204 protein-coding genes, 3 tRNA genes and 2 riboswitches (1 of these 209 only partly in view) are annotated in these 227788 nt (G+C 73.5%); of the genes, 107 read left to right on the top strand and 100 right to left on the bottom strand.

Translation table 11 applies throughout. The annotated features are described in order from the left end of the window. The first annotated feature begins 5 nt into the window (after positions 1-5). Positions 6-989, top strand: coding sequence for an arginase family protein (locus ACQFYA_RS01285; protein WP_499120768.1), 984 nt, complete (start codon positions 6-8; stop codon positions 987-989). Between the two features lie 22 nt (positions 990-1011). Here ACQFYA_RS01285 and ACQFYA_RS01280 read toward each other — a convergent pair whose 3' ends face one another. The 6 genes from ACQFYA_RS01280 to hutH all read right to left on the bottom strand — a co-directional run bounded on the left by ACQFYA_RS01280 (position 1012) and on the right by hutH (position 7611). After that, positions 1012-2076 carry a hypothetical protein gene (locus ACQFYA_RS01280; RefSeq protein ID WP_499120766.1) on the bottom strand — a complete coding sequence of 355 codons (1065 nt, stop codon included), beginning with the start codon at positions 2074-2076 and terminating at the stop codon, positions 1012-1014. A gap of 48 nt (positions 2077-2124) precedes the next feature. Beyond that, positions 2125-2478 carry an STAS domain-containing protein gene (locus ACQFYA_RS01275; RefSeq protein WP_499120764.1) on the bottom strand — a complete coding sequence of 118 codons (354 nt, stop codon included), beginning with the start codon at positions 2476-2478 and terminating at the stop codon, positions 2125-2127. Positions 2479-2564: 86 nt separating this feature from the next. Continuing rightward, positions 2565-2720: a hypothetical protein gene (locus tag ACQFYA_RS01270; protein ID WP_499120763.1), complete on the bottom strand. Its 156-nt coding sequence runs from the start codon at positions 2718-2720 to the stop codon at positions 2565-2567. Positions 2721-2849: 129 nt separating this feature from the next. After that, the gene (hutI, locus tag ACQFYA_RS01265) at positions 2850-4118 is read right to left on the bottom strand and encodes an imidazolonepropionase (RefSeq protein ID WP_499120762.1); all 1269 of its coding nucleotides are present in this window, start codon (positions 4116-4118) and stop codon (positions 2850-2852) included. A gap of 1 nt (position 4119) precedes the next feature. Further along, positions 4120-5856, bottom strand: coding sequence for a urocanate hydratase (gene hutU / locus ACQFYA_RS01260; protein WP_499120761.1), 1737 nt, complete (start codon positions 5854-5856; stop codon positions 4120-4122). A gap of 48 nt (positions 5857-5904) precedes the next feature. Continuing rightward, positions 5905-7611, bottom strand: coding sequence for a histidine ammonia-lyase (gene hutH, locus ACQFYA_RS01255; protein WP_499120759.1), 1707 nt, complete (start codon positions 7609-7611; stop codon positions 5905-5907). A 145-nt stretch (positions 7612-7756) separates the two neighbouring features. Here hutH and ACQFYA_RS01250 point away from each other — a divergent pair, with 145 nt between their 5' ends. After that, positions 7757-8515 carry an IclR family transcriptional regulator gene (locus ACQFYA_RS01250; protein ID WP_499120758.1) on the top strand — a complete coding sequence of 253 codons (759 nt, stop codon included), beginning with the start codon at positions 7757-7759 and terminating at the stop codon, positions 8513-8515. 6 nt (positions 8516-8521) lie between these two features. On the opposite strand, the gene ACQFYA_RS01245 is transcribed toward ACQFYA_RS01250, so the two are convergent. Beyond that, a complete protein-coding gene (locus ACQFYA_RS01245) occupies positions 8522-9799 on the bottom strand; it encodes an amidohydrolase (RefSeq protein ID WP_499120756.1) in 1278 nt (425 codons plus the stop codon). Positions 9800-9903: 104 nt separating this feature from the next. Here ACQFYA_RS01245 and ACQFYA_RS01240 point away from each other — a divergent pair, with 104 nt between their 5' ends. Next, positions 9904-10377 (top strand): hypothetical protein, encoded by a 474-nt coding sequence (locus tag ACQFYA_RS01240; protein WP_499120754.1) that lies wholly within the window; start codon positions 9904-9906, stop codon positions 10375-10377. 26 nt (positions 10378-10403) lie between these two features. Here the strand turns inward: ACQFYA_RS01240 and ACQFYA_RS01235 are convergent, their stop codons facing one another. After that, positions 10404-11285: an aldo/keto reductase gene (locus ACQFYA_RS01235; protein ID WP_499120752.1), complete on the bottom strand. Its 882-nt coding sequence runs from the start codon at positions 11283-11285 to the stop codon at positions 10404-10406. Positions 11286-11329: 44 nt separating this feature from the next. Here ACQFYA_RS01235 and ACQFYA_RS01230 point away from each other — a divergent pair, with 44 nt between their 5' ends. Further along, positions 11330-11758: a MerR family transcriptional regulator gene (locus ACQFYA_RS01230; RefSeq protein ID WP_499120750.1), complete on the top strand. Its 429-nt coding sequence runs from the start codon at positions 11330-11332 to the stop codon at positions 11756-11758. An 18-nt stretch (positions 11759-11776) separates the two neighbouring features. Here the strand turns inward: ACQFYA_RS01230 and ACQFYA_RS01225 are convergent, their stop codons facing one another. Next, the gene (locus ACQFYA_RS01225) at positions 11777-12625 is read right to left on the bottom strand and encodes a siderophore-interacting protein (protein ID WP_499120748.1); all 849 of its coding nucleotides are present in this window, start codon (positions 12623-12625) and stop codon (positions 11777-11779) included. A gap of 84 nt (positions 12626-12709) precedes the next feature. On the opposite strand from ACQFYA_RS01225, the gene ACQFYA_RS01220 reads away from it, so the two are divergent. Then, the gene (locus tag ACQFYA_RS01220; protein WP_499120746.1) at positions 12710-13210 is read left to right on the top strand and encodes a pyridoxamine 5'-phosphate oxidase family protein; all 501 of its coding nucleotides are present in this window, start codon (positions 12710-12712) and stop codon (positions 13208-13210) included. Between the two features lie 3 nt (positions 13211-13213). On the opposite strand, the gene ACQFYA_RS01215 is transcribed toward ACQFYA_RS01220, so the two are convergent. Then, positions 13214-14353 (bottom strand): epoxide hydrolase family protein, encoded by a 1140-nt coding sequence (locus ACQFYA_RS01215; protein ID WP_499120744.1) that lies wholly within the window; start codon positions 14351-14353, stop codon positions 13214-13216. Between the two features lie 133 nt (positions 14354-14486). On the opposite strand from ACQFYA_RS01215, the gene ACQFYA_RS01210 reads away from it, so the two are divergent. Together ACQFYA_RS01210 and ACQFYA_RS01205 are read left to right on the top strand one after the other, a co-directional pair. After that, complete coding sequence (locus tag ACQFYA_RS01210) at positions 14487-15461, top strand: helix-turn-helix transcriptional regulator (RefSeq protein WP_499120742.1); 975 nt, start codon at positions 14487-14489, stop codon at positions 15459-15461. A gap of 43 nt (positions 15462-15504) precedes the next feature. Further along, positions 15505-15951: a hypothetical protein gene (locus ACQFYA_RS01205; protein ID WP_499120740.1), complete on the top strand. Its 447-nt coding sequence runs from the start codon at positions 15505-15507 to the stop codon at positions 15949-15951. A gap of 20 nt (positions 15952-15971) precedes the next feature. Here ACQFYA_RS01205 and ACQFYA_RS01200 read toward each other — a convergent pair whose 3' ends face one another. Then, a complete protein-coding gene (locus ACQFYA_RS01200; RefSeq protein ID WP_499120738.1) occupies positions 15972-16913 on the bottom strand; it encodes a D-2-hydroxyacid dehydrogenase family protein in 942 nt (313 codons plus the stop codon). Between the two features lie 23 nt (positions 16914-16936). Beyond that, positions 16937-17833: a LysR family transcriptional regulator gene (locus ACQFYA_RS01195; RefSeq protein ID WP_499120736.1), complete on the bottom strand. Its 897-nt coding sequence runs from the start codon at positions 17831-17833 to the stop codon at positions 16937-16939. A gap of 96 nt (positions 17834-17929) precedes the next feature. On the opposite strand from ACQFYA_RS01195, the gene ACQFYA_RS01190 reads away from it, so the two are divergent. The 4 genes from ACQFYA_RS01190 to hrpA all read left to right on the top strand — a co-directional run bounded on the left by ACQFYA_RS01190 (position 17930) and on the right by hrpA (position 25058). Beyond that, complete coding sequence (locus tag ACQFYA_RS01190; RefSeq protein WP_499120735.1) at positions 17930-18790, top strand: aldo/keto reductase; 861 nt, start codon at positions 17930-17932, stop codon at positions 18788-18790. 47 nt (positions 18791-18837) lie between these two features. Further along, complete coding sequence (locus ACQFYA_RS01185) at positions 18838-19773, top strand: aldo/keto reductase (RefSeq protein WP_499120733.1); 936 nt, start codon at positions 18838-18840, stop codon at positions 19771-19773. A 123-nt stretch (positions 19774-19896) separates the two neighbouring features. Next, positions 19897-20496 (top strand): VanZ family protein, encoded by a 600-nt coding sequence (locus tag ACQFYA_RS01180; RefSeq protein ID WP_499120731.1) that lies wholly within the window; start codon positions 19897-19899, stop codon positions 20494-20496. A gap of 29 nt (positions 20497-20525) precedes the next feature. Further along, complete coding sequence (gene hrpA / locus ACQFYA_RS01175) at positions 20526-25058, top strand: ATP-dependent RNA helicase HrpA (RefSeq protein WP_499120728.1); 4533 nt, start codon at positions 20526-20528, stop codon at positions 25056-25058. Between the two features lie 9 nt (positions 25059-25067). On the opposite strand, the gene ACQFYA_RS01170 is transcribed toward hrpA, so the two are convergent. From ACQFYA_RS01170 to ACQFYA_RS01150, 5 genes are read right to left on the bottom strand one after another with little or no spacing between them, the layout of a single operon-like run. Continuing rightward, complete coding sequence (locus ACQFYA_RS01170; protein ID WP_499120726.1) at positions 25068-25919, bottom strand: endo alpha-1,4 polygalactosaminidase; 852 nt, start codon at positions 25917-25919, stop codon at positions 25068-25070. Between the two features lie 32 nt (positions 25920-25951). Continuing rightward, positions 25952-27280: a hypothetical protein gene (locus tag ACQFYA_RS01165; RefSeq protein ID WP_499120724.1), complete on the bottom strand. Its 1329-nt coding sequence runs from the start codon at positions 27278-27280 to the stop codon at positions 25952-25954. Then, positions 27277-28008, bottom strand: coding sequence for a hypothetical protein (locus ACQFYA_RS01160; RefSeq protein ID WP_499120722.1), 732 nt, complete (start codon positions 28006-28008; stop codon positions 27277-27279). The genes ACQFYA_RS01165 and ACQFYA_RS01160 overlap by 4 nt, the downstream gene beginning before the upstream one ends. Positions 28009-28013: 5 nt before the next feature. Then, on the bottom strand, positions 28014-29306 hold the full coding sequence (locus tag ACQFYA_RS01155) for a putative T7SS-secreted protein (RefSeq protein WP_499120721.1): 1293 nt from the start codon (positions 29304-29306) through the stop codon (positions 28014-28016). Then, complete coding sequence (locus ACQFYA_RS01150) at positions 29306-29596, bottom strand: hypothetical protein (protein WP_499120719.1); 291 nt, start codon at positions 29594-29596, stop codon at positions 29306-29308. Before ACQFYA_RS01150 ends, ACQFYA_RS01155 begins: the two co-directional genes overlap by 1 nt. Positions 29597-29755: 159 nt before the next feature. Between ACQFYA_RS01150 and ACQFYA_RS01145 the strand changes: the two genes are divergently transcribed. The 4 genes from ACQFYA_RS01145 (at position 29756) to ACQFYA_RS01130 (ending at position 33012) form a co-directional block, all read left to right on the top strand. Continuing rightward, on the top strand, positions 29756-30679 hold the full coding sequence (locus tag ACQFYA_RS01145) for an aminoglycoside phosphotransferase family protein (RefSeq protein WP_499120717.1): 924 nt from the start codon (positions 29756-29758) through the stop codon (positions 30677-30679). A gap of 84 nt (positions 30680-30763) precedes the next feature. Next, complete coding sequence (locus tag ACQFYA_RS01140; protein ID WP_499120715.1) at positions 30764-31021, top strand: PspC domain-containing protein; 258 nt, start codon at positions 30764-30766, stop codon at positions 31019-31021. A gap of 26 nt (positions 31022-31047) precedes the next feature. Then, the gene (locus ACQFYA_RS01135) at positions 31048-31572 is read left to right on the top strand and encodes an O-acetyl-ADP-ribose deacetylase (RefSeq protein ID WP_499120713.1); all 525 of its coding nucleotides are present in this window, start codon (positions 31048-31050) and stop codon (positions 31570-31572) included. A gap of 75 nt (positions 31573-31647) precedes the next feature. Beyond that, the gene (locus ACQFYA_RS01130) at positions 31648-33012 is read left to right on the top strand and encodes an HNH endonuclease signature motif containing protein (protein WP_499120712.1); all 1365 of its coding nucleotides are present in this window, start codon (positions 31648-31650) and stop codon (positions 33010-33012) included. A 168-nt stretch (positions 33013-33180) separates the two neighbouring features. Here ACQFYA_RS01130 and ACQFYA_RS01125 read toward each other — a convergent pair whose 3' ends face one another. Then, a complete protein-coding gene (locus ACQFYA_RS01125) occupies positions 33181-34677 on the bottom strand; it encodes an APC family permease (protein ID WP_499120710.1) in 1497 nt (498 codons plus the stop codon). Between the two features lie 206 nt (positions 34678-34883). Between ACQFYA_RS01125 and ACQFYA_RS01120 the strand changes: the two genes are divergently transcribed. Together ACQFYA_RS01120 and ACQFYA_RS01115 are read left to right on the top strand one after the other, a co-directional pair. Then, the gene (locus tag ACQFYA_RS01120; protein WP_499120708.1) at positions 34884-36089 is read left to right on the top strand and encodes a beta-ketoacyl-[acyl-carrier-protein] synthase family protein; all 1206 of its coding nucleotides are present in this window, start codon (positions 34884-34886) and stop codon (positions 36087-36089) included. Positions 36090-36109: 20 nt separating this feature from the next. Further along, positions 36110-36712, top strand: a complete 603-nt coding sequence (locus ACQFYA_RS01115; protein WP_499120706.1) for a GDSL-type esterase/lipase family protein — start codon at positions 36110-36112, stop codon at positions 36710-36712. A gap of 66 nt (positions 36713-36778) precedes the next feature. Here the strand turns inward: ACQFYA_RS01115 and ACQFYA_RS01110 are convergent, their stop codons facing one another. Next, on the bottom strand, positions 36779-40522 hold the full coding sequence (locus tag ACQFYA_RS01110; RefSeq protein WP_499120705.1) for a S8 family serine peptidase: 3744 nt from the start codon (positions 40520-40522) through the stop codon (positions 36779-36781). A 155-nt stretch (positions 40523-40677) separates the two neighbouring features. Between ACQFYA_RS01110 and ACQFYA_RS01105 the strand changes: the two genes are divergently transcribed. Beyond that, on the top strand, positions 40678-41736 hold the full coding sequence (locus ACQFYA_RS01105) for a helix-turn-helix domain-containing protein (protein ID WP_499120703.1): 1059 nt from the start codon (positions 40678-40680) through the stop codon (positions 41734-41736). 115 nt (positions 41737-41851) lie between these two features. Beyond that, the gene (locus ACQFYA_RS01100) at positions 41852-42433 is read left to right on the top strand and encodes a DNA-3-methyladenine glycosylase I (protein ID WP_499120702.1); all 582 of its coding nucleotides are present in this window, start codon (positions 41852-41854) and stop codon (positions 42431-42433) included. Here the strand turns inward: ACQFYA_RS01100 and ACQFYA_RS01095 are convergent. Next, positions 42410-42850, bottom strand: a complete 441-nt coding sequence (locus tag ACQFYA_RS01095) for a DoxX family protein (protein ID WP_499120700.1) — start codon at positions 42848-42850, stop codon at positions 42410-42412. The two genes, ACQFYA_RS01100 and ACQFYA_RS01095, sit on opposite strands and share 24 nt — an antisense overlap. 95 nt (positions 42851-42945) lie before the next feature. On the opposite strand from ACQFYA_RS01095, the gene ACQFYA_RS01090 reads away from it, so the two are divergent. Further along, a complete protein-coding gene (locus ACQFYA_RS01090; protein ID WP_499120698.1) occupies positions 42946-43671 on the top strand; it encodes a ZIP family metal transporter in 726 nt (241 codons plus the stop codon). On the opposite strand, the gene ACQFYA_RS01085 is transcribed toward ACQFYA_RS01090, so the two are convergent. Then, complete coding sequence (locus tag ACQFYA_RS01085; protein WP_499120696.1) at positions 43668-44327, bottom strand: CatB-related O-acetyltransferase; 660 nt, start codon at positions 44325-44327, stop codon at positions 43668-43670. The two genes, ACQFYA_RS01090 and ACQFYA_RS01085, sit on opposite strands and share 4 nt — an antisense overlap. A gap of 185 nt (positions 44328-44512) precedes the next feature. Between ACQFYA_RS01085 and ACQFYA_RS01080 the strand changes: the two genes are divergently transcribed. From ACQFYA_RS01080 to ACQFYA_RS01070, 3 genes are read left to right on the top strand one after another with little or no spacing between them, the layout of a single operon-like run. Further along, positions 44513-44827, top strand: coding sequence for a TetR family transcriptional regulator (locus ACQFYA_RS01080; RefSeq protein ID WP_499120694.1), 315 nt, complete (start codon positions 44513-44515; stop codon positions 44825-44827). A 46-nt stretch (positions 44828-44873) separates the two neighbouring features. Beyond that, positions 44874-45104, top strand: a complete 231-nt coding sequence (locus tag ACQFYA_RS01075; RefSeq protein ID WP_499120692.1) for a hypothetical protein — start codon at positions 44874-44876, stop codon at positions 45102-45104. Continuing rightward, entirely contained in the window at positions 45101-45628 is a 528-nt protein-coding gene (locus ACQFYA_RS01070; RefSeq protein ID WP_499120690.1) for a GrpB family protein, read from the top strand. Before ACQFYA_RS01075 ends, ACQFYA_RS01070 begins: the two co-directional genes overlap by 4 nt. 27 nt (positions 45629-45655) lie before the next feature. Here the strand turns inward: ACQFYA_RS01070 and ACQFYA_RS01065 are convergent, their stop codons facing one another. Next, the gene (locus tag ACQFYA_RS01065) at positions 45656-47548 is read right to left on the bottom strand and encodes a glycoside hydrolase family 2 protein (protein ID WP_499120688.1); all 1893 of its coding nucleotides are present in this window, start codon (positions 47546-47548) and stop codon (positions 45656-45658) included. A gap of 97 nt (positions 47549-47645) precedes the next feature. Beyond that, entirely contained in the window at positions 47646-48716 is a 1071-nt protein-coding gene (locus tag ACQFYA_RS01060; protein ID WP_499120686.1) for a LacI family DNA-binding transcriptional regulator, read from the bottom strand. Between the two features lie 143 nt (positions 48717-48859). Here ACQFYA_RS01060 and ACQFYA_RS01055 point away from each other — a divergent pair, with 143 nt between their 5' ends. The 5 genes from ACQFYA_RS01055 to ACQFYA_RS01035 all read left to right on the top strand — a co-directional run bounded on the left by ACQFYA_RS01055 (position 48860) and on the right by ACQFYA_RS01035 (position 54875). Then, positions 48860-49813, top strand: coding sequence for a carbohydrate ABC transporter permease (locus ACQFYA_RS01055; RefSeq protein ID WP_499127395.1), 954 nt, complete (start codon positions 48860-48862; stop codon positions 49811-49813). Further along, positions 49810-50742: a carbohydrate ABC transporter permease gene (locus ACQFYA_RS01050; protein WP_499120684.1), complete on the top strand. Its 933-nt coding sequence runs from the start codon at positions 49810-49812 to the stop codon at positions 50740-50742. The genes ACQFYA_RS01055 and ACQFYA_RS01050 overlap by 4 nt, the downstream gene beginning before the upstream one ends. A gap of 73 nt (positions 50743-50815) precedes the next feature. Beyond that, on the top strand, positions 50816-52126 hold the full coding sequence (locus ACQFYA_RS01045) for an ABC transporter substrate-binding protein (RefSeq protein ID WP_499120682.1): 1311 nt from the start codon (positions 50816-50818) through the stop codon (positions 52124-52126). A 47-nt stretch (positions 52127-52173) separates the two neighbouring features. Beyond that, complete coding sequence (locus ACQFYA_RS01040; protein ID WP_499120681.1) at positions 52174-53481, top strand: sulfatase family protein; 1308 nt, start codon at positions 52174-52176, stop codon at positions 53479-53481. A gap of 83 nt (positions 53482-53564) precedes the next feature. Beyond that, the gene (locus ACQFYA_RS01035; RefSeq protein ID WP_499120679.1) at positions 53565-54875 is read left to right on the top strand and encodes an ABC transporter substrate-binding protein; all 1311 of its coding nucleotides are present in this window, start codon (positions 53565-53567) and stop codon (positions 54873-54875) included. A gap of 75 nt (positions 54876-54950) precedes the next feature. On the opposite strand, the gene ACQFYA_RS01030 is transcribed toward ACQFYA_RS01035, so the two are convergent. The 3 genes from ACQFYA_RS01030 to ACQFYA_RS01020 form a co-directional block, all read right to left on the bottom strand. Next, a complete protein-coding gene (locus tag ACQFYA_RS01030) occupies positions 54951-58319 on the bottom strand; it encodes a GH92 family glycosyl hydrolase (RefSeq protein ID WP_499120677.1) in 3369 nt (1122 codons plus the stop codon). Between the two features lie 92 nt (positions 58320-58411). Then, positions 58412-60277: a glycoside hydrolase family 2 protein gene (locus ACQFYA_RS01025; protein WP_499120675.1), complete on the bottom strand. Its 1866-nt coding sequence runs from the start codon at positions 60275-60277 to the stop codon at positions 58412-58414. 92 nt (positions 60278-60369) lie between these two features. Beyond that, positions 60370-61497 carry a LacI family DNA-binding transcriptional regulator gene (locus tag ACQFYA_RS01020; RefSeq protein ID WP_499120673.1) on the bottom strand — a complete coding sequence of 376 codons (1128 nt, stop codon included), beginning with the start codon at positions 61495-61497 and terminating at the stop codon, positions 60370-60372. A 230-nt stretch (positions 61498-61727) separates the two neighbouring features. On the opposite strand from ACQFYA_RS01020, the gene ACQFYA_RS01015 reads away from it, so the two are divergent. From ACQFYA_RS01015 to ACQFYA_RS01000, 4 genes are read left to right on the top strand one after another with little or no spacing between them, the layout of a single operon-like run. After that, on the top strand, positions 61728-63035 hold the full coding sequence (locus tag ACQFYA_RS01015) for an extracellular solute-binding protein (RefSeq protein ID WP_499120671.1): 1308 nt from the start codon (positions 61728-61730) through the stop codon (positions 63033-63035). Positions 63036-63051: 16 nt separating this feature from the next. Then, positions 63052-64011 (top strand): carbohydrate ABC transporter permease, encoded by a 960-nt coding sequence (locus ACQFYA_RS01010; RefSeq protein ID WP_499120669.1) that lies wholly within the window; start codon positions 63052-63054, stop codon positions 64009-64011. A 1-nt stretch (position 64012) separates the two neighbouring features. Beyond that, the gene (locus ACQFYA_RS01005) at positions 64013-64924 is read left to right on the top strand and encodes a carbohydrate ABC transporter permease (RefSeq protein WP_499120667.1); all 912 of its coding nucleotides are present in this window, start codon (positions 64013-64015) and stop codon (positions 64922-64924) included. 16 nt (positions 64925-64940) lie between these two features. Beyond that, complete coding sequence (locus ACQFYA_RS01000; RefSeq protein ID WP_499120665.1) at positions 64941-66002, top strand: App1 family protein phosphatidate phosphatase; 1062 nt, start codon at positions 64941-64943, stop codon at positions 66000-66002. A 19-nt stretch (positions 66003-66021) separates the two neighbouring features. Here ACQFYA_RS01000 and ACQFYA_RS00995 read toward each other — a convergent pair whose 3' ends face one another. The 5 genes from ACQFYA_RS00995 to ACQFYA_RS00975 all read right to left on the bottom strand — a co-directional run bounded on the left by ACQFYA_RS00995 (position 66022) and on the right by ACQFYA_RS00975 (position 69894). Then, positions 66022-66714, bottom strand: coding sequence for a response regulator (locus tag ACQFYA_RS00995; protein ID WP_499120663.1), 693 nt, complete (start codon positions 66712-66714; stop codon positions 66022-66024). 51 nt (positions 66715-66765) lie between these two features. Next, a complete protein-coding gene (locus tag ACQFYA_RS00990; protein WP_499120661.1) occupies positions 66766-67134 on the bottom strand; it encodes a hypothetical protein in 369 nt (122 codons plus the stop codon). Positions 67135-67141: 7 nt separating this feature from the next. Next, positions 67142-68473: a histidine kinase gene (locus tag ACQFYA_RS00985; protein ID WP_499120659.1), complete on the bottom strand. Its 1332-nt coding sequence runs from the start codon at positions 68471-68473 to the stop codon at positions 67142-67144. Between the two features lie 69 nt (positions 68474-68542). Then, on the bottom strand, positions 68543-69250 hold the full coding sequence (locus tag ACQFYA_RS00980; RefSeq protein WP_499120658.1) for a ubiquinone/menaquinone biosynthesis methyltransferase: 708 nt from the start codon (positions 69248-69250) through the stop codon (positions 68543-68545). Then, positions 69247-69894, bottom strand: a complete 648-nt coding sequence (locus tag ACQFYA_RS00975; RefSeq protein ID WP_499120656.1) for a lysophospholipid acyltransferase family protein — start codon at positions 69892-69894, stop codon at positions 69247-69249. Before ACQFYA_RS00975 ends, ACQFYA_RS00980 begins: the two co-directional genes overlap by 4 nt. A 130-nt stretch (positions 69895-70024) precedes the next feature. Here ACQFYA_RS00975 and ACQFYA_RS00970 point away from each other — a divergent pair, with 130 nt between their 5' ends. After that, positions 70025-70867 carry an alpha/beta fold hydrolase gene (locus ACQFYA_RS00970; RefSeq protein WP_499120654.1) on the top strand — a complete coding sequence of 281 codons (843 nt, stop codon included), beginning with the start codon at positions 70025-70027 and terminating at the stop codon, positions 70865-70867. A gap of 19 nt (positions 70868-70886) precedes the next feature. Here ACQFYA_RS00970 and ACQFYA_RS00965 read toward each other — a convergent pair whose 3' ends face one another. Continuing rightward, positions 70887-72134 carry an NYN domain-containing protein gene (locus ACQFYA_RS00965; protein ID WP_499120652.1) on the bottom strand — a complete coding sequence of 416 codons (1248 nt, stop codon included), beginning with the start codon at positions 72132-72134 and terminating at the stop codon, positions 70887-70889. Between the two features lie 166 nt (positions 72135-72300). Between ACQFYA_RS00965 and ACQFYA_RS00960 the strand changes: the two genes are divergently transcribed. The 12 genes from ACQFYA_RS00960 to ACQFYA_RS00905 all read left to right on the top strand — a co-directional run bounded on the left by ACQFYA_RS00960 (position 72301) and on the right by ACQFYA_RS00905 (position 84156). After that, entirely contained in the window at positions 72301-74571 is a 2271-nt protein-coding gene (locus ACQFYA_RS00960; RefSeq protein ID WP_499120650.1) for a carbon starvation CstA family protein, read from the top strand. Then, positions 74555-74809: a YbdD/YjiX family protein gene (locus tag ACQFYA_RS00955; RefSeq protein WP_499120649.1), complete on the top strand. Its 255-nt coding sequence runs from the start codon at positions 74555-74557 to the stop codon at positions 74807-74809. Before ACQFYA_RS00960 ends, ACQFYA_RS00955 begins: the two co-directional genes overlap by 17 nt. Positions 74810-74898: 89 nt before the next feature. Then, positions 74899-75273, top strand: a complete 375-nt coding sequence (locus ACQFYA_RS00950) for a hypothetical protein (protein WP_499120647.1) — start codon at positions 74899-74901, stop codon at positions 75271-75273. A 95-nt stretch (positions 75274-75368) separates the two neighbouring features. After that, a complete protein-coding gene (locus ACQFYA_RS00945) occupies positions 75369-75698 on the top strand; it encodes a DUF6317 family protein (RefSeq protein WP_499120645.1) in 330 nt (109 codons plus the stop codon). Beyond that, complete coding sequence (locus ACQFYA_RS00940) at positions 75695-77392, top strand: polymorphic toxin-type HINT domain-containing protein (protein ID WP_499120643.1); 1698 nt, start codon at positions 75695-75697, stop codon at positions 77390-77392. Before ACQFYA_RS00945 ends, ACQFYA_RS00940 begins: the two co-directional genes overlap by 4 nt. After that, entirely contained in the window at positions 77389-77787 is a 399-nt protein-coding gene (locus ACQFYA_RS00935; RefSeq protein ID WP_499120641.1) for a hypothetical protein, read from the top strand. Before ACQFYA_RS00940 ends, ACQFYA_RS00935 begins: the two co-directional genes overlap by 4 nt. A gap of 62 nt (positions 77788-77849) precedes the next feature. After that, positions 77850-78236 (top strand): hypothetical protein, encoded by a 387-nt coding sequence (locus tag ACQFYA_RS00930; protein ID WP_499120639.1) that lies wholly within the window; start codon positions 77850-77852, stop codon positions 78234-78236. 32 nt (positions 78237-78268) lie between these two features. Continuing rightward, positions 78269-78526, top strand: coding sequence for a YxzC family protein (locus ACQFYA_RS00925; protein WP_499120637.1), 258 nt, complete (start codon positions 78269-78271; stop codon positions 78524-78526). 289 nt (positions 78527-78815) lie between these two features. Next, the gene (locus tag ACQFYA_RS00920; RefSeq protein ID WP_499120635.1) at positions 78816-79715 is read left to right on the top strand and encodes an NADP-dependent oxidoreductase; all 900 of its coding nucleotides are present in this window, start codon (positions 78816-78818) and stop codon (positions 79713-79715) included. A gap of 80 nt (positions 79716-79795) precedes the next feature. Further along, positions 79796-79902: riboswitch (SAM riboswitch) on the top strand. Between the two features lie 5 nt (positions 79903-79907). Next, positions 79908-80930: a methylenetetrahydrofolate reductase gene (locus ACQFYA_RS00915; RefSeq protein ID WP_499120634.1), complete on the top strand. Its 1023-nt coding sequence runs from the start codon at positions 79908-79910 to the stop codon at positions 80928-80930. 25 nt (positions 80931-80955) lie between these two features. Further along, positions 80956-83352, top strand: coding sequence for a 5-methyltetrahydropteroyltriglutamate--homocysteine S-methyltransferase (gene metE, locus ACQFYA_RS00910; protein WP_499120632.1), 2397 nt, complete (start codon positions 80956-80958; stop codon positions 83350-83352). Positions 83353-83652: 300 nt separating this feature from the next. Beyond that, the gene (locus ACQFYA_RS00905) at positions 83653-84156 is read left to right on the top strand and encodes an FBP domain-containing protein (protein ID WP_499120630.1); all 504 of its coding nucleotides are present in this window, start codon (positions 83653-83655) and stop codon (positions 84154-84156) included. A gap of 22 nt (positions 84157-84178) precedes the next feature. Here ACQFYA_RS00905 and ACQFYA_RS00900 read toward each other — a convergent pair whose 3' ends face one another. After that, entirely contained in the window at positions 84179-84655 is a 477-nt protein-coding gene (locus tag ACQFYA_RS00900; RefSeq protein ID WP_499120629.1) for an SRPBCC domain-containing protein, read from the bottom strand. A gap of 16 nt (positions 84656-84671) precedes the next feature. Here ACQFYA_RS00900 and ACQFYA_RS00895 point away from each other — a divergent pair, with 16 nt between their 5' ends. After that, complete coding sequence (locus ACQFYA_RS00895) at positions 84672-85016, top strand: ArsR/SmtB family transcription factor (protein WP_499120627.1); 345 nt, start codon at positions 84672-84674, stop codon at positions 85014-85016. Positions 85017-85027: 11 nt separating this feature from the next. Here the strand turns inward: ACQFYA_RS00895 and ACQFYA_RS00890 are convergent, their stop codons facing one another. The 8 genes from ACQFYA_RS00890 to ACQFYA_RS00855 form a co-directional block, all read right to left on the bottom strand. After that, entirely contained in the window at positions 85028-85732 is a 705-nt protein-coding gene (locus ACQFYA_RS00890; RefSeq protein ID WP_499120626.1) for a GOLPH3/VPS74 family protein, read from the bottom strand. 11 nt (positions 85733-85743) lie between these two features. Beyond that, complete coding sequence (locus ACQFYA_RS00885; protein ID WP_499120624.1) at positions 85744-87249, bottom strand: aldehyde dehydrogenase (NADP(+)); 1506 nt, start codon at positions 87247-87249, stop codon at positions 85744-85746. Between the two features lie 8 nt (positions 87250-87257). Then, entirely contained in the window at positions 87258-88259 is a 1002-nt protein-coding gene (locus ACQFYA_RS00880) for a proline racemase family protein (RefSeq protein WP_499120623.1), read from the bottom strand. 61 nt (positions 88260-88320) lie between these two features. Next, entirely contained in the window at positions 88321-89238 is a 918-nt protein-coding gene (locus tag ACQFYA_RS00875) for a dihydrodipicolinate synthase family protein (RefSeq protein ID WP_499120621.1), read from the bottom strand. A gap of 88 nt (positions 89239-89326) precedes the next feature. Next, positions 89327-90772 carry an FAD/NAD(P)-dependent oxidoreductase gene (locus ACQFYA_RS00870; protein ID WP_499120620.1) on the bottom strand — a complete coding sequence of 482 codons (1446 nt, stop codon included), beginning with the start codon at positions 90770-90772 and terminating at the stop codon, positions 89327-89329. Continuing rightward, positions 90769-91080 carry a (2Fe-2S)-binding protein gene (locus ACQFYA_RS00865; RefSeq protein WP_499120618.1) on the bottom strand — a complete coding sequence of 104 codons (312 nt, stop codon included), beginning with the start codon at positions 91078-91080 and terminating at the stop codon, positions 90769-90771. The genes ACQFYA_RS00870 and ACQFYA_RS00865 overlap by 4 nt, the downstream gene beginning before the upstream one ends. Continuing rightward, entirely contained in the window at positions 91077-92297 is a 1221-nt protein-coding gene (locus ACQFYA_RS00860) for an NAD(P)/FAD-dependent oxidoreductase (RefSeq protein ID WP_499120616.1), read from the bottom strand. The genes ACQFYA_RS00865 and ACQFYA_RS00860 overlap by 4 nt, the downstream gene beginning before the upstream one ends. A 72-nt stretch (positions 92298-92369) precedes the next feature. Beyond that, positions 92370-93005, bottom strand: coding sequence for a GntR family transcriptional regulator (locus tag ACQFYA_RS00855; RefSeq protein ID WP_499120614.1), 636 nt, complete (start codon positions 93003-93005; stop codon positions 92370-92372). A gap of 93 nt (positions 93006-93098) precedes the next feature. On the opposite strand from ACQFYA_RS00855, the gene ACQFYA_RS00850 reads away from it, so the two are divergent. Genes ACQFYA_RS00850 through ACQFYA_RS00840 form a run of 3 tightly spaced genes read left to right on the top strand, consistent with a single transcriptional unit; the run spans position 93099 to position 96018 of the window. Further along, positions 93099-93299 (top strand): ABC transporter ATP-binding protein, encoded by a 201-nt coding sequence (locus ACQFYA_RS00850; protein ID WP_499120612.1) that lies wholly within the window; start codon positions 93099-93101, stop codon positions 93297-93299. Then, entirely contained in the window at positions 93296-94579 is a 1284-nt protein-coding gene (locus tag ACQFYA_RS00845) for an alpha/beta fold hydrolase (RefSeq protein ID WP_499120610.1), read from the top strand. The genes ACQFYA_RS00850 and ACQFYA_RS00845 overlap by 4 nt, the downstream gene beginning before the upstream one ends. Further along, positions 94576-96018: an aminopeptidase P family protein gene (locus ACQFYA_RS00840; protein WP_499120608.1), complete on the top strand. Its 1443-nt coding sequence runs from the start codon at positions 94576-94578 to the stop codon at positions 96016-96018. The genes ACQFYA_RS00845 and ACQFYA_RS00840 overlap by 4 nt, the downstream gene beginning before the upstream one ends. A gap of 247 nt (positions 96019-96265) precedes the next feature. Here the strand turns inward: ACQFYA_RS00840 and ACQFYA_RS00835 are convergent, their stop codons facing one another. After that, positions 96266-96841, bottom strand: coding sequence for an MOSC domain-containing protein (locus tag ACQFYA_RS00835; protein WP_499120606.1), 576 nt, complete (start codon positions 96839-96841; stop codon positions 96266-96268). Positions 96842-96953: 112 nt separating this feature from the next. Between ACQFYA_RS00835 and ggt the strand changes: the two genes are divergently transcribed. Further along, positions 96954-98813: a gamma-glutamyltransferase gene (gene ggt / locus ACQFYA_RS00830; protein WP_499120604.1), complete on the top strand. Its 1860-nt coding sequence runs from the start codon at positions 96954-96956 to the stop codon at positions 98811-98813. A 22-nt stretch (positions 98814-98835) separates the two neighbouring features. Here the strand turns inward: ggt and ACQFYA_RS00825 are convergent, their stop codons facing one another. The 10 genes from ACQFYA_RS00825 to ACQFYA_RS00780 all read right to left on the bottom strand — a co-directional run bounded on the left by ACQFYA_RS00825 (position 98836) and on the right by ACQFYA_RS00780 (position 111295). Next, positions 98836-99279: a DUF3054 domain-containing protein gene (locus ACQFYA_RS00825; RefSeq protein ID WP_499120603.1), complete on the bottom strand. Its 444-nt coding sequence runs from the start codon at positions 99277-99279 to the stop codon at positions 98836-98838. Between the two features lie 32 nt (positions 99280-99311). Beyond that, positions 99312-102224: an FAD-binding and (Fe-S)-binding domain-containing protein gene (locus ACQFYA_RS00820; RefSeq protein WP_499120601.1), complete on the bottom strand. Its 2913-nt coding sequence runs from the start codon at positions 102222-102224 to the stop codon at positions 99312-99314. Beyond that, positions 102221-103321 (bottom strand): serine hydrolase domain-containing protein, encoded by a 1101-nt coding sequence (locus tag ACQFYA_RS00815; RefSeq protein ID WP_499120599.1) that lies wholly within the window; start codon positions 103319-103321, stop codon positions 102221-102223. Before ACQFYA_RS00815 ends, ACQFYA_RS00820 begins: the two co-directional genes overlap by 4 nt. Before the next feature lie 115 nt (positions 103322-103436). Beyond that, positions 103437-103871, bottom strand: a complete 435-nt coding sequence (locus tag ACQFYA_RS00810) for a (deoxy)nucleoside triphosphate pyrophosphohydrolase (protein ID WP_499120597.1) — start codon at positions 103869-103871, stop codon at positions 103437-103439. A 90-nt stretch (positions 103872-103961) separates the two neighbouring features. Next, positions 103962-104195, bottom strand: coding sequence for a helix-turn-helix domain-containing protein (locus ACQFYA_RS00805; protein ID WP_499120595.1), 234 nt, complete (start codon positions 104193-104195; stop codon positions 103962-103964). Between the two features lie 250 nt (positions 104196-104445). Beyond that, positions 104446-104814 (bottom strand): glycine cleavage system protein GcvH, encoded by a 369-nt coding sequence (gene gcvH, locus ACQFYA_RS00800; RefSeq protein ID WP_499120594.1) that lies wholly within the window; start codon positions 104812-104814, stop codon positions 104446-104448. Between the two features lie 58 nt (positions 104815-104872). Beyond that, positions 104873-106027, bottom strand: a complete 1155-nt coding sequence (gcvT, locus tag ACQFYA_RS00795) for a glycine cleavage system aminomethyltransferase GcvT (RefSeq protein WP_499120591.1) — start codon at positions 106025-106027, stop codon at positions 104873-104875. A gap of 80 nt (positions 106028-106107) precedes the next feature. Beyond that, positions 106108-109116 (bottom strand): aminomethyl-transferring glycine dehydrogenase, encoded by a 3009-nt coding sequence (gene gcvP / locus ACQFYA_RS00790; RefSeq protein WP_499120589.1) that lies wholly within the window; start codon positions 109114-109116, stop codon positions 106108-106110. A 260-nt stretch (positions 109117-109376) separates the two neighbouring features. Further along, positions 109377-109499: riboswitch (glycine riboswitch) on the bottom strand. A 28-nt stretch (positions 109500-109527) separates the two neighbouring features. Continuing rightward, the gene (locus ACQFYA_RS00785) at positions 109528-110325 is read right to left on the bottom strand and encodes an HdeD family acid-resistance protein (protein ID WP_499120586.1); all 798 of its coding nucleotides are present in this window, start codon (positions 110323-110325) and stop codon (positions 109528-109530) included. 61 nt (positions 110326-110386) lie between these two features. Continuing rightward, positions 110387-111295 carry a LysR family transcriptional regulator gene (locus tag ACQFYA_RS00780; protein WP_499120584.1) on the bottom strand — a complete coding sequence of 303 codons (909 nt, stop codon included), beginning with the start codon at positions 111293-111295 and terminating at the stop codon, positions 110387-110389. A gap of 187 nt (positions 111296-111482) precedes the next feature. Between ACQFYA_RS00780 and ACQFYA_RS00775 the strand changes: the two genes are divergently transcribed. Beyond that, a complete protein-coding gene (locus ACQFYA_RS00775) occupies positions 111483-111935 on the top strand; it encodes a CBU_0592 family membrane protein (RefSeq protein WP_499120582.1) in 453 nt (150 codons plus the stop codon). Positions 111936-111951: 16 nt separating this feature from the next. Here the strand turns inward: ACQFYA_RS00775 and ACQFYA_RS00770 are convergent, their stop codons facing one another. The 3 genes from ACQFYA_RS00770 to ACQFYA_RS00760 form a co-directional block, all read right to left on the bottom strand. Beyond that, positions 111952-112446 (bottom strand): DUF6328 family protein, encoded by a 495-nt coding sequence (locus tag ACQFYA_RS00770; RefSeq protein WP_499120580.1) that lies wholly within the window; start codon positions 112444-112446, stop codon positions 111952-111954. Continuing rightward, positions 112443-113231, bottom strand: coding sequence for an endonuclease/exonuclease/phosphatase family protein (locus tag ACQFYA_RS00765; RefSeq protein WP_499120578.1), 789 nt, complete (start codon positions 113229-113231; stop codon positions 112443-112445). The genes ACQFYA_RS00770 and ACQFYA_RS00765 overlap by 4 nt, the downstream gene beginning before the upstream one ends. Positions 113232-113381: 150 nt before the next feature. After that, the gene (locus ACQFYA_RS00760; protein ID WP_499120576.1) at positions 113382-114563 is read right to left on the bottom strand and encodes an aminotransferase class I/II-fold pyridoxal phosphate-dependent enzyme; all 1182 of its coding nucleotides are present in this window, start codon (positions 114561-114563) and stop codon (positions 113382-113384) included. Positions 114564-114646: 83 nt separating this feature from the next. Here ACQFYA_RS00760 and ACQFYA_RS00755 point away from each other — a divergent pair, with 83 nt between their 5' ends. Genes ACQFYA_RS00755 through ACQFYA_RS00745 form a run of 3 tightly spaced genes read left to right on the top strand, consistent with a single transcriptional unit; the run spans position 114647 to position 117109 of the window. Beyond that, positions 114647-115195, top strand: coding sequence for a DnaJ family domain-containing protein (locus ACQFYA_RS00755; protein WP_499120574.1), 549 nt, complete (start codon positions 114647-114649; stop codon positions 115193-115195). Beyond that, positions 115159-116001, top strand: a complete 843-nt coding sequence (locus tag ACQFYA_RS00750; protein WP_499120572.1) for an HAD-IIA family hydrolase — start codon at positions 115159-115161, stop codon at positions 115999-116001. The genes ACQFYA_RS00755 and ACQFYA_RS00750 overlap by 37 nt, the downstream gene beginning before the upstream one ends. Before the next feature lie 58 nt (positions 116002-116059). Continuing rightward, positions 116060-117109: a zinc-binding dehydrogenase gene (locus tag ACQFYA_RS00745; RefSeq protein ID WP_499120570.1), complete on the top strand. Its 1050-nt coding sequence runs from the start codon at positions 116060-116062 to the stop codon at positions 117107-117109. 22 nt (positions 117110-117131) lie between these two features. Here ACQFYA_RS00745 and ACQFYA_RS00740 read toward each other — a convergent pair whose 3' ends face one another. Together ACQFYA_RS00740 and ACQFYA_RS00735 are read right to left on the bottom strand one after the other, a co-directional pair. Continuing rightward, positions 117132-117539: a RidA family protein gene (locus ACQFYA_RS00740; RefSeq protein ID WP_499120568.1), complete on the bottom strand. Its 408-nt coding sequence runs from the start codon at positions 117537-117539 to the stop codon at positions 117132-117134. Then, positions 117536-118321 carry an IclR family transcriptional regulator gene (locus ACQFYA_RS00735; protein ID WP_499120566.1) on the bottom strand — a complete coding sequence of 262 codons (786 nt, stop codon included), beginning with the start codon at positions 118319-118321 and terminating at the stop codon, positions 117536-117538. Before ACQFYA_RS00735 ends, ACQFYA_RS00740 begins: the two co-directional genes overlap by 4 nt. A gap of 178 nt (positions 118322-118499) precedes the next feature. On the opposite strand from ACQFYA_RS00735, the gene ACQFYA_RS00730 reads away from it, so the two are divergent. The 4 genes from ACQFYA_RS00730 to ACQFYA_RS00715 are packed head-to-tail and all read left to right on the top strand — an operon-like array spanning position 118500 to position 124247. After that, a complete protein-coding gene (locus ACQFYA_RS00730) occupies positions 118500-119837 on the top strand; it encodes an alanine racemase (protein WP_499120564.1) in 1338 nt (445 codons plus the stop codon). A gap of 16 nt (positions 119838-119853) precedes the next feature. Beyond that, positions 119854-121470, top strand: coding sequence for an N-acyl-D-amino-acid deacylase family protein (locus ACQFYA_RS00725; protein ID WP_499120562.1), 1617 nt, complete (start codon positions 119854-119856; stop codon positions 121468-121470). Positions 121471-121525: 55 nt separating this feature from the next. Beyond that, positions 121526-122965 carry a GntT/GntP/DsdX family permease gene (locus ACQFYA_RS00720; protein ID WP_499120560.1) on the top strand — a complete coding sequence of 480 codons (1440 nt, stop codon included), beginning with the start codon at positions 121526-121528 and terminating at the stop codon, positions 122963-122965. 46 nt (positions 122966-123011) lie between these two features. Beyond that, a complete protein-coding gene (locus tag ACQFYA_RS00715) occupies positions 123012-124247 on the top strand; it encodes an alpha/beta hydrolase (protein ID WP_499120559.1) in 1236 nt (411 codons plus the stop codon). Here the strand turns inward: ACQFYA_RS00715 and ACQFYA_RS00710 are convergent. The 3 genes from ACQFYA_RS00710 to ACQFYA_RS00700 form a co-directional block, all read right to left on the bottom strand. Next, complete coding sequence (locus ACQFYA_RS00710) at positions 124201-124746, bottom strand: GNAT family N-acetyltransferase (RefSeq protein ID WP_499120557.1); 546 nt, start codon at positions 124744-124746, stop codon at positions 124201-124203. The genes ACQFYA_RS00715 and ACQFYA_RS00710 overlap by 47 nt on opposite strands. Positions 124747-124826: 80 nt before the next feature. Beyond that, entirely contained in the window at positions 124827-125339 is a 513-nt protein-coding gene (locus ACQFYA_RS00705; RefSeq protein ID WP_499120555.1) for a nucleoside deaminase, read from the bottom strand. Further along, on the bottom strand, positions 125339-126769 hold the full coding sequence (locus ACQFYA_RS00700; RefSeq protein ID WP_499120554.1) for a nucleobase:cation symporter-2 family protein: 1431 nt from the start codon (positions 126767-126769) through the stop codon (positions 125339-125341). The genes ACQFYA_RS00705 and ACQFYA_RS00700 overlap by 1 nt, the downstream gene beginning before the upstream one ends. A 135-nt stretch (positions 126770-126904) precedes the next feature. On the opposite strand from ACQFYA_RS00700, the gene ACQFYA_RS00695 reads away from it, so the two are divergent. Next, complete coding sequence (locus ACQFYA_RS00695) at positions 126905-127819, top strand: LysR family transcriptional regulator (RefSeq protein WP_499120552.1); 915 nt, start codon at positions 126905-126907, stop codon at positions 127817-127819. Positions 127820-127841: 22 nt separating this feature from the next. On the opposite strand, the gene ACQFYA_RS00690 is transcribed toward ACQFYA_RS00695, so the two are convergent. Then, a complete protein-coding gene (locus ACQFYA_RS00690) occupies positions 127842-128354 on the bottom strand; it encodes a low molecular weight protein-tyrosine-phosphatase (protein WP_499127393.1) in 513 nt (170 codons plus the stop codon). A gap of 222 nt (positions 128355-128576) precedes the next feature. On the opposite strand from ACQFYA_RS00690, the gene ACQFYA_RS00685 reads away from it, so the two are divergent. Continuing rightward, the gene (locus ACQFYA_RS00685) at positions 128577-129500 is read left to right on the top strand and encodes an SDR family oxidoreductase (RefSeq protein ID WP_499120550.1); all 924 of its coding nucleotides are present in this window, start codon (positions 128577-128579) and stop codon (positions 129498-129500) included. Positions 129501-129835: 335 nt separating this feature from the next. Here ACQFYA_RS00685 and ACQFYA_RS00680 read toward each other — a convergent pair whose 3' ends face one another. Then, positions 129836-130795: a sensor domain-containing diguanylate cyclase gene (locus ACQFYA_RS00680; RefSeq protein WP_499120549.1), complete on the bottom strand. Its 960-nt coding sequence runs from the start codon at positions 130793-130795 to the stop codon at positions 129836-129838. A gap of 192 nt (positions 130796-130987) precedes the next feature. Here ACQFYA_RS00680 and ACQFYA_RS00675 point away from each other — a divergent pair, with 192 nt between their 5' ends. The 3 genes from ACQFYA_RS00675 to ACQFYA_RS00665 all read left to right on the top strand — a co-directional run bounded on the left by ACQFYA_RS00675 (position 130988) and on the right by ACQFYA_RS00665 (position 136148). Then, on the top strand, positions 130988-134374 hold the full coding sequence (locus ACQFYA_RS00675) for a DUF5979 domain-containing protein (protein ID WP_499120547.1): 3387 nt from the start codon (positions 130988-130990) through the stop codon (positions 134372-134374). Between the two features lie 89 nt (positions 134375-134463). Beyond that, positions 134464-135366, top strand: a complete 903-nt coding sequence (locus ACQFYA_RS00670) for a GNAT family N-acetyltransferase (protein WP_499120545.1) — start codon at positions 134464-134466, stop codon at positions 135364-135366. Then, positions 135363-136148: an alpha/beta hydrolase gene (locus ACQFYA_RS00665; RefSeq protein WP_499120544.1), complete on the top strand. Its 786-nt coding sequence runs from the start codon at positions 135363-135365 to the stop codon at positions 136146-136148. The genes ACQFYA_RS00670 and ACQFYA_RS00665 overlap by 4 nt, the downstream gene beginning before the upstream one ends. A gap of 20 nt (positions 136149-136168) precedes the next feature. On the opposite strand, the gene ACQFYA_RS00660 is transcribed toward ACQFYA_RS00665, so the two are convergent. Together ACQFYA_RS00660 and ACQFYA_RS00655 are read right to left on the bottom strand one after the other, a co-directional pair. Then, on the bottom strand, positions 136169-137086 hold the full coding sequence (locus ACQFYA_RS00660) for an ornithine cyclodeaminase family protein (protein ID WP_499120542.1): 918 nt from the start codon (positions 137084-137086) through the stop codon (positions 136169-136171). Between the two features lie 129 nt (positions 137087-137215). Next, entirely contained in the window at positions 137216-139483 is a 2268-nt protein-coding gene (locus tag ACQFYA_RS00655) for a pectate lyase family protein (RefSeq protein ID WP_499120540.1), read from the bottom strand. A gap of 257 nt (positions 139484-139740) precedes the next feature. Here ACQFYA_RS00655 and ACQFYA_RS00650 point away from each other — a divergent pair, with 257 nt between their 5' ends. Continuing rightward, a complete protein-coding gene (locus ACQFYA_RS00650) occupies positions 139741-141993 on the top strand; it encodes a SpoIIE family protein phosphatase (RefSeq protein ID WP_499120538.1) in 2253 nt (750 codons plus the stop codon). A gap of 33 nt (positions 141994-142026) precedes the next feature. Here the strand turns inward: ACQFYA_RS00650 and ACQFYA_RS00645 are convergent, their stop codons facing one another. The 4 genes from ACQFYA_RS00645 to ACQFYA_RS00630 all read right to left on the bottom strand — a co-directional run bounded on the left by ACQFYA_RS00645 (position 142027) and on the right by ACQFYA_RS00630 (position 144345). Beyond that, positions 142027-142464, bottom strand: coding sequence for an ATP-binding protein (locus ACQFYA_RS00645; RefSeq protein WP_499120536.1), 438 nt, complete (start codon positions 142462-142464; stop codon positions 142027-142029). Positions 142465-142488: 24 nt separating this feature from the next. Beyond that, positions 142489-142818: an STAS domain-containing protein gene (locus ACQFYA_RS00640; protein WP_499120534.1), complete on the bottom strand. Its 330-nt coding sequence runs from the start codon at positions 142816-142818 to the stop codon at positions 142489-142491. A gap of 83 nt (positions 142819-142901) precedes the next feature. After that, positions 142902-143753, bottom strand: coding sequence for a DUF3800 domain-containing protein (locus ACQFYA_RS00635; protein WP_499120532.1), 852 nt, complete (start codon positions 143751-143753; stop codon positions 142902-142904). Positions 143754-143817: 64 nt separating this feature from the next. Further along, positions 143818-144345 (bottom strand): MarR family winged helix-turn-helix transcriptional regulator, encoded by a 528-nt coding sequence (locus ACQFYA_RS00630; protein ID WP_499120530.1) that lies wholly within the window; start codon positions 144343-144345, stop codon positions 143818-143820. Positions 144346-144421: 76 nt separating this feature from the next. Here ACQFYA_RS00630 and ACQFYA_RS00625 point away from each other — a divergent pair, with 76 nt between their 5' ends. Genes ACQFYA_RS00625 through ACQFYA_RS00605 form a run of 5 tightly spaced genes read left to right on the top strand, consistent with a single transcriptional unit; the run spans position 144422 to position 148572 of the window. Then, complete coding sequence (locus ACQFYA_RS00625; RefSeq protein WP_499120528.1) at positions 144422-145336, top strand: phytoene/squalene synthase family protein; 915 nt, start codon at positions 144422-144424, stop codon at positions 145334-145336. Continuing rightward, the gene (gene crtI / locus ACQFYA_RS00620; RefSeq protein ID WP_499120526.1) at positions 145333-146955 is read left to right on the top strand and encodes a phytoene desaturase family protein; all 1623 of its coding nucleotides are present in this window, start codon (positions 145333-145335) and stop codon (positions 146953-146955) included. Before ACQFYA_RS00625 ends, crtI begins: the two co-directional genes overlap by 4 nt. Continuing rightward, complete coding sequence (locus tag ACQFYA_RS00615; protein WP_499120525.1) at positions 146952-147311, top strand: lycopene cyclase domain-containing protein; 360 nt, start codon at positions 146952-146954, stop codon at positions 147309-147311. Before crtI ends, ACQFYA_RS00615 begins: the two co-directional genes overlap by 4 nt. Further along, a complete protein-coding gene (locus tag ACQFYA_RS00610; protein ID WP_499120523.1) occupies positions 147308-147670 on the top strand; it encodes a lycopene cyclase domain-containing protein in 363 nt (120 codons plus the stop codon). Before ACQFYA_RS00615 ends, ACQFYA_RS00610 begins: the two co-directional genes overlap by 4 nt. A gap of 26 nt (positions 147671-147696) precedes the next feature. Continuing rightward, on the top strand, positions 147697-148572 hold the full coding sequence (locus tag ACQFYA_RS00605; protein ID WP_499127391.1) for a prenyltransferase: 876 nt from the start codon (positions 147697-147699) through the stop codon (positions 148570-148572). On the opposite strand, the gene ACQFYA_RS00600 is transcribed toward ACQFYA_RS00605, so the two are convergent. Then, complete coding sequence (locus ACQFYA_RS00600) at positions 148562-150070, bottom strand: SDR family oxidoreductase (RefSeq protein WP_499120521.1); 1509 nt, start codon at positions 150068-150070, stop codon at positions 148562-148564. The two genes, ACQFYA_RS00605 and ACQFYA_RS00600, sit on opposite strands and share 11 nt — an antisense overlap. Before the next feature lie 106 nt (positions 150071-150176). On the opposite strand from ACQFYA_RS00600, the gene ACQFYA_RS00595 reads away from it, so the two are divergent. Together ACQFYA_RS00595 and idi are read left to right on the top strand one after the other, a co-directional pair. Next, complete coding sequence (locus ACQFYA_RS00595; RefSeq protein ID WP_499120519.1) at positions 150177-150986, top strand: TspO-related membrane protein; 810 nt, start codon at positions 150177-150179, stop codon at positions 150984-150986. 56 nt (positions 150987-151042) lie between these two features. Next, positions 151043-151621 (top strand): isopentenyl-diphosphate Delta-isomerase, encoded by a 579-nt coding sequence (idi, locus tag ACQFYA_RS00590; protein WP_499127389.1) that lies wholly within the window; start codon positions 151043-151045, stop codon positions 151619-151621. A gap of 156 nt (positions 151622-151777) precedes the next feature. Here the strand turns inward: idi and ACQFYA_RS00585 are convergent, their stop codons facing one another. After that, positions 151778-152155, bottom strand: a complete 378-nt coding sequence (locus ACQFYA_RS00585) for a winged helix-turn-helix transcriptional regulator (protein WP_499120518.1) — start codon at positions 152153-152155, stop codon at positions 151778-151780. Positions 152156-152256: 101 nt separating this feature from the next. On the opposite strand from ACQFYA_RS00585, the gene ACQFYA_RS00580 reads away from it, so the two are divergent. The 3 genes from ACQFYA_RS00580 (at position 152257) to ACQFYA_RS00570 (ending at position 154614) form a co-directional block, all read left to right on the top strand. Then, complete coding sequence (locus tag ACQFYA_RS00580; RefSeq protein ID WP_499120516.1) at positions 152257-153105, top strand: Rid family hydrolase; 849 nt, start codon at positions 152257-152259, stop codon at positions 153103-153105. Between the two features lie 45 nt (positions 153106-153150). Further along, positions 153151-153909 (top strand): MerR family transcriptional regulator, encoded by a 759-nt coding sequence (locus ACQFYA_RS00575; RefSeq protein WP_499120514.1) that lies wholly within the window; start codon positions 153151-153153, stop codon positions 153907-153909. A 120-nt stretch (positions 153910-154029) separates the two neighbouring features. Continuing rightward, a complete protein-coding gene (locus ACQFYA_RS00570; protein WP_499120513.1) occupies positions 154030-154614 on the top strand; it encodes a small multidrug efflux protein in 585 nt (194 codons plus the stop codon). A 131-nt stretch (positions 154615-154745) separates the two neighbouring features. Here the strand turns inward: ACQFYA_RS00570 and ACQFYA_RS00565 are convergent, their stop codons facing one another. Next, positions 154746-155414 carry a TetR/AcrR family transcriptional regulator gene (locus tag ACQFYA_RS00565; protein ID WP_499120512.1) on the bottom strand — a complete coding sequence of 223 codons (669 nt, stop codon included), beginning with the start codon at positions 155412-155414 and terminating at the stop codon, positions 154746-154748. Between the two features lie 128 nt (positions 155415-155542). Here ACQFYA_RS00565 and ACQFYA_RS00560 point away from each other — a divergent pair, with 128 nt between their 5' ends. The 4 genes from ACQFYA_RS00560 (at position 155543) to ACQFYA_RS00545 (ending at position 159000) form a co-directional block, all read left to right on the top strand. Continuing rightward, entirely contained in the window at positions 155543-156376 is an 834-nt protein-coding gene (locus ACQFYA_RS00560) for an alpha/beta fold hydrolase (protein WP_499120510.1), read from the top strand. Positions 156377-156475: 99 nt separating this feature from the next. Next, positions 156476-157060: a hypothetical protein gene (locus ACQFYA_RS00555; protein ID WP_499120508.1), complete on the top strand. Its 585-nt coding sequence runs from the start codon at positions 156476-156478 to the stop codon at positions 157058-157060. Positions 157061-157062: 2 nt separating this feature from the next. Beyond that, positions 157063-158586: a dihydrolipoyl dehydrogenase family protein gene (locus tag ACQFYA_RS00550; RefSeq protein WP_499120506.1), complete on the top strand. Its 1524-nt coding sequence runs from the start codon at positions 157063-157065 to the stop codon at positions 158584-158586. 105 nt (positions 158587-158691) lie between these two features. After that, entirely contained in the window at positions 158692-159000 is a 309-nt protein-coding gene (locus ACQFYA_RS00545; RefSeq protein WP_499120504.1) for an EthD family reductase, read from the top strand. Between the two features lie 118 nt (positions 159001-159118). On the opposite strand, the gene ACQFYA_RS00540 is transcribed toward ACQFYA_RS00545, so the two are convergent. Then, positions 159119-161377, bottom strand: coding sequence for a helix-turn-helix domain-containing protein (locus ACQFYA_RS00540; RefSeq protein ID WP_499120502.1), 2259 nt, complete (start codon positions 161375-161377; stop codon positions 159119-159121). A 157-nt stretch (positions 161378-161534) separates the two neighbouring features. On the opposite strand from ACQFYA_RS00540, the gene ACQFYA_RS00535 reads away from it, so the two are divergent. Further along, the gene (locus ACQFYA_RS00535) at positions 161535-162356 is read left to right on the top strand and encodes an alpha/beta fold hydrolase (RefSeq protein ID WP_499120500.1); all 822 of its coding nucleotides are present in this window, start codon (positions 161535-161537) and stop codon (positions 162354-162356) included. Positions 162357-162495: 139 nt separating this feature from the next. After that, a complete protein-coding gene (locus ACQFYA_RS00530) occupies positions 162496-163218 on the top strand; it encodes an alpha/beta fold hydrolase (protein WP_499120498.1) in 723 nt (240 codons plus the stop codon). 158 nt (positions 163219-163376) lie between these two features. Here ACQFYA_RS00530 and ACQFYA_RS00525 read toward each other — a convergent pair. Continuing rightward, a tRNA-Leu gene (locus tag ACQFYA_RS00525) sits at positions 163377-163460 on the bottom strand. Positions 163461-163667: 207 nt separating this feature from the next. Between ACQFYA_RS00525 and ACQFYA_RS00520 the strand changes: the two genes are divergently transcribed. The 7 genes from ACQFYA_RS00520 to pknB are packed head-to-tail and all read left to right on the top strand — an operon-like array spanning position 163668 to position 172921. After that, positions 163668-164387, top strand: coding sequence for an FHA domain-containing protein (locus ACQFYA_RS00520; RefSeq protein ID WP_499120497.1), 720 nt, complete (start codon positions 163668-163670; stop codon positions 164385-164387). Positions 164388-164397: 10 nt separating this feature from the next. Beyond that, a complete protein-coding gene (locus tag ACQFYA_RS00515) occupies positions 164398-164904 on the top strand; it encodes an FHA domain-containing protein FhaB/FipA (protein ID WP_499120495.1) in 507 nt (168 codons plus the stop codon). A 7-nt stretch (positions 164905-164911) separates the two neighbouring features. Continuing rightward, on the top strand, positions 164912-166306 hold the full coding sequence (locus ACQFYA_RS00510) for a PP2C family protein-serine/threonine phosphatase (protein ID WP_499120493.1): 1395 nt from the start codon (positions 164912-164914) through the stop codon (positions 166304-166306). Next, a complete protein-coding gene (locus ACQFYA_RS00505; RefSeq protein WP_499120491.1) occupies positions 166303-167874 on the top strand; it encodes an FtsW/RodA/SpoVE family cell cycle protein in 1572 nt (523 codons plus the stop codon). The genes ACQFYA_RS00510 and ACQFYA_RS00505 overlap by 4 nt, the downstream gene beginning before the upstream one ends. Further along, positions 167871-169334: a peptidoglycan D,D-transpeptidase FtsI family protein gene (locus tag ACQFYA_RS00500; RefSeq protein WP_499120489.1), complete on the top strand. Its 1464-nt coding sequence runs from the start codon at positions 167871-167873 to the stop codon at positions 169332-169334. Before ACQFYA_RS00505 ends, ACQFYA_RS00500 begins: the two co-directional genes overlap by 4 nt. Next, positions 169331-170896: a serine/threonine-protein kinase gene (locus ACQFYA_RS00495; protein ID WP_499120487.1), complete on the top strand. Its 1566-nt coding sequence runs from the start codon at positions 169331-169333 to the stop codon at positions 170894-170896. Before ACQFYA_RS00500 ends, ACQFYA_RS00495 begins: the two co-directional genes overlap by 4 nt. Then, positions 170897-172921: a Stk1 family PASTA domain-containing Ser/Thr kinase gene (gene pknB / locus ACQFYA_RS00490; protein WP_499120486.1), complete on the top strand. Its 2025-nt coding sequence runs from the start codon at positions 170897-170899 to the stop codon at positions 172919-172921. Positions 172922-172978: 57 nt separating this feature from the next. Here the strand turns inward: pknB and ACQFYA_RS00485 are convergent, their stop codons facing one another. Continuing rightward, positions 172979-173677: an aminodeoxychorismate/anthranilate synthase component II gene (locus ACQFYA_RS00485; protein WP_499120484.1), complete on the bottom strand. Its 699-nt coding sequence runs from the start codon at positions 173675-173677 to the stop codon at positions 172979-172981. A 97-nt stretch (positions 173678-173774) separates the two neighbouring features. Continuing rightward, the gene (locus ACQFYA_RS00480) at positions 173775-174506 is read right to left on the bottom strand and encodes a DUF881 domain-containing protein (protein ID WP_499120482.1); all 732 of its coding nucleotides are present in this window, start codon (positions 174504-174506) and stop codon (positions 173775-173777) included. 135 nt (positions 174507-174641) lie between these two features. Here ACQFYA_RS00480 and ACQFYA_RS00475 point away from each other — a divergent pair, with 135 nt between their 5' ends. Beyond that, positions 174642-174905, top strand: coding sequence for a cell division protein CrgA (locus ACQFYA_RS00475; protein WP_499120480.1), 264 nt, complete (start codon positions 174642-174644; stop codon positions 174903-174905). A 55-nt stretch (positions 174906-174960) separates the two neighbouring features. On the opposite strand, the gene ACQFYA_RS00470 is transcribed toward ACQFYA_RS00475, so the two are convergent. Continuing rightward, positions 174961-175668 carry a rhomboid family intramembrane serine protease gene (locus ACQFYA_RS00470; RefSeq protein ID WP_499120478.1) on the bottom strand — a complete coding sequence of 236 codons (708 nt, stop codon included), beginning with the start codon at positions 175666-175668 and terminating at the stop codon, positions 174961-174963. 270 nt (positions 175669-175938) lie between these two features. Beyond that, entirely contained in the window at positions 175939-176478 is a 540-nt protein-coding gene (locus ACQFYA_RS00465) for a peptidylprolyl isomerase (RefSeq protein ID WP_499120476.1), read from the bottom strand. A gap of 93 nt (positions 176479-176571) precedes the next feature. Here ACQFYA_RS00465 and ACQFYA_RS00460 point away from each other — a divergent pair, with 93 nt between their 5' ends. Beyond that, entirely contained in the window at positions 176572-177582 is a 1011-nt protein-coding gene (locus ACQFYA_RS00460) for a hypothetical protein (RefSeq protein WP_499120473.1), read from the top strand. Between the two features lie 226 nt (positions 177583-177808). On the opposite strand, the gene ACQFYA_RS00455 is transcribed toward ACQFYA_RS00460, so the two are convergent. The 6 genes from ACQFYA_RS00455 to gyrB form a co-directional block, all read right to left on the bottom strand. Then, positions 177809-177884, bottom strand: a tRNA-Ala gene (locus ACQFYA_RS00455). Positions 177885-177913: 29 nt separating this feature from the next. Continuing rightward, positions 177914-178033 (bottom strand): DLW-39 family protein, encoded by a 120-nt coding sequence (locus tag ACQFYA_RS00450; RefSeq protein WP_499120472.1) that lies wholly within the window; start codon positions 178031-178033, stop codon positions 177914-177916. A gap of 65 nt (positions 178034-178098) precedes the next feature. Then, a tRNA-Ile gene (locus tag ACQFYA_RS00445) sits at positions 178099-178172 on the bottom strand. 116 nt (positions 178173-178288) lie between these two features. After that, entirely contained in the window at positions 178289-179251 is a 963-nt protein-coding gene (locus tag ACQFYA_RS00440) for a DUF3566 domain-containing protein (protein ID WP_499120470.1), read from the bottom strand. Continuing rightward, positions 179251-181845, bottom strand: coding sequence for a DNA gyrase subunit A (gene gyrA, locus ACQFYA_RS00435; protein WP_499127388.1), 2595 nt, complete (start codon positions 181843-181845; stop codon positions 179251-179253). The genes ACQFYA_RS00440 and gyrA overlap by 1 nt, the downstream gene beginning before the upstream one ends. Positions 181846-181984: 139 nt before the next feature. Then, positions 181985-184090 (bottom strand): DNA topoisomerase (ATP-hydrolyzing) subunit B, encoded by a 2106-nt coding sequence (gene gyrB / locus ACQFYA_RS00430; protein WP_499120468.1) that lies wholly within the window; start codon positions 184088-184090, stop codon positions 181985-181987. Between the two features lie 270 nt (positions 184091-184360). Between gyrB and ACQFYA_RS00425 the strand changes: the two genes are divergently transcribed. Beyond that, positions 184361-186223, top strand: coding sequence for an LPXTG cell wall anchor domain-containing protein (locus tag ACQFYA_RS00425; protein WP_499120466.1), 1863 nt, complete (start codon positions 184361-184363; stop codon positions 186221-186223). On the opposite strand, the gene ACQFYA_RS00420 is transcribed toward ACQFYA_RS00425, so the two are convergent. The 5 genes from ACQFYA_RS00420 to dnaA all read right to left on the bottom strand — a co-directional run bounded on the left by ACQFYA_RS00420 (position 186138) and on the right by dnaA (position 192103). Beyond that, complete coding sequence (locus ACQFYA_RS00420; protein ID WP_499120464.1) at positions 186138-186773, bottom strand: DciA family protein; 636 nt, start codon at positions 186771-186773, stop codon at positions 186138-186140. The genes ACQFYA_RS00425 and ACQFYA_RS00420 overlap by 86 nt on opposite strands. Next, positions 186763-187959, bottom strand: coding sequence for a DNA replication/repair protein RecF (gene recF / locus ACQFYA_RS00415; protein ID WP_499120462.1), 1197 nt, complete (start codon positions 187957-187959; stop codon positions 186763-186765). The genes ACQFYA_RS00420 and recF overlap by 11 nt, the downstream gene beginning before the upstream one ends. 31 nt (positions 187960-187990) lie before the next feature. Beyond that, positions 187991-188935 carry a phosphogluconate dehydrogenase (NAD(+)-dependent, decarboxylating) gene (gene gnd / locus ACQFYA_RS00410; protein WP_499127387.1) on the bottom strand — a complete coding sequence of 315 codons (945 nt, stop codon included), beginning with the start codon at positions 188933-188935 and terminating at the stop codon, positions 187991-187993. After that, a complete protein-coding gene (gene dnaN, locus ACQFYA_RS00405; protein ID WP_499120460.1) occupies positions 188932-190065 on the bottom strand; it encodes a DNA polymerase III subunit beta in 1134 nt (377 codons plus the stop codon). Before dnaN ends, gnd begins: the two co-directional genes overlap by 4 nt. Before the next feature lie 622 nt (positions 190066-190687). Then, positions 190688-192103 carry a chromosomal replication initiator protein DnaA gene (dnaA, locus tag ACQFYA_RS00400; RefSeq protein WP_499120458.1) on the bottom strand — a complete coding sequence of 472 codons (1416 nt, stop codon included), beginning with the start codon at positions 192101-192103 and terminating at the stop codon, positions 190688-190690. Positions 192104-192512: 409 nt separating this feature from the next. On the opposite strand from dnaA, the gene rpmH reads away from it, so the two are divergent. From rpmH to ACQFYA_RS00360, 8 genes are all read left to right on the top strand, one after another. Continuing rightward, positions 192513-192650: a 50S ribosomal protein L34 gene (gene rpmH, locus ACQFYA_RS00395; protein WP_013840089.1), complete on the top strand. Its 138-nt coding sequence runs from the start codon at positions 192513-192515 to the stop codon at positions 192648-192650. Between the two features lie 3 nt (positions 192651-192653). Next, complete coding sequence (rnpA, locus tag ACQFYA_RS00390) at positions 192654-193043, top strand: ribonuclease P protein component (protein WP_499120456.1); 390 nt, start codon at positions 192654-192656, stop codon at positions 193041-193043. Further along, positions 193040-193369 carry a membrane protein insertion efficiency factor YidD gene (gene yidD / locus ACQFYA_RS00385; RefSeq protein ID WP_499120454.1) on the top strand — a complete coding sequence of 110 codons (330 nt, stop codon included), beginning with the start codon at positions 193040-193042 and terminating at the stop codon, positions 193367-193369. Before rnpA ends, yidD begins: the two co-directional genes overlap by 4 nt. Before the next feature lie 58 nt (positions 193370-193427). Next, entirely contained in the window at positions 193428-194360 is a 933-nt protein-coding gene (yidC, locus tag ACQFYA_RS00380) for a membrane protein insertase YidC (protein ID WP_499120452.1), read from the top strand. A 23-nt stretch (positions 194361-194383) separates the two neighbouring features. Then, complete coding sequence (locus ACQFYA_RS00375) at positions 194384-194914, top strand: Jag family protein (RefSeq protein ID WP_499120450.1); 531 nt, start codon at positions 194384-194386, stop codon at positions 194912-194914. Between the two features lie 78 nt (positions 194915-194992). Then, positions 194993-195652, top strand: coding sequence for a 16S rRNA (guanine(527)-N(7))-methyltransferase RsmG (gene rsmG, locus ACQFYA_RS00370; protein ID WP_499120448.1), 660 nt, complete (start codon positions 194993-194995; stop codon positions 195650-195652). Positions 195653-195960: 308 nt separating this feature from the next. Next, positions 195961-196902, top strand: a complete 942-nt coding sequence (locus tag ACQFYA_RS00365) for a ParA family protein (RefSeq protein WP_499127385.1) — start codon at positions 195961-195963, stop codon at positions 196900-196902. A 164-nt stretch (positions 196903-197066) separates the two neighbouring features. Beyond that, positions 197067-198449 carry a ParB/RepB/Spo0J family partition protein gene (locus ACQFYA_RS00360; protein WP_499120446.1) on the top strand — a complete coding sequence of 461 codons (1383 nt, stop codon included), beginning with the start codon at positions 197067-197069 and terminating at the stop codon, positions 198447-198449. 2253 nt (positions 198450-200702) lie between these two features. On the opposite strand, the gene trxA is transcribed toward ACQFYA_RS00360, so the two are convergent. From trxA to ACQFYA_RS00325, 7 genes are all read right to left on the bottom strand, one after another. Beyond that, positions 200703-201035: a thioredoxin gene (gene trxA, locus ACQFYA_RS00355; protein ID WP_499120444.1), complete on the bottom strand. Its 333-nt coding sequence runs from the start codon at positions 201033-201035 to the stop codon at positions 200703-200705. Positions 201036-201069: 34 nt separating this feature from the next. Continuing rightward, entirely contained in the window at positions 201070-202119 is a 1050-nt protein-coding gene (gene trxB, locus ACQFYA_RS00350) for a thioredoxin-disulfide reductase (protein WP_499120442.1), read from the bottom strand. A gap of 110 nt (positions 202120-202229) precedes the next feature. After that, a complete protein-coding gene (locus ACQFYA_RS00345) occupies positions 202230-202853 on the bottom strand; it encodes a hypothetical protein (protein WP_499120440.1) in 624 nt (207 codons plus the stop codon). Next, positions 202850-204190: a protein kinase family protein gene (locus ACQFYA_RS00340; RefSeq protein WP_499120438.1), complete on the bottom strand. Its 1341-nt coding sequence runs from the start codon at positions 204188-204190 to the stop codon at positions 202850-202852. The genes ACQFYA_RS00345 and ACQFYA_RS00340 overlap by 4 nt, the downstream gene beginning before the upstream one ends. Positions 204191-204338: 148 nt before the next feature. Continuing rightward, positions 204339-206108: a murein biosynthesis integral membrane protein MurJ gene (murJ, locus tag ACQFYA_RS00335; protein ID WP_499120437.1), complete on the bottom strand. Its 1770-nt coding sequence runs from the start codon at positions 206106-206108 to the stop codon at positions 204339-204341. Then, positions 206105-208465, bottom strand: coding sequence for a DUF6049 family protein (locus ACQFYA_RS00330; RefSeq protein ID WP_499120435.1), 2361 nt, complete (start codon positions 208463-208465; stop codon positions 206105-206107). Before ACQFYA_RS00330 ends, murJ begins: the two co-directional genes overlap by 4 nt. 10 nt (positions 208466-208475) lie before the next feature. Then, entirely contained in the window at positions 208476-209111 is a 636-nt protein-coding gene (locus tag ACQFYA_RS00325; protein ID WP_499120433.1) for an NUDIX hydrolase, read from the bottom strand. Between the two features lie 148 nt (positions 209112-209259). On the opposite strand from ACQFYA_RS00325, the gene ACQFYA_RS00320 reads away from it, so the two are divergent. After that, complete coding sequence (locus tag ACQFYA_RS00320) at positions 209260-210675, top strand: CCA tRNA nucleotidyltransferase (RefSeq protein ID WP_499127383.1); 1416 nt, start codon at positions 209260-209262, stop codon at positions 210673-210675. 50 nt (positions 210676-210725) lie between these two features. Continuing rightward, a complete protein-coding gene (locus ACQFYA_RS00315) occupies positions 210726-212012 on the top strand; it encodes an MFS transporter (RefSeq protein ID WP_499120431.1) in 1287 nt (428 codons plus the stop codon). Between the two features lie 96 nt (positions 212013-212108). Here the strand turns inward: ACQFYA_RS00315 and ACQFYA_RS00310 are convergent, their stop codons facing one another. Together ACQFYA_RS00310 and ACQFYA_RS00305 are read right to left on the bottom strand one after the other, a co-directional pair. Beyond that, entirely contained in the window at positions 212109-213581 is a 1473-nt protein-coding gene (locus ACQFYA_RS00310; RefSeq protein WP_499127382.1) for an MDR family MFS transporter, read from the bottom strand. Between the two features lie 318 nt (positions 213582-213899). Then, complete coding sequence (locus ACQFYA_RS00305; RefSeq protein WP_499127381.1) at positions 213900-215234, bottom strand: MFS transporter; 1335 nt, start codon at positions 215232-215234, stop codon at positions 213900-213902. Positions 215235-215383: 149 nt separating this feature from the next. On the opposite strand from ACQFYA_RS00305, the gene ACQFYA_RS00300 reads away from it, so the two are divergent. Then, on the top strand, positions 215384-216505 hold the full coding sequence (locus ACQFYA_RS00300; protein WP_499120429.1) for a Gfo/Idh/MocA family protein: 1122 nt from the start codon (positions 215384-215386) through the stop codon (positions 216503-216505). Further along, positions 216502-217557, top strand: coding sequence for a Gfo/Idh/MocA family protein (locus ACQFYA_RS00295; protein ID WP_499120427.1), 1056 nt, complete (start codon positions 216502-216504; stop codon positions 217555-217557). Before ACQFYA_RS00300 ends, ACQFYA_RS00295 begins: the two co-directional genes overlap by 4 nt. A 127-nt stretch (positions 217558-217684) precedes the next feature. Here the strand turns inward: ACQFYA_RS00295 and ACQFYA_RS00290 are convergent, their stop codons facing one another. Next, entirely contained in the window at positions 217685-218776 is a 1092-nt protein-coding gene (locus ACQFYA_RS00290) for an inositol-3-phosphate synthase (RefSeq protein WP_499120425.1), read from the bottom strand. Next, entirely contained in the window at positions 218773-219447 is a 675-nt protein-coding gene (locus tag ACQFYA_RS00285) for a PadR family transcriptional regulator (RefSeq protein ID WP_499120423.1), read from the bottom strand. The genes ACQFYA_RS00290 and ACQFYA_RS00285 overlap by 4 nt, the downstream gene beginning before the upstream one ends. A gap of 313 nt (positions 219448-219760) precedes the next feature. Here ACQFYA_RS00285 and ACQFYA_RS00280 point away from each other — a divergent pair, with 313 nt between their 5' ends. The 5 genes from ACQFYA_RS00280 (at position 219761) to rplI (ending at position 224232) form a co-directional block, all read left to right on the top strand. Next, the gene (locus tag ACQFYA_RS00280) at positions 219761-222322 is read left to right on the top strand and encodes a transglycosylase domain-containing protein (RefSeq protein ID WP_499120421.1); all 2562 of its coding nucleotides are present in this window, start codon (positions 219761-219763) and stop codon (positions 222320-222322) included. Positions 222323-222480: 158 nt separating this feature from the next. After that, positions 222481-222771: a 30S ribosomal protein S6 gene (gene rpsF, locus ACQFYA_RS00275; protein WP_499120419.1), complete on the top strand. Its 291-nt coding sequence runs from the start codon at positions 222481-222483 to the stop codon at positions 222769-222771. Between the two features lie 114 nt (positions 222772-222885). Then, complete coding sequence (locus ACQFYA_RS00270; RefSeq protein WP_499120417.1) at positions 222886-223437, top strand: single-stranded DNA-binding protein; 552 nt, start codon at positions 222886-222888, stop codon at positions 223435-223437. An 89-nt stretch (positions 223438-223526) separates the two neighbouring features. Further along, positions 223527-223763 (top strand): 30S ribosomal protein S18, encoded by a 237-nt coding sequence (rpsR, locus tag ACQFYA_RS00265; protein ID WP_029253838.1) that lies wholly within the window; start codon positions 223527-223529, stop codon positions 223761-223763. A gap of 19 nt (positions 223764-223782) precedes the next feature. Continuing rightward, positions 223783-224232 carry a 50S ribosomal protein L9 gene (rplI, locus tag ACQFYA_RS00260; protein ID WP_499120415.1) on the top strand — a complete coding sequence of 150 codons (450 nt, stop codon included), beginning with the start codon at positions 223783-223785 and terminating at the stop codon, positions 224230-224232. Positions 224233-224312: 80 nt separating this feature from the next. Here rplI and ACQFYA_RS00255 read toward each other — a convergent pair whose 3' ends face one another. Further along, on the bottom strand, positions 224313-227788 hold the 3' portion of the coding sequence (locus ACQFYA_RS00255; RefSeq protein WP_499120413.1) for a carboxypeptidase regulatory-like domain-containing protein. It continues 643 nt past the right edge of the window; only the last 3476 of its 4119 coding nucleotides appear in the window; its start codon lies beyond the right edge, outside the window; the stop codon is at positions 224313-224315.

Raw genomic sequence — 227788 nt, 5'->3', positions numbered from 1 at the left:
GGCGGGTGACCTCTGCTCCCCTGCCGCACGACCCGCTCTGGCCGCGCGCCGGCTCCTGGCCTGCGCCGTCGTCCGAGGCCACGGGCTCCCCCGCCGACCTCGCCCTGATCGGCGTCCCCACCTGGCGCACCTCCCTGTCGACCACGGGGGCGCACGCGACGCCCGCGGCGGTGCGGGACGCGTTGCGCCGCTACAGCCCCGCGCTGATGTCTCGTCGGTCGAGCCTGTCGAGACCACCCCTGCCGGTCGAGCAGGAGCCGGTCGATCTCGGAGCCCTCGCCGTCGTCGACCACGGCGACGTGCCCGAGCCCGACGGCCCGGAGGGCGAGTCGCGCGCCCGTGCCGCCGTCGCGGCCGCGCTGGGCGCCGACCGGACCCGGGCGCGCGCCGTCGTCGCGCTCGGCGGGGACAACGCGCTCACCGTGCCGGTCGCGCTCGGCGCGTGGGGCGACGACCTCCCGACGGCCGGGCTGGTCACGGTCGACGCCCACTACGACCTGCGCGACGGCGTCTCCAACGGCTCACCCGTGCGCCGGCTCGTCGAGGCGGGCCTGGACCCGGCGCGGATCGTGCAGGTCGGCATCGCGGACTTCGCCAACTCGGCCGCCTACGCGCGGCGGGCGCGCGACCTCGGCATCACCGTCGTGACGCTCGACGACCTGCGCCGCCGCGGCCCGGGCGCGCTGGACGACGTCGTCCGCGAGGCCCTGGACGTCGCGGGCGCCGCGGGCGGCCCGGTGCACCTGGACGTCGACGTCGACGTCTGCGACCGCGCCGTCGCCCCCGGCTGCCCCGCCAGCGTGCCCGGCGGCCTCGCCGCGTGGGAGCTGCGGGCGCTCGTCCGCGAGGTGGCGCGCGACGGGCGGGTGCGGTCCGTCGACGTCGCGGAGGTGGACGCCACCGCCGACGCCCCCGACGGCCGCACCGTCCGCCTCGCCGCCCTCTGCGTGCTCGAGGTCCTCGCCGGCCTCGCCCTCCGCGCGAGGTAGTGCACCGCGCCGAACCCGTCGGTCAGGAGGACTCTTCCGTGAACTGGCGTTGCCGTTCACGCTGCCCGTGGGTGAGCCGGCGGAGGTCCACCGTCGAGTCGAAGCTCGATCCGAGGGCGCCGGCGACCACCCCCATGGCGGCGCTGAGCCAGGCGATGTCGAGATACGTCATGAACGACGGCACCTCCCCGATGATGTCGGCCATGTAGTTGGGAGAGATGACGACGAGGCTGCCGCCGAGAATCAGCGCCACCAGGGCGACATAGAGCGCGAGGACGCACACGACCATGGTGAGGATCGTCGACAGGTTGTACAGCAGCACGGTTCGAGCCAGTCCCACCCTGTTCGGGCGGTCCCACAGACCGTTGCTCGCGATCAACCAGGCGATCATCGCGCACATGGCGGCGACGCCGATCCCCAGGAGCCGCAGCGTCGAGAGGTACGTCGACATCGCCCAGATGGAGCTGTAGAAGATACCGAACGCGCCGGCGGCCGACGCCGCCGCGAGCGCGCTGGAGAGCTGGGGCGCCGTACGCCAGGGATCGTTCCCGGCCACCATCCCGCAGACCGTCCGAAGCCCACCGGTGACGGCTCGGCCGTGGAGGGTGAGGTGGCCGGGATGGTCGTCGGCCTCGGACCACTCCGACCACCGGCGATCGAACCTGGTCGGGTCCCGGCGCTCGCTCGTGGGCTTCATGCGAAGCGTGCAGCTCATGAGGACGTCGAGGATCCGGCGCCGGCTCGCGAAGGCGCCCAGCGTCGGGCACGAGACGACCCCGACCTGTTCGTCGGGGAAGATCTCCGCCATGAGCGGCCTGCCGTCGGTGAGGCGCGGGATCTCCGTCAGGAGCAGGACCGCGTCCGGCTGCTCGTACTCCCGGGAGAGCTGGACCGCGGTGCGCAGGTCGAGGGTGTTGTCCGGACGGATGCGCAAGGTCTCGGTGGCCGTGTGGACCGCGATCGGCGGGCTGTAGGAGTCGTTCAGGAGCGCGGCGAGCTCGTCCTTCACGGCGTGCGCGCGCCGCGTGGGAAGTCCGGGGTCGGCGACGACCAGGATGCTGACGCCGCCGGGCGGGTCGGGGGGCATGAGTCTCCTCGGTCCTTCTCGTCGCAGCGATCCACCGCCGGTCCGCGATCAGGAACGCCGTGCCGACTCATCGGTACGGCCGGACGTCACGCCGAGATCGTCCGCCTGCTCAGGCTCGACAAAGTCCACCAGCATGTCAAGGCTCATGACGTAGAACAGCTCGCGGACCGAGCTGGAGGCCCCGACGATCTTCGGGCGGCCATCGTCTTCGCACGCCATGAGCACCAGGCGGACCCCGGAGGAGTCGATGAACGTGACCTTGCGCATGTCGAGCGTCTTGCGACCCTTGCCGGAGGCGTCGAGGGTGGCGTGCACCTCGTGGGCGACGGCGACGTCGATCTCGCCCCACATCTTCCACACCTGGCCGTCGTCGCTCAGGCTGATTCCACCGCTGGTGAGCACGATCAGCTCCCTTCATGACACGGCCCCGGGGGCGACGTGCACCTGCTTGCGCGAGCACACGCCGCCGTCCCGGCGAACGGGAGAGGTCAGGCGCGGTTGCGGGTGCGTCGCACCAGGCTGAGGACGAGGCTCACGACGAGCACGGCGATGCCGATCCAGATGAGGAACTGCGCTGCCTGCACGGCGAGCCCGAGGACCAGGAGCACGACGCCGACGATGATGAGGATGAGCCACAAGGGCATGGAGAACTCCTGTCTGAAGAGCGGCGCCCGTACGGCGCCGCTGCGCCTGGGGACCCTCTCACGGCGTCGTCCGAGGCGCACGTCGCCCTCGGTGGACCCGGCCCGGCCGGACCCCCCGCAGAAGGTGTGCTACCTCGCGGGGTGCACGACCTCCCGGCCGTCCTTCCAGACGGCGTGCACCAGCGGCACGCCGGGGCGGTAGGCGAGGTGGGTGCGGCTCGGGGCGTCCAGCACGACGACGTCGGCCCGCGCGCCGGGGCCGAGGTGCCCGACGTCGTCGCGACGCAGGGCACGCGCCCCGCCCGCCGTCGCCGCCCGGACGGCCTCCGCGACGGTCATCCCCGTCTCGCGGACGGCGAGCGCCACCATGAGCGGCATGGACGACGTGTAGCTCGACCCCGGGTTGCAGTCGCTGGCCAGCGCGACGACCACGCCGGCGTCGAGCAGCCGGCGCGCGTCGGGGTACGGCTGCCGGGTGGAGAACTCGACGCCGGGCAAGATCGTCGCGACGGTCCCCTGCCCGCGCCCGTCCCACGAGCCCGCGAGCGCCGCGACGTCGTCGTCGGACAGGTACGTGCAGTGGTCGACGGCGGCGGCACCGAGGTCGACGGCGAGCCGCACGCCCTCGCCCGGACCGAGCTGGTTCGCGTGCACCCGCACGCCGAGCCCGGCGGCGGCGCCGGCCTCCAGCACGCGGCGCGACTGCTCGGGGGTGAACGCCCCCGTCTCGCAGAAGACGTCGACCCAGCGCGAGTGCGGCGCGCAGGCGGCGAGCATGTCGCCGACCACCAGGTCGACGTAGCCCTCCGGGTCGGCGGAGTGCTCCGGCGGCACGACGTGCGCGCCGAGGAACGTCACCTCCTCGGTGACCTCGGCCGCGAGCCGCACCGCGCGCTCCTCGTCGGCCACCGACAGCCCGTAGCCGCTCTTGGTCTCGAGCGTCGTGGTGCCCTGCGCGAGCGCCTGGTCCACGTGCCGGCGCAGGCCGGCGCGCAGCTCGTCGTCCGACGCGGCGCGGGTGGCGGCGACGGTCGTGCGGATCCCGCCCGCGGCGTACGGGCGGCCGGCCATGCGCGCCTCGAACTCGGCGGACCGGTCGCCGGCGAACACGAGGTGGGTGTGGCTGTCGACGAATCCCGGCACGACGGCGCGCCCCTCGACGCCCACGACGCGGTCCGGGGCGCGGCCGAGGGCCTCGTCGACGCCGTCGGCGCAGGAGCTCTCGGGGCCGGCCCACACCACCCGGCCGCCGTCGAGCAGCAGCGCGGCGTCGCGCACGACGCCGGTCGGGTCGGCCGGGTCGCCGGCGCCGATCCCGGGTACGTTCGTCGTCAGCTCGCCGATCCCGAGGATCAGGGTCGCCGGGTGCGACCCGCCCGGGTGCTCCACCTCGCGCATGTCACGCCTCTCGGGCCGGGTCGACAGGTGCGGAGTCGTCCGTCTCCAGCATGGGCACCCGCAGCCCGCCCCGCGCGGCGGCGGCCGCGGCGTCGTCGTACCCGGCGTCCACGTGCCGCAGGACGCCGAGCCCCGGGTCGTTGGACAGCACCCGCGCGAGCTTCTGCGCGGCCAGAGGCGTGCCGTCCGCGACGGACACCTGCCCGGCGTGGATCGACCGCCCCATCCCGACGCCCCCGCCGTGGTGCAGCGACACCCACGTGGCGCCCGACGACGCGGCGGTGAGCGCGTTCAGCAGCGGCCAGTCGGCGATGGCGTCGGAGCCGTCGGCCATGCCCTCGGTCTCCCGGTACGGGGAGGCGACGGAGCCCGCGTCGAGGTGGTCGCGCCCGATGACGACGGGCGCGCTGACCTCGCCCGACGCGACGAGGTCGTTGAACGCCAGCCCGGCGCGGTCGCGCTCCCCGTGCCCGAGCCAGCAGATCCGCGCGGGCAGCCCCTGGAAGGCGACGCGCTCCTGGGCGGCGCGGATCCAGCGGTGCAGGTGGTCGTTCTCCGGGAAGAGGTCGAGGACGGCCTTGTCGGTGGCGGCGATGTCGCGCGGGTCGCCGGACAGCGCGGCCCAGCGGAACGGCCCCTTGCCCTGCGCGAACAGCGGCCGGATGTACGCGGGGACGAAGCCGGGGACGTCGAAGGCGCGGTCGTAGCCGCCGCGGCGCGCCTCGTCGCGGATCGAGTTGCCGTAGTCGAACACCTCGGCGCCGGCGTCGAGGAAGCCGACCATGCCCTCCACGTGCCGCGCCATCGACTCGCGCGCCCGGTCGGTGAACTCCTCGGGCTTGGCCGCGGCGTAGTCCGCCCACTCGTCGACCGGCACCCCGAGCGGCAGGTACGACAGCGGGTCGTGCGCCGACGTCTGGTCCGTGACGACGTCGACCTCGACGCCGCGCCGCAGCAGCTCCGGCACGACGGACGCGCTGTTGCCGACGACGCCCACGGACAGCGCGCGCCTCTCGGTGCGCGCCGCCTCGACCCGCCGGACGGCGTCGTCCAGGTCGCCCGCGACCTCGTCGAGGTAGCGCTCGCGCACGCGCCGCTCCAGGCGCGCCCGGTCGACGTCGACCACGAGGCACGCGCCGCCGTTGAGCGTCACCGCGAGCGGCTGCGCGCCGCCCATGCCGCCGCAGCCGCCGGTCAGGGTGAGGGTCCCGGCCAGCGTGCCGGTCCGGTGGTCGAGCCCGTCGACACCCGAGATCTTCGCCGCCACCGCCGCGAGCGTCTCGTACGTGCCCTGGAGGATGCCCTGCGCGCCGATGTAGATCCACGACCCGGCCGTCATCTGCCCGTACATCGTGAGGCCCTGCGCCTCCAGGCGGCGGAACTCGGGCCAGGTCGCCCAGTCGCCCACGAGGTTCGAGTTCGCGATCAGCACCCTCGGCGCCCACTCGTGGGTGCGCAGCACGCCGACGGGCTTGCCGGACTGCACCAGCAGCGTCTCGTCCTCGGCGAGCGTCGTGAGGGTGCGGACGATGGCGTGGTAGCTCGGCCAGTCGCGCGCGGCGCGGCCGGTGCCGCCGTAGACGACCAGGTCGTCGGGGCGCTCCGCCACCTCCGGGTCGAGGTTGTTCATGAGCATCCGCAGCGGCGCCTCCGTCTGCCAGCTGCGGGCGGTGAGCGTCGTGCCGCGGGGCGCGCGGACGGGGACGGGGGTACCGCGGTCGTACGTGGCGTAGGACATCGGCGTCTCCTTCGGGCGGTCGGGCACGGTCGGGCGGGCCAGGCGGGGTCAGCGGAGGTCGCCGACGGCGGCGCTCGCGGCGGCGGCGACCTCGCCGTCGGCGACGAGCCGGGTCACGGCCTCGATCTCGGGGGCGAGGAACCGGTCCGGCCCGGGGCCCGGGACGGTGCTGCGCAGGAGGGCGTGGACCGCGCCCGTCCCCGCGGCGGGAGCCATCGCGCGCGAGTTGTCAGGGCCAGGAGCATCAGAACCTGCGCGTGTTCCTGACAACTCGGGGTCCCGAGAGTTGTCAGGGCCAGAAGCGTGCATACCCGCGCGTGGCCCTGACAGGTCGGCGAGGCGGAGGTCGAGGGCGCGGGCGGCGGTCATGAGCTCGACGGCGAGCACGCGGCCGAGGCCGTCGATCCCGCGGCGCAGCTGGCGCGCCCCGGCCCAGCCCATCGACACGTGGTCCTCCTGCATCGCGGACGACGGGATGGAGTCGACACTCGCGGGCGCGGCCAGCCGCTTGAGCTCGCTCACGATCCCCGCCGCCGTGTACTGGGCGATCATCAGCCCGGAGTCGACGCCCGGGTCGTCGGCGAGGAACGCCGGCAGCCCCTCGTTGCGGGCGACGTCGAGGAACCGGTCGGTGCGGCGCTCGCTCATCGACGCGACGTCCGCCACCGCGACGGCGAGGAAGTCCAGCACGTACGCGACGGGCGCGCCGTGGAAGTTGCCGTTCGACTCGACGCGGCCGTCGACGGTGACGACCGGGTTGTCGATCGCCGACGCCAGCTCGCGGCCGGCGACCGTCGCCGCGTGGTCGAGCGTGTCCCGGGCGGCGCCGTGCACCTGCGGGGCGCAGCGCAGCGAGTACGCGTCCTGCACGCGGGTGCACGCCGGGCGCCCGTCGGCGTCGAACGTCCGGTGGCTCGCCACGACGGGCGAGCCGGCGAGCAGCGCGCGCAGGTTCGCCGCCGACGCCGCCTGCCCGGGGTGCGGGCGCAGAGCCACCAGGTCCTCGGCGAACGGGGCGTCCGAGCCGAGCAGCGCCTCCACGCTGGACGCCGCGGCGACGTCCGCGGTCGTGAGCAGGCGGTGCAGGTCGTCGAGGGCCAGGCACAGCATGCCGAGCATGCCGTCCGTGCCGTTGATGAGGGCCAGGCCCTCCTTCTCGCGCAGCTCCAGCGGCGCGATGCCGGCCGCCGCGAGCGCCTCCGCGGCGTCGGCGAGCTCGCCGTCCTCCCCTCGCACGGGGCCCTCCCCGAGCGCGGCCAGCGCCACGTGCGCGAGCGGCGCGAGGTCGCCCGAGCAGCCGAGCGAGCCGTACTCGTGCACCACGGGCGTGATGCCCGCGTTCAGCATCGCCGCGTACGTCTCGGCGACGACGGGCCGCGCGCCCGTGCGGCCGGTCGCGAGGGTGGCCAGGCGCAGCAGCTGCAGCGCCCGCACCACCTCCCGCTCCACCTCGGGGCCGCTGCCCGCCGCGTGCGAGCGCACGAGGCCGAGCTGCAGCTGCGCGCGCTTCTCGGTGGGGATGTGGCGGCGCGCCAGGGCGCCGAAGCCGGTGGAGACGCCGTAGTGCGGGCGGTCGTCGTCGGCCAGGGACTCGACGACGGCGCGGCTCGCGGCCATCCCCGCCAGCGCGCGGTCGGTGAGGCGCACGCGCGCGCCGTGCCGCGCGACCGCCACGACGTCGTCGACGGTCAGGGGGTCGCCCGCGACCTCGACGACACGGTTCTCGACGACGGCGCGGGACGTGGTGACGGTCATGCCGCCAGCACACACCGAGCCGAGCCCGCTGGACACGGGCCCCGGCCAGGTTCAGTCTGGGATCCCAGACACCGCCCTCGCCGAGGTAGTTCCGGTCCCGCCGAGGTAGTTCGAACCCCGCCGAGGTAGTTCGAAGGAGGCCACGATGGCGGACGTCCCCGCGGCCCGGAGCACCCTGCGCGTGCTGACGTACCTCGCCGCGCAGGCGGGACCGGTCCCCGCGGCGGCGGTCGCGCAGCACCTCGGGCTGCCGCGGTCCACCGTCTACCACCTGCTGACCGTGCTGGTCGACGAGGGCTTCGTGACCCACCTGCCGGAGGAGCACCGGTACGGGCTGGGGACGGCGTCGCTGTCGCTCGGCTCGGCGTACGCACGGCAGGCGCCGCTCGCGCGACTGGCGCGCCCCGTCGTCGCGCGCCTCGTCGAGACGACGGGCGAGAGCGCGCACCTCGCCGTGCTGCACGGCCGCGAGGTGCTGTACCTCGTGGAGCAGCGCGCGCCGCACCGGCCCAGCCTGGTCACCGACGTCGACGTGCGGCTGCCCGGCCATCTCACGGCGAGCGGCCGCGCCGTGCTGGCGCTGCTGCCCGCGGCGCAGGTCCGCGCCCTGTTCCCCTCGGCGGCTGCGCTCGCGGACCGCACGGGCGTGGGCCCCCGCACGCTGCGGGACCTGCGGGAGGTGCTCCGCGAGACCCGCCGGCGCGGCCACGCCACGGAGGACGGCGAGGTCACGACCGGCCTCGCGTCGGTCGCCCACGCCGCGCTGGACCACACGGCCCGCCCGGTGGCGGGCGTCGCGCTGACGTTCTGGTCGGACGACGTCGACGACGGTCGCCGGACAGAGCTCGCGGCCGCCGTCGGCCGGGCCGCGGCCGAGATCAGCCGCCGGCTGGGCGCGCGCTGACCCGGGTCAGTCCAGCCACTCCTGGGCGGCGGCGACCAGCGTCGCGACGCCGAGGTCGAGGGTCGGCTCGGGGACCGGGGCGAAGAACGGCGAGTGGTTGGGCGCGACGCCGTCGGGCAGCCCGCCCATGCCGGTGGCGGCCGCCGGGTCGAAGCCGGCGAAGAGCGCGGCGTCGAACCCGCCGAGGAACCAGTAGACGAGCGGGGCACCGGCCGCCGCCGCGAGGTCCCCGACGTCCTCCGACCCCGGCAGCGGGGGCAGGCTCACGACCTGCGGCCGCCCGCCCGCGGCCTCGACGCGCAGGCGCTCGGCCTCCAGCGTCCGCTCGAGCACGGCGCGGGTGCGGGCGGTCGCCCCGGGGTCGTTGGCGGTGAGGTTGAACGTCGCGACCGACGTGTACTCCGGCGGCTGCGGCGCGCCGGACGCCACGGCCTCGGCGTCGACGATGCGGTGGATGGCGCCGAGCACGCGCTCGCGGACGCCGGCGTCGAAGGTGCGGACGTTGACGAGCAGCTCGGCGCGGTCGGGGATGACGTTCGCCTGCGTCCCGGCCTGCAGCGAGCCGACGGTGACGACGGCGGACTCGGTGGCGCCGACCTCGCGCGACACGATCCCCTGCAGCCGCAGCACCGTGGCGGCGGCCATCACCACGGGGTCGACGGTCGCCTCTGGGCTGGACCCGTGGCCGCCGGACCCGTGCAGGGTGATGCGCAGCGAGTCGGCGGCCGCCATCGCCGTCCCGGACGTCAGGCTGACCACGCCCACCGGCAGGGGCATGACGTGCTGCCCCAGCACGACGTCGGGCACGACGCCGATGCGGTCGTACAGGCCGTCGGCGACCATCGCGCGGGCGCCGGAACCGAGCTCCTCGGCGGGCTGGAAGAGGACCACGAGCGTCCCCGCCCAGTCGCCGCGCCGTTCGGCGAGCACGGCCGCCGCGCCGAGCAGGCAGGTGACGTGCACGTCGTGGCCGCAGGCGTGCATGGTGCCCGACTCCTGCCCCTCCGGCGTGGTCGCGGTGTCGGTGGACGCGTACGGCAGGCCGGTGCGCTCGGTGACGGGCAGCCCGTCCAGGTCGGCGCGCAGCAGCACCCGCGGTCCGTCGCCGTTCGCCAGGACACCCACGACCCCGGTGCCGCCGATCCCCTCGTGCACCGCGTAGCGCCAGCCGCGCAGGCGGTCGGCGACGATCCCGGCGGTGCGGTGCTCGGCGAACCCGAGCTCCGGGTGGGCGTGCAGGTCGGTGTAGATCGCGGTCAGCTCGGCCGTCGTCAGCGCGCTCATGTCGTCATCCTGCCCCCTCACCTGCGGCGGTGTGTCCAACATCTCCACACCTTCTGTGGATTCCGGTCCCTGGATCCCGGCGGTCTCAGGGCACAATCGGGGCCATGACGTCAGCGACGACATCGATGAAGAGCAAGTCGACGACCCGACTTGCCGCGGCGAGCCTGCTCGCCCTCGCCATGATGCTCGGCGCGTGTTCCGCCCCCGCCGACGTCGAACAGTTCATCGCCGACGCGCAGAGCCAGGCCGAGGCCATCGACGACGACCTGCAGCGCATCGAGGCCCAGGTCACCGACATCCCCGCCGACCTGCGCGCCGACGTCACGAACGCGATGGCCTCCGCGCAGGCCGCGACCGACGAGGCGCGCGCCGCCCTCGCGCAGGCCAAGGACTCGGAGAACGGCGCGGTGGTCGCGCTCGAGGACGCGCAGGTCGCGCTCGAGGCAGCGTCCGCCGAGGTCAAGCACGTGACCGGCGAGGCGCGCGAGAACGGCTCCGACAGGGTCGCCGACCTGCTGTCCACGCTGCAGGAGCAGATCGACGCCCTGCGCGGCGAGACGGAGAGCGCCGCCGCCTGACCGGGGTCGCCGCCGCAGCGCGGTCCCTACCCTGCGAGCTGCGCCAGCTCGCCGTCGGTCAGGACGAGGTCCGCGGCCGCCATGTTCTGCGCAAGGTGCCGCACCGACGTGGTCCCCGGGATCGGGACGACGTTCGGCGACCGCTGCAGCAGCCAGGCGAGCGCGATCTGCTGCGGCGTCACGCCCCGTGCGTGCGCCACGGCCCCGAGCTCCGGACGGGTCGCCGGGTCGAACGAGACCGGGAAGAAGGGCACGAAGGCGATCCCGAGCTCCTGCGTCCGGTCGACGACCGCGTCGTGCCCACGGGTCGCGTAGCTGTAGTGGTTCTGCACCGCGGCGATCGGCGCCACCGCACGCGCCGCGTCGAGCTGCGCGAGCGAGACGTCGGAGAGCCCGAGGTGCCGGACCTTGCCCTCCGCGACCGCCTCCGCGAGGGCGCCGACCTGGTCGGCGATCGGGAAGTTCTGGTCGACCCGGTGCAGGTAGAGCAGGTCGATCGTCTCCCGGCGGAGCCGGCGAAGGCTGAGCTCGACCTGCTGGCGCAGGTAGTCGGGGTGGCCGAGGGGCACCCAGGCGTCGGGGCGCGGGCGCAGCACCCCGACCTTCGTCGCGACCACCACGGGCCGGTCGACGGTGGAGAGCGCTTCGGCCACGAGCTCCTCCCCCGCGCCGAGCGCGTACGCGTCCGCCGTGTCGACGAGGTCCACGCCGGAAGCGACCGCGGTGCGGATCACCTCGAGCAGCTCGGCGCGGTCCGTGGGAGGCTCCCAGACCGGGGCGGTCGCGCCTCGCCGGACGGTCGGGCTGTCGGCATGGCGCATGGTCCCCAGGCCGAGGCGACGCACGGCGAGGTCGCCGCCCAGGGGGTACGTGGTGCGGTCGGTGAGAACGGTGCTCTGCGTGGTCATGGTTCGATCGTCGGGGCTCACACGCATGGGAGGGTCAAGCAGACGTGACCGAGCACACACTGCGGATCGGGGACGTCGCTCGCGCGACGGGCGCCAGCGCACGCCTGCTGCGCTACTACGAGGAGCAGGGGCTGCTGTCCCCGACCCGTTCCGCCACGTCGCAGCGGCTCTACGCGACCGACGACGTGGAACGCGTGACGAGGATCCGCCGCCTCCTCGACGCGGGGCTGTCGACCGCCGTCATCGCACAGGTCCTCAGCTGCGCCTGTGGCGGGCCCGGCGACGTCGAGCCGTGCCTCGACCCCCTGCTGCAGCAGGAGCTGGAACGGCTCGACGCCCGGTTGGCCCAGCTGACGGAGCACCGGGTCCGCCTCGCGCGCATGGCCGAGCACACGACGCCCGCGGGGTCGTCGCAGGAGGTGCCGGTCGGGCGGGACCCCGCGCTCCTGCTGTCGAGGCGCGCCCGCCCCTGAGGCGACGGGAGCCCGTGGTCAGTCCGGGTCGCCCGGGTCCAGCGGCAGGTGGTGGTCGAGGTTGACCACGCCGCGCCGCCAGTACCCGGAGACCGCCACCTGCTCGGCCGGCAGGCCCAGCTCGCGGCGCAGGTACCGACGCACGGGCACGAGGTCGCCGGCCTCGCCGAGCCCGACGAACAGCTCGTCGCCCTCCAGCCCGCCGAGGGAGCGCACCGCCTCCGCGAGCTGGCCGGGGCCGTCGGTGCGGTAGAGGATCTCGACCGTCGCGCCGTCCAGCTCGTCCTCGACGTAGGCCTCGTCGACGTCGTCGCCGATCTCGACGATCGCCGTCACCGGCAGGCCAGGGCCCACGGCCGCGACCCAGCGGGCGAGGGCGGGCAGGCCCGTCTCGTCGCCGACGAGCGTCAGCCGGCCGATCCCCTCGGGCACGCCGGCGCTCCCGCGCGGGCCCGCGAGCACGACCTCGTCGCCCTCGGCCGCGCGGGCCGCCCAGGCCGAGGCCGGGCCCTCATCGCCGTGCAGCACCCAGTCGACGTCGAGCTCCGCGACGCCGTCCACCGTCCGCGTGGCGCGCACGGTGTAGTCGCGCGAGATGGACACGACGCCGGTCGGGCGCTGCAGCCCGCCGTCGGCCGCGAGCGCCGGGGCGTGCAGCTCCCCTGTCGCCGGGTCCGGCAGGAAGACCTTGACGTGGTCCTCCGGCCCGGGCGCCCGCAGCGCGGCGAGCGACGTGCGGGCGGCGGGGTCCGCGCCGTCGACGTCGCGGAACGTCGTGCGGCGCATCGAGCCCGTCAGCTCGGCGACGGCGTGCACGCGCACGCGGCGGGGGACGAGGTCGAAACGGGTGCGGGGTCGGTCGAACACCCGTCGATTCCATCACGGTCCGGAGACGATCTGCCCCCCCCTGTCGGCCGACGATTCCACGTCCCGAGGACGGTCCACCCCCGCATGGACAGCGCCGGCCCGGTCCTCCCGGGCATCGCAGACCTCGCCGCCGACGCCGAGCGCGTCCTGGCCACGGTGCGCTACGTCGCGCTCGCGACGGCCGACGCCGACGGCGCTCCGCACGTCTCGCCGGTGTTCTTCACGCGCGCCGGTGCGGCCGTCTACTGGGTGTCGTCGCCGGACGCCCACCACTCGCGCAACGTGGAGCGGGAGCCGCGCGTCGAGGGCGTCGTCTTCGACTCGACGGTCCCCGTCGGCGGCGCCGAGGCCGTGTACCTCACGGGCCGGGCGCGGCGGGTCCCCGACGACGAGCTGCCCGGCCGCTGCGCCGCGGCGTTCGCCGACCCGCGCGACGGCGTGGCGTTCACACCCGCCGAGGTGTCGGGGGACGCGGACATCCGCCTGTACGTCCTGGAGGTCGAGCGGTGGGAGGCCCTCGTGCGCGGCCGGCACCCGACGCTCGGCACGGGCACCGATCGCCGGGTGCCCGTGCCGCTGGACTGACGCTCAGGCGAAGAAGGCCCGCAGGTCGGCGACGACGTCGTCGGGCACCTCCATCGCGGCGAAGTGGCCGCCGCGCGGGAACTCCGACCAGTGCTCGATCCGCGCGTTGTCGCGCTCGGCGAGGCTGCGGATCGTCTGGAAGTCGTCCTTGAAGACCGCGACGCCGATCCGCCCCTGGCTGACGACCGGCTCCGCCCCGGAGCGCTGCTCCGCGTAGTGGTAGCGCGCGGCCGTGGCGTACGTGTTGGTCAGCCAGTAGAGCGTGGCCTGCGCCAGCACCTGCTCCGGGCGCACGAGCGACGTCCCGTTGCCGAAGTTCTCGAAGAGCTCCGAGTACGCGAGCGTCGCGACCGGCGAGTCCGCGAGCCCGGCCGCGACGGTCTGCGGCCGCGACGCGTTCATCGCGTTGTAGCCGCCCACCGACTGGAACCACTGCATGTGCCCCAGCGCCGCGTACTCCTTCTCGCCGAAGCCGTCCATCTCCCCCGGCGCGCCGGACGGGAAGGAGAACAGGTGCAGCACGTGCGCGCCGCGGAAGCCCTCGGGGTCGAGCACGGCGAGCTCGCGGGAGACCATCGCCCCGCCGTCGCTGCCGTGGATGCCGTAGGACTCGTGGCCGAGCCCGCGCATGAGGGCGTCGTAGGTCCGCGCGACCCGCGCCATCGTCCAGTCGCCGCCGACCAGCGGGGTCGAGAAGCCGAAGCCGGGCATGGACGGGATCACGAGATCGAAGGCGTCCTCGGCGCGGCCGCCGTGCGCGACCGGGTCGACCAGCGGGTCGATCATGTCGAGGAAGTCGAGCACCGAGCCGGGGTAGGTGTGCGCCAGCAGCAGGGGCGTCGCGTCCGCGTGCGGGGAGCGCACGTGCAGGAAGTGGACCGTCTGGCCGTCGATCTCGGTGGTGAAGGCGGGGTAGGCGTTCAGGCGGGCCTCGACGGCGCGCCAGTCGAGCCCCTTCCAGCGCTCGACCATGTCGCGCAGGTACGACTCGGGGGTGCCGTACTCCCACGAGTCGCCGGGGGCGGCGGGGGCGAAGCGCGTGCGCTCGAGGCGCTCCTGCAGGTCGTCGAGGTCGGCCTGCGGCACGTGCACGGTGAAGGGGCGGAGCTCGATTCCGGTCGTCCCGGCGGTCGTGGCGTTCATCGCGTTCTCCCGAGGTCGTGAGCCGGGGCCTCCCCAGCTGCTGAACCTCACGATAGGAGCGGTTCAGGAACGATTCTTTCCGTTATTCTGAGCGAGTTCCGATCAGTTTCTGCCGAGGCTCCTGGAAGGCGCGATGGGCTCGACGTCGGCGCGGATGCTGGCACTGCTCGGGCTGCTCCAGTCACGCCCGGACTGGTCGGGGGCCGAGCTCGCGGCACGCCTCGACGTCACGGGTCGCACGGTGCGCAACGACGTCGCGCGGCTGCGCGAACTGGGCTACCCGGTGGACGCCGTGCGCGGCCCGGGCGGGCGCTACCGCCTCGGCGCGGGCGCGCGCCTGCCCCCGTTGCTGCTCGACGACGCCGAGGCGGTCGCCGTCGCGGTCGGGCTGCGCGAGGCGACCGGCACGGCCGGGTTCGAGGAGTCGGGCCAGTCCGCGCTGACCAAGCTCGAGCAGGTGATGCCCGACCGGCTGCGCCGGCGCCTCGCCGCGCTCCGGGACGCGAGCACCGCGGGCCCCGAGAACACGGGGTCCAACGTCGAGGACCCGGGCGTCGACCCGGAGGGGCTCACCGCGCTGGCCGCCGCGATCCGCGACCGCGAGGGCGTGCGGTGCTTCTACCGCGACGAGCCCCTGGAGCTCGAGCCCTACCACCTGGTGTCGTGGCAGCGCCGCTGGTTCCTCGTCGCACGGGAGCCGGCGACCGGCGCCTGGGCGCCGTACCGCGTCGACTGGCTGCGCCTGCGCACTCCCGGCGGGCGCAGGTTCGCGCCCGTGCCGTTCCCGGGCGACCTCACCGAGTTCGTCGTGCGCGAGGTCGCCCGCACCGGCTGGGCGGTGCACGCCCGCATCACCGTGGACGCCCCCGCCGACGAGGTGCTCGCCCGCATCAACCCCGCGGTCGGCACCGTCGAGCCGCTGCCGGACGGGCGCAGCGTGCTCGTGACCGGCGGCGACAGCGTCGAGGTCGTCGCGGTGTGGATCGGGATGCTCGGCATCGACTTCCACGTCGCCGAGCCGCCCGCGCTGGTCGAGCACCTGCGGCTGCTGGCCGACCGCTACGCCCGCGCGGTCCCCGACGGCGAACCGCTGGGCGGCGCGTCCTGACGACGGTCTTGGCGCAGCGCCGCCGCTCCGCGAGACTGTCCGGGTGAGCGATCCGTACCAGCCCGGCGAGCCGTACCAGCAGCCCGGCCAGCAGCAGCCTGCCCAGCCCGGCTCCCCGCAGCAGGGCTATCAGCAGCAGCCCGGCTACCCGCAGCAGGGCTACCCGCAGGCCCCGCAGGGGCAGTACCCGGCGCCGGGCTACGCGTACCCCGCCTACGCCCCCGAGCCGCCCGGCAAGACGATGGGCATCGTCGGCTTCATCCTCGCGTTCGTGATCGCTCCCGCCGGGATCGTGGTGTCGGCGATGGCGCTGTCGGAGTCGAAGAAGGTGGGCTACCCCAACGCGCTCGGCAAGTGGGGCCTGTGGCTCTCGATCGCCTTCACGTCGATCTGGGTGCTGTACGTCCTGTTCATCGTCCTGGCCGTGTTCGGCGGGATGCTCGGGTGGTTCTCCTCGGTCGGGACGTACGACAGCGGCATGTCGGTCTGACGAACACGCCGCGGCCGCGGCTACGACAGCACGCGCAGCGGCGCCCCGGCCGCCCATGCGGCGACGTCCTCGACGGCCTGCCCGTAGAACGTCCGGTAGGTGGCCTCGGTGACGTAGCCCAGGTGCGGGGTCAGCACCGTGCGCGGCGCGGACCGCAGCGGGTGGTCGGCGGGGAGCGGCTCGACGTCGTACACGTCCAGCCCCGCCCCGGCGATGCGCCCGTCGTGCAGGGCCGCGAGCAGGGCGTCGGTGTCCACGAGCGGGCCGCGCGAGGTGTTGACGAGGTACGCGGTGGGCTTCATGCGCCCGAGGTCCGCGGCCCCGACGATGCCCCGGCTGCGGTCGCTCAGCTTGTAGTGCACGGTCACGACGTCGGACGTCGCGAACAGCTCGTCCTTGGTCACCGCGCGCACGCCGGCCTCGGCCGCCCGCGCGGCGTCGAGGTGCGTGCTCCACGCGACCACGTCCATGCCGAACGCGAGCCCGATCCGCGCCACCGTCGACCCGAGCCGGCCGAGGCCCACGACCCCGAGCCGCCGACCCTCCAGGTCGCCGCCCACGGTGTGCTGCCAGCCGCCCTCGCGCACGGCCCGGTCCTCGGCCGGGACGTGCCGCAGCAACGCGAGGATCAGCGCCCACGTGAGCTCCGGCGTGGCGTTCGTCGGCGAGTCCGTGCCGCACACGACGACGCCGCGCTCGCGGGCGGCGTCGAGGTCGATCGACGCGTTCGCGCGCCCGGTCGTGACGAGCAGCCGCAGGTCGGGCAGTCGCGCGAGCCGCGCCACGGTGAACGGCGTCCGCTCCCGCATCGCGACCACGACGTCGTACCCGGCGAGCGCCGCGACCACCGCGTCGTCGTCGGGCAGGGGGCGGTCGACGAACTCGACCTCGGCCCCCAGGCTCGCCCAGTCGGCGAACCGGCGGGCAACCAGCTGGTAGTCGTCCAGGACTGCGATGCGCACGATGTTCTCCTCGTTCCGACGGATCAGGCCTGCTGGGCCACGGCCAGGTTCGCCTCGGCGACCAGCTCGAGCAGCCGGACGGCGGTCGGCTCCGCCGCGGGTGACGAGACGGCGCCCACCACCCACTCCGGCGTCCCGCCCGCGGGGAGCTCCAGCACGGCCAGGCCGGCGGCCTGCGGCTTGGCCGCGACGTGCTGCGGCACGATGGCGATGCCCAGGCCGCGCTGGACGAAGTCGAGCAGCGTGTGGACGTCGTCCACGCTCATCCGCACCCGGCGCTCGAGGCGCCGCTCGGCGAACGCGGCGTCGGCGAGCTGCCGCACGGCCCACGGCTCGCGGAAGTCGACGAAGTCCCGGTCGGCCAGGTCCTCCCAGGTCACCGCGGACGCCGCGGCGAGGGGGTCCGTCGCGTGCGTGAGCACCACGACCGGCCGCCGGCCCAGCTCGAGGCACCGCAGCGAGCCGAGGTGCTCGGTGGTGGCGACGAACGCGACGTCGAGGTCGCCGCCGCGCACCTGCGCGGTGAGCTCGCGCGAACCCGCCTGGGTGAACTGCACGTCCACGAGCGGGTAGCGCAGCCGGAACCGCTCGAGCAGCGGCCCGACGTCGACCACCCCGAGGCACTGCTCGGAGCCCAGCCGGAGCCGCCCCGAGAGCTGCTGGCTGGCGCGGACCACCGCGTCCCGGCCCGCCGACGCCTGGGCGAGCATCCGCCGCGCGAACGGCAGCAGGGCGCGCCCCGCGTCCGTGAGGGCGACCTGCCGCGTGGTGCGCAGGAACAGCGAGGTGCCGAGCTCGCGCTCGAGGTTGCGGATCGCCGCCGACAGCCCCGACTGGGTGACCCCGCACAGCGCCGCCGCCCGCGTGAAGTGGCCCTCGTCGGCCACCGCGACGAGGTACTCCATCTGTCGCAGCTCCATTGATCACTCCCAGTGCTGGAACCCATGAGTTCAAGTTGTTGGACTCATCAACCATGCCTTCCTATCGTCGGAGGCACCGACGACACAAGGAGAACCGTGGAAGCTCGCACGATCGGAATCCAGTCTGTCAGCGCGATCGGGCTCGGCGGGATGCCGATGTCCATCGAGGGCCGCCCCGACGAGGCGCGCTCGATCGCCACCGTCCACGCGGCGCTCGACGCCGGGGTGACGCTCGTCGACACCGCCGACGCCTATCACCTCCACGCCGACGAGGTCGGCCACAACGAGGAGCTGATCGCCCGCGCGCTGCGCTCCTGGGGCGGCGACGCGTCCGGCGTCCTGGTCGCCACCAAGGGCGGCCACCTGCGCCCCGGCGACGGCTCGTGGACCCAGGACGGCCGCCCCGAGCACCTCAAGCAGGCCGCCAAGGAGTCCGCGCAGCGCCTCGGCGTCGACGCGATCGGGCTGTACCAGTTCCACCGCCCCGACCCCCGGGTGCCCTACGCCGAGTCGATCGGCGCGCTCGTCGAGCTGCTCGACGAGGGCGTCATCGTCCAGGCCGGGATCTCGAACGCGAGCGTCGCGCAGATCGACGAGGCGAACGAGGTGCTGGGCGGCCGGCTCGCGTCCGTGCAGAACCAGTTCTCGCCCGCGTTCCGGTCCAGCCTCGCCGAGCTGGAGCACTGCGCGGCGCACGGGATCGCGTTCCTGCCGTGGTCGCCGCTCGGCGGGATCCGCAAGGCGGGCGAGGTCGGCACCGCGCACGCCGCCTTCGGCCGGGTCGCCGAGGCCCGCGGCGTGAGCCCCCAGCAGGTCACCCTGGCGTGGGAGCTCGCGCTCGCGCCCGTCGTCGTCCCCATCCCGGGGGCGTCGCGGCCGGCGAGCATCGAGGACTCCGCGCGCGCCGTCGAGCTCGTCCTCACCGCGGACGAGCTCGCCGAGCTGTCGGGCTCCTGAGCCCGCCGCACCACCGACCCCACCTCTCCCCCGATCGAGGAGGATCCATGAGAACAGTCCCCCTGGGCCCCACCGGCCGCCAGGTCCCGAACGTCGTGCTCGGCCTCATGCGCATTCAGCAGATGGACGACGACGCCGTCCGCGAGCTGGTCCGCACCGGCCGCGACGCCGGCATCGACTTCGTCGACCACGCCGACGTCTACGGCGAGGACCTGCACGGCTGCGAGCGCCGCTTCGCCGAGGCCATGCAGCTCACGCCGTCCGAGCGCGAGCAGCTCACCATCCAGTCCAAGGCCGGCATCGTGCGCGAGGGGCCGTACTTCGACTTCTCGTACGAGCACCTGGTCGAGTCGGTCGAGGGCTCGCTGCGCGCGCTCGGCACCGACTACCTCGACGTGCTCCTGCTGCACCGCCCGGACGCGCTCGTGGAGCCGGACGAGGTGGCCCGGGCGTTCGACGAGCTGGAGTCGTCCGGCAAGGTCCGGGCCTTCGGCGTCTCCAACCACACCCCCGGCCAGATCGAGCTGCTCAAGCGCTCGGTGCGGCAGCCGATCGTCGCGAACCAGCTGCAGCTCTCGATCACGCACGCGCCGATCGTGGCGCAGGGCGTGGCGGCGAACATGGTGGGCGAGGACCAGTCGCTCACCCTCGACGGCGGCGGGATCCTGGACTACTGCCGCCTGCACGACATCACCGTGCAGGCCTGGTCGCCGTTCCAGGCCGGGTTCTTCACCGGGGTGTTCCTGGGCTCCGAGGAGTACCCCGAGCTCAACGCCGTGATCGACCGCCTCGCGGCGAGGTACGGCGTGCCGCCCATCGCGATCGCCGTCGCCTGGATCACGCGGCACCCCGCCGGGATGCAGGTGGTGCTGGGCACGACGACGCCGGAGCGCGTCGCGGGCGCCGCGCAGGGCTCGGACGTCCCGCTCACCCGCGCCGAGTGGTACGAGCTGTTCCGCGCCGCGGGCCACCGCGTGCCCTGACGCCGCCCGACGCTCGGCGCGCTCAGCCCTCGTCGGCGAGCGCGCCGAGCGCGTCGGCCAGGCGCCGCGATCCCGGGGCGTCTGCATACGCTCCGGCAACACCGCACCGGGTGGGATGGCGCCATGCCCTCCCGCGACGCACGGCCCGCCACCACCCGGAACCCGACGAGGACCGTCCTGGTCGTCCTGTTCCTGCTCTACCTCGCCCTGGTCACCTGGGTCGTGCTGTGGAAGCTCGAGGTCCCCTGGGTCGGCGAGGCGGAGCGCCGCGTCGTCAAGCTCGTCCCGTTCGCGTCCAGCGCCACGGCGGGGGCCAGCAACCCGGTCGAGCTCGCCGAGAACCTCCTGATCTTCGTGCCCTTCGGCCTGTACCTGGGCCTCCTCGCGCCGTCGTGGCCGTGGTGGCGGCACGCCCTCACGCTCGCCGGCGCGAGCCTGGTCCTGGAGGTCGCCCAGTACGTCCTGGCCGTCGGGAGCACCGACGTCACCGACGTCGTCGTCAACACCGCTGGGGGCCTGGCCGGGGTCGGCCTGCTCGCCCTGGCGCGCCGCGGGCTCCGCGCGCGGACCGGTGTGGTCATGGCCGGGGTCTGCACCGCCGGGACGGTGCTCGCCCTGCTCGCGGCCACGGCCTTCGTCGCCTCCCCCGTGCGCCTCGTCGGCCCGCCGCCGGGCGACGTGACGGTCGTCGGATCCCGGCATCCCGGGCCCGGGGACCAATGAGCTTGCGGCGCTTGAGAGAATGGGACGTCGTGAGCACCGAGCCCAGCCCCGCACCGCAGTCGTCGTCGGACGACGGCGGTGCGCGTCGTCCCCGCCGCAAGGGCCGCGGCCGGGGGAACGGGCGCGGGAACGGCGCCCGTCAGCACGGCCCGCGCCGCGTCAGCCGCGAGCAGCTCGAGCGGGCCGCCGCGCTGCGGGCCGCCGTCGAGGTGCCGCCGATCCACTACCCCGAGCAGCTGCCGGTCTCGGCGCGCCGCGAGGACATCGCCGCCGCAATCCGCGACCACCAGGTCGTCGTCGTCGCGGGCGAGACGGGCTCCGGCAAGACGACGCAGCTGCCGAAGATCCTGCTCGAGCTCGGGCGCGGCCGGAAGGGCCAGATCGGGCACACGCAGCCCCGCCGCATCGCGGCCCGCAGCGTCGCCGAGCGCGTGGCGGAGGAGCTCGGCACCGAGCTGGGCGGCGTCGTCGGCTACCAGGTGCGGTTCACCGACACGTCGTCCTCCGAGACGCTCGTCAAGGTCATGACCGACGGCATCCTGCTGGCCCAGATCCAGCGGGACCCGGACCTGCTCGCCTACGACACGATCGTCATCGACGAGGCCCACGAGCGGTCGCTCAACATCGACTTCCTGCTCGGCTACCTGTCGCGGCTGCTGCCCCGCCGCCCCGACCTCAAGGTCGTCATCACCTCCGCGACCATCGACTCGGAGCGGTTCGCGGCGCACTTCTCGCCGTCGCACCTCGCCGAGGTCGGAGGGGCGCCCGAGGCCGTCGTGGACGTGCTGCCCGACCACGCGCCCGTCGTCGAGGTCACCGGCCGCACCTATCCGGTCGAGATCCGCTGGCGCCCGTTGGTATCGCCGGTTGAGCCTGTCGAAACCAAGTCCCGGGTTTCGACAAGCTCAACCACCGGCAAGAAGGAGGAGAAGGACCTGGTCACGGGCATCGTCGAGGCGTGCGACGAGCTGATGCGCGAAGGCTCCGGCGACATCCTCGTCTTCCTCTCCGGCGAGCGGGAGATCCACGACGCCGCCGACGCGCTCGAGGGCCACCTCAAGGAGCGCGTCCGCGACGCCAAGCGCCCGGACCACGTCGAGATCCTGCCCCTGTACTCGCGGCTGTCGGCGGCGGAGCAGCACCGCGTCTTCCAGTCGCACCCGGGCCGGCGCATCGTGCTGTCGACCAACGTCGCCGAGACGTCGCTGACCGTGCCGGGCATCCACTACGTCGTCGACCCGGGCACCGCGCGCATCTCGCGCTACTCCAAGGCGACCAAGGTGCAGCGGCTGCCGATCGAGCCGATCAGCCAGGCGTCGGCCAACCAGCGGTCGGGTCGTTCCGGCCGCGTGGCCGACGGCGTCGCGATCCGCCTCTACTCGCAGGACGACTTCGAGGGGCGGCCCGAGTTCACCGAGCCCGAGATCCTGCGCACGTCGCTCGCCTCCGTGCTGCTGCAGATGATCTCGGTCGGCGTCGTGACCACCCCCGACGACGTGGCGCGCTTCCCGTTCGTCGAGCCGCCGGACACGCGGGCCGTGCGCGACGGCGTGCAGCTGCTCACCGAGCTCGGCGCGCTGGAGACGCGCGACGGCGCGACCCGGCTCACCGACGTCGGCCGCACGCTCGCCCAGCTGCCGATGGACCCGCGCCTGGCGCGCATGATCATCGAGGGCGCCAAGCGCGGCGTGGCGCGCGAGGTCGCGATCGTCGCCGCCGTGCTGTCCATCCAGGACCCGCGCGAGCGCCCCGCCGAGACCCGCGCGCAGGCCGACCAGCTGCACGCCCGGTTCACCGACCCGCGCTCGGACTTCCTCACGTACCTCAACCTGTGGGAGTACGTGCGCGGTCAGCAGCACGAGATGGGCTCGTCCGCGTTCCGGCGCCTGTGCAAGGCCGAGCACCTCAACTTCCTGCGCATCCGCGAGTGGCAGGACGTCGTCGCGCAGCTGCGCGAGATGGCCAAGCCGCTCGGCATCGACATGTCGTTCAGGCCGCGGGTCTCGACAAGCTCGACCGCCGGGGGGTCGCTGGTTGAGCCTGTCGAGGTTTCGACAAGCTCAACCACCGAGACCGACCACCGCCTCACCTGGGACGACGACACGATCCACCGCGCGCTGCTGGCCGGGCTGCTCAGCCAGATCGGCATGCAGGACACCGGCGAGATCAAGGCGTCGTCGGTGGCGCACCTGCGCGGCGAGGCGCGCGCCCGCGCGCTGCGGCAGGCCGCCAAGCGCGCCCGCAACGAGTACGTCGGCGCGCGCGGCGCCCGGTTCGCGATCTTCCCCGGCTCGCCGCTGAGCAAGAAGCCCCCGGAGTGGATCATGGCGGGCGAGCTCGTCGAGACGTCCCGCCTGTGGGCGCGCGACGTCGCCCGCATCCAGCCCGAGTGGGCGGAGGAGCTCGCCGGGTCGCTCGCGAAGCGCACGTACTCCGACCCGCACTGGTCCACCAAGCAGGGCGCGGCGATGGCCACCGAGAAGGTGCTGCTCTACGGCGTGCCGATCGTCGCCGACCGCCCCGTGCTGTACGCGAAGGTGGACCCCGAGGCCGCCCGCGAGATGTTCGTGCGGCACGCGCTCGTCGAGGGGCAGTGGACGACGCACCACCGGTTCTTCGCCGAGAACCGGCGCCTGCTCGCCGAGGCGGAAGAGCTCGAGGCCCGCTCCCGGCAGCGCGGCCTCGTCGCCTCCGAGGACGACCTCTTCGCCTTCTACGACGAGCGCGTGCCCGACTCCGTCGTCAGCGCCCGGCACTTCGACACCTGGTGGAAGCAGGCGCAGCGGGAGACGCCGGACCTGCTCACCTTCACGCTCGACCAGCTCGTGGACGCGTCCGCCGTCGACACGTCCGAGTTCCCGGAGACGTGGACGCAGGGCGAGGTGACGCTGCCGCTGACGTACCAGTTCCAGCCGGGGAGCGACGCCGACGGCGTCACCGTGCACGTGCCGCTGTCGATCCTCAACCGCGTGGCACCCGAGGGCTTCGACTGGATGGTGCCCGGCCTGCTCGACGAGCTGTGCGTCGCGACGATCCGCTCCCTGCCCAAGGCCGTGCGCGTGCAGCTCGTGCCCGCGCCCGACGTCGGGCACGCCGTCGCCGGCTGGCTGCGCGAGCACACGCCGTCGTGGGACGACATGACCCGCGCCGGCGACATGGCCTCCCCCTTCCACGTGGAGTTCACGCGCGCCGTGCGGGCCCTGCGCGACGTCGACATCCCCGACGACGTGTGGGACGCCGAGCGCGTCGAGCGGCTGCCCGGCCACCTGCGCATGACGTTCCGCGTCGAGGGCGGTCCGTCGGACGAGCCTGTCGGGACCACGAGGCGCACGAGCAAGGGCCGCAAGCGCAAGCAGTCCGCCGCCCCGACCCCGCTCGACGAGTCCAAGGACCTGCTCGCGCTGCAGAAGCGGCTCGCCGCGCAGTCCGAGGCCGCCGTCCGCGCCGCCGTGAAGGGCGCCGTCGGCCGGGCCCTCGAGGAGGCACGGGCGTCGTCGGTGGAGCCTGTCGACACCACATCGCCGGTCGCGCCCGTCGGGACCACGTCGGTCGAGGCTGACGAGAACCGGGTTTCGACAGGCTCAACCAGCGGAGCATCAACCAGCGGAGCAGTGGCCGAGCAGACCGGCCTGACGGGGTGGCCGGACGGCCTGCCCGAGGGCCGGCTGCCGGATGCCGTGTCCACCGACCTGGGCGGCGGGGTGGTGGTGCGCGGCTACCCGGCGCTGGTCGAGGAGGAGGACGCGAAGCGGAAGCCCGCCGTGGCGCTGCGCGTGCTGGCCGACGCCGCCGCGCGCGACGCCCGGCACGCGCACGGGGTGCGGCGGCTGCTACTGACGGAGACGGCGCTGCAGACGGGGCGCGTGACGTCGCGCTGGACGTCGTCGCAGTCGCTGACGCTCGCGGCCGCGCCGTACCGGAACACCGACGCCCTCGTCGCCGACCTGCAGCTCGCCGCCGTGACGGCGCTGACCAGCCCGGACGCCGGGAAGGCGCCCGGCACGCCGACGGGCGGGCCGGTGGCGGGCGAGATCCGCGACGCCGAGTCGTACGCGGAGGCGAGGACGTTCGTGCGCCGGCACCTGGAGGACGAGGTGCACCGGGTCGTCGGGCACGTCATCGCCGCGCTGACCGCGTGGCGGACCGTCGAGGGCGAGGTGCGCTCGTCGTCGTCCCTGGCGCTGCTCAACACGCTGCAGGACGTCCGCGACCACGTGGCCGGCCTGGTCCACGACGGCTTCGTCTCCGCCACGCCGCCCCGGCGCGTGCCGTACCTGGTGCGCTACCTGCGCGCGGCGTCGTACCGGCTGGAGAAGGCCCAGACCAACCCCGCGCGCGACGCCGAGCTGGCCTGGCGCGTGCACGACGTCACCGAGGCCTACGACAAGGCCCGCGCCGCCTACGCCGCCGGGCCCACCGACCCGGCCCGCGCCGCCGAGCTCGACGACGTGCGCTGGCTGATCGAGGAGCTGCGCGTCTCCCTGTTCGCGCAGCAGCTCGGCACCGACGGGGCCGTCAGCGAGAAGCGCATCCGCAAGATCCTCAGCCCCGGCGGCTGGTGACGGGGGCGATCAGCAGGCGTCGTAGACGTACCCGTCCTCGCCGGCGGCGACGAGGTCCCGGTCGCGCAGGACGGTGAGCGGCGCGCGGTCGTCGAGCGCGCACACGTCGTCGAAGGTCGTCCCCGCCTCGTCGAGGGCGTCGGGGTACTCGATCTGCAGCACCTGGTCGCCGTAGACGTCGGTGTAGGCGGCGCACTCGGACCAGGCCGCGCACTCCTCGGTGACGGCGAGGTCGAAGCCGAGGGCGTCCTTCGCGGTCTGCGTGATCTCGGCCGCGTTCTTCTGCGCGATCGCCAGCCCGGCGCCGTGCGCCAGGTCCACGTACGCCCGGGCGAGGGCGTGCGCGCCGGCCTCGTCGATCTCGTCGAACCGGGTCCACGTGTCCAGGTTGTCGATCTCCACGGCGTCGAAGCCGGCGTCCGCGCAGCCGGTCACCACCGGGCCGAGCACCTCGAGGATGCCGTCGCGCTGCTCCTCGGTGGACGGTTCGAGCACGTGCTCGTCCGGCCAGTCGGGGTCGACGACGAGCCCGCCGTCCGCGTCGTGCAGCAGCAGGTCCTCGCGGCCCGCCCACAGGTCGTCCTCACCGGGCTGGGTCTGGAAGCCGTTGACGTAGCAGAGGTTGTACGCGCCGGGCAGCGGGTCGGCCGTGGAGTCGCGCGCGACGACGTCGATCGGCACCAGATCGGCCGACCCGGCGCCGTCGCCGGCGTCCACCTCGTCGTACGCGCCGCCGAGCTGGTAGTCGAGCACGCCGCTCGTGGGCGGCAGGGCGACCTGCGCGGGGCTCGACGCCGCCGGGTCCGGGGCGGACGCCGCGGGCGCAGATGCACACCCCGCGACCGCTAGCACCAGAAGCACAGGGACCGTCGTTCGTCGCACGTCCGCCCCCCCTAGAGAACCCGGAGCCCCATGCTCGCAGCCACTCCGCGCACTCGGCGGACGTCCGCGCACACCAGCGACACCTGCGACCCGTCGGCCAGCACCAGCCAGTGCCTGCGGGTCGCGAGCGCGTGCGGAGCGCCGCTGATCAGCGCACCCCCGCCGAGCGCGACCGCGGGCCCGCCGGCCGGCCGCAACTCGGGCGCCTCGCCGGGGGCGAGCACGGCCGGGCCTGGGGGGACGACGACCGGCCCCTGCGGCGGCACGTCGTCGCGCAGCACCCGGACGGCGACGCCCGTGCCGCGGGCGCGCGCCCGGCCGGCCAGCACCCGCACACCGAAGCCGGCGTAGACGACGAGGATCGGCACGACGACGATCGCAACCCCGATCGACACCCCGTCGACGCCCGTCGTGGGACCGGACGTCAGCCGCGCGAGCACGACGACCAGGCCACCGGCCGCGACGGGGAGGAAGACGAGGTTGAGCCGCCGCCACCAGGGACGCTGCGCCGCCGGCTCCTGCAGACCGTGCAGCACGCGCCACCCGGTCCACCGGGCGCGGTCGTCGTTCTCCAGGCCGACCACGGCCCAGCCGTCCGCCAGGCGCCACCAGGCCCGGACCGACGCGGTGAGCCCGACGACGAGCACCACCACGCCGGGCGCCAGGGCGGTGGCCCCGTCGCTCAGCGGCTCCTGGTCCAGCCCGACGGTCACGAGCAGCAGCCCGACGGCGGTGACGATCGGATAGAGGATCGCGCGCAGCGCGTCGAGGAGGCCGGTCGCCCCGTCCACGGGCTTGACCCCGGGGTACCCCTCGAGCCCGTGCTCGCGCGCCCGGAAGTCGTGCATTCGCTCGGCGTCGACCTGCCCGGCATCGACCTGCCCGGCGTCGACGCCGGAGGCCGGGCGCGGTCGCGCCGGCAGCGCCAGCACCTCCGGCCGTCGCAGCGCGAGGGCCCAGGCCTGCCGCAGCCGCCGGGCGCGCCCCCAGTCGCGCCGGTACCGGAACCACCAGGCGAGCGTCACCAGCAGGATGACGGCGCCGACGACGAGCGAGGCCACGTCAGCCCGCTCACCGTCGGCCCCGCGCCCCAGGAGCACCAGGACGGGCCGGGTGGCCAGGGCGGCCCCGGCCAGGCAGCCCAGCACCAGGAGCAGCCCCGCGAGCATGCGCCGCCCGCCGCCGTCGCGCCGCTGGGCGACGCCGAGGTTCGCGGCGGCGAGGTCGTACCACTCGCCGAAGGTCGCGGGCAGCGGCACCTCGTGCGGGGACGGCGGCAGCGCCACCCGACCACGGCGCTTTCGTGCCGTCGCGGGAGCGTCCGGCTGGGTCGCCGTCACCCGATCTCCTCGCCCTGAGCGTTCACGGGGACGATCTTCGCAGGCCCGGCCATCGCGGCGAGCAGCATGCCGACCGCCTGCACGTGGTGCGGCTCGCTCGACCAGCCGACGAGCACCAGGCCGGGCCCACCGTCCTGCGGCGCGGTGACGACGACGGCCAGGCCGATCTCGCGCGACCTTCCCGTCGTGTCCTGCGGTGCAGCGGGGTCGCGCACGTCCACCGGGTACGTCACGGTCAGACCGAGGGCGGGCCCGATGCCGGTCTCGAACGACTCGGTGTAGGCGGCGGAGAGGTCGAGGCCCGTCCTGGCCGCGACCACGCGCCGCACGACCTCGAGCAGGGACAGCGGCCCGTCGAACGCGTCGAGCTGCCGCACGGAGCCCACGACGTTGACGAAGATCTCCTCGTCGATCGCCGTCGGTCCGCGGTACTCCTTGCCCTGGTAGACGAGGCCGTGGAGCAGCACCGACTGGCTGCCCCACACCTCGCGCCAGGCGCGCAGACCTGCGAGCAGGAGGCCCGCGTCCTGGGCGGGCAGCTCGACGTCGACCGCATCCAGCGCGCCGCGGATGACGGCGAGCGCCTCGTCCGCGGTCTGTGTGCCGGCGAGCTCGACCCAGTCCGAGGGCACCCGGATGTTGAGCTTCCACCGGGTCGGGTTGTCGACGTCGACGGTGTCCGTCTCGGTCATGTCTTTCGTGTCCGCCATGTCCGCCATGTCCGCCATCGCGCTCACCTGTTCTCGAGCTGGGTGCGCAGCAGTGCGCCCTCGCCGTCGGTCTCGCCTGCAGTGGCGCCCCAGTCGGGCAGGATGCCGTTGTAGTCGTCGCCCTTGAGGTGCCCGAAGTCGCTGAACCAGTTGATCGGCTCGGTGACGAGGAAGATCCCCTGGTCGAACATGATGTCGGCCGAGCGCCAGGCCAGCTCCGCGGCCGAGTCGATGCTCCCGCCTCGAGCCGCCATCGTGAAGAACCCGGGGAAGGCGCCGGTCGCCGCACGGCCGACGCTGGACGCCGGGTTCATGAACTGGGCGAACGTCGGCGCGGCGCGCCCCGCGGCCGTCGCCGAGGCCGACACCGCCTTGAACGTGGCCGTGAGGCCGCCCGCGCCGAGCGCCGTGCCGATCATCCCCACGATGACGCCGGGCGTGAATCCGCCCGCGAACGACCCCGCCTGCCCGGCCGCGCTCAGGTACGCGGCGAGCGTGCCGACGCCGGAGGCCGCGACGCTCACCAGCGCGAAGACCTGCGCGCCCGGGATCGGCAGCAGGGAGATGATGCCGGCGACGAGGCTGACGACCCCCATGATGTCGGAGATCAGGTCGAGCAGGCCGGCGTTCTCGGCCGCCCACTCGAGGATCATGTCGCCGAGGTCGGCGAACGCGTCGCCGAGGTCCTCGAAACGGTCGCCGACCCAGTCGACCGCCTGGTCGAACCAGGACGGGTCGTCAGGCGCCATCGCCGCGGCGGTGTCGAAGTCCGCGAGGAGCGCCCGCGACGCCGCGCCGTACTCCTCGACCAGGGTCGTGATCCGCGACCACACCCCGTCGACGACGCCCCGGGCGTCGTCGACGGCGCCCTGCGCGGTGCCCCGGGCCCGCTCGTCGTCCTGGTAGTCGTCCCACTCGTGCTGCGGCGCGTCGTCCTCGGGCCGGTGGCCCTCGGGCATCGAGTAGAGGGTCGACTCCGCCGAGCTCAGCGCGGCCTTGGCCTCGCCGAGCTCGCGGTTCAGCGTGTCCGCCCGCCCGCGGTAGTCCTCGAGGTGGTCCGCCCACGTCTCGAGTGCGATCGCGGCCTTGCGGAAGGCCTTCTCGGCCTCCACGACCTTCGGTTCGAAGCCGTCGTGCAGCATGCTGCGGAAGGCGATGGCGACCTCGCCCGCCCACTCGCCCTCGTCGACGCTGCCGAGCAGGAACTTCACGCGCTCGAGCGTCTCCTGCCCGCCGGTGAGCCCGGTGGCGAGCGAGCCCGTGACGGCGTGGTCGCCCGGCGCCGGGTCGTACCCGATGTGCTCGTAGTGGACCATCACTCGCCCCCGAGCGCCGCGGCGAGGTCGGCGTCGATCTGGGCGAAGCCGTCACGGATCTTCTGCAGCTGCTCCTTGGCGTTGCCCGTCGCCTCGCACATCTCGTCGATGCTGTGGTCCCACCTGTCCCGGAAGTGGGACACCTTCTCCACCAGCTCGGGCTCGCCGACGGCCGACGCGTCGGCGCTCCGGATCGCGTCCAGAGGCTCGTACAGCCGTTCCTTCATCTGTCCCAGGTCGCTCTCGACCTGGGACAGGAACGCGTCGTTCATGACGATGTCGCCGGACATCAGCGGCCTCTTCCCCGGGCGTCGGTGGCGGTCCGCACAAGGTTTTCACATACCAAGCCCGGGGAAGAGCCCGGTCCATGGGGAGTTCTGCCCTCTCCCGGCGCAGGCGGCGACACAAATCCCTGGCCGCACCGAGGCGCGCTCCGTACGGTCGGAGCCATGCGCCTGCACGACGACGAGGTCCCTGTCACCGCCGACGACGTCCGCCGCCTGGTCGCGGCGCAGCACCCACGGTGGGCGGACCTGCCGGTGACGCCGGTGCGCGAGTCCGGCACCGACCACCTGCTGTTCCGCCTGGGCGACGACCTCGTGGCGCGGATGCCGAAGGTCGGCTGGGCCGGCGTGCACGCCCTGGCCGACGCCCGCTGGCTGCCGCACCTCGCCCCGCACCTTCCCCTGACGGTCCCGGCGCCGCTGGCGGTGGGAGAGCCGGACGACGCCTACCCGTTCCACTGGTCGGTGGTGCCGTGGGTGCCGGGCGCCGCGACGGCCGACCCGCTCGAGCCCGGCGCCGCCCCGAACCTCGACCTGCGGGCCGCCGCGACCGACCTCGGCGCATTCGTCGCCGCGCTGCGCGCCGTCGACCCGACGGGCGGGCCGGTCAAGGACGGCACCGGGCGCGGGGTGCCGCTGGCACGCCTGGACGACGCCGTGCGGCGCGCAACCGCCGAGTCGGGCGACCGGGTCGACGGGCCCGCCGTCCTCAAGGCGTGGGACCGGGCGCTGGAGGCCGCCGCCGACCCGGTGCCCGGCACCTGGCTGCACGGCGACCTCTTGCCCGGCAACCTGCTCGTCGACGACGGCCGCCTCACGGCCGTCATCGACTGGGGCGCGCTCGGCGTGGGCGACCCGGCGGCCGACCTGCCCCCCGCCTGGTGGCTCTTCTCCGGCCCGGACCGGGCGGCGTTCCGCGAGGCCGCCGGCGCCGCCCCGGGCGGCGGCCTGGACGACGGCGCGTGGGAGCGCGGGCGGGGGTGGACGCTGGTCGAGGGCGTCATCGCCCTCCCGTACTACTGGGACCGCTGGCCGGAGTTCGCGCGGGCGTCGCAGCGGCGGGTGGCGGCGGCGGTCGCGGACCTCTGACCCGCACCGGGCTCGGGGTTCCTCAGGGTCGAACGGGGGGACCACCCGATACCGGGCCCACGAGGCCGCTCGTACCGTCGAGGCATGAGCACCACGACCCCCTACCCCCAGAGCCCGTACCAGATGTCCGAGCCCGCCCCCCGGCGCAAGCTCTTCCGCCCGAAGCACGGCCGCGTGCTCGGCGGCGTGTGCGCCGGCCTCGCGGACTACCTCGGCTGGAGCCGCGGCCTCGTCCGCGTCCTCTCTGTGGCGTCGATCCTGATCCCCGGTCCGCAGGTGCTCGCCTACGTCGTGCTGTGGATCCTCATGCCCGACGAGGAGAAGGCGCTCCGCGCCGCCTGACGACCCTCCGACCCCCGGGAGCACCCGTGCACGTCTCCATGGAGCAGGGCGACATCACCGCCGTCGCCGTCGACGCGACCGTCAACGCCGCGAACTCGTCGCTGCTGGGCGGCGGCGGCGTCGACGGCGCCATCCACGCGGCCGCGGGCCCGCGCCTGCTCGAGGCGTGCCGCGAGCTGCGCCGCACCACCCTCCCCGACGGCCTGCCCGTGGGCGACGCCGTCGCGACGCCCGGCTTCGACCTGCCCGCGTCGTGGGTGATCCACACGGTCGGCCCGAACCGGCACGCGGGCGAGACCGACCCGGCGCTGCTCGCGTCGTGCTTCACCCGGTCGCTCGACGTCGCGGCGGACGTGCGCGCGCGGTCGGTCGCGTTCCCCGCGGTGGGCGCCGGCGTCTACGGCTGGGCCCCCGACGACGTCGCGCGCGCCGCGGTCCTCGCGGTCCGGGAGTGGGACGAGCTGAACCCGGGCGCCGTCGACGAGGTGCGCTTCGTCCTCTTCAACGCGCCCGTGCTGGCCGCCTTCGAGCAGGCGTTCGCCGCCGTCTGACCTGCGACGGCGGTTGTCCACAGGCCGTTGTCCACATCCTTGTCGGGGTGCACGGGGACCGCTAGGGTCGAACATGTGTTCGATACTGCCGCACTCGAGCGACCCGCCACCGGGTCGTCGCTCGCGCACGCGTCGGCCGCGATCGACGACGTCGTGGCGATCCAACGGCAGATCGACGAGCTCGAGGGCCGCAAGCTGGTCGCCGTCGAGCAGGCCCGCCGGGCGGCCGCGCGCGCGGAGTCGGCGCTGCTCTCCGACGACGACGTCACGCTCAGTCGGGCAGGTGCCGAGCGTCGTCACGACCTCGCCCGCCGGGCCTTCACCGCCGACCTCGCGACGGCGCTGCGCCTGACCGAGCAGGCGGCTTCCCACCTCCTCGACACGGCCCGCACGCTGGCGGGCGACGGCGACCTGGCGGTCACCCACGACGAGAACGGGCGAGCCACCCTCGACGCGCTGTGCCGCGGCCGCGTCTCGCTGGCGCACGCGACCGCCGTCGCCGACACCCTGGCCGAGCTCCCCACCCCCGAGGCACGCGACCAGGTCGAGGCGGCCGTGCTGCCGCGCGCCGCGACGTGCACGGTTCCCCAGCTCCGCCGGCACCTGCGCCGTGCGCGCGACCTCGTCCACCCCGAGCCGTTCGTCGAGCGGCACCGTCGGGCCACCGAGTCGCGGGCCGTCTACCTCGACCCCGGCACCGACGGCATGGCCTGGCTCACCGCCCACCTGCCCGCGCCGCTCGCCCACGCCGCGTACGACCGCCTCAGCCGCACGGGGGCGCACGCCAAGGAGGCCGGGGACGGCCGGACGCTCGCGCAGCTCCGCGCGGACTCCCTCGCCGACCTGCTCCTCGCCGACGACGTTCCCACGGCAGCCCGCTCCGCCCCGGTCCTCGCGCAGATCGCGCGGCGCATCACCCCCACGGTGCGTGTGACTGTGCCGGTGCTGTCGCTGCTGGGAAGCTCCGACCTCGCGGCGGAGCTCGACGGCCACGTTCCTGTGGACGCGGCGACGGCGTCGTCGCTCGCGGCCGCCGCGCCGTCGCTGCGCCGGCTGCTGGTCGACCCTGCGGACGGCCGCGTGCTCACCACCGACCCCGGCACGTACACCGTCCCCGCCGCGCTGCGTGGCTTCCTGCAGGAGCGCGACAGCGTCTGCCGCTTCCCGGGCTGCACCCGCTCCGCCGCCCGCTGCGACGTCGACCACGTCGTCGCCTGGGCTGACGGCGGCCGCACGGTCGCGGACAACCTCGCGCATCTCTGCCGGCACCACCACGTGCTGAAGCACCAGACGTCGTGGCGCAGCGCGCCCGGGCCTGACGGCACCCTGACCTGGACCTCACCGACCGGCCGGACCCACCACGACCCACCAGGCCCTCCGCTTCCCGATCACCCGGTGCGCCACCTCGAGCCGCCGGACGACGCGCCCGACGACGGCTGAGGCCGCGGAAATTCCCTGCGCACCAGAGCCGGCTGCCTGCCAGGATCTGCCTGTGGGCCCCGAGGAGAGCTACGTCCATGTCCAAGCGACCTACCGCGGCCGCCTGGGTGTCGAGGTCGGCATCTTCGTCAACGAGCTGACGTCCCCGCCCGGCGCGCCGAGACCCCGTCAGCGCTTCGGGTACCCCGCGCCAGGCTTGTCCTCGTCGAGGTCGCCGACCTCCTCGAAGTGGATCTGCTGGTGCCGCACCGCGCGGTTGTAGAGCCACGTGGCGAAGGACAGCACCACACCGAGGGCGATGAGGCCTCCCGCGATGACGTACTGCTCCTGCTGCTCGGCGCTGCGCGCCCACGGACCGGCGAGGTAGGCGCAGGTGATCGCGCCGAGCAGGGCGACCCAGGCCTTGGTGCGGAAGTGCTGGTGCTGCACGGGCTTGCGACGCAGCACGAGCAGGGCCACGTTCACCACCGCGAAGACGATCAGGAGCAGCAGCGACGTCGTGCCGCCCAGCAGGCTGACGGCGTTGGCGCCCGACTCGGTGCCGCTCGCGCGCACCACGTAGACGATGAGCCCGAACGAGATCAGGGTGGTCACGATGATCGACACCCACGGCGTGCGGCGGGTGCGGTGGACCTTGCCGAACGCCCGCGGCAGCACCCCCTGGTTCGCCAGCCCGTACAGCAGCCGCGACGCCATCAGCATGTTGATCAGGGCCGAGTTCGCGACGGCGAACATGCCGATGAACGGGAAGATCGTGTCGAACGGCAGCCCCGGCGCACCGGCCGCCACGACCTGCGTGAGGGCCGAGCCCTTCGAGTCGTCGACGAGGTCGCCCACCGGCACCAGCGCCACCGCGGTGATCGCGACCAGCACGTAGATCAGACCGGTGATCGACAGCCCCGTGAGCATCGTGCGCGGGAAGTCCTTCACCGGGTCCCGGCACTCCTCCGCCATGTTCACGGAGTCCTCGAAGCCGACCATCGCGAAGAACGCCAGCGTGGTGGCGGCGGTGACCGCGAGGAACACGCTCTTGTCGTCGGCGCTCTCGAACACGACCACGCGGGAGAAGTCGGCGCGGCCCTGCGTCATCCCCCACATGCCGACGAAGATCACCATGAGCAGGCCGGAGAGCTCGACCAGGGTCAGCACCACGTTCGCCTTGACGCTCTCGCCGACGCCGCGGAAGTTCACCAGCGCCACGAGTGTCATGAAGCCGAGCGCGATCGCGATCCGCCCGACGCCCCCCTCCTCGAGGCCGAGCCCGAACCCGTCGCTGAGGAACCCGGCGAACGCGTTGGACGCCGTCGACGCCGAGGTGATGCCGGAGCTCATCACCATGAACGCGATGATGAACGTGACGAAGTGGATGCCGAACGCCTTGTGCGTGTAGAGCGCGGCCCCAGCGGCCTGCGGGTACTTGGTGACCAGCTCCAGGTACGAGAACGCGGTGAGCGTCGCCACCACGAACGCGATGAGGAACGGCGCCCACGCGGCGCCGCCGACCTCTCCCGCCACCTGCCCGGTGAGGGCGTAGACGCCGGTGCCGAGGATGTCCCCGACGATGAAGAGCAGCAGGAGCTTGCGCCCCATCACCCGCTTGAGGCCGTGGTCGGGGACGGCGTCGCCCGCCCCTCCCGCACCGGCCTGGTCGATCGTCTGGCTCATCGCGACCTCCTGGATCCTCGCACCCGGTCGTCCTCGCGGCCGCCCCTCGCCTCGTCGCGCGGGCCGCCCGGCCACCACCCCATGGAACCGCGCGAAGGCCTGACCTGCATGGGCGACGCGCGGGCAGGCACGGCAGAGTGTGCCTCGCGACAAGGTCTCGCACGGTGCGGGTGCAGGGGGCAACCGGACTGACGAGGAGCAGGTGGGTGCGACGAACGGTGGTCACTGGGGTCGGGGCGGTCACGCCCCTGGGACGGACGGCGGACGAGACGTGGCGCGGGCTGCTCGCCGGCCGGTCGGGGATCGCGACGATCAGGGACGGCTGGGCGCACGACCTGCCGGTCCGCATCGCGGCCCGGGTGGACGACGGGTTCGTGCAGGCGCTCGACGCGCGCCGGGTGCGCCGCACCGACCGGGCCGAGCAGCTGGTGCTGGTCGCGGGTCACGAGGCGTGGCGGTCGGCCGGGTCGCCCGCGGCGGACCCGGACCGGGTCGCGGTGGCCGTCGGCACGGCCAACGGCGGCATCGCGACGACCCTCGCGCAGAGCCGCGTGCTGGCCGACGCCGGGCCCCGCCGCGTCTCACCGCACGCGGTCACGATGCTCATGTCGAACGGCCCCGCGGCGTGGCTGTCGATCGACCTGGGGGCGCGCGCGGGGGCCCGCGCGCCGGTCAGCGCGTGCGCCGCCGGGTCGGAGGCCATCGCCACGGGCCGCGACCTGATCCGCACCGGGCAGGCCGACGTCGTCGTGTGCGGCGGCGTCGAGGCGGGCGTGCTCCCGTTCTCCATCGTCGCGTTCGCGCAGACCCGCGCCCTGTCCACCCGCAACGACGAGCCCGCGCGCGCGTCCCGGCCGTTCGACTCCGGCCGCGACGGCTTCGTCATGGGCGAGGGCGCCGTCCTGCTGGTGCTCGAGGCGGAGGAGCACGCCCGGGCGCGGGGCGCGACCGTGCTCGGCGCGGTGGACGGCGCCGCCGTGACCTCGGACGCGTACGACATCGTCGGCGGCGACCCCGCCAACCAGGCCCGCACGGTGCGGCTCGCGCTGCGGGACGCGGGGATCGACCCCGGCGACGTCGGTCTGGTGCACGCGCACGCCACCTCCACCCCGGCAGGGGACGTCAACGAGGCGGAGGCACTCCGGGCCGCGCTGGGCGTCCCGCCGGCGATCACGGCCACGAAGGCGTCGACCGGGCACCTGCTCGGCGCGTCCGGCGCGCTCGGCGCCCTCGTCGCCCTGCTCGCGCTGCGCGACGGCGTCGTGCCGCCCACGCTCAACCTCGAGGACCCCGACCCCGCAGTCGACCTCGACGTCGTGACCGCACCCCGGCCGACCGACGCCCGCCACGCACTGGTCGACGCGTTCGGGTTCGGCGGGCACAGCGCCGCGCTGGTGCTCTCCCGGGACTAGGCGCCGGGTACGGTCCCGGCATGACGACGACACCGGACGTGCGGGTCTGCTTCGCGGGCGACTCCTTCGTGGCGGGCACGGGCGACGCGACCGGCCTCGGCTGGGTCGGGCGGGTCACCGCGGCCGCGCTCGCCCGGGGGCACCGGCTCACCGCGTACAACCTCGGCGTGCGGGGCGAGACGTCCGGCCAGGTCGCCGACCGGCTGGCCGGTGAGCTCCCGCCCCGCCTCTCCGCGGGCGACGAGCACCGCGTCGTCCTCGCGTTCGGCGTCAACGACACCGTGGAGCAGGACGGCCGGCCGCGCCTCCCGAACGCACGCTCGGTCGACGCCCTGCACCGCGCGATCGACGCCGCCGGCCGGGCCGCCACGCTCGTCGTCGGGCCGCCCGCGGTGGACGACGACGACCAGAACTGCCGCCTGCGGCAGCTCGGCGACCTGTTCTCCCGCGCCTGCGCCGACCGCGGCGTCCCGTGGGTCGACACCTTCGGCCCGACGGTGGGCGAGACGACGTGGCGGCAGCAGGTCCGCGCCGGCGACGGCTTCCACCCCGACGCGGCCGGCTACGCCGTGCTGGCGTCCGTCGTCGAACGGCCGTTCCTCGCCTGGCTGGGCACGACGTAGCGATTCCTCCGCTTCCCGTGTCAGGACGCGGAGAAATCGCTACGTCGGTATGTCCGTCGCTCGAGGTCAGCGCAGGCCGAACGCCTTCACGACCTCCTGGGTGACGGCGTTGCCGGCGTCGTCGCGGGCCTCGGTGCGCAGCGAGACCGAGGTGGCACGACGGGGGGCGTCGAACGCGACCGACCAGCGTCCGTCGCCGGACGGGCGGGCCCTGACGGCCTTCCACGTCTCGCCCTCGTCGAACGACACCTCGACGGCGACGCCGGTGACGGTCCCCGCCCCGACGGCCCCCTCGGGCAGCGCCGCGGTGACGTCGAGCCGCACCGGCCCGTGCCGCCGCACCGCGCCGGACAGGTCACGACCGTGCACGTCGTACCCGAGCGAGACGATCGGCAGCAGCACGTTGCCCGCGCCCCCGGACGTCAGCTCGGCCTGGTCGGCCTGGAACGTCCAGGCCGTCGACGTGCCGCTCGAGTACGCCCACACCGCCGGGTCGCCGGTGGTGTCCATCTCGAACCGGTAGGTGTGGGAGCCCTCGGCCGCGGGGACGCTGCCCTGGAACGCCTGCGACGACTGCGCCCGCACGAGCGCGCCGTCCTGGTACAGCCGGCTGACCACACCGCCGTCGAAGATCCCGGTGAGGTCGCCCGTGCTGCTGGCGAACGGCACGTTCAGCCGGAAGAAGCGGCCGGAGGCCTGCGACATCCAGAAGCCGGGGCCCTGGTGCGGCGCGGCGACGCCGAACCAGTCGATCGTCAGGCGCTCGCCCGGCGCGTACGTCCGCCGGTCGTCCCGCACCTCCCAGCCGCCGGTCGACGTGGCCATGGCGTACCAGCCCTGCTCGTCGCCCGGCACCGAGACGTACGTGACCTGCTCGTCGCCCGACATCCGCGGCTGGGTGCTGCCGATGCAGGCCAGCGCGTACTCGGGGCAGTCGTACCGGCTGACGAACACGACCCGAGGGTCGGGGTCGGCCAGACGATCGGTCACCTGCGCGAGGTCCCGCGTCCGCGGGGCGACGCTCAGGTCCGCGGGCACGGCGTCCTGCCAGGTCTCGACCACGTCGTAGGAGTAGTCCGGGAACTCCACGCCCCGCCCCGTGAGGCGCACCCCGTGCCCGCCCTTCGCCCCGGCGGAGGCGAGCAGTCGCCCGCCCTCGTCGGCCGAGAGGGAGACGACGGGCAGCCCGGTGCCGCCGGCCGAGTCGTACAGCACGCCCGGGCCGGCGTTGACGACGACGAGCAGCGCCGCACCCGCCGCCTCGGCAGCGGCCGCGCGGTCCCACGACGTGACGGACGCGTCGTCCGTGACGACCAGCGCCTTGCCGCCCGCGTCCACCGCGGCGATCTCGTCGGGCGTGCCGGTGCCGGCCGTGACGACGGGCAGGTCGACCCTGCCGTCGTACCGCGCGCTGCCGCGCTGGTACACCGGGTCGAGCCCGCCGCCGTGCCGTCCGGAGACCCGGAGGTCCAGCAGCGGCGCCGTGCGCGACCACCGGCTCGTCAGGGCGAAGTCCCCACCGGCGACGGCGTCGGTCTCGTTCACCCAGACCTCGGCGTCGGGGGTCATGGCGACGGACGCGGAGAAGGTCGCGTACTGGCCGCCCACCCCGGAGTCGTGGAACCACTCGACCCGCCCGTCGTGGTCGGCGCTGGGCCGCGGCGTGTCGAGCTCCACCGGGTGCGCGTCACGCGCGTCGAGCACCACGTGCACGTCGCCGTCGGCGACCGTCACGTGCGGCTCGCTCAGCCAGTACAGGCGGTCGGTGCCGTCGGTGTCGGCGAACCGCACGCCGGAGAGCGCGGCGAACTCGCCGGGCTCGACGCGCTGCGCGGGCGTGGTGCCCGTCGCCGGGTCGGTGACGAGGCCGGTGAACGACGTCGAGCCGTACCGGTAGAGAGTCACCTCGGCGGCGATCGGCTCGCCGTCGGGCCCGAGCACGGTGACGTCGAGGTCGTAGTGCTCCGTCTCGCGGGTCAGGCCGGTGGCCGTGCGGGCCGCGACGGCGCCGTCGGCAGCGGTCGCCACGACCTCGCCCAGGTAGTACCCCGGCGCCTGCGCGTCGGCGAAGGACGCCGTCGCCTCCACGGAGGCGGTCCCGTGCGCCGGTACGACGACGTGCGTCTCGCTGAGGCGGACGAGATCGGCGCCGCCGTCGGGCCCGGTCGTGGACGGGGTCAGGTCGAGCTCCAGGTCCGCGTCGGTGTCGTTGCGGTACGTGAGCGTGCGCGTCTGCGGCTCCGGGTCGGCGTCGCCCCAGGCCACGCGGCCGAAGTGCACCGAGCCCGTGGCGTCGACGCCGTCGAGCGCGGCGGGCACGTCGAGGCGGCCGGTGCCGACCTCGTACGGGGTGTACGAGTCGAGCCCCACGGACGACGACATGAGCGCGTCCTTGATCCGCGCGGCGTCCCAGCCGGGGTAGGCCGCGGCCAGGATGGCGGCCGCTCCCGCGACGTGCGGCGTCGCCATCGACGTGCCGCTCATCGTCCTGTAGGAGCCCGAGCCCGACGAGAACTGCGAGCGCGCCGCGGTGATGTCGACGCCCGGCGCCGCGAGGTCCGGCTTGAGGCCGTCGTCCAGGCCGCGCGGCCCGCGCGAGGAGAACGACGCGAGCTCGTCCCGGTCGTCGGTCGCCGCCACCGTGAGCGCGGCGTCGGCGGTGCCCGGGCTGCTCACGGTCCCCGTGCCCCCGGCGTTGCCGGCCGCGACGACGAACAGGGCGTCCGTCTCCGCCGTGAGCGAGTTGACGGCCTGCGCGATGGGATCGGTCTGGTCGTGGCGGGAGTCGTCGCCGAGGCTCATGCTCACGACGTCGGCGTCCACGGTGCGGGAGGCCCACTCCATGCCCGCGATGATCCACGAGTCGAGGCCGTAGCCCTCGTCGCTCAGCACCTTCCCGACGGCCACGTCCGCGCCGGGCGCGACGCCGCGGTGCACGCCGCCGTCCGCGGCGCCCGAGCCGGCGACCGTCGACGCGACGTGCGTCCCGTGCCCGTGCACGTCCGTGACGGTCTCACCCGGGACGAAGGACTCGGTGGTCGTGACGACGTCCGCCAGGTCGGGGTGCGCGGCGTCCACGCCCGTGTCCAGCACGGCCACGGTGGAGCCGGTGCCGTCGTGCCCGGCGGCCCACGCCTCCGGGGCGCCGACCAGCGGGACGCTGACGTCGAGCGTCGCCTCCGCGCGACCGTCCAGCCAGAGCCTGGTGATACCGCCCGCGAAGGTGCCCGGGTCGGCGGCCGCGCGCGCCGTCGCGCCCGTCGTCGAGCCCGCGGTGATCGCACCCCAGAACGTCGCCGCGTCGTCGGCGTCGGTCCGCAGCGCGGCCCCGCCGATCGACGTCAGCTCGAGCGTCGTCTCGCTGCCGCGCGGGGCGACGGCGGCCTTGCGCGCCTTCCGGTCGTACTGCGCGATGACGGGGATGGCGCCCTCGTCGTCGTAGCCGTCCGCGACCAGCTCGGTGACGTTGAACAGCTGCTGGTCGAGCGCGCCCGACGCGAGGTAGGGCTGCGCGGAGGCCGGGACCACGTACAGGTCGTCGCCCAGCTCGTAGGTCTGGACGGGCCCGGCGGCGCCCGGCGCGGGCTCGACCGTCACGCCGGGCCTGCCGTCGCCGGTCGTCGTCACGTGCACGACGTCGCCGGTGACGAGCGTGAGCGTCGACGACCCGGTCGGGGACGGGGCGGCGGACGCCGCGGCCGCGGCGTCGGGGTCGGAGGTGGTCGGTCCGGCGAGGGCCGGGGCGGCGCCGGCGGCCAGCAGGGCGCTGACGGCGGTGGCGGCGAGACCGGCACGGACGGGTGGTCGCATGGTGGGGCCCCTCTGGGGTGGCGGCAACGATGACGGCACTGTCGGTGCGGGTGACGCTGTCACCGTCGGGTGCCCGGCACAATGACCGTTCGTGGCGGATCTCCGCCATGACACGAACCCGCACAGCCGCGGGAGGCACGAGACGCGGGGGCGGGATGGCGCAGCAGACAGGACGGGACGGCCGGGACGCGGAGCTGCTGGGCGACGTCGCCGGGCTCCCCCTCGGACTCCTGGCGGCCTACCGCGTGCTCGTCGCCACCCCCACGTCGGACGCGGCGGCCGTCGCCGCGGCGCTCGGCGTCCCGGCCGACGACGCGGCCGCACGCCTCGACGCCCTCGCCGCCCGCGGGTTCGCGACCCCGCTCGCCGTCCCCGGACGCGCCCCGGACGCGACGGCGGCCCGGCGGTTCGCGGCCGCACCGCCGTCCGTCACCCTCGGCGCCGCCGTCGCCGCGCGCGAGGAGGCGGTGCGTCGCGCACAGGCGGAGCTGGACGTGCTCGAGGAGATGTACCGCCTCGCGGGGGCGGGCGGCGGGCGGGCCGACGACGTCGTCCAGGTGGTGCGCGGCGCCGACGCCGTGGCCCGGTGGTTCGGCCGCGTCCAGGCGGGCGCGCGGGAGGAGGTCGCCGCCCTGGTGCAGCACCCCGTGGCGGTGACCAGCGCGGACCAGAACACCGTCGAGGGCGAGCTCGTGGCGCGCGGCGTCCGCTACCGGGTGCTGCTCGAGCGGCCCATGCTCGAGACCTTCCCCGGCGGACTCGACGCGTTCGCCGAGTCCCTCGCCGCGGGAGAGGAGGCACGGGTCGCGGAGTCCGTGCCGCTGCGCATGGTCGTCGTGGACCGGGAGCTCGCGTTCCTGCCCGTGCTCGCGGACCCCGAGCGGGCGTCGGCCGCCGCGATCCTCGTCCGGCCGAGCGCCTTGCTCACGGGCCTGGTCGCGCTCTTCGACGCGCTCTGGTCGACGGCGGCCCCCGTCGTGCTGCACGCCTCCGCCGCCGCGCCGGGGACCGGCGCCACCGACGACCTCGACGCCCGCCTGCTGTCCCTCCTGCTGGCGGGGCAGACCGACGAGGCCGCCGCGCACCAGCTCGGCGTGTCCCTGCGCACGGTGCAGAGGCGCGTGCGCGACCTCATGGACCGCGCCGGGGTCCGCACCCGCGTGCAGCTCGGCTGGCACGCGGCGCGGGCCGACTGGGGATCGGTCACGGGCTGACGTCGAGCGACGCGGCCCACCGGCGCACGGCGCTGAGGCTGCCCCCAGGCCGGCCGCCCGGGAACGCCTGTGGACGGAGGACGAAGGTGTCGGCGCCGGCGGGCAGGCTGGGGTCATGACGACGACCACCCCCGCCGCCCGTTGTTTCGGCGACGGCGACCCCCTGTACGAGGCCTACCACGACACCGAGTGGGGCGTGCCCGTGCACGGCGAGGCCGAGCTGCTCGAGCGGATCGCGCTGGAAGGCTTCCAGTCCGGGCTGTCGTGGATCACGGTGCTCCGCAAGCGGCCCGCGTTCCGCGAGGTGTTCCACGACTTCGACCCGGAGCGGGTTGCCGCCCTCACCGGCGACGACGTCGAGCGACTGCTCGGCGACGCGCGGATCATCCGCAACCGGCAGAAGATCGAGGCCACCATCGGCAACGCCCGCGCCGTGCTCGCGCTGCACGACGCCGGGCGCACCCTCGACGAGCTGTTCTGGTCGTTCGCGCCGGAGCCGCGGGCGGCGCGGGTCGCGGCGTGGCAGGACGTGCCGGCGACGAGCCCCGAGTCGAAGGCCATGGCCAAGGCCTTGAAGTCCGAGGGCTTCCGCTTCTTCGGGCCGACCACCGCGTACGCGGCCATGCAGGCCTGCGGCCTGGTGGACGACCACCTCGCGACGTGCCCGGTCGCGTCAGCCGCGCCCGGCCCGGCGTAGGGCGCCGAACGCCCCCGTCGACCACAGCGCGAGCGCCACCAGCACCGGCTGGAAGAACAGGCGGACGAACCGCTTGGTGTCCGTGTCGAGGCCGAAGCCGTCCTTCCCCTCGAGCCACTGGCCGACGTTCCCCGGGAAGATCACGACGAAGAACGCGGCGACGAGGAGCCCGACCGCGACCTTCCACCGCGCCAGCACGACCAGCGAGCCGCCCAGCACGATCTCGGCCACCCCGGACGCGAGCACCGTCACGTCCTCGTCCACCGGGAACCAGTCGGGCACCTGGGCGCGGAACTCCTCCCGCGCCACCGTGAGGTGCGTGATCCCGGCCCCGGCGAGCGCCAGACCGAGGGCGACCCGGCCGATCGTGCGGGGCAGCGACGTGGTGACGGGACGCGTGAGCTCGTGAAGATCCATGCGGCGATGGTCGCAGCGCAGCGGTCGGGTCGCAGCCGAACGGGCGGGCTCCCCGCGGACGGGCGCCTCCGTGGTCCGCCTGGTCCAATGTCGGGATGGCGGGATTCTGGTGGGGGTTGCTCGGCAGCTCGTCGCTGCTGATCGGCGCGGCGCTCGTGCTGTGGCGCACGCCGAGCCGGCGGCTCACGGGCCTGATCATGGCGTTCGGCGCGGGCGTGCTCATCAGCGCGGTCGCGTACGACCTCGTGGAGGACGCGTCGCGGTCCGCGAGCGGCTGGGTGCTGCTCGCCGGGCTGGCCGCGGGGGCGCTGACGTTCTTCGTCGGCGACCTGCTCATCGACCGGCGCGGCGGGCGCGACCGCAAGCGGTCCACCGGCGCCCAGGCGGACGGAGCGGGCGGCGCCATCGCGCTGGGCACGGTGCTCGACGGCATCCCGGAGTCCGTCGTGCTGGGCTCGACGCTGGTGGGCGGCGGCGGGGTCAGCGTGGCCGTGCTCGCCGCCGTGTTCATCTCCAACCTGCCCGAGGCGATGTCCGCCACGGTGGGGCTGCGCCAGGCCGGGACGTCGACCGCTCGGCTGGCCCTGCTCTGGGGCGGCACCACCCTGGTCTCCGCCCTGGCCGCCGGCGTCGGGTACGCGGTGCTCGGCTCCGCCGACCCGGCGACCATCGCCCTCGTGCAGGCCTTCGCCGCCGGCGCCCTGCTGACCATGCTGGTGGACACGATGATCCCCGAGGCCACCGAGTTCGGCGGCCCTGTGACGGGCCTCGTCACCGTGCTCGGCTTCGCCACCGCCTTCGGGCTGTCGGCGCTGGGTTAGCGGGCCGCAGCCCTCTCCAGCTCGTCGACAGATCCAGACATGATCGTCCGCACGTGCGCGGTGACCTGCTCCACGGGCCAGTCCCACCACGCCACGGCGAGGAGCCGGGCGACGTCCTCGGCGTCGTAGCGGGTCCGGAGGAGCCGGGCGGGGTTGCCGCCGACGATGCCGTAGTCGGGGACGTCGCGGGTGACGACGGCCCCGGCGGCGACGATCGCGCCGTGGCCGATGCGGACCCCCGGCATGACCGTGGCGCCGTGGCCGAACCACACGTCGTTGCCGACGACCGTGTCACCCCGGCCGGGCAGGTCGGTGATGAGGTCGAAGTGCGCCGCCCAGGCGCCGCCCATCGTGGGGAAGGGGAAGGTGGACGGCCCGTCCATGCGGTGGTTGGCGCCGTTCATGATGAACCGGGTGTCGGTGCCCAGCGCGCAGTACCTGCCGATGACGAGCCGCTCGGGGCCGTAGTGGTAGAGCACGTTGCGCGTCTCGAACGCCGTCGGGTCGTCCGGGTCGTCGTAGTAGGAGAAGTCCCCGACGTCGATCAGCGGCGAGGTCACGAGCGGCTTGAGCAGGACGACGCGCGGGTGCTCGGGCATCGGGTGCAGCTCGGTGGGGTCGGGCGGGACGGGCGGCTCGGTGAACCTGCTTGTCATGACCCTCCCTCGAGGCGTGCACCGATGCGTGGACTCTCCAGAGCGACGGGCGTCGCGTGAGCACCCTGGCACACCACGGACCCCGCCTCCACCAGTCTGGACCGCCATGACAGACACGAGCGACACGACGTCGGCCCGCGGCCCCGGCGGGCGCACCGCGCGTTCGCGCCCAGGTCCTCGAGGCGGTGCGCGCCGAGCTCGCCGAGCGGGGTCACGAGGGGCTCACCGTCGACGGCGTCGCGACCCGTGCCGGCGTGCACCGCGCCACGGTCTACCGGCGCTGGCGCGACGTCGGCGGCCTGATCGTCGACGTCGAGCGGGGCGAGCTCCCCGGGACGCCCGCGGACGCGCGCGGCCTGCTCGTCGCCGCCACCGCGCCGGTCTACCACCAGCTGGTCCTCCTGCGGGCCGAGCCCGACCCGTACCTCCCGGAGCGGGCGGCGGAGGCGGCGGTCCTCGCCGCGGCGGCGGGCGCCTTCTCTGCCCGGGGGCTCGATTAGAGTCGGCACGACCGCACGGACGCGTGCGGCGCACCGGGAGGTGAGCGTGGCAGTCGTCATCGGGCTCGCGGCGGGGCTGGCCTGCGGCCTGCTCTCGGGCCGGGCCGGCCGGCTCTGGGGCACCGTGCTGGCGGTCGCGCCCGTGGCGGCGTGGTTCGTCGCCCTCGCGTCCGCCTCACGGGGCGGCCTCTCGAACATCGAGGCGGAATGGCTGGCGCTCGGGATGCTCGGCATCCTCCTCGGGCTGTTCCGGGGTCAGCGGCTCGCGACGCGATGATCAGGCTGGTCGCGCACCGCGCCGGGTGGGCGGACGAGTTCCGCGAGGAGTCCGCGCGGCTCCGCGAGGCACTCGGTGTCCACGTCACGGAGCTGGAGCACATCGGCAGCACGGCCGTGCCGGGGCTGGTCGCGAAGCCGATCCTCGACCTCGCCGCCCGCGCGGCCCCCGGCGTCGACCCGTTCGGCCTGGTGGACGACGTCGCGCCGCTCGGGTACGGGCGGATCCGGCGCGGGCCGACGAACCACGGCGTCTACGTGCGGGCGACGGACGGCGAGCGCACCCACATCCTGCACGTCTTCGCCGCCGACGGCTGGGAGACCTGCCCCCAGCGGCTGTTCCGCGACAAGCTGCGGCACGACGCGACCGCGCGGCGCCGGTACGGGGACCTGAAGACCCGGCTCGCGGCCACCGTCACCGACGGCCGCGACTACACGGCGGCGAAGCGTGACCTCGTCGAGGTACTGCTGAACGAGGAGCGCGCGGCGCGCGGCCTGCCGCCGACGACGGCCTGGGACAAGTAGCCCAGGCCGCCGCCTGCTCGGAACCGCTCAGACCGCCGCGCGGTCCGCCTGCTCGACGGCCGCGACCTGCTGCTGCACGTCGCGCACGCGGGCGACGTCGAGCTTCTCGGTGCGGTCGAAGCGGTAGACGCCGTTCTGCTCCTGGAACACGTCGGTGAGCTGCGTGTAGCAGTAGCCGAACATCAGCGGGTCGCCGAGCAGCACCTCGGTGAGGCCGCGGAACCGGGAGTGGAACTCCTCCTCGTCGGCCACGCGCTGGCCGTAGCCCCAGGACTCGGCGGTGTCGTTCCCGGCGGCGGCCGCGGCGGCCTCCGGGTTCCACCAGATGCCGCCGTACTCGGAGACGAAGTACGGCTGCCCCCGGTACGGCAGGGACATGGCGGCGCCGTCGTCGCGCCGGTTCTCCCACGGCCGCCCGTCGGCGAGCCCCGCCATGTCGCGCGCGAACGCCGCCGGGTCCTGCTCGTAGCTGTGCGAGTCCCAGACGTCGGTCTCGAGCACGCGGTGCGCGTACCCGCTGGCGTCGATGACCGGCCGCGACGGGTCGGCGAGCTTGGTCGCGAGGAACATGCCGCGCGTGACGTCGTCGAGCACGGTCATCCGGTCGTGCAGGTTCTGGTGCGTCTCGTTGAGCGGGCACCACCCGACGATCGACGGGTGCGAGTGGTCGCGCTCGAGCACCTCGAGCCACTGCGTGGTGAACGACGCGGTGGGCTGCTGGTTGTGCCCGACGGTGCCCTGACCGCTGACGCCCCAGTCGCCGAACTCGCCCCACACCAGGTAGCCGAGCCGGTCGGCGTGGAACAGGAAGCGCTCCTCGAACACCTTCTGGTGCAGGCGGGCACCGTTGAAGCCAGCCTCCAGGCCGAGCTCGATGTCGCGCACGAGGGCGGCGTCCGTCGGCGCGGTCATCAGCGACTCGGGCCAGTAGCCCTGGTCGAGCACGAGGCGCTGGAACACGGCGCGCCCGTTGATCGTCACGGCACGGCCGTCGATCGCCACGGACCGCAGCCCGGCGTAGGAGTCGACGGCGTCCACGAGCTCGCCGGCGGCGTCGTGCAGCTCCACCCGCAGGCCGTACAGGTGCGGGTCGGCCGGCGCCCACAGGCGCACGCGGTCCTCGGGGACGACGACGCGCAGCGACGGCGCGAGGTCGACGTCGGCGCGCGCGCCGGCCGTGGCGACCACGCCGTGGGCGTCGGTGAGCGTCGCGGTGACCGTGTGGCCGGCGCGGTTCGCGGACAGGGGCAGCACGACGTCGAACGCGCTGCTCGCGACGTGCGGCGTCACGCGGGGCCGGCGCAGGTGGACGCCCGGCACCGGCTCCATCCACACCGTCTGCCAGATACCGGTGGTGCGCGTGTACTGGCAGTGCGTGCTGTCGTACCAGGTGGCCTGCTTGCCGCGGGCCTGGCGGGCGTCGCGCGGGTCGCGGGCGCGGACCACCACGGTCACGGTGTCGCCCGGCGCGGCGACGCCGAACAGGTCGGCGGTGAACGGCGAGAAGCCGCCGCGGTGGCGCACCACCTCCGTGCCGTCCACCCACACCGTCGCGTCGTGGTCCACCGCGCCGAAGTGCAGCAGCACGTGCGTGTCGTCGGCGACGGCGGCCCAGTCGGCGGGGATCGTCACCTCGCGGCGGTACCAGACCGCCTCGAGGAAGTCGGTGTTCTCCACCCCCGAGAGCTCGGACTCCGGGGCGAACGGCACGGTGATCGTGCCCGTCAGCTCCCGCTCGCGCAGGCCGCGCTCCAGGCCCGAGTCGCCGGCGTCGACCTCGAAGCCCCACGGTCCGTTGAGGTTCAGCCAGCGGTCGCGCACCACCTGCGGTCGCGGGTACTCCGGCCGCGGCGGCGCGCCGGCCTCGCCGGTGGGGGCGCTCGGCGGGTCGAGATGGGTGAGGTGGTGCTGCTGTGCCATGGCGGCTGCTCCGTCGCGGTCGGCGTGGTCGTCGGTCCGGGGTGATTCAACATCGAATCGACTCAGAAGCGCAACGTTGTACCACGGGGAGACCTGCTCAGACGGGCGGGCGGGAGCTCTCCCGGACCAGCAGCCGGTGGGGCACGACGACGTCCTCGGGGGCTCCCCCGGTGCGCTCCACCTGCGCCACCAGACGCCCGACGGCGGCCTCGGCCACGCCACGCACGTCCGGCGCGACGGTGGTCAGGCCGGGGTTGGCGTAGCGGCCGTCCTCGGTGTTGTCCCACCCCACCACGCCGACGTCCTCCGGCACCCGGACGCCGTTGGCCCGCAGCACGTGCATGGCCCCGAGCGCGAGCAGGTCGTTGCCGCACACCAGGCCGTCGATCTCCCCCACGCGGGGCAGCACGTCCTCGACGGCACGGGCCCCGGACCGCCGGCTGTAGTCCGCCACCGGCAGCAGCCACGGAGCGCGCACCTCGAGCCCCGCGGCGCGCACCTCCTCGACGAAGCCGCGCTGGCGCGGGGCCCCGGAACGCTCCGGCACCTCAGGCTCCGCGCCCAGGAACGCCAGCCTCCGCCGCCCGGTGCCGAGCAGGTGGCGGGTGGCCTCGCGCGCGGCGGCGACGTTGTCGATGCTCACGTGATCCGTGGTCAGGGCCCCGCCGGAGCTCCACGGCCGCTCCCCCAGCAGCACCATCGGCGTCGCGCCGCGCAGCGCGTCGACGTCGCCCAGGCTGAGGTCGAGCGGGCTGAAGACGATGCCGTCGATGAGGCGCACGTCGAAGCCGCGCGCCACCATCCGCTCGGCGTCCCCGTGCCCCCGCGTCTCGTCGATGAGCACGCGGTACCCGCGGGACGCCGCCACCTCGATCGTCTCGTGGGCGAGCGTCGAGAAGTACGGCGAGTCGATCTGCGGCACCGACAGCGCGAGGATCCCCGTGCGCCCCTGGCGCAGCTGGCGGCCGGCCAGGCTGGGCCGGTACCCGAGGTCCGCGATGACCTTCTCGACCCGTTCCCGGGTCGCGGCGCCGACCCGGCCCGTGCCGTTGACAACGTTCGAGACCGTCTTCCAGGAGACCCCGGCGGCCGCGGCCACGTCCTTCACGCCCGGCGGCTTGCCCGCCACGGCGGCCTGTCGCGACCCCGTCGTCACGTCCTCGTCCACTTGTCCTCCTTCGCCGCGCCGCCCCTTGACGACCGGCGCCTCGGTAGTCCATCGTGATCTAACGTTAGAGCGCAACGTTGCACCACCTTGTCGACGATGACGCTGTGTCGACGACGACCCAGAAGGACGAGCACGTGACTGTGATCGGTGAATCGGCCCCGGCGGCACCTCCCGCCGCGCCCACCCGTGCCGACGGCGCACGACGCCCGAAGTCCCGCAAGCGTGATGTGGGTGCGGGGTTCGCGTTCCTGTCGCCGTGGTTGGTGGGTTTCGTGGTGTTGACGGCGTTCCCGATGGTGGCGTCGTTGTATCTGGCGTTCACGGACTATGACTTGTTCCGGCCGCCGTCGTGGGTGGGGTGGGAGAACTTCACGAAGTTGTTCGAGGACCCGAGGTTCTGGACGTCGGCGAAGGTCACGGCGATCTATGTGCTGGTCGGCACGCCGATCAAGCTGGCTGCGGCGCTGGGTGTGGCGATGGTGCTGAACATGAAGCACCGGGGTCAGGGCGCGTACCGGTCGATCTTCTACGCCCCGTCGCTGATCGGCGCTTCGGTGTCGATCGCGATCGTGTGGAAGGCGATGTTCATCGACGACGGCATCGTGGACCGCATCCAGCAGCTGTTCGGTGCCCCGGCCGGGGGGTGGGTGGGTGACCCGTCCAAGACGATGCCGATGTTCGTGCTGCTCGCGGTGTGGACGTTCGGCGCCCCGATGGTGATCTTCCTGGCCGGGCTGAAGCAGATCCCGACCGAGCTGTACGAGGCGGCCGCGGTCGACGGTGCGGGCCCGGTGCGCAAGTTCTGGCGGATCACGATCCCGATGCTGTCCCCGGTGCTGTTCTTCAACCTGCTGCTGGAGACGATCGGCGCGTTCCAGGTGTTCGGGTCGGCGTTCATCATCTCCGGCGGCACCGGCGGGCCGGCGGACTCGACCCTGTTCTACACGCTGTACCTGTACATCAAGGGCTTCGCCCAGTTCGACATGGGGTACGCCTCGGCCATGGCCTGGGTCCTGGTGATCGTGGTCGGTGTCATCACCACGATCCTGTTCAAGACGTCCAACGCCTGGGTCCACTACTCCGGAGACAACCGATGAGCACCCAGACGAGCACCCAGACCCTTGCCCACCCCTCGTCCGTGCACCCGGCGGGTCGCACGATCGATTCCTCGCTGCGGCAGGCCGCCCGGCGGCGGCGGACCGGACGCTCGGTCGGGTTCCACGCGTTCATGGTGATCTGCACGATCGTGGTGCTGTACCCGGCGGCGTGGATGCTGATGAGCTCGTTCAAGCCGTCCAACGAGATCATCGGGAACATCAGCCTGTGGTCGGACAACTTCTCGGCCGCGAACTTCGCGACCGCGCTGTCCGGGATCGGCGGGGTCGGGTTCTGGACCTTCTTCGGCAACTCCATGATCCTGGCCGTCGCCTCGGTCGTCGGGGTGGTGCTGTCCTCCACGGTCAGCGCCTACGCGTTCGCCCGGATCGACTTCCCCGGCCGCGGCCTGTTCTTCGCGATCATGATCGGCACCCTGCTGCTGCCGTTCCACGTCGTGATCATCCCGCAATACATCATGTTCAACGAGCTCGGCCTGGTGAACACGTTCATCCCGCTGCTCGCGCCGAAGTTCCTCGCCGGCGAGGCGTTCTTCGTCTTCCTCATGGTCCAGTTCATGCGCAACCTGCCCCGCGAGCTCGACGAAGCAGCACGCATCGACGGCGCCGGCCACGCACGCATCTTCGGCTCGATCATGCTCCCGCTGATGCGCCCCGCCATCATCACCAGCTCGATCTTCGCGTTCATCTGGTCCTGGAACGACTTCCTCGGCCCCCTGCTCTACCTCAAGAAGCCCGACATGTACCCCCTGCCCATCGCGCTACGCCTGTATGTCGACCAGACATCCGTGTCCGACTACGGCGCCCAGATGGCCATGGCCGTCCTCGCCCTGCTGCCCGTGATGATCTTCTTCATCCTGTTCCAGCGCTACATCGTCGACGGCGTCGCCACCCAAGGCCTCAAGGGCTGACGTCCACCCTCAGGCAGCGGCGGGGAACGAGCCCCGCCCGACGAGCCCCGCACGGTCGCGGGACGGAGGAACCATGAAGCTGGCACGAGTCACCGGAGCGGTCGCCGCCCTGGCCATCACCGTCGGTCTCACGTCGGCCTGCGGCAACGGCGGCGGGAGCGACGGTCCCGCCGCCCCGGTCGCCACGGACGAGGACATCACGCTGACGTTCGCGTGGTGGGGCAACGACGACCGCGCACAGCGGTACGAGAAGTCCATCGACCTCTTCGAGAAGAAGTACCCGAACATCACCGTCCAGACCCAGTTCCAGTCCTTCGACGACTACTGGGCGGCGCGGTCCACGGAGGCGGCGGGCAGCGCGCTCCCCGACGTGATCCAGATGGGCGTGCCCTACGTGCGGCAGTACGGGGCGACGGGGCAGCTCGCGGAGCTGGACGACCAGGACGGCGTGAACCTCGACGTCGACGGGATCGACGAGTCGGCGATGAGCGCCGGCCAGGTGGACGGCGCGACCTACGCGCTCCCGGTCAGCCTCAACACGCAGTCGATCATCTACAACGCGAAGCTCCTCGACGAGCTCGGCATGGAGCCCCCGGCCGAGGGCTACACGTGGGACGACCTGGTGGCCTGGTTCTCCGACGTCGCCGATGCGGGCGCCGACCACGACCCGCGGGTGTACCCGATCGGCGACATGACGGGGCACTACCAGTGGTTCCAGCAGTGGCTGGTGCAGCAGGGCAAGGCGCCCTTCACGGAGGACGGCCAGATCGCCTTCACCAAGGAGGACGTGCAGGCCTGGGCCGACCTGTGGGCCCCGTTGCGTGAGAAGAAGGCGTTCTTCTCCGCCCAGCGCGCCGCGCAGCTCGAGCCCAAGACCGGCATCAACTCCCGGGAGGTCGTGGCCGAGGCCAACTGGGACACCCTGATGCCGAACTACGTGGCCGAGCTCGGCAGCGACGACCTCGAGCTCCTGCCCATCCCCACGGGCGACGACGGCAAGAAGATGTACTGGCACTCCGGCGTCATGCTCTCGGCGTCGGCCAGCTCCTCGCACCCGGACGCCGCGGCGGCATTCATCGACTTCCTGACCAACGACCCGCAGGTCGGCGAGATCTTCGGCACCACGAAGGGTGTCCCGGCCACGCAGGCCCAGAAGGACGCCATGACGGTGGAGGACGGCTCCCCGGACGACCGCCTCCTCGACTACGAGAGCTCGGTCACCGACGAGATCACCGAGGACGCCCCCGTCCCGGTCGAGGGCGACGGAGAGATGGAGGGCGAGATGTCGCGTCTCGCCGAGGAGATGCAGTACGGCAACCTCACCGAGGCCCAGTTCGTGGACCAGTGGTTCGCCTTCGCGCAGGACGCGGTCTCCGAGAGCTGACGGGCCGGACGATGGACGACGCAGCACACCAGGGAGGTCCCACGACCGTGCACACGCCCCACATCATCTACATGCACACGCACGACACCGGACGGATGGTGAGCCCGTACGGCCACGCCGTGCCCACCCCGCGCCTGCAGGCCTTCGCCGAGGAGGGCGTGGTCTTCCGCAACGCGTTCTCGGCCGCGCCGACCTGCTCACCGAGCCGCGCCGCGCTGCTCACCGGGCAGGCGCCGCACAGCGCCGGCATGCTCGGGCTCGCGCACCGGGGGTTCAGGCTCGAGGACTACTCCCAGCACCTCGTGCACACGCTCGGGCGCCACGGCTACACCACCGCGATGGTCGGCGTGCAGCACGTGGCGCCGGGCCCGGACGAGGGCTCCGTGATCGGGTACTCCGAGCAGCTCGAGGCGTCCGGCACCCGCGCACACGCCATCGTCCCGGCCGCCGCGGAGTACCTCCGCCGCGACCACGAGCGACCGTTCTTCCTCTCCGTGGGGTTCATGGAGACGCACACGATGCCGGGCGAGGGGTCGACGTTCGGCTATCCGCCGGAGGACAGCCGCTACCTCGCTCCCCCGCCGACGATGCCCGACAACGCGACGACGCGGGGCGACATGGCCGACTTCGCCGCCTCCGCGCGCGTGATGGACGCGGGCATGGGCGAGATCCTCGACGTGCTGGAGGAGCGGGGCCTGGCGGACGACACGCTCGTGATCATCACGACCGACCACGGGGTCGCGCTCCCGGGGATGAAGGGCACGCTGTCGGACCTCGGCACCGGGGTCATGCTGATGATGCGCGGCCCGGCGGGCTTCCGCGGGGGCAGGGTCTGCGACGCGCTGATCTCGCAGATCGACCTCTTCCCCACGCTGTGCGACGTGATCGGCGCGGACGTGCCGCCCTGGGTGCAGGGCCGGTCGTTCCTGCCGGTGCTCGACGGCGAGACCGAGGTGAACGACGTCGTCTTCTCCGAGGTCACGTTCCACGTCTCCTACGAACCGAAGCGCGCGGTGCGCACCCGGCGGTGGAAGTACGTCAAGCGGTTCACCGACCGTCAGCGGCCCGTTCTCCCGAACGTGGACGACAGCCCGAGCAAGGACTACTGGGTGCGGTCCGGGTGGCAGTCCGAGCACGTGGACACCGAGGAGCTCTACGACGTGGTCTTCGACCCGGCCGAGGGGCGGAACCTCGCCGGCAGCCCGAGCCACGCCGGCGTCCTGGACGAGCTCCGCGAGCGGCTGCACGAGTGGATGCGGTCGACCGGCGACCCGCTCCTGGACGGCCCCGTCGACGCGCCCGCGGGCTTCCCGCACGTCGACGTCGACCTGGTCTCGAAGCCCGTCGCCGGATGACGGCACCCAGCACGAAAGACCACGCCGGGGCCGACGACAGACGTCGCCCCACGAGACCCGCGCAGTCGCGGGACGGAGGAACCATGAAGTTCGCACGAGTCACCGGCGCCATCGCCGCCCTGGCCGTCACCGTCGGCCTGACCGCCGCCTGCGGCAACGGCGGCGGGAGCGCGGGTCCCGCGGCACCGGTCGCCACGGACGAGGACATCACGCTGACCTTCGCGTGGTGGGGCAACGACGACCGCGCGGAGCGGTACGAGAAGTCCATCGACCTCTTCGAGAAGAAGTACCCGAACATCACGGTGCAGACCCAGTTCCAGTCGTGGGACGACTACTGGACGGCGCGGTCGACGGAGGCGGCGGGCAGCGCGCTCCCCGACGTCGTCCAGATGGACGCCGGCTACGTGCGGCAGTACGGGGCGACCGGCCAGCTCGGTGAGCTCGACGGCCAGGAGGGCGTGAACCTCGACGTCGACGGGATCGACGACTCCGCGCTGGCCTCCGGCCAGGTGGACGGCAAGCAGTTCGCGGTGCCCGTCAGCCTCAACACGCAGTCGATCATCTACAACACCAAGCTCCTCAAGCAGCTCGGCATGGAGCCGCCGGCCGAGGGCTACACCTGGGACGACCTGGTGACCTGGTTCTCCGACGTCGCGAAGGCCGGCGCCGAGCAGGACCCGCAGGTGTACCCGATCGGCGACATGACCGGCAACAACCCCTGGTTCCTCCAGTGGCTGGTGCAGCAGGGCAAGGCCCCGTTCACCGACGACGGCCAGATCGCCTTCACCAAGGAGGACGTGCAGGCCTGGGCCGACCTGTGGGCCCCGCTGCGCGAGCAGCAGGCGTTCTTCCCGGCCAAGCGCGCCGCGCAGCTCGAGCCCAAGACCGGCCTGAACTCCAGCGAGGTCGTGGCCGAGGCCAACTGGGACACCCTGATGCCCAACTACGTGGCCGAGCTCGGCAGCGACGACCTGGAGCTCCTGCCCGTCCCGACCGGCGACGACGGCAAGAAGATGTACTGGCACTCCGGCGTCATGCTCTCCACCTCCGCGAGCTCCTCGCACCCGGACGCCGCGGCCGCGTTCGTGGACTTCATGGCCAACGACCCGCAGGTCGGCGAGATCTTCGGCACCAGCAAGGGCGTTCCCGCCACGGACGCCCAGAAGGACGCCATGAAGGTGAAGGACGGCTCGCCCGACGACCGTCTCCTGAAGTACGAGGACGCCAGCTCCGACGACATCACCGAGCCCGCCCCCGTCCCGGTCGAGGGCTACGGCGAGATCGAGGCGGAGATGGCCCGCCTCTCCGAGGAGATGCAGTACGGCAACATCAGCGACACCCAGTTCGTGGACCAGTGGTTCGCCTACGTGCAGGACACCGTCAAGGCGCAGTGACCCGGTCGTCGACCTGCTGGTCGAGCCTGTCGAGACCAGGTCTCGACAGGCTCGACCAGCGGGGTTTCGACAGGCTCAGCCAGCAGCCGCGAGCAGCTCGAGCTGGGCGAGGGTCAGCGGCCCGTCGCCGGCGGCGTCGGTGACGACCAGCCGCAGGAACGCGTACGCGCCCGGGCGGGCGACGGAGAACGGCCGCGTCTGGCGGGCCCAGCGGAACGCCTCGCCCTGCCGCTCGTCGAGCGTCGTCCACACCACGCCGCCGTCGGCCGCCGGACCGTCCGTCCCCACGGTGCCGTCCGACCCCTCCAGCCGCCAGGCCGCCGGGGCCGCGCCGTCGGGCCCCGAGGTCAGGGTGTACCGCAGCACCTCGGGCGCCTCCCCCGCCGCCGCAGCCCACGTGACGACCGGCGCGCGGGTGGCGAACGCGACCGCCGTCGCGGACGTGTCGTCCACGAGACCGGCGCCGTCCGACGTCGCGCCGCCCTCGTCGACCCGAACCGCGCCGCGGCCGGTGACGTCGACCAGCGGGGCGGGCGGGGCGTCGCCCGAGGTCAGCGAGGGCGGCGCGGCGTCCGGGCCGGTGCCCCACGCCGACGGCTCGGGGCCCATGACGAGCTCGACGACGGCGCCGCCCACCAGGTCGTCGTGCGCCAACCAGGCCGCGGTGCGGGGCTCGCCGTCGACGGCGAGGGACTGAACGTAGACGTTCTCCAGGGAGTTGCCCACGGTCCGGACCACCAGGTCGCCGTCGGGCCGGTGGACGGTCACCTCGTCGAACAGCGGCGACCCGACCGCGTACCGCGGGGAGCCGACCTGCAGCGGGTAGAGGCCGAGCGCGGCGAAGAGCCACCACGCCGACATCTCGCCGTTGTCCTCGTCGCCCGGGTATCCCTGGCCGATCTCGCTGCCGACGAACAGCCGGCGCAGCGCCTCGCGCAGGATCCGCTGCGCCTTCCACGGCGCGCCGACCGCGCCGTACAGCCACGGCACGTGGTGCGACGGCTGGTTGCTCACGCCCCACATGCCCAGCCGCACGTCGCGCGCCTCGGTCATCTCGTGGATGACCTGGCCGTACCCGCCCACGCGGGTGCCGTCCTCGGGCCGCGTGAAGAACTCGTCGAGCCGCGCCTCGAGGCCGGCCGGCCCGCCGTACAGGTTCGCCAGGCCGCGCGGGTCGTGCGGGGCGTGGAAGGCGAAGTTCCAGGCGTTGGTCTCGGTGAAGGGGCCGCCCCAGTCGTCCGGGTCGAAGTCCCGGGCGGGCGGCGTGAACGCGCCGTCCGCGCGCCGCGCCCGGAAGAAGCCGACCTCCGGGTCGAACAGCGCGCCGTACTGGGTGGCGCGGTCCAGCAGGTAGGCCGACTCCTCGCGCAGGGCCGCGCGGCGGTCGTCGGGCGTGGCCGGGTCGTCCGCGAGCGCCGCCGCCATCGTGCCGATGCCGAAGTCGTTGAGGCAGCCCTCGAGCCCCCACGACACCGACTCGTCGGTGGTGGCGGGCGTGAAGCCGCCGAACGCGGACGTCTCCAGCCCCTTGCGCCCGACGGCGTCGTGCGGCGGCGCGACGGTGGCGTTCCGGAGGGCGGCGTCGTAGGCGTCGAGCGCGAGGTCGGTGGGCAGGGCGCCCTTGAGGTAGGCGTCGGCGAACGCGACGTCGGAGCTGGTGCCCGTCATGAGGTCGGCGTACCCGGGCGACGACCAGCGGGAGATCCAGCCGCCGTCGCGGTACTGCTGCACGAACCCGTCGGCGAGCTCGGCGGTGAGCCCGGGGTGGAGCAGCGTGAGCGCGGGCCAGGCGGTGCGGTAGGTGTCCCAGAACCCGTGGTTGACCGTCATCCGGCCGTCGACGACGGCGGCCCCGGTGGTGGTGTCGGTGCTGGGGCCGACGGGCGGCGCGACGGGGCTGGCGTACCGGTGCACGGGCTCCTCGACGGTGCCCGCGTTCTCGGTGTGCGAGGTCGGGTAGAGGTGCAGCCGGTAGAGGTTGGAGTAGAGCGTGACGCGCTGGTCGTCGGTGGCGCCCGCCACCTCGACGACGCCGAGGCGCTCCTGCCAGAGCGCCCGCGCGGCCTGCTGGACCTCGGCGAACGTCCGCCCGGCGAGCTCCTGGTCGAGGGCGCGGCGCGCCTGGTCGAGGCTCAGGTACGACGTCGCGAGCCGGAGCTCCACGGCACCGCCGGAAGCGCCGCCGGAGACGTCGAAGCTCGCGTACCGCGCGTGCTGCCGGTCTCCCGCGGCGGTGCCCACCGCCGTCGGCGCCCGGTCGAACGTGCCCGCCACGAACATGCGGGAGCGGCCCACGGACAGCGGGCTGCCGTCGTCGACCCAGCCCGTGACCGTGCCGTCGGGCTCGACCGTCAGGAGCGCCGCCCCGGCCGCGGTGGTGACGGTGTCGAGGAGCACGTGCGCGGTGCCGTCCGCGGGGTCGGGGAAGCCGAACCGCAGCACCCCGCCGTGGTCGGTGGGCGTGGCCGCGAGGGTGGTGCCGTCCGCGAAGGTCACGGCGTAGAGGTCCGGCCGCGCCGTCTCGTCGGCGTGGTCGAAGGGCAGGCCGCGGGCCGCGAGGTCGGCCGTCGGCGTGCCGCGCCCGGTGGCCGGCTGCACGACGAGCTGGTTGCGGTCCCCCATCCACGGGCTGGGCTGGTGGGAGATGCCGAACCCCTGCAGCACGGGCCGGTTCCGGGCGTCGTTGGCGCGGTGGTACTCGTACAGCCAGCGCTGCGAGGCGGCGTCGGTCATCGGCACCCAGAGGGTGAAGCCGTTCGGCACCGCGGTGGCGGGGGCGTTGTTGCCCCGCGAGAACTGCCCGCTCGACATGGTGCCGCGGCGCGTGTCGACGAGGTCGACGAGGGCGTCGCCGCCCGCGCCGGGCGCGTCGGCCGGCTCGGCCGTGAGCGCGACGTCGTCGAGCCAGCCGGAGAACCCGGCGTCGGCCATGTCCTCGGGCGGGTCGCAGCGCAGCAGGATCGCGTCCACCGTGCGGCCCTCGGCCACCGCCCCGACGTCCACCCGCACGGAGTTCCACTGGTCGGGGTAGAGGATCTTGCCCTCGCCCTGGGCGCGCGCCGCGGCGCCGGTGCCGTGCGCGTCGGTGGCCGGGAGGTCGGAGAGGAACGTGCCGTCGGTGAACGCGAGGTCCAGGGCGACGTAGGTGGACGGGTACCGCAGGTCGCCGCGCAGGTCGGGCAGCACGACGTAGCTCAGGCGGGTGCGCGGCCCGACCGGGACGCCCAGGCCGTCGAACAGCACGTGCGTGACCGGACCCGCGTGCTCGCGCGCGCCCGCGAACCCCAGCGCGTGCAGGCCCGTGAACCCGGCGCGCGCCTTGTGGGTGGCGCCCTGCGCGGGCCCTTGGCCCACGCGCACCTCCAGCGGCGCGCGGCGCGGGGACCGCTGGGGGCCCGGCTCGCCGGGCTCGAACGAGGTCGCGAACGAGGTGCGGTGCGTCATGGCTTCTCCAGTGGGTCGCCGACGCCGGTCGAGCCTGTCGAGACCATGCTGGCTCTCGACAGGCTCGACCGGCGCGGCGGGGTCGTGCGTGGTCAGTCGGCGTCCTTCTCGAAGGCGGCGGGGCGCACCTGCACCTCGCGCACCCGGTCGACGTCGAGCTTCTCGGAGCGGTCGAAGCGGTAGATGCCGTTCTGCTCCTGGAACACGTCGGTGAGCTGCGTGTAGCAGTACCCGAACATCAGCGGGTCGTCGAGCAGGGCGTCCGTGAGACCGGCGAAGCGGGCGTGGAACTCCTCCTCGTCCGCCACGCGCTGGCCGTAGCCCCACGACTCGGTCCGGTCGTCGCCGGCCGCGTCCGCGGCCTCCTCCGGGTTCCACCAGATGCCGCCGTACTCGCTGCAGAAGTAGGGCTGGCCGCGGTACGGCAGCGAGATCGCGCCGTTGGCGTTGGTGTTGCCCCACGGCTCGTCGGTGGCCAGGCCCGCCATGTCGCGCGCGAACGCCGCCGGGTCCTGCTCGTAGTGGTGCGAGTCCCACACGTCGGTCTCGAGCACGCGGTGCGAGTACCCGCTGGCGTCGAGCACGGGGCGCGTCGGGTCCGCGACCTTCGTGGCGAGGAACATGCTGCGGGTCACGTCGTCGAGCTGGGTGATCCGGTCGTGCAGGTCCTGGTGGGTCTCGTTGAGCGGGCACCACCCGATGATCGACGGGTGGGAGACGTCCCGCTCGAGTGCCTCCAGCCACTCCGCGACGAACGACGTCGTGGGCCGCTGGTGGTCCTTCGAGGTGCCGAAGCCGCCGGCGCCCCAGTCGCCGAACTCGCCCCACACGAGGTAGCCGAGGCGGTCGGCGTGGAACAGGAAGCGCTCCTCGAAGACCTTCTGGTGCAGGCGGGCGCCGTTGAACCCGGCGTGGAGGGACAGCTCGATGTCGCGCAGGAGGGCCGCGTCGCTCGGCGCGGTCATGAGCGACTCGGGCCAGTAGCCCTGGTCGAGCACGAGGCGCTGGAACACGGGCTCGCCGTTGATCCGGATCGCCTTGCCCTCGATCGCCACGGACCGCAGGCCGGCGTACGAGCGCACGGAGTCCACCACGGCACCGGCGGCGTCGTGCAGCTCGACCTCGACGCCGTACAGGTGCGGGTCCTGGGTGGACCAGGGGCGCACGCGGTCGGCGGGGATCACGACGCGCACCGAGGGCGCCAGGTCGAGGTCCGCGGGGGTCGACTCGGTGGCCACGACGCCGTCGGCGTCGGTCACCGTCACGACGACGCGGTGGCCGCGGCGGTTCTGCGTGAGCGGCGCGCGCACGTCGAGCGCACGGCCGCCGAGGTCGGGGGTGATGCGCGGGCGCCGCAGGCTCGCGCCGGGCACCGGCTCCATCCACACCGTCTGCCAGATGCCGGTGGTGCGCGTGTAGTGGCAGTCGTGGTTGCCGTACAGGCCGGACTGCTTGCCGCGCGCCTGCGGGATGTCGCGGTGGTCGCGGGCCCGGACGACGACGGTCACCGTGTCGCCCGGCTCGGCGACGCCGAACAGGTCGGCGGTGAACGGTGTGAAGCCGCCGCGGTGGCGCACCACCTCGGTGCCGTTCACCCACACGGTGGTGTCGTGGTCGACGGCGGCGAAGTGCAGCAGCACGTGCGTGTCGTCGGCGACGTCGGACCAGTCGGCGGGGATCGTCACCTCGCGGCGGTACCAGACCGCCTCGAGGAAGTCGGTGTTCTCGACCCCGGAGAGCTCGGACTCCGGGGCGAACGGCACGGTGATCGTGCCGGTGAGGGGGCGCTCGCGCAGGCCGCGCTCCAGGCCGGAGTCCCCGGCGTCGACCTCGAACTCCCAGGAGCCGTTGAGGTTCAGCCAGCGGTCGCGCACCACCTGCGGGCGCGGGTACTCCGGCCGCGGGACGGCAGCGCCGGTCGGCGCCGACGGAGGGTCGAGGCGGTCGAGAAAGGTCATCGGGGTGCTCCGTTGCATGGACGACAGTGCCGCGGATGATTCAACCTAACCCGGCGCGAGAATGCAACGTTGAATCAGCCCGTGGACCCGATTCACCCCGTCACGGCGGCCGCTCGGCTGCTCTCGCGCACCAGGAGGCGGTGCGGCACGACGACGTCCACGTCCCCGGTCTGCCCGTCGTCGGAACGCCGCTCCACCTGCGCGATCACCCGGTCGACCGCCGTCTCCGCGATGGACTGCAGGTCCGGCGCGACGGTGGTCAGCGACGGGTTGGAGAACCGCCCGTCCTCGGTGTTGTCCCACCCCGTCACGGCGACGTCCTCCGGCACCCGCACCCCGTTGAGGCGCAGCGCGTGCAGCGCCCCGAGGGCGAGCTCGTCGTTGGCGCACACCAGCCCGTCGACCTGGTCGATCCGCGGCAGCACCTCCTCGACGGCGGCCACCCCGGCCTGGCGCGAGAACTGCGGGACGGGGAGGATCCAGCGCGGGTCGGCCTCGAGCCCCTGCGCCGCGTGCGCCTCGCGGAACCCCTGCAGCCGCAGGGCCCCGGACCGGTCCTCGACCGGCTCGGCGCCCACGAACGCGAGGTGCTGCCGGCCCGTCGCGAGCAGGTGCTCCGTCACGTCGCGCGCAGCCCGGACGTTGTCGATGCTCACGTGGTCGGTGCTCCAGCGCCGGTCGTGCCCCGGGTCGTCGCGCTCCCCGAGCAGCACCATCGGCGTGGCGCCCCGCACCTCCGCGATCTCGGCGGGCCCGATCGCGAGCGGGGAGAAGATGATCCCGTCGATCGCGTGCACCTCGAAACCCCGCGCGACCTGCAGCTCCGTGTCCCGGTCGGTGCGCGTCTCCTCGATGAGCACCCGGTAGCCCCGGGCCCCCGCGACCTCGATGACGATGTGCGCGAGCAGCGAGAAGTACGGCGAGTGCACCCACGGGACGGCGAGCGCGAGCGTGTTCGTGCGCCCCCGGCGCAGCTGCCGGCCCGCCAGGTTCGGCCGGTAGCCCAGCTCCGCGATCTTCTCCTCGACGCGGGCCCGGGTGGCGTCGCCGACGCGACCCGTGCCGTTCACCACGTTGGACACGGTCTTCCAGGACACCCCCGCCGCGATCGCGACGTCCTTGATCCCGACCCGCCCGCTGCGCCTGTTCCTCGGCGCGGGCGCCGCCGGCGCCCCCTCGCCGACCGAGGCCGACCGGCCCTTCTCCTGCTCCGCCGCCATCCACCCGTCCTTCCGTCGTCCACCCCGGCCCCGTTGCCGCCGGCACCATCTCTTGACGGCCCGCGACCGCTAGTCCATCGTGGTCCCACGTTGGAGCGCAACGTTGCACTCAGGAGGGGTCGATGAAGACCAGTCACCGCATTTCCCGGGGTTCGTCAGGGTCGTGGCCGAGCCGCGCCCCGGCCCGGTACCCGCGCCGTGCCGGCGGCACCCCGGAGGACGTCCCCCGGATGAGTCGACGGGGCCTGCTCCAGGCGGCCCTCGTCGGGGCCGGCGGCATCGCCCTCGGCGGGGCGCTGTCCGGGTGCGGGACGCCCGCGGCGTCGGGATCGGGCCGGACCTCGGTCATGGTCTGGGACCTCTTCTCGGGCGGCGACGGCGCGCTCATGCAGACGATGGTCGGCGCCGTGGCGAAGGCCAACCCCGACATCGGCGTCGAATCGACGACGCTCGCCTGGGGCGCGCCGTACTACACGAAGCTGGCGATGGCGTCGTCCGGCGGCCGCCCCCCGGAGGCCGCGGTGATGCACATGTCGCGCCTCGCCGGGTACGCGCCCGGCGGCCTGCTGGAGCCGTTCGACCTGGACGCCCTCGCCGACCTCGGCGTCACGCAGGACGACTTCGCCCCCGCGGTGTGGGAGAAGGCCCAGTACGACGGCCAGCTGTACGCGCTGCCGCTGGACACCCACCCGTACATCGCGTTCAACAACCCGGAGATCGCCGGCAAGGCGGGCCTGCTGGACGCCGGCGGCAAGCTCGCCGTCGCGCCCGGTGCGGACGCCTTCCTCGACGCCGGCCGCGCGATGGCCGAGGTCACGGGCGAGACGGGCGTCTCGTGGGGCTACCTGCGCGACACCGCCGGCTGCTGGCGGATGTTCTGGGGCCTGTACAACCAGAACGGCGGCGGCTACGACCTCACCCCGGGCAAGCCGGCCGAGATCGACGAGCAGGCGGCGACGGAGGTCTTCGAGTTCCTCCAGGCCATGGTCGACGGCAAGGTCGCGGCGAAGAACCAGGACGGCGGCGCCGCCTCCGGGCGGTTCATGTCGAAGCGCACCGGGCTGATGTTCTCCGGCGAGTGGGACCTCCCGATGTTCCAGGGCGCCCTCCCCGACGTCGGCGCCACGCCCTTCCCGGCGATCTTCGACCAGCCGGCCAACTACGCCGACTCGCACTCGTTCGTCCTGCCCAGGCAGGCGCACGCGGACCCCGAGAAGCGCGAGGCGACGTACCGCGTGCTGGCCGGCCTCCTCAAGGAGGGCCTCACCTGGGCCTCCGCCGGGCACATCCCGGCGTACCAGCCCGTGGTGAAGACCCCCGAGTACCAGGAGCTCACGCCGCAGCGCGACTACGCGCCCGCGGCCGAGATCGCCGTCTTCGACCCCGACGCCTGGTTCACCGGCGGCGGCAGCGACTTCCAGACGCGCATGGGCGACGCCATGACCGACACCCTGTCCGGCAAGGCGTCCCCCCAGACCGCCGTCGACCGCATGCTCAGCGAGATGAACCGCTTCCTCTCGCAGCCCAGCCCCGCCTGATCGAGAGAGGACGACGATGACCGCCTCGAGCACGTCACTCAGCGCCCCCGTCACGCGCCTCCCCCGGCGCGGCGCGGGCACCCGTTCCGGAGCGACCCCCGCCGTGCGCAGCTCGCTGCGCGCGCAGGACAAGTCCGGGTACCTGTTCGTCGCCCCGTTCGCGGTGGCGACCGGGCTGTTCCTCCTGTGGCCGACCATCTACGGCCTGTGGATGAGCTTCACCGACCAGAGCCTCACCGCCACGGGGAGCTCCTTCATCGGCATCGACAACTACGTCGAGGCCTTCAGCGACCCGCAGGTGTGGCAGACGCTCCTGCACACGGTGTGGTTCACGGTGCTCAGCACCGTGCCCCTCATCGTCGTCGCGCTCGTCATGGCCCTGCTGGTGCACACCGGCCTGCCCGGCCAGTGGGTGTGGCGGATGTCGTTCTTCGCGCCGTTCCTGCTGACCAGCGCCGTCGTGTCGTCGCTCGCGAGCTGGCTGTTCCAGCCCGAGATCGGCCTGCTCGACGTGTGGCTCGCCAAGCTCGGCCTCGGGCCGGTCGGATGGCTCACCGACGAGAACGTGGCGATGTTCTCCATCGCCCTGGTCACCGTGTGGTGGACCGTCGGGTTCAACTTCCTGCTCTACCTGGCGGCCCTGCAGGGCATCCCGCAGCAGCAGTACGAGGCGGCGACGATCGACGGCGCCGGCGGCTGGCGGCGGCTGTTCTCCATCACGCTGCCGCAGATGAAGACCATCACCGGCGTCATCGTCGTGCTGCAGCTGCTCGCCTCCCTCAAGGTCTTCGACCAGATCTACCTGCTCACCGCGGGCGGCCCGAACGGCAGCACGCGCCCCATCCTCGAGTACGTCTACGACACGGGCTTCACGAACTACCGCCTCGGGTACGCCTCGGCGATCTCGTACGTGTTCTTCGCCCTGATCCTCGTGTTCACGCTGGTGCGGCTGCTGCCGACGAAGAAGGAGGCCTGACGTGTCCGTCGCCGAGATGGTCGCCGTCCGCCGGTCGACCGCGCAGCAGAACCGCGCCGAGAACCGCACGCTCACCAAGCTGACGATCGGCCCGTCCCCGTGGGTGCGCGCCGCCGCGCTCGCCGCGCTCGTCGTCATGGCGCTGCTGTGGCTGCTGCCCCTCGCCTGGGGCGCCGTCACCAGCTTCAAGCACGAGGCCGAGGCCGCGCTGCCGGCGTCGTGGTGGCCCAGCCAGGGCTGGACCCTGGACGCCTACCGGCAGGTGCTGGGCAACAGCGAGCTGCTGGGCTGGATGTGGAACAGCTTCGTCGTCGCCATCCTCGTGACGGCGCTGACGGTGCTGATCTCCGCGATGGCCGCGTTCGCGTTCTCGCAGACCGTGTTCAAGGGCCGCGGCCTGCTGCAGTTCCTCACCGTCGCGTCGATCATGATGCCCGGGCAGATCCTCATCGTGCCGCTGTTCAAGCAGATGCAGGCCATGGGGCTGGTCGACACGTTCGCCGGCATCGTGCTGCCGCAGGTGGTGGCGCCGGTGATGGTGTTCATCCTCAAGCGGTTCTTCGACGCCATCCCCGCCGAGCTGCTCGACGCGGCGCGCATCGACGGGGCGGGCACGTGGCGGCTCTTCTGGACGATCGTGATCCCGCTGTCGAGGTCGATCCTCGTGGCCGTGGCGATCTTCGTGTTCATCGGCGCGTGGAACAACTTCCTGTGGCCGTTCATCGTCACCACCGACCCGCAGTTCATGACGCTGCCGGTAGGCCTGTCCACGGTGAAGAACGCCTACGGCGTCCAGTACGCCCAGAACATGGCGTCGGCGATGATCGCGGCGCTCCCCCTGCTCGTGGTGTTCATGATCTTCCAGCGCCGCATCGTTCAGGGCGTGGCCACGACAGGCATGGGCGGCCAGTAGCAGGGACGATCGGGGCATGTCCGGCCCCACCGCCCCCGCCACGCCGCACCCCACGGAACGACCGACGCAGCGACCCCACGTCGCCGCGCTGATCGAGGACCGGTGGTGCGCCGTGGCGGGGGCGTTCCTGCGTCGGCGCGGGTGGGTGCCCCGTCTGAGTCCCTCCACGGGGTACGGCACCCCGCGGGCCGTGCGGGTGCTGGCGCGCGTGGTGCTGGTGCCGCCCGCCCACGCCGCCGGCCCGCTCTCCCCGGCCGCCGAGCGGCGGGGGCTGCGGAACTACGTCTCCCTCCCCGCGCCGCTGGAGCCGGTGCGCGTCGCCGTGGGCGACGCCGTCGTCGACGTCGAGACGGACCGCGCGGGGTACGTGGACGTCGAGGTGCCCCTCCCCGAGGCCTCTCCCCTGCGGCCCGGGCGGCACGTCGCGATCCTGACGTCCACCCGCACCGGCGCCCAGGCCTCCGCCGCCGTGGTGGTCGTCGGGGACGGCACGACCTTCGGCGTCGTGAGCGACATCGACGACACGACGATGATCACGGCCGTGCCGCGCCCGTTCGTCGCGGCGTGGAACACGTTCGTCCGGCGCGGCAGCGCCCGGCGGCCCGTGCCCGGCATGCCGGAGCTGTACCGGCGGATCGCGGCCGAGCACCCGGACGCGCCGTTCGTCTACCTCTCCAACGGCGCGTGGAACACGGCCGGGACGCTCAGCGGGTTCCTCGACCGGTACGGCTTCCCGCCCGGGCCGCTGCTGCTCACCGACTGGGGGCCCACGCAGACCGGCTGGTTCCGCAGCGGCCCGCAGCACAAGAGCGACAGCCTCGACCGGCTCGCGACCAGGTACCCCCGGGTGCGCTGGCTGCTCCTGGGCGACGCCGGCCAGCAGGACGAGGACGTCTACGTGCGCGCGTCCGCGCGCTGGCCCGGCAGGGTGGCGGCGATCGCCATCCGGCACGTCGCCCGCGCCCGCCCCCGCCCGGCGCGCGGCAGGCCGGCCCCGCGCGCCCCGCTGGTGCACGGCGCCGACGGGACGGAGCTCGGCGCCCGCCTGGCGAGCGTGCTCCCCGGGGTCGCGGCGTGACGGCCGCCGGGCCGGACGATCAGCGCTGGACCGGCACGAACCCCGACTCGTAGGCGCGCACCACGGCCTGGGTGCGGTCGCGCACCTGCAGCTTGGCGAGCACGTTGCCCACGTGGGTGCGCACGGTCTCGACGCCGAGGTAGAGCTCCCCGGCGATCTCGGCGTTGGACATCCCGGCCGCGACGAGCCGCAGCACCTCGGCCTCCCGCTCGGTGAGGCCGGCCGGCCGGAGGGCGTCGCCCGCCGCCGTGTCGGGGCCGTGGGCGGCCACGAGCCGTCGCACCGCGTCCGGGAACAGCAGCGAGTCGCCGCGGGCCACGAGCCGCACCGCGTGCACCACCTCCTCCGGGCGGGCCCGCTTCAGCAGGAACCCCTGCGCGCCCGCGCGCAGCGCGTCGAGCACGTGGTCGTCGTTCTCGAACGTCGTGAGCACGAGGACGCGCGGCGCCGGGCCGCCCGGCCGCGCCGCCCCGACGACCGCCCGCGTCGCCGCGATGCCGTCCACCCGCGGCATCCGCACGTCCATGAGCACCACGTCCGGCCGGGCCTCCGCGACGGCCCGCGGCACCTCCGACCCGTCCGCCGCCTCCCCCACGACCCGCAGGTCCGGCTCGGCCTCGAGGATCACGCGCAGGCCCGCGCGCACCAGCGGCTCGTCGTCGACGAGGACGACGCGCACGGCACCGTCGGGGGCGTCCGGGGGGAGGGTCACGCCGTCGATCCTGCCGCATCGCCCGGACGGCGGCTCACGGTGCGCGGCGGCTCAGCGGAACCCGAGGAAGTGTCGCTCCCAGAAGTCGCCGAGGGTCATGGTCGCCAGCTCCCGCCCGAGGCGCTCGATCCCGCCCGTCCGGAGCACCGTGCCGCGGCGGGCGACGGCCCAGGTGCGGCCGTCGCGCAGGTCGAGGGTCAGCCGGGTCCCGCCCCAGCGTCCTCTGCGCAGCCGCGCTCGGACCACCTGGTGGGCGGGCAAGTCGGCCTCCGGCGGCCACAGGGTGCACACGTCGTCCCGCTGGTCGTGGTCCTCCTCGGCGATGCACGAGGCGCAGGCGCGCACGACGGCGATCGCGACCGCGTGCAGGCGCCGCTCGTGCCCGCACGCCGCGCACTCCCCGCCGAAGACCTCGTCCACGGCGCGATCATCCGCGGGGCTCGGCCCCACGGTCGAGCGGAAACCGCGCCCGCACCTCCCAGCGTCCGTCGCGCGGCCCGGCGTCGAGCTCGCCCCGCAGCAGCCGCACGCGCTCGGCCATGCCGCGCAGCCCACGGCCGCCCCTCCCGCCGGTCGAGCCTGTCGAAACCCGGATCTCGCGAGGCTCGGCTGCCGGGACCACCGTGTTCGTGACCAGGACGTCGAGGACGTGGCCGGCGTCGTCGAACGCCAGGTGCACGTCCACCGGGTGCCCCGGCGCGTGCCGGACGGCGTTGGTGAGCGCCTCCTGGACCACGCGGTACGCCCCGTGCGACGTCGCGCGCGGCAGCCCGGCAGTGGCGCCCGCGGCGACGTCGAGGTGCACGTCCGCGCCGGCGTGCCGGGCGTCCTCGACGAGCGCGGGCAGATCGCCGAGCGACCTGGCGGACGCCAGGCTCTCGGCCCGCGGCGCGTCGTCGCCCGCGCGCAGCAGCCCGAGCACGTGGTCGAGGTCCGCCATCGCCGACCGGCCGGCCTCCTCGATCGCGGACAGCGAGCGCCGCGCTGCGTCGGGGTCGACGTCGACCTGCCGGGCGGCGGCCGCCGCCTGCAGCGTCGTGACGGTCAGGGCGTGCCCCACGGAGTCGTGCAGCTCGCGGGCGAGGCGGCCGCGCTCGGCGAGCCGGTCGGCGCGCGCCTCGAGCTCCGCGATGCGGGCCGTCTGGTCGGGGCCGAGCAGCGGCACGGCGGACTGCCGCAGCAGCCGGCGCGCGAGCGTCGCCGCGTACGGGAGCGCGAGCAGCAGGAGCACCGCGAGGGTCACCCACCAGCCCGGGTGCTGCACGAGCGCGGGCACGAGATCCACGAGGAACGCCCGGTCGACGCCGAAGGCGGACAGCACCAGCTGCGTCGCGAGCGGCACCGCGACCAGCAGGCCCACGGTGACGGCGGCGCCCAGGGCGAGGTGCAGCCCGAACCAGGCTGCCCCGCGCCACCGGGTCGCGACGGTGGGCGGGCCGGCCGGGTCGGGCAGGTCGCGGGCGTCGAGGTCGAGGAACGTGCGCACCGCGGCGATCTCCAGCGCCCGCACGGGCGCGAGGAACGGCGGGGTGCCCACGATCACGGCGGTCAGCAGCGCCAGCACGCCGACCGCGGCCCGCGGCGTGGCCGGGTCGGCGAACATCTGCACGAAGCCGGCGGCGAGCGTGAAGTAGGCCCCGGCGACGACGCCCCCGATGACGAGGTAGACCCCGGCACGCACCGTGGCCGCGCTGGTCAGCGGCGCCAGCGCCCGGCGCAGCGTGCGCCGCCCGCCGTCCGCCGTCGTCCGTGCCGTCATGCTCGCCAGTGTTCCGTGCGGCACGGACCAGCGCCTCCCCCGGCCGGGGGATCCTGGACGAGCCGCTGCCTACGGCTTGCGGGCGCTCACGATCATGTGGGTGCCGAGGAACCGGCGCCGCCAGGTGACGTCGTCGAACCCGAGCCGCCACAGGATCGAGGCGACCTGCTCGGGGGACATGAAGCCGAGCGTGCTCTCCTCGAGGTACGTGTACGACGTCTTGTCGCGCGCCACGAGCTGACCGAGCAGCGGCACCACGACCTTCACCCCGAGCGTCACGGGCGCGCGCAGCAGCCCGCGCGGAGGGCAGGTCTCGAGGATCACGACGCGCCCGCCGGGCCGCAGCACGCGCAGCTGCTCGGCGAGCACCCGCTCCGCGTCCTCGACGTTGCGCAGCAGGTACCCGTGCGTGACGGCGTCGAAGGTCGCGTCGTCGTACGGCAGCGCGTTCGCGTCGGCGAACCGCCAGGTGACGGCGTCGGCGCCGGGCTTCTGCCGCGCGCCGTCGAGCATGCCCTCGGAGAAGTCGACGCCGTGCACCGTGGCGCCGGGGTACTGCCGCGCCGCCTCGAGGGCGATGACGCCGGTGCCGGTGGCGACGTCGAGCAGCGAACCGCCGGCGGGCAGCTGCGCCCGGCGCGCGACGTCGCGGCACCAGGCCGCGTGCCGGCCCAGGGTCATGAGGCGGTTCATCCGGTCGTAGTAGCCGGGGACCGTGTCGAAGAGGCGCTGCACCTCCTCGCCCTTCGATCGAGACGAGGGCGAGGGAACGGTCACGCGGCGAGCTCCTGGCCGCTCATCTTGTGGATGGAGCTCATGACGTGGTCGGTCAGCTCACGACGCACCTGGGCGGGGCGGCCACCGGTGGTGAGCTGTCGCGAGGGGTCGATCGGGGCGCCGAAGTTCACCTGGATGCCGCGCGTCGGGCGGGGCAGCCGCTTGCCGACGGGCTGCACCTTGTCGGTGCCGCGCAGGGCGACCGGGACGACGGGCGCCGAGCCGGCGAGGGCCAGCCACGCGACGCCGGTGTGACCCTGGTGCAGCTTGCCGTCGCGGGAGCGGGTGCCCTCGGGGTAGATGCCGAAGGCGCCGCCGCGCTTGAGCACGACGAGCGCGTCGTCGAGCGACCGCTGCCCGGCGCGCGGGTCCTCGCGGTCGACGGGGATGTGGCCCATCGTGGTGAAGAACCAGCGGGAGACGCGGCCCTTGACCCCGCGGCCCGTCCAGTACTCCGCCTTGGCGATGAAGGTGACGTGCCGGGGCACGACGAGCGGGATGATGATCGAGTCGATGAACGACAGGTGGTTGCTCGCCAGGATGACCGGGCCGCGCCGCGGGATGTTGTGCAGTCCCGTCACCTGGGGACGCAGGAGCACGTACACCAGGAGCGACAGGACGAGGCGCAGGAACCGGTAGGTCACCGCACCATTGTGCCCCCTGCTCCGCGCGGTCTCGCCGAGCCCGCACCGCGAGCAGATCCTCGGCGTGTTCGACTGCCTCGACACGAACAGCGGGAGAACGTCGTTCCGCACCCTCGGAAGGAGCACCACCATGGGCTACATCACCGTCGGGCAGGAGAACAGCACGGACGTCGAGCTCTACTACGAGGACCAGGGCTCCGGTCAGCCGGTCGTGCTCGTGCACGGGTACCCGCTCGACGGGCACAGCTGGGAGCTCCAGACGCGCGAGCTCCTCGCCGCCGGGTACCGGGTCGTCACCTACGACCGCCGCGGCTTCGGGGCGTCGTCCAAGGTCGGCTCGGGGTACGACTACGACACGTTCGCGCAGGACCTCGACACCGTGCTCACCACGCTCGGCCTGCGCGACGTGATCCTCGTCGGCTTCTCGATGGGCACCGGCGAACTCGCGCGGTACGTGCGCAACCACGGCCACGAGCGCGTCGCGAGGCTCGCGTTCCTCGCGTCGCTCGAGCCGTTCCTGGTGCAGCGCGACGACAACCCCGAGGGCGTGCCGCAGGCCGTCTTCGACGGGATCGTCGACGCCGCCCGCGCGGACCGCTACGCCTGGTTCACGCAGTTCTACCGGGACTTCTACAACCTGGACGAGAACCTCGGCAACCGGGTCTCCGAGGAGGTCGTGCGGGCCAACTGGAGCACCGCCGTCGGCTCGGCCCCCGTCGCCGCCTACGCCGTCGTGCCCACATGGATCGAGGACTTCCGGCCCGACGTCGAGGCCGTGCGCGCGGCCGGCAAGCCGACCCTGATCCTGCACGGCACGAAGGACAACATCCTGCCGATCGACGCGTCCGGCCGCCGCTTCCACGCGGCCGTGCCCGACGCGGAGTACGTCGAGGTCGAGGGCGCGCCCCACGGCCTGCTGTGGACGCACGCCGACGAGGTCAACGCGGCGCTGCTCGCGTTCGTCGGCCGCTGAGGCCGGCGGCGCCCGGCCCTCAGCCGGCGGTCAGCAGGTAGTCGTCGGCGTCGTCGTCCCACGCGAGGGCGACGGCGCCGGCGGCCTGCGCCCCCTTGGCGAACTGCAGGAAGCCGCGGTAGCCGAGCGCCTTCTCGGAGAAGTCCGGGCGGCGCTTGCGCACCTCGTTCTTCAGCCCGGACAGCGGTGCGGTGCCGCCCGCGTCCTGCACCACCGTGCGCAGCAGGCCGAACGCGCCCTCCGTGTCCTGCTGCTCCGGCAGCGCCACCTCCGGGTCGCCGGTCGACGGTCCCGGCGACAGCACGACGAACCCGCGGTCGGCCAGGAAGCGCAGGAACTCGCCGAACGTGCGGAAGCCGTAGTCGGACTCGCTGAACGTGGGGTCCTTGCGCACCAGCGTGCGCTTCAGCATCGACGCGGTGATCGAGCCGCTGGTGGAGGCCTGCAGGTCGGCGAGGGTCTGCGCCACCCTGACCTCCATCGTCGCGTCCTCCCCGGGCGCGGCGGCCTCGTCCTGCTCGAGGTCGGTCTCGACCACGGTCTCGACGGCGGGCTCCGCCGCGGGCTCGGCGGCGGCGTCCGCGGCGGGCGCCTTCTTGCGGCGGCGCGTGCCCGACGCCGCGGGGGCGGGCTCCTCGACGGGCTCGGGGGTCTCGGCGGGCTCGGGCGGCGTCTCGACCGGTGCGGGGGTCTTCGCGCGGCCGCCGCGGCCGCTGCCGGACCGCCCGGCGCCCTTGCCCGCGCCCCGCCCGGACCGCTTCGGCGCGGGCGCCTCCGACTCGTCGGGCACGTCGACGCCCTCGAGCCGGTCGTAGAAGAGGAACTCGTCGCAGGCCGACGGCAGCAGGCGCGACGTGGAGTTCTCGACGCCGACGCCGATGACGCGCTTGTCGAGCTCGCGCAGCTTGTGGACCAGCGGGGAGAAGTCGGAGTCGCCCGTGCACATGACGAACGTGGTGATGTACTCGCGCTCGAACGCCATCTCGATGGCGTCCACCACCATCTTGATGTCGGCGGCGTTCTTGCGGGACGCGCCCATCCGCTGGGTCATCTCGATCAGCTCGACCTGGTGGCGGGTGAGCATGCGCCGGTCCTCGTCGAAGTACGACCAGTCCGCGTACGCGCGGCGCACCACCACGCGGCCGCGCACCGCGAGCGCGTCCGCGATCGGCTTGAAGTCGAACTGCATCCCGCCCAGGTGGTCCCGAGCGCCGAGCGCCAGGTTCTCGTAGTCGAGGAAGACGGCGAGGCGCTCTTCGGTGTCCATGCTCGTCACCCTACGGCGCGCCGAGGGGGCCGCGCGCCCGCTGCCTCAGCGCCCGGTCGGGCCGGTCGGCCCGGTCGACCCGGTCGGCACCGGCTCGTGCGCGACAGATTTTTCACCCCCTATCCTTGTCGGGCCCCGCAACGACGCGACGCCTTGGAGGCTCACCTTGTCAGCACATTCCGGAGCCGCCACGGCGACGGACGACTCCGTCCCCGACCCCTCGCTCCCCCCGACGGCCGTCCCGGCCGAGGACCTCGTCCCGCGCTGGACCTGGCAGAAGGTCGTGCTCTGGGCGGCGATCGCGCTGCTCGGCGGCGTCGCGTGGGTCATGATCGCGCTGGTCCGCGGCGAGACGATCAACGCCATCTGGTTCGTCTTCGCGTCGGTCTGCACGTACCTCATCGGGTACCGCTTCTACTCGAAGGTGATCGAGCGGTACATCACGCGCCCCGACGACAAGCGCGCCACCCCCGCCGAGACGCGCGAGGACGGCAAGGACTTCGTCCCGACCGACCGCCGCGTGCTGTTCGGCCACCACTTCGCCGCGATCGCCGGCGCCGGCCCGCTGGTCGGCCCCGTCCTCGCGGCGCAGATGGGGTACCTGCCGGGCACGATCTGGATCATCGTCGGCGTGGTGCTCGCGGGCGCCGTGCAGGACTACACGGTGCTGTTCTTCTCCATGCGCCGCGGCGGCCGCACCATCGGCCAGATGGCGCGCGAGGAGCTGGGCCGGATCGGCGGCGCGGCCGCGATCGTCGCGTCCCTGCTGATCATGGTCATCATCGTGGCGATCCTCGCCCTCGTGGTGGTCAACGCCCTCGGCGAGAGCCCGTGGGGCGTGTTCAGCGTCTCCATGACCATCCCCATCGCCCTGTTCATGGGCGTGTACCTGCGCTACCTGCGCCCCGGGAAGATCACCGAGGTCTCGCTCATCGGTTTCGCGCTGCTGCTCGCCGCGATCATCGGCGGCGGCTGGGTGGCCGACACCACGTGGGGCGCCGAGCTCTTCCACCTCGACCGCACCACCATCGCCGTCGGCATCATCGTCTACGGCTTCGTGGCCGCCGTGCTGCCGGTGTGGCTGCTGCTCGCCCCGCGCGACTACCTGTCCACCTTCATGAAGGTGGGCGTCATCCTGGTGCTCGCGGGCGCCGTCGTCATCGTGCGTCCCGAGATCTCCGTGCCGGCGGTCAGCGAGTTCGCGAGCGGTGAGACCGGCCCCGTGGTGGCCGGCAGCCTCTGGCCGTTCCTGTTCGTGACGATCGCCTGCGGTGCGCTGTCCGGGTTCCACGCGCTCATCGCGTCGGGCACGACGCCGAAGCTCGTGGAGAAGGAGCGGCAGACCCGCTTCATCGGGTACGGCGGCATGCTCATGGAGTCGTTCGTCGCGATCATGGCGCTGGTCGCCGCGATCTCGATCGACCGCGGCGTGTACTTCGCGATGAACTCCTCGGCGGCCGCCACCGGCGGCACGATCGAGGGCGCGGTGGCGTTCGTGAACTCGCTCGGCCTCGCCGGCGTCAACCTCACGCCCGACATGCTCAGCACCCTGGCCAGCCAGGTGGGCGAGCCGTCGATCGTGTCCCGCACGGGTGGCGCCCCGACGCTCGCGCTCGGGCTGGCGCACATCATGCACCAGCTGGTGGGCGGCACCGCGATGATGGGCTTCTGGTACCACTTCGCGATCATGTTCGAGGCGCTGTTCATCCTCACCGCCGTCGACGCCGGCACCCGCGTGGCCCGGTTCATGCTGCAGGACACCATCGGCAACGTCGCACCCCGGTTCAAGGACATGAGCTGGCGACCAGGGGTCTGGGTCTGCACCGCGATCATGGTCGCCGGGTGGGGCAGCATCCTCTACCTCGGCGTCACCGACCCGCTCGGCGGCATCAACACGTTCTTCCCGCTGTTCGGCATCGCGAACCAGCTGCTGGCCGCGATCGCGCTCGCCGTCGTGCTCGCCATCGTCGCCAAGCGCGGCCGCCGGTACTGGGCGTGGCTCTGGATCGTGGCGGTGCCCCTGGCGTTCACCGCGCTCATCACCATCTGGGCGTCGTTCGAGAAGATCTTCTCGGACGTGCCCGCGGTCGGGTACTGGGCGCAGCACCGCGCCTTCAAGGACGCGCTCGCCGCCGGGGAGACGTCGTTCGGCACCGCGCCCGACGTCGCCGCGATGGAGGCCGTGGTCCGCAACACCTTCGTGCAGGGCACGCTGTCGATCATCTTCGTGGTGCTGTCGATCGTCGTGATCCTCGCGTCGCTGGTCGTGACCCTCAAGGCGTTCCGCTCCGGCGGCGGCGAGAACCACGAGGACCCGCCCGTCGCGTCGCGTCGCTTCGCCCCCGCGAGCCTGTTCGCGACGTCGGAGGAGAAGCGCATCGAGAAGCAGTGGGCGGACGCCGGGCTGACGGAGTCGAGCGGTGCCGGGCACCGCTGACGCCCGCGCCACGGGGTCGCTGCCGCGCGACGCCGCCCGGGGGATCGCCCGGGCGGCGTCGGCGGGGTGGACGAGCCTGCGCTGGTACGTGCGGCAGGTGATGGGCGACGACGCCTACGCGACGTACGTCGCGCACGAGCGGTCCGCCCACCCCGACCGCGAGCCCCTCGGCGAGCGGGCGTTCTGGCGGGAGCACTACGCGGAGCAGGACAGGAACCCCGGGTCGCGCTGCTGCTGACCACCGGTGGAACTCCCCCGGTGGCCGGGGGATGCTTCTGCGATGGGCCCCCAGGCGCACGACATCCGCGAGCTCTCCGTCGTCGCGCCATGAACCCGGTCACCGTCGAGCTCCTGTGGCTCGGGTACGAGGACACGACCGGGCTCTGGGAGGTGCCCTGGGGCGCGGCGGGCGACGAGCGGGCGGGCAGCGGGTGGCGCGCCGACCTCGTCGTCGAGCTGGTGCGCTCCGGGCTCATCGAGGTGGTCGTCGCGCCGGTCTCGCGCGACGCCGAGGCGTCCCGCCGCCTCTCGCCGGACGAGGCCCGGGAGGCGCTCCAGGACCCCTTGGCCTGGCTCGGCCCGGGCGACGTCGACACCGGCGCGGACCTCCTCCGCTACCGGACGACGGACGCCGGGTTCGCGGCGTACCGCGCCGCGACGGGCTGGACGGACCCGGCCGACACCGGCGAAGGGACCGCATGACGCCGCCCGATGACCTGGGGTGATGGGCAGTTCTCCCCGTGGTGCATCAGGGGTGGGCCTGGTTACTCTCTTGCGGGCGGAGGGGGTGAGGTCCGGTGGCGGATCTTCGGGTGGACCTGGACGCGGTGACGGAGCTGGGGTCGAGCCTGTCGCGGGTGGCGGACGAGTTCGAGAACGCGACGACGCGCTCGGACCGGATCGCGGACGCGGTGGGGCACGAGGGTCTGGCGGGCGCGGTGCGTGACTTCGCGAGCTCGTGGGACGACACGCGGGAGAAGATGACGGGGAACCTGCGGCTCCTCGCGGACGCGTCGGTGCAGGTGGCGCAGGCGTTCACGGATATCGACTCGGACCTGGCGGACGGGATCAGTGGTGAGGGGCAGCCCGCGCCGTCCTCCCGGGCGAGCGGTCGGGGGCCGGTGTGAGGCCGGCGGACTGGTCGCCGGTCGGGCTGGACTCCGACCCGACGCCGGGGGACCCGGTGCTGGTGCTGGCGGGCGGGCAGGACTACCTGGAGGTCGCGGGGTCGATCGACGACGCCGCGGGCGCGATGTCGCGTCTGGATGTGGCGGGGACGGTCTCCCAGGCGGTGGACGCGTTGATGGAGACCAAGGAGGACACGGTCTCGCAGATTCGGCGGGCGCACAGCCGGTATCAGGCCACGGGGGACGCGCTGGTGGACTACGCGCACACCCTGGAGCGCGTGCAGTCCGAGACGTTGGCGGCTTTGGAGCGGGCGCGGGCGGCGAAGGACGCGGCGGACTCCGCGGCCGGGTCGCGGGACCGGTTCCAGGACCTGGCCGACGGCGCGACCGATGCGGAGAGCAAGCGGGAGTACCAGCAGCAGGCCGACGCCGCGGGGGGGAACGCGGACGACGCGCACGGGCAGGCCGCGGCCGCCCGCTCGGACATCGAGTCGTCGGTGTCGGACCGGGACCGGGCCGCGGGTGATGCGGTGTCCCGGATCGAGGACATCACTTCCGGGGATGACCTGAACGACTCGTGGTGGGACGACTGGGGCTCCAAGGTGGTGGCCGCGATCGCGGACATCGCGGACATGATCTCCACGATCGCGGGGCTGCTGGCGATCGTGGTCGCGTTCATCCCGGTGGTCGGCACCGCGCTGGCCGGGGTGCTGATCGTGGTCGCCGCCGTGGCCGCGATCGTGTCCGCGTTGGCGAACATCACCCTGGCGGCGACCGGGGAGCGGTCGTGGGCGGAGGCGGGGATCGCGATCGCCGGGGCCGCGCTGTCGGTGATCGGGCTGGGTGGGGCGGCGAAGGCCGCGACCGGGTTGTCGAAGGCCGCGGTCAAGCAGGGCACGAAGACCGGCCTGAAGTCCGGGGCGAAGAAGGCGTGGTGCAAGGTCGGGTTCGGCACCTGCTTCACCGCCGGCACCCTGATCCGCACGGTCGATGGTGACCGCCCGATCGAGGACATCAGGGCCGGGGACAAGGTCTGGGCCCACGACCTCGCGACCGGCCATGACGAGCTGCAGCTGGTCATGGAGACGTTCGTGCGCACCACGACCACGCTGTTCCACCTGACCATCGGCGGGCAGGTCGTGACGACCACCGACGAGCACCCGTTCATGGTCGCGAACATGGGCTGGATCCTCGCCCGGGACCTGCAGCCCGGCGACCTCCTCGTCACCAGTGACACCACCGGCGCCGGGACGGTCACCCTCGACCGCATCGACATCGAGCACCGCGACCCAGACGACGCGGTCACGGTCTACAACGTCCACGTCGAGACCCACCACAACTACTACGTCCTCGCCGGCGACCTGCCCGTCCTGGTCCACAACGCCGGCGGCCACAGCGGCGCGGGTCGCTACGGCGACGGGTCACATTTTCCCGACCGTCCGCTCCCGCGTGACGCTCAAGGGCGGAACATCCCAGATTCCCCCTATCCGCACACCCAGCTCGGCCGAGGTCGCAAGGGCACGTATCCGGCGGCTCGCGAGTTCGGCGAGGACGGCCAGGTCGTCCGTGACGTTCACTGGACCGATCATGGCCGGCCGGGCCAGCACACCAATCCTCATCAGCATCGATACACCCCGAACGAGACGGGTGGTACGCCGAGGCGCGGTGGCGCCGAGCCCGTGGAGGACTCATGACCCTGAAGTGGACGGCGCGAGATCTCGAGGACGACTACGCCGAACAGCTGACGAGCGCGCTCGAACGTGAGCAGGCGAGCTCTCTCTCCTGGTACCTGCGCGACGTGGAACTTGTGGGGCACGGCCTCCGCGGCATGACGGTCCTCGAGCTCGAGGACGCGGTGGCCGACTCACACCACGGCCTGCAGATCTCGTGGGACGAGCTCGTCGAGCTGGTTCGCCAGGCGGAGGACGTTCACGACCTCGTGGCGACCGGTCACCGAACACCCGTCGAGGCCACGATCGATCCAGCTCCCGGGGTCTATCCCGGATGCGTTGCTGTCGTCGAGATCTTCGACAGCAGCACATACCGTGTCGGGTGGGACGCCGAAGCGGCAGCCGGCATCGAGGGCTGAGGTCACACGGCTGCGCCACGTCGCCACCCCGACGAGGTCATCGACTTCTTGAGGAGCAACCCGTGAAGGGCGCATTCATCGTGTCCACCGACGACGACCTGTACGCGCAGGTCGAGCGCGCCTTGGTCGAACGGGGCGGACGGGCGACGGCGGATCGAGTCGTGCAGGTCGCTGACGACGACGGTGTGCTGTTCACCGTGTTCGGGGACCTCGAGGACGGGTTCGTCGACGATCTCGCTGCCGGTGCCGACGAGACGCGGGGTGAGTTCACCGACGTCCCCGAGCTGTCGCCGTCCGCCACGTGCTGGGCGGAGTGCAGCTCCGCAGAGGCCTTCGTCACGTGGCTCACGGTCGTCGCCGACGCCCGTGCCGGGGCGACCTGGGTGCTGGACGGCGACGGGGTGCTCTGGACCTCCCCGGCCCTCGACCCCGCCGGGCTCCGCCTCTGACGCCGCAGGAACTTCACGGGAGCGTTCTGAGCATGGAATCCACTGACCGATCCACCGTCGACTCCACGCTGAGCGCGCTGGCCAACGGCTCGCTCGCCCCGGACCAGGCGGCCGACTGGGCCATGACCACCCTGCGCGAGACGGACGACGACGAGGACGTCGACGACGCCGTGATGGATGCCCTCGACAGGCTCTCCGGTGCGGACCTTCTGTCGGGTCCCGGGACGTATCTGCACGGGACGGCGGACTTCCGGACCTGGCTCAGCGAGTTCCGCGCCGCGGCGTCCTGACCTGCGCACGCTCGTCTCGGACGCCATCCCTCCTGGTACCTGCGCTCACGACCTCGTGGCGACCGGTCACCGCAAACCCGCCGAGGCCACGATCGATCCAGCTCCTGGGGTCTACCCGGATGCGTTGCTGTCGTCGAGATCTTCGACAGCAGCACCTACCGTGTCGGGTGGGACGCCGAGGCGGCACCCGGCGTCGAGGGCTGAGGTCACACGGCTGAGCCACGTCGCCACCATGGACGACGCGATCGCCCGAGGCGGTCACGTCGACATCCCACCCGAGGAGGATGACGTGCTCGCGATCGTGTTCGAGACGTTCGGCGGCCCGGAGGTGCTGCACCCGGCCGAGGTGCCCGCGCCCGAACCAGGTCCGCGGCAGGTGCGCGTCCGCGTGGAGGCGGCCGCCGTCAACGGTTGGGACACGACGCTCCGCGCGGCGCCTGTCCCGGGCATGCGCCCGCCCGCGTTCCCGGTCGTGCCGGGGCTGGAGGTCGCGGGGGTCGTCGACGCGCTCGGCGCGGAGGTGACGGGCGTGGCGCCGGGCGACCGCGTGGTGGGCTTCACCGGCCACGGGTACGCCGAGCTCGCGCTCACCACCGTCTTCGCCCGCGTCCCGGAGGGCCTGGCCTCGACCGACGCCGTCACGCTCCCCGTCGCGGCGGAGGCCGCGCAGCGCGCGCTGCGCCGGCTCGGCGTCGCCGCGGGAGACACGCTGCTCGTGCACGGGGCGTCGGGGTCGGTCGGCGAGCTGGCGACCCAGCTCGCGGTGCGCCGCGGCGCGCGGGTGATCGGGACGGCCTCGGCGCGGAACCAGGACCGGGTCGCCGCGCTCGGCGCGACCCCCACGACGTATGGCGCGGGCCTGGTCGAGCGCGTGCGCGCGCTGGCCCCCGACGGGGTGGACGCCGTCCTCGACACCACCGGCGCGGGCGTGCTGCCCGACTCGATCGCGCTGCGCGGCGGCACCGACCGGATCCTCACCATCGCGGACGACGACGCGGACGAGCTCGGCGTGGAGTTCAGCTCGCGGTCCGAGCGGGACGCCGGCGAGCTCGCCGACGCGGTCGCGGCGATGGCCCGCGGCGACCTCACGACCACCGTCGCCGCGGTGTTCCCGCTGGCCGACGCACCGCGCGCGCATGCCCTCGTCGAGACGGGACACCCCGGCGGCAAGGTTGTCCTGGTGCCCTGAGCAGGGCGTTCGCCCCGGGCGTGTCTCAGCAGGCGGTCGCATCCTCGCCCGCATGGCGGATGGTGCGTACGATCGAGGTCCAGCCATCCAGAGCGGCCGAGAGTCCTGGCTCGTCGACGCCGCAGCAACCCGTTCTCCGACGGAAGCCTCCCGAGGACGAAGGTGCTCACGCCAGGATCGATGGAGTGACGCATGGTCGCAGAGGCATCTCTTCCGCCCACCCCGGCGCAGCCGGCACGCCCGACGGTCTCGTTCGAGCTGATGCCGCCGCGCCGGCCCGACGCCGCGCCCAAGTTCTGGGAGACGGCGCGCCGCCTGGTCGCGACGCACCCGGACTTCGTGTCCGTCACGTACGGCGCCGGCGGGGGTGACCGGGCGACCGCACGCCAGGTCGTGGCCGGGCTGCTCGAGGGCACGCCCGTCCTGCCGGTGGCCCACCTGACCTGCGTGGGCGCGTCCCGCGAGGACGTGTCCGCCGTCATCGACGACTTCCTCACCGCCGGCACGCGGGCCTTCCTCGCGCTGCGCGGCGACCCGCCCAAGGACCAGCCGGACTGGCGGCCCGCCGCGGACGGCGTCGAGTCGTCGATCGAGCTCGTGCACCTGCTGCGCGAGGTCGAGGCGCGACGCTGCGCGCACGACGCGAGCACCGCCCTGCGCGGGGCCGCGCGCCCGATGACGATCGCCGTCGCGACGTTCGTCGACGGCAACGTGCAGGCGGGCACCACCCGGTCGCAGGAGGTCCGGCGCCTCCTGGAGAAGCAGCAGGCGGGGGCGAGCTTCGCCATCACGCAGCTGTTCTACGAGGCCGACTCCTACACCGACTTCGTCACCGAGGCCCGCGCGGCCGGGGTGACGATCCCGATCCTCGCCGGGCAGCTGCCCACGACCGAGCCGCGCCGGCTCCGTCGCGTCGAGGAGCTCACCGGCGTCCGCGCGCCCCGGCACCTGCTGGACGCGCTCGACGCCCTGCCGGACCCGGAGGCCCAGCACGCCTACGGGACGGCGCGCGCCGTGGAGCTCGCCCAGCGCGTGCTCGACGCGGGCGCCCCCGGCATCCACGTGTACACGTTCAACAAGTACCGTCCCGCTCTGGACCTGCTCGAGGGTGTCCACCTCGGCGGACCGGTGTCGTCCGACCAGCCGTCGGACCGCACGGACCTGGCCAGAAGGCCGTGGGTACCGAGCATCCCGACCCAGGCTCCCGCTGTCTGACCGGAGCCCGACCTCTGGAGTGCTCATGTCCACCACCCCCACCCCCGCGTTCCGCGGCGGCACGATCCTCGGCTACCCGCGCATCGGCCGGCGCCGCGAGCTCAAGAAGGCCGTCGAGTCGTTCTGGGCCGGGCGCACCGACGCCGTCGACCTCGAGGTCACGGCCGGCGCGCTGCGCCGGGAGACCGCCCGCCGCCTCACGTCCCTGGGCCTGGACCCCGACGACGGGTCCGTGCCCGGCGCGTTCTCCTACTACGACCAGGTGCTCGACGTCGTCGCGCTGCTGGGCGCCGTCCCGGAGCGGTTCCGCGACCTGCTCGACGACGAGGACGGCTCGCTCGAGCTCGACGGCTACTTCACCGTGGCCCGCGGCCGCGGCGAGGACGCGCCGCTCGAGATGACCAAGTGGTTCGACACGAACTACCACTACCTGGTCCCCGAGATCAGCGAGACGACGCCGGTCTCGTTCGCCGACCATCGCGTCGTGCGCGAGTACGCCGAGGCCAAGGAGGCCGGCGTCACGACGCGCCCCGTGCTCGTCGGCCCGGTGACGTTCCTCGCGCTGTCGAAGGCGGCCTCCGAGGCGGGCGACGGCTTCCGGCCGCTCGACCGGCTCGACGACGTCGTCGCCGCGTACGCCGACCTGCTGCGCGCGCTGGCCGCCGTCGGCGCGCCGTGGGTGCAGCTCGACGAGCCCGCCCTCGTGTCCGACTCGGTCGACGTCCCCGTCGAGGTGCTGGACGCGGCGGTCGAGCGGGCCTACCGCGCCCTCGCGACCGAGCTCGCGGTCGGCACGGACGACGTCGAGGGCGAGCGCCCGCGCCTCCTCGTCACCGCGCCGTACGGCGACCTGCGCGCCGGCTCCACCGACCGGCTCGCCCTGCTCGCGGGCACCGACGTCGACGCGATCGCGATCGACCTGGTCAAGGGCGCGGCACCCGTCGGCCCGGTGCCGGGCCTGGAGAGCACGACCCTCGTCGCGGGCGTCGTGGACGGCCACGGCGTGTGGCGCGCCGACCTCGCGGCGCGGCTCGACGCGCTCGACGGCCTCGCCGCGTCGGGCGCGGGGTCGCTCGCCGTCGGGACGTCGACGTCGCTGCTGCACGTGCCGCACGACGTCGAGGACGAGACCTGGGAGGGCGCGGCCGCCGAGCGCGCCGGCCGCACGCCCGGCCTGCGCCGCTGGCTCGCGTTCGCCGACCAGAAGGTGCGCGAGGTCGCGACCCTCGCCCGCGGGCTGGCCGACGGCCGCGACGCCGTGGCGGCCGAGCTGGCCGAGGCCTCCGACGCGCTGGCGGACCGTGCGGCGGCGCCGGGCGTCGTCGTGCCGACGGTGCGCGAGCGCCTCGCCGGCCTCGACGACGCGGACTTCTCCCGCGGTGCCCACGACGAGCGCGTCACCGCCCAGCGGGCGCGGCTCGCCCTGCCCCCGCTGCCGACCACGACGATCGGCTCGTTCCCGCAGACCCCGGAGATCCGCACGGCGCGCGCCGCGTGGGCGAAGGGCGAGCTGGACGACGCCGCGTACACGACGGCGATGCGGGCCGAGGTGGAGCGGGTCGTGCGCCTCCAGGAGGACCTCGGCCTCGACGTCCTCGTGCACGGCGAGCCGGAGCGCAACGACATGGTCCAGTACTTCGCGGAGCTGCTCGACGGCTTCGCGACCACCGACCTGGGCTGGGTGCAGTCGTACGGGTCGCGGTGCGTGCGCCCGCCGATCCTGTGGGGCGACGTCAGCCGCCCGGAGGCGATGACGGTGCCGTGGGCGGCGTACGCCCAGTCGCTCACCCCGGCGCCGGTGAAGGGCATGCTCACCGGACCGGTGACGATCCTCGCGTGGTCGTTCGTGCGCGACGACCAGCCCCTCGCCGACACCGCGAACCAGGTGGCCCTCGCCCTGCGGGACGAGGTGGCCGACCTCGAGGCCGCCGGGATCGCCGTCGTGCAGGTGGACGAGCCCGCGCTGCGCGAGCTGCTCCCGCTGCGCCGCGCCGACCAGGAGGCGTACCTGCGCTGGTCGGTCGGGTCGTTCCGGCTGGCCACGGCCGGCGCGGCCCCGGCCACGCAGGTGCACACGCACCTGTGCTACTCGGAGTTCGGCGAGGTCGTCGGCGCCATCGACGGCCTCGACGCCGACGTGACGTCGCTCGAGGCCGCCCGCTCGCGCATGGAGATCGTGCCCGAGCTGTCCGACGCCGGGTACTCCCGCGGCATCGGGCCGGGCGTCTACGACATCCACTCCCCCCGCGTGCCCTCCGCCGAGGAGGTCACCGAGCTGCTGCAGCTCGCGGTGAAGTCGATCGACCCGGCGCTGGTGTGGGTCAACCCCGACTGCGGGCTCAAGACCCGCCGCTACGCGGAGGTCGAGCCGGCGCTGGCGCACCTGGTCGCCGCCGCCCGCGAGGTGCGCGCCACCCTCTGACCGGCGCCGTCGCCCGGGTGACGAATTTCTCGTCGACCCGGGCGACGGTCCCGTGCCACCATGGACGGGCCGGTCGTGCCCCGGAGGCACGAGCGGACCAAGACCTTTCAGGTGAGTTCACGAGCGAGGAGCGAGCGATGCCGGGCGTCGCAGGGAGCGGGGTGGGCCACCAGGCCTGCTCGGGCAGTCGCGCCTGCCCCGTCGTCGTCCCCCGCTGATCCGTTCAGGCTGATCGGTTCAGCAGCAGGGCGACGCGGGGCTTCACCCTGCCCACCGTCACGCTGACCGAAAGCCGTCCTCATGAACCCCCTCACCGAGCAGCAGCTCCACGCCTCCCTCGTCAACGCGACCCGCAGCGAGCGGCAGCGGATGATCGTCCCCGACCTCGCCGAGCTCGACTGGGACCGCCTCGACTACCTGGGCTGGCGCGACCGCAAGCAGCCGCTGTCCGCCTACGTCGTCACCTGGATCGACGACGAGCCCGTCGGCGTCCTCCTGCGTGCCGCCGAGCGCACCGGCCCGCGCCGCGCCGCCATGTGCGCGTGGTGCGAGGACGTCGTCGAGACCCGCGACGTGCAGCTCTTCGTCGCGAAGCGCGGCGGCGCCGCCGGCCGCAAGGGCGACACCGTCGGCACGCTGGTCTGCAGCGACTTCCGGTGCTCGCGCAACGCGCGGCGCCGCCCCACCCTCGCCGAGGCGGGGCGGGACGACCCGGAGGTCCGCGCCGCCATCGTCGAGCGGCGCGTGGACAGCCTGCGCGAGCGCACCCGCCGGTTCCTCGACGAGGTGCGCCGCACCGCCTGACCCGTCCCGACGACGCGCAGCCCTACCGGTAGAACCCCTCGCGCAGGTTGATGCCGTGCTCGACCCACGCCTTGAGGGCGGCGAGCATGCCCGTCCAGCCCTCGCAGTTGCCGAAGGCGTTCTTCGCGCCGCCGGGCGTGACGGCCCACGACGACTCGGTGATGGTGACGAGCGTGCGGGCGTCGTCGTCGACGGGCTCGAACTCGAACGTGGTGGTGGTCGTGGCGGAGCCGTCCGCGGCGTCCGCGCCCTCCCAGCGGATGACGATGCGGCGGGGCGGGTCGGCCTCGACGACGGTCACCGGGAACCGGCCGGGAAAGTCGGCGAAGTCCCAGGACACGTCGGCCCCGGGCTCGAGGCGCCCGCGGGCGCCGCCGGTCGTGAAGTAGCGGGAGAGCTGTGCGGGGTCGGCGACGGCCTCGTAGACGTCGCGGCACGGGCGCGAGACGCGTCCCGACACCGTGAAGGAGAGCTCGGAGAGTGCCTGCTTCTCGTTCATGTTGTATTTTTATCACATGAACTCGGAGGCGACCAGGGACACGGACGACGCGGCGCCCGAGGACGACCTCGTGTTCAAGGCGCTGGCCGCGCCGGTGCGCCGGCGCATGCTCGACGCGCTCAAGGAGTCCCCCCGCACCACCGGCGAGCTGTGCGCGCTGTTCCCCGGGCTTGACCGCACCACCGTGCTGCAGCACCTGCGGGTGCTCGAGCGCGCGGAGCTCGTCACCGGCCGCAAGGTCGGGCGGGAGCGGCACCTCGCGCTCGCCCCGCTGCCGATCAAGCGCCTCCACGACCGGTGGATCGGCGACTACGCCCGCGCCGCCGTCGACCTGCTGGGGCGGCTCGACGACGAGGCGTGACCGGCGCCCGGTCAGGTGGCCGCCGGCAGCAGGAGCGCCGCGGAGCTCACGACCGCCACGACGGCGGCGGCGACCGCACCCACCGCCTCGCGGGTCGGGGCCCCCTCCCACCACGTGGCCGCCAGCTCGCGCATGCGGCCCTCGGCCTCGCGCCGACGGTCGCGCGGGACCCGAGGCTGCAGCCAGGCGGCCCCCTCCGCGAGGGTGACCAGCGCGGCGGTGCGGTCCGACGGCGGTGCGCCGTCGAGGAGCACCCCGTGGACGCGACGGCGCAGCGCGGCCACGGCCGGGCCCCCCACCGTGCGCCACCGCGTGCTGCGCAGCAGCCCCCACACCGCCCGGTCCTCGCGCCGCAGCAGGCCCCGGGCCACCAGCCCGTCCAGCAGCGGCCGCTCGACCCGTCGCGCCAGCAGGTCGACCAGCTCCACGGGGCGCCGGGGCGCCGCGCCGGCGAGGTCGAGGACGCGGTCCAGCTCGACCCGCCCGGTCGGGGACCGGTCCAGCACGACGACGGTCCCGTCGGCGGCGGGCGCCGCGCCGCCCGGGGGCAGCGTGACGCGCCCGGCAAGCACCAGCTCGGCCAGCAGCGCGCCGGCGAGTCGGTAGGGGGCGTCGTCGAACAGGGACGGCGCGGAGCGCAGGTCGTCGTGGGCCAGCAGCAGGAGCTCTTCGGCGATGAGCACGGGTCGGTCCTCCCGGGTCGAGCGGCTGGTCACGGCCTCGCTGCCTACCAGTGCGCAGACTCTCCCACACCCGACCGCGCCTGCGGCACCCCCCACGGGTTACCGTCCTGCAACGGCGCGGGCAGCGCGTCCTGCGGGGCGTCCTGGAACGTGATGCCGCGCAGGAACCGGCCGATCGCGGCGGTGCCGACCGACGTCCCGTCGCTGGTCGTGGCGGGCCACGGCCCCCCGTGCTGCATCGCCGGGGTGACGGCGACGCCGGTCGGCCAGCCGTCCACGAGCACCCGGCCCGCGTGCCGGCCCAGGGCGCCCAGCAGGCCCGCCAGCTCGGCCGTCTCCTCGGCGCTGCGGTGCACGGTCGCGGTGAGCTCGCCGCGGAACAGCTCGCCGACGACGGCGCCGAGGTCGGTGCCCTCCGGGTACGTGACGAGCACGGCGAACGGCCCGAAGACCTCCTCGAGCAGCGGGTCGCGGTGCGCGCGCAGGGTCGCCAGGTCCGTGGCGACCAGCGTCGGCGTGGCGCGCGCGGTGCCGCCGTCGTCGGTCGTGACGGCGCCCGCGGCCAGGACGGTCACGCCGTCGGTGCCGAGGACGGCCGAGCGGCGCTCCGCGTAGCCGGCGGCGACGCGCGGGTTGAGCAGCGGGTGCTCGGGGACGCCGGCGGCCGCCTCGGCCACGACGTCGTCCAGCCCGTGGCCCTCGGGCACCAGCAGGAAGCCGGGCTTGGTGCACAGCTGGCCGGCCGAGCCGCTCACCGACCCGACCCAGCCGCGCGCGATGTCGTCCCCGCGCTCGGCGAGGGCGGCGGGGGTGACCAGCACGGGGTTGAGCGACCCGAGCTCGCCGTAGAACGGGATCGGGTCGGGGCGCGCGGCGGCGGCGTCGGCGAGCAGGCGTCCCACCCGCGTCGACCCCGTGAACGCGGCCGCCCGGACCGCGGGGTGCTCCAGGAGGGCGCGGCCCGCCTCGTCGCCCTCGACCAGGGCGAACGTGCCCTCGGGCAGCCCGGCACCGGTCAGAGCGCCGGCCACGAGGGCCGCGACCCGCCGCGACAGGCCGAGGTGGCCCGGGTGCGCCTTGACGATCACCGGGCATCCGGCGGCGAGGGCCGCCACGGTGTCGCCGCCCGCGACGGAGAACGCGAACGGGAAGTTGCTCGCCGCGAAGTTGAGCACCGGGCCGACGGGCCACAGCGTGCGGCGCAGGTCGGGGCGGGGCCCGAGCACGAAGTCCGGGTCGGCGGCGTCGAGCCGCACGTCGAGGTAGCCGCCGTCCTCGATCGTGCGCGCGAACAGGCGGAGCTGCACGCGGGTGCGCTTCAGCTCGCCGCGGAGGCGGGCGTCGGCCAGGTGCGTCTCGGCCGCGGCGAGCTCCACGAGCTCGTCGGCGTGCGCGCCGAGGGTGTCGGCGACGGCGCGCAGCGCGGCGGCCCGGGTCGCGGGCGGCAGCGCCGCGAGGCGGGGCGCGGCCGCCCGCGCGGCGCGCGCGACCGCCTCGAGGTCGGCCGGTCCCGCGGCGCGGTCGGTGGGCGTGGTGTCGGTGGTGGTCATGCGGTCCCTCAGAACTCGAAGCCGGTGGGGAACGGGTCGCTCGGGTCGAGCAGGTAGGTGCCCAGGCCGGTGACCCAGGCACGGCCCGTGACGGTGGGCAGCACGGCGGGGATCCCGGCGACGTCGGTCTCCCCGACGATCCGGCCCACGAAGCGCGACCCGATGAAGGACTCGTTGACGAAGTCCGTGTCGAGGCCCAGCTCGCCGCGCTGCCACAGCTCTGCCATCCGGGCGGACGTGCCGGTGCCGCAGGGCGACCGGTCGAACCAGCCCGGGTGGATGGCCATCGCGTGCCGGGAGTGCTCCGCGGTGGAGCCCGGGGCGATGAACTCCACGTGGTGGCAGTGGTCCACGCCCGCGATGGCGGGGTGCGACGGCGGCGCGGTGGCGTTGATCGCGTCCATGATCGCGAGCCCCGCGGCGAGGATGTCCTGCTGCCGGGCGCGGTCGAACGGCAGCTTCACGTCGTCGAGGTCGACGAGCGCGTAGAAGTTGCCGCCGAACGCGAGCGAGTACGGCACGGTGCCGAGCCCGGGCACGTCGACCGTGTCGTCGAGCCGCACCACGAAGCTCGGGACGTTCTCGATCGTCACGGACTCGGCGTGCCCGTCGCGCACCTCGACCTGGGCGACGACCACCCCGGCCGGGGTGTCCAGCCGGATGGTGGTCGTCGGCTCGGTCACGGCGACCATGCCCGTCTCCACCAGCACCGTCGCGACGCCGATCGTGCCGTGCCCGCACATCGGCAGGCAGCCGGAGACCTCGATGTACACGACGCCCCAGTCGCAGTCGTCGCGCGTGGAGGGCTGCAGGATGGCGCCGCTCATCGCGGCGTGCCCCCGCGGTTCGTTCACGAGCAGCTTCCGCACGTCGTCGAGGTGCTCGATGAAGTACAGCCGCTTGTCGTTCATCGTGGCGCCGGGGATGACCCCCACGCCGGACGTGACGACCCGGGTGGGCATGCCCTCGGTGTGCGAGTCGACGGCGGTGAAGGTCCGGGACGATCGCATGGTCGGCCTCCTCGGTGGGGCTCGGTGGGACGGGCTCGGTGGCGGACGGACGTGTTGTACCTCAGCGGTTGGCGATGTACGCGAGGGCCTTCTCGGTGTCGCGGCGCACGGTGGCCTCCTGCTCGGCGGAGAGCGGGCCGCGCGGCGGGCGGGTCTCGATGCCGAACGGGCGCCCCGCGATCTGCGTGGACAGCTTGATGGCCTGGACGAACTCGGTGCGCGAGTCCCAGCGGAACATGGCCACCACGTTCTCGTACAGGTCCCGCGCCTCGGCGATCTTGCCGGCCCGCGTGAGGTCGTACAGCTCGACGGCGACCTCGGGGATCGCGTTCGGGTACCCGGCGAACCAGCCGGTGGCGCCCATGACGAGGGACTCGAAGAGCAGGTCGTCGGCGCCGGCGATCACGTCGATGTCCGTGGCCTCGCGCAGCTCGGTGATGCGCCGCACGTCGCCGGAGAACTCCTTGACCGCCACGACGTTCTCGAGCTGCGCGAGCTCGGCGACGATGTCCGGCGTGAGGTCGACCTTGGTGTCGAACGGGTTGTTGTAGGCCATGATCGGCAGGCCCACCTCGTTGACACGGGTGTAGTGCTCGACGACCTCGCGCCGGTTGGCGCGGTAGATCGTGGGCGGCAGCAGGAGCACGGCGTCGGCGCCGTCCTCGGCGGCGAGCTCGGCCCAGTGCTGGGCCTGGTGCCAGCCCACGCCGTGCACGCCCGCGATCACGATGCCGCGGCCGGCGACGGCCTCGACGGCGGTCTGCACGACCTTGCGGCGCTCGTCGTCGGTGAGTGACGAGTACTCGCCGAGCGAGCCGTTCGGCCCGACGCCGCGGCAGCCCGCGTTCATCAGGTGGTCCACGTGGGCGGCGTAGCCCTCGTAGTCCACGGCGAGGCCGGCGGGCGCGGCCGCGTCGGCGACGAAGGGGAGCGTCGTGGCGACGACGACGCCGCCCAGGTCGACGGTCTGGGAACTCATGAGGTGTCCTCTCGGTTCGCGCGTCACGGGCTCGGGACGCGAGGGGTCGGTGTCCGGTGGTGGTCGGGTCAGTTCGGGTCAGGTCGGGTCAGGTCGGGTCGTCCGGCAGCGCGGCGAGGTCGCCGAGGCGGACCGGCACGACGAGGGGTCTCCGGTCGGGGACGGCGGGCGCCGCCTCGGGGCCGGTGCCGGTGCTGGTGGAGGCGGGCGCGGCCGCGCCGACGAGCTCCGCGACCGTGCGGCCGCAGACCCGTGCCTGGCACGGCCCGAGGCCGGCGCGGCTGGTGAGCCGCACGGAACGCAGGTCGGTCGAGCCCGTCGCGCACGCGGCGGCGCGCAGCGTCCCGGCGTCGACCTCCTCGCAGCGGCAGACGAGGGTGTCGTCGCGCAGCCAGGAGGTCCAGCCCCCGCGGATGCCGTGCGCGGCCTCGAGCCGGCGCGTGAAGTCGGCGGACCGGGCGCGGCGGCGCACCGCCCGGGCGAGGCCCGCGTCGCCGGGCGGGCCGGCCGCCGCGCGGTGCCCGGCCACCCAGCCCTCGGCCAGCGCGGCCTCCGCCCCGCCGATGCCCGTGAGCTCGCCCGCGGCCCAGACGCCCGGGACGCTGCTGCGCTGCTCGTCGTCGACGACGACGAACCGGTCGGGCGAGATCGCGCAGCCGGCGGCGACCGCGAGCTCGAGCCGCGGCGTGAAGCCGTGGGAGACGGCCACGGCGTCGGCCGCGATCGTGCGCTCGGTGCCCGGCAGCGGCGACCAGCGCGCGTCGACCCGCGCGACGGTCACCTCCTCGACCCGGCCGTCCCCGCGGGCGGCGACCACCGCCTCGCCGAGGCGGTAGGCGACGCGGTGCCGCGCGAGCGTCCCCGCGTACCCGCCGAGCTCGCCCAGCTTGTGCGTGGCGCCGAGCAGCCCGGCCGGTCGGGAACCCCAGCCCCGGGCCAGCGCCGCCGGGGTCGCGGCCTCGTGCACGGACAGCACGCGCGCGCCGGTGTGCAGCAGCGACGTCGCGACGGGCAGCAGGAACGGGCCCGCCCCCGCCACGACGACGCGGTCGCCCACGGCCACGCGCTCGCCCTTCGCGAGCGCCTGGGCCGCGCCGGCCGTCGTGACACCGGGCAGCTGCCAGCCGGGGAACGGCAGCGTGCGGTCGTGCGCGCCCGTGGCCAGCACCAGCGCGTCGGGCGTGAGGGTCAGGTGCTCGCGGCCGCCGGCGTCCGCGGGCCCGAGCAGCACGCGCAGCCGGACGCCGTCGTCGAGCCGCTCGAGCGCCCACACCTGGGCCGAGGTCAGCACCGTGACCCGCGGGTGCCCGACGACGACGTCGCGCAGCGCGGTGAACGTGCCCCAGCCGTGGTGGTACCGGTGCTCGTCGGCGGCCGTGCTGCCGCGCGGGAGCGCGCGGTGCCGCCAGAACTGGCCGCCCACCTGGTCCGACGCGTCGAGCAGGGTCACCTCGGCACCGGCGCGCGCCGCGGCGCGGGCGGCGGACAGGCCCGTGGGCCCCGCCCCGACGACGACCACCGTGCGGGGGCTCACGAGACCGCCCCGGCGTCCGACGCCGCGGCCGGCAGCGGGTCGTGCTGCGTCTGGACCACGTCCCCGTCGGCCGCGCGGCGGAGGCAGGCCCGCACGTCGCGGGCGCCGTTGACGGTGACGAGGCAGTCGAAGCACACGCCGATGCCGCAGAACACGCCGCGCGGCGCGGAGCCGGCGCTGGTCGTGCGCCACGAGCGCCGGCGGGCGGCCAGCAGCATCCCCGCGATCGTCTGGCCCTCCGTGCCGGCGAACGGCTCGCCGTCGAGGGTGATGGTCAGCGGGCGCGAGCCGGCGCCGTGCGCGGTCATGGGGCCTCCCCGGTGGTGTCGGACGGCATGGGCTCGGACAGGTCGGCGGCGCCGGCGTCGAGCACCGCCGGCCGGTCGACGCGGAACGGCACGGGATCCACCGCCGCCTCCGCGCCGGTGAACAGGTCGGCGAGGAGCTCGCCGCTCACGGGTCCCAGACCGATGCCGGCGCCCTCGTGCCCGGACGCGACCCAGAGGCCGGGCGTCCGGGGGTCGGGGCCGACGATCGGCAGGTGGTCGGGGACGTACGGGCGGAAGCCCAGGTAGCTGCGCATGACGCTCGCGTCGGCGAGGAACGGGAACAGGCGGATCGCGCGGGCGGCCATCTCGCGCAGCACGACCGCGCGCAGCCGTTCGTCGAAGCCGACCTGCTCGCGGCTGGACCCGATCAGCACCGTGCCGGCGGCGGTCGACTCGACGACGCTCGACGTCTGCAGCGCCGCGTCCCCCGACTGGGTGGCGCCCACGTAGTCGCCGTCGTAGACCTTGTGCCGTACGACGTGCGGCATCCGGGTGGTCACCAGGACCATCCCACGGCGCGGGCGCACGGGCAGCGCGACGCCGAGCCGGGTGGCGACGACACCCGACCACGGACCCGCGGCGAGCACCACGGCCCCGGCGGGGACGTCGCCGTCCGAGGTGCGCACCCCGACGAGCCGCTCGCCGTCGCGCAGCGCGCCCACGACCTCGACGCCGGTGCGCACCCGCGCCCCCGCGCGCCGGGCGGAGGCGAGCAGCGCCTCCGCGGCGGCGACCGGCTGCACCTGCGCGTCCTCCGGGTACCAGACGGCGGCGGTGAGGCCCGGGTTCAGCGCGGGCTCGAGCTCGAGCGCCTGCGCGACGTCGACCTCCCGCGCGTCCACCCCGGCGCCGCGCTGCCGGGCGGCGAAGTCCCGCAGCGGCCCCGCGCCCTCGGGCGTGGTCGCCGCGACGAGGCCGCCCTTGGGGTCGTACTCGAGGTCGGGGAACCGGGGGCCGAGCTCGTCGGCGAGCTCCGCGACGAGCGACGGCCAGCGCCGGGCCGCGTGCTGCGCGAGCACGAGCTCGGGGCCGGGCTCCTTGTCCGAGACGAGCAGGTTGCCCTCGCCGTGGGCGGTCGTGCCGGACGCGGCTCCCCGCCGGTCGAGCACCGTCACCGCGAGCCCCCGGCGAGCGAGCGCCCGGGCGCACGCGGCGCCCACGATCCCCGCTCCCACGACCACGACGTCGGCGGTCATGCGGCTCCCTTCGATAATATGTCACATACCAGGAACGGGTACGGGTCCGGCCACGCCGCCGGCCCTGCCCGGTCAGTCGTCCTCGGGCCGCCCCGCCCACCAGCCCGTGGTGTGGCCGATGTGACGGTGCATGAGGTCCCGCGCGCCGGCGGCGTCGCCGGCGGCGAGCAGGTCCAGCAGCTCGTGGTGCTCGGCCGCGGACTGCTCCAGGCGGTCCGTCGCGACCATCTGCGACAGGCCCAGGAGCCGCGCGCGGCTGCGCAGGTCGGCGACCACGTCGACCAGCAGGGGGTTGCCCGCCAGCGTCGTGAGCCGCAGGTGGAAGGCCCGGTCGGCCTCGAGATACGTGGCCAGGTCACCGGAGCGCGCGCCCGTGACGATGGCGTCGGCCTGCTCGCGCAGCGCGGACAGCGCGGCCTGCGGGAAGCGCCCGGCGAGCTGCTCCATCGCCGGCGGCTCCAGGAGCTTCCGCACCTCCGCGATGTGCCCGAGCATCTCGGGCGACACCTCGGTGACGCGGAAGCCCTTGTTCCGCACGGCGGTGACGAACCCGCGCTTCTCCAGGTCCAGCATCGCCTCGCGCACCGGCGTCGCCGAGACCGCGAACCGCGCCGTGAGCGAGGGCACGGACACGAGCGTGCCCGGCGCGAGGTCGCCCGAGACGATCGCCGCCGTGAGCGCGCGCGACACGGTCTCGCGCAGACTCACCGGTGCCTCGATGCGGCGGAATGAGGCGACGGCTTCCGACATGAGCACTTCCTCAACGGGTCGATGCGGGGGTGGTGGACATCACAGTAGTGCATGATATATTACCGATCACATCGGCAGCCAGGTCAACGCGCCCCGATCGTCGAGCAGGGCGAGCGGGACGCCGTCTTCGACGACCCGCAGCACGAGTACACCCGCACGCTGCTCGCCGCCGTGCCGCGCATCCGCCCCGAGTGGGAGCGGGCGCGCCGCGAGGCCGCGGGAGCACGGGCCGAGGAGGGGACCACCGCATGACGACCTATCACCTGCCCGGGCTGCACGTCACCGAGCGCGCGGACACCGTGCCGCTGGACTGGTCGCGGCCCGAGGGCGAGCAGATCACCGTGTTCTGGCGGGAGGTCGTCGACCCCGACCTCCGCGGCGACGACCTGCCGCTGCTCGTCTACCTGCAGGGCGGCCCCGGCGGGGCGTCGCCGCGCCCGCTGGAGCGCGGCGGCTGGCTCGACGAGGCCCTCACGACGTACCGCGTGATCCTGCCCGACCAGCGCGGCACCGGCCGCAGCACCCCGCTGGACGGCGAGGAGGTCGCGGCGCGCGGGGACGGCGCGGCGGGCGCGGACTTCCTGGCCTGCTTCCGGGCGGACTCGATCGTGGCCGACCTCGAGCACGTGCGTCGCGCGCACTACGACGGACGCCGGTGGGCGAGCCTGGGCCAGTCGTTCGGCGGCTGGATCACGCTCGCCTACCTCTCGACGGCGCCCGAGGGGCTGGCCGCCTGCTACGTCACGGGCGGCATCCCCGGCACCCCCGCGAGCGCCGACGAGGTGTACCGGCGCACGTTCGCGCGGGTCGAGGCGAAGACCCGGCGCTACTACGACCTGTACCCGCAGGACGTCGAGGCCGTGGCCGCGATCGCCGACCGGCTCGCCGGGGGCGACGTGCGGCTGCCCGACGGCGACGCGCTCACCGTGCACCGGTTCCAGTCCCTGGGGATCGACCTGGGGATGAAGCCGGGGTCGGAGCGGCTGCACTGGCTGGTCGACGAGGCGTTCGTGCGCCCGGGCCGGCTGTCGCACGCGTTCCTCGAGCAGGTGCAGGTGCGCTCGTCGTCGGCCTCGAACCCGCTGTTCTGGACGCTGCAGGAGTCCATCTACGGCGACGGGGCGAACGGGCCGACGGCGTGGGCCGCGCAGCGCGCCCGCGACGAGCGGCAGCAGTTCGGCCCGGACGAGCGGCCGCTGCTGCTCACCGGCGAGATGGCGTTCCCCTGGATGTTCGACGAGGTGCGGCTGCTGCGGCCGTTCGCGCCCGCGGTGCACGAGCTCGCCGCGCGCTCCGGGTGGAGCCCGCTGTACGACCTCGGGCGGCTCGCGTCGAACGACGTGCCGCTGGCCGCGGCCGTGTACTTCGACGACATGTACGTGGACTCGGGGCTGCAGCTCGACACCCTGTCCAGGCTGGGGGCCTCCCACGCCTGGGTGACCAACGAGTACGAGCACGACGGTCTCGGCGACCCCCGGGTGCTGCGGCGCCTGCGGGAGACGGTCCGGGACGCGGGAGGAGAACGACGATGACGCAGGCACCCCAGGACACGCACCAGCACCTGCACAGGCCGCCCCACTCGGGGAACCGGACGCCGCGCCTCACCGAGGTGCCGACCTTCACCGAGATGATCTCCCAGGGCTGGGGCACCGACGTGGTCGAGGCCCGCGTGCCCGACGGCGCGGCCGAGGCCGCGGCGGCGCACCGGGCGCGCCTGGCCGAGCGGCTCGGTGACCGGACCGTCGTCATCGGCGCCGGGCGCGCCCCCGTGCGCAGCAACGACACGTCGTACGACTTCCGCGCCGACAGCGACTTCGTGTGGCTCACGGGCTGCCAGCTCGAGGACGCCGTCGTCGTGCTGCACGGCGCCGAGGCGGTGCTCTACGCGCCGCCGCCGGCGCGGCCGGGCGACCCCGCGTTCTTCTCCGACGCGATGCACGGCGAGCTGTGGGTGGGCGCCTCCCCCGGCCTCGGCGAGTGGGAGCGGGCCCTGGGCATCCCCGTGCGGCCACTCTCCGACCTCGACGCCGCGCTGGCCGCCGGCTCCGGCTGGTGGGCCGGGCGCGCCGTGCCCGCCGACGTCGTGACGCGGCACGGCCTGGAGCCGTCGGCCGAGCTCGCGCGGGCCTGCTCCGACCTGCGCATGGTCAAGGACGCGTGGGAGGTGGCGCAGCTGCGCGCCGCCGTCGACCACACGGTGACCGGCTTCGAGGCCGTGGCGCGCGAGATCCCCGCCGCCGTCCGGTCCGGGGGCGAGCGCTGGCTGCAGGGCACGTTCGACCGGCACGCCCGCACCACGGGCAACGGCCCCGGCTACGCGACCATCGTCGGCAGCGGGCCGCACGCGCCCACCCTGCACTGGGTGCGCTGCGACGGTCCGGTGCTGCCCGACGTCCCGCTGCTGCTCGACATGGGCGTGGAGACGAACTCCCTGTACACCGCCGACGTCACGCGCACCGTGCCGCCGTCGGGCAGGTTCACCGCGGAGCAGCGCGCGGTGCACGACCTCGTGGAGAAGAGCCACCGGGCCGGCATGGCGCACGTCAAGCCCGGGGTGAACTACCTCGACTTCCACTACGCGGCGATGGAGGTGATCGCCCAGGGCCTGCACGACTGGGGCCTGCTGCCCGTGTCCGTCGACGAGGCGCTGTCGCCGCAGGGCCAGCACCACCGCCGCTGGCTGGTGTGCGGCATCGGCCACCACCTGGGCCTCGACGTGCACGACTGCGCGCACAGCGACTGGCAGGACTACATGGGCGCCGACCTCGAGCCGGGCGTCGTCATGACCGTCGAGCCGGGGCTGTACTTCCACGCCCACGACCTCACCGTGCCGCCGGAGCTGCGGGGTGTGGGCGTGCGGCTGGAGGACGACCTGCTCGTCACCGCCGACGGCCACGACGTGCTCTCCGACGCCCTGCCCATCGACGCCGCCGGCATCGAGGAGTGGACCGCGGCGCGGCTGCCTCGCTGACCCTCGACGCCGAACGCCAGCGAGGCGGCGACGATGCCGCCCACGACCATGAACGGGTCCAGGCTCGGGTTCCCGCCGGACGCGCCGCTGCCGAGCAGGACGAGCCCGCCCAGGAAGAGCACGAGCGACACGATGAAGCGGCCGAGGACCGCTCCGGTGGGCTCGGACTTGACGCGCGGGTTGACCTGGAAGTCGCTCATGGTCCGAGGATATGCCGCCCGCCGCGGGCGGGGCGAACGCCCGGCGGTCACGGCGTCCGTCGGCGGAGGACGGCGTCCCCCGCGCGCGCCGGGTCGAGCTCCACCGGGCTGAGCAGCACCGCCGGCCCGCGCCGCAGGACGCCGTCGGTCACCGGCATGCACCGCAGCCCCCCGCGGCCTCGCATCGCCGCGTGCACGCCCGGCGCGAGCATGCGGTCCATCCACGCGCAGGGGTGCGCGGGGCGCCCGGCGCGCAGCCGAACCTCGTCCGCGCGGCCGCCGGCGTCCGGGCGGATCGTGAACTCCTCGCCGAGCAGCGGGTGCAGCTCGACACCACGCAGCACGACGTTCCGCCTGGTCAGCAGCGGGTCGAGCGGGCCCGTGCCGAGGTCGCGGGCGATCTGCTCCAGCGCCTCCGCCGCGAACACCGTCACCGCGGCGTCCATGTGCGCGGCCTTCCCGAAGAACCGGTCGCCCAGGATCCCCTTGCCCGCGACGACGTGCGCCTCGGCCGCGTCCGTCGTGGAGACCTCGGCGGCGCCGTCACGCGGGCGGCCGAAGTACGCGTGCTCGGGCGAGACCAGCAGATGGAGCACGTCGACGGGGTACTCGTACAGCGCCACGTCGGACAGTCTGGCACCGGCCACCTGCGCGACGCCCCCGGTGTGCGGGCAGGCGCGATGTCCGCCACCCTGAGGGGCACCGCCGACTCCGAGCCGCTGCACGGGAGAGAGCATGGACCACCGCCGTTCCGCCCGCACCCTCCGCACCGTCGCCACGCTGGGGGCGCTGTCCCTGGCCGCCACCACCGCCCTCGTCGCGGCGCCCGCGGCCCCGCCCGCGAGCGCCCACCCCGGGGGCGACGACAAGGTGCCCACCGCCGTCGGGTACGGGGGCGCGATCAGCACGGTGGACCCGGAGGCGAGCCGCGTCGGCCTGGACGTGCTGCGCAAGGGCGGCAACGCCGTCGACGCCGCGGTGGCGGCGGCCGCCGCGCTCGGCGTCACGGAGCCGTACAGCGCGGGGATCGGGGGCGGCGGGTACTTCGTCCACTACGACGCCCGCAGCGGCGAGGTCCAGACGATCGACGGGCGCGAGACGGCGCCGTCGGACATGCCGAACGACGCGTTCATCGACCCGGCGACGGGCAAGCCCTACCCGTTCACCCCGGAGCTCGTGACGAGCGGCGTCTCCGTCGGCACGCCGGGCACGCCCGCCACCTGGGAGACGGCCCTCGACGAGTGGGGCACCTGGTCCCTGAAGAAGGCGCTCACGCCGGCGACGCAGCTCGCGCGGCGCGGGTTCGCCGTCGACCAGACGTTCCACGACCAGACGGAGGACAACGCGGACCGGTTCGCCGCGTTCCCCGACACGGCCGAGCTGTTCCTGCCCGACGGCGAGCCGCCGGCCGTCGGCAGCCGGTTCCGCAACCCCGACCTCGCCCGCACGTACGACCTGCTGGCGCGGCACGGCACGGACGCGTTCTACGGCGGCCGGCTCGCGAGCGAGATGGTCGACGTGGTGCAGCACCCGCGGACCTCCCCCGACACCGAGCTGCCCGTGCCGCCCGGCTACCTCGATCGCGGCGACCTCGAGGACTACGAGGCCCTGGTGCAGGACCCGACGGTCTCCGACTACCGCGGCTACGACGTCTACGGCATGGCGCCGTCGTCCAGCGGTGGCTCCACCGTGGGCGAGGCGCTGAACATCCTCGAGACCTTCGACCTCTCGGGCATGGACGACGCCGCGTACCTGCACCACTACCTGGAGGCGAGCGCCCTGGCGTTCGCCGACCGCGGTGCCTACCTGGGCGACCCGGCGTTCGTCGACGTCCCGCTCGACACCCTGCTCTCCGACGACTTCGCCGCGGAACGGGCCTGCCTGCTCGACCCGGAGGCCGCCGCCACGAAGCCCGTCGATCCCGGCGACGTCGACGCCGACGACGCGGCGTGCGGCGAGACGGTCGCCCCCGCCGACTCCGACACGGAGAACGTCTCCACGACCAACCTCACCGTCGTGGACCGATGGGGGAACGTCGTCGAGTACACGCTGACGATCGAGCAGACCGGCGGTTCCGGGATGGTCGTGCCGGGCCGCGGGTTCCTGCTCAACAACGAGCTCACCGACTTCAGCGCGGAATGGTCGGCGGGCGACCCGAACCGCATCGAGCCCGGCAAGCGCCCCCGCTCCTCCATCTCCCCCACGATCGTGCTGCGCGACGGCGACCCGGTGCTCGCGCTCGGCTCCCCCGGCGGCTCGACCATCATCACGACGGTGCTGCAGACCCTCACCAACCATCTCGACCGCGGGATGCCGATCGGCGCCGCGCTCGCCGCACCGCGCGCGGCGCAGCGCAACACGGCGTCCGTGACCGCCGAACCGGACTTCATCGCGGCCTACGGGCCCGCGCTCGAGGAGTACGGGCACACGCTGGTCCCGTCGGGCGACCAGTTCAGCTCGGCCGCCGAGATCGGCGCCGCGACGGCCATCCAGATCGGCGACGGCGGGCTGCTCACCGCCGTCTCCGAGCCGCGACGGCGCGGCGGCGGCGCGGCGATGGTCGTGCACCCGGTGCGCCAGCACCTGCCGCGCTAGCTCGGAGGGTTGCCGTCCTCCGTCAGCTGGACCGTGACCCGCTGCGGGGAGGGCGCAGGACCTGGACGACCGCCACGACGCCGCGCCAGCCGAGCATCGTCGCGGCGAGGTAGCCGAAGGACACGATCTGGAACGTGGGAAAGACGTCCTGGTCGGTGAGGACGCGAAGCATGACGCCGAGCGCCCAGGTGCAGCCCCACACCGTGACGCCCGTGGGCCACAGGCGCCACGGACGCCGCCAGGCGCGGGCGACCAGCCATCCGACGAGCGCGGCGACCGCGAACGGCCAGATCACCCACAGCGGACGCGCGAGCCCGGCACCGGGAGGGTGCGAGACGGCCCCCACCGCCGCGAGGCCCAGCACGCAGACGGCGTCGGCGAGCGCGGCGAGGACGATCAGGCCTACGCGCGGCCGCACGGGCCGCGGGACGAAGGAGACGGCGTCGTCGTCGGGCGCAGGGCGCATTCCTCGACGGTACTCCGAGCGCCCTCGCCGCCTCAGCGCGTCGCCGCCTCCAGCAGCTCCAGCACGTGCACGTAGTCGCGGCCGGTGGCGCGGGACATCCCCATCTCGCAGGTGCGGTTGCTGGAGACGTACGCGTCGTACCGCCCGCCGGGGAGGCCTCGCTCCCCTGCCGCGACGTCGGTCGCCTCCGCGTGCGTGGCCGCCGCGGTGAGCTCGGGGTGCAGCATCCCGCGGTCGCCGGCGAAGCCGCAGCAGCCCCACGCGGCGGGCACGACGGCGTCGTCGGCGACGGCGGCCGCCACGGCGCGCAGGTCGTCCACGGCGCCGAGGTGCACGGTCGCGCAGGTGGGGTGCACGACGACGCTCCCCCGCCGGTCGATCGCCACCCCGCGCTCCGCGAGCGCCGGCAGCACGTCGGTGCGCACGAACGTCACCGCGTCGACGACGCGCAGCCGCGCGAACCGCTCGGCGTCATCGCCGGTCAGGTGGTGCGGCGTCTCGACCAGGCCGTGCGTGCAGCTCGACGCGTCGCACACGACCGGCAGCTCGCCGCCGCGCGTCGCCGTCCACAGGGCGTCCAGCACCTGCCGCGCCATCCGGGCGGCGCCGTCGGGCAGGCCCTTGCTCACCCACGGCGTGCCGCAGCACAGGCCGCCGATCCCCTGCGGCACGGCGAGGCCGATCCCGGCGCGCTCGCACAGCGCGCGCAGCGCCGCCTCCGCACCCAGCCCCGCTGGTCGAGCCCGTCGAGACCGGGTTTCGACAGGCTCAACCACCGAGGACTCGACCGACGGGGAGGGAGCGGGCGCGAACAGCGCGCCCGTGCAGGACGCGAACAGCACCGCGCGGGGCGCGCCGTCGACGCCGTCGGGCGAGCGCCGGGGCCCGGGGCCCGGCAGGTCGTCGTCCACCCGCGGCACGACGTCGGTGCCGACGAGGCCGCGCGCCACCTCCGACGCCGCCCGCACGACCGGCGTCGGCACCGCCTGCACGACGCCGAGCGCGCCGCGCAACACGCCCACGGCCGGCCCCCAGGTGCCGGCGAGCGCCTCGCCGCCCTTCTGCACGACCGCCGGGGCCGCCCGCGCCCGGTGCCCCTTCATCACGACGCCGGTGTCGATGCCGACCGGGCACGCCTCGACGCACATCGAGTCGGCGGCGCAGGTCTGCACGCCCCAGTACGCGTAGGCGCGCTCCAGCTCCTCGCGCTCGCCCGCGGGCGCGACGGCCAGCTCCTTGAGCAGCGCGATGCGCTGGCGGGGCGTGGTCGTCACCGTGCGCGACGGGCAGCCGGGCTCGCAGTACCCGCACTCCACGCACCGGTCCACGAGCGGGGCGTCCTCGCCGCCCGCGGACGCCTCGACCTTGAGGTCGCGCAGGTGCTCGCGCGGGTCGTCGGTGAGGATCACGCCGGGGTTGAGCACGCCGCGCGGGTCGCACAGGGCCTTGATCTCGCGCATGACGGCGTACAGGTCGTCGCCGTACTGGCGGCGCACGAACGGCGCCATGATGCGGCCGGTGCCGTGCTCGGCCTTGAGCGACCCGCCGTGGCCGAGGACGACGTCGACGAGGTCGTCGCTGAACGCCGCGTACCGGTCCAGCTCGGCCGCGTCGCCCAGGCGCGGCGAGATCATGAAGTGGAGGTTGCCGTCCTTGGCGTGCCCGAACGTCACGGCGTCGTCGTACCCGTGCCGGGCGAACAGGCCGCCCAGGTCGCGCACGGTGGCGGTGAGGTCCGGGACGGGGACGACGACGTCCTCCAGCAGCGCGGTCGCGCCGGCCGGCCGGGCGCCGGCCACCGCCGTGTACAGGCCCTTGCGCACCCGCCACAGCCGCTCGCGGGTGGCGGTGTCGGTCGTGAGGGCGGCCGGCAGCTCGAGCGTGAGGCCGTCGACGACGGCGCGCGCGGCGTCCTGCAGCGGCGCCAGCGCGTCGTCGGTCGCGGCGCGGTACTCGACGAGCAGCGCCGTCTGCCCGGTGATGCCCGCTCCCCGGGCGAGCGACCGCATGGACGGGTCCGCCTTCGGGTCCGCGGCCGCCACGCGCAGCGACGCGGCGTCCATGAGCTCGATCGCCTCCGGCCCGGAGACGCCGAGCGGCACCAGGGCGTCGGTCGCGCGCTCCAGCGAGTCGAAGACCAGCAGCGTCGTCGCGACCCGGGTCAGCAGCGGCACGGTGCGGAACGTGACGTCGGCGACCCAGCCGAGCGTGCCCTCGGAGCCGATCAGGAGGTGCTCGAGGATCTTCACCGGGCTGTCGTGGTCGAGGAGCGCGTTCACCGAGTAGCCCATGGTGTTCTTCATCGCGAACTGCCGCTCCACCTCGGCGCGCATCGCCGCGCTGCCCCGCACGCGGTCGCGCAGCGCCGCGAGGCCGCGGTGCAGGTCCGGCTCGAGGACGGCGAGGCGGGCGTCCGCGTCCGGGGCACCGGTGTCCACGACGGTGCCGCTGGGCAGCACCACCGTCATCGACTCCACGGTCCGGTAGGCCGTGCGGGTGGTGCCCGAGGACATCCCCGACGAGTTGTTGGCCACCACTCCCCCGACGGTGCACGCGACCTCGCTCGCCGGGTCCGGCCCCAGGCGGCGACCGTGCCGCGCCAGGTGCCCGTTGACCAGGCGCAACGTGGCGCCCGGCTGGCAGCGCACCCGCTCCCCGCCGTCGAGCACCTCCACGCGCGCGAACCGGGTGCGCGTGTCGACGAGCATCCCCGCCCCCGACGCCTGCCCGGACAGGCTGGTGCCGCCCGAGCGGAACGTCACGGGCAGGCCGCGGCGGCTCGCCTCCCGCATCGCGGACACCACGCCGTCGACGTCGTGCGCGCGCACCACGACCTCCGGCCGCAGCAGGTAGTGCGACGCGTCGTGCGCGTGCGCGACCCGCGTGAGGAGGTCCGTGCGGAGCTCGAAGCCCCGCGCGGCGCCGGTCGTGGGCCGTCCCGTCATCCCCGCACCTCCGTCGGCCTCGAGGGCCACGATGCCCCGCCGAGGTGTCGTCCGCCGGGCGAGCGCGCGCTCTCCCCGCCGCGGGCGGCGAGGTCCGCCAGCCGGCGACGGCGGTGCTCGACGCTCGTCGCGCGGCCCCCGCGCACCCGGTTCGTCAGGAGCACCGCGGACGCGCCCGTCGCGAGGTCGACGACGAACGACGTCCCCGTGAACCCGCCGTGCCCGACCTGGTCGGCCGTCGCCATGAACGCCGGGTCGCCGCGCCGCAGGCCGAGCGCCTGGCCCCAGGGGGCGCCCGCGCGGCGCGCGCCCGCGTCCGGCTCGACCAGCGCGCGCCACGACGCCTCGGTGACCACCTGGCGCCCGCCCGCGGCGCCGCGCGCCGCGACCAGCCCGGCGAGGCGGGCGACGTCGTCCAGCGTGCCGAACAGGCCGGCGTTGCCGACCGGGCGGGCGAGGGCGGCGGCCAGCTCGTCGTGCACGCGGCCGGTCGGCGTGCCGGGCTCGGTCGGCACCGCGCCCTCGAGGCCCGCGCCGACGGGCGACCAGCGCAGCCCGGCCGCGCCGATCGGCTCGGCGACGCGCCGGCCCACCACCCGGTCCAGGGGGTCGCCGGTGAGCTCCTCCAGGAGCCGGCCGAGCACGATGAAGCTCAGGCACGAGTACCGGTGCGTCTCGCCGGGCGGCGCGACGGGCGGTCCGAGCGCGTCGTCGAGCACCCGTGCCGGGTCGGACGTCGTGCGCCAGGCGAGCGAGCTCGCGCGCAGGCCGGCGCAGTGCGTGAGCAGGTGGCGGGCCGTCGCTCCGGCGTCCGCGGCCGGCACGTCGAGCGTCTCGCGGACGGGGGCGTCGAGGTCGAGGAGGCCGTCGTCGACGACGGACGCCGCCGCGACGGCGACGAACGCCTTCGTCACCGAGGCGAGGTCGAACCGGCTCGTGGCGCCCGTCCGGGCCTCGGCGCCGGGCCCGTCGGCGAAGGCGAGCACCGTCCCCGCCGGCGTCGTGACCAGCGCGGCGGCGGACGACCACCCCTCGTCGTCCGTGCGCGCGGCGAGCAGCGCGGGATCCTCCGACGGCTGGTGCGAGGAGGTCGGCACGAGCGCTCCGTCCGTCCGGGTCGACGTCGACCACGATGCTGGCAGATGTCGCCCTACCGTACTCGCCGCCGGGAAGGCGGTTTCGCGGCGGACCCGCGCCGCGTACGCGGGCTCGCTACCGGTCGGCGTCGACCGGATCGAGCGACCGGGCCAGCGCCTCGACAATCCGCACGTCGCCGTCGAGCCAGTCGACGGCGAGCAGGTCGTCGCGGCCGAGCCAGCGCAGGTCGTCGTGCTCCACCAAGGGCTGCGGCTCCCCCTCGGTCACGACCGCGAGCCACAGCCGCATCACGTGCCGGTCGGTGATGCCCCAGGCGCCGTCGTCGGGCCCGGGGAGCTCGTCGCCGAGCTCGACCCGCACGCCCAGCTCCTCGCGCAGCTCCCGGTGCAGCGCCTCGACGGGCGTCTCCCCCGGGTCGACCTTGCCGCCGGGGAACTCCCACCGCCCCGCGAGGTGCGCCGGCCGGCTCCGCCGGGCCGCGAGCAGGCGGGCCGGCTGGTCGAGGTCGTCGACGATCGCGGCGGCGACGACGAGGCGGCGTGGGTTCATGGCGTGAGTCTTTCATCCGACCCCGGACGTGCGAGAGCCCCGCACCGGCGACCTCCCCTGCCGCCGGACGGGGCCCGCACTAGCCGCGCGTCAGCCGACTCCGAGACCGGACTGTCGCGCCCATGCGACAGCCTCCGCCCGGCTCGACACGCCGATCTTGCGGTACACGCTTCGCACCTGCGACTTCACCGTGTTGCGCGTGACGAACAGCTTGGTGGCGATCTGCTCGAGGGTGACGTCCTCGGACAGGTTGGACAGGACCACCCGCTCACGTCGCGTCAGCAGGCGGGACGTCATGGGGCCGGTCAGCTCGATCGTGCTCATCGTTCTTCCTCCTCGACGGCCGCCGACCGAAGGTCGACCAGGGGAAAGCCGTCATGGATAAAGAACGGTGGGTGAGCCGGTCATGACGCGACTATCTGCATCTTGTGGGCAGCCCGGCACGGAAACGGCCGGCCTCGCCCCCTGTGGAGGCGAGGCCGGCCGTGTTGTGCCAGGTCAGCGCGGTTATCCCGGGCAATCAACGCATATCGGAACCTGATGTCACGATTCGGTCACGATCATCGGGAAAGCGTCAGCCCGCCTGCGCGGCGTACTCCGCCGCGTCCAGCAGCGCGCCCCGCGACGTCACGTCGACCTTGAAGAGCCAGCCGGCGCCGAACGGGTCGGAGTTCACCACGGCCGGGTCGTCGACCGCGGACTGGTTGACCTCCACCACGGTGCCGCTCACCGGCGAGTACAGCTCCGAGACGGACTTGGTGGACTCGATCTCGCCGACGACGGCGCCCGCCTCGATCGCGGCGCCCACCTCGGGCAGCTCGAGGTAGACGACGTCGCCCAGCGCGTCGGCGGCGACGGTGGTGATGCCGATCGTCGCGGGGGACGCGTCGTCCACCCACTCGTGCTCGGCGGAGTACCGGAGGTTCTCGGGGAAGTCGGCCATGGGGACTGCTCCTTCGGGATCTTCAGCTGATGGTCGGGACGCGACGAGGACGATCGTCCTACGAACGCTTGTAGAACGGCAGCCGCACCACGACGAACGGCTCGGCGCGGCCGCGCACGTCGACGGCGAGGGCGGTGCCCTCGGCGGACACCTCGGGCGTCACGTACGCCATCGCGACGGGGTGGCCGAGCGTGGGCGACGGCGCGCCCGACGTCACCTGGCCGACGACGGCGCCCACGGCGCCGTCGAGCCCGCGCTGCACGACCTCCATGCCCGCACGGGCCGGGCGCCGGCCCTCGCCGCGCAGCCCGACGAGCACGCGCGCCGGCTCGCTCTGGGCGCGGGCCGCGAGCGCGTCCCGGCCGACGAACGGCAGCGGCTCGCCGTCCGCGCCGGTCTTGTCGAGCTTCACGACGCGGCCGAGGCCGGCCTCGTAGGGCGTGGTGGTCTCGTCCAGCTCGTGCCCGTACAGCGGCATGCCCGCCTCGAGGCGCAGCGAGTCGCGCGCGGACAGGCCGGCCGGGACCAGACCGTGCCCCTCCCCCGCCGCGAGCAGCGCGCGCCACAGCGCGACGGCCTGCTCGGCGGGGACGAACAGCTCGAAGCCGTCCTCCCCCGTGTACCCGGTGCGCGCGACCAGCACCGCGACGTCGGCCACCGTGGCGGGCGCCGACGCGTAGTACTTCATGGCGCGGACGGTGTCGACGTCGTCGGCTGCCGTGAGCGACGCGACGATCTCCTCGGCGTGCGGGCCCTGCACCGCCACCAGCGCCGTCTCGGCGGACCGGTCCGTCACCACCGTGTCGAACCCGGCCGCGCGCGCCACCAGGGCGTCCGCGACGCGGGGCGCGTTGCCCGCGTTCGCGACGACGAGGAAGTGCTCGTCGGCGAGCCGGTACACGATGAGGTCGTCGAGCACCGCGCCGTCCTCGGCGCAGATCATCGAGTACCGCGCCCGGCCGACGCCGACCGCGCTCGCGTTGCCCACCAGCGCGCCGTCCAGCGCGGCGCCGGACTGCGGCCCCTCGAGGTGGATCTCCCCCATGTGCGACAGGTCGAACAGCCCCGCGGCCTCGCGCACCGCGCGGTGCTCGGCGAGGTCGGAGGTGTAGCGCAGCGGCATCAGCCAGCCGCCGAAACCGGTGAGGCTGGCGCCCAGCGCCACGTGCTCGTCGTGCAGGGGCGTCGTCTTGTCCTGCTGGTCCTCGGCCATCGAGGCTCCCTTCATGGTGTGGGTACGAGAACGGTCAGAATTTCGCGTCGAATTGTCGCCGTTCTCGTACCCACAGCGGGTCAGTGGGTGGGGACGGGCTCCGCGTAGGACTCCAGGGGCGGGCAGGCGCACACGAGGTTGCGGTCGCCCTTGGCCCCGTCGATGCGTCGCACGGGCGACCAGTACTTGGCGGCGCGCAGGCTCGGCAGCGGGAAGGCGGCGAGCTCGCGCGGGTACGGGTGCGTCCACTCGTCGGTCATGAGGCTCGCGGCGGTGTGCGGGGCGTGCCGCAGCGGCGCGTCCTCCGCACTCCACTCCCCCGCCGCCACGCGGTCGATCTCGCCGCGGATGGCGATCATCGCGTCGACGAACCGGTCGAGCTCCGCCAGGTCCTCGCTCTCCGTGGGCTCCACCATGAGCGTGCCCGCCACGGGGAACGACATCGTCGGGGCGTGGAAGCCGTAGTCGATGAGCCGCTTCGCGACGTCCTCGGCGGTCACGCCGGTCTCCGCGGTCAGGGGACGCAGGTCGAGGATGCACTCGTGCGCCACCAGGCCGTTCTTCCCCGTGTACAGCACCGGGAAGAACGGGTCGAGGCGCTTCGCCACGTAGTTCGCGGTGAGGACGGCGGCCTTGGAGGCCTCCGTGAGCCCGTCCGGCCCCATGAGCGCGAGGTAGGCGTACGAGATCGGCAGGATGCCCGCCGACCCGTGCGGCGCCGCACTCACGGGGACGCCGTGCCCAGCGTCGTGCTCCCCCGGAGGCGTGACCGGGTTGGCCGGCAGGAACGGCACCAGGTGCTCCGCCACCGCGACGGGCCCGACGCCGGGGCCTCCGCCGCCGTGCGGGATGCAGAACGTCTTGTGCAGGTTGAGGTGCGACACGTCGCCGCCGAACTCCCCCGGCCGCGCCAGCCCGACCAGCGCGTTCAGGTTCGCGCCGTCGATGTACACCTGCCCACCAGCATCGTGTACAAGGTCGCAGACTTCGCGGACATGCTCCTCGTACACCCCGTGCGTGGACGGGTACGTGATCATGATCCCGGCCACCTGCGCGCCGTGCTGGTCCAGCTTCGCGCGCAGGTCGTCGAGCTGGATCTCGCCGTCGTCCGCCGTCGCCACGACCACCACGCGCAGCCCCGCGAGGGCCGCCGACGCCGCGTTCGTCCCGTGCGCCGACGCCGGGATCAGCACGATGTCGCGGTGCCCCTCACCCCGCGACCGGTGGTACCCCTTGATCGCCAGCAGGCCCGCGAACTCGCCCTGCGAGCCCGCGTTCGGCTGCACCGACACCCCCGCGTACCCCGTGATCTCCGCGAGCTGCGCCTCCAGCGTCGACACCAGCTCCGTGTAGCCCCGGGCCTGGTCAGCGGGCACGTACGGGTGGATGTCCGCGAAGCCCGGCCAGCTGATGGCCTCCATCTCCGCCGTCGCGTTGAGCTTCATCGTGCACGAGCCCAGCGGGATCATCGTGCGGTCCAGCGCCAGGTCCTTGTCGCTCAGCGACCGCAGGTAGCGGAGCATCGAGGTCTCGCTGCGGTGGACGTGGAAGATGGGGTGCTGGAGGTAGGGCGTGGTCCGGGTGACGTCCGCGGGGAGCTCGAAAACCCCTCGCGCGGACGCGTTCACGGGCGCCAGGGCGCCCTCCACTTCGGGAAGGTCTACGTCCGCGCGAGGGGTGTCCGAGCTCCCCGCTTCGTCCGTCACATCGACTACCTGGCCGGTGACGGCGGCGAGGACTGCATCAACGTCGGGCTGTGTGGTCGTCTCGTCGCAGGCGATCTGTACGTGGTCGGCGTCGGCCTTGTACAGGTTGTAGCCGGCGTCCGCGGCGGCCGTGACGACCTGCTGCGCGCGGCCCGGGACGACGGCGCGGACGGTGTCGAAGAAGACCTCGTGCTCGACCTCGACCCCCGCGGCGCGCAGGCCCGCCGCGACGGCGGCGGCGCGGGCGTGGGTGCGCTCCGCGATCGCGCGCAGGCCCTCCGGGCCGTGGTAGACCGCGTACATCGAGGCCACGATCGCGAGCAGCGCCTGCGCCGTGCAGATGTTGCTCGTCGCCTTCTCGCGGCGGATGTGCTGCTCTCGGGTGGCAAGGGCGAGGCGCAGGCCCGTCGCGCCGTCGGCGTCGGTCGACACGCCCACCAGGCGGCCGGGCAGCTGCCGCTCGAGGCCCTTGCGGACCGCCATGAACGCCGCGTGGGGGCCGCCGTAGAAGAGCGGGACGCCGAAACGCTGCGCCGAACCCACCGACACGTCCGCGCCGAGCTCCCCCGGGGAGGTCAGCAGGGTCAGGGCCAGGAGGTCCGCGGCCACCGTGACGAGCGCGCCGCGCTCCTTGGCCTCCGCGACCACGCCGCGCGCGTCCAGCACACGCCCCGACGCGCCCGCCTGCTGCACCACGACGCCCACCAGGTCGCCCTCGGGCAGCTCGCCGCCCGCCGCGACGAACGCCTCCAGGCCGGCCGCGAGCCCGCCGTCGAGCCCCATCGCGACGACCGGCAGCCCGATGGCCTCCGCGCGGCCGCGCGTCACCGCGAGGCTCTGCGGGAACAGGTCCGCGTCGAGCACCACGTACCCGCTCTTCGCGCGCGAGGCGCGCCACATGAGCGCGACGGCCTCCGCCACCGCGGTCGCCTCGTCGAGCAGGGACGCGCCGGCGATCCCCAGGCCCGTAAGGTCCTCCACGGCCTGCTGGAAGTTGAGCAGCGCCTCAAGCCGGCCCTGGGAGATCTCCGGCTGGTACGGCGTGTACGCCGTGTACCAGGCGGGGGACTCGAGCACGTTGCGGCGGATCACCGGGGGAGTGGCGGTGCCGTAGTAGCCCAGGCCGATCATCTGGCGCTTGACCTGGTTCTTCCCCGCGAGGTCGCGCAGGTGGGCCAGCACCTCGGCCTCGGACCGGGCGGCGGGCAGGTCGAGCGGACGGTCCGTGCGGATCGCCTTCGGGACAGCGGCGTCGACGAGGGCGTCCAGGCTGTCGTGGCCGAGCTGGTCCAGCATCGTCGCGACCTCGCGGCCGCGGGGGCCCAGGTGGCGGTCGGCGAACACGTCGGGGTCGTACGCGGGGGAGCCGGGGGAGGTGGTCACGTCGAGCGCTCCGGGAGGTCGGTCGGGCAGGCGGACGGGGACGATCGAGTCCCTCCCCGCTCTGTCATCTGACCACGTGCCGGGCGTCCGCCCGGTCGCACGTCGACCTGAGAGTTTTGCCGGTCCGCCTGGCATCGCCACGGCCTGCGTCACAGCAGGTCAGGACGACGACGGGGCGCGCCGACTTGCACCGTCGGTGGGTCCGTCGTCGACGTCGGGCCAGGGCCGGACGAGGGCGGCGCACCGCTTTCCAGAGTTGCCTCGCCGCGACGGTACGGGGTGCCTGAGAGATTCCCGGGGAGGGATTGCTCCTTCGGCGCCGGCCGCACGCGCACCGGGTGACCGGTCCGACGTCACGGCGCGGGCTCTCCCGACGCGGTTCGAACAGCGTGTTGCGTTGTGCCGCCGATCCTACCCGGGCCGTGTGTCGTCCTCGTGACGCGCCGTGGCCGGGTCGGCGCCGCCCGTCGCCGCCGGCCGTGCGGGCCCGTCCGTCGTGGGCGCGGGCGGCCGCCCGCGCCTCGGCGTCGTCGCGGCCCGGGGCGCCGCGGCGTCGGTCTCCCGCGGGACACCCTCGGCAGGGGCCCGTCCCTTGCGCTCGTCGCGCACCCGTGTGGTGCTCGCGAGCCCGCCGACGAGGATCACCGCCCCCGACAGCAGCAGGTACAGGGCGAGGAGCAGCGCGATCGTCACCGTGTCGTCGGTGGGTCGGGTGAGGACGACGACGCCCAGCACCAGCCACAGCACGGCGTTGGCGAGCTGCCAGTCCCACGCCAGCGCCCGCAGCGCGCGCCCCCGCAGCGCGCCGATCACCCCGACCGCGCCGGCGGCGCAGGCCCAGATCCCGACGACGAGGTACAGCATGGGCGCCGTCATCGACGGCCACAGGACGATCAGCAGCGCCGCGGCGACGCTCAGGATGCCCGCGACGAACCGCCAGCTGACCTCGTCCCCGGTGCTCTGCGCGGTCGTGTCGGCCTTCGACGGCCGGCCCTCGACGATCAGCAGGACGCCCTGCACGAGGATCACGAGCCCGACCAGCCAGCGCAGCCACACCAACCCCTCCTCGGGGTTGAGGAAGAGCAGGACGCCGGCCGCGAGGTAGGCGACGCCCCGCAGGTACACCAGTCCCCACAGCCGTCGCGCCGTCCCGACGGTGCGCCGGGACAGCGGCGCCCCCTTGCCCGACCCCGCGGTGGTGTCGCTCATGCTCGCGATCGTAGGAGCGCCGCGCGTGCGCCGCGCGCCGGAGCGCGGCGGCGGCCGCTGCTCAGCCGAGCTCGAGGTCCCGCGTGACCTCGACCATCGCGTCGACCACGGCGCGCACGGCGGGGCCGGGCTCGTGCCGCGTGGCGCGGTGCCGCGCCACGATGCGCCGGGTGCCCAGCCCGGCCAGCCGCGCGACCTCCAGGCCCTCGGGCACGTCCCCGCCCTCGAGCGCGAGCGCGGGGAGCATCGCGACGCCTTGGTTGGCGGCGACCAGGGCGAGCGCCGTGTCGAAGTCGAAGAACGAGTGCCGGGTGGTGACCGTGGTGCCGAGCGTGCGCCCGAGGCGCCGCAGCGCACGGTCGGACGCCGTGCCCGCCTCGGCCCCGATCCACTGGAGCTGCGCCAGGTCGTCGAGCCGCTCGGGCATCGGCAGCGCGGCCGGGACGACGACGCACCACGGCTCGTCGATCAGGGGCACGTCGTGCACGCCGCGGGGCGCGGGGGCGTCCATGTCCGCGTCGCGCTCGAGCAGGACGACGTCGAGGTCGCCGGCCCGGAGCATCCGGATCGCCTCCGCGGGCTCGTGCTCGCGCACGTCCACCTCGACACCCGGGTACTGCTCGGCGAGGTCGGCGAGCATGGGCGCCACCACGGCACGGATCGCCGACTGGAACGCCCCGAGCACGACGCGGCCGCTCACGCCCTCGCCGAGGGCGGCGATCGCCTGCCGGGCCTCGAGCAGCTCCGCCTCGATGCGTTCGCCCACCTCGGCCAGCACCCGGCCCGCCGGGGTGAGGGTCACGCCGCGAGGCCCGCGGTCGAGGACGGCGAGGCCCTCCTCGGACTCCAAACGGGCGATCTGCTGGGAGACCGCGGACGGGGTGACATGGAGAAGATCTGCTGCCGCGAGCACGCCCCCGGCACGGTGGACGGCAAGGAGAAAGGCAAGTCTCCGTGGGTCTGTAGCCATGTAGAAATACTAACTGCCTCTCGGAGAAGGATTTGATTGCGCTGAAGCCAGATCGTGTCTCAGAATGGTCACAGCGCCGGCCGGCACGACCGGCCCCCGGTTCTCGGGGACGGCGCCCACACACCCTCAGATCCACTCCTTGCCATGGCACACGTGTGCCGTGCCGACCTACCCGGAGGTGCCCGTCATGACGATCTCCCTGCTGACCGTGATTACTGCCCTCGGCTGGGTCGGCGCTCTCGCCGTCGTCCTCGCCTACGGCATGGTGAGCAAGGGCCGCTGGTCGGCCGACTCGCTCGTCTTCCAGCTGTGCAACCTCGGCGGCGCCCTCGTGATGCTGCTCATCGCGGCCGTCAACGGCGTCTGGCCCTCGGCCTTCGCCAACATCGTCGCCGCGGCCATCGGCTTCGCGGCGCTGCGCACGATGGCCCGCGCCCGCCGCACCGAGCGGCGTGCCGCCGCCCAGCTGGCCGCCGCCCAGGTGACCGGTGACCGCCTCGACGCACCCGTGGTCGACGGCAGCGCCGACCCGACCGCCGGTGCCGCCGTCCTCGTCGAGGCCCCGGTGCGCGAGCTCCCGATGCACGGGCTGGCGACCGACGAGCTCCCGGAGCAGGAGCGCGTCGACCTCGCCGCCTGACCGCGGGGGAGCCACGTCAGGCCCTCCGCCGCACGACGGCCGGCACCACCGCCCACAGGCCGAGCAGCACGACGGCCGCCGCGACGCCGACGACGATCCCCGCCGCCCGGCCCACGACGACGTCGAAGACCAGCAGCACCGTCCCCGCCAGCGCGACCGCCAGGAGCACCAGCCCGGCGCGCGTCATGCGGTCACCGCCGGTGACCACCGACCGCTTCAGGTGCTTGCGGAACAGGGCCCGGTGCAGCGCCACCGGCGCGACGAGCAGGCCGGTCGTCGCGATGCACACCAGCACCAGGGTCAGGTAGACCGTGCGCTGGTAGGCGTCCAGCTCGGCGAACCGGGACTGGAACGGCAGGATCAGCAGGAACCCGGTGAGGATCTGCACGCCGGTCTGCATGACGCGCAGCTCCTGCAGCAGCTCGTTCCAGTTGCGGTCCGAGCGCTGCTCGGCCGTCTCCGGGCGGCCGTGCGGCCGGTCCGTCGTCGCGCCGGTCGACTCGTCGCTCATGCCCCCGCCCCCTCGCCGTGCCCGAGCGCGACGTCGACCACGACCGCGCGGTGGTCGCTGACCCCGAGGTCGACCGCGCGGGCCGCCCCGAGCGCCGTCACCGGGCCGTCGGCCAGCACGTGGTCGATCCGGAGCCAGGGGCGGACGCGCGGGTAGGCGGGCACCTGCGCCAGCTCCCGCCACCCCGTACGCCGCGCGGGCAGGTCGCCGCGCGTGTTGAGGTCCCCCAGCAGCACCAGCGGGCGCGGCGCGTGCCGCAGCCGGTGCCGCAGCCGCCGCAGCTGGGCCCGCTTCCAGGGGTCGCGGCGGGACAGGTGCGTCGTGACGACGGTCAGCGGCCCGTCGGGGGTCGCGATCGCCGCGGCCACCGCCACCCGCGGCTCGTCCACCCCGAGCGGCGGCAGCCCCGGCAGGTTGAGCCCGGGCAGGCGCATCGGGTGCCAGGCCCGCACCGGATGGCGGCTGAGCAGCGCGACGCCGTACCCGGCGGCCGCGGGGGAGCGGCCGTCGTCGCCCGTCCTCCGCACCGAGGCGCGCCGTCGTCCCCACGCCGGGTCGAGCGGGCCGCGCAGCGCGGGGACGAACCGGTGCTCCGGCGTCCCGAGCACCGTCGCGAGGCGGAGGGTCTGCGCGGCGCCGTCCGAGCGCGCCTGCCCGTGGTCCACCTCCTGCAGCGCCACGACGTCCGCGTCCAGGCCCGCGAGCGCGTCCCCGAGCCGGTCGAGGTCCACGTACCGACCGTCGACCAGCGCGTGCTGCACGTTCGCCGTCACGAGCCGGATCATCCGCACCTCCTGTCGCCGAGGTAGTTCGCATCCTGCCGAGGTAGCGCGACCTTCGCACCCACGCGAGCCCGGAGACGAACTACCTCGCGGGGTCTCGAACTACCTCGGGGAACTTTGAACTACCTCGCGGGACTTTGAACTACCTCGCGCTCAGAGGGTGCGGTGCCAGGCGACGATGCGGTCGACGGCGCGGGTGACGACGTCGGGCGCGGCGGCGAAGGACAGGCGCACCCAGTCGCCGCCGTGCACGGCGTCGAAGTCGGCGCCCGGGGTGAGGGCGACGTCCGCCTCGGCGAGCAGGCGGCGGCAGTACGTGACGGAGTCGCCGCCGACGGCGTCGCGGAAGCCCGCGACGTTCCCGTACAGGTAGAACGCGCCGTCGGCGGGGGCGACGGGGCGCCAGCCGAGCTCGTCGACGCGGTCGAGCAGGGCGGCGCGCGACGTCGCGTACCGCGCGACGTTGTCGGCCGCGGCGGCGTACCCGGCGGGGGAGAAGGCCGCGACGCCCGCGTGCTGCGCCAACGCCGGGGGCGAGAGAGCGACGTTGCCGGCGAGGGCGTCGACGGGGCCGACCAGCTCGTCGGGCAGCACGAGCCAGCCGAGGCGCCAGCCCGTCATGGCCCAGTACTTGGAGAACGAGTTCACCACCACGGCCCCGGCGTCCGTGTACATCGCCGCAGTGGCCTGCTGTACATCGTCGGAGTAGGCGATGCCGTGGTAGATCTCGTCGCTGATCAGGCGGACGTCGTGCTCCTCGCACCAGCGTGCGAGCGCCGCCAGCTCGGCGGGCGGCAGCATCGTGCCGGTGGGGTTCGCGGGAGACGCGACGACCAGACCGTCCAGCCCGCCCTCGTAGTAGGCCCCCATGAGCTGGGAGACCGTCGGCTGGTAGCGGGTGTCGGGGCCGCAGTCGAGCTCCACCACCTCGCAGCCGAGCGCGGCCAGGATGTTCTTGTACGCCGGGTAGCCCGGCCGGGCGAGCGCCACCCGGTCCCCGACGTCGAACGCGGCGAGGAACGCCAGCAGGAAGCCGCCGCTCGAGCCCGTCGTCACGGCGATGCGCGCGGGGTCGACCTCGACGTCGTACCAGCGCCGGTAGTGCCCGGCGATCTCCTGGCGCAGGGCGGGCACGCCCATGGACTCCGTGTAGCCGAGGTCGGCCGTGCGCAACAGCTCCGCGGCCCGCTCGCGCACGACGTCGGACGCTCCGGTGGACGGCTCGCCCGCGCACAGGTTGAGGACGTCGTGCCCGCCGGCGCGGCGTTCGTTGGCTGTGGCCAGCACCTGCATGACGGCGAACGGCGGCACGTGGCTGCGGCGCGAGACCTTCATACGGCCATCATGCCGGGTCGGTGGCTCCCGGCGGCGGCCGGTCCGCGCCTAGGCTGGGACGAGCCGACCCGAGGGGAATGCCGATGTTCCGACGCCGCCGCGACGACCAGAGCGACCCGGCACGCCGGGCCGCGCAGTACCAGGTGGACCGGGAGGCCGCCGCCGACGCCCAGGCCGGCGAGGGGCACGACGGCGCCGACGACGAGACCGCGCCCGCCGCCGCGCGGCCCCGCAAGCGCATGGACGACCGCGCCCTGTGGGTCGACACCGTCGTCGACCAGGCGATCCGCCGCGGGGAGTTCGACGACCTGCCGCTGGCGGGCAAGCCCATCCCCGGGCTGGGCGGCACGCACGACCCGGACTGGTGGCTGAAGAACCTCGTCGAGCGCGAGCAGATCACGGGCGTGCTGCCGGCCGCGCAGCTGCGCCGCGACGACGCCGAGCTGGACGAGACGCTGGACCGCGAGCCCGAGGAGGACGGTGCACGCGCGATCGTCGAGGAGTTCAACGCCCGCGTGATCGACGCCCGGCGCCAGCTGCTGGGCGGGCCGCCCGTCGTGACGCCCACGCGGGACGTCGAGCGCGAGGTGCAGCGGTGGCGCGAGCGCCGCCGCGCCCGCGGGATCTTCTGAGGGCCGTCGTGGGCGACGGCGGCTGGACGGCGCACGCCGTGCTGCTCGACCTGCAGGGCACGGTGTACGAGGGCGACCGGCTGGTGCCGGGCGCGGACGCGGCGGTCGTGACGCTGCGCGACGCGGGACACGCGGTCCGGTTCGTCACCAACACGGACTCGCAGGACTCGGCGTCGGTCGTCGCGATGCTGCGGGGGATGGGCCTCGACCTCGACGCGTCGGAGCTCTTCACACCCGTCGACGCGGCGGTCGCGGACCTCCGGGGCCGGGACGCGCGCGTGCACGTGCTCGCCACCGCCGCGGTGCGCGACCAGCTCGCCGCGAGCCTCGACGTCGTCGGCCCGGACGACGACCCCACGCACGTGCTGGTCGGCGACGTGCACGACGTCCTCGACTACCCGGCCCTCGACGCGGCCTTCCGCGCCGTCCTCGGGGGCGCGGAGCTGCTGGCGCTGCAGCACGGGCGCTGGTTCCTGCGCGGCGGGCGCCCCGCCCTCGACACCGGGTCCGTGGTGGCCGCGATCGAGCACGGCGCCGAGGTGACGGCGCGCACGCTGGGCAAGCCGAGCACGGAGTTCCTGCGGCTGGCGCTGGGGACGATCGACCCCGCGCCCGCGCCGTCGCGCACGTGGGTGGTGGGCGACGACCGCTCGTCGGACGTCGCGATGGGCCGCGCCGCGGGCGTGCGGACGGCGCTGGTGCGCACGGGAAAGTTCGACCGGCAGGCCGGCGACCACTCGCTGCCGCGCGCGGAGCACGTGATCGACGACGTCACGGCGCTGCCCGCGCTGCTCGCGCCGGGCTGAGGCCGGGTGTACCGTCGCGATGTATACAGATCGGTATACATCGTGAGGAGGTCAAGCGATGGACGTGCCCCCGACCATGCGTGCGGTGCGGATCACGGAGCACGGAGGGCCTGAGGTCCTCGAGCTGACGGACATGGCCGTCCCGGTCCCGCAGGCCGGGGAGGTGCTGGTCCGCGTCAGCGCGGTGGCGCTGAACAACACGGACCTGTGGACACGGGAGGGCGCCTACGGGAACCCGGAGGACCCGCGGGCGCTGTCGGGCTGGCGCGGCCCGATCGACTTCCCCCGCGTCCAGGGCGCCGACGTCGCGGGCCGGGTCGCGGCCGTCGGGCCCGGCGTCGACGAGGGCCTGGTCGGCCGCCGGGTGGTCGTCGACCCCGCGGTCTACGACGGCGACGGTCCGGACGCGAACCCCGTGGGCCTGATGGGGAGCGAGCGCGACGGCGGCTATGCCGAGTACGTGACCGCCCCGGCCCGGCAGGTGCACGACGTCACGGGCTCCGCGCTCACGGACGACCAGCTCGCGACCCTGCCGACCGCGTACGGCACGGCGCTGGGCATGATCGAGCGGGGGCGGCTGCGGGAGGGGGAGACCGTCCTGGTGTCGGGGGCCTCCGGCGGCGTGGGCGTCGCGGCCGTGCAGATCGCCCGTGCCCGCGGCGCGCGGGTGGTCGCGATCAGCAGCGGGTCCAAGGTCGACGCGGTCCGCGAGGCCGGCGCGCACGCCGTCGTCGACCGCGCGCGGGACGTCGCCGAGCAGGTCCGCGCCGCCGCCCCGGAGGGGGTCGACGTCGGGCTCGACGTCGTCGCGGGCGACCTGGTCGGGGACGGCCTGCCGCTGCTGCGCGAGGGCGGCCGTTGGGTCGTCGCCGGCGCGCTCGGCGGGTACGAGGTGGCCTTCGACGTGCGCCGGCTCTACCTCCACAACGCCCAGGTGATCGGGTCGGCGATGCACACGCCCACCCACTTCGGGATGCTCATGGACCTGGCCCGCGGGGCCGATATCACGCCGCTCGTCGCCGCGACGTATCGCCTGGACCAGGCCGCTCAGGCGCAGGAGGAGCTCGCCCGCCGCAGGCACGTGGGGAAGATCGTCCTGCACCCGTGAGCGGCCCGGTCCGGGCCGGGCGTCACTCCACGAAGGCGAGCGCGTCGATCTCGACGAGCATCTCCTCGCGCGGGAGGCCGACCATCACGGTGGTGCGCGACGGCAGCACGGCGTCGGGGCCGAGGCGCTCGGAGAGGAAGGCGCCGTAGGCGTCGTTCATCGCGGCGAAGTCGTCGCGGGTCGTGAGGTACACGCGCAGCATGACGACGTCCGCGAGGGTGCCGCCGCCGGCCTGCACGATCGCCTCGACGTTCTGCAGCGTGCGCGTGGTCTGCGCGGCGACGTCGCCCGGGTAGAGGTACTCGTTCGAGGCCGGGTCCACGGGGCCCTGGCCGGAGACCTGGAGCAGGTTGCCGACCCGCACGCCCTGGTGGAACGTGTGCGCCGGGGCGGGGGCCTGGTCGGTGGAGATCGCGGTCTTGGTGGTCATGCCGGGGTCCTTTCGGTGGGTGGTGCGGTGCGGGGCACGTCGCGCCCCGCCCAGTCGGCCTCGACGGCGGCGGCCGTCGCGCGCAGCAGCGGCACGAGGTCGCGGACGCCGTCGAGGTCGAGGATCACGTCCGGCACCGAGACCGACACCGCCGCGACGACCGTGCCCGCCGCGTCGCGGACCGGGGCCCCGACGCAGTTGACGAACGGCTCGTGCTCGGCGGCGTCCTCGGCCCACCCCTGCTCGCGCACGCGCGCCAGCTCGGCACGGTAGGCGTCGGGGTCGGTGAGAGTGCGGGGCGTGAAGGCGTGGAAGTCGGTGGTGGCGAGCAGCTGGGCCAGCCGGCCCTCGGGCAGCTCGGCGGCGAGCACCTTGCCGACGGCGGTGGCGTGCAGCGGGGCGGGGAGGCCGAGCTCGGAGTACATCCGCACGGAGCTGGTGCTCTCCACCTTGGCGACGTACACCGGGCGGGCGCCCTCGAGGACCGCGAGGTGCACGGCCTGCCCGCCGGTGTCCCGGCCGAGCCGCTCCAGGTGGGGCAGCGCGACGTCGCGCACGCCGTGCCCCTCGAGCGCCTGGCGGCCGAGCTCGAACAGGCGCGAGCCCAGCGAGTAGCGGTGCCGGTCGTCGCGGCGGACGAAGCGCTCGTCCTCGAGGGCGCGCAGCAGCCGCAGCACGGTGGTCTTGTGGACGCCGAGCTCCTGGGCGAGGTCGTCGAGGGTGCGGGGCCCGTCGCCGAGCTGGCCCACGATCCGCAGCGCGCGCCCCACGCTCTGGCTCACGAACCCTCCTGACCTGCCGGTTCCCCGCCGCCCGGCTCGCGGTCCGGGCCCGGCGGGCCGATGCTCGAACGCGTGCCGGATTGACGGCACGACCGGCGCGATGTTAGCAAGGTGCGTCATCCTGCGCAACGAACGTTGCGCTCTGTGCAACGTGAGCGGGAAGCAAGGAGGTCTGACGATGGACCGCACGGGAGCCGAGGACGCCTGTCGGATCGATCGCGAGAAGGTCGCCGCGCGCGACGCCGAGCGCCTCGACTGGCGCCACAAGGGCGTCCCCCCGGAGCTGTGGGGGCTCACCGTGGCCGAGGTCCGCGAGCGCCGGCCCCGCCTGTCCGCGCTGCCCACGCCGCTGCTCACGCTGTCCCGGTCCGCCCTCGACACCAACCTGCGCGTCATGGCCGAGTGGTGCGCCGAGCGCGGCCTCGACCTCGCCCCGCACGGCAAGACGACGATGGCGCCGCAGCTCTGGGCCGAGCAGGTCGACGCCGGCGCCTGGGCGATCACGGTCGCGAACCCGTTCCAGCTCGGGGTGGCCCTCGAGTTCGGCGTGAGCCGCGTCATGGTGGCCAACAGCGTGATCTCGCCGCTCGCGCTGCGCTGGATCGCGGACGAGCTCGCCGCCGACCGCACCCTGCGCGTGCTCGTCTGGGCCGACGCGACGGCCACGGTCGACCTCATGCACGAGGCGCTCGCGGCGCACGTCGCCGCCTCCGGCTCCCGTCCGCCGATCGACGTGCTGGTGGAGCGCGGCGGCGCCGGCGGCCGCACCGGCGCCCGCGACCTGGAGACCGCGCTGGCGGTCGCCGAGCGGGTCGCCGCGTCGCCGCACCTGCGCCTCGCCGGCGTGGCCGGCTACGAGGGCGCGCTCGCCCACGACTCCGACGCCCACAGCCGCGACGTGGTGCGCGGGTACCTGCGCGACATGGTCGAGGTGCACGAGCGCCTCGCCGCCGACGGCCGCTACGAGGTCGACGCGCCCGTGGTGTCCGCGGGCGGCAGCGCCTACTTCGACGTCGTCGACGAGGTGCTCTCGCCGCTGATCGCCGACGGCGCGCGCGTCGTGCTGCGCAGCGGCGCGTACGTGGTGCACGACGACGGCTTCTACCGCCACATCTCGCCGCTCGGCGAGGAGCCGCGCACCGGCGGCCCGGGCTTCCGCTCCGCCATGCACGGCTGGGTGCGGGTGACCTCGCAGCCCGAGCCCGGCCTGGCGCTCTTCGACGCCGGCAAGCGCGACCTGCCGTTCGACGAGGGCCTGCCCGAGGTCCAGCTGCGACGCCCCGCCGGGGCGGGCGAGGCGCCCGCGCCCGTGCCCGGCGTCGGCGTCACCGCGCTCAACGACCAGCACGGCTTCCTCCGCTGGGACGGCGAGGCGCCGGTGCGCATCGGCGACGAGCTGCGGCTGGGGCTGTCGCACCCGTGCACGGCCCTGGACAAGTGGAAGCTCGTCCCGGTGCTCGACGACGCCGACGCCCCCGACCCGGTCGTCGTCGACCTCGTGCGCACGTGGTTCTGAGCGGGGGAGCGAGCGCATGACCGCCGACTGGCTGATCCGCGACGCGCTGGTGCTGGACGGCACCGGCGCACCCGGCGTCGTCGCCGACGTCACCGTGGCCGAGGGCCGCGTCACCGCCGTCGACCCCGGGCGTCGCGACGCGCGCGCCGGCGGCGCGCACCGGACCGTCGACGCCGGCGGCCGGGCGCTCACGCCCGGCTTCATCGACATGCACGCCCACTCCGACGTGCAGATCCTCGCGAACCCCGACCACACGGCCAAGGTGAGCCAGGGCGTCACGCTCGAGGTGCTGGGCCAGGACGGGCTGTCCTTCGCGCCGGTGGACGAGCGCACCCGCACCGCGATCCGCGCGCAGATCGCGGGCTGGAACGACGACCCGCCCGGGTTCAATTGGGACTGGGAGTCGGTGGCCGGCTACCTCGACCGGCTCGACGGCGGGATCGCGTGCCACGCCGCGTACCTCGTGCCGCAGGGCACGCTGCGGCACCTCGTCGTCGGGCCGGACGAGCGCCCGGCCACGGCCGCCGAGGTCGCCCGGATGGCCGAGCTGCTGGCCCAGGGGATGCGCGAGGGCGCGCTGGGCATGAGCAGCGGCCTCACCTACACGCCCGGCATGTACGCCGACGACGACGAGCTCGCCGCGCTGCTGCGCGTCGTCGCCGCGCACGGCGGCTACTACAGCCCGCACACCCGGTCGTACGGCAAGGGCGCGCTCGAGGCCTACGCCGAGATGATCGACCTGGCCCGCGCCACGGGCTGCGCGCTGCACCTCACGCACGCGACGATGAACTTCGCGCCCAACAAGGGCCGCGGGGGCGAGCTCCTGACCTTGATCGACGGCGCGCTGGACGACGGCGTGGACGTCACGCTCGACACCTACCCGTACCTGCCGGGCTCGACGACGCTCAGCGCGATCCTGCCGAGCTGGTCGTTCTCCGGTGGGCCCGACGCGCTCCTCGCGCGGCTCGCCGACCCGGCCGACCGCGAGCGGATCCTGCACGAGCTGGAGCACGTCGGCACCGACGGCTGCCACGGCTGCGTGGCCGAGTGGGACACCATCGAGATCAGCGGCGTGCAGAATCCCGCGCTCGCGGGGCGCGTCGGCCGCACGGTCGAGGCGATCGCGCGCGACGAGGGCCGCACCCCGGGCGACGTCTTCGTGGAGCAGCTGGTCGCCGACCGGCTCGGCACCACGATCCTGCAGCACGTGGGGCACGAGGAGAACGTGCGCGCGATCATGCAGCACCGCACCCACTGCGGCGGCTCGGATGCCATCCTCGTGGGCGGCCGCCCGCACCCGCGCGCGTGGGGCACGTTCCCGCGTTACCTCGCGCGGTACGTGCGCGAGCTCGGCGTCCTCACCCTCGAGGACTGCGTGCAGCACCTCACGGGCCGCCCCGCGGCCCGCCTCAAGCTGACGGGCCGCGGCCTGGTCCGACCCGGCTACGCCGCGGACCTCGTGCTGCTCGACCCCGACACCGTCCAGGACACCGCCACGTTCGAGGACCCGCGCCAGCAGGCGACGGGCATCGACCTGGTCCTGGTCGACGGCGTCGCCGTGATGGACGACGGCGCCCGCACCGATGCCCTCCCCGGACGCGCGCTGCGGCGCACGGACGAGGGCACCCGCTGAACCCTCCGCGGCCCGGCACCCCGGGTGCCGGCGCGGGAGACAGGAGACAACCCCGATGCGATCACTGCTGCAGGCAGCCGGGGACGACGACACCCTCGCCCTGATCAACCAGCCGTGGGACAGTCACGACACGCAGGTGCTGGTGGTCACCGCCATCGGCATCGCCATCGTCGTGCTGCTCATCACGCTGCTCAAGATGCACGGCTTCATCGCCCTGACCCTCGGGTCGCTGTTCGTGGCGATCGGCTCCGGCATCCCGCTCGGCGACGTCGCCGGCGTGTTCGAGACCGGCGTCGGCGACGTGCTGGGCACCGTCGGCGTGCTGGTGGTGCTGGGCGCGATGCTCGGCAAGCTGCTGGCCGACTCCGGGGGAGCCGACGAGATCGTCGACAAGATCCTCCGCGGCGGCACCGGGAGCCTCCCGTGGCGGATGGCGCTGATCGCCTTCCTCATCGGCATCCCGATGTTCTTCGAGGTCGGGCTCGTGCTGCTGATCCCCGTGATCATGCTCGCGGTGCGCCGCTCCGGCCTCCCCGCGATGCTGCTGGCCATGCCGGCGCTGGCCGGCCTGTCGGTGCTGCACGGCTTCGTGCCCCCGCACCCCGGCCCGCTCGCCGCCATCGGCAACCTCGGCGCCGACGTCGGCGTCACCATGGCGCTCGGCCTGCTCATCGCCGTGCCCACGGTGATCATCGCCGGCCCGGTGTGGGGCCGGTTCGCCGCGAAGCTGGTGCCGATCGGCGCGCAGGGCGGCGGCGGCGGCATCGTCGCCGACGACACGGACGGGGGCACGAGCGGCGACCGCGAGCCGGGCACCGTCAAGACGCGCAACCCCACCTTCACGCTCACCCTCGTGACCATCCTCAGCCCGGTGGTGCTCATGCTGCTGCGCGCCGGCGTCGACGTGTGGGCCAGCCCGGACGCGTGGTTCTTCCCGTTCGTGACGTTCATCGGCGAGCCGCTGGTGGCCCTGCTCATCGCCGTGCTGCTCGCGATGATCACCTTCGGCACGAGCGTCGGCTTCTCGCCGTCCACGCTGACGGTCAAGATGACGGACAGCCTCAAGCCCATCGCGAGCGCCACGATGATCGTCGGGGCCGGCGGTGGCTTCAAGGCCGTGCTCGTCGAGGGCGGCACCGGCATCGCGATCGGCAAGGCGGCCGTGGCGATGAGCCTGTCCGTGCTGGTGCTGGGCTGGCTGATCGCCGTGCTGGTGCGCATCGCGACCGGCTCGGCCACCGTCGCGATCGTCACGGCGTCCGGCATCGTCGCGCCGCTCGCCACGGGCCTGACGCCGACGCACCTGGCGCTCGTCGTCCTCGCCATCGGCGCCGGGTCGTTGATCCTGTCGCACGTGAACGACGCCGGGTTCTGGCTGGTCAAGGAGTACTTCGGCATGACCATCGGCCAGACGTTGAAGACCTGGACGGTGATGGAGACGATCATCGCCGTCCTCGGCCTGCTCTTCACCTGGCTGCTCTGGCTGGTCGTGTAGCGGCCGTCCGGTCGCGCCGCCGCGCCGCGTTCCTTACGTTCGGGGCGTGGACCAGGCCGGCACCAGCAGCACCGCGAGCGGCGTCCCCGGAGAAGGGGGCGCCGCTCGCGGCGCGTGGGCGCCCGACGTGCTGCCCGGCTTCGAGCAGCGCACGCTGCGCCTGGAGCCGGACTTCGAGGGCGAGGTCGTCGCGACGCTGGTGCGGAGGGCGCCCGAGCCGGGCGCGGACGACGGTGCCGGCCCCGGCGCCGCGGCCGACGCCGGCATCGACGTGCTGTACGTGCACGGCTGGACCGACTACTTCTTCCAGACCCACCTCGCGGCGTTCTGGGAGCGCCTGGGGGCGCGCTTCTACGCCCTCGACCTGCGCAAGTACGGCCGCAGCCTGCGCGAGCACCAGACGCCGGGATTCGTCACGGCGCTCGCGACGTACGACGAGGACGTCGAGGCGGCGCTCGCCGTCCTCGGGCACGGCCCGGGGGCGTCGCCGGACCGCCGGCTGGTGCTCATGGGCCACTCCACCGGCGGGCTGGTGCTCAGCCTGTGGGTGGCGCACAAGCCCGGCCGCGCCGCCGCCCTCGTGCTCAACAGCCCCTGGCTGGAGTTCCAGACACGCAGCGTGGGGCGGTGGATGCTCGAGCCCGGCCTGCGCGCGCAGGCCGCGCTCGCCCCGCGCAGCCACCTGATGAACGTGGACCTCGGGTACTACGTGCGCAGCGTCTCCAACCGGTACGACGGGGCGTGGGACATCGACCCCGCCTGGCGGCCCGACACCGGCTGGCGCACCACCCCCGCCTGGTTGTCCGCGATCTTCCAGGGGCAGGAGCGCGTGTCGCGGGGCCTCGGCATCGACGTGCCCGTGCTGGTGCTGCTCTCGGCCCGCTCGACCGCCCCGGTGCGGTGGAGCCCCGAGATGCTCACGACCGACTCCGTGCTCGAGGTCGGCGGGGTCGCGCGGCGCGTCCCCTCGCTGGGCAGCCTCGTCACGCTCGTGCGCCTCGACGGCGCCATGCACGACGTCACCCTCTCCGCGCCCGACGTCCGCGAGGCCGTCTGGCGCGAGATCTCCCGCTGGTTCGGCGCCTACGTCGGGCCGCGGCCGGCGGCCCCGGGGCCCGCGTCGTCGGGCGTCGCGGCGTGGTGGCGCCGCACGTTCCGCCGCGAGCGCCGGGCCGGCCGGCACGAGGTGGGGCGCGAGATCCGGCGCGAGGGGCGGGGCGAGCGCCGCCGCGAGGTCACAGCGCCCGCACCAGCTCCAGCTCCTGGCCCGCCTCGAGCATGAACGTCGAGCCCGACGGCGCGAAGCCGAGCTTGCGGTAGGCGGCCTGCGCGCGCGGGTTGTCCACGTGCACGCACAGCCGCGCCCGCTCGACGCCCTGGTCGCGCGCCCATGCCTGCACGCCGTCGAACAGCTCGCGCAGCACGCCCGCGCCGCGGTGCTCGGGGCGCACGAACACGCCGACCAGGTGCACCTGCCGCTGCACCACCGGGCCGCCGAGCACGTCGGTCGCCCCCGGCTCCTCGACCAGCCCCGTCGTCATGCCCACCCAGCGCCCGGCCGCGTCGACGGCGACGAACGCGCACACGACGTCGCTCGTCGCCGCGTTCCGCGCCCGGTCCTGCCAGAACACGTCCGGCCGTGCCGCGGCCGCGTCGTGGGTCTCGAGGAACGCCACCGGCGCCGCCGGGTCCTGGAGCGCCGCCAGGCGCAGATCCCGGGTCTCGCGCCACTCGTCCGTACGGGCGCGGCGCACGGTGATCGTCTCCGGGGGGTTCGTCATCCTCGGATCCTTCCATCCCGCCGGCCTGGCCCGCCCCCGGAATTCCGGGGCGGGCCAGGCGGTCGCCGGCGTGCGGCCGCTCAAGCCGCCCCGGCGTCGGTGCGGCGCGTCCAGAAACCGACGTGCGGCGCTGCGGCCTCGTCCTCGAGGAGCGGGCCCACGACCTCGATGTCGCGCTGGCCGTGCGCGACGACGTCCCGGCACGGCAGGGCGAAGGTCGGGTTCTCGGGGTCGTCGCCCGTCAGCGCGAGCAGCCGCGCTTCCGACAGCGCGTAGACGACACGACCGATGCCGCACCAGTAGATCGCCCCCGTGCACATGACGCACGGCTCCGCGCTCGTGTAGAGGGTGGCGCCGGCCAGCTCCCCGGGTGTCAGCAGGCCGGCCGCCGCCGCCGCCGCAGTGAGCTCGGCGTGCTGGGTCGGGTCGCCCTCCGGCGGCATCGAGTTGTTCCCCCGCCGGACGACGACCTGCCCGTCGGCCGTCGCGACCAGCGCTGCGAACGGGTGTCGGCCACGCTCCTTCGCGTCGGCGGAGTGGGCGATCGCCTGCCGCAGCAGGTCGAGGTCGGTGTCGGTCGGCCGTGCGGTCATCAGGCGCTCCTCGGTGCGGGGATCTCGGTAGTGGTCGGCACGTCCACGGGGGCGGCCGTGTCGGGGGGCAGGCCCTCCGCACCGCCGCGGTTGAGCAGGGCGTTCATCAGCACGGCGACGATCGCGCACAGGAAGATGCCGCTCTCGAGCACCATCCGCAGCGGGCCGTGGACGTCGGACAGCAGGTCGGGCATGGCCATCGGGAGGACGCCGACGCTGATCGCGATGGCGACGATGAGCGCGTTCGGCGTGTCCTGGTACCGCACCTGCGCGAGCTCCTGGATGCCCGCCGCGGTGGTCATGCCGAACATGACGATCGCCCCGCCACCCAGCACCGCCGGCGGGACGGCGGCGATCACCGCTCCGAGCTTCGGGAACAGGCCCAGGACGATCAGGGCCGCACCGGCGACGGCGACCACGTACCGGCTGCGGACCTTGGTCATCGCGATCAGCCCCGTGTTCTGGCTGAAGGCGTTGAGCGGGAACCCGTTGGCCAGGCTCGACACCATGGTCGACAGCCCCTCCGCGCGGAAGGCGTCGCCGAGGCGGCGAGGCGTGATCTCCGTGCCCGCCATGCGCCCGATCGCGAGCGTGTTCCCGGTCGTCTCGGCCATGATCACGACCATCGCGAGGGTCATCACGAGGATCGGGACGGGCTGGAAGGTCGGGGCACCGAACGCGAGGGGCGCGGAGACGCCGAACCACGCGGCGTCGCCGACGCCGGAGAAGTCGCTCATCCCCGCGGCCATCGCCACCACCGTGCCCACCAGCAGCCCGATCAGCACCGCGAGGGCGGACAGGAGGCCCTTGAACCGCACGTACGCCACGAGCGTGACGACGATCGTCAGCAGACCGACGAGCAGGTGGCGGGGAGCGCCGAAGTCCTCGGCGCCCTGGCCCCCGCCGAGCCATCCGGCCGCGGCGGGCATGAGCGAGATCCCCACGACCGTGATGAGGCACCCGATCACGACGCGCGGGAAGTACCGCAGCAACCGGGAGAAGACCGGCGCGAGGCAGATCGCCAGCGCGCCCGCGACCAGGCAGGAGCCGACGACGGCCGTCATGCCGTACTCCGTGCCGATGAGCAGCATCGGCGACAGGGCGATGAACGACGCGCCCTGGATGAGCGGCAGGCGCGCGCCGAAGCGCCAGATCCCGAGGGTCTGCACCAGGGTCGCGACACCGCCGAGCAGGAGGTTCGCGTTGATGAGAGTGACGGTCTGGGACGACGTCAGCCCGAGCGCGCCCGAGAGCACGAGCGGCACCGCGACGACGCCGGCATAGACGACCAGCACGTGCTGCAGGCCCAGGGCGATCATCGACCGGGCCGGGAGGATCTCGTCGACGGGATCCGTCGGGTGGTCGGGAGTCGTGTCGTTCGCGGGGGCGGTCGAGGGGTTCGACCTGCCGGGACGCCTCTGCATCGTCATGGGGCTCTCCTCTCCTCGTGACCCGGGCGTCGTTGCTCGGGCGGGATGGGCCTCGTTGCCGGTGACGGGGACACTAGGCCGGTTCGGTCGATGACCGAACTGAGTTTCTATCGACAGAGCCGATAGTTTGCCGGGATGAGGTTCTCGATCGACCAGGTGGAGGCGTTCGTCCTCGTCGCCCGGCACGGCTCTTTCTCCGCGGCCGCGCGCGCCATGCAGCGGTCTCAGTCGACGGTGAGCGTGGCCATCGCCCACCTCGAGATCGCGCTGGACACCCCGCTGTTCGACCGCTCCACGCGCCGGCCGTCGCTGACCGCGGCCGGAGAGGCGCTGCTCCTGGAAGCCCAGGCGCTCTACGACCGCAGCGTGTCGTTCGAGCGCCACGGCGACGCCCTGGCCGAGGGGGTTCCGACCAGCGTCACGCTGTCCGTGGCGGTACCGCACCGGCTGACGACGCCGGTGCTCACGGCGTTCGCCGAGCGCTTCCCGCACACCGACCTGCGCCTGCGCAACCCCGCGCAGGGCGACGCGGCCCGGGCCGTGCTCACGGGCGACGCCAGCGTCGGAGTCGCCTTCGCCGTCCCGAACTACGACGAGTCGCTCGGGTTCCACCAGCTCGGCAAGGTGATCATGGCGCACATCGCCCACCGGGAGCACCCGCTCGCGCGCCTCGCGCGCCCGTCGTTCGACGACCTGCGGGCGTACCGACGCATCGCGTACGACGCCCACGCCCGGGCCCTGCCGACCAGCGAGTACCTGCAATCGGTACAGACGTGGACGGCGGACTCGTACGAGGCGCTCATCTCCCTGGCGCGCTCCGGCGTCGGCTGGGCGACGATCCCCCGGCTGCTCGTGCATGACGAGCTCCGCGCGGGCGAGCTGGTCGAGCTGTCCCTGGAGGCGTACCCGCACACCGACTGGATCGTGTCGGTGGACCTGCTGTGGCAGCGACGCCGCCGGCTCGACGCGGCGGAGGCGTGGCTCGTCCAGGCTTTCCGCGGGCTGAAGATCAGCGAGACGTCGCCCTACGGGCAGACCACCACCCGCTGACGAGGTCCCGTCGGGCAGGGGCTCAGCGCTCCAGGCGTGACCGCACGTGCTGCACGACGCCGTCCGCGGCGGCCTCGATCTCGGCCAGGCAGGTCTCGAACCCGTCCTCGTCGCCGTACCAGGGGTCCTCGACGTCGAGCGGGTGCTCGTCGCCGCCGGGCTCGACGACCGGCGCGTCCGGGTCGAACGACCGGTACATGCGGATCTCGGCGAGCCCGGCCGGCGTCGGGCCCCCGGCGCCGTCCGCCAGCCGGCGCAGCCGGCGCGCGTGCTGGGCGGTCATCGGCAGCAGCAGGTCGTGGCCGGCCAGGTCGTCGACGGTGACCTGGCGGGCGCGGTGGCCGTCGCCCGTCGGGTAGCCGTGGGTCGCGAGCACGCGGCGGGCGCGGCGGTCCACGGGGTTGTCGTGCTCCTCGTCGCTGACGCCGGAGGAGGCGACCTCCACGCGGTCGCCGAGCCCGGCTGACTCGAGCCGGTCGCGCAGCACGATCTCGGCCATGGGGGAGCGGCAGATGTTGCCGGTGCAGACGGTCATCACGCGGTACTGGTCGGTCACCGGGCCATTCTCACCCGCAGGTCGAGCCTGTCGACACCGCTGGTCGAGCCTGTCGACACCGCTGGTCGAGCTTGTCGCCACCGCTGGTTGAGCCTGTCGCCATCGCTGGTCGAGCTTGTCGCCACCGCTGGTCGAGCTTGTCGAGACCGGTTTCGACAAGCTCAACCAGCGATGGCGGCGATGTCGTGCCTACCGTGTGCCATGGCGAGATGGGCGGCGGACGGGCTGGTCGCCGTGACCGGGGCGAGCGGGCGGCTCGGGTCGCGGCTGGCGTTCCGGCTCGCGGCGGAGGGCGCGCGACAGCGGCTGGTCGTGCGGGACCCGGCGCGGGCGCCGCGGCTGAGCGACGGCCGGGCGCTGCCGGAGTGCCAGGTCGCCGTCGCCGCCGGCTATCACGACACGGACGCGATGCGGGCGGCGTTCGAGGGCGTGCGCACGGTGTTCCTGGTGAGCGGCCGCGAGGCGCCCGACCGGGTCGCCGAGCACACCGCGATGATCGACGCCGCGGCGTCGGCCGGCGTCGAGCGGCTCGTCTACACGTCGTTCGTCGGCGCGGCCCCCGACGCGGAGTTCACGTTCGCCCGCGACCACTGGCACACCGAGCGGCACCTGGCCGACGTCGGCTCGCGGACCGGCCTGCGCTGGACCGTGCTGCGCGACAACCTCTACTTCCACGCGCTGAGCATGTTCGTCGGGCGCGACGGCGTCATCCGCGGCCCGGCCGGCGACGGCCGCGTCGCGGCGGTGTCGCACGACGACGTCGCGGACGTCGCGACCGCCGTGATCCTCGACGAGCGGCCCGCCCGCCACGACGGCGCGACCTACGAGGTCACCGGGCCGCAGGCCCTCACGCTCGACGAGGTGGCGGCCACGCTCGGTCGCGCCGCCGGCCGCGACATCACCTACCACCCGGAGACCGTGGAGGAGGCCTACGCCTCCCGCGCCGGGTACGGGGCCGCGGAGTTCGAGGTCGCCGGGTGGGTCACGTCGTACACGGCCGTCGCGGCGGGCGAGCTGGACCGCGTCTCCGACGACGTCGGGCGGCTCGTGGGCCGGCCCGCCCGCTCCCTGGCGCAGTGGCTGGACGACTACCCCGGCGAGTGGGCGCACCTGCGGAGGGCTTGAGCGCGCTCGTCGCCGCCCGAGATCTCGCCCGGAAAGTTCACCCTGAGGAAAACCCTTGGCCTCCCCCGTGGTGCGGGCGTAGCGTCGTCGGCACATGAGAAGGGAGGTGATCCGACCAGTGCAGACTCTTCGGACCCATGAGGTGGTCGCGCGCTAGTCGCGTGCGCCCTTGAGCGTTTCGCGCTGTCGGCCCGACGACCAGGTCGTCGCACCGTCGGCGCACGGGACGGGTAGCGAGTTTCTCGCGACCACCGGATCCCGCGGGTGCCGTGCCCTCGTCCAGCACGGCAGGAGGTTCGACCTCCAGCCCGCGGGCTTCTTGCTGTCCGGAGCCGTCAGACCAGCATCGCCGCGCGGCGCTCGCGCAGCAGGCGCCGCTCGGCCTGGGCGACGAGCTCGTCGGCGTCGGCCGCGCCGGCCACCGACCAGGCGGCCGCCGAGTGCAGGTCGGGCCACAGCGCGGGCCCGAACCCGTCCGACGGCTCCGCGAGCCGCGCGAGCAGGTGCTGCCGCAGCGCGTCGGCCGACGCGGCGGCCCGGAGGTCGTCCATCGCGGGCAGCGTGGCGAGGACCGCGAACCCGTCGCCGTCCACCCGCCCGGCCTCGCACCCGGCGGGGAGCGCGGCCCCGAGGCGCGTGGCGAGCTCCGCGAGCACCGCGTCCCCGACGTCCTGCCCGTGGTCGGCGTTGATCGTCGCGGTGCCCCGCACGTCGAGCAGCACGAGGACGACGCGGGTCGTCCCGCCGCGCACGAGGGAGCAGCGGTGCGCCAGGGAGTACCAGGTCGCGGAGCGGCCGGGCAGGCGGGTGAGCGGGTCGCGGGTGGACCGCTCGGCGAGCTCGGCGACGACGGCGCGCATGACGTCGGCGGTGCTCGCCGCGCCCCAGGAGGTCGGCCCGCTCACCAGGACGTCGTCGTACCGGCGGTGCGCCGTCCGGGTCATCGCGAGGGTCGCGACGTCCGCGACCGGCGTCGCGGGCGCCACGACGAGGGGCGACCAGTCCGCGAGCGCACCGGTGGGGCGCCGCTCCAGGACCGCGCGCCCGTACCCGAGGCGGCCGGTCAGCGCGGCCGCGAGGCCCGCGCGGGTGACGATGCCGGTGCGGTCGGGCGCGGCGTCGTCCTGCACCGCGACGCACCCGACCTCGGGCCGCCGGAAGACCACCTCGAGCTGCCCGACCGGCATCGTGGAGCCCACCACCAGGACGGGCTGCGCCAGCTCGGCGACGGAGCCGGCGCGCGTCGTCCCGCGCGGGGCGACGTGGCGGGCGAGGCGGGCGATCTCGTCGTGCACAGCGGAAGTATGGTCGCGACGCGGGCCCGCACCCCGCCGCGGCAGGAGATGTTCGCCGAGCGTTCGCGCGCCGTTCAGGCACGCCCCCGCGAAGCCGCGCAACGTGGGAGCGCGACCACCTAGCAGGCCGCTCACCCCCGCCCCTAGAGTGGCGCCGGCAGAGCAGGACGACGCACCGGGGGGCTGCGGCAGATGGGGTGGACGGGCAAGGCACGAGGACGACGGACGACGAGCGGCGTCGTGGCCGCGACGCTCGCCCTGGGCGGCCTCGTCGGCATGAGCGCGCAGACCGCGACGGCGCCGCCCGCCGCGGCGCAGGCCGAGGGGAACGTCAACCCGTTCACGTCCGCCGGCGGCTTCACCGTGTACGCGCAGCGCGACGCCTCCGTGGGCAACCAGGAGCTCGAGGGCTCGCTCGCGGCGGGGCGCAACCTCACCGTGACGGACACCGCGCAGTGGGCCGTGATCCACGTGGCCGCCGGCACCGCCGACTACACGATCCCGACGGTCGACGGCGACCCGACGCGCCTCCTCATCGGCCGGTACGACCCGGACGAGTCCCGGAACGTCGGCCAGGTCAACATCACCAGCGCCGGCGCCACCACGCCCGAGAACGTCGGCACGCTGAAGACGGTGGACCGCGACCTCGGGCCCTACCAAACCTCCGCGCGCGGCGAGGGCTGGGTGCGGGAGTCCGAGCAGGGCTCCAGCCCGCCCCTCATCGACGCGACGGCGCAGCAGTACCCCGCGGACGCCGAGCCGCCCACGGGGAGCAACACCTCGATCTTCACCGAGCGGACGGGCGACACCCAGGACGTGGTCGCCGACTACGTGCAGGCCGACCAGGACGCGACGACGGACGAGAGCGCCGAGTGCCTCGCGAGCCTCACCGACCCGACGAGCCAGGACGCCCACCAGGTCACGGTCGCCGAGGACGACGGGGACCGCAAGGTGCTCGCGCCGCTGGCCTCCGACCGGCCCAACGTGGTGCCGTACGAGCTGGTCGCGGGCGCCAGCCTGCTGCAGTTCTCCCCGGGGAGCGCCGTCCCCGGCCGGCAGAACCCCCTGATCATCCGCGTGCCGGAGGGCACGACCGACGTCCAGGGCCTGCGGATCGACCCGCAGGGCCAGTACTCGCCGTACATGCTCTGGGACCTGTCCGCCGTGACGGGCGACGTGACGGTGGGCCGGTCCGGCGAGCGCGTCGACGGGTCGATCCACGCGCCGTTCGCCGACGTCACGGTGAACGCCGCGCCGCTCGACGGCCAGGTGATCGGCCGCGACGTCACCCTGCTGGGCGGCGAGGTGCACTCGTTCCTCTTCGCGAGCACCGTCCCCTGCGGCGAGCCGCGGGGCACGTTCGAGATCTCCAAGGAGCTCGACGGGATCGCCGCGGGCGACCTGCCCGACGGCACCACGTTCCCGGTCGACTGGACCGCGACGTCGCCCGAGGGCGAGGTGCTCGGCACGGGGACGCTCGAGCTCCCCGCCGACGGCTCCCCGGTGCGCCCCACGTCCGTGGACGGCACGACGACGACGTTCCCGGTGGGCACGGTCGTCACGTTCGACGAGCAGCCGCCGGACGACGTGCCGGGATGGGAGTGGGGCGCCCCGGCGGTGTCCCCGAACCCGGTGACCATCACCGCCGACGGCGACGCCGTCGTGGACGCCACCGTGACGAACACCGCCGAGCGCACCGAGGGCACGTTCGAGGTGACCAAGACCGCCTCGGACGGCACGGAGGACTCCCCGCCGGTCCCCGCGGGCACGACCGTCACGGTGGGGTGGACCGCCGTCGACCCGGACGGGAACGAGAGCGACGGCACCATCGAGCTCGTCGCGGGCGAGGACGGCACCTTCGCCGCGGGCGGGCCCGTCGACGCCGCCGGCGACCCGGTGTCGTTCCCGGTCGGCACGGAGGTCACCCTCACCGAGACCGACCGCGGGGCGCCGCCGGAGGGCTTCGTCTGGGGCGCGGCCACGTGGAGCCCGGGGAACACCATCACGATCGACCGCTCCGACCAGGTGGTCGACGCCGGACTCGCCAACCTCCTCGTGCGCACCAGCGGCGGGACCGCGGAGACGGCGTTCAGCGTGGTCAAGGTGCTCGACCTCGACGGCCCGGCGGACCCCGAGCCGCAGTTCTCGCTCGAGTACACGTTCGACCCGCCGGGCGGGCCGCGCGAGTCCGGGACCGTCGACATCGCCGCCGGCGAGCCGGTCACGGTCGACACGCTCCTGGACGGCGCGCCCGTCCCGGACGGGTCCACGGTCTGGGTGCGCGAGCCCGCGCCGACCGACGACGACGGCATCGTCTGGGAGGACCCGGTGCTCACGGTGGACGGCGAGCCGCTCACCGACGCGGACGCCGACGGCTACTACCCCCTCGAGCTGGTCGACGGGGAGACGGTCGCGCTGGAGGTGACGAACGTCGGGCACGTGCCCACCGGGTCGTTCACCCTCGCCAAGGACCTCGACGGCCCCGCCGCGGAGGACGTGCCCGAGGGCCTCGAGTTCACGGTGGGATGGACCGCGACGTACGCCGACGGGACCACGACCAGCGGGTCCACCACCCTCGCGCCGGACGGCGAGCCCGTCGCCCCGACGGACGCCTCCGGCGACCCGGTCGACTTCCCGGCGGGCACCACGGTCACGTTCGACGAGGCGGACCTGCCCGACCTTCCCGGCTGGGACTGGGGCACCCCGACGATCACGCCGTCGGAGATCACCGTGGACGACGGCGGGACGGCGCAGGTCGGCGTCACCAACGAGGCGACCGTGGAGCACGGCACCTTCGAGGTGTCCAAGGACCTCGAGGGCGCCGACCCGGGCGACGTGAGCGCGCCGACGATCGAGGTCGACTGGTCGGCCACCCTGCCGGACGGCAGCACGACGGACGGCGTGATCCAGGCGCCGACCGACGGGACGGCCGTGGGCCCGGGCCGCGACTTCCCGGTCGGCACCACCGTGCACGTCACCGAGCAGGCGCCGTCCGACGACCTGCTCCCGGCGGGCTGGACGTGGGCGGTGCCCACCTGGTCACCGGGCAGCGGCCTGACCGTCGACGAGGGCACCGGGACGGCGGAATTCACCGTGACCAACTCGGTGGTGCCCACCACGACGGTGCGGGTGGAGAAGCTCGTCGACGGGTCCGGCGTGCCGGACGGCACCCGGTTCCCGGTCGAGTACCGCGTCGACGACGGACCGGTGCAGCAGGGCGACCTCGTGCTCGGCGAGCCGTTCGAGGCCGACGACGTCCCCCTGGGCACCACCATCTCGCTGCGCGAGGTCGACCCGCCCGCCGTGGACGGGGGCACGTGGGACTCGCCGCGCTGGACGATCGACGGGCAGGCCCTGGAGCCCGACGGCGACGGCTGGGTGGTGATCCACGCGGACGACGGGCGGCTCAACGCCCTCACGCTCACCAACACGGTGCAGCCGACCGCCCCGACGCCGCAGCAGCCGCAGCAGCCGGAGCTGCCGGAGACCGGGTTCGGCGGCGGGGCGCTCGCGCTGCTGGCGGCCGGGCTCGTGCTGCTCGGCCTCACCGTGCGCCGCCTGGCCCGCGTCGTGGCCTGACGACCGGCCGCGGAGGGCAGGTCGGGGACGGGCGCGCCGGGCGACCAATTCCGGTGCGCCCCGTCCGCGGGCTCCGCTAGCGTGCGCGGATGGACGACCCCACCCTCGCGACCTGGGAGCTCACCGAGGACCCGCAGGCCTTTCTCGACGCCGCCGCCGGGGTGCTCGCCGAGCAGCCCGTCCGGGCGACCATCGTGGCGAACACCGCCCGGCGGCTGGCGTCGCACGCCGATCAGGGCGTGCCCGCCCCCGACCACCCGAGCTGGTTCGCGGTCGCCCGCGACGCCGCCGGCGCGATCGCGGGCGTCGCGATGCGGACGGCTCCGGCCCCACCGCACCAGGCCCACCTCATGCCCATGGAGCCGGCCCTCGCGGAGTCCCTCGCCGACCTGCTGCTGGCGCGCGGCGAGGTCGTCGAGGCCGCTAACGGCGCCCAGGTACCGGCCCGGGCCTTCGTGGATCGCGTCCGGGAGCGCACGGGCGGCGCCGTCGTGGTGGCCCGGCCGTCGCGCCTGTTCGAGCTCGGCACCCTGACCCCGCCCCGCACGCCCCGGGGCGCCCCGCGCCTCGGCGCCGCCGACGAGGCGAGTCTCGCGCACCGGTGGTTCGGCCGGTTCCATACCGACGCAGAACGGCAGGCGGGGCGCGACGTGACCTCGACGGTCCCTCCGCTCCCGCTCGACCCCATCGAGCGGCGGGTCTCGGCGGGCCAGCTCTGGTGGTGGGAGGCCGACGGCGAGCCGGTCTCGCTGGTGGGGTACGTGGGACCGGCGCTCGGGGTGGCGCGCGTGGGGCCCGTGTTCACCCCGGCGGAGCATCGCGGCCGAGGCTTCGCCGGCGCCCTGGTGACCCACGTGTCCGCCCTGCTGCGCGACGCCGGCCACCGGGTCTGCCTCTTCACGGACCTGCAGAACCCCGTGTCGAACGCCCTGTACGCGCGGCTGGGCTACGAGCCGGTGGTGGACATGGCCGAGCTGCGGATCGTCCCGTGACCGGAACGCCCGACGTCGCCGCGCTGCGCCGCGGCGCGCACGAGCGTGCCGCCGGCCGCCCGCGCCGCCCGTTCGCCGGGGCGGTGGAGGACGCGGCGCACGCCGGCGTCGCGACGCGCCGGTACACGCCCGACCGGCGGCACCCGGGCGCCGCGGCGGTGTTCCTGCACGGCGGGTACGGGCTGTTCGGCGACGTCGAGCTGCAGGACGGCTGGTGCCGGCGGGCGGCCGAGGCGCTGGGCGTCGTCCTGCTGTCCGTGGACTACCGGCTCGCGCCGGAGGCGACGCTGGACGAGTCCGTCGCCGACGCCCTGGCCGGCGTCGAGCTCCTCGCGGGCGAGGGGTCGCACCGGCTGTACCTCGCCGGCGACTCGGCGGGCGGGGCCGTCGCAATCGCCGCGGCGGCGCGCACGGACCGCGACCTGGCGGGGCTGCTGCTCACCAACCCGAACCTCGACCTGTCGCTCGAGACCTACGACGACGCCCTCCCGGGCGGCCCGGGGCGCGAGCTGTCCGCGTTCGCGATGCGCGCGTGGACCGGCGTCGAACCCGCCGCCGCGCCGCGCCTGCACCGGTCCGCCGCCGGGCTGCCCCCGACGGTCGTCGCCGTCGGGGCGCTGGACTCGCTGCTGCCCGAGGCCCGCGCGCTCGCGGCGTCCTGCCGCCGCGACGGCGTGCCCTGCCGCCTCGTCGAGCTGCCCGGCGCCGAGCACGGGTTCGTCGCCACCGAGCGCGCGGGGGAGGTGCTCGCCGAGGCCGGCGCGTTCTTCGGCCTGGGCTGAGCGCCGGCGTCAGGCGTCAGTCAGGCCGCCTCCGCGACGCCCACCGCCACGGCGAGGTCCTGCCACGCCATGCCGGAGCCCTTGAAGACGTTCGGGCGGTCCGTCGCCCGTGCGCGGCCGCGCACGAGGTCGGCCAGGGGCACGAGGTCGTCGGGACGCAGCGCGCCCTCCTCGACGGCGAGGACGACGTCGCCGCACTCGCGCATCGCGGTCGCGCGGTCCTCCACCACGACGAGCGCGCGCGCCATGAGCCCGGCGTCGAGCTCGCGGCGGTCGGGCTCGTGCGAGCCGATCGCGACGACGCACGCCCCGTCGCGCACGAGCGCGCCGTCGAACAGGGGCTCGCCGGCCGACGTCGCGCACACCACGAGGTCGGCGGCGGCGACGTCCTCGCGCGTCCCGGCGCGGGCCGGGAGGCCGCGCGAGGAGAGCGACCCGACGGCGCCGGCCAGGCGCCCCGGGTCGCGGCCGACGAGCGCGACGTCGTCGAGGTTCCGCACCGCCGCCATCGCCACCGCGTGCCCGACCGCCTGCGGCCCGGTACCGAGGACGACCAGCCGGCGCGCGTCCGGCGCGGCGAGGTGGTCGGCGGCGACCGCGGAGGTCGCTGGGGTGCGCAGCTCCGTGAGCGCCGACCCGTCGATCAGCAGCCGCGGGGTCAGCGTGGCCGCGTCGAGGAGCAGGTACGTCGCCTGGATGCGCGGCAGGCCGCGCGCCGGGTTGTCCGGCGCCACGGACGCGATCTTGACCCCGGCCCAGTCGCCCAGCACCGACGGCATGAGCAGCAGGTGCCCGCCGGCGGCGGCCACCGACGACCGCGCGGGGTCGTCGGCCGGGTCGAAGCCGTCGCGCAACGCCCGCTCGACGAGGCGGCGCGCGGCGTCCGGCCCCACGCGGCGCCGCACCTCGTCGGCGGGGACGAACGGCAGGCTGCTCATGCGGACTCCTGGGCTCGGCGGCGGGACCGTGGCCAGAATGCCACGGGGGTCGCGGGCAGACCTCGGCCGGCCCGTCGGAGGGGTCGACGGGCCGGCCGGGTCCCAGGGCGCCGCCGCGGCGGCGTCAGCTCACCCGAACGTCACCTCCAGGACGCCGTCGTCCGCGAAGGACCAGTCGAGGTCGCCGGCGTAGGCGTCGCACGCGGCGCCGTTCTCGCCGGACCAGAACTGGTTCGTGCCGTCGTCGTCGCCGACGATCCGGTCGGTGGAGCCGCTGTCGCACGAGACGTTGCCGCTGAACGCGTGGCTGCCCTCGTCGAAGTTGAAGTTGCGCTCCTCGTTGCCGATGCTCACGTTGTCGGCGATCGTCATCGAGCCCGGGTTGCTGTTGTACGTGAACCCGTGCTTGCCGTTGTGGTAGGCGATGCTGCCCGTGACCACGTGGTCCACGCCGATGTCCTCGCCGCCCAGCTTGTAGCCGTTGCGGTCGCCGCTGCCGGCCTGCGACCCGTCGGACAGGGTGCCGTTCTCGAAGGACAGCGAGTCCTCGATGGTCACCACGCCGATGGGGCCCGTGTCGTCCTTGGTGTACAGGTCCCAGCCGTCGTCGATGTTGTGGTGGGACACCGCGTACCGGAACACGTTGCCCGGCCCGGACGTGAGCTTCGCCGCGAAGCCGTCCGCGTCCTCGCCGTCCGAGTCCGCGTTGTCGTGCGACTCGGAGCTGAGGACCAGGTTGTGCGCGGGCCAGTCCTCCTCCGGCGCGCCGGCCACGAGCCGCGAGAGCTGCAGGCCGGTGTCGCGGTTGAAGGCCGTCACCGTGCGCTCGACGACGTTGTTGCTGCCGCCGAGCAGGATGCCGTTGTCGCCCGCGTGCTGCACGACGAGCCCGTACACGTGCCAGTAGTCGCCGCCGATGGCGAGACCCCGGTTGGCGGGGTCCTCCTCCTGCGCCGAGAAGTCGAGCACCGGCGTCTCGCCCGGGTACGCCGACAGCAGCGTGCGCGCCGACGACGTGCCGTCGTTGCCCGGCTCGATCGTCACGGTGTCCGCCAGGTCGTACTGCCCGCCGCGCAGGAAGATCTGCCCGCCCGGCTCGACCTGGGCGACCGCCGCCGGGACCGTCGTCGGGTCGGCCTCGGTGCCGGCCGCGTCGTCCGCACCGTCGGGCGCCGCGTAGATCGCACCCTCGGCCGGTGCGGGGGCGTCGGTCGGGTCGGTCGTGGGCTCGTCCGTGGGGTCGGTCGTGGGCTCGCCCGTCGGGTCGTCGGTCGGCGCCGGCTCCTGCGCGTCGCACGAGCCGTCGGAGACCTTCAGCCCGGTGCCGGCCCCCGCCGTCGCGGCGACGACGTCGGGCACGCAGGCCGCGTCGTCGAGCGCGTAGTCGTAGGGGATGCTGACCGACGTCGTGGACTCCGGGTCCGGGCCCGCGGGGTTGTTGTCCTCGCCCGGCTCGGACCAGGTCACGTTGTCGAACGTGTTGCCCGACACCTGCCAGTAGCCCGGCCGGTCGGTGTAGAACGTGCCGAGCACGTCCTTCGAGTCCTGGAAGTAGTTGTTGTCGACCTTGGCCTCGCCGCCGGCGCGGGCGTTGATGCCGGACTCGTGGATGTCGACGTAGTGGTTGTTGTAGATGTGCGCCGTCGCGCCGCGCAGCAGGGGCAGGCGCGAGTCGATGTTCTCGTAGAGGTTGTGGTGGTAGGTGGCCGGGCCGTTGTCCAGGTCGCTGTCGCCGGAGCCGACGAGGCCGCCGCGCCCGGAGTTGCGCAGGACGCTGTAGGAGAGCGTCACGTAGGTCGTGTCGCCCTTCATGTCGAAGAGCCCGTCGTACCCCTCGGACTCGCCGCCGGACGCCTCGAGCGTCACGTGGTCCACCCAGACGTTCGACACCCCGGACTCCATCCCGATGGCGTCGCCGCCGTTCGAGGTGGGGGAGCCGGACTTCTTGACGTTCTTGACCGTGACGTTCTGGATGATGACGTTGCTGGCCGACCGCAGGTGGATGCCGAGCTGGTCGAACGTGGCGCCGGAGCCCACGCCCACGATCGTGACGTTGCTGACCTCCTTCAGCTCGATCGTGTCCTCGGCCGTGTTGCAGCTGTCGCCGGAGACCTTGGTCGTGTTGCCGTGGTCGATCGTGCCCTCGACCTCGATCGTGATCGGGGTGTCGTCGGCGGCCCGGCCGCACAGGGCCTCGTGGATCTCCGTGCCGGTCGTGGCCCGGACGACCTCGCCGCCCGCTCCGCCCGTCGTGCCGCCGTTCTGGGTGGCGAACCCGGTCGCGCTGCCCGTCGCGGCCTGCGCCCCGGGGAGCGTCAGGGCGGTCACCCCGATCGCAGCGGCCAGGGACGTCGTCACCCCTGCCGCGAGGAGTCGTCGCGCTGTGTGTCGTCTCATTCCTTGCTGCCTCACCTTCGTCGTCGAACGCGGGACCTGCAGCCGGCGCCGGCGGGCGTCCCCTCGGGGAGCGTCGCCGTCCGCGACCTCCTTTGGTCACGGACAGATCACAGCAACCGGTTTCCCACACCATAGGAGACCGGTTTCTCACCCGCAACCCCCCTGGTCGGAACGGCCTCGCTCTGGTATGCGCCTCGCACGGCGTCCCCGGCGCCCGTATCCTCCTCGGAGCACACCAGGCGCCGTTCGGAGGGTCGATGTCGGACCAGGTCTTCCTCGCACCCGACGAGGCCGTCGACCTCGACAACTGCGCGCGCGAGCCCATCCACATCCCCGGCCGCGTCCAGCCCCGGGGCGTCCTGCTCGCGCTGCGCACCGACGACGCCGTCGTGACCCAGTGCTCCGAGAACGTCGCCTCCGTGCTCGGCCGCCACCTCGACGCGGTCCTCGGCGCGACGCTCGCCGAGGCGATCGGCCCGGCGGCGGCCGCCACGGTGCTCGAGCACGTCGCCCGCGTGGACGACCCCCGGCTGCGCAACCCGCTCGAGCTCGAGGTCGAGGTGCGCGGAACCGTCGAGCGGTTCGAGGCGGTGCTCCACCACGCCCCGGGCACCGGGTCGCCCGGCCGACCCGAGGTCCTGGTCCTCGAGCTCGAGCCGTTCTCCAGCCACGTGTCGCTCTCGTACACGAGCACGTACGCGCCGGTGCGCGACGCGCTCACCGAGCTCGACCGGGCGTCGTCGCTCGACGAGCTGTACGACGTCGCCGTCCGGCGTGTCCGCGAGCTGACCGGCTTCGACCGGGTGATGCTCTACCGTTTCGACGCCGACTACAACGGCGAGGTCGCCGCCGAGGCGCGGCGGAGCGACCTGAACGCGTTCCTCGGGCTGCACTACCCGGCGTCGGACATCCCGCCGCAGGCGCGCGCGCTGTACGAGAAGAACTGGATCCGTCTGATCTCGGACATCGGGTACCGGCCTGCGGTCATCGTCCCCACCGACGACCCGGTCACCGCCCAGCCGCTCGACCTCACCTACAGCACCCTGCGCAGCGTGTCCCCGATCCACGTCGAGTACCTGCAGAACATGGGCGTCGGCGCCTCGATGTCGATCTCGCTGCTGCGCGACGGACGACTGTGGGGCCTCATCGCGTGCCACCACTACTCGGGTGCGCACGCCCCGTCGTACGCCGCGCGCTCGGCGGCGGAGTTCCTCGGCTCCGCACTGTCCGTCCGCCTCGTCTCGCAGGAGGAGGACGACCGGTCGGCGGCCGCCCGACGCTCGGCCGGCGTGCTGTCGCGCCTCGTCGCCGCCACCCGCGACGACGACGTCCCGCTCGCCGTCGCCCTCACCGGGTCGCCGGGCCTCCTCGACCTCGTGCCCGCCGACGGCGCGTTCGTCGTCGCGGAGGGCCGCGTCGCCACGCAGGGGGAGGCGCCCTCCGCCGCGACGTGCGAGCTGCTGGCCCGGCGGCTCGCCGACCAGGGCACGGAGGTCCTGGCCACGAACCGGCTGGCCGAGGCGGCCCCGGAGCTGGCCGAGGCGCTGCCCGGCACCCCCGGGATGCTGGCGCTCATCGTCCCCGGCGGCGGCGTCGCGGTGTGGCTGCGCGGCGAGGTGCTGCAGAACGTCGACTGGGGCGGCGACCCCCACAACAAGGCCATCGCGCGCCGCGAGGGCGACACCGTCCGCCTGTCGCCCCGCAAGTCGTTCGCGCGGTGGAGCGAGGTCGTGCGGGGCACGAGCGCGCCGTGGGCGGAGGACCAGGTCGAGGTCGCCACGTCCCTGCGCGCCTACCTCGGCGAGGGCCTGCTGCTGCGGGGCAACCGCGACATCCGCGCCGCGACGATGCTCCAGCGCAGCCTGCTCCCGACCGCCCTGCCCGAGGTCGAGGGTTGGGCCGTCGAGGCCCGGTACGAGCCCACCGGCGGAGGGCACGCGGGCGGCGACTGGTACGACGCGCTGCGCCTGGAGGACGGCCGGCTGGTGGTCGCCGTCGGGGACGTCTCCGGGCACGGGCTCCCGGCCGCCGCCACGATGGGGCAGCTCCGCAACGCCCTCCGGGCACTGCTCGTCAGCGGCAGCCCGGTGCTGCAGGCGGTCGACCAGCTCGACCACCTGGTGCGGACCACGCTGCCCGGGCAGGTCGCGACCCTCGTCGTCGCGGTGGCCTCCCCGGGGTCGGGCGACGTCGAGTACGTCAGCGCCGGCCACCTGCCGCCCGTCGTCCGGCGGCCGGGCGACGCGACCGTGGCCGAGGTTCTGGGGGCGCCGCCGCTCGGCGTGGGCGCCCGCGGCGCGCGGGCCGGGACGCTCCGGGTGCCGGAGGACGGCGCCTTCCTGCTCTACAGCGACGGCCTCGTCGAGCGCCGGGACGAGTCCATCCTCGCCTCCGTCGAACGGCTCCGCGGCGCGGCCGCGCGGACGGCCGCGCCCGAGGAGCTGTTCAGGGCCGTGCGCGACCCGGACTCGACGGACGACGCCACCGTGGTCGTCGTGCGGCGCTCCTGAGCCGTTCCGATCCCGGCGGCACCCGGGTCCCGGTCAGAACGCCAGGCTCGGGACGTTCGCATGGACCGTGAAGCGGGCCCACACGTGCTTGGCCTGCCGGGTGCGCCACCAGCCGGTCTCGTCGGCGAGCCGGGCGGCCAGCAGGAGGCCGAAGCCGCCCTCGCCCACGGGCCGCGCCGACACGATCTGAGGGCCGTGCTCCGGGTCCCGGTCGACGACCTCGAGCAGGAGCTCGTCGCCACGGGCGCTCAGGCGCACCGTCACCGGCCCGCGTCCGTGGCACAGCGCGTTGGTCGCCAGCTCGCTCGCCACCATGACGACCGACTCCGGCACCTCCTCCAGACTCGCGCGAGGTCCGCCCGGCAGAGTGGTCCCGAGCTGGTCGCGGAGGGCCGAGAGGTCGTCGATCGTGAAGAGCGGCCAGGACCGCACCTCACGGAATCCCTCGGGCACGTGCGTCGCAGAGAACATGGTGTCCACCGTGGCCCCTTTCCGTCAGTCCTGCAGGACGAACATCGACTCCACCCCGCTGATCCGCAGGAGGTCGCGGATCTTTCCGGGGACGCGGACCAGCACCGGCGGGGTGGGCTTGGCGTCGGCCGCCGCGTAGAGGAGCCGCAGGCCGCCCGAGTCGAAGAACGTGACCTCGCCGAGGTCCACCGTCAGGTGCTCGTCGCCGGTCTCCCGGAGGTGCGCAGCGACGCGGTCTGCGACGCGACCGCGCACCGCGGCGTCGATCTCGCCCCACATCGCCCATCGCGGGGGGTTCTCCTCGAGCAGGACGCCCCCGTGGCAGTTCTCGTCGTCCACTGTCACCTCATGCATGTGTGCGTGGGCCGCGGCTGCTTCACGGCCGCGTATATCTTGCCCGACCCGCCCGCCATCCCGGGAATCGGCGCTCCGAGAGGTCACCGCGACCGGGTGACCATCGCGGCGTGCCGGACCGCTCCGGCCAGGAGGTCCGCCACCTGCACGCGGGGGTCGCGCCGCGAGTCGACCTGCCGCACGCTCGCCAGCGGCGGCGGCGCGGGGGCGACGGCGAGCGCGAGGCGGTCGGCCAGCCGCGCCACCCGCCGCGGGGTCAGCGCGCTCTGCTCGTCGTGCACGACGGCGACCGACCGGCGGCCGTCGCTCCACCGCAGCGCGGTCTCCGCGAGCGCCGGGACGAGCGGCTCGAGCGGCGGCGGGACCGCCGGGTCGTCGTCGAGCAGCCGGCCCAGGACGCCGACCACGTCGGCCCTGGTCAGCGCGGCCAGCTCGGGCACCTGGGGCGGCACCGCGGCGAGGAAGCGGTCGACGGCGGCGGGGTCGGGGCGGCGCCGGTGCTTGAGGCGCGTCATCGCGACGAACGCGGCGAGCACGTCGTCCCGCCCCCGCAGCACGGCCACCGACGCGCCGTGGTCGCGGCCGAGGCGGGTGCCGTCGAGGTACGACGGCTCGCCGGTCAGCAGGTCGAGCACCCGCGACGCCAGGTGGTCGCGCTTGTCGACGACGTGCACCGACGACCGGCCCTCCAGCGTGCCGAGAAACCACTCGACGGCGTCGTCCTGCCCGGGCCGCAGCAGCAGGTGGGCCTTGTGCTCCTCGGTCCGCCGGTGGTTGAACCGGGACCGGAGCGTGGCCAGCGTCGCCGCCGCCTCCGGCTCGGTGAGGTCCACCCCGGCGTGCGCGATCATCGGCGAGGCGGGGTCCAGGAGGTTCGTGCCGGAGAACCCCGACTCGTCGCAGGCGATCTCGACGACGGGCGCCGGGGCGGGCATGCGACCCATCGTCGACGGCGAGCGGTCCGGGCACCAGCGGAGCACGCCGGCGCTCGCGTCCGCGTCAGCCCGACGCCTCGCCGACCACCGTGCCGGCGACGTCGTCGTGCTCCCTCTCGACCTCGGCCGCCATCGCCAGCAGGAACTGGCGCACCGCGGCGCGGCTCTGCGGCGGCACGTCGCGCGCGATCTGGAGCATCCGGTCGTGCACCCGGGTGAGGCGCTCCCGCACCTCCGCGTGCGCGGCCGGCGAGGCGACGACGACGACCGACCGACGGTCCGACGGGTGCGGGCGCCGCTCGAGGTGCCCCGACGCGACGAGGCGGTCGAGCAGCTTCGTCGTCGAGGCCGTGGAGATCCTCAGGTACTCCGCGATGCCCCGCGGGGTGGCCGGATCCTCCCGGCCCTCGCAGGCGATGACGTGCTGGAGCGCGCGCAGGTCGGTGAGGTTCATCCCCATGTCGCGGCTGGCGCGCTGACGCATGACCTCGTCCGACCGGCGGAACGCCCGCAGCGCCTCGAGCAGCTGCCGGGGTTCAGGGTCCTCCCCGCCGTACCAGTACGACGGGCCCGTGATGGGTGCCTGGGTCACGGCACCCATCGTAACCGCTTCTCTGGCTAGTATCTTGCTAAACTAGTAATGTTCCCCGGAGGAGGTGAGGACCCGTATGAGCACAGTCCCGGCAACGCATACCGCCACCCGGTTCCGGGGGGTCCCGGCGCCCACGGCACCCACCACCGCCGACGCGGACTACGACGCCGTCGCCGCGCGCAGCGCGGCCCTCGTCGTCGACGCCTACTCGACCTCCTTCGGCTGGGCCTGCCGCCTCCTGGGCGACCCGGTGCGCGAGCACGTGCGGGCCGTCTACGCGCTGGTCCGGGTGGCCGACGAGATCGTCGACGACGTCCAGGCCGACCTGACCACCGCCGAGCGCGACGCGCTGCTCACCGACCTCGAGGAGGAGGTGGCCCGAGGCGTCGAGCGGGGGCGCAGCAGCAACCTCGTGGTGCACGCCTTCGCGCGCACGGCCCGACGGTTCGCCATCGGCCCCGACCTCGTGACGCCGTTCTTCGCGTCCATGCGGGCCGACCTCACCGTCACCGAGCACGACGAGGCCACGTTCGCGGCCTACGTGCACGGCTCGGCCGAGGTGGTCGGCCTCATGTGCCTGCGCGTGTTCGTCGCGGGGGACGACGCGGCGTACGAGCGCCTCGCACCCGGTGCCGCGCGGCTCGGCGCGGCCTTCCAGAAGGTCAACTTCCTGCGCGACCTGGCCGAGGACGTCGACGCCCGCGGCCGCTGCTACTTCCCGGGCCTGGCGGTCGACGCCTTCGACGACCGCGACCGCGACCGGCTGCTCGCCGACGTCGACGCGGACCTGCGCGCCGCCGCCGCCGTCATCGGCGACCTGCCGCGCAGCTCCCGGGTCGCCGTCCGGGTGGCGCACGACCTGTTCGCCGAGCTGTCCCGGCGGCTCGCGGCGACGCCCGCGGCCGTGATCCGGCGCCGCCGCGTGCGGGTGCCCGACCTCGTCAAGGCGCGCCTCGTCGCGACCGCGATCGCGAAGGACGTGTGGCGATGAAGGTCGTCGTCGTCGGCGCGGGGATCGCGGGGCTCGCCACCGCCGGCCTGCTCGCGCGGGAGGGGCACGACGTCGAGGTGCTCGAGCGGCACGACGCCCTCGGCGGGCGCGCCGGGTCGTGGACGCGCGACGGCTTCCGGTTCGACACCGGGCCGTCCTGGTACCTCATGCCCGAGGTCTTCGACCACTGGTTCCGGCTCATGGGCTCGTCCGCCGCCGAGGAGCTCGACCTGGTGGCGCTCGACCCGGCCTACCGGGTGTTCTCCGAGGGGCACGACGAGCCGATCGACATCGCCCGCGACCGCGCGGCGAACGTCGCGACGTTCGAGGCGATCGAGCCCGGCGCGGGCGCCCGGCTGGACCACTACCTCGACTCGGCCCACGACACCTACGACATGGCGCTGCGGCACTTCCTGTACACGACGTTCTCCTCGTGGCGCCCGTACGCGTCCCGCGACGTCGCCGCCCGGCTGCACCGGCTCGCGCCGCTCCTCACGCGCAGCCTGGGCTCCCGGGTCGCCGCGCGGTTCGACGACGTGCGCCTGCGCCAGGTGCTCGGGTACCCGGCGGTCTTCCTGGGCTCCTCGCCCGAGCGGACGCCGAGCATGTACCACCTCATGAGCGCCCTCGATCTCGACGGCGGGGTGCGATACCCACAGGGAGGGTTCGCACGCGTGGTCGACGCGGTCGCCGGCCTCGCGGTCCGCGCAGGGGCGACCCTGCGCACCCGGGCCCGCGCGACCTCGATCACGACCACCGCCGTCGAGGCCCGCCCGGGGGCGGCGCGGACCGGGGACCCACGCCCCGGGGCCCGCCGCCCTCGGGCCGCGGTCACCGGGGTGCGGTGGGTCGACGCCGCGGGGGACGAGCACCACGCCCCCGCCGACGTCGTCGTGACCGCCGCCGACCTGCACCACGTCGAGACGGAGCTCCTGCCGCCGGGACTGCGCGGACGGTCGCCGTCCTGGTGGTCGCGGCGCGACCCGGGCCCCGGCGGCGTCCTGGTGATGCTCGGCGTGCGCGGCCGGGTGCCGCAGCTCGCCCACCACTCGATGTTCTTCACCGCCGACTGGCGGGAGAACTTCGGCGCGATCGCGGCCGGGCGCGTGCCCGACCCGGCGTCGCTGTACGTGTGCGCGCCGTCGCGCACCGACCGGTCCGTGGCGCCCGCGGGCGACGAGAACCTGTTCCTGCTGGTCCCGGTCCCGGCCGACCCGAGCCTGGGGCGCGGTGGGGAGGACGGCGCCGGGGACGCGGCGGTCGAGGCGATCGCCGACGCCGCGATCGACCGCGTGGCGGCCTGGGCCGGGGTCCCGGACCTGCGCGAGCGCGTCGTCGTGCGCCGCACGGTCGGCCCGGGCGACTTCGCCGACGACCTCTCGTCGTGGTCAGGTGGCATGCTCGGACCGGCGCACACCCTGCGCCAGAGCGCCATGTTCCGCGCCGGCAACCGGTCGCGGCACGTCGAGGGGCTGCTGCACGCCGGCGGCTCCACGATCCCCGGCATCGGCCTGCCGATGTGCCTCATCAGCGCCGAGCTCGCCGTCAAGCGGCTGCACGGCGACACCACCGCGACCCCGCTGTCCGAGCCGGCCCCGCCCTTCGCCCACAGGACGTGATCACCCTGCACTGGACGTCGTTCCTCTACCTGGGGCTGCTGCTCGGGTGCCTCGCGTGCATGGCCCTCGTGGACCGCCGGGCCCGTCTGGTGCTGTGGTCGTCCCGCCCGGCCCGCGGCGCCGTGGTGCTCGCCCTGGGCGTCGTGGCGTTCCTGGCCTGGGACCTGGTCGCGATCGGCCAGGGCTTCTACTCCCGGGGGGGCGCGGCCATGACCGGCGTGGAGCTGGCGCCGCACCTGCCGCTCGAGGAGCTGTTCTTCGTCCTCTTCCTCGTCTACGTCACCCTCGTGCTGCACGGGCTCGTGCACCGCGTCCTGCGCCGTCCGCGGCCCGTGCCCCGCGGGGAGGGCGCATGACGTACGGCGGGCTCGCGGTCGCGGTCGTGGCCGCCGCGGCGGTGCTGGCCGTCGTCGTCTCCGTGCTGCGGCGGCTCGACGCCCGGTGGTGGGCCGCGACCCTGATCACCGCGGTCCTGCTCGGCGGCCTCACGGTCGTCTTCGACAGCCTCATGATCGCCGCCGACCTCTTCCGCTACGACGAGGCGGCCCTCGTCGGCGCCCGCGTGTGGCTCACCCCCGTCGAGGACCTCGCCTGGCCCCTGGTGGCCGCCCTGCTGCTGCCGAGCCTGTGGGCGCTGCTCGGAGGTCGCGACGACGACCGGGAGTCCGGGCGCCCGGCGCACGAGCCGCGCCACCGGCAGGAGGTGGAGGCGTGACCGCCGAGGCTGCCACGCAGACCGGCATGCGCGCGGCGCTGCGGCAGGTCGTCGGGTCCTCGCGCCCGGTGAGCTGGATCAACACGGCCTACCCGTTCGCGGCGGCGTACCTCCTCGCGGGCGGGCTCGGGCGGGTCGGCGTCGCGGAGCTCGTGGTCGGCACGTTCTACTTCCTCGTGCCGTACAACCTGCTCATGTACGGCCTCAACGACGTGTGGGACTACGAGTCCGACCTGCGCAACCCCCGCAAGGGCGGCATCGAGGGCGTGGTGCTGTCTCGCCGCTGGCACCGGCTCACCGTGTGGTGCGCCGTCGTGAGCAACGTGCCGTTCCTCGTCTATCTCGCCCTGGTGGGCGACGCGGCGTCGACGGCCGTGCTCGCCGTGAGCGTCTTCGCCGTCGTCGCGTACTCGGCGCCCGGGCTCCGGTTCAAGGAGCGCCCCGTGCTCGACTCGGCGACGTCCGCCACCCACTTCGTCAGCCCGGCCGTGGTCGGGCTCACGCTGGCGGACGGCGCCCTCAGCACTCCGGTGGTCGCCGCGCTCGTCGCGTTCTTCCTGTGGGGCATGGCCTCCCAGGCGTTCGGCGCCGTGCAGGACGTCGAGGCCGACCGCGCCGCCGGCATCGGCTCGGTCGCCACCTGGCTGGGCGCCGCGCGCACCGTGCGCGGCGCCATGGCCGCCTACGCCGCGGCCGGAGTCGTGGTGCTGCTCGCGGGCCGGCCCGGCGCGCTCGCCGCGGTGCTCGTCGTGCCGTACCTCGTCAGCATCGCCCCGTTCCGCGACCTGCCCGACGCCGACTGCGAGCGCGCGCACGCCGGCTGGAGCCGGTTCCTGTGGCTCAACATCGTCACCGGCTTCCTCCTGACGCAGCTGTTCATCTGGATCTCGCTCACGCGGTGACGGACTCCTGCGCCTCGGCCGCGCGGGCGATGTTGCGCTGCATCCCCCCGAAGACGATGCCGTGGAACGGGCTGATGCCCCACCAGTAGAGCTGGCCGGGCAGCCCGCGGGGCGAGAAGATCGCGCGCTGGCGGAACGTCGGCCGGGCGCCCTCCGCGCCCTCGACGGACAGCTCGAGCCAGGCCAGCCCGGGGAGCCGCATCTCCGCGCGCAGCCGCAGCAGGCGGCCCGGCTCGACCGCCTCGACGCGCCACCAGTCGAGCGCGTCGCCGGGCGCGAGGCGCTGCGGGTGCCGGCGGCCGCGGCGCAGCCCGGGCCCGCCGAAGAGGCGGTCCATGACGCCGCGCGCCACCCAGCCCAGGCGCCAGGAGTACCAGCCGTGCGCACCGCCGATGCCCTCGATCACCGTCCACAGCGCCTCGCGCGTCGTGTCCACCTCGACGGACCGGTCGTCCACCAGCAGGCTCCCGCCGGCCCAGTCCGGGTCCTCGGGGAGCGTGTCGGACGGTGCGCCGGGTGTCGACGCCGACACCCAGCTCGTGCGCACGTCCAGCTCACGGATCCGCGTGAGCGCCAGCCCGACCGCGGTGTCGAAGTCGAGGAGCCCCCCGGGCGGGTCGGGCACGTACTCCTTGATGTCGTCCTCCCGGGCCACCACCTCGTGCACCAGCGAGCCCACGAGCGGCCGGGCGATCGCCGGCGGCACGGGCGTCACGAGCCCCACCCAGTGGCTGGCCAGGCCCGGCGTGAGGACCGGGACGGACCGGATGAACCGGGGACGGAGCCCCGCGACGGCCGCGTAGCGCTGCATCATCGCGCGGTAGGTGAGGACGTCCGGCCCGCCGATGTCGAACCCGCGGCTCACCTCGGCCGGGATGCTCGCCGCGCCGACGAGGTAGCGCAGCACGTCGCGGACCGCGATGGGCTGGATGCGGTTGTCGATCCACCGCGGCGCCACCATCGCGGGCAGTCGCTCGGTCAGGTACCGCATCATCTCGAACGACGCGCTGCCGGACCCGAGGATCACCGCGGCCCGGAGCACGACCGTCGGCACCCCGCCGTCGAGCAGGATCTCCTCGACCTCGCGGCGCGACTCCAGGTGCGGCGAGAGCCGCTCCCCGTCGGGGTACAGCCCGCCGAGGTAGACGACGCGGCGCACGCCGGCCTGCCGGGCCACGGCGGCGAAGCCGCGCGCGGTGGCACGGTCCCGCTCCGCGAAACCGGTCCCGGCGCCGAGCGCGTGGATCAGGTAGTAGGCCACGTCCACGCCCTCGAGCGCCCGGCGCAGGTCCGGGCGGGACGTGGCGTCGCCGGTGGCCACCTCCACGTCGTCGGCCCAGTCCCGCGACGCGATCCGCTCGGGGTGCCGGGCCAGCACGCGCACGGTGTACCCGGCGGCCAGCAGCTCGGGCACCAGCCGCCCCCCGATGTAGCCGGTGGCGCCGGTGACGAGCACCAGGCCGCGCCCCGGGTGGTCGTGTCCGTCGGTGGTGGTCATGGCGTCCGCTCCGGCCTCTCGGCCTCGTCAGGAATCTGGTCGGATCACTAGCTAGTCTAGAGACTTACTAGCCAGGCTAGCGATATTCGCAGGAAGGGGAACCCCTATGGCTCAGCAACGATCCGTCGACCGGGCCCAGCAGGCGGTCGTCACCGTCAGCTTTCTGGTGTGCCTGGTCGGCTCCATGATCGGCGTCGGCGTGTTCGGGGGGACGCCGATCGCGTCGGCCGCGGGCGGCGCCCTCGCCGCCGACGCCACCCTGCTGGCGCCCGCGTCGCCCGCCTTCACGGTCTGGACCGTCGTCTATGTCGGGCTGGCGGGATACACGGTGCTGCAGTGGTTCCCGGCGCCCGCGTCCGCGGACCGGCACCGCAGCCTCCGGCTGACCGTCGCCGGCACCATGCTGCTCAACGCGGCGTGGATCCTGGTGGTCCAGCTGGGCTGGCTCTGGGTGAGCGTGCTCGTCATCGCCGCGCTGCTCGCCCTGCTCGTGCGCGTGTTCGTGCTCCTCGGGCGGTCGCGGGCGAGCGGGCCCCTGGAGCTCGTCCTCGTCGACGGCGTGCTCGGGCTCTACCTCGGCTGGGTCTGCGTGGCCACCGTGGCCAACGTCGCGTCGGCCCTCGCGGACGCCGGGTTCGACGGCGCGGGTCTCGACCCGGACTGGTGGGCGGTCGCCGTCCTGGCGGTGGTCGCCGGGATCGGGGTCGCCCTGGCGGTGCGGGGCAGGGGCCGCGTCGCCGTGGCCGCCGCCATCGCCTGGGGTCTGGCCTGGATCGCCGTCGCCCGCTGGGACGGCGCGCCGCAGTCCGCGCCTACGGCCGTGGCCGCCGCCACGGCCGCCGTCCTCGTCCTCGCGGTCACGGTCGCCCTGCGCGTGCGGGCCACGACGCGCGAGCCCCGCACGGTCGACGCGTGACCGGGTCGCCCGCGCCCGCCGTCCTCGCCCTGCCCGGGCGGGGGGAGGATGGCCTCATGGACACCGACACGGCCGACCACGTGATCCTGCTCGACGACGCCGGCCGGCCCACGGGCACCGCGCCGCGCGCGACGGTGCACACCCGCGAGACCCCGCTGCACCTCGGCTTCTCCTGCTACCTCTTCCGCCCGGACGGGCAGATGCTCCTCACCCGGCGCGCCCTGTCGAAGCGGACGTGGCCCGGCGTCTGGACCAACTCCTTCTGCGGGCACCCCCGGCAGGGCGAGTCGCCGGTCCAGGCCGTGCAGCGGCACGCCCGGCACGAGCTCGGGCTGGACGTCGCGTCCGTCCAGCCCCTGCTGCCCGACTTCCGCTACCGGGCTGTCGACGCCGGCGGCGTGGTCGAGAACGAGATCTGCCCCGTCCTGTCCGCGGTCACTAACCGCGACCCGGTGCCGAACCCGGACGAGGTGATGGAGTGGCGGTGGGTCGCCCCGGACGACCTCGACGAGCTGGCCCGGCTCGCGCCCTGGGCGCTGAGCCCGTGGCTGGTCGAGCAGCTGCAGGAGCTGCGCGGGCTCGGGGTGCGGCCCGCGCCCCTCAGCCCCACGCCCGGTCCAGCCGGTGCGTGGTGAGGTCGGCGAGCGCACGGTTGACCGCGACGTCGTGCGTCCTGCTCGGCGACGGTGTCCCGGCGCAGCAGCGCGATCTCCTCGACGGGCTCGCCGTGCACGTGGACGCCGTCGGGGGACGTGACCAGGCGCTGCTCGACCGGGAACGACCCTCCCCGGTCAGCCGTCGAACGCGTGGCGCGCGGACTCGATGTGCTCCATGTGGTGCCTGGTCCACTCGCACATCAGGTCGACGGTGGCCCGCAGCCCCCGGCCCGGGCCGGTCAGCGTGTACTCGACGCGCGGCGGCACCGTGGGGTACACCGTGCGCTCCACCAGGCCGTTGCGCTCCATCATGCGCAGGTTCTGGGTCAGCATCTTGTGGCTGATGCCCTCCAGCGCGTCGCGCAGCTCGCTGAAGCGCAGCGTGTCGTCCCCCAGCGTCTCGATGATCAGCAGCGCCCACTTGTTGGCGACGTCCGAGAAGATCTCGCGGGCCAGGGTTCCCGCCCGCATGATGTCGTCCTGGGCCGCCTCGCTGGGCTGGATGGTCACCATCAGGTTCCTCCGTCACCGAAAAGTGCGCTCTTCCGGGACCAGCCTAGGTCTCCTATGGTTCCTGAGTCACCAGAAGTTTCTACGGACGAGGAGCGAGACCCATGACCGTCACCCTCACCGACCCTCCCGGCCTGCCCCGGAGCGACGCCTACCACCAGGTCGCCGTCGCCACGGGCACCCGGCAGGTCTTCGTCGCAGGCCAGGTCGCCTGGGACGCGGACGGTGCCACCGTCGGCGTCGGCGACCTCGCCGCCCAGGTCGAGCAGAGCTATCTCAACGTCGCCACGGCCCTCGCCGGCGCCGGGGCGGGGATGGCGGACGCCGTCCGGCTGACCGTCTACGTCGTGGACTGGACGCCGGACAGGATGGCGTCCTTCCTCGACGGCGTGGCCCGCGCCGCGGCCCGGCTGGGCGCCGTCCCGGCACCACCCGCGACGCTCATCGGCGTCGCCGCCCTGCACACGCCGGAGCACCTCGTCGAGGTCGAGGCCACCGCCGTCGTCGGCGAGCCGGAGCCCGCCGCCTCCCGCCCGGAGACCTTCGCGACCCCGGGCTACGGCGAGCGCATGCTCGAGGCCAGGCACTACAGCCAGGCCGTCCGCCTCGGCGACCGCGTCGAGATCTCGGGCCAGGGCGGCTGGGACGACGACCTGAACTTCCCGGAGTCGCTCGAGGACGAGATCGTCCGCGCGTTCGACAACGTCGAGCGGACCCTCGCGACCGCGGGCGCGACCTGGCGCGACGTCGTGCACGTGAACTCCTACCACCTGCCCGAGGTCCCCGGCTTCATCGGGGAGACCCACCACCGCGTGATGATCGAGCAGCTCGGCGCGCGCACCGGCGAGCGCCGGCCGGTCTGGACCGAGACCGGCGTCTCCGCCTTCGGGGCGCCCGGGATGCGCGTCGAGATCCGCGTGACGGCGGTCGTCGGCTCGGGAGAGCCCGCCTGACCGGCAGCCGCACCACCACCGCCCCGACGTCCCGAGGAACGGTCCATGGCCTGGAGCACGCGAGAGCTCGCCGAGCTGGCGGGAACCACGGTGAACACCGTCCGGCACTACCACCGGCTCGGCCTGCTGGACGAGCCCGAGCGCAGCGGCAACGGGTACAAGCGGTACGGGGTGCGGCACCTGGTGCGCCTGCTGCGGGTCCGGCGGCTCGCGGACCTGGGCGTCCCGCTCTCGCGGATCGCGGAGGTCGGCGCGGGCGGCGAGAGCACGCCGGCCGCGCTGCGTGAGCTGGACGCCGAGCTCGCGCGGAACATCGAGAAGCTGCAGCAGGCGCGGGCCGACATCGCGACGATCCTGCGCGACGACGCCCCCGCCGACGCCCCCGCCGGGTTCGCGTCCGTGGCGGCGCACCTGTCCGAGGCGGACAGCTCGATCATCCACATCTACTCCCGGCTCTACGACGAGGACGCGATGGCGGACCTGCGGCGCATGGTGGAGGACGACGCCGACACCGGCGCCGGCACGGACGAGTTCGACGCGCTGCCGACCGACGCGGACGAGGGCACGCGGCAGCGGCTCGCCGCACGGCTGGCGCCCACCCTCGCGCAGAACCTGGTCGACTACCCGTGGCTGAGCGACCCGGTGGGGCACCTGTCGAGGAGCGAGCGCCTCACCCAGCAGACGTTCCTCGAGTCGGTGGCCGAGCTCTACAACACCGCCCAGCTCGACGTGCTCCAACGGGCCGCCCTCCTCGCGCACGAGCAGCTGCGGGCGGACCGTGCGGCGGGGGACGACCCCGGGTGAGCGGCGGCCCCGCGCAGACCCCGACCCGCACCCCTTGACCCTGTGCCGACCACACGGTTTCCACTGGGGGCAGAGCCGAGGCCTCTCGGCACCAGCGACCGTGCACACCCAAGGAGTCCCATGCGTCCCGTCGAGGAGCTCGTCGACAGCTTCCAGCGTCTCGTGGCCGACGTGCCCGAGATCGTCCAGCCCCTGATCGTGCTGCTCGCCGGCGCGATCCCGTTCGTCGAGGGGGAGGGGGCGTCGATGATCGGCATCGTCGGCGGCATCAACCCCGTCGTCGCGGCGGTCGCCGCGGCCGCGGGGAACTTCCTCTGCGTGCTCCTCGTGGTGCTCCTCACCTCACGGGCCCGCACGGCCGTTGCGACCCGTCGCGCCTCCCGCGTCGAGGCGACCGTGGGAACCGCGGGGACCGCAGGGTCCACAGAGGCCGAAGGGGCCGCGGGGCTCGAGGCCTCCGCGCCGGCCAGGCCGGAGTCGAAGGGTCGCCAGCGCTTCAACCGCTGGCTCGTCCGGTTCGGCGTCCCGGGCGCGAGCATCCTCGGCCCGCTCGCGATCCCGACCCAGTTCACGGCCGCGATGCTCGTCGCCGGCGGCACCCCGCGGCGGTGGGTCCTGCTCTGGCAGGCCGTCGCGATCGTCCTCTGGACGACCGTCGCCACCGTGTCGGTCTCGCTCGCGCTCCGCCTCGTCGTCCCGGCCTGAGCGACGACGGAGGTCCGACCAGCCCCTCCAAGGCGTCGCGGAACGGACCGCCTCAGGAAGAACCTCGGAACCGAGAAGGTCCCGGCCAGGAGAACCCGGCCGGGACCTTCTCGTCGCGTGGGCCGTACGCCTCACTCGGAGGCGCCGGCCCGACCTGCCGTGCGCGCGCGGGGCACGGAAGACGGGTCTGCCCCGACGCGATCGGCCGTGGCGGCATCGTCGGTGAAGTGCAACAGGTCTTCGACGCTGCGGTCGAAGGCGTCGCGCGCTTGGACGGGATCGCCGAGATGTCCGGCTGTCGTCGCGCCGTCGCGGAGCATCACGTAGCGGTTGGCGGCGAGGTCCGGCTGCGGGTGGCCGGCCGAGGCGAACGTGTCGCGGATGAGGTCGTGAAACCAGGCGCGGTGGGCGAGTACGGCGCGCAGGATCGGGGCGTCCGGATCCTCGAACTCCGAGGCCGCGTTGATGAACGGACAGCCCCGAAAGCCGGGCTGGAGGAGCTGCGCGGTGATGTTCTTGCCGATCAGCTTGAGCATGTCGCCCGGGTCCTTGGCGGCCTCTCGCGCGGCTGCAGCGCGCGCGTCATAGCCGTCATGGACGCGTTGGAGGTAGGCGAGGGTCAGGTCCTGCTTGCTGGGGAAGTGCCGATAGAAGGTGGCCAGCGTCACACCCGCCTCCGAGACGATCCGCGCGACACCGACGCTGTTGATGCCCTCGGCGTAGAAGATCCGCGCAGCCGTGGCCAACAGACGTTCGCGGGCCGCTGAGCTCTTCGCTGGTGGGAGGTTCGTGATCTGCATGGTCTCCCGATCATAGACGAAGAAGAGAGAGAACGTTCACTCTTGACAGCCGCCGACGGCGGTGCTGTTCTGGGAGAGAACGAACGCTCTCTCTGTCTCTATCGGGAACGACCGGAAGGAAGATCACCATGAACGTCACGTCTTGGAGTCGCCGGCGGTTCGGCGCCACCATCGGCGTCGCGGTGCTGGCCCTCAGCATCGGGACGACCGCTGCGCAGGCCGACATCAGCCAGCACCGCGACCAGAGCTCGCACGCCAAGCCCACGATCGTGCTCGTACACGGGGCGTTCGCCGACGGCAGTGGCTGGAACGGCGTGATCGCCGAGCTGCAGCACGACGGCTACCCCGTCATCGCCGCAGCCAACCCGCTCCGCAGCCTCGAGGCGGACTCCGCCTATGTCCGCAGCATCATCGACTCGGTCGACGGTGACGTCGTGCTGGTGGGCCACTCCTACGGCGGAGGTGTCATCACGAACGCCGCCACGGGCGCCGACAACGTCGATGCCCTCGTCTACGTCGCGGGCCACGCCCCGGACAAGGGCGAGACCGTCGGTCAGTTCAGCGATCCCGAGCAGTACCCGGGCAGCGAGCTGACGCCCGACTCGCTCGTGACCCGCCCGTACGCCGGCGGCGCGGACATCACCATCGACCCGGCCAGGTTCCGGCAGATCTTCGCCGCCGACCTGCCCGCGAGCGAGGCCCGTCTCATGGCCGCGACGCAGCGCCCGGCCGACGTCTCGATCCTCGAGGAGCCCTCGCCGGGCGAGCCGGCCTGGAAGACGATCCCCAGCTGGTACCAGGTCTCGAGCGACGACAAGGCACTCTCCCCGGTGGCGCAGCGCTTCTTCGCCAAGCGCATGGGCGCCCACACCACCGAGGTCAAGGCCTCGCACGTCGGGTTCATCTCCCACCCGAAGACGACGGCGAACGTCATCGAGTCGGCTGCACGCGCCACCGACTGATCCATCCGCGCGGCCGGCACGTCGCGTCGATCAACGACCTGACGTGCCGGCCGCCTGGCCACCCATCGCACCCATCGCAACCATCGAAAGAGAGACCTCATGTCCGAGTCAGTCGAAACGCGCGAGGCGGCTGCCGGCGCTGACACCAGCCGCAGCACGAAGGCGCTGCGGAACCTGTACTACGTGCGATCCGGGTTCGCCGTCGTCTGGGCGATCCTGCTGATCGTGACCGCGACGACGATCAACCCGGTCGCGATCACGCTGCTCGTCGTCTACCCGTTGTTCGACGTCGCTGCGGCGGTCGTCGACTTCCGCTCCTCGGGTTCCAGCCGGCCGAAGGCGCCGCTGTACCTCAACATGGTCTTGAGTCTGCTGGCTGCCATCGGGCTGGCGGTCGCCGTCGGCTCCGGTATCCCGGACGTGCTGCGGGTGTGGGGTGCGTGGGCGATCACGGCCGGGATCGTGCAGCTGGTCGTCGCCGTTCTGCGCTGGCGCCTCGGCGGTCAGGTGGCGATGGTCCTCAGCGGCGGCATCTCCGTCCTGGCGGGCAGCGGCTTCATCCTGATGGCCGGCGGCCCGGATGCCGCGCTGACCGGCGTCGGCGGGTACGCGATCCTGGGGGGCATCTTCTTCCTGGTCTCGGCAGTCCGGCTGAACGTCGTCATGCGAAGGACGGTGAAGTGATCATGACCGGAGCCACCCGACAGCCCACCGGCGAGTCCGACGGGACAGCCGGCCCGGACGTGGACTCCGTCGTCGATGTGGTCATCATCGGCGCCGGGCCGACTGGTGAGAACGTCGCCGACCGGGTCGTCCAGGGCGGCCTGACCGCGACCGTCGTCGAACGCGAGCTCGTCGGCGGGGAGTGCTCGTACTGGGCCTGCATGCCGACCAAGGCGCTGCTCCGCGACGCCGCCGCCCTCCGCGCCGCCCGCGCCCTTCCCGCCGCCGGGCTCGCCGTCAGCGGTGCCCTGGACCTGGCCGCGGTCTTCGCCCGTCGGGACCGGATCGCCGCGGAGTGGAACGACTCCGGCCAGGTCGACTGGCTCAACGGTGCCGGCATCACGTTGGTCCGCGGACACGGCCGGATCACGGCCCCGCGCACGGTGGCCGTCACCGACGACGACGGCACGACGACCACGCTGCAGGCCCGTCATGCCGTCGTCATCGCGACCGGCAGCAACGCACACGTCCCGCCGATCACAGGACTGGCCGACGTCGGGCCGTGGACGAGCAGGGACGCCGCGGCCGCTCAGAAGGTGCCGGACCGGTTGGCGATCATCGGTGGCGGAGTCGTCGGCTCCGAGATGGCCACCGCCTACAGCGCGCTGGGATCCCAGGTGCGGTTGATCTCTCGGACCCGGCTGCTACCCACCACCGAACCGTTCGCCGGTGAGCAGGTGGCCGACGCACTGCGCACGGCCGGAGTCACGCTGCACCTGGGTGTCGACGCCGTCGAGGTCCGGCGGGACGAGTCCGGCACCGTCGAGATCACCCTGTCCGACGGCAGCACGGTGGCGGCGGACGACGTCCTCGTCGCCACCGGGCGCGCGGCCAGCACCACGGACATCGGCCTGGACCGGATCGGCCTCGACCCCGGCAGCTGGCTCACCGTCAACGAGGCGCTGGCCGTGCTCGACGGGAACGGCAAGCCGGTCGGCGACGACACCGCCGCCGACCCCGGCACGGGGTGGCTGTTCGCCGCCGGGGACGTCAATCAACGCGCTCCGCTGACCCACCACGGCAAGTACCAGGCCCGCGCACTGGGCGACGCCATCGCGGCACGGGCCAAGGGCATCGAGCCCGGCCTGCAGCCGTGGGGACGCCACGCCGTGACCGCGGACGAGCTGGCACCCACCCAGGCGATCTTCACCGATCCCGAGGTCGCCACGGTCGGACTCACCGCGCAGGACGCCGAGGCGTCCGGAAGGAACGTCCGCGTGGTCGACTGCGACCTCGGCGCGATCGCCGGTGCGGCGCTGCATGCCGACGACTACCGGGGCCGGGCCCGCATCATCATCGACGCCGAGCGCGACACGGTGATCGGGTTCACCGCGGTCGGCCGCGATGTCGCCGAACTCCTCCATGCCGCCACGATCGCCATCGCCGGCGAGGTCCCGCTGGACCGGCTCTGGCACGCCGTGCCGGCGTACCCGACCATCAGCGAGCTCTGGCTCCGCCTGCTCGAGGCCGACGGTCGAGATCACTAGCCGTTCACACCGCGATCGCCGCCGCTTCCGGTGACGGACCCGCCACGGGACGCGCGCAGCGCCCCATTCACCAGTTGTCTCGCATCGACCCGCAAGGAGCTTCCCATGACCACGAAGATCACTCTCATCTACGACAACCCCGTCGACCCGACCGCGTTCGAGGCCGCGTACCCCGACCTGATCGACCGCGCACGCAAGATCCCCGGGGTCCAGAGGATGGAGACCTCCAAGGTCTGGCCCAAGGAGGACGGCACCGCCACCCCTGCCTACCGCATGATCGACCTCTACTTCCCCGACTACGACGCAGCGAGCTCGGCGGTGCAGACGCCCGAGATGGGCGCGTTCTTCCCCCGCGCGCTCGAGCTCGCCACGGGGGGAGCGAAGGCAGTCTTCGCCGACGTCGAGGAGGCTTGAGTCAGGACGTGCCGCGGTGCCTCGGGCCGGATCACACGGTCCGGAACGCAGAAGGTCCCGGCCAGGAGAACCTGGCCGGGATCCTTTCTTCGGGGTAGCGGCTCGCGGGATCGTCGCGTCACGCCAACTTGTCGGCCTCGTCCAGCAGCGGGAGCAGGGTGTCCCGCAGCGCCGTGTTCATCTCGGTGGACGACGTCAGGTCGAGCCCGTCGAGAGCACGTTCGACGTCGGCCCGGGCCTGCGGCCCGTTCCCTGCCGCCAGGTGGGCGGTCGCCCGGACCCGCAGGGACAGCCGGACGAGCGTGGTCGCCCGCACCTCCTCGGCGACGGCGAGGGCGCGGCAGGCCTCCTCGATCGCCTCGGCCTGCCGGTCGAGACCGGCGAGCGCCAGGGCCATGTAGTAGTGCAGGGTGCCGACCACGTACGTCATGGCGTGCGTGGCGAACGGCGCCTCGGCCTGCACGCGGTCGTACGCGGCGCGGTGCGCGTCGAGCGCGAGCTGGTGGTCACCGTGCGCGTGGGCGTGGTTGCCGAGCGCTGCTGCGGCACTGGTCACGCCCTCCGCGTCGCCGGCGAGGCCGAAGTGCAGCAGTGCGGTGCGACTGGCCTCCGGGCCGCCGTCGAGCCCGTTCTGCTGCAGCATCCAGCCGAGGTAGTAGTGCGTCCACCCGAGCTGCTGATGGTCCCCGGACCTCTCGGCGGCCTCGACCGCGAGCCGGGCGAGCCGGAGCCCTTCCACCGGGTCCCGCGACTCGATGACCGTGGCCCACACGAGGTAGCCCAGGTGCATCGCCTCCAGACGCTCGTCCTCGAGGGCTCGCGACGCGTCCACGGCGAGCCCGAAGAACTCCACCCAGTGACCCCAGTCCGCCCAGAGCTCCGAGAACCAGTGCAGCGCGTCCGCCACGTCGGCCACCGTCGTGTGCTCGCCGGCCTTCGCCGCCGCCTGCATCGCCGGCCACCAGTGCTGCTCCTCGAGGCGGATCCAGGCGTCGGCCGCCCCCGCGTCGACGAAGACCACCCCGGTCGGTCCGGCATCCTCCGGCGAGCGACCCGGTTCGAACCAGGCACCGGCACGCTCCAGGCTCCCGAGCAGCCAGTGCCGGAGCCGGGCCCTGCGCGCCCGCGTCTCCTCGGCGGGCTCGGCATCGGCCCGGCGTGCGCCGGCGAACAGGCGGACGAGGTCGTGCAGGTGATAGCGGTTGCCCCCGCGGGCCTCGACCAGCCCGAGGTCGGTGAGCTCGTCCAACCAGCTCTCGACGTCGACGACGTTCGCGGGCGACGCGAGGGTGGCGGCGGCGATCCGGGCGTCGAACGTTCCGGTGTCGATCACGGAGATGGAGCGGAACAGCGTCGCCACGGCCGGTTCCAGGTCCTCGTAGGACAGCGTGAAGGCTGCCTCGACCGCCAGGTCGCCGGCCACCAGCATGCGCAGGCGGTCCTCGGCCGACCTGATGCGGGTCGAGAAGTCGCCCGCCCGGACGGCGGGTGTGGCAGCGATCCGGTTCCCGGCGATCCGCATCGCGAGCGGGACGTTGCTGGAGAGCTCCGCGAGCTCGCGGAGGTCGCCGGCGTCCCGCTGGTCCGCAGGGATGATGTGGGCCAGCAGCTCGACGCTCTCCTCGGGCCGCAGCGGACCGAGGGTGATGCGCCGCACCCCCTCCAGCCCGGTCAGCGCGCGTCGTGAGGTGACCACGACCGCGCTGAGGGGGTCCAGCGTGAGGACGGGGCGGACCTGGGCCTCGGCGTCGGCGTTGTCGAGGAGCACACTCACCGCCGTCATCCCGGTCACCGCGCGCCAGCGGTGCACCGCGTCGTCGAGGGTCCGCGGTGTCGCGTCGCCGGCGCCGGGGACCTGGCGCAGCAGGCCACTGACGACCTGGAGCGGCGTCGGCGGGGCCGGGCTCAGGCCGTCGAGGTCGAGGAAGAGGATCGGGCGTGAGCTCTCGAGGCGGTGGATCGCCTCGAGAGCGGTGGTGGTCTTGCCGATCCCGGCCAGCCCGGAGATCACGACCGGAGCCGTCCGACCCTCCGGGGAGCTACCGAGGAACGACAGGATCTCGGCGATCTCGCGTTCGCGACCGCTGAAGTCCCACACCCGGTGCGGTGCGACGGCCGAGGCCCGGGGCCCCTGCGCCGGGACGGCACGCCGGGCGCGCACCTCGCGCAGCAGCTCCTCACGGTCGGAGGGGTCGAGCCGGAGCCCGCGGGCGAGGGCGTCGATGGTCCGTCGGTGCGGTGCGACGCTGACGCCCCGCTCCACGTCGCCGATGGTCCGGACGCTCACGCCCGAGCGTTCGGCGAGGGCTTCGAGGGTGAGGTCGGCCGACAGGCGCAGCCGCCGCAGCTGCTCACCGAGCGTGGGGGGTCGGTTCACCGGAGGTGACTTCCCATTTCTGCCTGCTTTCTTCCTGGTCACCCGGCCCGTGTGGCGGTGAGGTAGGGACAGGCGGTCGCCCGCGGTCTCACTGGACGGGGCGCAGACCCTCGTCGGCGCTCAGCCGGACGACTCCTTCAGCAGCAGAGGATATTTCATGCCCTTCATCACGACCTCCGACGGTACGGAGATCTACTTCACGACCCAGGGCTCGGGCCAGCCGGTCCTCTTCAGCCACGGGTGGCCGCTGAGCTCGGACGCCTGGCAGGTCGAGCTCAAGCTGCTCGCGGACGCCGGCTACCAGGCCATCGCGCACGACCGGCGCGGCCACGGCCGTTCCTCGAAGACGTCCACGGGGAACGACATGGACACGTACGCCCGTGACCTCGCGGAGCTGGTGGAAGCCCTCGACCTGCGCGACCTCGTCGTGATCGGCCACTCGACCGGTGGCGGAGAAGTGGTCCGCTATGCGGCGCAGCACGGCGCCGGGCGGGTCGCCCGCGTCGTCACGGTGGGTGCTGTACCCCCGATCATGGTCCAGACCGAGGACAACCCGGGCGGACTGCCGATCAGCGTGTTCGACGGCATCCGTGCCGGCGTGCTGAACGACGCCTCGCAGTTCTACCAGGACCTCGCAGAGTCGTTCTTCGGCGCCAACCGGGAGGGAGCGAACGTCTCCCAGGGCGCGAAGGACGACTTCTGGCGGCAGGGCATGCTGGTGAACCTGGCGGCTGCCTACGACTGCGTGAAGGCCTTCTCCGAGACCGACTTCACCGAGGACCTCGAGGCCCTCGACGTGCCGGTCCTCATCGCGCACGGTGACGACGACCAGATCGTCCCGATCGGCGCTTCCGCGCTCCGCTCGGTCGAGCTCGTGAAGGACGCCACCCTGAAGGTCTACCCGGGGGCGCCGCACGGCATCTACGGCGACTACCGCACGGCGCTCGGCGCCGACATCCTCGAGTTCCTCGCCCGCTGACGGCGGACGTCGAGGCCCCCTCGGCAGCCGCGGAGGCTCGGAGCGCGGTCGGCATCGCCGCCCTGCCACCGGGCTCGCCCGTCGAGGTCGAGCTGATCCTCGAGTCCCCATGACCCGCACGACCGAAGGAGCTTCACCCATGTCCGAAGACATCACCGTGGTCCTGGTCCATGGCGCGTTCGCCGAGTCCGCCAGCTGGTCCGGCGTGATCCCCCGGCTCACCGACGCCGGGGTGGCCGCCATCGCCACGCCGAACCCGCTGCGCAGCGTCACCTCTGACGCGGAGAACGTGCGACGGGCCGTCGACGGGGTGGGCGGGCCCGTCCTTCTCGTCGGCCACTCCTACGGCGGCGCGGTCATCACCGAGGCCGCCGCGGACAACCCCGCCGTCGTCGGCCTGGTCTACGTCGCCGCGTTCGCTCCCGACCACGGCGAGAACGCCCTGGGGCTGACCGGCAAGTTCCCGGGAAGCACCCTCGGCGAGACGGTGCGCTCGTACCCGCTCGGGGACGGGACGAACGACCTCGTGGTGGACCGGGACCTGTTCCCGGGCCAGTTCGCCGCCGACGTCCCGGCCGCCGACGCCGCGGTCCAGGCTCGCACGCAGCGCCCCATCAGGGACTACGCGCTCGGCGAGGCGCAGCCGGCCGAGACCCCGGCGTGGAAGACGCTGCCGTCATGGTTCGTCTTCGGCGACGCGGACAAGAACATCCCCGTCGAGGGCCTGCGGTTCATGGCCGAGCGTGCCGGAGCCGTCTCGATCAAGGAGATCCCCGGCGCGTCCCACTCGGTGATGGTGTCGCAGCCCGCAGCGGTCACCGAGCTGATCACCGAAGCGGTCGACCACCTGTCGAAGCAGTAGTCCTCCCGGCTGTTTCCAGGACGGACCTCCCGGTCCCGGCAGGGCCGGGCAACGTCGACGTCAACCGGACCTCTGGTGACGTCGTCGTCCCGGCCCGTCCCCTCGGAATACGCAGAAGGTCCCGGCCAGGAGAACCTGACCGGGACCTTCTCTTCACGTGCGCGAGGGGGGAGTTGAACCCCCACGCCCTTTCGGGCACACGGACCTGAACCGTGCGCGTCTGCCTATTCCGCCACTCGCGCGTGCCGCAGAAGATTAGCACGGCGGCGGGGGTGGCCCCCAATCGCCCTCAGGGGCAGGATCATGGGCCCTCCCGGGCACCGCCCGGTTCTGAGTCTGCGCCGAGCGTTCGCAGGAAATCCACACCGCGCGGAGGGGTGGTGCTGCGGCGCTGCCTACGATCTAGATAGTCTGCCCGCGGACGAGTCGGGCCGACGGGAGGAGGTGGCATGGGCGCCCTGGAGCGCTTCGAGAAGGGCGTGGAACGCGTCATGAACAACGCGTTCGCGAAGGTGGGTCGCAACAGCGAGATCAAGCCGGTCGAGCTGGCGAGCCGTCTGCGCCGCGAGATCGACGACCGCGCGGCCGTCGTCGGGCGCGACCGGACGGTCGTGCCGAACGAGTTCACCATCGAGCTGTCCTCGGCGGACTTCTCCCAGATCGACGCCTGGGGGGCCGAGACGATGGCCGACGAGCTCGCGACGAACCTCACCGAGTACGCGGCGTCGCAGCACTATGCCTTCGTGGGCCCGGTCAGCGTGTCCTTCGAGGAGCACGAGGACCTGCCGGGCGGCCGCTTCCAGCTCCGTTCCGCGACCGTGCGCGGCAACGTCGCGCCCGCGACGTCGGCGGCGCCCTCCACGCGGCACCCGCTCATCGACATCGACGGTCAGCGCTACCTCCTGACGGGCCCCGTCACCGTCATCGGCCGCGACGCCGAGGCCGACATCGTCGTGGACGACCCGGGCGTCTCCCGCCGCCACCTGGAGATCCGGGTCACGCCGGACGGCGTCGTCGCGACCGACCTCGGCTCCACCAACGGGCTGTTCGTCGAGGGCCATCAGGTCCCGGCGGCCACCCTGCTCGACGGGAACACCATGACGATCGGCCGTACCCGCATCATGTTCTGGACCGGCAGCGCTTCCGGCCAGCAGACCGAAGGCTGGTGATCCCCCCAGGATGAGTGAGCTGACGATCACCCTGCTGCGGCTGGGCTACCTGGTGCTGCTCTGGGTGTTCGTGCTCTCCGCGATCGCGGTGCTGCGCCGCGACCTGGCGCCCCGCGGTACCCCGCGCGCCTCCCGTGCGGAGCGCCGTCGTACCGAGTCCGCCGGGTCCGGTCCGGCAGCGACGCCCGCCGGCGCCGCGCCCGCGGCCGCCCCGCCGCGCACCTCCGGCCCGACCCGCCTGGTCGTGACGAGCGGCCCGCTGAGCGGCACCACCCTCCCGCTGTCCTCGGCGTCGATCCTCATCGGTCGTGCGCCGGGCTGCACCCTCGTGCTCGACGACGACTACTCGTCGTCGCGGCACGCCCGCATCTTCCCCCAGGGCGACCAGTGGTACGTCGAGGACCTGGGGTCGACGAACGGCACGTTCATCGGGGACACGCAGGTGTCCGGGCCGATCCCGCTGGGACCGGGCGTGGGTGTCCGGATCGGCCGGTCCGTCGTCGAGCTCCAGGGGTGAGCGCTCCGTGACCCTCACCCTGCGGTATGCCGCGCGCTCCGACGTCGGCCTCGTGCGCTCGAACAACCAGGACTCGGCGTACGCCGGGCCGCACCTGCTGGCCGTCGCCGACGGCATGGGCGGGCACGCCGGCGGCGACGTCGCGTCGCGCCTCGCGATCGCCGCCCTCGCGCCGCTCGACCGCGTCGAGCACGGCCCCGAGGAGGCGCTGACCGACCTCGAGCACACCGTGGAGCGCGCCCGCCAGGACCTGGTGCGCGCCAGCGACGCCGACCCCGAGCTGGTCGGCATGGGCACCACCGTCACCGCGCTGCTGCACACCGGCAGCACGCTGGTCATGGCCCACCTCGGCGACTCGCGCGCGTACCTGCTGCGCGACGGCCGCCTCACGCAGGTCACGGTCGACCACACGTTCGTGCAGCACCTCGTCGACACCGGGCGCATCTCGCCGGAGGAGGCGGAGCACCACCCGCAGCGGAACGTCGTCATGCGGGTGCTGGGCGACTTCGACGTCGACCTGACGCCCGACATGTCGGTCCGCGAGGCGCGTGGCGGCGACCGCTGGCTGCTCTGCTCCGACGGCCTGTCCGGCTTCGTCTCGCCCGAGCAGATCACCGAGGTGCTCGCCGAGACGCCGTCGCCCGACGACGCGGCCGACCTGCTGATCACGCTGTCCATGACGGCGGGCAGCACCGACAACATCACGGTGATCGTCGCCGACGTCGTGGACGACGACGCGGCCCCGGCGGCCGACGCCGCGGGCGCGACGACGGCCCTGCCGACCGGCGCGGGCGCCCCGCAGATCGTGGGCGCCGCCGCGACGGGCGAGCTCCCGGCGGTGCTCGCCACCCCCGCGGAGGAGCTCGAGGACGACCCCGCGCCCACGGACCAGGCCCAGCCCGCCACCGACGACGAGACCGACGAGGACGACCCCGAGGACGACGACGCGCGCCCGGCGCGCCGCCGGCGCCCCTGGATCACGCTCCTCGTGGTGCTCGTCGTGCTCGGCGGCGTGGGCTACGGCCTGTGGTGGGCGTACGGGTGGACGCAGCAGCAGTACTACGTCGGGGTGGCCGACGGCGAGGTCGCCGTCTTCCAGGGCATCCCGGCCAGCGCCGGCCCGCTCACCCTCTCCACCCCCGTGGAGCTCACCGGCACGCCGGTCTCCGACCTGCCGGACTACTGGGCCGACCGTCTCGACGGCTCCATCCGCGCGTCGTCCGAGGCCGAGGCGCGCGAGCGCGCGGACCGGCTCATCACCGAGGCCGCCCCCGAGCCCACACCCACCCCCACACCGACCGCCACGCCGACCCCGAAGACGACGCCCTCGAGCACGCCGAGCACGAAGCCGTCCACGAAGCCGTCCCAGAAGGCCGACGCCGCTGGGGGGTCGAAGGAATGAGCGCCGCCGTCGAGGCCTCCGCCGCGCGCCAGGTCTCGCCCACCGAGCGCCGGCCCGCACGCCTGGCCGAGCTGTTCCTGCTGATCCTCTCCCTGGCCGCCGGCATCACGGCGTTCGCGATGGTCGGCCGCAGCGTGACCGGCGAGCTGCCGTCCGACTTCTGGTCGGTCAGCATCCTCCTCACGGTCATCGGCGTCGCCGCGCACGTGGTGCTGCGGCTGCGCGCGCCGTGGGCGGACCAGGTGATCCTGCCGGCCGTGGTGCTGCTCAACGGGCTGGGCCTGGCGATGATCCTGCGCCTCGAGCTCGCGGGCATGCAGGGCGCCGACGCCTGGTCGCAGATGATGTACACCGCGCTCGGCGCGCTCATCGCGATCGCGCTGATCTGGTTCCTGCGCGACCACCGCTGGATCCGCAAGCTCACGTACACCGCGATGCTGGTGGGCCTCGGGCTCGTCGTGCTGCCGCTGCTGCCCGTCATCGGGCGCGAGATCAACGGCGCGCGCATCTGGGTGAACATCGCCGGCTTCTCCCTGCAGCCCGCCGAGTTCGCCAAGATCGCGTTCGCGATCTTCTTCGCCGGCTACCTGGTCACCAACCGGGACACCCTGACCCTGGCCGGCAAGCGGGTGCTGGGGCTGCAGCTGCCGCGCATCCGCGACCTCGGCCCGATCATCATCGTGTGGGCCGCGTCCCTCGCGGTCCTGGTCTTCGAGCGCGACCTCGGCACCTCGCTGCTGTTCTTCGGGCTGTTCGTGGCGATGCTCTACCTCGCCACCGAGCGGTTCAGCTGGGTGCTCATCGGCCTCGTCCTGTTCGCGGCGGGCGCCCTGGTCGCCGCGAGCGTGTTCCCGCACGTCGGCGCGCGCATGGACGTGTGGCTCCACCCGTTCGACAACGAGCTGTACAACGCGCCGGGCGGGTCCTACCAGATCGTCCAGGGCACGTTCGCCCTGGCCGCGGGCGGGATGTTCGGCACCGGTTGGGGCGAGGGCTACCCGTACCTCGTGCCCTACGCCTTCTCCGACTTCATCTACTCGTCCCTGGGCGAGGAGCTGGGCCTCACCGGCCTGCTCGCGATCCTCCTGACGTACCTGCTCATCGTGCAGCGCGGCCTGCGCACCGCGATCGCCGTGCGCGACGGGTTCGGCAAGCTGCTCGCCGGCGGCCTCGCGTTCGTCATGGCGCTGCAGCTGTTCGTCGTCGTCGGCGGCATCACGCGGATCATCCCGCTCACCGGCCTGACGCTGCCGTTCATGGCGCAGGGCGGGTCGTCGCTGCTGGCCAACTGGATCGTCATCGCGCTGCTGCTGCGGATCTCCGACAACGCCCGCCGGCCCTCCGCGCTCCCCATGCGCGGCACGGTCGCCCAGGGTGGTGCCGTGAACGACCCGATCGTCGTGGGTGCGTCGGGCTCGACGCCAGGCGCGGGCACCCCCGCCGCCGGCACGCCCGTGCGCCGGTCCGCGGCGGGACCGGTCGGCGACGTCTCCGGCCGGGACGGCGGTCAGCCCACGGAGGCGATCGACCCGGCGACCGGCCGACCCCGAGGAGGCGAGCACCTGTGAACACGACCCTGCGTCGGCTGGCGAGCGTCGTCATGGTCATGTTCCTGGCGCTCATGGTCTCGACCACGTGGATCCAGTTCTTCCACTCCGACGAGCTCAACAGCGACAGCCGCAACATCCGCTCGATCTACGCCGAGTACGGCCGCGCCCGCGGGCCGATCGTCGTGGACGGCGAGGCGGTGGCGCAGTCCACGCCCGTCGACGACGAGTTCGGGTACCAGCGCGAGTACGCGGACGGGAAGCTGTACTCGCCCCTGACCGGCTTCTTCTCGCTGGCCAACGGCACCACGGCGATCGAGCACAGCGAGAACGACTACCTCAACGGGCAGGCCGACGCCCTCTGGGTGGACCGCCTGCAGAACCTGCTCACCGGCCAGGACCCGGAGGGCTCCTCGGTGGAGCTGACCATCAACCCGAAGGCGCAGCAGGCCGCCTGGGACGCCCTCGGCGACCAGCGCGGCGCCGTCGTCGCCCTCGACCCGAAGACGGGCGCGATCCTCGCGCTCGTGTCCAAGCCGTCGTTCGACCCCAACGATCTCGCGTCGCACTCCACCAAGAAGGCCGGCGAGGCGTACACGGACCTGCTCAACGACGACAGCAACCCGCTGAAGAGCCGCGCTACGAACTGGACCTACCCCCCGGGCTCGACGTTCAAGCTGGTGACGGCGGCCGCGGCGCTCGAGAGCGGCGACTACGACGCCGACACCTCCATCGACGCGCCCGACACCTACCAGCCGCCGGGCACCGATCGGAGCATCGGCAACTACGGCGGCACGTCCTGCTCATCGTCCGGGGAGATGAGCCTGGCCGACGCGCTGCGCATTTCCTGCAACACCGCGTTCGCGGAGCTGGGGGTGGACCTCGGCAGCGAGGCCCTGTACGAGCAGGCGAACGCGTTCGGGTGGAACGAGCCCTACCAGGTCCCGTTCGGCACTGACGCGAGCATCTTCCCCGAGCCGAGCGACGCGTTCGCCCCTGCGTTCGTGGCCCAGGCCTCCATCGGGCAGTGGGACGTGCGGGAGACGCCGCTGCAGGTCGCCGTGACCACGGCCGCGATCGCGAACGGTGGCGAGGTCATGCAGCCGTACTCCGTGGACACCGTCCGCGACCCGCAGCTCGAGGTGGTGCGCGAGACGTCGCCCACGAGCGTCCGCCGCGCGGTCTCGCAGGAGACGGCGAACCAGCTCACCGACATGATGGTCGGCGTCGTGGAGGACGGCTCGGGCAGGTCGGCGCAGATCTCCGGCGTGACGGTGGCGGGCAAGACCGGCACCGCGCAGCACGGCGAGGGTGCGCCCCCACACGTGTGGTTCACCGGCTTCGCGCCGGCGGAGGACCCCAAGGTGGCAGTCGCCGTCGTCGTCGAGAACGGGGGCACGGTGGGCACGTCCGAGGCCACGGGCGGCGCCGTGGCCGCGCCGATCGCCAAGGCCGTCATGGAAGCGGTGCTGAACGGATGAGGCCGACCACGGGTCTCGCTCTCGGCGAGCGGTACCGTCTCACGCGCCAGATCGCGGTGGGCGGCATGGGCGAGGTCTGGGTGGCCGACGACGGGTACCTGGGTCGCGAGGTCGCGGTCAAGGTGCTCCGGGAGGAGTACACGGGCAACGAGGACTTCCTGCGCCGCCTGCGCACGGAGGCGCGAAACAGCGCCGCGCTGTCGCACCCGAACATCGCCCAGATGTACGACTACGGCGAGCAGGACGGCGCGGGCTTCCTCGTCATGGAGTTGGTGCTCGGCGAGCCGCTGGCCGATCTGCTGGAGCGCGAGCCCGTCGTCGCGCCCCGCAAGCTGCTGCCGATCCTCGCGGCGACGGCACGCGGCCTGCACCACGCGCACCTGGCGAAGGTCGTGCACCGGGACGTCAAGCCAGGGAACATCCTGCTGGAGCACGGCGGCAGCGTGAAGATCACCGACTTCGGCGTCTCCCTGGCCGCCAACCAGGCGCCGATGACCGCCACCGGCATGGTGATGGGCACGGCCCAGTACCTGTCGCCGGAGCAGGCGGTGGGGCAGCCTGCGACGGCGGCGTCCGACCTCTACGCGCTCGGGGTCGTCGCCTACGAGGCGACGGCGGGCAAGCGGCCCTTCACCGGCTCCACGCCGGTCGACATCGCCGTGGCCCACGTCAACGCGCCGGTGCCGCCGCTGCCCACCCACGTGCACCCGGGCCTGGCGGACGTCATCGGCCGCATGCTCGAGAAGGACCCGACGCGGCGGCCCGAGTCCGCCGCGGCCCTCGCGGGCGAGCTCGAGTCGCTGGCGCGCGAGATCGCGCAGGACCCGCTGGGAGCGCGGTCCCGGTCCGCGCGCCGCGTCGCCGCGGCCGCCCGCCAGAGCGCCCGGCCCCCGCGCGCCGTCCCCGCCCACGCCGCCCCCGGCTCGCCGCGGGCCGGCAGCCCGGCCACCCCGCCGTCCGCGGCGATGCCCGTCGCCTGGGCGTCGGTCACCTCGCCCGACGACGCCCGTCCGGCGACCCCGCCGGACGCGCTCCCGCAGGACCCCGCCGACACGGTCGATCCCGCCGCGCCGGCCGAGAGCCCCGTCGACGACGCCCTCGGTGCCGGCCGCGCCTTCCCGACGCGCCGCGACGTCCGCGCGGGCGCCCACGACGCCCGCCGGCCGGCGGTCCGCAAGCCCCAGCCCGGCCCCGCGGCGTCGCGCGGCCGGTCCTCGACCTCGCGCACCGCGCCCGACGAGAAGCAGGCCGCTCGCCGGACGTCGACGTCCACGGGCCAGCGCTTCGGCCCGCTCGGACGCCTGTCCTGGCCGCTGCTCGCGCTGCTCGGCCTGCTCGTCGTGCTGCTGCTCGCCACGATGGTGCAGGCGATGGCTGCCGAGCCCGACGGTCAGGCCGCGGCACTCCTCCTGGGCCCCGCGCTCGCCCTCACCGGCGGCCGCCCCACCTCCCTCACGACCCGCCCGACGGCACGACGCGCAGGCGTCCGTCCCGACTCTGGGATGATGCTCCGAGACACGCCGCGCGCCCCGCGCGCGGCCATGACCGAGAAGGACGACTGAGTGGTGGACAACACGCCCCGGGTACTCGCGGGCCGGTACGAGGTCGGTGAGCTCATCGGCCGCGGCGGCATGGCCGAGGTGCACATCGGGCACGACACGCGCCTCGGTCGCACCGTCGCGATCAAGGTGCTGCGGTCGGACCTCGCACGCGACCCGTCGTTCCTGGCACGGTTCCGCCGCGAGGCGCAGTCCGCGGCCGCACTGAACCATCCCGCCATCGTCGCCGTGTACGACACGGGCGAGGACACCCACACGGACACGCAGGGCGCGTCCGTGCACGTCCCGTTCATCGTCATGGAGTACGTCGAGGGCCACACGGTCCGCGACATCCTCCAGGACGGTGCCGCCGTCCCGATCGAGGAGGCCGTGGAGATCACCGCGGGCATCCTCAGCGCGCTGGAGTACTCCCACCAGGCCGGGATCGTGCACCGCGACATCAAGCCGGCCAACGTCATGATCACGCCCACGGGCGCGGTCAAGGTGATGGACTTCGGCATCGCGCGTGCCATGGCGGACTCGGCCGCGACGATGACGCAGACGCACGCCGTCATCGGCACGGCGCAGTACCTGTCGCCCGAGCAGGCCCGGGGCGAGACCGTGGACACCCGCAGCGACCTGTACTCCACGGGCTGCGTACTGTTCGAGCTGCTCACGGGTCGGCCGCCGTTCATCGGCGACTCCCCGGTCGCGGTGGCCTACCAGCACGTCGGCCAGGCGCCGCAGCGGCCCAGCGAGCTCGCCTCCGACGTGCCCGAGGTGCTCGACCGGATCGTGCTCAAGGCCCTCACCAAGGACCGCGACGCCCGCTACTCGACGGCCGCGGAGTTCCGCTCCGACCTCGACACGGCGCTGCGCGGCGGTGACGTCACGGCCCCGCTGATCGGCGCTGCCGCGGCCGGTGCCGCGGCGACCCAGGTCATGGGTCAGGGCAACGCCACCCAGGTGATGGACCCGGCCGGCACCTCGCAGTGGGGCACCACCGGCGTCCAGGGCGCGCACGGCGAGGAGCCGCCGGAGGACCAGAAGAAGAGCCGCAAGGGGCTCATGTGGACGCTCATCGCCATCGGCGCGGTCGCGCTGGCGACGATCATCACGCTCGTCGTCATCAACTCGGCCGGCGAGGACAACGTCTCCGTGCCGTCGCTGTCGCAGACCATCACCCCCGCCGAGGCGGAAAAGCGGATCACGGACGCGGGCCTGGTCTACGAGCAGGAGACCGACACCGAGTCCACGGAACCGGAGAACACGTTCCTCGGCCAGGACCCGGCGGGTGGCGCCGAGGTGGAGCGCGGCTCCACCGTCACGGTGACCTTCTCCGCCGGGCCGGACACCGTCGCCGTCCCGGACGTGGCGGGGAAGTCCGAGAGCGAGGCGCGCCAGATCCTCGAGGACGCCCAGCTGACCGTCGGCGACGTCGAACGCCGCAACAGCGGCACGGTGGAGAAGGACGTCGCCATCGGCACGGACCCGGAGTCCGGGCAGGCGGCCAGCGAGGGCGACTCCGTCAACCTCATCCTGTCGACCGGCCAGGTCAAGCTGCCCGACCTCCGCGGCATGACCGAGGACCAGGCGAAGAGCCAGCTCTCCGACCTCGGGCTCAACTCCTCCACCAGCGAGGAGGAGAGCGACGAGGACCCGGGCACCGTGATCGGCCAGAGCCCCGAGGCCGGCAACGTCCCGCAGCGCAGCGACGTCGCGATCGTCATCGCCAAGGAGAAGGCGCCGGAGACCACCACCGTCCCGGACGTCGTGGGTAGGAGCGCGGAAGAGGCCCAGGCCTTGATGGGCGACTCCCAGATCACTCCGGACACCACGTTCGGGGCCTCGGACGACGTCCCCGTCGGCTACGTGATCTCGCAGGAGAAGCCGGCCGGCACCGAGGTCGAGGTCGGCTCCCACGTGGGGATCGTCGTGTCGACCGGGCCGGAGGCCGAGGAGACCCCGACCGAGCCCACGCCGACGGAGACCCCGACGGACGGCGAGGAAGGCGACCCGCTCGGCATCCTCGGCGGCGACGAAGGCTGACCGCCGCAGGTCGAGTCCGTCGTGACCGCGTCGCGACGGGCTCGGCCCGAGAGGTGGTCAGCCCTGGTGCACCAGCGGCGCCATGCCGCGCGACCGCTCCACGGCGCCCGCGTCGCCGCACACGGCGAGCCAGTTCGCGAGCAGCCGGTGCCCGCCCTCGGTCAGCACGGACTCGGGGTGGAACTGCACGCCGTGCAGGGGCAGGTCGCGGTGCTGCAGGCCCATGACGACGCCGCCGGCCGTCGCGCCGGTCACCTCGAGCTCGGCGGGCACCGTCTCCGGGAGCACCGCGAGCGAGTGGTAGCGCGTCGCCGTGAACGGTGACGCGAGGCCGTCGAGGACGCCGTCGCCGTCGTGCTCCACGAGGCTGGTCTTGCCGTGCATGAGCTCCGGCGCGTGCGACACGGTGGCGCCGTACACCTCGGCGAGGGCCTGGTGGCCCAGGCACACCCCGAGCATCGGCGTGCGGGAGCGGGCGCAGGCCCGGATGACGTCCTCCGACGACCCCGCCTCCTGGGGCGTCCCGGGGCCGGGGGAGACGAGCACGCCGTCGAACGGCGTGCCGCCCGCGTCGTGGAAGACGCCGTCGGCGTCGGGCTCGGGCACGGCGTCGTTGCGCACGACGACCGTGCTCGCCCCGAGCTGGTCGAGGTAGCCGACGATCGTGTAGACGAACGAGTCGTAGTTGTCGACCACGAGGATGCGGGGCGCGCGCGGGTCGGCGGGCGTGGTCGGGGTGCTGGCGGGGATGGTCATCGTGGGGTGCTCGTCTCGACGGTGGCGGTGCGGGAAGGGTCCGGGGCGGCGCTGCTGCGCCATCGCCATCGCCTCGTCCCGGTCCGCGTCGCGGCGCTCACGAGTACACGTCCGTGCCCTCGGGGACCTTCGCGTACTTCATCTCCGAGCTGCCGGTGTACGCGGGCAGCTCCAGGCCGCCGGACTCCTTGACCGACCACCCGAGGGCGACCCAGTCGACGTACTGCTGGTAGATCGCCACGCCCGGGTCGGCGTCGAGCGACTCCCGGAGCGTCTTCGGGTCGCCGACGGCCTCGATGACGTAGGGCGGGGAGAACACCTTGCCGTGCAGCAGCAGGATGTTCCCCGAGCACCGGAACGCCGACGTCGCGGTGACCCGCTCGCCCTGGAGGGTCATGGCCTCGGCCCCGCCCGCCCACAGCGCGTTGATCACGTGCTGCACGTCCTGCTGGTGGACGACGAGGTCGTCCGGCCGGGCGCCGGCGATGGCCTGGCTGGAGGCGGGGGCGTCGTCGAGCGCCACGCGGAGCCCGGGCCCGGTGACGGGCAGCGCCCCGGTCACCACGGACTCGTCGGCGACGAGGTCGGCGTCGCGCGCGGGCAGGTCGGTGCCCGCCTGCTGGCCGAGGTCGTCGATCTGGGCCTCGAGCGCGTTCATCCGGTCCGTCAGGGTGGAGACCCGGTCCGACTCGGTGGTCACGAGCTCGGCCAGGTCCTGCGGCTCACGACCGTCCTTGGTGTCCGCGAGCTGCGCGCTGGCGGTGAACATGAGCCCGGACGCGGCGAGGACGCACGCGACGGTCGCGCTCGCGCGCACTCGTCGGTTCATCGCGGCACACTCCCGTCCATCGCGTGCTGTCCTTCCCGGGCCTGCTGACGACTACGCTAGTCGACAGAATCACCGGCGGTGGCAGGCATCCGGCCTGCGGCCGTCGCACCCTCCGTCCGGACAGGAGCCCACCCCGTGCCCGAGTCGAAGTCCCGCAAGAAGAAGAGCGCGCCGGCCGAGCAGGCGGCCGCCCCGGCGAAGGCGAAGCCGCAGGGCAACCCGCCCTGGCTGGTGCCGACGATGCTCACGCTCATGGTGCTCGGCCTCGCGTGGATCGTCTTGTACTACCTGACGGCTCCCGGGCTGGGGCTGCCGATCCCCGCGCTCGGCGGGTGGAACCTCGCCGTCGGCTTCGTGCTGATCATCGCGGGCTTCGGCCTCACCACGCGCTGGCGCTGACGACTTCCACAGGTGTAGTTCGTTCCACACCTGTGGACAACCCTGTGGGCGACGGCTAGAGCATCCCCACCGAGCTGTACTTCCACAGCGTCGCGGCCACCAGCACGACCCCCACGGCGGCCGGGAGGGCCCACGCCACGAGGGCCTGACGCTCGCGCGGAGCGAAGGCGTACCCGGCACCGATGGCCAGCCCGACGACGAGCCCGCCGAGGTGCGCCTGCCACGCGATGCCGGGGAACAGGAACGGGATCGCCATGTTGATCGCGATGAGCGCCACGATCTGGCCGGCGTTGCGCCCCTGCCGGCGCAGCGCCGGGATGATCGCGCCGAACAGGCCGAAGACGGCGCCGGACGCCCCGACCACCGCGCTGTTCCAGCCGCCGCCGATCGTCGGGGTGGCGAGCAGCAGGTAGCCCACCGACCCGCCGATCGCGGACAGCAGGTAGAGCGCGACGAAGCGCCCCCGCCCGAACGCCTGCTCGAGGAACGGGCCCACGAGCCACAGCGCGTACATGTTGAACAGGATGTGCAGCACGCTCTCGGAGTGCAGGAACGCCGCGGTGAGGAACCGCCAGGGCTCGTCCAGCCCGACCGAGGGGGCGAACGCCCACCGCTGGGTCCACTCGCCGCCCGTCACGAGCTGCAGCACCCAGCTCACCACGCACAGCCCGATGATCGTCAGCGTGACGACGGGCCGCCCGCCCCGCACCGTGCCGCCGAAGACGGTCCGCGCGCTGGGCACCGCCCGCGCGGCCTGGTTCACGCAGTCGACGCACTGGATGCCGACGGCCGCCGGCCGCTGGCACTCCGGGCACGTCGGGCGTCCGCAGCGCTGGCAACGCACGTACGAGACGCGGTCGGGGTGCCGCGGGCACACCGGCGGCGCCCCGGCGGGCTGCCCGGGCTGCGGAGCGGGTGGCGGTGTCGAGATGGCTCGGCCCTCCAGGTCGTCACCGGTGTTGTGGGCGCGAATTCGGGGACTATCGGCGTGCGAATAGTCCCCGAAATCACGCCCACAGCACGCGGGGCGGTGTCAGTCCTCGATGGTGACGCTGTTGATCACGATGTCGGTGACCGGGCGGTCGCCGGGGCGCGTCGCGGTGTTGCCGATCTCGTCGACGACGGCGCGGGACCCGTCGTCGGCCACCTTGCCGAAGATGCTGTGCTTGCCGTTGAGCCACGGCGTGGCGGCGGTGGTGATGAAGAACTGCGAGCCGTTGGTGCCCTCGACGGCGCCCGTGACGGGGTTGCGGCGCTTGCCGGCGTTCGCCATCGCGAGGATGTACTTGTCGTCGAAGACGAGCTCCGGGTGGATCTCGTCGTCGAAGGTGTAGCCGGGGCCGCCGGTGCCGGTGCCCAGCGGGTCCCCGCCCTGGATCATGAAGTTGTCGATGACGCGGTGGAAGATCACGCCGTCGTACAGGGGGTCGTTGCGCTCGGCGCCCGTGGCCGGGTCCGTCCACGTCGTGGTGCCCTGGGCCAGCCCGACGAAGTTCGCGACGGTCTTGGGCGCGTGGTTCGGCAGCAGCTCGATGCGGATGTCACCGGCGGAGGTGTGGAGGGTTGCGAACATGCCCTCATCCTCTCACTCTCCCTCTGCAGGACCCGCACCACGAAGTCCGCGCGTACCGCTGCAGGCCAGGGCACCTGATGGCACAGTGGGTCCATGGTGCGAAAGAACGTGGGCGACAGCGTCAAGGACAGTGCCAAGGACCTCAACGAGAAGTTCTCCGCGAAGGTGAGCTCGACAATGAACGACCTCGACACCGACAAGCTCAAGGACTCCGCCACCGAGGCCGCCGCCGTGCTGGTCGACGTCGGCGCGAAGGCCGCCGGGGGCGCGAAGGACGCGGCGTCCCAGGCGAAGGACTGGGCGGAGCCGCGGGTCGACGCGTTCATGGAGTGGCTGGTGCCACGGGCGGAGTCGGCGTGGCGCGAGAGCGTGCTCGCCGCGGCCCCCCGGATCGAGAGGGCCGCCGACAAGGCCGGTCCCTACGTCGACACGGCGCACGACAAGATCGTGGACGACTACCTGCCGCGCGTCGTCGCGGCCTTCAACGACGCCGCGACCCGTGCCGGCGCCGCGGCCGGTGCCGCCGGGGTGGTGGCGGCCGACGCCGCGCGCGACGCCGCGGAGAAGGCCGGCCGAGCCGGGAAGAAGGCGGCGAAGCGGGCCGCCAAGGAGGCGGCCAAGGCCCAGGCCGCCGCCGAGAAGGCGGCCAAGGAGGCCGAGAAGTCCTCCGGCAAGGGCAAGGGTGTCTTCTGGTTCCTCGCCCTCGCCGGCGCGGCGGTCGCGGGGTACGCGTTCTGGCGACGTGCGCAGCCGCAGAACGACCCGTGGGCCGAGCCGTGGGAGCAGCAGTCCGGGCCGGACTACGACGGCGCCGCGCGCGACGCGCGCCACCGCGTCGGCGAGGCCGCAGAGGCCGTCGGAGAGGCCGCCGGCCACGCCGTCGCGAAGGGCCGCGAGGCCGCGGAGCGCGCGGGGGAGAAGGCCGCCGAGCTCGGCGAGGACGTCGGCGACAAGGTCTCCGAGGCCGTGGACAAGGCCAAGGACCGGGCGACCGACGCCGCGAAGAAGGCCACCAACCGCACCCGCTCCACCACCCGCAAGGCGGAGGAGGCCACGGGCGACGCGACCGGTGACGCGGGCGCAGGCGAGGGCGACAAGGCCTGATCCGCACGCCGCACGAGGCGGCGCCGCACCGCACACGAGGGCCCCCGTCCCACGGACGGGGGCCCTCGTCGTGCCCGGACCTGGTCGCCGGCTCCGGCCCCCTCGGACCGGCCTTCCCCGTCAGGCGTCGGGCACCTCCTGGGACGCGCGGACCTCGATCCGGCTGAGCGGACCTGCCGGAGACGACGAGACCCCGCACGCCGGGTGGCGTGCGGGGTCTCGCGGGTGGTGGAGCCAAGGGGACTCGAACCCCTAACCCCCTGCTTGCAAAGCAGGTGCGCTACCAATTGCGCCATGGCCCCTGGCGGCCTCGTCGGACGGGCCGGGCGACTCAGTCGATGGTGTCGGTGACCTCGGACCACAGGTCGCGGTCGACGGAGTCCTCGTTGAGCCGGCGCCAGACCAGGTAGCCCGCGCCGAGCGCGAGCAGGAGGACGAACAGCTTCTTCATGGTCAGCCTCCTCGTCACGACCGCCAGGCCGTACGTGTCGGGCCCGGGCCTGGTGTGGCCTGGAGTGGGGCTAGGAGGACTTGAACCTCCGACCTCTTCCTTATCAGGGAAGCGCTCTAACCGTCTGAGCTATAGCCCCGAGCGCGCTCCCCACGGGGAGCGCGTGCAGCACGGAACATTACCGTACGCGCGCGCCTCGTCCCAAACCGGGACCGGCATCACGTGGTGTGACGTCGGTCCCGGTCGGGGCGGGAGTCACTCGTCCGTCAGCGTGAGGTGCACGCCGCCGACGAGCGCGGCCGTGATGTTGTACAGGATCGCCATGATCGTGGCGAGCGCGGTCAGCAGCACCACGTTCACGATGGCGATCAGCACGGACAGCGAGACGACGCGGTCGAACTGGACGAACTGCATGAGGTTGACGGCCTGCGGGCCGATCGTGTCGCTCATGAACGTCTGGATCGTGGAGAAGGTACCCATGTCGTTCAGCACGTACCAGACGACCATCGTGGCGACGACGGTGATGAAGCCGATCGCGACCGACAGGAGGAACGCGAGCTTCATGACCGACCACGGGTCGACCCGGGACACCGACAGGCGCACACGCCGCGGACCCATGCCCATGGGCGCCGCTCCGACCATCGGCGACCCCGTCGCCGCGGCGGCCGCCGCGGGCGCGGCCGTGCCGTGCACCCCGCCGGCCGAGTAGTGCATCTCGGGGCGAGGCTCGGCCTGCTGGGGCTGCTTCGCCCGCTTGGCACCGGGGGCGTCGGTCGCCGTCCGCCCGGCGGGCGCGGACCCGCCGGCGGGCTCCTGGCCCTTGGGCGTGCCCTCCGGCATGACCGACTGGACCTTCTTGGCCGCGCTGCGCGCCGCCGCGAGGGCCGCCGCGGCCGCCTTCACCGCGCCGTCCTTGACGGGGGAGGCGCCCTGCGCGGGCACCGCCTCCGGGGTCGCCGACGCGCGGGCGGGCTCGGTGGCTGCCGGAGGCGCGGGCACGGGGGCCTGCACCTGGGTCGTGAAGGCGGCCGGGGCCTGGGGCGCCGAGGAGGTGCGCTGCGCCGCGGCGCCGCCGACGGTCACACCGCCCAGCGACGTCGAGCCCTGGGCGGACGGCGCAGGCGGGGCCGGGGGCCTCCGGTGCGTGGCGTCGTCGAAATCCGCCTCCCGTGCGGGAGGCGCCGACGACGCCCTGGTCGACGCGCTGTTCTCCGTCATCAGTCCTCGTCCCCGCTCGTGGTCTGCTCGTCGGCGGCCTGTCCGTCCACGCTAACCGACTCGTCGCCGGTTGCCTCGTCGACGTCCCGGCGCTCGACGTTGCGGGCGACGGCGATGATGCGGTCCCCGCGGTCGGGCTTCGCGAACGTCACGCCCTGCGTGGTGCGGCCGGTGAGGTTCACCCCGGCGACCGCCGAGCGCACGATCTTGCCACGCTCCATGATGACCAGCACCTCGTCGTCGGCCTCTGTCACCAGGGCCCCCACGAGGTCTCCACGAGCCTCGACCAGGTTCGCGACCTTGATGCCGTAACCGGCACGTCCCTGGACCCGGTACTCGCCGATCGCCGTGCGCTTCGCGAAGCCGCCCTCGGTGACGACGAACAGGTCGGTGCCCGGGGTCACGACGTCCGCGTTGAGCAGCTCGTCCTCCTCGCGGAACTTCATGCCGGTGACGCCGGACGTCGCACGGCCCAGGGGCCGCAGGGTGTCGTCGTCGGCCGGGAACCGGATCGACTGCCCCTTGCGGGACACGAGGATCAGGTGGTCGTCGGCGTTCACGAGCCGGGCGGCGACGAGCTCGTCGGGCTTCCCCTCGTCGTCCTCGCGCAGGTTGATGGCGATGAGGCCGCCGGAGCGCGGCGAGTTGTACTCGCCCAGGCGCGTCTTCTTCACCAGGCCGCGCCGGGTCGCGAGGACCAGGTAGTCGGCGGCCTCGTAGTCCGGCAGGTCCAGCACCTGCGCGATGTGCTCGCCGGGCTGGAACGCGAGCATGTTCGCCACGTGCTGGCCCTTGGCGTCGCGACCGCCCTCGGGCAGCTCGTAGCCCTTGGCCCGGTAGACGCGCCCGAGGTTCGTGAAGAACAGCAGCCAGTGGTGCGTCGTCGTGACGAAGAAGTGCTCGACGATGTCGTCCTCGCGCAGCGCGGCGCCGCGCACGCCCTTCCCACCACGGCGCTGCGCCCGGTAGTTGTCCGACCGGGTGCGCTTGGCGTAACCGCCGCGCGTGATCGTGACGACGACCTCCTCCTCGGGGATGAGGTCCTCGACCGACATGTCGCCGTCGAACGGCAGCACCGTGGTGCGGCGCTCGTCGCCGTAGCGCGCGACGATGTCGTCGAGCTCCTCCTGCACGATCGTCCGCTGACGCTCGGGCTTCGCGAGGATGTCGCGGAAGTCCGCGATATGCCCCTCGAGCACGTCGTGCTCGTCGATGATCTTCTGGCGCTCCATCGCGGCAAGACGACGCAGCTGCAGCGCGAGGATGGCGTTCGCCTGCTCCTCGTCGACGTCGAGCAGCTCCATCAGGCCGCTACGGGCCTCCTCGACCGTCGGCGACCGGCGGATGAGCGCGATGACCTCGTCGAGGGCGTCGAGGGCCCTGAGGTAGCCGCGCAGGATGTGGATCTGGCGCTCGGCGTCGGCCAGCAGGTACTCGGTGCGCCGACGCACGACCTCGATCTGGTGCGTGGTCCAGTGCCGCACGAAGGCGTCGAGGCTGAGCGTGCGGGGCACGTCGTCGACCAGCGCCACCATGTTCGCGCCGAAGCTGAACTGCAGCGGCGTGTGCTTGTACAGGTTGTTGAGCACGACCTTGGCGATCGCGTCCCGCTTGAGCACGATGACGAGGCGCTGGCCGGTGCGCCCGGAGGTCTCGTCGCGGATGTCCGCGATGCCGGCGAGCTTCCCGTCGTTGACGAGGTCGGCGATCTTGCTCGCGAGGTTGTCCGGGTTGACCTGGTAGGGCAGCTCCGTGATGACGAGGCAGATCCGGTTCTGGATCTCCTCGACGTTCACGACGGCGCGCATCGTGATGGAGCCGCGCCCCGTGCGGTACGCCTCCTCGATCCCCTTGGTGCCGAGGATCTGCGCACCGGTGGGGAAGTCCGGCCCCTTGATCCGCTTCATCAGCGCGGCGAGGAGCTCCTCACGGGACGCGTCGGGGTTGTCCAGGTGCCAGCGGACGCCCTCGGCGACCTCGCGCAGGTTGTGCGGCGGGATGTTCGTCGCCATGCCCACGGCGATGCCGGCGGAGCCGTTGACGAGCAGGTTCGGGAAGCGGGCGGGCAGGACGACCGGCTCCTGCGTGCGGCCGTCGTAGTTGTCCTGGAAGTCGACCGTGTTCTTGTCGATGTCCCGGACCATCTCCATGGCCAGCGGCGCCATCCGGCACTCGGTGTACCGCGGGGCCGCGGCCGGGTCGTTGCCGGGCGAGCCGAAGTTGCCCTGCCCGGCGACGAGCGGATAGCGCAGCACCCAGTCCTGCACGAGGCGCACGAGCGTGTCGTAGATCGCCGTGTCGCCGTGCGGGTGGAACTTGCCCATGACGTCGCCGACGACGCGCGAGCACTTGGAGTACGCGCGGTCGGGGCGGTAGCCGCCGTCGTACATCGCGTACAGCACGCGGCGGTGCACCGGCTTGAGGCCGTCCCGCACGTCCGGGAGCGCGCGCCCGACGATGACGCTCATGGCGTAGTCGAGGTAGCTGCGCTGCATCTCCAGCTGCAGGTCGACCTGGTCGATGCGGCCGTGGTGCACCGCGACCGCTCCGTCGGTCGTGTCGATCGCCTCGTCGTCCGGCGGGCCGTCCGTCATGTCGGGCCCGGGGGTCTCGTCCGTCACCGTCTACCTTCTTCCTGTCCTGCGCCGCCGGGGCGCGGGTTCCGTCGTCCTCGAGTGGGGTCAGCAGCTGTGTACAACGGCGCGCGCACGTTCTGTACGCCACCGTCTGCCGCTAGATGTCGAGGAAGCGGACGTCCTTGGCGTTGCGCTGGATGAAGCTGCGGCGGGACTCGACGTCCTCGCCCATGAGCACCGAGAAGATCTCGTCGGCCGCGGCCGCGTCGTCCATGGTGACCTGCAGCAGCGTGCGGTGCTCCGGGTCCATCGTGGTGTCCCAGAGCTCGGTGTAGTCCATCTCGCCCAGGCCCTTGTAGCGCTGGATGCCGTTCTCCTTGGGGATCCGCTTGCCGTTGGCGAGCCCCTCCTTGAGGAAGGCGTCCCGCTCCCGGTCGGAGTACACGTAGTCGTGCGGCGCGTTCGACCACTTGAGTCGGTACAGGGGCGGCTGCGCCAGGTACACGTGGCCGTGCTCGATGAGCGGGCGCATGTACCGGAACAGCAGCGTCAGCAGCAGGGTGCAGATGTGCTGGCCGTCGACGTCGGCGTCGGCCATGAGCACGATCTTGTGGTACCGGAGCTTGGAGAGGTCGAAGTCCTCGCCGATGCCGGTGCCGAACGCCGTGATGAGCGACTGGATCTCCTGGTTGGAGAGCGCCTTGTCGAGGCGTGCCCGCTCCACGTTGAGGATCTTGCCGCGCAGCGGCAGGATCGCCTGGTTGTGCGGGTTGCGACCGCGGACGGCGGAGCCGCCGGCCGAGTCGCCCTCGACGATGTAGACCTCGCAGTCCTCGGCGCGGTTCGACTGGCAGTCCTTGAGCTTGCCGGGCATGCCGCCCGAGCTGAGGATGCCCTTGCGTCGCGTCGCCTCGCGCGCCTTCCGCGCCGCGATCCGCGCCTGCGAGGCCTGGACGGCCTTGCGGATCACGTCCCGCGCCTCGGTGGGGTGGGCGTCGAACCAGTCCACGAGCTTCTCGCGGACCACGCGCTGCACGAAGGTCTTGGCCTCGGTGTTGCCGAGCTTCGTCTTCGTCTGGCCCTCGAACTGCGGCTCGCCGAGCTTGACGGAGATGACGGCGGTGAGTCCCTCGCGGATGTCGTCGCCCGTGAGGTTGTCGTCCTTCTCCTTGATGATGGCCTTGTCGCGCGCGTAGCTGTTCACCAGGGTGGTGAGCGCCGCGCGGAAGCCCTCCTCGTGCGTGCCGCCCTCCGTGGTGGAGATCGTGTTCGCGAACGTGTGGACCGACTCGCTGTACGAGCTGGTCCACTGCATCGCGATCTCCACGGAGATCTTGCGCTCGGTGTCCTCGGACTCGACGTCGATGATCTCGGGGTGGATCAGCTCGGACTTCTTGGCCGCGTTGATGTGCGCCACGTAGTCCGTGAGGCCGTTGTCGTAGCGGTACCGCACGGTGCGCACGGGGTTCGCCGCCTCGGCGTCGGTCGCGCCCTGGCCGGCCGTGACGTCGCCGTCGGCCTCGGCGGGGGACCTGCCGGCCACCTCGTCGTCGGCGACGGCGTGCCCGGCACGCTCGTCGCGCAGGGTGATCTGCAGCCCCTTGTTGAGGAACGCGTACTGCTGGAAGCGCGAGCGCAGCGTCTCGAAGTCGTACTCGGTGGTCTCGAAGATCGAGTCGTCCGCCCAGAAGGTCTGCGTCGTGCCGGTGTTCTCGCCCTCGGCGAGCGGCTCGAGCCGCTGCACCTCGGTGACGGGCTCGCCGCCGTTGCCGTACTCCTGGCGCCAGTGGTAGCCGTCGCGCTTCACCTCGGAGACGAACCGGGTGGACAGCGCGTTGACCACGGACATGCCGACGCCGTGCAGGCCGCCGGAGACGGCGTAGCCGCCGCCGCCGAACTTGCCGCCGGCGTGCAGGATCGTCATGACGACCTCGAGCGTGGGCTTGCCCTCGGTGGGGTGCATCGCGACGGGGATGCCTCGGCCGTTGTCCTTGACGCGGACGCCGCCGTCCGCCATGAGGGTCACCTCGACGCTGTCGGCGTGCCCCGCCAGGGCCTCGTCCACAGAGTTGTCCACAATCTCGTACACCAGGTGGTGCAGTCCACGCTCGCCCGTCGAGCCGATGTACATGCCCGGGCGCTTGCGGACGGCCTCGAGGCCCTCCAGGACGGTGATGTTGCCGGCGTCGTACCCGTTCCCCGGTCCGGTGGCTCCGCTGGCGGCGACAGTGTCGGGACGGGGGGTGTCGGTTCGGTCTGCCACAGGCGGAGCTGCTCCTCGGTCGTCGTGCACGCGCCGCTCGTCGTGCGTATGGCGGCGCGGCTCTCAGGTTCCGGGCACGCACCCGACCGAGCCGTGCGAGAGAGGTCGGACCACGACCCGGAATGACCGTCCCAGTCTACCTGCCAGAGGCAAGGAAACGGCGGATTGACGCCGCTCGGGGGAAGTTTCGCACACGTTGTCCACAGGTCGGGGGGAACGGGTTCTCCACACGATTGTCCACAGGGATTTCCCCAGGGTTGTCCACAGCTTGTGTCCGACTCGTACCCTCCGTCGGATGCGACGGGCATCTGTGCTCTGACCGTTATCGCATGTTCTCCCTTTTTCGACGGAAACCTGGTGTACTACACCACGATTCCCCGTATCGCACGTCGACTGGCGCGCGTCTGCGCCGGTCACCACCGAAGGGACAACCCCACAGTGAAGAGGACCATGGCCGGCGTCGTCGCGACGACGCTTGCCGTCGGAGGGATGCTGGTCGCCACCGCCGCGCCCGCCTCCGCCCACACTCGCGATGTCAACGCCACCTGCGACACCTTGAGCGTCAGCCTCAAGGCGTACCAGCAAGCGACCGTCACCGTCGTCATTGACGACGAGCGTGTGGTCGACAACGAGTATTTCGAGCACGACTACCCGGCCACCAACGGGGCGAAGACATTCCCGCTCGAGGGCGCCATGGAGTGGAGCGTCACGGTAGACGCCCATGACGACGACCAGTGGGACAAGACATGGGAAGGTTCCGTCGAGCCTTGTGAAGGCACCCCGGAACAGCCCGAGCAGCCTGGTGGATCTGACAAGGTCCAGGTCGGCATCTACCTCTACGAAAAGCTTGACGCGATTCCCGAGGACGAGTGGCGCAGCGACGCGGACCAGTGGCGAGGCAAGGACAAGCCCGCCCGCTGGGAGAACTCCGGTGAGCAGCAGTTGCTCGCCACCAAGACGCTTGATCGCGACGAGGTCGAGGTGGGCAACGGCGACTACTGGTACACGGAGCTGCCGGAGACCGACCTGCTCGAGAACGTCGACCTGTGCACCGACTGGGGCATCCAGCAGGACCTCGTGCCCGGTGACTACACGATTCCGCAGAACATCACGTATCCGGACGACGACTCCGGGATGAGCGACGTGCTCCTCGACAATGTCCACCAGGAGCTGGAGGACCTCGGTGTCGTCCTGCCCGGCGGCGAGTCATGCGGCCCGGAGCAGCCCCCCGTCGAGGTCGAGCCGACGGTCGTCGTACCGATGGCGCCGACTGGCCTCGAGGTCTGTGGCTCCGACGCCTCCGACGTCATCCTTCCCGCCAACAGCGCCGAGGTGACGTATACCCGAACCGACGACGGTGTCCTGGCCACGCCGACCACCGACCACGTCTTCGGGGAGGACCTCGGTGGTTACACCCTCACCATGTCCGACAGTGTGCTGTTCCCGATCGCGGACCTCGTCCCCGCCGCCGAGGACTGCGCGCTGATCCCCGGTGACATCGCCGCCGTGTGCCAGGGCGAGACCCCGTACCTGGACTACGGCGTCTCCCTCCCCGAGGGCATCGAGGTCGACGACGACACGCCGCTGACCATCACGTTCATCAACCCGGACGGCGGTGAGGACTTCGTCGCCGAGGACCAGCCGCTCGAGGGCTCGCTGCTGTGGCCGGGTGCCTCCGACACCGCGCCGAAGCAGTGGCCGGGCTGGGAGCAGCAGGACGACGGCTCGTACGTCGAGACGGACGGGAACTACGCCTGGACCCGCGACGACGTGCAGGTGCGCTTCGAGGTCAACCCCGAGTACTCGCAGATCGTGAGCTACCCGGAGGCGACCACCCAGTGCGCCAACCCGATCGGCGTGGGCGGACCGGGCGAGGACGTCACGGACGTCGTCGCCGACGCAGACGTGCCGGCCGCGGACGCCGCGCAGGCCGACGAGCTGCCGCAGACGGGTGCGACGGTCGGCCTCTTCGCCGGCCTGGCCGCCCTGCTCGTCGCGGGTGGTGGCGTGCTGTTCTGGCTGCGTCGTCGTCTCACGACCTCTCGCGTCAGCCGAAGGTGTCCCGCGGCCCCGGGCCGCGCACCGAGCGCCGGCCACGGCGGAAGCCGGGGCCGGCAGGGCCCAGCACCGTGACCTCCTCGACGACGCCCTCGCCGACCTCCTCGCCGAGGCGGCGCAGCAGGGTGGGGACCAGGAGCCGCACCTGCGTGGCCCACGCCGTCGAGTCGGCGCGGACCACGAGCACCTTCTGCTCGAACGTCTCGGGCTGGCAGTGGTCGGCCACCTGGTCACCGACGACCTCGCGCCAGCGTCCGATCACGCCGCCGACGGAGACGTCCGCCGTCCAGCCCTTGTCCCGCATCAGGCGCCCGATCACCTCGGACAGCAGCTGCGGGTCGCGCGCGCCCGGCCCCTGCCCGGACAGGCGGGGCTCCGCCAGCGGGGAGCGTCGCGCGGGCGAGCCCGGGCGCAGCCCCTTGGCCCGGGCCGCCGCCTTCGCGCGGTTGAGCGCCTCGCGCGCCACCGCGGACGGCGGCGTCAGCTCCGTGCGGTCCTGGACCGGTCGCGGGTCGTCGGTACGGGGCGCCCGCGGCTCGTCATCGGCGTCAGAACCGGCGAGGCCGGCGAGGCCGGCGAGGCCGTCAAGATCGTCGAGGCCGTCGGCGCCCTCGTCAGCCCGCACGACGCACCTCGCCGGGTGTCACCTCGAAGCGGGCCCCGAGGAGCTGTGGAGGAACGTCCTCCGGCACCGCCGCGGTCACGAGCACCTGCCGCGCCGGGGCGACGAGCTGCGCGAGCCGCTCCCGCCGGCGGACGTCCAGCTCGGCGAACACGTCGTCGAGGATGAGCACGGGGTCGGCGTCGGTGTCGAGGTCCGGGTCCCAGAACGCCGCGTCGGGCACGTGCTCGGGGTCGTCACCGCCGCCGAGCAGCCGGTACGACGCCAGCCGCAGGGCCAGCGCGAACGACCACGACTCGCCGTGGCTCGCGTAGCCCTTGGCGGGCAGCCCGCCCAGCGTGAGGACCAGGTCGTCACGGTGCGGCCCCACCAGGCTCACGCCCCGCTCCAGCTCCTGGCTGCGCGCCTCCGCCATCGCCGCGAGGATCGCCTTCTCGAGGTCCTCCGCCGCGTGCAACTGCCCGGCACCGTCGCCCGCCTCGGGGACGCTGGACCGATACGTGAGCTCGGCGTCGCCGTCCGCGTCGCTGACCTGCTCGTACGCGGCCGCCACGTACGGCTGCAGCGCCTGGACCAGCGCGAGGCGCATCGCGAGGATCTGCCCGCCGAGCTGGGCCGCCCGAGCGTCCCACACCTCCAGCGTGCTGGTGTCCACCGGCCCGCCGCCCGACCTGCGGGCGCCGCGCAGCGACTTGAGCAGCGCCGAGCGCTGCCGCACCACCCGCTCGTAGTCGCTCAGGAGGCCCGCAGCGCGGGGGAGGAGCTGCACCACCAGCTGGTCGAGGAAGCGCCGGCGGCCGTCGGGGTCACCCTTGACGAGCGCCAGGTCCTCGGGTGCGAACAGCACGGTGCGCAGGATGCCGAGGACGTCGCGTGCCCGGCCGAGCTGGCCGCGGTTCACCCGCGCGCGGTTGGCCTTGCCCGCGGTGATCTCGAGCTCCACGGTCGACGCGCGCTCGCCCCGCACGACCCGCGTGCGCACGACCGCCCGCTCGGCGCCCGCGCGGATCAGGGGCGTGTCGTTCGCGACCCGGTGGCTGCCCAGCGTCGCCACGTAGCCGATCGCCTCGACGAGGTTGGTCTTGCCCTGGCCGTTTCGACCCACGAACGCGTTCGGACCCGGCTCGAGCTCGACGTCGGCCGCCGCGTACGACCGGAAGTCGAGGAGTGACAGGTGAGAGACGTACATCAGCCTTCTCGGCGGTCGGCCACCGAGGAGATCACGACGCCGGCTTGACCGCGTGCCCGCCGAACTGCTGCCGCAGCGCAGCGACGGCCTTCATGGCCGGCGACTCCTCCTGGCGGGACGCGAAGCGGGCGAACAGCGCCGCGGAGATCACCGGCAGCGGCACCGCGTTGTCGATGGCCTCGTCGACGGTCCAGCGACCCTCGCCCGAGTCGTCCACCCAGTCGTCGATCGCTGCCAGCGCCGGGTCCTCCTCGAGCGCCTTGACCATGAGGTCGAGCAGCCACGACCGCACCACCGTGCCGCGCATCCACGCCTTCATCGTGCCGTGCACGTCGGTGACGATGTCCTTCTTCGCGGCCAGCAGCTCGTAGCCCTCGGCGTAGGCCTGCATGAGGCCGTACTCGATGCCGTTGTGCACCATCTTCGCGAAGTGTCCCGCGCCCACCTCGCCGGCGTGCACGAAGCCCTCCTCGCGCGGCCCCTCCGGGCGCAGCGCGTCGAAGACCGGCATGAGCGCCTCGACGTGCACGGCGTCGCCGCCGCACATCAGGCCGTACCCGTTGTCCAGGCCCCACACGCCGCCGGACACCCCGACGTCGACGTACCCGACGCCGCGCTCGGCCAGCTCCGCGGCGCGCGCCTGGTCCTCGGGGTAGTGCGAGTTGCCGCCCTCGACGACGACGTCGCCCTCGCCCAGCAGCGTGCCGAGCTCCTGGACGACGCCCCGCGTCGGGTCGCCGGCCGGGACCATCACCCACACCACGCGCCGGTCCGCGGGCAGCGCGGCGACGAGGTCGGCCAGGGACGCGACGTCGGACACCTCGGGGCGCGGGTCGTAACCCGTGACCTCGATGCCGCCGCGGCGTAGCCGCTCGCGCATGTTGTTGCCCATCTTGCCCAGACCGACGAGTCCGATGTGGCTGACCATGGGTTCCTCCGGGAGGGGTGCGGGCGGGGTGTGCGAGCGGTGTGTCAGCCGGCGAACCGGATGGGCACGAGCAGGTAGCGGTACTCGGACGAGTCCTCGCCGTCGAGCGACTCCTGGCCGGTGAACTCCACCGGCTTGTTCGGGTGCGTGAACGACAGGCGGACGAAGTCGGTGCCGAGTGCGCCCAGGCCGTCCAGCAGGAACTGGGGGTTGAAGGCGACCTGGATGTCCTCGCCGACGAGCACCGCCTCGAGCGCCTCGGACGCCTGCGCGTCGTCGCCCTGGCCGGCGTCGAGCACCACCTGGCCGTCGCTGAACGACAACCGGATCGGCGTGTTGCGCTCGGCGACGAGCGAGACGCGCTTGGCGGCCTCGATCAGCGGCGCCGTCGCGACGACGGCGTGGATCGGCGTCGCGTCCGGGAAGAGGCGGCGGACCGGGGGGTAGTCGCCGTCGACGAGCTGCGACGTCGTGTGGCGGCCGCCCGCCTCGAAGCCGATGAGGTCCACGCCCTGGCCGGTCGAGAGCCCCACGTTGACGAGGCCGCCCCCGCCGCCGAGCGACTTCGCGACGTCGGTGAGGGTGCGGGCCCGCACCAGCGCCACCGCCGAGTAGCCGGGGGTGGCCGGGGTCCAGGTGAGCTCGCGCAGCGCGAGCCGGTACCGGTCCGTGGCGATGAGCGTGATGCGCTCGCCCTCGATCTCCATGCGCACGCCGGTGAGCAGCGGCAGCGTGTCGTCACGGCTCGCAGCGACGCTCACCTGCGCGACGGCGTGCGTCAGCGCGTCGCCGGTGACCGTGCCGCTCAGCTCCGGCATCTGCGGGAGCGACGGGTAGTCCTCGACCGGCATGGTCAGGAGGGTGAAGCGCGAGGCGCCGCAGGTCAGCACGACCTTGGTGCCCTCGAGGGTGACGTCCACAGGCTTGTTCGGCAGCGCCCGGGAGATCTCGGCGAGGAGGCGTCCGGAGACCAGCACGGTCCCGGGCTCCGCCACCTCGGCGGGGATCTCGGCGCGCGCGGAGACCTCGTAGTCGAAGCTGGACAGCCAGATCGTGCCGGCCGTGTCCACCTCGATGCGGACTCCCGCCAGCACCGGCGCCGGCGGGCGCGTGGGGAGGGTGCGCGCCGTCCAGGTCACGGCCTCAGCCAGGACGTCACGTTCAACCCGGAACTTCATCCCACTCCTCGAGTTGTCGATCGTTGCGGACGACAGCCTGCCGTCGCGGCCCGGTCATGGGCCAGTCCGACGTGACCCGACCGGCCTCGTCGTCCGTGCCAAACCCTACGCGAGACAGGGCCCCCTCGGCACGCGATCCGGGCCCCGCCGGCTCGGGTGTGCGTGGATCGTCGGCCGCCCTGATGAAGGTGTGTGGATTTCCTTGATGATCAAACGTTCGTCATCGTCATCGGGGTTGTGGAATCTGGGGATGAAGGGCGTTTCCGCAGGTCAGAGGACCAACACGAGTGTGGAGGGAGTGGGGGTGACGCTGTGGACGACGCCCTGGGCCTGTGGGCGAAGGAATTCGTACCCACAGTCGTCCACTGATCGGGGCGCCGTCGTCCACGGATATCCCGTGGTCGTCCACACGCGTCCACAGAGTTATCCACAGGTGTGAATCTCCGCGTCGGTGGAAAAGGTCGAGTTGTCCACGTATGTGGTCCACAGGGCTGGGGACGAGCCGGCCGGATCGGCGGTCCTCCGGGCCTGTGGCTGTGGGCACTGATGTGGAGAAACGCCGACGGGCCCGGTCCCACGCCCTGGGAAGAGCGTGGTCGGGCCCGTACGGGGTCGCGCGGGGTCAGCCGCGGTGCTGCTGCTTGATGCGGCTGGTGAGCTCGGTCACCTGGTTGTAGGTGGACCGCCGCTCCGCCATCTGGCCGGCGATCTTCTTGTTGGCGTGCATGACCGTGGTGTGGTCGCGGCCGCCGAACTGCTGGCCGATCTTCGGCAGCGAGAGGTCGGTGAGCTCGCGGCAGAGGTACATGGCGATCTGCCGCGCCGTGACGAGGACGCGCGAGCGCGACGAGCCGCAGAGGTCGTCGATGGTCAGACCGAAGTAGGCGGCGGTCTGCGCGATGACCATCGACGGGGTGATCTCCTGCGTGTCGTCGTCGGTGATGAGGTCCTTGAGGACGATCTCGGCGAGCGCGAGGTCCACCTGCTGCCGGTTCAGGTTCGCGAACGCGGTGACACGGATGAGCGCGCCCTCGAGCTCGCGGATGTTCGTCGAGATGCGGGAGCCGATGTAGCTGAGCACCTCGGCAGGCACGTCCAGACGCTCGCTCGCCGCCTTCTTGCGGAGGATGGCGATCCGGGTCTCGAGGTCCGGCGGCTGGACGTCGGTGATGAGGCCCCACTCGAACCGCGACCGCAGCCGGTCCTCGAAGCCGTTGAGCTGCTTCGGCGGCACGTCGGACGTGATCACGACCTGCTTGTCCGCGTTGTGCAGCGCGTTGAACGTGTGGAAGAACTCCTCCATCGTCTGTTCCTTGCCCTGCAGGAACTGGATGTCGTCGATGAGGAGGACGTCGACGTCGCGGTATCGGCGCTGGAACGCGCCGGCCCGGCCCTCGCCGATGCTGTTGATGAAGTCGTTGGTGAACTCCTCGGAGTTCACGTAGCGCACCCGCACGTGGGGATAGAGGTTGTGGGCGTAATGGCCGATGGCGTGCAGCAGGTGCGTCTTGCCCAGCCCGGAGTCGCCGTAGATGAAGAGAGGGTTGTACGCCTTGGCCGGCGCCTCGGCCACGGCGACGGCCGCGGCGTGCGCGAAGCGGTTCGACGACCCGATGACGAACGTCTCGAAGATGTACTTCGGGTTCAGCCGCGTCGGCTCGGCGGACTGCTTCGGGTTCGGCGGGAGCGGCGGGGCCTCGGGCTCGTCGGGCACACCGTGCTCCGGGGGAGCGGTGTAGTCCTGCGAGGGGCCGGTCAGGGTGTCGCTGCTGAGCTCCGGGTCGACCGTGATGCCGAAGCGGATGTCGCGGCCGAGGGTGGACGCCATCGCCGACACGAGCTGGTCGCGCACGCTGGTCTCGAGGTAGGCACGGGTCTGCTCGTGCGGGACCGCGATGAACACGGTGTCCTCGAGGATCGCCATCGGCTTCGCGAGCTTGATGAACGCGAGCTGCCGGGCCGTCATGTCCGGCCGTGCCTCGAGGGTGGCGAGCGTATGGGCCCAGACGTCGGTGATGTTCTCGTCCGGCTGGGCCACGGGCGTCGTCCTTCGGGTCGTTCGGGATGGGCAGCGAGGCCGCGAGTCTGCCACGCCGAAACTCCGTCCACAGCCTTGTCCACATGCTGTGGAACCTGTGGACAATGCTGTGGAGTGATGACCGTACCGGCGGCCTGGCGCGACGTCGCGCCCGCTGCGTGAGGTCCTCCACATCGTAGCCACCGTCGGGGTGCGGTCGCCCCTGGGCGGGTTTGACCTGAGAGCCCTCCACGGCGTAACGTCGGACAGCCGTTCCAGGTCCTTTCGCGCGCCCTCACACGGGCTGCCGGTCACGGATCGGCCCGGTCGACGCCTCCACGTTCTCGGACGCGTGCGCTGACCTGCGAACACAGACCTGCATCGTCGAGGAACTGACGGTGTGCCTCCCCGACGTTTCTTGGAGTACCTCGTGAGCAAGCGGACCTTCCAGCCGAACAACCGCCGCCGTGCCAAGACCCACGGCTTCCGGCTGCGCATGCGCACCCGTGCCGGCCGCGCCATCCTGGCGAACCGTCGGCGCAAGGGTCGCGCCGAGCTCTCTGCCTGACGAATGCTGCCCGCGGCGCACCGAATGCGCCGTTCCGTCGATTTCGAACGGGCGGTGCGCCGCGGCACGCGTGCAGGTCGATCGACCGTGGTGGTTCACCTCCTCGTCGACCCCGACGCCGGCCCTGAGGCCGCTGTCGACGGGGTCGCGACGGGGGAACCGCCACAGGTCGGTCTTGTCGTATCCAAGGCCGTGGGGAACGCCGTGCATCGCAACCAGGTGAAGCGTCGCCTCCGGCACTCGGCGGCCACACATCTCGCGTCACTGCCGGCTGGGTCGTGCCTCGTGGTCCGGGCACTCCCGGCGTCGAGCAGCGCGACGTACGCGGAGCTCGACCGCGACCTGGCGAGCAGCCTCGACCGCGCGGTCGCGCGCACCCGGAGAAGCTCGTGAGCGCCTCGACGCTCGGGCACGGCCGGAAGGCGCTGCGGGAACTCCCCGCCGTCGTCCTCATCGGCGTGCTGCGCGTCTACCAGGCGGTGATCTCCCCGCTCACGGGCCCCACCTGCAAGTACTACCCCTCGTGCTCGCAGTACGCGATCATCGCGATCCGCACGCACGGCACGTTGCGGGGCACCGGTCTCGCTCTCTGGCGGATCCTGCGGTGCAACCCTTGGAGCCTCGGCGGCGTCGACGACGTCCCTCCCGCTCGTGCGAAGCATGCCGACACAGCCGTCGGCACGACGACGCACGAGCACAGCGGCGCAGCTCACCACTGACCATCCCGGACCGCGCCGCCGGGGACGCAGACTTTTCCGACAGAGGAGACACATCGGGATGGATACCATCCTCTACCCCATCGAGTGGGTCGTGGCCTGGATCATGTACGGGTCGCACGCCGTGCTCACGACCCTGGGCATGGACGACGGACCGGGCTGGGCCTGGGTGCTGTCGATCGTCGCGCTGACGATCGTCATCCGTATCGCGCTGATCCCGCTGTTCTTCAAGCAGATCAAGGCCTCGCGCGGGATGCAGATGATGCAGCCTGAGCTGCAGGCGGTCCAGAAGAAGTACAAGGGCAAGACGGACCCGGCGTCCCGCGAGGCCATGGGCCGCGAGACGATGGAGCTGTACCGCAAGCACGGCACCAACCCCATGGCGTCCTGTCTGCCGATCCTGCTGCAGTCGCCGATCTTCTTCGCGCTCTTCCGGGTGCTCAACCACCTCTCGGCGATCGCCGACGGCTCCTACCGCACGATCGGTCCCATCGACCAGCGGGTCGCCGGGGACATCGAGCACTCCCAGCTCTTCGGTGCGCAGCTCTCCGACGTCTTCCGCACCACCGACTCGACGACGTCGCGCATCGTCGTCATCTGCCTCATCGTGCTGATGAGCGCCACCATGTTCTTCACCCAGCGCCAGCTGACCATGAAGAACATGCCGAAGGCGGCGCTCGAGGGCCCGATGGCGAGCACGCAGAAGATGATGCTCTACATCCTCCCGGTGATCTTCCTGATCTCCGGGATCAACTTCCCGGTCGGTGTGCTGATCTACTGGGTCATCTCGAACCTCTGGTCGATGGGCCAGCAGTTCTACACGATCAAGCGGATGCCGGCGCCGGGCTCCGAGGCGGAGCGTCTGCTCAAGGAGAAGCAGGCGCGCAAGGCCGCGGCCAAGGGTGCCATCGAGGCCACCCCCGAGCCGGAGCCCGAGCAGCCGCGCGGGCAGCGTGAGCAGCCCAAGCGCAAGAACCGCCAGAAGCGCCGTTGAGCAGCGAGAGGAATCGACGACCGATGACGACGGACATTCCCGTGGAGCAGGGCCCGGAGCGGACCTCACGCCTCGAGGAGGAGGGCGAGATCGCCGCCGACTACCTGGAGGAGCTGCTCGACATCGCCGACCTCGACGGGGACATCGACCTGGACATCCAGCACGACCGGGCCGCGGTCGAGGTCGTGGCGGACGAGGACGAGGACCTGTCGGCGCTCGTAGGGCGCGACGGCGAGGTACTCGAGGCGCTGCAGGAGCTGACGAGGCTCGCCGTCCAGGCCCGCACGGGCGAGCGGAGCCGGCTCATGCTGGACATCGGCGGTTTCCGGGCCGCGCGCCGTGAGGAGCTGACCGTGCTCGCCGAGGGCGCGATCCGTGAGGTGCGCGAGTCCGGTGTCGAGGTCGAGCTCGACCCGCTGAACGCCTTCGAGCGGAAGGTCGTGCACGACGCGGTCGCCGCGGCCGGCCTGGTCAGCGACTCGCGCGGCGTCGAGCCGTCGCGGTACGTCGTGGTTCAGCCTGCGGCCGAGTCTGGTGACACGCCGGCTTCCTGATGGTCGATCCGAGAGCCCGTTGTTTCACGTGAAACGACGGGCTCTCGTCATGAGGTGGAAGAGTGAGGGAGGCTGACGATGACCGACGAGCCCACGAACAGGGATGTCCTCGACGAGGAGCTGGGGCGAAGCGACGCAGTGCGCGCGTACTTCGGCGACAGGTACGAGCCCGTGGCCGAGTACGCCAAGCGGCTCCGGGACGAGGGCGAGCTGCGCGGCCTCATCGGTCCCCGCGAGGTCGACCGGCTGTGGGAGCGGCACATCCTGAACTCGGCGGCCGTGACGCCGTATCTCGACGCCGCACGGTCGGTGGCCGACATCGGGTCCGGTGCGGGGCTGCCGGGGATCGTCATGGCGATTCAGCGCCCGGACGTGGAGTTCCATCTCATCGAGCCCATGGAGCGGCGGACCGCCTGGCTGGAGGAGATCGTGGAGGCGCTCGCGCTGGAGAACGTGCTGGTCAAACGCGGTCGCGCCGAGGAGTACCACGATGCCTTCGAGGTCGATGTGGTGACGTCGCGCGCCGTGGCCGCGCTGAGCAAGCTGGCGCGGATGAGCCTGCCGCTCGTGCGGCGCGGTGGGGCGATGGTGGTGCTCAAGGGGCGCAACGTCGAGCGCGAGATCGAGCCGGCTCGTAAGGTGCTGCGGTCGTTCAAGACGGCGGAGCCGGAGATTCTCGTCGGCGACACTGTGCCGGACGTGGAAGCGACCACCATCCTGCGCATACGCAGAAGCTGACCTGCTGCGGTGGGTCGCTGGACGGCTCGCCGCACTCCCCGCAGGCGTGATCTCCACAGGCCGGAGTTTTGCCCCGCCCGGTCGTCATTGAGGCCGTAGAGTGAGCGCGGAGCACCGGACCGCGGTGTCCTCGGGCTCGCCGCGGCCTGCGGCGCGGTCCCTGTGACGAACCGGAGGAGTGGCACGTGAGCACGAGTACGGAGCACGTCGACGACGTCCCCCAGAGCGACGGGACCGCGACAGGTGATCCGCATGTTTCACGTGAAACAGCCTCCCTCGCTTGGGCCGACAACGGGCTCCCGGCCGGTATCGACGGACATCGCGCGGCCCTCGTCGCGTCGGTTCCCGATGCCGACGAGTCGACGCCCCTCGCGGCACAGCTGGCGATCGACTCGCGGCGGCGGATCGAGCTTCAGGGTCGGCAGTTCTCCCGTCCGGAGCAGACTCGCATCATCACTGTGGCGAACCAGAAGGGCGGGGTCGGGAAGACCACGACCACGGTCAACCTCGCCGCGGGCCTGGCCCAGTCCGGCCTGAAGGTGCTGGTCATCGACAACGACCCGCAGGGAAACGCATCAACGGCGCTCGGTATCGAGCATCGCGCGGGAACGCCGTCGATCTACGAGGTGCTCGTCGAGGGTGAACCTCTGGCGAGCACGGTCCAGGAGTGCCCGTCGGTCCCCGGTCTGTACGGGGTGCCGGCCACCATCGACCTCTCCGGAGCGGAGATCGAGCTCGTCTCCCTCGTTTCACGTGAAACACGGCTGCGGCGGGCGCTCGACGCCTACCTCGCGGATCGTGAGGCTCGTGGCGAGGAGCGAATCGACTATGTGTTCGTCGACTGCCCGCCGAGCCTCGGACTGCTCACGGTCAACGCGTTCGTGGTGGGGCGCGAGGTCCTCATCCCGATCCAGTGCGAGTACTACGCGCTCGAGGGTCTCAGCCAGCTCCTGAAGACGATCGAACTGATCAAGGCGCACCTGAACCCGGATCTGGACGTCTCCACGATCCTGCTGACCATGTACGACGGCCGCACCAACCTTGCGCAGCAGGTGGCCGCGGAGGTGCGGGAGCACTTCCCGAAGCAGACCTTGAGGACGACCGTCCCTCGGTCGGTGCGGATCTCCGAAGCTCCGAGCCACGCGCAGACGGTGATGACCTACGATCCCGGATCGACCGGTTCGCTCGCCTACCTCGAGGCGGCGCGTGAGCTGGCGGAGCGCGCGCCGCAGCGCGCTGACCTGGGATAACGCAGGATGCGCACGAGTGTGACCGGAGGACACGTGTCCCGCGGCGCGAAGGCGCGGCGCGGAGTGGTGTCGCGGACGAAACGGGCCATCTACGGCTATGGGTGCGATGGAACCAACACGACGACTAGGGGAGTGCGGGGCCCGATGGTTCAGGAGGCTGGAGCATGAGTCAGAAGAAGCGTGGTCTGGGTCGTGGGCTTGGAGCGCTGATTCCCTCCGGGCCTGAGAGCGACCGCCCGGTCGATGTCTTCTTTCCCACGGGGGAGGGACGCGACGGCGAGAGCGCGGGCGTCAGGGTGCCGACATCAACGGTCGAGCGACCGGCGATCGACGGCGCGGAGGGTTCGGGCCGGAGCGCACGTCGATCCGCTTCCTGGGACTCGGCGATCGCCGGCGGGCGGCTGAGCATCCGCACGGGGAACGAGGCGCAGGCGGTCGACGATTCGTCATCCCCGGAGCCTGACTCTGCGACCGGCGCGGTGCTCACCGAGGAAGCGCCGGGTGATCGGGGGATCTCCGAGGACTCCCACGCGGATGAGTCGGACGACACTCTGGGGGCGGACGGCCTCTCGTTGGGTCTGATCACGAGCATCGACCTTCCGGACCTGGAGGAGCCGGCGCCGGCCACAGGTGAGGATGCCTCGGCGATGGGTGCCCCCGGCGAGGTGGTCGACGACGCCGTCGACGGTGTTTCACGTGAAACCGAGCTGAAGCCGGTTCCTGGTGCTCGGTTCGCTGAGATTCCCGTCGACGGGATCCGCCCGAACACCTGGCAGCCCCGCACCGTCTTCGACGACGGGGAGCTCGATGAGCTCGTGGCCTCGATCAGCGAGATCGGCGTGCTCCAGCCGATCGTGGTGCGCCCTGACGCCTCTGACCAGGACCGATACGAGCTCATCATGGGCGAGCGCCGTTGGCGCGCGTCCCAGGCGGCCGGCCTCGAGACGATCCCCGCGATCGTCCGGGAGACCGAAGACAGCGACATGCTTCGCGACGCGCTCCTCGAGAACCTGCACCGCGCCGCGCTCAACCCGCTGGAGGAGGCTGCGGCGTATCGGCAGCTCCTGGACGACTTCGGGTGCACGCACGAGGAGCTCGCGACGCGGATCGCCAGGTCGCGGCCGCAGATCTCCAACACGCTCCGCCTTCTGAAGCTGCCCCCGCTGGTCCAGCGACGCGTCGCGGCGGGAGTGCTCTCGGCGGGTCACGCCCGGGCGCTGCTCTCTCTCACGGACGGCGCCGAGATCGAGAGGCTGGCACAACGGATCGTCTCGGAAGGTCTCTCGGTGCGCGCGACGGAAGAGGTCGTCACTCTCCTGACCAGCGGGGATGGGGACAAGCCGGCTCGCCGGGGACCGCGCGCGGGCCAGCGCAGCGAGGCGATGGACGAGCTCGCGACACGGTTGGCGGACCGCTTCGAGACGCGCGTGAAGGTGAACATCGGCAAGACCAAGGGCCGGCTCACCGTGGAGTTCGCGTCCGTGGAGGACCTCAATCGGATCCTGGAAGTGATGGCACCCGAGGACCCGGGGCTCCTGCGTTCCTGATCGACCAGCCGACATCGCCGACGGGCGTCGCTCCTTCCGAGGGGCGGCGTCCGTCGGTCTGTGGAGCGACAGTGAGGACGGGAGAGCGCACCCTCCCGGCACTGTGACGACGAAAGTCTGCGCTAGGTCGCGGACCGCCTCGCCCCGGCGAGATCGTGGTGATTCGGGAGCCGCGCGCGGCGCGGTCGACGGTACAGGAGTGCGGGTGGGCCGTTGCGAGAAGTCGGGTAGGCGGGATGTCACCTCGACGTCGCCGCCTCCGGCAGTTGGATCGTCCCGCTGTTTCACGTGAAACGCGACCGCCTGGCGCGCGCGCGTGTCGGGCCGACGCTCCAGGACGTCGTGACCGCTGGGGACCCTCAGCGCACACCGTCCCGGACTGCAGGTCACTGTACGAGCGTGACCACGACGCCGCCCCACCGCCCGTGGGTTGAGGGCGATGGCTCCCGTTCGGTCTCGTGCAGGGAGCGGAGGAGTCCATCGATGAGCGGGGAGCGACGAAGCCACGAAACGCTGTGTGAGCGCGCAGCGACGAGCGGGGCGGGCGAAGCCGGTCCGGCGCTGGGCTCGTGGGAACTGTGCGGCAGGTGAGGGGCGCCTCGTGCCGTCCCTGCGGGGAGCACGGGTGGCCCCGTTTCACGTGAAACACGGGCGCCACAGGTTGTTGTCGTGCGCCGCCGGGCTTGGCGAAGAAGGACGCGCGCGGCATGAAGGATCCGAGGTAGCGGGGGAGTGGACCTGGGACGCTCGGGCGAACGCGTAGCCGTCGCTGTCCGCGCCGATGGTCTCGTGGCAGGTCGAAGACTGGCGGACGATGACTCTTCTCCCGCTAGCTGGTGCAGGTCGAGACCTGGTGAATATGGCGCCACCGAGGGATGTGCGCGGGCTGGTCACCGAGCCGCAGCCTCCGTACGCGGAGGGCAGTGCGTTGCCTCCACCTCGCGGTGCCGGTGGGATGCGCATGACGCGGAGGCACGGAGTGAGTCGCCAAGGACGGTGGCACGTCGTTCCTGGTCACTGCCTCGCGCGCCCGTCGTCGCCGTCGAGGGACGGCTGTGCGCGGTGAGATCCGGGGATCGCGATGCGTGGGCAGGGTGGCCGGCAGCAGGGGAGTGCCAAGGGCAGGTGGCCGCTCATGACAGACAGCGGGCTCGGACGAACGCCCGATGCGGAAGCATCGCTGCCGGGGTCGTCCGAGGGGCCGGATGGAACGCTGGCTGGAGGGCGGGGCGCGGATACCTTCGCTCCGTGTCCGTGAGCTGATAGGTGCTGGCCGGCGGACTTCCCCCGTGCAGGAGCGGTCGCAGCCTTGCTGGCGGGAGAAGACCCCCGGTTGCGCCGTGGCGTCATGTCGCCCGATGGCGACGGATACGCGCCGGGGGAGCGGCCCGGACGCGCGAGCCCGCTGGCGACAGACACCAGGCCGTTCCCCGTCGCTGCCGTCGGCTGGCCATGGCCGCACCACACTCCATGGAGCCCGTCCGGTGGCGATGCGCTTGGTCCGGAGGCGGGTGCGGCGCCAGCACCGACGCCTGCACCTGCTCGGCGGCTGCCGGGGTCAGCAGTCAGGGACGGGGCGTCGATCGATAGACGTGAGTGGACTCGTGAGGCGCCGGACATCGGCGGAGCGACGGTCGCCCCCGGGTGGTCAGGACGCTGCCAGATCGCGCCTCCGGGTGCTCGATGCCCTCGATGATCATGACGCCGACTGGTGGCCACGTACCCTCCGATACTGCGCGACCGGACGATACTCGGCATGTCGGGTATGGAGGCACGCGGGACGAAGGCCGGGGCGTCGGTCCCCTCGGCGGGACAGCCGGCCCGGCGTGCGAGTCTGCTTGCGGTCGGGGCCCGTGCGGTGTCACCCAGCGGGATGCATGGCCTGCCCGAGATGAGCGTCGAGGTCCGTGACGTGGCGGTATACCCCCACTCCTGCCGCGCGGTCGTCCAGGCTCAACACGCACTCCGTGGTGCCCGGCGCCGCAGGGGGCAGACCGGCAGTCACCCAGCTGAAGCCTCCGGTCGGGACGCGCATGACACAGGTGCGGTCGTTGAGGACGATCTCCAGCGGCTCAGGACTGACAAGCCGGTGATCGTCACCGCAAATCACGGCCGGCGGTCACAGGACGATCGCCGCGCGATGCACAGACCGGGGGAGCGGGACACCCGCGCCCCCGACGCGCATCGTCCGGGACCGGGCATGCGAACGGCCGGCCCTGTTTCACGTGAAACAGGACCGGCCGTCGCGAAGGTTCAGGCGCTGGGCGTGAGAACCGCGTCGATCTCCTCCTGGAGAGCGCGCTTGGGGCGCGCTCCGATGACGGACTTCACGAGCTCGCCGCCGGAGTAGACGTTGAGCGTCGGGATCGACGTGATGCCGTAGGCCATGGTCGTGGCCTGGTTGGCGTCGGTGTCGAGCTTGACGATCTTGATCTTGCCCTCGTACTCATCCGAGAGCTCCTCGAGGATCGGGGCGACCATGCGGCACGGGCCGCACCAGGTTGCCCAGAAGTCCACGAGGACCGGGACGTCGGACTCGAGGACCTCGGTCTTGAACGTGTCGTCGGTGACGGCGACGGTAGCCATATGTCGCTCCTTCGATCAGGGATGGAGAAGTGGGTCAGCCGACGACCGGGTCGAGGGCCGCGGGGAGCCCGTCAGGGTTCGGCACCGCCGGGGTGCCGGCCAGAGCCTTCTCGCCCTCGGCGTCGGCGACCTCGGTGAGGTACGACTGCGCGTCGAGCGCGGCGGAGCACCCCGAGCCGGCGGCGGTGATCGCCTGGCGGTAGGTGTGGTCGACGGCGTCGCCGCAGGCGAAGACGCCCGGGAGGTTGGTGCGGGTGGAACGCCCCTCGACGAGGATGTAGCCCTCGTCGTCCAGGTCGACCTGCCCCTTGATCAGGTCGGTCCGCGGGTCGTGCCCGATCGCGACGAACAGCCCGGTGGTGTCGAGCTCCCGCTCGGCGCCGGTGACGGTGTCGCGCAGCGTGACGCCGGTGACCTTGTTCTCGCCGGAGATGCCGGCGACCTCGCTGTTCCAGGCGAACTCGATCTTCGGGTCGGCCTGGGCGCGGTCGGCCATGATCTTCGAGGCACGCAGCGAGTCGCGGCGGTGCACGATCGTCACCTTGGAGGCGAAGCGGGTGAGGAAGGTGGCCTCCTCCATCGCGGAGTCGCCGCCGCCGACGACCGCGATGTGCTGGTCGCGGAAGAAGAACCCGTCGCAGGTGGCGCACCAGGAGACCCCGCGGCCCGACAGCTGCTTCTCCTCCGGCAGGCCCAGCTCGCGGTACGCGGAGCCGGTCGCGAGGATCACGGCGCGAGCCTTGAAGGTCTCGCCGCCGCCGGTGACGACGGTCTTGATGTCGCCGGTGAGCTCGACCTGCTCGGCGTCGTCCCACAGCACCCGGGCGCCGAACTTCTCGGCCTGCTCGCGCATGGCCTCCATGAGGTCCGGGCCCTGGATGCCGGCCGGGAACCCCGGGAAGTTCTCGACCTCGGTGGTGTTCATCAGGGCGCCGCCCGCGGTCACGGACCCGGCGATCACGACGGGCGCCAGACCAGCGCGCGCGGCGTACACGGCCGCGGTGTAACCGGCAGGGCCCGAGCCCACGATGACGATGTCGTGCACGGTGGCCTCACCGGTGGTGTTGGTCGGCTGATCGGTCACGTTCTCTCCTGGTCGTCGGCTGGTCGTTCGCGTCCTGAGGCGCCATGGCACTCAACACCGCGAGGGGGTGCGGTGTTCCCGGGCGACAGGCTCGTGCCGCCCGGGAACGGTCACGAGAGGACGATCTCGTTGAGCTCCAGGTAGTTCTTGCCGTTGGTCTGCGGGAGCTCGGTGATCCAGAGCACGAAGGAGTCCGCCACGGTCTCCTCCGACAGATCGAGCGTGGTCTCCGAGTCGAACGACCCCTCCGCGAGCACCTTGCCGGACGTGGGCTCGTCGCGGGAGGTGGCGCGGACCTCGACGTGGCCGCCGGAGGAGTTCGTGTTGAGCGTGATCGAGGTGACCGGCGCGGGCTCCTCGAGCTCGATGACGTAGCCCAGCCCCGACCGGAGTCCGGCGAAGTCGGGGGAGTTGAAGTACATGGTGTACCAGAACGTCGACGGGTCGCCGTCGTAGGCGAGGTCGACCGCCTCGGGGTGCTGTCCGTCGCCCTCGGGGTCGAGCTGGTCGCCGGACTTGATGACCGGGCGCACCTCCGGCGTCTCGCTCGGCGAGCTGGACGCGTCGTCGCTGGGCTCCTCGGCGGCGCCACCGTCGCCCTCGCTCTGCGTGGGCGCGGCGCTCCCGGCGACGGGAGCGGGGTCGGACGGCGACATCACCTGGGAGAAGGCCCACAGAGCGCCGGCCAGGACGAGCACCACGACGAGCCCGAGGACGATGGGCGTCGGGTTCACGCCGCGGCGCTTGGGCGCGGGCGAAGACGCGAACCCGCCGGTGTCGGTCCGCGGCTCGCCGCCGTTCCCGCCGGGGGCGGGGGCACGGGGGCGTGGGCGGTCTGGGCGGGCTGGGCCGGCTGCGAGGCGCCGTAGGCCTGGGCGTCGTAGCCCGCCGGGGCGGCGCCGTACGCCTGGGTGGGCTGGCCGCTCTGAGCGGGCGCGGCCTGCTGGACCGGGGGCATCGCGGCGGTCGAGGGACCGGGCGGCGGGACCGACGACTGCGCCGTGGGCGCGCCGACGGGCGGGATGGCCTGGGTCGACTGGGCGGCGGGCGCGGCCCCGAACGCCTGCGTGGCTCCGGCGGCCCCGGCAGCGGCGGCCCCGGCGACGGCGCCGGACCGGGCGATGCGCCCGCTCGCGGGGCGGCGGACGGGTGCTGCGGGCGGCGGGGTGCCGGGCAGGCCGGCGCCCGCGCCCATGGCGCCGAGCACCGAGGACCGCACGGGCGGCTCCGTCGACGGCTGCACGAACTGCGGGAGGGCGGCGACCACCGACACCTCGCCCCATGGGGCGAGCGCGGCGACGACGTCGCTCGGGGCGGTGGGGGCGTCCGGCGCGGCCGAGCCGAAGGTCCGGTTCACCAGGGTGTCGAGGTCCGGGTCGACGTGGGGCACGAGGGCGGACACGGGGACGATGCCGTTCGCGTCCGTCTGCGCCGGCAGGGGCCGCACCGTGTCCGGGGCGATCCACGGCTCGTCGAGGGAGTCGCCGGGCCAGCGGGCGGTGAGCGCGTAGTAGGCGAGCGCGACGAGGTCGCGAGCGTCGGCGGCCGCCGCGGCGGCGCCGGTGGTGCCCTCACGGCCGCCGTCGACCCCGGCGAGCGCGGCGTCGATGCCGAGGCCGGTGACGACGACGCGGTGGCCGTCCACGCGCACCGAGTCGGGGCGGAGCGCCAGGTGGTGGACGCCGCGCTGACCGGCCGCCTCGAGCGCGGCGGCGGCCTCGCCGACGACGGCGCGCGCCTGCTGCGCGTCGACCAGGCCCCCGGAGACGATCTCGGTGAGCGACGTGCCGCGGAACGGCTCGCTGATGATGTAGCTGCGCTGGCCCGCACCCAGGTCGGTGCTGCCGACGTCGAGCACGCGCGACAGCCGCGGGTCGGCGACGAGCGCGGCGCGCCGGGCAGCGTCGAGTGCGGCAGACGCGTAGGGGCCGTCGACGAACGTCACCCGGACCGGTCGGTCCAGGATCTGGTCGTGCGCCTCCCACGCCTCTGCTGCGGCGAGGTCGGTGGCTGCGGGCTGCACGAGCCGATAGCGATCGACCATGACGGTCCCGGGATGGGCGGTGCTCACCTGTACTCCTCGGTGGGGGTGCGGGGGGAGAGTGTCCTCCGGTCCATCGGACCATGGTACGGGCGGGCCGGTGGACGGGGTGCGGCGCCGGGCGGGCGCGCCCGCAGGGTCCTCACGGAACCCTCCCGAGCCGGGCACCCGGGTGTCGTCATCGCTTCAGCCGCCGGAGGACGGGCGCCAGCGCGTCGTCGAGCTCGCGGACGTGCAGCACCTTGAGGGAGAGCATGTAGCCCAGCACCATCACGATGCCGGCGACGGCCGTCACCAGCACGGAGTGGCCCCACGACGTGATCTCGTAGCCGCCGAGCAGGCGCACCGTCAGCCAGCCGAGCAGCGCGGCCACGGCCGCGCCGATCGTCGCCCGGACGTACAGCCGCAGCACACGCCGGCCGTCGATGCCGTGCAGCTTGCGCCGCATCCCGCCCACGCGCAGCAGGAGCGAGATCCACGTGGACAGCGCGTACGCGCCGCCGGCGGCGACCGCCCACCAGGTGACCGGCAGGAGGCTGACGGCCGCCCACAGGGCGATCACCATCGAGACGGTCGCGATCACCTGGATGACGAAGATCGACCGGCCGTCCTCGAACGCGAAGTACATGCGGCGGACCATGACCGTCGCGCCGAGGGCGACGATCCCGACCGCCATGGCCTGGATGATCGGCGCGATCGCGGCCACGCCCGTCTGGCCCGCGGTCGGGAGCAGGCTCGCGGTCAGCGGGACGGCGAGCACGGCGAGGGCGGCCGCGGAGAAGACGGAGAAGACGCCCGCGGACCGCATCCCCAGCGACATGTCGCGCCGGACGCCCGGCAGGTCGCCCGCCTGCACGGCGGCCGTCATCCGCGGGAAGAGGACCGTGATGATCGAGACCACGACCAGGGAGTGGGGCAGCAGGTAGATCGTCATCGCCTGCGTGTACGCGGCGTTCCCGGCGACGGTCTCGTCGTTCCCGGCGGCGGCCCACAGGACGTTCGACAGGTAGAGGACGCCGAGCTGCTCGAGCACCACCGCGCCGATGGTCCAGCCGACGACGTTGCCGGCCGCCCGCAGCCCGATCCCGCGGAGGCCCCAGCGGAACCGCCACTGGAAGCCGGAGCGCCTCAGCGCGAACACCAGGACCAGGGCCTGCGCGGCGATGCCGAGGGTGGCCGTGCCGGCCAGCACCGCGGTCTGCGCCGACGACCACGTCGAGAGGTCCTGGATGCCGTTGCTCGGTGCGGCGCCCCAGACCAGGATGAACGCCCCGAAGCCCAGCAGCGAGACGACGTTGTTGGCGACGGGGGCGAGGCCGTACGCGCCGAACCGGCCCTGCGCGTTGAGCACCTGGCCGAGCAGCATGTAGAGGCCGTAGAAGAAGACCTGCGGGATGCACCAGTACGCGAAGACCACCGCGAGGTGCCGGGCGTCCGGGTCGACGTGCCCGCGCAGGGTGAAGAGGGTGACGATCAGCGGCGCCGCGACGACGAGCACCGCGGTGAGCAGCAGGAGCCCGAGCCCGGAGACCGAGATGAGCTTGTCGAGCCGCTCGCGGGCGTTGCGGGCGTTCAGGGCGCGCAGGATCTGCGGGATGAGCACGGCCTGCAGCACGCCCGCGGAGATGAGCGCGAACAGCATGTTCGGCAGCTTGTTCGCGATGTCGAACGCGTTGGCGACCGTCCCGACCGTCCCGACGCACGCGACCAGCAGCATCGACCGGATCAGCCCGGAGGCGCGGGACGCGACCGTCCCCAGCGTCATCACCAGCGACCCGCGGCCGAGGCTCGTGCGGCGCACGGCGTCGGCCCCGCCCGCGACCGGTCCCTGGTCGTCCCCGCCGGTCGTGCCGGGAGGCGTGCCGGGAGTCGCGGCGGGGTCGGCGGGCGAGCCGTCGCGCGGACGCTCGGGCCGGCCGTCGTCGGGGAGGGCGGACGAGTCGGTCATGAGGGGTCGGTCTCCGTGGCCTGGGCGTGGGTCGTGCGTGCGGGGGAGGAGGCGCCGGGCGCGCGGGCGTCGGCGGGCGGGTCGGGCTCCTGCTCGGGCGGCCCGCCGTCGGGTGCCGGGTCGCCCGGCCCGACGTCCTCCGGGGGTGGGCCGTCGTCGGGCCCCTGGGGGTCCGCGGCGTCGGGGGCGACGCCCTCGTCCTTGGTGCGCGTCGAGGAGCGCCCGCGCCGGACCGTCCGCCAGATGCCCGCCACGAACAGCAGGGCGACGGCGGCCGCGACCACCGCGGTGCCGGCCGTCTCCCAGCCCGCGCGCACCTTCACGGAGAAGCTGGTGGGGCCGCTGACGACCGCGCCGCTGGGCGCGAGCACCTCGACCTGCAGGTCGACGTCGCCGGAGCCGATGGCCCGCACGGGCACGTGCACGTTCTGCGAGGTGCCCGCGGGCACCACGACCGTCGGCCGTGACCCGACCACCAGGCGGGACGCGTCGGGCCGCAGCACGACGGTGACCGTGGCGTCCACGGGCAGCTCGTTCGTCACCAGCACGGGCAGCCTGCCGGTGTCGCTGACGAGGGTGACGTTGGACCGGTCGGCGACGCTGATGCCCTGCTGCAGCTCCGCGGACTGCGCGACGGCGAGGTCGACGGCGCCGTCGCGCGCCTCCGGGTCGGTGCGCGCCGCGACGGCCAGCGGGGCGACGAGCGCCTGGTCGGCGTCGCCGCTCAGCTCCACGGGGTCCTCGGCGACCGTCGAGAACGCGGCGAGGGAGCTCTGCGCGTCGAGCAGGCGGCGGACGGACGCCGGCTCCAGCTCGCCGTCGTCGCCGTTCCGGGCGGGGGCGTCGCGCTGCACCCGGGACGCGGGGGCGGCCACCGTCTCGGACAGGGGGACGACGTCGGCCCACGCCGCGTCGTCGAGGGCGCCGAGCACCTCGCCCACGAGGGCCGGGTCGGGAGACCAGTCCCGGGGGAGCGCCGCGAGGACGTGCAGGTCCTTCTGCCCGCCGTCCTGCTGCTGGGCGGCGAGCAGGGCGGTGTCGGCGAGGAGCCGCTGCGCCGCCTCGGCGCCGGACGGTGCCCCGGCGCCGTCGGTGAGGGAGGAGACCGTCGCGGACAAGCCGGCGTCGGCGACGAGCGCGGAGACCTTGCCCGACGGCGTCTCGACGGCGGCGCGCGCGGACGCGGGGGCGTCGTCGACCGGCGCGAGGCCGGAGGGCACCAGCACCTGGTCGACGGAGGCCTCCTGGGCGACGGACAGCGTCCTCGCGTCGGGCCGGCCCTCCGGCCACGCGAGGGTGAGGTCCCAGCCCTCGGGCCGCTGCCAGGCGGCGCCCAGCGCGGCCTCGCCGCCGGTCGCGGCCGCGACGTCGGCGCGGGAGGGGTCGGCGTGGGCGACGGCCTCGAGGTCGGGGTCGTAGCCGGGCAGGACCGCCACGTCGGCGGCGTCGCCGGTCGCGGCGGTGCCGGTCGAGCTGGTGGTGGCCGCGTCCTCCGTGTCGTCCTCGTCGTCGGTGCCCTCGGACGTGCCGGCGGTCTCGCCCGTGAGCCTGGTGGCCCACGCCTGGGCGTCGGGGTCGTCGCTCCCGGCCGCGGCGGAGACGAGCGCCGGGTCGACCGCGAGGGACAGGCCGGGGGACGTGGTGCTGACCGCCGCGGCGTCGAGCAGGCGGGCGAGCCGCCCGTCGCTCGCGGTGAGCCCACCGAGGGCGGTGGCGTACCCCTCCGGGTCGAGCGGGTCGACGGCGGGGCCGGTGACCGGCGCCGCGACGCTCACCGACAGGGGCTCCGGCGCGGCGCCCTTCGGCGCGTACAGGAGGAAGGTGTGCAGCACGTCGACGGTGGCGCCGCCCCGGGTCAGCGCCACGGACATCTCGCGGGGCCCCCAGGGGCTGTCCGCCTCGAGGCCGAGCGCGTCGACGTCGAGCTCGAGCTGCACCTCGGCGGACCTGCCGGGGGCGAGACGGTCGACCGGCTCGCTGACCTGCCGGACCGCGGTGCTCGCGTCCTCGTCGTCGGCCCAGGCCGCGAGGTCCGCGCGCGAGGTCAGCGGCCGCCAGGAGACGCCGAGGTCGAGCGCCGAGCCGTCGAGCGCGGTCTCGGTGCCGTTCGTGACCTCGACCGTCAGCGTCACGGTGGAACCGGGCGTCGCGAGCGTCGGCGACGAGCTCACGAGCTCGACCGTCGCCGCGCCCTCCCGCGGTGCGGCGGGCTGCGGCGCGGCCGCGGCCGTACCGGCCGTGAGCACCACCTGCGCGACGGTCGCGAGGACGCCCACGAGCAGGATCAGCACGGCGAGGAACCGGGCGGGCGAGGGCGCGGGTGCGGCGACGGCACCCGGAGGTCGGGAGATGATCACGCGGCGGGCCTCATTCGAACCGCCCGAGCACGCCGGGGGTGCGCCGCAGCACCTGCTGCGCGACGACGGCGAGCCGCTGCTCGTTGGGGTAGGACAGTCGGTCGGGGAGCTGCTCGACGTGCACCCACAGGGCGTCCTCCGCCTCGCCGTCGGGGTCGCCCTCGGCGGTGATGGTGCCGCCCTCCGCGCGCAGGAGGAAGTGGTGCACCACCTTGTGCACGCGGTGGTCCTCGCCGCTGAACCAGTAGTCGATGACGCCGAGCCGCGTGCGGACGGTGCCGAGGATGCCCGTCTCCTCGCGGATCTCGCGGACGGCGGCCTGCTCCGGCGTCTCCTCGCCCTCCAGGTGCCCCTTGGGCAGGCACCACTCGAGCCGGCCGCCACGGTTGCGCCGCACGATGACGGCGGCCTCGGGCCCGTCCGGGGCGAGCCGCACGACGAGCCCGCCGGCGGACGTCTCCTCGTGCACGGGCAGGTGCGTGGTTGTGCCCGACGGCGCGACGCCGACGACGGCGGGGGTCGTCGTGCCGCGCGGCCCGGCGAGCCGCGCGGGGTCGACCTTGAGCGGGTGTCCTCCCGGGGGCACGGGGACCGGCACGGCCGGGCGCCCGCGCCGGGGGCCGGGAACCGGTGCCGGGGATGACATGCGCCCACCCTACCGAGTGACGACCGCCCGCCGGCCCAGCGTCTGGGGCGCCGACGGGCAGGATCTGGGAGGATAGGACGCCGTGTCGACCCCCGAGCCTCCGGCCCCCGCCGCGCTGCTGCGCCGCGCCCTCGCCGTCCTGACCGAGATGGCCCCCGCAGCCGTCGAGCTGGGCGAGGTGTTCCGCGCCGCCGGGCACGAGCTCGCGCTGGTCGGCGGCCCCGTCCGCGACGCGTTCCTGGGGCGCGCGAGCCACGACCTGGACTTCGCGACGTCGGCCACGCCCGACGAGACGCAGGCCCTGCTGGCCCGGTGGGGCGACGCCCACTGGGACATCGGCAAGGAGTTCGGCACCATCGGCGCGCGCCGGTTCGCGCGGAACGGGTCCCACGGCTCGGACGACGTCGTCGTCGAGGTCACCACCTACCGCACCGACGAGTACGACCCCGCCTCCCGCAAGCCCGTGGTCGCGTTCGGGGACACCCTCGACGGCGACCTCTCCCGCCGCGACCTCACCGTGAACGCGATGGCGGTGCGCCTGCCCGACCTCACGTTCGTCGACCCTTTCGACGGGCTGACCGACCTGGCGCGCGGCGTGCTGCGCACCCCGATCGCGCCGGAGCGGTCGTTCGACGACGACCCGCTGCGCATGATGCGCGCCGCCCGCTTCGCGTCCCAGCTCGGCTTCACGGTCGAGCCGGCGACCCGGCAGGCGATCGTCGACATGGCCGCGCGCATCGAGATCGTCTCGGCCGAGCGCGTGCAGGCGGAGATCAGCAAGCTGCTGCTGGGCGCGCACCCCCGCGCCGGCCTCGAGGTGCTCGTCGACACGGGCCTGGCCGACCACGTGCTGCCCGAGCTGCCCGCGCTGCGCCTCGAGATCGACGAGCACCACCGGCACAAGGACGTCTACCAGCACTCCCTCACGGTGCTGGAGCAGGCGATCGCGCAGGAGACCGGCCCGGACGGGCCCGTGCCGGCCCCCGACCTGGTGCTGCGGCTCGCGTCGCTGCTGCACGACGTGGGCAAGCCGGCCACCCGCCGCTTCGAGCCGGGCGGCGGCGTGAGCTTCCACCACCACGAGGTGGTGGGCGCCAAGCTCGTGGCCAAGCGGCTGCGTGCGCTGAAGTACGAGAAGCAGGTGGTGAAGGACGTGGCGCGGCTCGTCGAGCTGCACCTGCGCTTCCACGGCTACGGCGAGGGGCAGTGGACGGACTCCGCCGTGCGCCGCTACGTCACCGACGCCGGGCCGCTGCTGGAGCGCCTGCACCGGCTCACGCGCGCCGACTCCACGACCCGCAACAAGCGCAAGGCGCAGCGTCTCGCCGACTCCTACACCGGCCTCGAGCAGCGCATCGCGAGCCTGCGCGAGCAGGAGGAGATCGACGCGATCCGCCCGGACCTGGACGGCACGCAGATCATGACTATCCTCGGCATCGCGCCGGGACCCGCCGTCGGGCAGGCGTACCAGCACCTGCTCGCCCTGCGGATGGAGCACGGCCCGCTCGGCGAGGAGCGCGCGGAGCAGGAGCTACGAGCCTGGTGGGCCGACCGCCAGGCCTGACCTGACGCCACGGCCGGACGGACGACCGCCGCGTCGGCGAGAGGCGGGACATGAGCGGGTCCGGGCAGGTGTCGGGCGCAGGCGCCACGGCAGGATCCACGGCAGCCACGGCGGAGGACCGGCGGGCGCGCCTGGTCGTGGGCGCGTTCTACCTGGTGCAGGGCATGTGCTTCGCCGGCCTGCTCGCGCAGGTGCCGACGCTGCAGCACGACCTGGGCATCTCCGACGGCACGCTCACGCTGATCCTCCTGCTGGTGCCGGTGGTGGCCGGGGTCGGCAGCGTGCTCGCCGGCGCGCTGGCGCCGCGGGTCGGGAGCGCGCGGCTGCTGCGGGTGTGCGGCCCGCTCGTGGCGCTCGCGGTGCTGGGCGCGGGGCTGGCGCCGACGGTCGCCGTCCTCTACCCCACGGTCGCGGCGGTCGGGCTGCTGCTCGGCCTGGTGGACGCGAGCATGAACATGCAGGGCGTGGAGGTGGAGCAGCGGTACGGCCGCAGCCTGCTCAACTCCTTCCACGGCGCCTGGAGCGTGGGCGGCATCCTCGGCTCGCTGGCGGCGGTGCTGGCGCACTCCGCGGGCTGGTCGCTCGCGGGCGGGCTGGGGCTGGTGGCCGCGGTCGGGGTGGCTGTGGACCTCGTGGCGACGGCGTCGTCGCGGCCCGCCCGACCCGCCGCGCCCGCCGTGCCCGCCGCGCCCGTCGCGCCCGCCGTGCCCGACGGCGCGGCGTCGCCCCCGGCGCCGCTCGCGGTCCGACCGCCCTGGGGCCCGCTGGTGCTGGTGGGGCTCGCGGTCACCTTCGTCTACGTCGCCGACTCCGCGACGTCGAACTGGTCCACCAAGTACATCCAGGACGCCCTCGGCGCGGCGGCGAACGTCGCGCCGCTCGGGCTGGCCGCGTACCTGGGCTGCCAGCTCGTGGGCCGCCTGGCGGCGGACCGGCAGGTCAACCGGTTCGGGCCGGTGGTGCCCGTGGCCGTCGGCGGGCTGATCGGGGCCGCGGGGCTCACGGCCGTGACCCTGGCCCCCACCGCGTGGGTCGCCGTGCTGGGCTTCGCGCTGACGGGCCTCGGCCTCAGCGTCGTGGTGCCGCTGTCGTTCTCGGTGGCCGGCCGGCTCGACCCGGAGGGCACGGGCGTGGCCGTGGCGCGGGTCAACCTCTTCAACTACGTGGGCTTCGTGGTCGGGGCCGGCCTCATCGGCGGGGTCGCCGAGGTGCTCAGCCTGCGGATCGCGTTCGCCGTGCCGGCGCTGCTGGCGCTCGGCGTGGTCGCGCTGGCGCCCGCCTTCCGGGTCGCCGCGCGCGAGACCTCCGTCGCCCCGGACGCACCCGCCACCAGCTGAGGGTCGCGACCCCCGGGACGACGACGGGCGGCCACCCTCGCACGAGGGTGGCCGCCCGTGGCGACCGGGCCGGCCCGTGACGTGGCCGGCGACCGGTCAGTGCGCCGAGGGCGCGACCTCGCCGTCGGGCGTGGCGGGCACGCGGCGCAGCAGGAACGACAGCCCCACCGCGACCAGCATGATCGCCGCGCCCCAGACGAACGCGTCGCCGACGCCCTCGGCGAGCGCGACCTGGGGCGACGCGCCCTCGGCGGCGAGCGCGACGGAGCGCGTGGTCATCACGGCGACGAACATCGCCGTGCCCGCGGCGCCCGCGAGCTGCTGCACCGTGCCGATCGCGGCCGACCCGTGCGAGTACAGGTGCGGGCGGAGCGACGACAGCGCCGTCGTGAACAGCGGGGTGAACATGAACGCCAGGCCGACGCTGAGCGTCACGTGCAGCGCGAGGATGTACCAGACCGACGAGTCGGCGTGCACCTGCGTGAAGAGGGCGAGCGCGATCGTGACCACGGTCAGGCCCGGCGTGACGAGCGGCCGCGGCCCGACCCTGTCGTAGAGCCGGCCGACGGTCGGCCCGAGCAGGCCCATGAGCAGGCCGCCCGGCAGCACGACCAGGCCGGTCGTGAGGGGCTCCAGCCCCATGGCCTGCTGGAGGAACAGCGGCAGCAGGATCAGGGAGCCGAACATGGCGAGCATGCCCACCGCCATGATGGCCAGGGACACGCTGAACCCGCGCGAGCTGAAGACGCGGAGGTCGAGCAGCGCCCGGTCCTGCCGCGCGAGCAGCACCTGCCGCCACACGAACAGGCCCAGGAAGAGCACGCCGGCGGCGACCGTGATCCACGGCGGGACCGGCGGGGCGTGCCGCGCGGCCTCGCCCATGCTGGACAGGCCGTAGACGAGCCCGCCGAACGCGAGGGCGGCCAGGAACAGCGAGATCGGGTCCAGGCGCGAGTGTGTACGGTCGGCGACGTCACGGATGTACAGGATGCCCATGACCAGGGCGAGCACCGCGATCGGGAGCACGATGCCGAACACCCAGCGCCAGCTCAGCGAGTCGAGGATGACGCCCGAGATGGCGGGCCCGAGCGCGGGGGCAGCGGCCATGACGATCGACACGTTGCCCATGACCTTCCCGCGGATGGCGGGCGGCACCACGGTCATGATCGTCGTCATGAGCAGCGGCATCATGATGGCCGTGCCCGACGCCTGCACGATGCGGCCGCCCAGCAGCCAGCCGAAGCCGGGGGAGAGCGCGGCGAGCAGGGTGCCGGCGCTGAACAGCGACATCGCGAGCAGGTAGGCCCCGCGCGTCCCGAGCCGCTGCAGCAGGAACCCGGTCGCGGGGATGATCACCGCCATCGTGAGCATGAACGCGGTGGTGAGCCACTGGCCCGTGCTGGCGGTGATGCCGAGGTCGGTCATGAGCGGCGCGAGCGCCACGCTCATCGTCGTCTCGTTGAGGATGACGACGAACGCGGAGCCGAGCAGCAGCGCGATGACGGTGAACTGCTGGCGCGTCAGGCGCTGGGGCACCGCCGTGTCGATGACGATGCCCGACGCGGGCATCGTGGCGGCGTCGGTGGTGGCGGGGGTCAGGGTGGCCTCCGGGGTGCTCGCGTCGGCTGGGACGGTGGTGTCTGTCGGTCGGGGGGCTGGCACGCTGTGCTCCGCTCGCGTCGGTGCCGGGAAACCCGGCGGCAGGGCAGGGGACGGCGGGCGCGCCGATCGGGCGCGGACGTCGTCGTGTCGGTCGGGACCGGGGGACGGTCACCCTCGGTGCGGTCGCCGGAGGGCGTGACCGTACTGTGTACGACCACGAACCATCCTGCGATATTCCCGCTTGCCCTGACGACCTGAATTCCGGGCGGAACTCGTCGGTCCCGGTCAGGCGGGGGTGGCGACGTCCTCGGCGCCCCCGGCGCGCCGGACCCGGGCGGGCACCTCGGTCGGCGTGCGGGCGCCGCGCGTGGCCATGAGCAGCGCGGCGAGGACGTACGCCACGGCGAGCCCGACGAAGACGCCGCGCGACCAGCCCGTGTCGGGCAGCGTGAAGGCCGCCAGGGCCGCGGCGCCGACGAACGCGGCGTTGTAGAGGACGTCGTAGAAGGCGAAGGCGCGGCCGCGGAACTCGTCCTCGGCGTCGCGCTGGACGATGGTGTCCACCGCGATCTTGGTGCCCTGGGCGGCCAGCCCGAGGAGTGCGGCGCCCGTGTACACGACGACGCGCGACGGCGTGGTGACGAGCAGGAGCTGGCTCGCCGCCGCGAGCAGCAGCATCACGGCGATCCAGCCCTGCGGGCCCGTGCGGCGCGAGAGCGTCGGGGTCAGCACCATCGCGACGGCGCCGCCGGCTCCCGTGAGGCCGATGACGACGGCGAACGTGCCCATGCCGGCGCTCTGGCTGCCGGGGTCGAGCAGGTTGCGCGAGATGAGGATCGAGGCGATGAAGACGACGCCGTACAGGAAGCGGTGCACGGCCATGGCGAGCAGCGCCTGGCCCGGGGTGCGGCGGGCGACGAGGTAGCGGGCGCCGTCGGCCAGGCCGCGCGCGACCTTGGCGATCTCGCTGCGCAGGTCGGCCTCGGCGGGCCGCTCGGGACCGAGCTGGGTACGGCGGAGCCGCAGCGCGAGCAGCGACGCCACCGCGAAGACGAGGCCCGCGCACACCAGCGCCGAGGAGTCCTTGACCCGGCCCGGCTCGAACATCAGGCCGAGCACGAAGCCGATGCCGCCGCCGACGAAGGCCGCGCCCGCGCCGAGCGTGGGGGTCAGCGAGTTGGCCGTGAGCAGCAGGGGGCCGTCGACGACGCGGGGCAGCCCCGCGGAGAGGCCGGCCAGGAGGAAGCGGTTGACCGACAGCGCGGCGAGCCCGACCGCGTAGATCCCGCCGCTCACGCCGCCCGCGAGCATGAGCCCCGCCATCGTGAGCGTGAGCACCACGCGCACGGCGTTGCCCCAGACCAGCACCTGCCGGCGCTGCCACCGGTCGAGGAACACGCCCGCGAACGGGCCCACGATCGTGAAGGGGGCGAGCATCACCGCGAACGCGCCGGCGATAGCGGCCGCCGTGCCCTGGGACTCCGGGGAGAAGAAGAGCAGCGAGGCCAGGCCGACCTGGAACATGCCGTCGCCCGCCTGCGAGACGAGCCGGACGGCGAACAGCTTGCGGAAGCCGTCGAGCCGCAGCAACGCGCGCAGGTCGTGCCAGGTCTCGCTCATCGCTCCCACGCCCCTCAGCCTAGGTGCTCGGCACGACCGTCCTCGCGGGTGCGGTCCCCCGGGGCGCGCCCCCACGCCGGTCGCGCGGCGACCCGCCATGATGGCGACGTCACCGACGACCTGGCCCACCCGGGCCGAAGGAGGCCACCTTGTCCGTACCGTCCGCACCCGCCCGGAACGCCGACGGACCCGGCCTCGTCGTCGGCTTCCTGGGGGCGGGGGGCATCGCCCACGCCCACGCGCCCGCCTGGCGCGCCCTGGGGGCCACGATCCTCGTGCACTCGCCCTTCGGCGCCGACGCGCTGGTCGCGGAGCACGGCGGGCGCGTGGCGTCGTCGCTCGACGAGCTGCTCGACGTCGCCGACGTGGTGGACGTCGTCTCGCCCACGCCGACGCACCGGGAGCTGGCCGCCGCCGCGCTCGCGGCCGGCCGGCACGTGCTGTGCGAGAAGCCCCTGGCCCGCACGGGACCGGACACGGTCGCCCTGCTGGAGGCGGCCCGCGCGGCCGACCGCCAGCTCTACCCGGGCCACGTGGTGCGGTTCTTCCCGGAGTACGCGGCCCTGCGTGCCGCGGTGCGCGCCGGGGACGTCGGGACGCCCGCCGTGCTGCGGTTCGCCCGCGGCGGGATGTTCCCCGCCTGGTCGCCGTGGTTCGCCGACGACGCCCAGTCCGGCGGCGTCGTGCTGGACCTGATGATCCACGACCTCGACATCGCCCGGTGGGTGGCCGGAGAGGTCACGACGGTGTTCGCCACGAGGCGCACCGTGGAGCGGGACGGGGCGCCGCACGCGCTCGCGCACGTCGTCCTCACGCACGCCGGCGGCGCGATCACGCACGTCCGCGGGCTGTGGGGCGCACCGCACACCACGTTCCGGACCTCGTTTCTCGTGGCGGGCGACGCCGGCGTGCTGCGCTTCGACTCGGCGGGCGCGGGCGGCGTGCGGACCGACCTCCGGCCCGTCCCGTCGGGCGGGCAGGACCGGCCGGCGCCGGCGGCGGGGGAGAGCCCGTACCTCACCGAGATCCGGGAGGTGGCGCGGGCGTTCGCCGCCTCGACCACGGCGCTGCCCGACACCGACCCGCGCCATCCCCGGGTGAGCGCGGTCGACGGCGTCCTCGCCGTCGAGATCGCCGAGGCCGCGCTCGCCTCGATCGAGTCCGGGGCGCCCGTCGCGCTGGACACCGCCGCCCGGGCGCGCGAGCTCGGGGGCACGCCGCTGCCCCCGCACGACGCGCCCGGCCTCGTGACCTCCGGGAGCCGGGCATGACCGTCGACACCACCCCGGGCACGCCCGTCCTCAAGGTCGCCGTGCTCTCGTTCGCCCACACGCACGCCGCGTCGTACGTCGCGCTGCTGCGCGACCGTCCCGACGTCGAGCTCCTCACCGCGGACCCCGACGCCGCGACCGCCCCCGCCGGCGAGCTGCGGGGGCCCGAGTTCGCCGACCGGCACGGCGCCCCGTACGTCGCGACCTCCGAGGAGGCGCTGGCCTGGGGGCCGGACGCCGTGATCGTCTGCGCGGAGAACGCCCGGCACCGGGACGTGGTCCTCGCGGCCGCGGCGGCGGGGGCGCACGTGCTGTGCGAGAAGCCGCTCGCCACGCGGGTCGCCGACGCCGAGGAGATGGTCGCGGCCTGCGACGCCGCCGGCGTCGTCCTCATGACCGCCTACCCGGTGCGGTTCAGCCCCGAGTTCCAGACCCTGCGCGCCCTGGCGGGTTCGGGAGCGCTCGGCACCGTCCTCGGTGCCACGGGGACGAACAACGGGAAGGTCCCCGCCGGCCGGGCCTGGTTCACCGACCCCGACCTCGCGGGCGGCGGGGCGCTCGTCGACCACGTGGTGCACGTGGCCGACCTGCTCGACGCGCTCCTCGGCGAGGACGCCGTCACCGTGCGGGCCGTGACCAACCGCATCCTGCACGGCGACGACCCGCAGGTGCGGGCCGAGACGGGCGGGCTCGTCAGCATCACCTACGCCGGGGGCGCCGAGGTGACCATCGACTGCTCCTGGTCGATGCCCGACGACGGCCCGACGTGGGGCGGGCTGACCCTGCAGGTCGTCGGTACGGGAGGGGTCGTCGAGATCGACCCGTTCGGTACGCACGTCGGCGGCCTCGTGGGCGGGGGCTCGCGGCCCGCCTGGCTCGGCCTCGGGGAGAACCTCGACGCCCGGATGCTCGAGCACTTCCTGGGGTGCGTGCGCACGGGCGAGACGCCCGGGCCCGACGGGCGCACCGGGGTGCGCACCCTGCGGGTCGTGGCCGCGGCCCAGGAGTCCGTCGCGGCCGGCGGGGCCGTCGTGCGCCTGACCGCCGGTTGAGCCTGTCGAAACGGACCGCTGGTTGAGCCTGTCGACACCCGACCGCTGGTTGAGCCTGTCGACACCCGACCGTTGGTTGAGCCTGTCGACACCACGGGGTTTCGACAGGCTCAACCAGCGAGAGGTGTCAGCGCTCGACGTCGCCGCGGATGAAGGCCTCGAGCTGCGCGCGCCCGTGGGTGTCCTCCATCTGCACGGGCGGGGACTTCATGAAGTAGGTCGACGCCGAGAGGATCGGGCCGCCGATGCCGCGGTCCAGCGCGATCTTCGCGGCGCGGACGGCGTCGATGATGATGCCGGCGGAGTTGGGGGAGTCCCACACCTCGAGCTTGTACTCCAGGTTCAGGGGCACCTCGCCGAACGCGCGGCCCTCGAGGCGGACGTACGCCCACTTGCGGTCGTCGAGCCACGCGACGTAGTCCGACGGGCCGATGTGGACGTTGCGGTCCTCCTTCTTCCCGCCGAGCGCGCCGGTGAGGTTGGAGGTCACCGCCTGCGTCTTGGAGACCTTCTTCGACTCCAGGCGGTCGCGCTGCAGCATGTTCTTGAAGTCCATGTTGCCGCCGACGTTGAGCTGGTACGTGCGGTCGAGCACGACGCCCCGGTCCTCGAAGAGCTTGGCGAGCACGCGGTGGGTGATCGTGGCGCCGACCTGCGACTTGATGTCGTCGCCGACGATCGGCACGCCCGCGTCCTCGAACTTCTTGGCCCACTCCGGGTCGGAGGCGATGAAGACCGGCAGCGCGTTGACGAAGGCGACCTTCGCGTCGATGGCGCACTGCGCGTAGAACTTGTCCGCCTCCTCGGAGCCGACCGGCAGGTAGGACACCAGGACGTCGACCTTCGCGTCCTTGAGCGCCTGCACGATGTCGACCGGCTGCGCGTCCGACTCGTCGATCGTCGCGGAGTAGTAGTCGCCGAGGCCGTCGAGGGTGTGGCCGCGCTGGACGGTGATGCCGGTGGGCGGCACGTCCGCGAACTTGATGGTGTTGTTCTCCGAGGCGTGGATCGCCTCGGCCAGGTCGAAGCCGACCTTCTTCGCGTCGACGTCGAACGCCGCGACGAACTCCAGGTCGCGCACGTGGTAGTCGCCGAGCTGCACGTGCATGAGGCCGGGGACGGTGTCGGTCGGGTCGGCGTCACGGTAGAAGTGCACGCCCTGGATCAGGGACGATGCACAGTTTCCGACACCGACGATGGCAACGCGGACGGAGGTCATCCTCGCTCCTTGTTTCTCTGGGCCGGGGCGTCCTGCACCCCGGCGCTGTGGTCGCGGGCGCGGCCGAGAGCACGGTCGCGTTCCGTGGTGATGAGTCCGTCGAGCCAGCGCACCTCGCGCTCGACCTGTTCGAGCCCGTGGCGCTGCAGCTCGAGGGTGTACTCGTCGAGCCGCTCGCGGGTGCGGGCGGCAGACTCTCGGACCGCTTCCAGCCGCTCGGTGAGCCGGGTGCGCCGGCCCTCGAGGATGCGGATGCGGGTCTCGGCGTCCGTCTGCGCGAAGAACGCGAAGCGGACGTCGAAGTTCTCGTCCTCCCAGGCGGCGGGCCCGGACGACGCGAGGACGGTCTGGAGATGCTCCTTGCCGTCCGCGGTCAGCCGGTACACGATCTTCCCGCGCCGGCCCGTCAACGGCGCCTTGCCCGAGGGCTTGGCGCCGGGCTGCCGGGCTCCGGACGTCCGGCCCGCGGGGGCCGGGGCCTCACGCTCGGTGGTCTCGATGAGACCACGCGCGACGAGGGACTTGAGCGCGGGGTAGAGGGTGCCGTAGGAGAACGCGCGGAACGAGCCGAGCAGCAGGTTGAGCCGCTTGCGCAGCTCGTACCCGTGCAGCGGGGCGGAGTTGAGCAGGCCGAGGATGGCCGTCTCGAGCACCACAGACCTGTTGCGCACGAGGACCTCCCTTCCCTGTTCGGCTGTCCGTCCCTGCGACCCGTCGTGACGACGTATCGAGTCGATACATCGCGAGAATAGGACTCGCCGACATGGTCGCGCAACGGGACCTTACGCCTTGCGGGTCCCGGCCCAGTTGTGAAGGTTCCGCGAAGCGCAGGCCAGAGGGGTGGGGACGCTCGGCAAGAACCGTCGCCCGGGGCGGCTGAGGCTCCCGTCGGCGGCATCGCATCGCCTAGTGTTCCCTGTGGTCCGCAGGCCGGCGTGCGCCCATGAGAGAGCGCTACCGGTCCCGCACGACGAAAGGCTTGACGTGGCGAGGAGACGTCGCTTCTGGAACTACCCGCGCCCGAACAAGGGCGTGGTGCAGCGGTGGCTGCCCTCGTGGCGCATCGTGCTGGGCACCGGCCTCACCGGTGTCGCGCTCGGCGCAGGCCTGTTCGTGGCCGCGTGGAGCACCACGACGATCCCCGACGGTCTGGACGAGGTGAACAACCAGGCGACCACGGTCTACTGGTCGAACGGCAAGGTCATGGGCACCTTCGCCGAGCAGAAGCGCGAGCTGGTCACCCTCGAGGACCTGCCGCCCTACGTGGGCAACGCCGTCGTCGCCTCGGAGGACCAGACCTTCTGGACGAACCAGGGCGTGGACCCCAAGGGCATCGCGCGCGCCGCCCTCAACAACCTCAAGGGCGGCGGCAGCACGCAGGGCGCGTCCACGCTCACGCAGCAGTACGTGGAGCGGTATTACCTCGACACCACCAAGTCGTACGCCGGCAAGGCGCGCGAGGCGATCATCGCGCTCAAGGTGGCGCAGTCGCAGCCCAAGGACGAGGTGCTGGAGAACTACCTCAACACCATCTACTGGGGGCGCAACACCTACGGGATCCAGGCGGCCTCGCAGGAGTTCTTCGCGAAGGACGCCAAGGATCTCACGCCGTCCGAGGCCGCCCTACTGGCGGGCATCATCCCGTCGCCGAACAACTGGGACCCGTCGGTCGACCTCGACAAGGCGAAGGAGCGGTGGGGGATCAGCATCGACAAGATGCACAAGCAGGGCTACATCACCGACGACGAGTACGCCAAGACGGAGTTCCCGAAGTTCCAGAAGAAGAAGGAAGCCAGCAACTCCCAGGGCGGGCAGAAGGGCTACCTGCTGGCGGCGGTGCGCAAGGAGCTCATCAAGACGGACAGCAACCCGGACGGCATCCTCTCGGAGGAGGAGATCGACACCCGCGGGCTGCGCATCACCACGACGCTCGACCAGAAGCTGCAGAAGACCGCGGTCGAGGTGGAGAAGACGCTGCACGAGGACGGCACGTACGGCAAGGCGAACAAGAACGTCCGCATGTCGCTGGTGTCGATGGACCCGCAGACGGGTGCGGTGAAGGCGCTGTACGGCGGGCCGGACTACGTGAAGCAGTCGCTCAACACCGCCACCCAGGACGTGGTGCAGGCGGGCTCGACCTTCAAGCCGTTCACGCTCATGGGGGCCTTGGAGAAGGGCCACACGCTCGAGGAGACGATCGACGGCAGCTCCCCGGAGACGTTCTCCGAGGCCAAGGGGGACGATGGCCAGCCGTGGGAGGTCAACAACTTCCTCGGCGAAAGCTTCGGCCCGATCAGCCTGGAGCAGGCGACGGCGAACTCGGTGAACACCGCGTACGCGAAGCTCAACCTGGAGATCGGCCCGGAGACCACCGCCGATGTCGCCTATCGGGCGGGCATCCGCAAGTCGGAGTCCTACCCGATCCCGGAGGGTGCCTCCAACGTGCTCGGCACCGCGTCCGTGTACCCCGTTGACCTCGCCCGCGCCTACTCCACCATCGCAGCCGGCGGCTACCGCACGACGCCGCACGTGGTGAAGGACGTCGAGACCCTCGACGGCGCGACGATCTACAAGGGTCCGGAGGAGCAGGAGAAGGAGTTCGACGCGGACGTGACGACGGCCGCCACCGAGGCGATGACGAAGGTCGTCGAGGACGGCTCCGGGCGGACGGCGCAGGAGCTCGGCCGGCCGGTCGCCGGCAAGACCGGCACCTCGCAGAACAACAAGTCCGCATGGTTCGCGGGCTTCGTGCCGCAGCTGACCACGGTCGTCGGCCTGCGCCAGTACGCGACCCTCGACCTGGAGGCCGGCAAGATCGGCGGACAGGAGTCGATCGATCCCTTCGGCGAGTACGACCAGATCACCGGTGGCTCGTGGCCCGCGCGGGCGTGGACCGACTTCATGAAGGTCGCGACCGAGGGCATGGACGAGGAGGACTTCCCGGAGTACGTGCCGACGCAGCCGACGTCCACGCCGACGCCGACCGAGACCGAGGAGCAGACGGTCACCGTGCCGGACCTCACCGGTCAGGACGTGGCCGCTGCCACGCAGGCGCTGGAGGATCTCGAGCTGAAGGTGCGCACGCAGCCGCAGAACGGCGACGCCCCGAAGGGGCAGGTCGTGGAGACCACGGGTGCGGGCCAGGAGGTGCCGGTGGGCTCGACCATCACCCTCGTCGTCTCGACCGGGCAGCCGGACCAGCCGGAGCAGGTCGTGGTGCCGAACGTCGTGGGACAGGCCCGGACGGCTGCGGAGCAGATCATCCGCGGCGACTCGCTCCAGCCGGCGGTGCGGGAGGAGTTCAGCGACGAGCCCGTGGGCAACGTCATCGGCATGGACCCGGGCGCGGGCGAGAGCGTCGACTCCGGCTCGACCGTCACGATCGTCGTCTCGAAGGGGCCCGAGCAGACCGTGCCGACGCCGTCCGACGACCCGACCGTCGACCCGACCGATGATCCGACGGACGACAACGGCAACGGCAATGGAAACGGCAACGGCAACGGCAATGACGACGGGGACGACCTCGGCATCCTTGGCGGAGACTGACCGGATTTCCAGGACGGCCGCATTCGCGGGTATCCTGGTCGACTGGCTGTGCCCACCACCCCGGACCGTTCCGGGGAGGCGCGCGGCCGACGCACGCAAGAACCCTCCTGTCACGGAACGACCGTGACCGCTGAGACCAGAGGAGGTGGGTTGAACACATGCGTCAGTACGAGCTGATGGTGATCCTGGACCCGGAGGTCGAGGAGCGCACCGTTGCCCCGTCGCTGGAGAAGTACCTGTCGGTCATCTCGACCCAGGGCGGCTCCGTCGACAAGGTCGACATCTGGGGTCGTCGCCGCATGGCGTACGAGATCAACAAGCGTTCCGAGGGCATCTACGCCGTCGTCGACTTCACGTCGACGTCGGACACCGCGAAGGAGCTGGACCGCCAGCTCGGCCTGAACGAGGCCGTGCTGCGCACCAAGATCCTTCGCAGCGGCGCCCGCTGAGACCTGAACCGAAACTCTGCCCCCGTCGCGGGCGGCGTCCTCGTCGATGACGTGGATGTCGGCGCCCCGTGATGGGATCCCCACACGACTCTCGGACGAACGAAGGAGCATGGCATGGCTGGTGAGACCGTCATCACGGTCGTCGGAAACCTGGTCGCGGACCCGGAGCTGCGCTTCACCCCGTCAGGGGCTGCCGTCGCCAACTTCCGCATCGCGTCCACGCCGCGCACGTTCGACCGCCAGACCAACGAGTGGAAGGACGGCGAAGCGCTGTTCCTGTCCTGCTCGGTCTGGCGCGAGGCCGCGGAGAACGTCGCCGAGTCGCTGACGAAGGGCATGCGCGTCGTCGTGCAGGGCCGTCTGACGCAGCGCTCGTACGAGACTCGCGAGGGGGAGAAGCGCACCGTCATGGAGCTGCAGGTCGACGAGGTCGGCCCGTCGCTGAGGTACGCCTCGGCGAAGGTCACCCGCGCCCAGCGCTCGGGTGGCGGCGGCGGCTTCGGCGGTGGCGGCGGCAACCAGGGGGGCGGCTACGGCGGCTCCCAGGGTGGCGGCCAGCCCGGCGGAGGTTTCGGTTCTTCCGGCGGCGGTCAGAGCAACGACCCGTGGGCCACGGCCGGCCCCGCCTCCTCCGGAGGCGGGTTCTCGGACGAGCCCCCGTTCTGATCGACGCCAGTCCCCAGATCACCCGTCCTCCGGCGTCGGCCCTCGTGGCCGGCGCGTCGTGAGGACTGCACCTGTGAAGGAGCAACACCATGGCGAAGCCTGTGGTGCGCAAGCCCAAGAAGAAGGCCAACCCGCTCAAGACGGCCAAGATCGAGACCGTCGACTACAAGGACACCGCGCTGCTGCGCAAGTTCATCTCCGACCGCGGCAAGATCCGTGCCCGTCGCGTGACCGGCGTCTCCGTCCAGGAGCAGCGCCAGATCGCCAAGGCCGTGAAGAACGCCCGTGAGATGGCGCTGCTGCCGTACTCGTCCTCGGCCCGCTGACCGGAAGGATCACTGAATCATGTCGAAGCTGATCCTGACCCACGAGGTCACCGGTCTCGGTGAGCCTGGCGACGTCGTCGAGGTGAAGGACGGGTACGCCCGGAACTTCCTCATCCCGCGCCGCCTGGCCACCCCGTGGACCAAGGGCGCCGAGTCGCAGGTCTCCGCGATCCGCAAGGCTCGCAAGGCCCGCGAGATCGCCACGCTGGACGACGCCCAGGCGGCGGCCCAGTCGCTCGAGGCCAAGCAGGTCGTCGTGTCGGCTCACGCCGGCGAGTCCGGCCGCCTGTTCGGTGCCGTCACCACCGGTGACATCGCCGCGGCGGTCGAGGCGGCCGACGGCCCCAAGGTGGACAAGCGCAAGATCGAGATCGGTCAGCCGATCAAGACGGTCGGCGAGTACACCGTGAAGGTCCGCCTGCACCCCGAGGTGTCGGCGAAGATCGCCGTCAAGGTCGTCGCCGGCTGAACGCCTGACACCTGACGCACGTCGGCCCCGGTCCTCCTCGCGAGGACCGGGGCCGACGTCGTTCTCCGCTCAGCCGAGCGTCACTTCAGCGGCTTCAGGTCGACGTCGTAGACCGCCGTCTGGCCGGCGACGATCTGCGCCGTGCGGACGGCCGGGACGAACCCGTTCGCCGCGACGACCAGCTGGAGCGGCCCGTTGGCCTTGGGCATCCAGTACGCGTACGTGCCGTCGGCGCCCGTGACGAGCGTCGCGTCGTACGCCTTGCCGTCGAGCTCCACGACCGCGCCGTCGAGCGGCTCGCCGCTGCCGGTGACGGTGCCGGTGACCTTGCCCCAGCCGGTCGGGGCCTTGACGGTCATCGTGGCCGCGACGGTCGCCGCGTCGTACGGGGTGTCCTCGCCCACGGTGATCGTGGCCGAGTACGTGCCCGGCTGCTCCACGGCGGCCGAGAGGGCCACCGCGGCCTGCACGGACGCCCCCGGCGCCAGCGTGACCTCCGGCGGCTGGACGTCCAGCCACGTGAGGCCGCCGCCGCCCGCCGTCTCGCCCGACACGTTCATCACGATGTTCATGTCGGGGTAGCCGATCTCGGTGGTGTCGGTCGGCTCCGGGAGGGAGCACGACTCCGAGCGGAGGTACGACGGCGCCGTCTGGCCGGCGTCGTTCGACCCGATGAAGAACCACCCGCCGGCCGGCACGTCGATCTCGACGACGAGGGTGCCGTCGGCCGGCACCTCGCCCGTGACCGGCACGGAGACCACCGTGCCGCCCGCACCGGTGCCGACCGTGGCGTCGGCGCTGCCGACGGGGGTCATGTTGGCGTAGGTGAGGTCGCCGTCCAGCGTGTACAGGTTGACCGTGATCGGCTGCGCCACCTGCACGGCCTCGACGCCGAAGGACACGCTCGACACGTCGAACGAGCCGTCGATGCCGAAGTCGCTCAGCGTGAACGTGCGCAGGTAGGCGTTGTCCTGCGTGGTCACCTGGTTGCTGCAGGCCACCGAGTTGTTGGCGACGATGTCCTGCGACGCGGAGTGGGTGAGGGTGGTCTCGGCGAGCGGGACGGCCGACAGGTCGGGGCTCACGGTCCCGGCCCTGGCGCCGGAGGTCGCGAGACCGCCCTTCTTCCCGTCCGCCGTGCCCAGCCCGGACCCCGAGGTTCCCTTCGGCTTCGCGGACCCGGGCACGGTGGCCTCGTCGGCGACGTGGGTGATCACGGCGCCGTCGGAGCCCTTGGTCCCGAGCATCTCGAAGCCGCCGCCCCCGGCGCCCAGCGAGACGTCCACCGGCTCGGTGCCGGTGTTGGTCACGCGGAACGCGCGGCTCGCGGTGCCGCCCATGCCGAGCGACGCGGAGACGCTCTCCTTGTTCACCTCGAGGCGCCCCGCGCCGAGCGCGACGTTGCGCGTCACGACCTGGCCGTCCTCCGTGAGGGCCGCGTTGCGGGTCGCGCCCGCGTACTCGTCCTTCGCGTAGGTGATCCCGTACCGCTCGAGCGGGAGCCGGGCGGCGTACGTGCCGTCCGCGCCGGTGGTCACGACCGTCTCGTCCCCGTCGTCCTTCGACGTGATCGTCACGGTGGCGCCCTCGATCGGCTCCTGGGTGTTCCCGTCGCGCACGGTCCCGTTCACCGAGCCCATGCCCGCCAGGTCGTACGTGACGGACAGGCCCTCGGTGACGGCCGCCGCGTTGTAGGAGAACTGCGACGCGACGGCGCCCGCCGCGTCCTCGATGCCGATCGTGGCCGAGTTGCCGCGCGCGGTGGCGGTGTCGGTCACGGCCCCGTACCCCAGCACGACCCGACCGTCGGCGAGCAGCGTGGCCGAGAAGTTCAGCCGGTCCGTGGCGGGCGAGTACTTGCGCACGTTGCGCCACTCCACGACGAACGCGTCGACGCCGTCGACCGTCGTGGTGCCGGTGTAGACGGCGGACTCCGCGTCCACGTTGAGGTCGTCCCAGAAGGGGTAGACGGCGGCGTTCGGGGTGGCCGAGGCCGGGATGGCGACGTTCGACAGGCTGGTCGACGAGGCGAGGAAGTTCAGGAACCCGTTGGTCGAGACGTACGCGGTGTCGTACTCCTCGCCGTAGTACGGGAAGCTGAACGGCAGGGCGACGGAGGCCGCCTTGTCGTCGCCCGTGAGCTCGAGCAGCGTGTCGCCGGAGGCGACGCCGGCCGAGCCGGTCGCGCAGTAGTAGCCGTAGCCGTCGATGAGGCGGTTCAGGGTGGCGTCGACCGTCTCGTCGCCGTCCACCGTCACCTCGGTGCTGAACGGCTCGGCGCACGTGCCCGCCGAGACCGTCAGGGTGTAGGCGCCCTCCGGGACGTCGGCGATCGTGTACGTGCCGTCGTCGCCGGTCGTGACCGCGTCCAGCGGGCCGGAGAGGGTGACGACCGCGCCCGCGGTGGGCGACCCGTCCTTCTCGTCGACCGTGCCGGAGACGGCGTGGGTCGGGGCCCGCTCGAGCGTGATCGGCAGGGTGACCGTCTCGTCGACGGCGACCGTGACGTCGGTCGACGCGGAGTCGACGAACCCGAAGGCCGTCGCGGTCGCCGCGTAGTCGCCCACGGCGAGCTCGGCGGTGAACGCGCCGTCCTCGCCGGCGGTGACGGTGCGGTCGTGGTCGCCGTCGAACGTCACCTCGGCGCCGGCGACGGGCGCGCCGTCCTCGTCGGCGACGGTGCCGGTGACGATCCCCGTGTCGCCGACGGGCGCGGCGTCGATCAGGGCCATGACGTCGAGCTTGCCCTCGCCCCACACGTTGTTGTCGTCGGCGGTGCCGCCGCAGGTCGTGTCGTCGACGTCGACCGCGGCCGCGTCGAGCAGCGCCTGCGTCTCCTCGATCTGGCCGACGAGGCTCGGCGCCGCGCCCCACAGGAGCGCGACCGCGCCCGCCAGGTGCGGGGCCGCCATCGACGTGCCGGAGTAGGAGCCGTAGCCGTCGCCCGGCAGCGACGAGCGGACGTTGACGCCGGGGGCCGCGATGTTCGGCTGGATCCCGTCGTTCTCACCCGGGCCGCGCGACGAGAAGGACGCGATGGCGCCGGACGAGTCGAACGCGCCCACGGCGTAGGTGGCCTCGTTCGCGCCCGGCGAGGACGTGGAGCGGCACCCCGGCCCCTCGTTGCCCGCCGACCAGGTGCCGAAGATGCCGGCCGCCTCCCACGCGGCGATCTCCTCGGCCATGAAGTCGTCGATCGCGCCCGCGGAGTTCAGGCCCCACGAGTTGTTGACGACCTCGGGTCGCATGCTCGGGTCGGGGTCGGTGCCGTCGACCTTGGTGGGCGCCAGGATCCACTGCCCGGACTCGAGCAGGTCGGCGTCGGAGCAGGTGGAGCAGCCGTTGGCGGCGATCCAGTCCGCGCCGGGAGCGACGCCGATCTGGTTGCCGGCGCCGTCGTCGCCCACCATCGTGCCCATCGTGTGGCTGCCGTGGCCGTCGGTGTCACAGGGGGAGTCACCGGCGCAGGCGTTCGACGAGTCGAACCAGTTGTAGTCGTCCACCACGCTGCCGTCGGCCTGCAGGCCGCGGTAGTGGGGCGCGAGCGCGGGGTGGT

The organism is Promicromonospora sp. Marseille-Q5078 (assembly GCF_050315395.1).
In the GTDB taxonomy this organism is placed as follows: domain Bacteria; phylum Actinomycetota; class Actinomycetes; order Actinomycetales; family Cellulomonadaceae; genus Isoptericola.
The sequence above is the reverse complement of the archived record's forward strand: the minus strand, read 5'-3'. Positions and strand labels throughout refer to the sequence as shown.

Bases quoted from the DNA above. Each gene is read 5' to 3' on its own strand.
- ACQFYA_RS01105 (WP_499120703.1), top strand. From the start codon at position 40,678: ATGGCGCAGCAGACAGGACGGGACGGCCGGGACGCGGAGCTGCTGGGC.
- metE (WP_499120632.1), top strand. From the start codon at position 80,956: ATGTCCACCACCCCCACCCCCGCGTTCCGCGGCGGCACGATCCTCGGC.
- ACQFYA_RS00900 (WP_499120629.1), bottom strand. From the start codon at position 84,655: ATGAACGAGAAGCAGGCACTCTCCGAGCTCTCCTTCACGGTGTCGGGA.
- ACQFYA_RS01245 (WP_499120756.1), bottom strand. From the start codon at position 9,799: ATGAGCGCGCTGACGACGGCCGAGCTGACCGCGATCTACACCGACCTG.
- ACQFYA_RS00645 (WP_499120536.1), bottom strand. From the start codon at position 142,464: ATGTTCTCTGCGACGCACGTGCCCGAGGGATTCCGTGAGGTGCGGTCC.
- ACQFYA_RS00485 (WP_499120484.1), bottom strand. From the start codon at position 173,677: ATGACCATCCCCGCCAGCACCCCGACCACGCCCGCCGACCCGCGCGCG.
- ACQFYA_RS01155 (WP_499120721.1), bottom strand. From the start codon at position 29,306: ATGGTCCACTACGAGCACATCGGGTACGACCCGGCGCCGGGCGACCAC.
- ACQFYA_RS00325 (WP_499120433.1), bottom strand. From the start codon at position 209,111: ATGTCATCCCCGGCACCGGTTCCCGGCCCCCGGCGCGGGCGCCCGGCC.
- hutH (WP_499120759.1), bottom strand. From the start codon at position 7,611: ATGACCGTCACCACGTCCCGCGCCGTCGTCGAGAACCGTGTCGTCGAG.
- ACQFYA_RS00985 (WP_499120659.1), bottom strand. From the start codon at position 68,473: ATGACGGCACGGACGACGGCGGACGGCGGGCGGCGCACGCTGCGCCGG.
- ACQFYA_RS00675 (WP_499120547.1), top strand. From the start codon at position 130,988: ATGGGGTGGACGGGCAAGGCACGAGGACGACGGACGACGAGCGGCGTC.
- ACQFYA_RS00575 (WP_499120514.1), top strand. From the start codon at position 153,151: ATGGCCTGGAGCACGCGAGAGCTCGCCGAGCTGGCGGGAACCACGGTG.
- ACQFYA_RS00640 (WP_499120534.1), bottom strand. From the start codon at position 142,818: ATGCATGAGGTGACAGTGGACGACGAGAACTGCCACGGGGGCGTCCTG.
- ACQFYA_RS01015 (WP_499120671.1), top strand. From the start codon at position 61,728: ATGAGTCGACGGGGCCTGCTCCAGGCGGCCCTCGTCGGGGCCGGCGGC.
- ACQFYA_RS00535 (WP_499120500.1), top strand. From the start codon at position 161,535: ATGCCCTTCATCACGACCTCCGACGGTACGGAGATCTACTTCACGACC.
- rpsF (WP_499120419.1), top strand. From the start codon at position 222,481: ATGCGTCAGTACGAGCTGATGGTGATCCTGGACCCGGAGGTCGAGGAG.
- ACQFYA_RS00570 (WP_499120513.1), top strand. From the start codon at position 154,030: ATGCGTCCCGTCGAGGAGCTCGTCGACAGCTTCCAGCGTCTCGTGGCC.
- ACQFYA_RS00950 (WP_499120647.1), top strand. From the start codon at position 74,899: ATGAACCCGGTCACCGTCGAGCTCCTGTGGCTCGGGTACGAGGACACG.
- ACQFYA_RS01150 (WP_499120719.1), bottom strand. From the start codon at position 29,596: ATGTCCGGCGACATCGTCATGAACGACGCGTTCCTGTCCCAGGTCGAG.
- ACQFYA_RS00560 (WP_499120510.1), top strand. From the start codon at position 155,543: ATGAACGTCACGTCTTGGAGTCGCCGGCGGTTCGGCGCCACCATCGGC.
- rsmG (WP_499120448.1), top strand. From the start codon at position 194,993: ATGACCGACGAGCCCACGAACAGGGATGTCCTCGACGAGGAGCTGGGG.
- ACQFYA_RS00880 (WP_499120623.1), bottom strand. From the start codon at position 88,259: ATGCGATCGTCCCGGACCTTCACCGCCGTCGACTCGCACACCGAGGGC.
- ACQFYA_RS00700 (WP_499120554.1), bottom strand. From the start codon at position 126,769: ATGACGATGCAGAGGCGTCCCGGCAGGTCGAACCCCTCGACCGCCCCC.
- trxA (WP_499120444.1), bottom strand. From the start codon at position 201,035: ATGGCTACCGTCGCCGTCACCGACGACACGTTCAAGACCGAGGTCCTC.
- ACQFYA_RS01235 (WP_499120752.1), bottom strand. From the start codon at position 11,285: ATGACCACGCAGAGCACCGTTCTCACCGACCGCACCACGTACCCCCTG.
- ACQFYA_RS00765 (WP_499120578.1), bottom strand. From the start codon at position 113,231: ATGATCCGGCTCGTGACGGCGAACGTGCAGCACGCGCTGGTCGACGGT.
- ACQFYA_RS00785 (WP_499120586.1), bottom strand. From the start codon at position 110,325: ATGAGCGACACCACCGCGGGGTCGGGCAAGGGGGCGCCGCTGTCCCGG.
- ggt (WP_499120604.1), top strand. From the start codon at position 96,954: ATGGACCACCGCCGTTCCGCCCGCACCCTCCGCACCGTCGCCACGCTG.
- ACQFYA_RS00820 (WP_499120601.1), bottom strand. From the start codon at position 102,224: ATGACGGGACGGCCCACGACCGGCGCCGCGCGGGGCTTCGAGCTCCGC.
- ACQFYA_RS01270 (WP_499120763.1), bottom strand. From the start codon at position 2,720: ATGCCCTTGTGGCTCATCCTCATCATCGTCGGCGTCGTGCTCCTGGTC.
- ACQFYA_RS01115 (WP_499120706.1), top strand. From the start codon at position 36,110: ATGACGACGACACCGGACGTGCGGGTCTGCTTCGCGGGCGACTCCTTC.
- ACQFYA_RS00290 (WP_499120425.1), bottom strand. From the start codon at position 218,776: ATGACCTCCGTCCGCGTTGCCATCGTCGGTGTCGGAAACTGTGCATCG.
- ACQFYA_RS00660 (WP_499120542.1), bottom strand. From the start codon at position 137,086: ATGAGCAGCCTGCCGTTCGTCCCCGCCGACGAGGTGCGGCGCCGCGTG.
- ACQFYA_RS01215 (WP_499120744.1), bottom strand. From the start codon at position 14,353: ATGAACGCCACGACCGCCGGGACGACCGGAATCGAGCTCCGCCCCTTC.
- ACQFYA_RS00375 (WP_499120450.1), top strand. From the start codon at position 194,384: ATGACGACGGACATTCCCGTGGAGCAGGGCCCGGAGCGGACCTCACGC.
- ACQFYA_RS00775 (WP_499120582.1), top strand. From the start codon at position 111,483: ATGACGATCTCCCTGCTGACCGTGATTACTGCCCTCGGCTGGGTCGGC.
- ACQFYA_RS00295 (WP_499120427.1), top strand. From the start codon at position 216,502: ATGACCGTCGACACCACCCCGGGCACGCCCGTCCTCAAGGTCGCCGTG.
- ACQFYA_RS01025 (WP_499120675.1), bottom strand. From the start codon at position 60,277: ATGACCTTTCTCGACCGCCTCGACCCTCCGTCGGCGCCGACCGGCGCT.
- ACQFYA_RS00745 (WP_499120570.1), top strand. From the start codon at position 116,060: ATGGACGTGCCCCCGACCATGCGTGCGGTGCGGATCACGGAGCACGGA.
- ACQFYA_RS00505 (WP_499120491.1), top strand. From the start codon at position 166,303: ATGAGCGCCGCCGTCGAGGCCTCCGCCGCGCGCCAGGTCTCGCCCACC.
- ACQFYA_RS00710 (WP_499120557.1), bottom strand. From the start codon at position 124,746: ATGACGAACCCCCCGGAGACGATCACCGTGCGCCGCGCCCGTACGGAC.
- ACQFYA_RS00970 (WP_499120654.1), top strand. From the start codon at position 70,025: ATGGGCTACATCACCGTCGGGCAGGAGAACAGCACGGACGTCGAGCTC.
- murJ (WP_499120437.1), bottom strand. From the start codon at position 206,108: ATGACCGACTCGTCCGCCCTCCCCGACGACGGCCGGCCCGAGCGTCCG.
- ACQFYA_RS01095 (WP_499120700.1), bottom strand. From the start codon at position 42,850: ATGGATCTTCACGAGCTCACGCGTCCCGTCACCACGTCGCTGCCCCGC.
- ACQFYA_RS00705 (WP_499120555.1), bottom strand. From the start codon at position 125,339: ATGACCGCACGGCCGACCGACACCGACCTCGACCTGCTGCGGCAGGCG.
- ACQFYA_RS00270 (WP_499120417.1), top strand. From the start codon at position 222,886: ATGGCTGGTGAGACCGTCATCACGGTCGTCGGAAACCTGGTCGCGGAC.
- ACQFYA_RS00740 (WP_499120568.1), bottom strand. From the start codon at position 117,539: ATGACCACCAAGACCGCGATCTCCACCGACCAGGCCCCCGCCCCGGCG.
- ACQFYA_RS00310 (WP_499127382.1), bottom strand. From the start codon at position 213,581: ATGCCCGCGTCGGGCATCGTCATCGACACGGCGGTGCCCCAGCGCCTG.
- recF (WP_499120462.1), bottom strand. From the start codon at position 187,959: ATGTACGTCTCTCACCTGTCACTCCTCGACTTCCGGTCGTACGCGGCG.
- ACQFYA_RS00770 (WP_499120580.1), bottom strand. From the start codon at position 112,446: ATGAGCGACGAGTCGACCGGCGCGACGACGGACCGGCCGCACGGCCGC.
- ACQFYA_RS01280 (WP_499120766.1), bottom strand. From the start codon at position 2,076: ATGCCCCCCGACCCGCCCGGCGGCGTCAGCATCCTGGTCGTCGCCGAC.
- ACQFYA_RS00655 (WP_499120540.1), bottom strand. From the start codon at position 139,483: ATGAGACGACACACAGCGCGACGACTCCTCGCGGCAGGGGTGACGACG.
- ACQFYA_RS00305 (WP_499127381.1), bottom strand. From the start codon at position 215,234: ATGAGCGAGACCTGGCACGACCTGCGCGCGTTGCTGCGGCTCGACGGC.
- ACQFYA_RS00805 (WP_499120595.1), bottom strand. From the start codon at position 104,195: ATGAGCACGATCGAGCTGACCGGCCCCATGACGTCCCGCCTGCTGACG.
- ACQFYA_RS00780 (WP_499120584.1), bottom strand. From the start codon at position 111,295: ATGGCTACAGACCCACGGAGACTTGCCTTTCTCCTTGCCGTCCACCGT.
- ACQFYA_RS01145 (WP_499120717.1), top strand. From the start codon at position 29,756: ATGCGCCTGCACGACGACGAGGTCCCTGTCACCGCCGACGACGTCCGC.
- ACQFYA_RS01110 (WP_499120705.1), bottom strand. From the start codon at position 40,522: ATGCGACCACCCGTCCGTGCCGGTCTCGCCGCCACCGCCGTCAGCGCC.
- ACQFYA_RS00565 (WP_499120512.1), bottom strand. From the start codon at position 155,414: ATGCAGATCACGAACCTCCCACCAGCGAAGAGCTCAGCGGCCCGCGAA.
- yidC (WP_499120452.1), top strand. From the start codon at position 193,428: ATGGATACCATCCTCTACCCCATCGAGTGGGTCGTGGCCTGGATCATG.
- ACQFYA_RS00460 (WP_499120473.1), top strand. From the start codon at position 176,572: ATGGTGCGAAAGAACGTGGGCGACAGCGTCAAGGACAGTGCCAAGGAC.
- hutI (WP_499120762.1), bottom strand. From the start codon at position 4,118: ATGCGCGAGGTGGAGCACCCGGGCGGGTCGCACCCGGCGACCCTGATC.
- ACQFYA_RS01210 (WP_499120742.1), top strand. From the start codon at position 14,487: ATGGGCTCGACGTCGGCGCGGATGCTGGCACTGCTCGGGCTGCTCCAG.
- ACQFYA_RS00690 (WP_499127393.1), bottom strand. From the start codon at position 128,354: ATGACCGTCTGCACCGGCAACATCTGCCGCTCCCCCATGGCCGAGATC.
- ACQFYA_RS00860 (WP_499120616.1), bottom strand. From the start codon at position 92,297: ATGACCGCCGACGTCGTGGTCGTGGGAGCGGGGATCGTGGGCGCCGCG.
- ACQFYA_RS00605 (WP_499127391.1), top strand. From the start codon at position 147,697: ATGCGCGCGGCGCTGCGGCAGGTCGTCGGGTCCTCGCGCCCGGTGAGC.
- ACQFYA_RS01065 (WP_499120688.1), bottom strand. From the start codon at position 47,548: ATGGCACAGCAGCACCACCTCACCCATCTCGACCCGCCGAGCGCCCCC.
- ACQFYA_RS00685 (WP_499120550.1), top strand. From the start codon at position 128,577: ATGGCGAGATGGGCGGCGGACGGGCTGGTCGCCGTGACCGGGGCGAGC.
- ACQFYA_RS00635 (WP_499120532.1), bottom strand. From the start codon at position 143,753: ATGCCCGCCCCGGCGCCCGTCGTCGAGATCGCCTGCGACGAGTCGGGG.
- ACQFYA_RS00845 (WP_499120610.1), top strand. From the start codon at position 93,296: ATGACGACCTATCACCTGCCCGGGCTGCACGTCACCGAGCGCGCGGAC.
- ACQFYA_RS00755 (WP_499120574.1), top strand. From the start codon at position 114,647: ATGTTCCGACGCCGCCGCGACGACCAGAGCGACCCGGCACGCCGGGCC.
- ACQFYA_RS00730 (WP_499120564.1), top strand. From the start codon at position 118,500: ATGGACCGCACGGGAGCCGAGGACGCCTGTCGGATCGATCGCGAGAAG.
- ACQFYA_RS01100 (WP_499120702.1), top strand. From the start codon at position 41,852: ATGACGACGACCACCCCCGCCGCCCGTTGTTTCGGCGACGGCGACCCC.
- ACQFYA_RS00595 (WP_499120519.1), top strand. From the start codon at position 150,177: ATGGCTCAGCAACGATCCGTCGACCGGGCCCAGCAGGCGGTCGTCACC.
- ACQFYA_RS00550 (WP_499120506.1), top strand. From the start codon at position 157,063: ATGACCGGAGCCACCCGACAGCCCACCGGCGAGTCCGACGGGACAGCC.
- ACQFYA_RS00670 (WP_499120545.1), top strand. From the start codon at position 134,464: ATGGACGACCCCACCCTCGCGACCTGGGAGCTCACCGAGGACCCGCAG.
- gcvH (WP_499120594.1), bottom strand. From the start codon at position 104,814: ATGGCCGACTTCCCCGAGAACCTCCGGTACTCCGCCGAGCACGAGTGG.
- ACQFYA_RS01140 (WP_499120715.1), top strand. From the start codon at position 30,764: ATGAGCACCACGACCCCCTACCCCCAGAGCCCGTACCAGATGTCCGAG.
- ACQFYA_RS00320 (WP_499127383.1), top strand. From the start codon at position 209,260: ATGGCCCCCGCAGCCGTCGAGCTGGGCGAGGTGTTCCGCGCCGCCGGG.
- ACQFYA_RS00720 (WP_499120560.1), top strand. From the start codon at position 121,526: ATGCGATCACTGCTGCAGGCAGCCGGGGACGACGACACCCTCGCCCTG.
- ACQFYA_RS00610 (WP_499120523.1), top strand. From the start codon at position 147,308: ATGACGTACGGCGGGCTCGCGGTCGCGGTCGTGGCCGCCGCGGCGGTG.
- ACQFYA_RS01250 (WP_499120758.1), top strand. From the start codon at position 7,757: ATGGCGGACGTCCCCGCGGCCCGGAGCACCCTGCGCGTGCTGACGTAC.
- ACQFYA_RS00840 (WP_499120608.1), top strand. From the start codon at position 94,576: ATGACGCAGGCACCCCAGGACACGCACCAGCACCTGCACAGGCCGCCC.
- gyrA (WP_499127388.1), bottom strand. From the start codon at position 181,845: ATGACGGACGGCCCGCCGGACGACGAGGCGATCGACACGACCGACGGA.
- ACQFYA_RS01070 (WP_499120690.1), top strand. From the start codon at position 45,101: ATGATCAGGCTGGTCGCGCACCGCGCCGGGTGGGCGGACGAGTTCCGC.
- gcvT (WP_499120591.1), bottom strand. From the start codon at position 106,027: ATGGCCGAGGACCAGCAGGACAAGACGACGCCCCTGCACGACGAGCAC.
- ACQFYA_RS00580 (WP_499120516.1), top strand. From the start codon at position 152,257: ATGACCGTCACCCTCACCGACCCTCCCGGCCTGCCCCGGAGCGACGCC.
- ACQFYA_RS01160 (WP_499120722.1), bottom strand. From the start codon at position 28,008: ATGGCGGACATGGCGGACATGGCGGACACGAAAGACATGACCGAGACG.
- ACQFYA_RS01010 (WP_499120669.1), top strand. From the start codon at position 63,052: ATGACCGCCTCGAGCACGTCACTCAGCGCCCCCGTCACGCGCCTCCCC.
- ACQFYA_RS01180 (WP_499120731.1), top strand. From the start codon at position 19,897: ATGCCCTCCCGCGACGCACGGCCCGCCACCACCCGGAACCCGACGAGG.
- rpsR (WP_029253838.1), top strand. From the start codon at position 223,527: ATGGCGAAGCCTGTGGTGCGCAAGCCCAAGAAGAAGGCCAACCCGCTC.
- ACQFYA_RS00905 (WP_499120630.1), top strand. From the start codon at position 83,653: ATGAACCCCCTCACCGAGCAGCAGCTCCACGCCTCCCTCGTCAACGCG.
- ACQFYA_RS01220 (WP_499120746.1), top strand. From the start codon at position 12,710: ATGGACAGCGCCGGCCCGGTCCTCCCGGGCATCGCAGACCTCGCCGCC.
- ACQFYA_RS01020 (WP_499120673.1), bottom strand. From the start codon at position 61,497: ATGGCGGCGGAGCAGGAGAAGGGCCGGTCGGCCTCGGTCGGCGAGGGG.
- crtI (WP_499120526.1), top strand. From the start codon at position 145,333: ATGAAGGTCGTCGTCGTCGGCGCGGGGATCGCGGGGCTCGCCACCGCC.
- ACQFYA_RS01185 (WP_499120733.1), top strand. From the start codon at position 18,838: ATGAGAACAGTCCCCCTGGGCCCCACCGGCCGCCAGGTCCCGAACGTC.
- ACQFYA_RS01030 (WP_499120677.1), bottom strand. From the start codon at position 58,319: ATGACGCACCGCACCTCGTTCGCGACCTCGTTCGAGCCCGGCGAGCCG.
- ACQFYA_RS00875 (WP_499120621.1), bottom strand. From the start codon at position 89,238: ATGAGTTCCCAGACCGTCGACCTGGGCGGCGTCGTCGTCGCCACGACG.
- ACQFYA_RS00695 (WP_499120552.1), top strand. From the start codon at position 126,905: ATGAGGTTCTCGATCGACCAGGTGGAGGCGTTCGTCCTCGTCGCCCGG.
- ACQFYA_RS00545 (WP_499120504.1), top strand. From the start codon at position 158,692: ATGACCACGAAGATCACTCTCATCTACGACAACCCCGTCGACCCGACC.
- ACQFYA_RS01085 (WP_499120696.1), bottom strand. From the start codon at position 44,327: ATGACAAGCAGGTTCACCGAGCCGCCCGTCCCGCCCGACCCCACCGAG.
- ACQFYA_RS01240 (WP_499120754.1), top strand. From the start codon at position 9,904: ATGACGTCAGCGACGACATCGATGAAGAGCAAGTCGACGACCCGACTT.
- ACQFYA_RS01035 (WP_499120679.1), top strand. From the start codon at position 53,565: ATGAAGTTCGCACGAGTCACCGGCGCCATCGCCGCCCTGGCCGTCACC.
- ACQFYA_RS00440 (WP_499120470.1), bottom strand. From the start codon at position 179,251: ATGACGGAGAACAGCGCGTCGACCAGGGCGTCGTCGGCGCCTCCCGCA.
- ACQFYA_RS00585 (WP_499120518.1), bottom strand. From the start codon at position 152,155: ATGGTGACCATCCAGCCCAGCGAGGCGGCCCAGGACGACATCATGCGG.
- rnpA (WP_499120456.1), top strand. From the start codon at position 192,654: ATGCTGCCCGCGGCGCACCGAATGCGCCGTTCCGTCGATTTCGAACGG.
- ACQFYA_RS00965 (WP_499120652.1), bottom strand. From the start codon at position 72,134: ATGGACACCGAAGAGCGCCTCGCCGTCTTCCTCGACTACGAGAACCTG.
- ACQFYA_RS00810 (WP_499120597.1), bottom strand. From the start codon at position 103,871: ATGAACCCACGCCGCCTCGTCGTCGCCGCCGCGATCGTCGACGACCTC.
- hutU (WP_499120761.1), bottom strand. From the start codon at position 5,856: ATGTCCTACGCCACGTACGACCGCGGTACCCCCGTCCCCGTCCGCGCG.
- ACQFYA_RS01125 (WP_499120710.1), bottom strand. From the start codon at position 34,677: ATGAGCCAGACGATCGACCAGGCCGGTGCGGGAGGGGCGGGCGACGCC.
- rplI (WP_499120415.1), top strand. From the start codon at position 223,783: ATGTCGAAGCTGATCCTGACCCACGAGGTCACCGGTCTCGGTGAGCCT.
- ACQFYA_RS00760 (WP_499120576.1), bottom strand. From the start codon at position 114,563: ATGAAGGTCTCGCGCCGCAGCCACGTGCCGCCGTTCGCCGTCATGCAG.
- ACQFYA_RS00825 (WP_499120603.1), bottom strand. From the start codon at position 99,279: ATGCGCCCTGCGCCCGACGACGACGCCGTCTCCTTCGTCCCGCGGCCC.
- ACQFYA_RS01090 (WP_499120698.1), top strand. From the start codon at position 42,946: ATGGCGGGATTCTGGTGGGGGTTGCTCGGCAGCTCGTCGCTGCTGATC.
- ACQFYA_RS00925 (WP_499120637.1), top strand. From the start codon at position 78,269: ATGGAATCCACTGACCGATCCACCGTCGACTCCACGCTGAGCGCGCTG.
- ACQFYA_RS00520 (WP_499120497.1), top strand. From the start codon at position 163,668: ATGGGCGCCCTGGAGCGCTTCGAGAAGGGCGTGGAACGCGTCATGAAC.
- ACQFYA_RS00935 (WP_499120641.1), top strand. From the start codon at position 77,389: ATGACCCTGAAGTGGACGGCGCGAGATCTCGAGGACGACTACGCCGAA.
- ACQFYA_RS01045 (WP_499120682.1), top strand. From the start codon at position 50,816: ATGAAGCTGGCACGAGTCACCGGAGCGGTCGCCGCCCTGGCCATCACC.
- ACQFYA_RS00480 (WP_499120482.1), bottom strand. From the start codon at position 174,506: ATGAACCGACGAGTGCGCGCGAGCGCGACCGTCGCGTGCGTCCTCGCC.
- ACQFYA_RS01195 (WP_499120736.1), bottom strand. From the start codon at position 17,833: ATGGAGCTGCGACAGATGGAGTACCTCGTCGCGGTGGCCGACGAGGGC.
- ACQFYA_RS00315 (WP_499120431.1), top strand. From the start codon at position 210,726: ATGAGCGGGTCCGGGCAGGTGTCGGGCGCAGGCGCCACGGCAGGATCC.
- ACQFYA_RS00465 (WP_499120476.1), bottom strand. From the start codon at position 176,478: ATGTTCGCAACCCTCCACACCTCCGCCGGTGACATCCGCATCGAGCTG.
- ACQFYA_RS00650 (WP_499120538.1), top strand. From the start codon at position 139,741: ATGTCGGACCAGGTCTTCCTCGCACCCGACGAGGCCGTCGACCTCGAC.
- ACQFYA_RS00915 (WP_499120634.1), top strand. From the start codon at position 79,908: ATGGTCGCAGAGGCATCTCTTCCGCCCACCCCGGCGCAGCCGGCACGC.
- ACQFYA_RS00555 (WP_499120508.1), top strand. From the start codon at position 156,476: ATGTCCGAGTCAGTCGAAACGCGCGAGGCGGCTGCCGGCGCTGACACC.
- ACQFYA_RS00530 (WP_499120498.1), top strand. From the start codon at position 162,496: ATGTCCGAAGACATCACCGTGGTCCTGGTCCATGGCGCGTTCGCCGAG.
- dnaN (WP_499120460.1), bottom strand. From the start codon at position 190,065: ATGAAGTTCCGGGTTGAACGTGACGTCCTGGCTGAGGCCGTGACCTGG.
- ACQFYA_RS00885 (WP_499120624.1), bottom strand. From the start codon at position 87,249: ATGACCACCACCGACACCACGCCCACCGACCGCGCCGCGGGACCGGCC.
- ACQFYA_RS00895 (WP_499120627.1), top strand. From the start codon at position 84,672: ATGAACTCGGAGGCGACCAGGGACACGGACGACGCGGCGCCCGAGGAC.
- ACQFYA_RS00515 (WP_499120495.1), top strand. From the start codon at position 164,398: ATGAGTGAGCTGACGATCACCCTGCTGCGGCTGGGCTACCTGGTGCTG.
- ACQFYA_RS00850 (WP_499120612.1), top strand. From the start codon at position 93,099: ATGATATATTACCGATCACATCGGCAGCCAGGTCAACGCGCCCCGATC.
- ACQFYA_RS00360 (WP_499120446.1), top strand. From the start codon at position 197,067: ATGAGTCAGAAGAAGCGTGGTCTGGGTCGTGGGCTTGGAGCGCTGATT.
- ACQFYA_RS00725 (WP_499120562.1), top strand. From the start codon at position 119,854: ATGACCGCCGACTGGCTGATCCGCGACGCGCTGGTGCTGGACGGCACC.
- ACQFYA_RS01050 (WP_499120684.1), top strand. From the start codon at position 49,810: ATGAGCACCCAGACGAGCACCCAGACCCTTGCCCACCCCTCGTCCGTG.
- ACQFYA_RS00865 (WP_499120618.1), bottom strand. From the start codon at position 91,080: ATGACCGCGCACGGCGCCGGCTCGCGCCCGCTGACCATCACCCTCGAC.
- idi (WP_499127389.1), top strand. From the start codon at position 151,043: ATGGACACCGACACGGCCGACCACGTGATCCTGCTCGACGACGCCGGC.
- ACQFYA_RS01000 (WP_499120665.1), top strand. From the start codon at position 64,941: ATGTCCGGCCCCACCGCCCCCGCCACGCCGCACCCCACGGAACGACCG.
- ACQFYA_RS00495 (WP_499120487.1), top strand. From the start codon at position 169,331: ATGAGGCCGACCACGGGTCTCGCTCTCGGCGAGCGGTACCGTCTCACG.
- ACQFYA_RS00625 (WP_499120528.1), top strand. From the start codon at position 144,422: ATGAGCACAGTCCCGGCAACGCATACCGCCACCCGGTTCCGGGGGGTC.
- ACQFYA_RS00450 (WP_499120472.1), bottom strand. From the start codon at position 178,033: ATGAAGAAGCTGTTCGTCCTCCTGCTCGCGCTCGGCGCGGGCTACCTG.
- ACQFYA_RS00600 (WP_499120521.1), bottom strand. From the start codon at position 150,070: ATGACCACCACCGACGGACACGACCACCCGGGGCGCGGCCTGGTGCTC.